This is a genomic window from Streptomyces sp. NPDC002734, assembly GCF_040295685.1.
Lineage (GTDB): Bacteria > Actinomycetota > Actinomycetes > Streptomycetales > Streptomycetaceae > Streptomyces.
On the sequence record NZ_JBEOVU010000013.1, the window covers coordinates 1 to 185,247 of the forward strand.

Here is a 185,247-nt window from a genome sequence, read left to right on the forward strand (position 1 = left end):
GCCGTGCGAGACCATCGTGCGCTCGCCCTCGTAGGCCATGGAGACGGTCACCGGCGAATGCCAGCCGGGCACCGTACGGGACGGGGCCCCACCCGCACGGGTGGGGGGCCGCCTCCTTCACGTGCGGGCCTCGTCAGCTGTTGGTCTTCTTCAGCTCGACGGCGACGGTCTCGGTGGTCGAGGTGTGGACCCCGTAGTCGGTGTCGTAGGCGCCGGCCTGGGCCGACACCTCGACGTCACCGTGCTGGAAGGGAGTCGTGCCGGTGGGCTGCGCCTTCGCCGTCCAGGTGGCCGGCTCCCCCGGGGTGCAGGACACCTCGGTCCCGAACGAGCCGCGGATCAGGACACGCTTCGCCACCTGGGTGACCGTGCCCGAGACGGCGACCTGGGCCGGCTTGGTGCAGGTCACCGAGCCGTGCACGGTGGCCTCGCCGTCCAGGGTGCTCGCCGTGCCGTTCAGGGCGACGTCCAGCCCGAGGTCGAGCTCGGCGGGCGGAGCCGGGTTGGCGATGTGGACCTCGCCGCGCAGCGCGGCGGTGCCGCCCTCACAGTGCTGCTCGTAGGTGGCGTCCAGGGTCTGCACGTAGCCGTTGGGGCCGAACTCCACCGCCGAGATGGTGAAGGAGCCCGTCAGCATGTTGCAGCCGCGGCCGTTGCCGCTGAGGTCGAGGCCCGGCTCGACGTGGCTGTTGAACGGGTAGCGGGTGGCCCCGGTGTACTCCCCGACGGTCAGCGCCTGCCCCGAGGGCGCCGCCAGGTCCAGGTACCACCAGTCGCCGTTGGCGCCGTCGACGGAGATCCCGATGTGCTGGTGGTCGCTGTCGGCCGAGACGTTCAGCCGGTCCTGCGTGTCCGTCGCGTAGCTGTACGACTGCCCGCCGCTGATGTAGTCACCGGCGTCGCCGCTGAAGCTGAGCGTGCCGGAGCCGACGGGCTGCGCGGACGCTGCCGGAGCGGTGACCGCGGTCGCGCCCGCGGCCAGCGCGAGCGCCAGTCCGAAGCCTGCGGCGGCGCGCGCCAGAGTGCCCCCGGTGGAAAGGAAAGGCATGGGTGTGATCCCCCCTGTGGATGCGAAAGTGCGAACGACGGCCCCCTCGTCGTCACCGGACGTCCATGCATCGAACGTAGGTTCGAGCGAGGCGGCCGGAAGGCACTTTACGTGCTGCCTGTACCCGCTGCCACTCAATTCACCGCTGCCACAAGCAAGTTGGATCACCATCGGCGCGCCCGGGGGAGTGACCTGGGAGAACTCCGACGACGGCCGGTCGAGGCGCTGCCGTCCGGCGCCCGGCGCGGCTAGCCTCGGGGGTATGGCGGACACCACACGTGAGATCGAGCGGAAATTCGAGTCCCGGGACAGCGGGCTCCCCGACCTGACAAACGTGGGCGGCATCGCCGCCGTCGTGGACCAGGGCGTGATGGAGCTGGACGCCGTGTACTACGACACCCCCGACCTCCGTCTCGCCGCCTCCTCGGTCACCCTGCGCCGCCGCACCGGCGGCTCCACGCCCGGCTGGCACCTCAAGCTCCCCGTGGGGCCCGACACCCGCGACGAGATCGCCGCCCCGCTCGCCGACAGGCCCCCCGCCGAACTGCTCCGGCTGATCCGCTCCCGCACCCTGGGCGCCGAGGTGGTCCCCGTGGTGCGCCTGCGCTCCGCACGGGACGTGCGCGAGCTGCGGGACGCCGACGGCGGGCTGCTGGCCGAGGCGAGCGCGGACGCCGTGCACGCCGAGCGGCTGGCCGGCGGCCGCGGTGAGGCCCAGTGGACCGAGATCGAGGTCGAGCTCGCCGAGGGCGCCGACCCCGGCCTGCTCGACCTGGTCGAGAAGCGTTTCCGCCGCGCAGGGGTCCGCCGCTCCGACGCCCCGTCCAAGCTGGCCCGCGCCCTCGTCGAGACGTCTCCCGACGACGACGCAGCGGACGCGGTCCCCGGCCCCCACCGGGGGAAGCCGGTCACCGCCGGGGACCACCTCCTCGCCTACCTCCGGGAACAGCGCGAGAGGCTCGTCGCGCTCGACCCCGCCGTCCGCCGCGACCTGCCCGAGGCCGTCCACGACATGCGGGTCGCCACCCGCCGCCTGCGCTCCGCCCTGCGCGCCTACCGCCCGCTGCTGGACCGCGAGGCCGTCGCCCCGCTCGCGGACGAACTGCGGTGGCTCACCCGCGAGCTCGGCGTCGACCGGGACCGCGAGGTCCTCGACGAGCGGCTGACCGCGGCCGTGGAGGCCCTGCCCGCCGAACTGCGCACCGGCCCGGTCCGCGACCGGCTCGAACTGTGGGCCGACACCCGCCGCGGCGAGACGAGGCCCCGGACCGCCGCCGTCCTCGACAGCCGCCGCTACCTCGACCTGCTGCATGCCCTCGACGCCTTCCTCGCCGGTCCCCCGCTGCGCAAGACCGCCCGCAGGAAGCCCGCCAAGCCCTTCGCCAAGGCCCTCGACAAGGAGTTCGGCCGCCTGTCCCGCCTGGTGGAGCGCGCCGTCGCGCTCGAGCCGGGCCCCGAGCGCGACAGCGCCCTGCACGAGGCCCGTAAGAAGGCCAAGCGCACGCGCTACGCCGCCGAGGCGGCCCGTCCCGTCCTCGGCAAGGCCGCCCGCCGCCTCGCCGCGGACGCCAAGTCCCTCCAGCGCCCGCTCGGCGACCACCAGGACAGCGTGATGGCCCGCGAGGCCCTGCGTTCCCTCGCCCGCGACGCCGCCAAGGCCTTGGAGCCCACCTTCAGCTGGGGCGTCCTGTACGGACGTGAGGAGAAGGAGGCCGCCCTCGCCGAGGCCGCCCTGCCCGACCGGTGGGCCGAGGTCGCCCGACGCCGTCGTACGAAGGGGTGACGCGCTGCGGGTACGCTTGAGAGTCATCCTCCCCATGGCCGCGGTACGGCAGGGGAGGGACCCCAAGTCCGCTCATGAAGGTTCAAGGATGTCCGAATCGGTCTTCCCGCAGCTCGAAGCTCTGCTCCCGCATGTGCAGAAGCCGATCCAGTACGTGGGCGGTGAACTCAACTCCACCGTCAAGCCCTGGGACTCGTGCGACGTCCGCTGGGCGCTCATGTACCCGGACGCGTACGAGGTCGGCCTGCCCAACCAGGGCGTGCAGATCCTCTACGAGGTACTGAACGAGCGTGACGGCGTCCTCGCCGAGCGCACCTACAGCGTCTGGCCGGACATGGAGGCGCTGATGCGGGAGCACGGCGTCCCGCAGTTCACCGTGGACAGCCACCGCGCCCTCGGCACCTTCGACGTCTTCGGCCTCTCCTTCTCCACCGAGCTCGGCTACACCAACATGCTGACCGCGCTCGACCTGGCGGGCATCCCGCTGGAGTCCAAGGACCGCGGCCTGGACGACCCGATCGTCCTGGCCGGCGGCCACGCGGCGTTCAACCCCGAGCCGATCGCGGACTTCATCGACGCCGCCGTCGTCGGCGACGGCGAGCAGGCCGTGCTCGACATGACGGAGATCATCCGCGGCTGGAAGGCCGAGGGCCGCCCCGGCGGACGCGACGAGGTGCTGCTGCGTCTGGCGAAGACCGGCGCCGTGTACATCCCGCGCTTCTACGACGTCGAGTACCTGCCGGACGGCCGCATCGCCCGCGTGGTGCCCAACCGCTCCGGCGTGCCGTGGCGGGTCTCCAAGCACACCGTGATGGACCTCGACGAGTGGCCCTACCCCAAGCAGCCGCTGGTCCCGCTCGCCGAGACGGTGCACGAGCGGATGTCCGTGGAGATCTTCCGCGGCTGCACCCGCGGCTGCCGCTTCTGCCAGGCCGGCATGATCACCCGCCCGGTGCGCGAGCGGTCCATCACCGGCATCGGCGAGATGGTCGAGAAGGGCCTGAAGGCGACCGGCTTCGAGGAGGTCGGCCTCCTGTCGCTGTCCTCCGCGGACCACTCCGAGATCGGTGACATCGCCAAGGGCCTCGCGGACCGCTACGAAGAGGACAAGATCGGCCTCTCGCTGCCCTCCACCCGCGTGGACGCCTTCAACATCGACCTGGCCAACGAGCTGACCCGCAACGGACGCCGCTCCGGCCTCACCTTCGCCCCCGAGGGCGGCAGCGAGCGCATCCGCAAGGTCATCAACAAGATGGTGTCCGAGGACGACCTGATCCGCACCGTCTCCACCGCGTACGGCAACGGCTGGCGCCAGGTGAAGCTGTACTTCATGTGCGGCCTGCCCACCGAGACCGACGAGGACGTGCTGCAGATCGCCGACATGGCGACCCGCGTGATCGCCAAGGGCCGCGAGGTCTCCGGCTCCAACGACATCCGCTGCACCGTCTCCATCGGCGGCTTCGTGCCCAAGCCGCACACGCCGTTCCAGTGGGCCCCGCAGCTCTCGGCCGAGGAGACCGACGCGCGCCTGACCAAGCTCCGCGACAAGATCCGGGGCGACAAGAAGTACGGCCGCTCCATCGGCTTCCGCTACCACGACGGCAAGCCCGGCATCGTCGAGGGCCTGCTCTCCCGTGGCGACCGCCGCATCGGCGACGTCATCCGCGCCGTCTACGAGGACGGCGGCCGCTTCGACGGCTGGCGCGAGCACTTCTCCTACGACCGCTGGATGAACTGCGCCGAGAAGGCGCTGGCCCCGCACGGCGTGGACGTCGACTGGTACACCACCCGCGAGCGCTCCTACGAGGAGGTCCTGCCCTGGGACCACCTGGACTCCGGTCTCGACAAGGACTGGCTCTGGGAGGACTGGCAGGACGCTCTCGACGAGACCGAGGTCGACGACTGCCGCTGGACGCCCTGCTTCGACTGCGGCGTCTGCCCCGCGATGGACACGTCCATCCAGATCGGCCCCACCGGCAAGAAGCTGCTCCCCCTCTCGGTGAAGCAGCCCGCCGGCGCCCCCGGCGGTCACGGCCACAGCCACTGACGTCCGCGGCACCGCACCACCACGACGCCGCCGCCGGCCCCCGCACGGGAGCCGGCGGCGGCGTCGGTGCGTACCGGTTCCGTCACGGGACGCACCCTGGAGCCCCGTCCGTGCGTCTGACAGGACGTGGACCTGGAGAAGAAGACGGAACCCGTCGCGGCACGCCGTGACGAGGGATGCCTGGTGGCGGCCGTGCGGCTGCCGGTGCGGCTGGTGGCGCTCGTCGTGCTGCTGCCGCTGCGGATGGTGTGGGACCTGCTGGTCGTCGCCGGGCGCTTCGTCCGGACCGCCCTCCTCGCCCCGCTGTGGCGCGGCTTCACACGCGCCGTGACCTGGCTGGGCCGGGTCCTGCTGGTGACGCCGGCCCGGTGGCTGTACCACTGGATCCTCGCGCCGGCCGGGCGCGGCCTGTGGTGGGTGCTGACGGGGATCGGGCGCGGTGTCGCCCTGCTCCTCGAGGGTGCGTGGTGGGTGCTGCGGGAGACCGGACGGGGCGCCGCCACGGTCGTGGTGTGGCTGGTGCGATGGCTGCTGCTGGCCCCGGCGGTCCTGCTGTACCGGTGGGTGCTGACCCCGGCCGGGCACGCCCTGCGGTGGCTGGGGCGGCGGCTCGCCGACGGCGCCCGGTGGCTGTACCGGCATGTCCTCACCCCGCTGGGACACGCCGGGCGGTGGCTGGCCCACGGGATGTGGGCCGTGCTGCGCGCGCTCGGCGCGGGCGCGGCGTGGCTGGTGCGGTGGCTGCTCGTCGCCCCGGCCGTCGCCCTGTACCGGTGGGTGCTCACGCCGCTGGGCCGCGGCATCGCCTGGACCGTCCGGGGCGCCGCGGCGGTGGTGGGGTGGCTGCTGCATCGGCTCGTGGTGGCGCCGCTCACCGCCGTCGGGCGGGTGCTCGCGGTCGTCGCCCGCGAGGTGGGGGAGGCGCTCGGACACGCCTGGCGGATCGCCGGACGGATCTCCCTGGCGGTGGGCCGCCTCCTCGCCACGCTGCTGCGGTGGATCTTCGTCGAGCCGGTCCGCTGGGCCTTCCGGGCGGTGCTCGCGCCGGCCGGGCGATTCGTCCGGGACGCCGTGCTGCGCCCGGTCGGCCAGGTGCTCCGGGAGGCGGGCCGCGCCGTCGGGAAGGCCTTCGCCGTCGCCCGCGTGACGGTCCGTGAAGTGCGCCGTGAACTGCGCACCGCCCTGTTCGGAGCCCCCCGCGAGGCCCCGGTGCCGGCGGGTTCGGCGGACCGGCGGGAACTCGGCGGCCCGGAAGCGCGTACTCTTGGTAGCAGTACGACCGCACTCACGAAGGATTAGAGCACTGGGCAAGCGACAGCCCGAAGGCCCGCCGCCGGCACCCGCGGTGCAGCGCGTCCGACTGCGTTACACCAAGCGCGGCCGCCTCCGGTTCACCAGCCATCGCGACTTCCAGCGCGCCTTCGAGCGCGCGCTGCGCCGCGCCGACGTACCCATGGCGTACTCGGCGGGGTTCACGCCGCATCCGAAGGTGTCGTACGCCAATGCCGCACCCACCGGCACGGGCAGTGAGGCGGAGTACCTGGAGATCGCGCTCACCGAGCCGCGTGACCCGCAGAAGCTGCGTGAGCTGCTCGACGAGTCGCTGCCCGACGGGCTCGACGTGATCGACGCGGTGCAGGCCCGTACCTCCGGCCTCGCCGACCGGCTCACGGCATCCGTGTGGGAGCTGCGCCTGGAAGGCGTGACCCACGAGGACGCCGCCCGCGCGGTCGAGGCCTTCGAGAAGGCCGAGACCGTCGAAGTGCAGCGCATGGCCAAGAACGGTGTCCGTACCTTCGACGCCCGCGGCGCCGTCGTCAGCCTGGAAGCCCGGGCCGCCGGTGGCGACGATGGGCCCGGTGACCACCCCTGTGCGATACTGCGCCTGGTTGTTCGGCACGTGACGCCTGCCGTGCGACCCGACGACGTCCTGTCCGGCCTCCGTGTGGTGGCTGACCTGGCGCCGCCGGTCCCCGCAGCGGTGACCAGGCTGGCGCAGGGGCTCTTCGACGAAGAGACCGGCACGGTGACCGACCCGCTCGCGCCCGACCGCGAGGCAGATCCCTCTGCCGCCGCGCAGGCGCCGGCGCCGGAAGGTCCCGCGTAGGGACGAACGCCGTAGCGCCGCCCTCGAACTCGGGAGCCACCTGGGTCGGGCAGCGCGCACGACACCACAAGACTTTCGCCAGGCCGTCCGCAAATCGGCGTACGGAACCGGTGAGACAGGACTAGTAGTGCTCCCGTGCGGCGCCCGCGCCCCGGACGGCGGCGACGCGCATCGCGCGAGCCGCGGACGTCACCGGTACCCGCCGGACCAGGCGCGGCGCCCGGGAGCCTGACGGGAGATACGCCCGCATGCTCGGACCGACCGAACCCACCAACGAGGGTTCCGAACAGAACAACAGCCCCAGCGACACCCTGCCGCCGCGTCGTCGGCGCAGGGCCGCGTCCCGGCCGGCGGGTCCGCCGACCGGGGCCACCGAGAGCACCGGCGCCACCGAGGCCACCGCCATGGACGCCACCGGCGCCACCGAGGCTTCGGCCGCGGAGCAGTCCGCGCCGGCTCCGGCCGCCGAGGCCGCCACGCCCGCCGCCGAGGACGCCGCCCCGGCCCCGCGCCGCCGCCGTGCGGTCCGCCGCGCCGCGGCGCCCGCCGGTACGCCCGGCGAGGCCGACGCCGACACCGCTGCCGAGACCCCGGCCGCGGAGAAGCCCGCCGACAAGCCGGCCGCCGACAAGCCGGCCGCCGAGACCCCGGCCGCCGAGGCCGAGGCCCCCGCCGCCGACGAGGCCGCCGCCGCGCCGCGCCGCACCCGTCGCCGCGCCGTGCGCCCCTCCACCGCGCCGTCGGCCGCCGAGCAGGCAGCCGCCGTCGCCAAGGACGAGGACACCGCCGTCGAGGAGACGCAGGCCGAGGCCGAGGCCCCCGCCGCGACCCCGACGCCCGCCGAGGAGGCTCCGGCCCCGCGCCGCCGCCGTGCCGTGCGCCGCGCCTCCGCGCCCGCCGGCGCCCCGGAGGCCGCCGAGGTCGTCACGCCCGCCGAGACCCCCGCGGTCGAGGAGCCGGAGGACGAGGCCGAGGAGACGGAGGAGGCCGCCGTCGAGGCCGAGGCCCCCGCCGCCGAGGCCCCCGCCGCCGTGGAGGAGACCTCCGCCGCGCCGCGCCGTACCCGCCGCCGTGCCACCCGTCCGGCCGCCGCGCCGTCCGCGGAGGAGCTCGCCCGCGCCGAGGAGCGCCGCGCCGAGGAGAGCGCCGCCGAGACCAAGGCGGCCGAGACCAAGGCGGCCGAGACCAAGGCCGCCGGCACCAGGGCGGCAGCGACCAGGGCCGCCGAGCCCAGGGCCGCGAAGGCCGAGGCCGCCGCGGAGCAGGTCGAGGACGAGGCCGAGGGCCGCCGTCCCCGCCGCCGTGCCGTGCGCCGCCCCGCGGGCGGTTTCACCGCGCCGCGCGGTGCCGACAGCGAGGCCCCGCGCCGCCAGGGCCGTCCGGCCGCCGCCCCCGTCTTCCGGGCCCCGGTCTTCACCGAGCCCATGTTCCAGACGCCGGAGCGCGCCGCCTACGAGGCCGCGCAGGAGGCCGCCAAGGACACCGGGCCGGCCGAGCCCGCAGCGGTGGAGGAGTCCGCCGAGGAGACCGAGCAGACCGGCGCCCGCCGCCGCAACCGCCGCCGCCGCGGCGGCGAGGACAACGCCCCCGCCGCCGAGCAGCCGCGCGCCGAGGCGCCCGCCGCCCAGCCCGCCGCGCCCGTCGAGGAGGCCGCGGACGAGGAGTCCGCCGAGGAGGCCGAGCAGGCCGACCGTGGCGACCAGGGCGAGGGCGACTACGAGGAGACCGGCTCCCGCCGCCGTCGCCGCCGGGGCGGCCGCCGCCGTCGTCGCGGCGAGTCCGGCGACGCCGACAACGGCGAGCGCGACACGGACGCCGACTCCGCCGACGAGGCGGACACCGACGAGACCGCCGTCGAGCAGGCCGAGCAGGACGCCGAGGACACCGCGGAGCAGATCGCCGAGGACACCTCGGACGCCTCCGAGGACGTCGACGAGGACGAGCGCGAGGGCGACACCGAGCGCGAGCAGTCCGGCGGCTCCAGCAGCTCCCGCCGCCGTCGTCGCCGCCGCCGTCGTGCCGGCGACTCCTCCCCCGAGGCCGAGGCGTCGCAGGACGACCCCGAGCGCACCGTCGTGAAGGTCCGCGAGCCCCGCAAGAAGGAGGAGCGCTCCGGCCCCGGTGACTCCGCCGCCGACGAGGTGCAGTCCATCAAGGGCTCCACCCGCCTGGAGGCGAAGAAGCAGCGCCGCCGCGAGGGCCGCGAGCAGGGCCGCCGCCGCGTGCCGATCATCACCGAGGCCGAGTTCCTGGCCCGGCGCGAGGCCGTCGAGCGCGTGATGGTGGTCCGCCAGCACGGCGACCGCACCCAGATCGGCGTGCTCGAGGACAACATCCTCGTCGAGCACTACGTGAACAAGGAGCAGTCGACCTCCTACGTCGGCAACGTCTACCTCGGCAAGGTGCAGAACGTCCTGCCGTCGATGGAGGCCGCCTTCATCGACATCGGCAAGGGCCGCAACGCCGTGCTCTACGCCGGCGAGGTCAACTTCGAGGCGCTCGGCATGGCCCACGGGCCGCGCCGCATCGAGACCGCCCTGAAGTCCGGCCAGTCCGTCCTGGTCCAGGTCACCAAGGACCCGATCGGCCACAAGGGCGCCCGCCTGACCAGCCAGGTCTCGCTGCCCGGCCGCTACCTGGTCTACGTCCCCGAGGGGTCGATGACCGGCATCAGCCGCAAGCTGCCCGACACCGAGCGCGCCCGGCTGAAGACCATCCTCAAGAAGATCGTCCCCGAGGACGCCGGTGTCATCGTGCGCACCGCCGCCGAGGGGGCCAGCGAGGACGAGCTGCGCCGCGACGTCGAGCGTCTCCAGGGGCAGTGGGAGGAGATCCAGCAGAAGGCGAAGAAGGGCAACGCGCCGACGCTGCTCTACGGCGAGCCGGACATGACCGTCCGGGTCGTCCGCGACATCTTCAACGAGGACTTCACCAAGGTCGTCGTCAGCGGCGACGAGGCCTGGCAGACCATCCACGGCTACGTGGCCGGCGTCGCGCCGGACCTGGCGGAGCGCCTGCAGCGGTGGACCTCCGAGGTCGACGTGTTCGCCACGTACCGGATCGACGAGCAGCTCGCCAAGGCGCTGGACCGCAAGGTCTGGCTGCCCAGCGGCGGTTCGCTGGTGATCGACCGGACCGAGGCGATGATCGTCGTCGACGTCAACACCGGCAAGTTCACCGGGCAGGGCGGCAACCTCGAGGAGACCGTCACCAGGAACAACCTGGAGGCGGCCGAGGAGATCGTCCGCCAGCTGCGGCTGCGCGACCTCGGCGGCATCATCGTCATCGACTTCATCGACATGGTGCTGGAGTCCAACCGCGACCTGGTGCTGCGGCGCCTGCTCGAGTGCCTGGGCCGGGACCGGACCAAGCACCAGGTGGCCGAGGTCACCTCGCTGGGCCTGGTGCAGATGACCCGCAAGCGGGTCGGCCAGGGTCTGCTGGAGTCCTTCTCCGAGACCTGCGTCCACTGCAACGGCCGCGGCCTGGTCGTCCACATGGAGCAGCCGACCGCCGTCGGCGGCGGTGGCGGCGGCAAGAAGAAGAAGCGCGGCGGTTCGCGTGACGGGCAGCAGGAGCAGCCCCACGAGCACGAGCCGTCCGACCTGATCGCCGAGGCCCCCTCCGCCGAGGAGGAGGCCGAGCTTGAGCGCGAGGCGTCCACCGTCACGGAGTCCACCGAGGAGCCGGTCGAGCTGCCCGCGCCCGACTTCACGGCGGACGAGGAGCTGTACAGCTCCGTCGCCGAGGCGGAGGCCGCTGCCGGCCGCCGTGGTCGCCGCCGGACGAGCCGCCGGGCCACGTCGCCCGCCGGCGCTCCGCGCGCCGAGGAGACCGAGGCCCGGGAGACCCGCGAGCCGCGCGAGACCAAGGCGCAGGCGCGCAGCCGCCGCCGGGCCGAGCAGGCCGCCCAGGACGCCCGTGCCGAGGCCGCCGAGCAGGCGGAGCCGACCGCGCAGGACGTCACGGCCGCCGAGGAGGCCGCCCGTCCGGTGGTCGCCGAGCCCGCCGCCGAGGCGCAGGCCGAGCCGGCCGCCGTGCAGGACCCGGTGGTTCCCTCCGGTGAGGCCGCAGAGCCGGAGGCCGAGGAGGCGCCCCGTCGTGGTCGCCGCCGCGCCACCCGCCGGGTCTCGGCGCCCGCCGGGGCGCCGGCCGGAGCGACGGCCGCCGCCGAGGAGGCCGCGGTGACGGTGGTCGAGCAGGCCCCCGCCGCCGAGCCGCAGGCCGAGCCGGTCGCGGAGCCCGCCGCCGAGGCCGCCGAGCCGGCGACCGAGGTCGCGCCCCCGGCGCGTCCGCGTCGCCGCGCGGTCCGCAAGGCGACGGCGCCGACGGCGTCGGAGGAGGCCGCCGTGGTGGTCCTCCCGGCCGCGGGCCAGGACGCCGCCGAGGCGGCGGAGGCCCCCGTGGCCGACGAGGCCGCGGAGACCGGTGCCGGGACCGAGGCGGAGGCCAAGCCGGCTCGGAAGACCGCCGCCAAGAAGGCCGCGGTGAAGAAGACGGCCGCCAAGAAGGCGCCGGCCAAGAAGGCCGCCGTCAAGAAGGCGACCACCACGAAGACGACGGCTGCCAAGTCGACGGCCAAGAAGGCCACGACGAAGAAGGCCGCCGCCAAGAAGACGGCGAAGAAGACCGCTGCCGCCGAGCAGCAGTCGCCGTCCTCGGTCACCGCCTCCACGGAGGACTGATCACCGCGGCCCCGCCGCACGAGGAAGCCCGCCGGTTCCCCTCCCCACCCGGGAGCGGAACCGGCGGGCTTCCCGCTTCCCCGGCCTCGGGTCTCCTGCCGCGCAGGCCTCGCGGTCTCCTGCCGCGCAGGCCTCGCGGTCTCCCACCGCGCAGGCGTCCCGGGCTCAGCGTTCCAGGAGGTCGAACAGCCGCTCCCACCGGTCGGTGATCGACTCGGGGGAGAAGCGCCGCACGTTCTCCCGGGCCCGCTCGCCCATCCGGTCGCGCAGGGCCGCGTCCGACAGGAGCCGGTCCAGGTGACGGGCCAGCTCGGGGACGTTGCCAGGGCGGGCCAGCAGGCCGTCCTCCTCGTCCCGCACGATCTCGCGGACGCCCGGAGCGCAGTCGAAGGCGACGCACGGCACCGCGCAGGACATCGCCTCCAGCAGGGCCAGCGGGAAGCCCTCCCCGCGGGAGGACAGGACGAACACGGACGAGCGTCGCAGCGCCCCGGCGACGTCCTCGGTCAGCCCCGCCCACTCCACCGAACCGTCCAGGCCCAGCTCGGAGCACTGCCGCCGCAGGGCCTCCTCGTCCGGCCCGGCCCCGTGGATCCGCAGCCGCCACCCGGGGTGCCGGGGCGCGACCTCGGCCCAGGTGTCGAGCAGCATGTCGACGCCCTTCTCGTAGCCCAGCCGCCCGATGGAGACGACCGTCCGGTCCGTGCGCGGCGAAGGGGCGGGGGAGCGCAGCGGCGTGGGGTTCGGCATGAAGCCGACGTGGTTGAAGCCCTGGCCGATCCACCGGTCGGCGTCCTCGCGGGTGAGCAGCAGCAGCCGGTCGACGTCGCGGTAGTGCTCCCTGATCCGGGCGAAGCGGGAGGAGCCCCGGGAGGTGTCGAACGACTCGTGGCTCATGCCGATGACGGTGTGGCCGGAGGTGTCCGCGAGGGCGACCCACTCCATCGCCCACACCTGGGTGACGATCACCGTGGCGCCGGGCCGGCGGGCGCGCAGGACGGCGGACAGCCGCCCGGCGGCCTCCCGCATCTCCCGCTCCCGCAGCGCCTCGTGACGCACCGCCGCCAGGTCCAGCCGTCGCAGGCCGCGGGTGCGCCGCGGCGCGGGCGGGCGTTCGCGGTGCAGCGTGAGGGTGTCGAAGGGAGGGTCCTCGCCCAGGGCGAAGGGCGCGCCGGGCGGGGCGACGCCGACCACCGTCACCCGGTGCCCGCGCTCGGCGAACAGCCGGGCCATGGAGGTCTGCCAGCGGCCCACGCCGCCCAGCTCGTTGACCTCGTTGCCGACGAGGACGATGTCGCGCGTCACCGTGCCTCCTCCGGTCCGAAGAAACGGTCGACGATCCGGGCGGCGGCGTCGCCCTGGTCGTACTCGCCGTACCGGGTCATGAACTCCTTGAGCCGCGCCTTGTACGCGGCCGGGCCCGCCGGGTCGTCCAGGCGGGAGAGGACCTCGAAGAGCTCGTCGGCCGTGCGCACCACCGGGCCCGGCGCCTCCTCGGACAGGTCGAAGTAGGTGCCGCGGCCCTCCGTGTACTCCTCCTCGTCGTAGGTGAAGAACACCATCGGCCGCTGGAGGAGCGAGTAGTCGAACATCACGGACGAGTAGTCGGTGACCAGGACGTCCGCGAGCAGCAGCACGGGGGTGATGTCGGGTTCCCGACCGGCGTCGATCACCCGCCCGTGGACCGAGGGCGGCAGCGTGACGCCGTTGAGGTAGTGGGTGCGGACCAGCAGGGTGAGCCGGTCGCCGAACCGCCGCGCGAACTCCTCGACGTCGAAGGGGAACTCGAAGGAGCGCACCCCGCCGCCGTCCAGCGCCCGGAAGGTCGGGGCGTACAGCACCACCGGCAGGTCGCGGCGGACGCCCAGGCGCAGTGCCAGCTCCTCCGCCCGGCGGGAGGGCGCGCTGGACTCGCGGGCCCGCACCAGGGCGTCGTTGCGCGGGTAGCCGGTGCGCAGCAGTTTCTCGTCCGGGATCCGGAAGGCCTGGGCGAGGGTGACCTCGTCGTGCCGCCCGCGGACCACGAAGTGGTCGAAGCGGTCCACGGCGCGCTGGTAGAGCCGTCGTTCGGTCTCCGGCATGGTCCGCAGCTGAGGGGCGTCGAAGCCCATCCGCTTGAGCGCGGAGCCGTGCCAGGTCTGGATGTACGTCGTCTCGGGGCGTTTGGCCAGTTTCAGCGGGAAGCCCTGGTTGTCGATCCAGAACTCGGCCTGGGCCAGCTCCCTCATGTACCGCCACGACCAGCGGCGCACCAGCTCGGCGTCGGCCGGGAAGTCCTTGGGCGACCCCTGGTACGACCAGACGGCCCGCACCGGCACGCCGCGGCGGCGCAGTTCCTCGTACAGGGCGCGAGGGCTGTCGCCGTACTGCTTGCCGAGGTGGCTCTCGAAGACGACCGTGCCCCTGCGGACCGGCAGCACGCGGATCATCCGGTGGTACGCTTCGATCTTGCGGCGGCCCGAGCGCAGCTCCTCGCGCAGGGCCAGGGCGCCGCGCAGCGCCCTCTTGGTGAGCCGGGCGGGCGGGCTCTGCATGTGGTGGCGCAGCAGGCCGGAGGCGCGCCGGGGGAGCGTGCCGTGCTGCACCAGGTGGAAGGCCAGGTGGCCGTGGGAGGAGACCCGCGGACGGAGGCGGTCGGCCGCCAGCCGGCTCAGCAGCGGCCGCACCCGGACGGTGCCGTCCTCGTCGGCGCCGAGGTCGGTGCGGCCCGCGGTGAGGCGGGTGGTGGTGCGCTCGCCGTCCACGGTGAGGTGCATCCGCACGTCCCACACGTCGTCCAGGACGCCCACCGGCCGCAGCTTGCGGGCCAGCGGCACGTCCGCCTCCCAGGTGATGGACCGGCCCCGGTGGCGCACCGAGCGCACCGGGAAGCGGAAGGAGCGCAGGCTGCGGCGCCGGGCCCGGAACTCCAGCTCCGCGGCGAGACGGGCGTCCGGCGCGACCGCGCCCAGCGGGTTGACGACCGCGCCCGACAGGGTGACGCCCTCGGGCGACTCGCGGTAGCCGGTGAGCGCGTTGCGCAGGTACAGCCGGGAGACCGGCTTGTCGTGGAGGTCGAGGTCGGTGACGTCCAGGACGGCGCGGCCCAGCGGGTCGTCGAGGTGCTCCTCGCACCAGTAGACGCGGCCGTCGCGCTCGACGAGCGGACTGGACACCTTGTTCCTGTTGATCAGGGTGTCGACGGCCGGCATCAGATGCTCCCAGTCCTCCCGCAGCAGCAGGTAGGCGCACAGCCGGTGGACCGGCGACAGCCCTTCGTACGCCTCCTCGGGGAACTCACGGAGGTAGCCCTCGGCCATCTCGGCGAAGCGGCGCCGGTAGTCGTCGTCCAGGAAGGGGAGCTCGCGCAGGTAGAGGACGAGGTCGTGCTTGAGGAACTTGCGGTCCTTGTGCAGCCGCAGCTCGTCGTGGCCCTCGGCGGCGAGGATCCGGTCGATCCGGCGGTGGATCTCCAGCCGGTCGGCGAAGTTGTTGATCTCGTGCCGGCGGTTGCTGATCGACTTGGCCTCCGCCTTCCGCACCACGTTCCAGCGGTAGACCGTGTTGGGGATCAGCGTGATGCGGGACGCGGCCAGGTAGGCCCGGGCCGAGAAGAGCAGGTCCTCGTAGTGGATGCCGCGCGGGAAGGTCAGCCCCTCGGCCAGCAGCCACGCGCGGCGGTAGCACTTGTTGGTCGACAGGGTGTCGTAGACCAGCAGGTCGGGGAGCTCGGCGATCGAGTCCAGGGTGCGGGTCCTGCGGTAGAGCCACGGGTACCAGGGGGCCGTGGTGCCCCACCGGCTGTCCACGTGCACCCGCAGGCAGAGCCCGGAGACCAGGTCCGCGCCGGTGGTCTCGGCGGCCTCCAGCATGTTGCGGCAGGCGTTCGGCTCCAGGGTGTCGTCGCTGTCCAGGAACATCACGTAGCGGCCGCGGGCCGCCGCGACGCCCTGGTTGCGCGGCTCCCCGCAGCCGCCGCTGTTCTCCGGCAGCCGCAGCGCCCGCACCCGGTCCGACGCGGCCGCCAGCCGCCGGGCCACCTCGAAGGACCCGTCGGTGGAGCAGTCGTCGGCGATCACCACCTCGACGCTGCGCAGGGTCTGCTCCAGCACGGACCGCACCGCGTCCGGCAGACGCCGCTCGTCGTTGTAGACGATGACCACGACGCTGATGTCGGGCACGTCCTCGTGCTGATTCCTGTCGAGCTGGGCGGACACCGGCGGCACCTCCGTGGATGGGCGGGGCAGGGTGGCCAGGGACAATCAGGGCGTTTCCCCATTCAACCCGCAGCGTCACCGGCTCGCGAGTCCACCGCGGCGGCGCCCTCGGCTCGCTTCCGCCGGGGCGATGGGGGAGTCTGGACGCCGGTCGACACCCAGGAGGTACACATGAGCTGGCTGGTCACAGGCGGCGCCGGATACATCGGCGCCCACGTGGTGCGCGCCATGACCGAGGGCGGTGAGGACGTCGTGGTGTTCGACGACCTGTCCACCGGCTTCGCGGAGCGGGTGCCCGCGGGCGTGCCCCTGGTGACGGGCAGCGTCCTGGACGGTCCGCTGCTGGAGCGGACGATGCGCGAGCACCGGGTCACCGGGGTGGTGCACATCGCGGCCAAGAAGCAGGTGGCGGAGTCCGTGGAGAGACCCCTCCACTACTACCGGGAGAACGTCACCGGGCTCCAGACGCTGCTGGAGGCGATGACGGCCACCGGCGTGGACAGCATCGTCTTCTCCTCGTCCGCCGCCGTCTACGGAATGCCCGACGTGGACCTGGTCACCGAGGACACCCCCTGCGCCCCCATCAACCCCTACGGCGCCACCAAGCTCACCGGCGAGTGGCTGATCGCCGCCGCCTCCAGGGCCTACGGCATCCGGTCGGCGGCCATGCGCTACTTCAACGTGGCCGGCGCCGCCGCACCCGAACTGGCCGACGTCGGCACGAGCAACATCGTCCCCATGGTCTTCGGCCGCGTCGAGGCCGGTCAGGCGCCCGTGGTCTTCGGCGACGACTACGCCACCCCGGACGGCACCTGCGTCCGGGACTACATCCACGTCCTGGACATCGCCTCCGCCCACCTGGCCGCCGCGAGGCGCCTGGCCGGCGCCGAGGAGGGCACCGCGCTGGTCCTGAACATCGGGCGGGGCGAGGGCAGCTCGGTCCGCGAGATGATCGACCACATCCTGAAGGTCACCGGCAACGAGCACCTGACGCCCGAGGTCGGCCCGCGCCGCCCCGGCGACCCCGCGAGCGTGATCGCCTCCGCCGAACGGATCGCGGCCGAGCTCGGCTGGTCGGCGCGCCACGACCTGGACGACATGATCCGCTCCGCCTGGGACGGGTGGCGGCACCTGCACCGCTGAGAGCCGCCGGTCGGGGCGGGTCGGGGCCGGTTTGACCCTTCAGCCCCGGTCACCGTAACCTTGACCCTCGGCGTGTCCATCGACACGCCACATCCCCGTAAACCTCATTCCTCCCGGCCGGCCGCAGGCTTCGTGCCGCGCCCCGGGAGAGGCCGGTCCCTTGTCACAGGGAGGCTGGACTGCGGGGGTGCCGTTTCCGAAAGAGAGTGAGATCCGCGTGTACGCCATCGTGCGCAGCGGTGGTCGCCAGCACAAGGTTGCTGTCGGCGACATCGTTGAGGTTGACAAGATTTCCACCGCCAAGGTTGGCGACACGGTCGAGCTCTCGACCCTGCTCGTTGTCGACGGCGACTCCGTCACCAGCGACCCGTGGGTCCTGGACGGCATCAAGGTCCAGGCCGAGATCGTGGACCACCACAAGGGCCAGAAGATCGACATTCTGCGCTACAAGAACAAGACGGGCTACCGTCGTCGGCAGGGCCACCGCCAGCAGTACACGGCGATCAAGGTCACGTCGATCCCCACGGCTGCGAAGTAAGGGACTGAGGAGACATGGCACACAAGAAGGGCGCATCGTCCACCCGGAACGGTCGCGACTCCAACGCTCAGCGGCTCGGTGTGAAGCGCTTCGGCGGTCAGACCGTCAACGCCGGTGAGATCCTGGTCCGCCAGCGCGGCACCCACTTCCACCCGGGTGCGGGCGTCGGCCGCGGCGGCGACGACACGCTGTTCGCCCTCGAGGCCGGTGCGGTGCAGTTCGGCACCCACCGTGGCCGCAAGGTCGTGAACATCGTTCCGGTCGCCTGAGCAGGCTGACCGAACTCATTCGCGAGGCGGACCTCACTTCCCTCCGGGGAAGTGGGTCCGCCTTTCGCGTGTTGTGTAGCACGCGAGCACTTGTTTGACCCAAGACTTACGCGTACTGGAGGCACCTGACCATGACCACCTTCGTGGACCGCGTCGAACTGCATGTCGCCGCGGGTAACGGGGGCCACGGCTGTGCCTCCGTGCACCGGGAGAAGTTCAAGCCCCTGGGCGGCCCGGACGGCGGCAACGGCGGCCGTGGCGGCGACGTGATCCTGGTCGTCGACCAGTCCGTCACGACGCTGCTCGACTACCACCACTCCCCGCACCGCAAGGCCACCAACGGCAAGCCCGGCGAGGGCGGCAACCGCGCCGGCAAGGAGGGCGAGGACCTGGTCCTGGCCGTCCCGGACGGCACCGTGGTGCTCGACAAGCAGGGCAACGTGCTGGCCGACCTGGTCGGCGAGGGCACGTCCTTCGTCGCCGCCCAGGGCGGCCGCGGCGGCCTCGGCAACGCGGCGCTGGCCTCGGCCCGCCGCAAGGCCCCCGGCTTCGCGCTGCTGGGCGAGCCCGGCGACGCCGGGGACGTGGTCCTCGAGCTCAAGACCGTCGCCGACGTGGCCCTGGTCGGCTACCCGAGCGCCGGCAAGTCCTCGCTGATCTCGGTGATGAGCGCCGCCAAGCCGAAGATCGCCGACTACCCCTTCACCACCCTGGTCCCCAACCTGGGCGTGGTGACGGCCGGCTCGACCGTCTACACCGTCGCCGACGTCCCCGGCCTCATCCCGGGCGCCAGCCAGGGCAAGGGCCTGGGCCTGGAGTTCCTGCGCCACGTCGAGCGCTGCAGTGTGCTGGTCCACGTGCTGGACACCGCCACCCTGGAGTCCGACCGTGACCCGGTCTCCGACCTCGACGTCATCGAGGAGGAGCTCCGCAGCTACGGCGGCGGCCTGGACAAGCGCCCCCGGCTGGTCGTGCTCAACAAGATCGACGTGCCGGACGGCAAGGACCTCGCCGAGATGGTCCGCCCCGACCTGGAGGAGCGCGGCTACCGCGTCTTCGAGGTGTCCGCGGTGGCCCGCACGGGGCTCAAGGAGCTCTCCTTCGCCCTGGCCGAGCTGGTGGCCAAGCACCGCGCCCGCAAGCCCAAGGACGAGGCGACCCGCATCGTCATCCGGCCCAAGGCGGTGGACGACACCGGTTTCACCGTCACCCGTGAGGAGGACGGCCTGTACCGCGTCCGCGGCGAGAAGCCGGAGCGCTGGGTGCGGCAGACGGACTTCAACAACGACGAGGCCGTGGGCTTCCTGGCCGACCGCCTCAACCGTCTCGGCGTCGAGGCGGCCCTGATGAAGGCGGGCGCCCGGTCGGGCGACGGCGTCGCCATCGGCCCCGAGGACAACGCCGTGGTCTTCGACTGGGAGCCGACGGTCACCGCCGGCGCCGAGATGCTCGGCCGCCGCGGCGAGGACCACCGCTTCGAGGAGCCCCGCCCCGCCGCCCAGCGCCGCCGCGACCGCCAGGCCGAGCGCGACGACGCGACCCAGGAGTTCGAGGACTTCAAGCCTTTCTAGTCACTCCGACACACCGAAATCCGGCCGGATCCGCCCTGCACAGCGGGGAGATCCGGCCGGATCTGTTTTTTGGCACATCTGTTCGCCGCTTAGCGCATACGGGTCGAGAATCGAAAGAATGTATTCCGCTTGTGTCTCCTGGTGCGCAGGCGGAATGCGGGTGAGCAGGTTGTTTGCGGGAAACGAAACCACGAAGGCAGTGTGGTACCAAGTGGTGGGGGATCACCCGATCTCCCGAGCCCGGACCGCTGATGCCAAGGATGGAATCTCCCGTGTCGCAGCGCATAACCGTTCCTCGCACGACCGCAGTGATCCTCGCCGGCGGAACCGGGCAGCGGGTCGGGCTGCAGATTCCCAAGCAGCTCATCAAGATCGCCGGAAAGGCGGTCATCGAGCACACCCTGCACACGTTCGAGCAGACCGATTCCATCGACGACGTGGTGGTCCTGATGGCGCCCGGCTACGTGCCGGACGTCGAGCGGATCGTGGAGCGCGCGGGGTTCACCAAGGTGCGGCGGATCGTCGAGGGCGGCGCCACCCGCAACGAGACCACCCGGCGCGCCATCGAGGTGCTCGGCGAGGGCCTCGCCGAGGGGGAGGACCTCGACGTCCTCTTCCACGACGCGGTGCGCCCGCTGCTCGGCCGGCGGGTCATCGACGCGTGCGTGCGCGCCCTGGAGCGCTACCAGGCGGTGGACGTGGCGATCCCGTCGGCGGACACCATCATCGTCACCCGCACCCACGGGGAGGACGGGGAGTTCATCACCGAGATCCCCGACCGCTCCCGGCTGCGCCGCGGGCAGACGCCCCAGGCGTTCAAGCTCTCGACGATCCGTCACGCCTACGAGATCGCCGCCCAGGACCCTCACTTCCAGGCCACCGACGACTGCTCGGTGGTCCTCAAGTACCTGCCCGACGTCCCCATCCACGTGGTCGCCGGCGACGAGTACAACATGAAGGTCACCCAGCCGGTGGACGTCTTCATCGCCGACAAGCTCTTCCAGCTGGCCTCCACGGCGGCCCCGGAGCCCCGCGGCGAGGAGTGCTACCGGGAGCTGCTCACCGGGCGCACGGTGGTGGTCTTCGGCGGCTCCTACGGCATCGGCAAGGACGTCGCGGACCTCGCCGCGGGGTACGGCGCCTCGGTGTACGCGCTGAGCCGCTCCACCACCGGCACCCACGTGGAGAACGCCGAGGACGTCGAGAAGGCGCTCAGCAAGGCGTACGCGGAGAGCGGCCGGATCGACTACGTCATCAACACGGCCGGCGTGCTGCGCATCGGCAGGCTAGACGAGGCCGACAACGACACCGTCCTGGAGGCCCTGCGGGTCAACTACCTGGCTCCCGTGCAGATCGCCCGCGCGGCGTACCGGTACCTCGCCGCGACCAAGGGCCAGCTGCTGCTCTACACCTCCAGCAGCTACACCCGGGGCCGCGCCGACTACAGCCTCTACTCCTCCACCAAGGCGGCGGTCGTCAACCTCACCCAGGCACTGGCCGACGAGTGGGCCGCCGACGGGGTGCGGGTCAACTGCGTCAACCCCGAACGCACGGCGACACCCATGCGGACGAAGGCCTTCGGTCAGGAGCCGGTGGACTCGCTCCTCTCCTCCCGGGCGGTCGCCCGCACCTCCCTGGACGTGCTGCTCTCCGACCTCACCGGTCATGTCATCGACGTGCGGCAGCAGGATCCGACAGCGGTCGCCGGCCAGGCGTCCGGATTCGAGCAGGCGCTCGCCACTGTTCTTGACCGGCACGACGGCGTGGCATAATCGGCCGCAATTGCCAGAAATCGTTCAGGCCTCTGTGGCTGCATCGGGAGGTGCGACGGCAGGGGCCTGATCACCTGAACAGCTGAATACCGCACGAGTCGCATCAATCGGGAAAGCGCACGGTCTTTTCCGGAACTGTCGGAGTTATGCGCCCACCGTTCACGCACCAAGCCGGCACCTCTTCAGGAGCAAGGTCAGACGTGATATCGACAGCCGTTCGCGCCGCCCGGGTGGGCAGCGTGGGGGAACTGGTCGCCGCGGCCGCCCTCATCGTGGTGGGCTTCCCCGCCCTGATGATCGCCGCGCTGCTGCCGAACATCCCCCTGTTCTCCGTCGCCGCCGCCGTGACCTACGGGGCCGACCACTACCTGCACCGCCGCAACAGCTACCTGGTCAACCGGCTCAGCATGGTGCGGGCGGGCCTGGCCATCCGCTTCCTGGTGCGCCAGCTCATCCTGGTCCTGCTGCTGGCCCGGCTGGGGCTGGCGTACGGGGTGTTCTTCTACGCCCTGGTCGCCTGCTTCATCAGCTTCTACGGACTGCAGGCGGTGCACGGCGCGCTGGTGGCGCTGATCAGGATCCGGCGCACGCTGCCGGTGGCCACCCGGAACATCACCCTGGCGACGGCCGTCCGGATACCGGACGCCCCCTCGCGGCGCCTGCTGCATCGTTCCGGCGAGAAGATGCTCCACCTCGACCTGCCGGTCTTCGTGGGCGGCCTGGTCTCCGCCTTCCTCGGCCAGGGCCTGTGGGGCGGCCTCGGCATCGTCGCCACCCTCGGTCTGGGCGGGCTCTACACCGTGGTCCTGCTGCCGTACCTGATCGGGCCGCGCCGCGCCCCCTCGGCCGAGTCGGTGCTCGACGCGATGGAGACCTGGCTGCGCGCCTACCGGCCGGAGACGGTCCTGTACTTCTCCGGGGCCAAGGAGTCGGCCTACCAGGTCAACATGTGGCTGGAGACCATGGAGCGGCTGGACACCCGGCCGCTGATCATCCTGCGGGAGCGGGTCGTGCTGGAGCGGCTGGCGCCCACCACCGTCCCGGTGGTCTGCGTGCCCGGCGGCGTCCACCTGATGAACCTCGACCTGTCCACGGTCCGGGTGGCGCTGTACGCGGCCAACGTCGGCAAGAACATCCACCTGCTGCGGGTGCCGACCATGAAGCACGCCTTCATCGGCCACGGCGACAGCGACAAGGTCGCCAGCGTCAACCCGTACAGCAAGGTCTACGACGAGGTGTGGACGGCCGGCCGGGCCGGGCGCGACCGGTGGGCCGTGGTGGACGTCGGGGTCCGCGACGAGGACGTCGTCGAGGTCGGCCGCCCGCAGCTGGCTCCCATCCGGGCCGGCCGCCGGGAGCGGAGCGGGAGCGGGGTGCCGACGGTGCTCTACGCGCCCACCTGGGAGGGCTGGGACGACGCCCCCGGCAACACCTCCCTGATGGCGGCCGGCGAGAACATCGTCCGGCGGCTGCTGGCGGCGGACCGGCCGGTGCGGGTGCTGTACAAGCCGCACCCCTTCACCGGCACCCGCAGCCCCAGGGCGCGAGAGGCCCACGAGCGGCTCACCGCGCTGGTGGAGCAGGCGGCCGCCGCGCGGGCGCTGGACCCCGGCTTCGTCCGGGACGAGGCGGCGGCGGAGGCGGCGCGGGAGGAACTGGCCCGCATCGAGGCGCGTCTCACCGAGCTCTCCGGCGGCGGGACCGACGGCGACGAGGCGGTGGCCACCCGGGACGGGGTGGCCGACCTCACGGTCTACGACGAGATCGCCCGGCTGCGCGAGCGGTGGAACGACGCGTACTGGCGGTCCTTCCCCGAGTGGGAGCACCGGGTGATCACCGGGCCCGAGCCGCTGCTGTACGACTGCTTCAACGTCTCCGACGCGATGGTCTCCGACATCTCCAGCGTGGTCTCCGACTTCATCGCCAGCGGCAAGCCGTACGCGGTGGTGGACTCGGCCGGTCTGGGGGCGGAGGAGTTCGTCCGGCAGAACACCGCGGTGCGCGCCGCGGTGATCCTGTCCAACGAGGCGACGGAGCTGGAGGAGCTGCTGGCGGCGGTGCGGGACCCGGCGGCGGACGTCCTCGCCGGGGCGCGGCGCGAGCTCAAGGAGTACCTGCTGGGGGCGGACGAGCCGCCGTCCCTGGTCCGGTTCAACACGGCGGTCGCCGCCCTCGCCCTGAAGGCCGAGGCCCGCAACCTCGGCCAGGCCCGCGCCGGCGCCCCCGCCGAGGTCCCCAGCCACTGACCGCCGGGATCGCTTACCCCAGCCGCTGACGCCGCTCGACGTCCCCCGCGCCGCCCTCGGGGCGGGGCCGTCGGCGGAGGCCGCACGCCCCCGAAGGCTGACGACGGCTGGGTTCCGACCCGATGTCACAGCGCTGTTATATTAGCGCTGTGACATCTTCGGACCCCACCACGCGACCCGACCCGTGGCACTCCCTGCACGAGCTCCTGGCGGCCATGGACGCCGAGATCGAGCAGGTCTACGTGGAGCGCGGCATCGAGGGCGTGCGGCCGCGGTTCGCCTATCCGCTGATCCGGCTCGCCCACACCGGACCCCTGACCATCCGCGAGCTGGCGCAGTCGCTGGACCGTTCGCACTCCGCGATCAGCCAGACCGTCGCGGCGATGCGCAAGGAAGGTCTCGTCACCTCCGAGCCCGGGCCCGACGCCCGTACCCGGCGGATCGACCTGACCGAGCGCGGCCGCTCCCTGGTGCCGTTCCTGGAGGCGGAGTGGCGCGCCACCCACGCCACGGTCGCCGAGCTGGACGGCGAGGTCCCGTACGCCATGACCGCCGTCGTCGAGGAGGTGCGGCGGGCGCTGGAGCGCCGGTCGATGCGACGGCGGATCCTCCACCACCTCGAGGAGCCCTCGCCGTGAGGCGGCGTGTCCGCGTCCGATTCCTCGACACCCGCCCGTTGCGCGGCAGCCGGCCCTTCCGCGACCTGTGGATCGGCACCTCCGCCTCTCAGCTCGGCGGGCACACGGCCAACGTGGCGGTACTCGCCCAGGTCTGGGACCTGACCGGCAGCCCGGTGGCCACCGGCGTCATCGGGCTGGCCACCGGCCTGCCGATGGTGCTGTTCGGGCTGATCGGCGGCACGGTGGCCGACACCTTCGACCGCCGCACGGTGGTGCGGGCCACCACCGCCGGCCAGCTGCTGACCGCCGCCGGGCTGTGCGCCCAGGCCCTGGCGGAGAACCGGAGCGTGCCGGTGCTGCTCGCCCTGGTGGCCGTGGGGGCGAGCTGCGGCGCGCTCGGCGCTCCCGCCCGGCGCACCTTCCCGGTCCGGCTGCTGCCGGACGACCAGGTCGCGGCCGGGCTCGCGCTGACCAGCGTCTCGTTCCAGGCGGCGATGCTGACCGGCCCCGCGGCGGCCGGGCTGGTCATCGCCCACTGGGGCTACGCCGGCGCCTACGCGGTCCAGGCCGCGGCCGTGGCGGTCTCGGCGCTCGCGCTGCTCCGCCTGCCCGCCATGCCGCCCGCGGGTGCCGGGACGGGAGGCGGCAGGCCCCGGCCGGAGCGTGGCGGTCGGCGGATCGTGCTGCGCCGCCCGACGCTGTGGGGCTCGATGGCCACCGACCTGTCCGCGACGCTGCTCGCCATGCCCGTCGCGCTCTTCCCGCTGGTCAACGAGGTCCGCTACGGCGGCCACCCGCAGACCCTCGGCCTGTTCCTCTCGGCCGTCGCGGTCGGGGGGATCACGGCCGGTCTGCTGTCCGGCACGGTCACGCGCCGCCGCCGTGCCGGCCTGGTCCAGCTGTCCGCGGCGGTGGTCTGGAGCCTGGCGCTCGCCGGTTTCGGCCTGGCGGGACCTCTGTGGGCGGCCCTCGGATGCCTGGCCGTGGCGGGCGCGGCCGACACCGTGTCCGTGGTCACCCGTGGCGCCCTGGTCCAGCGGGAGACCCCGGACGCGTACCGGGGGCGGGTCTCCTCGGTGGAGCACGTCATCGGCGTCGCGGGTCCCGAACTCGGCAACCTGCGCGGCGGCCTGCTGGCCTCGGCCACCTCCGCGTCGTTCTCCCTGGTCGTCGGCGGACTCTCCGCCGCCCTGGCGATCGCCGCCGTCTGGGCGGTCAACGCGCCCCTGCGCGGCTACCGCACCCCGTCCGGCGCCGCCGCCGCCGCCGAGCGGAGCGCCCCCGCGGGCGGCGGAGCGGTTCCGGCCGCCGAGCAGGTGCACTGACTCCGTCCGCCGCGGTGCCTGCCGCCCGCCGCGTGCGGACATGGCACCGCCCGGGTGCCGCGTCCGGGACGGGACGGGCACCCGGGCGGGCCGGGGCGGGGAGGGTCAGCCGGTGGTGAGCTCGGGGTCGCCCGAGGGGGCGGCGGCCCGCTGACCGGGGATGTGGGCCTCCCGCTCGGTCATCCGGCGGCGGTGCTGCAGCGCGGACTCGCACAGCGCCCGCATCGCCTCGTTGAACCGCACCTGCGACGGCGGCTCGGACGGCCCGAGCAGTCGCAGCTTCAGCTCCGCGCGAGCCTCCTGAAGGTCGTCCAGCTCGGGGTCGCGCACCCGCTCCAGCAGCGCCGGCACACCCGTCGCGTCCGGCGTCAGCACCGTCGCCGCCCGCACCGTCGGGAACGCCTCACGGAAGGCGGTCTCGCTCAGCCCGGAGGTGTTGGCCACCGCGTACGGCTTGCCGCTCGCCATGTAGTCCGAGATCACGCTGGACACGTCGCTGATCAGCAGGTCCGCCCGGTTGAAGCAGGTCTGGATGTCGGGACGCGCGTCCGTGACGATCTGGTGCTCCCACTCGGGCAGCGCCGCCCAGTAGGCCTCCACCCAGGCGGAGGTGGCCGCGGTGACCGCGGCCGCGCGCCCCGGCTCCGGGGCGGTCTGGAGCATCATCCGCTCCAGGTTGTCCGCGGACTCCCGGAACGTGGAGGTGGTGAGCCGGTCCAGCTCCGCCGTCCGCCGCGCCAGCTCGGCCACGGCCTCCGGGCCGGGGCGCGGGCCGGTGCGCCGGCGGTTGGCGGCCAGGATCAGCTCACGGATGCGCAGGTCGGCGGCGCCGGCCCGCGGGTCGACCGAGCCGGTCAGCGGGTGCGGCTTGTAGACCAGGCGCACCTTGGGGTCGGCCAGCAGCGCCCGGACCAGGTTCTCGCCGGCCGCGACCACCGAGGTGTTGCCCGGGTTGCCGTCCCAGCCCTCCCAGGTGGGGGCGTACAGGACGTCGGTGTACTCGCCCTGCGGGGCGCCCTTGTAGGTGACGATCCCGTCCAGCTGCGGACGGCCGATCTCCACGATGTCCTTGTCCTCGACGCCGACGTCGGCCAGCGCGTACCGCTCGCGGGCCTCGGGACCGGCCACCCACACCTCGTCGTACGCCTTGGCGTACGGGTTGCAGGAGGACAGCTTGTCGCTCTCGCCGTGGTTGACGAAGGTGTGCTTGATCGTCGGGATGCGCAGCACCTGCGAGGTCTTGCCCGAGTTCGACGGGTGGATCAGGGCCTGAAGGGTGGAGTGCTCCAGGCGCATCAGGTGGTGGACCTGCGGCAGGCAGACGATCGGGATGTCGGTCGCGGTGATCTTCTGCATCATGAAGCGCTCACGCAGGACGATCACCGGGCGCCCGTCCAGCTTAGCCAGCGGGTCGAGCCACATGTTCGCCTGGTAGGCGGAGGCGGCTCCGCCGGAGAAGTACATGCCGTGGGTCGGCTTGTACTCGGCCAGCCACTTGTCGAACCACTTCAGCACGGCGGCCTCGGACGGCGAACGGCGGCCCGGCAGCAGGTGGCTGCCCAGCACGACCAGACCGGCCAGCGCGGCGAGTGCGGAGACCCCGACGCCGGCGACGCCCCACAGCGCCTCGCCGCTCGCTCCGGCGCCCAGCAGGCCCGCCGTGGCGGGCAGGCCGAGGATCAGCAGCCGGTGCCCGGGACGGCGCAGCAGCAGCGCGGGCGGGGCGGCGGTCAGCGGCAGACCGGAGGTGTCGATGTTCCGGGTGAGCACCGGGGTGGTGCGCGCCCGGCGGACGACCACCGAGACGGCCTGGATCGCGAAGTGCAGCCCGTAGAACGCGAGCAGCACCAGCAGCGGCGCGGCCAGCCCGCTCTCGTCGTTCTGCTCCTGGAGGCGGACCAGGGCGACGACGATCAGCAGGTCCCGCAGCAGATGGCGCACCGTGGTGTCGACGTGCATCTTGGCGAACATCGCGACCAGGCCCCGCTGCGAGCGGTAGAGGAACACCTCGACGGCGATGGAGACGACCGCAGCCGCGATCATGGCGGGCACGTTCGGGACCACGGCCGTGACGGCGAGTGTGAGGAACGACACCGCCAGAAGAGCGGTGACCATGCCTCGTTCGGCGGTCTGCCGACGGGGGACGGGTGTGGGCACTGCGTCACTCCAAAGGGCTGCGCGGACGTGTTGCGTCTAGGGACTCAGTTTCAACGCGCTTGAACGCTCCGACGACACGCCTCGGACGCCCGTGCACGGATCGAGACCTGCGCGGGGTCCGCGGGCGTCACGTCCGTGGGATGGAACGCGCGCGCGCCGCGACGTCCGGGTCGCGTAGATTGCCGGACGGGCAGCTGAGAACCAGGTGAGGGGACAACGTTCAAGGTGACAGGGGCAAGGCAGGCCGTGACCGGGGCTCGCAGGATCGTCGTCAAGGTGGGTTCCTCGTCGTTGACCACGGCTGAGGGCGGCCTGGACGCCGACCGGGTCGACGCGTTGGTCGACGTCCTGGCGGCGGGCAGGGACGGTGGCGAGAGGGATGTCGTCCTGGTTTCCTCCGGTGCCATCGCTGCGGGACTCGCCCCTCTGGGTCTGCGTCGCCGGCCCCGCGACCTGGCCCGGCAGCAGGCAGCAGCCAGCGTGGGGCAAGGCCTGCTGGTTGCTCGCTACACCGCGTCCTTCGCACGCTACGGCGTGCGGGTGGGTCAGGTGCTGCTGACGGCCGATGATACGAGTCGGCGTGCCCACCACCGTAACGCAGCCCGAACGCTCGACAAATTGCTCGCCATGGGAGCCCTGCCGGTTGTCAACGAGAACGACACGGTAGCGACCGACGAGATCCGTTTCGGGGACAACGACCGCCTTGCGGCGCTTGTCGCCCATCTTGTCCGCGCCGACCTCCTGGTCCTCCTGTCCGACGTGGACGGGCTGTACGACGGCGACCCCGCGCGCCCCGGCACCTCCCGGCTGAGCGAGATCCGCGGCCCCGAGGACCTCGAGGGCGTGGAGATCGGGAGCGCCGGCAAGGCCGGGGTGGGCACCGGCGGGATGGTCACCAAGGTGGAGGCCGCGCGGATCGCCGCCGAGGCCGGGATCCCGGTGGTCCTCACCAGCGCCAGCCGGGCCGCGGACGCGCTGAAGGGCCGGGACACCGGCACCTACTTCCACGCCACCGGCAACCGCTCCGCCGACCGTCTGCTGTGGCTCGAGCACGCCTCGGCCCCGCAGGGGTCCCTGACCCTGGACGACGGCGCCGTGCGGGCCGTCGTGGAGCGGCGCACCTCGCTGCTGCCGGCCGGCATCGCGGGGGTCGAGGGCGACTTCCACGCCGGCGACCCGGTCGAGCTGCGGGACGGCGAGGGCCGGGCCGTGGCCCGCGGTCTGGTGAACTTCGACGCACGTGAGATTCCCCGCCTGATCGGCCGCTCGACCAGGGAACTGGCACGCGATCTGGGCCCCGCCTACGAACGAGAGGTCGTACACAGGGACGACCTGGTGCTGCTGCGGCGCTGAGGCGGACGGCGGCTTTCGGCCCGGGTGGCCGGAATCCGGTGGGGGACGTTCCGTAAAACGGCCCCACGGAGCGCCGTCGCCTGCTGCACTGGTGGGGGTCACACACGCCAGGGCAGCAGCCGGGCGACCACCGTGAGCACCGTGCGAAGGAGGCCGTTGTGAGACGAGTGCGCCCGGGATCGGCGGCGTCCCGCCCGGCCGGCGGGGGAGCGGCGCCGCGGCGCGGCCTCACCAGCGTCTCGCCCGGCGACCTGTTCCAGGGCGGTCCGTCCGTGCCCGAGGAACTGCCGCGGCTGTGGCACGTCACCCTGAGCGTCTCCGGCGCCGAGGTGCCGCTGCCGGAGGTCCGGCGGGCGCTGGAGCAGCTGGCCCACGACCACCCCTTCCTGCTGACCAGCCGCTACGCCACCGGCCACGCGGAGATCCGCTACTGGGAAGAGGCCCGCGACCTGCACGACGCGGCCGCGGTCGCGCTGCGGCTGTGGGGCGAGCACCGGCGGACGGCCAACCTGCCGCGGTGGGAGATCGTCGGCCTGGAGGTCGTCGACCGCGAGACCTACCACCTGCGGGTGGCCGCCGGACAGGGCCCGCCCCCGGCCACCCGGATGGGCGTCCACCCCTTCTGACCTCGCGCGCGGGGCCTCCCGGCATCGCCCGCCGGGGCGCCCCGACCGCCAGGTGGAACGGTCGTCGCCGGACGCCCCCGCGGCGCTACCCTTCGCGGTATGAGCACGCTCACGACGACCGCAGCCGCAACGGAGTCCACGGAGCCCACGGTGACCGGTGTGGCCCGCCGGGCCCGCACCGCCTCCGCCGACCTGGCCCCGCTCCCGCGCTCCCGCAAGGACGCCGCCCTGCACGCCGTGGCGGACGCCCTCGAGGCCCGCGTCGCGGAGATCGTCGAGGCCAACGCCGAGGACGTGGCGCGCGCCCGCGAGGCCGGCACCGCCGAGTCCGTGATCGACCGGCTGACCCTCACGCCCGAGCGGATCGCCGCCATCGCCTCGGACGTGCGCGACGTGGCCGCGCTGCCGGACCCGGTCGGCGAGGTCGTCCGCGGCTCCACGCTGCCCAACGGCATCGACCTGCGCCAGGTCCGCGTCCCGCTCGGCGTGGTCGGCATCATCTACGAGGCCCGTCCCAACGTCACCGTGGACGCCGCCGCGCTCTGCCTGAAGTCGGGCAACGCGGTGCTGCTGCGCGGCTCGTCCTCCGCCTACTCCTCCAACACCGCCCTGGTGGCCGTCCTGCGCGACGCGGTCGAGGCCTCCGGGCTGCCGGCCGACGCGGTGCAGCTGGTGCCGGGCGAGAGCCGCGAGTCGGTGCACGAGCTGATGCGCGCCCGCGGCCTGGTGGACGTCCTCATCCCGCGCGGCGGCGCCTCGCTGATCCGCACCGTCGTCGAGCAGTCCACGGTCCCGGTGATCGAGACCGGCACCGGCAACTGCCACGTCTACGTGGACGCGGACGCGGACCTCGGCATGGCGGTGGAGATCCTGCTCAACTCCAAGGCCCACCGGGTCAGCGTCTGCAACAGCGCCGAGACCCTGCTGGTCCACCGGGACGTCGCCGAGGCCTTCCTGCCGCGCGCCCTGGAGGCGCTGGCCGGTGCCGGGGTGACCGTGCACGGTGACGAGCGGGTGCGCGCGCTGGCCGGGGAGACCAAGGCCACCGTCGTGGAGGCCACCGAGGAGGACTGGGAGACCGAGTACCTCTCCTACGACATCGCCGCCGCGGTGGTCGACTCGCTGGACGCCGCCGTCGCGCACATCCGCCGCTGGAGCTCCGGCCACACCGAGGCGATCGTCACCACCTCCCAGCAGGCGGCCCGCCGCTTCACCCAGCTGGTCGACTCCACCACCGTCGCGGTGAACGCCTCCACCCGGTTCACCGACGGCGGCCAGTTCGGCTTCGGCGCGGAGATCGGCATCTCCACCCAGAAGCTGCACGCCCGGGGACCGATGGGGCTCCCGGAGCTGACCAGCACCAAGTACATCGTCACCGGGGACGGGCACGTCCGCCCCTGACGTCGCCCGGCGTCCCACGACGTCGTCCGGCGTTCCCTGACGTCGTCCGGCGTCCCGTGGCGCCGGGCCGGGCGGTCACGGGCTCTTCGCCGAATTTCCGTACGGTCTGCCCAAATTGACCCGGCACGTCTACTCTGGAGCGGTGGCGGAGGACGTGGGGGGCACGCCGTTCCCTGACGGCGGAGGACCTGACGACGACCAGGACCGCGGGGCGCCGGACGATGAGTTCGCCCCCGTGGTCTTCGACGAGGACTTCGTGCGGGCGGCCCCGGTCCACGAGCCGACGGCCGTCGAGCGCCTGGTGGCGGCCGCCCAGGCACGGGCCGAGGCATCCGAGGCGGAGGCCGCGCGCCGGGCCCGCCTGGCCGGCGGTCCCGGGCACGACGAGGACCGCCACGACGAGGCCACCGGTCCCGAGGAGCTGGGCCTCGCCCACATCCCTCCCGGCCTCGGCGGCCCCGACGCTCCCTTCCGTGAGTTCGTCGCCCGCACCGGCCAGGACCCCGGCGGTCCGGGTATGCCCGGAGGCGACGCGGCGGCCGACTTCGCGCCGGGACTGTTCGGCCGTCCGGGCGGTTCCGTCCGGCCGGGAAGATGGCACCGCCCGGTCGCCTGGGTGCTCGCCCTGGTGATGGGGATGGGGATGGTCGCGCTGGCCTTCAGCGCCGTCCACCGCGGCTCCGCCGGGCAGACCGGACAGGTCCCGCCACCCGTCTCGACCCGTCCCACACCGGCGCCCGCCCCGGACACAGCGGTCGGACCGTCCGCCTCGGCCGAGTACTCCAGACCCCCCGTGCAGGCCGTCCCGCGCACCCCCGCCGCCACACCCTGACCGCCCCGTCCCGCGTGCGCCGCGGGCGGCGGGAGCGGCAGATGGCCCGGACGGGGGCGTTTACCGCGAGGCGGCAGAACCCACTCTGAAAGTATGGGCGGGCCCGGAGAGCCACCCGACGGCACACCCGACGGCGCCGCGGGCGGCAACGAGGACGAGTACCGATCCGTCGTCTTCGACGAATCGTTCGTCAAGGCTGCCCGCCTCCAGGAGTACAGCGCGCAGGAACGTCTCGCCGATCACTCGCCGCCGGTACGGACCCGGCCCACCGGCATCCGCCGGCTCTCCCGGCAGGCCATGGTGCTGGCCCTGCTCGTCATGATCGCCTTCGTCACCGCCGTCTACCTGGGCGTGCGCACCCCTCACGTGCCGCCCTCCGCCCGCCGGGTCGCCGACCCGGTGCGGGTCACCGTCGTCCCGCTGGCCCCTCCGCAGGCCGTGCCCGGCGCCGGCGACGCGGACCGGCTCTACGCGGCGAGCCCGGCGCGCTCCTACGAGACCGGGGAGAAGGGCGTCACGATGCCTCCCGCCCGGCGTACCGAGCACTTCTCCGACGGCCAGGTCATCGCCGCGCTCGCCGCGGCCCGCGACTACGTCATCGGCTCCTCGCTCGACCCGAAGGTGCTGATGGGCGACGCCACCCGCTCGGTGCGGGTGCTGCTCGACCCCGACCAGTTCGACCAGTTCGACCGGAGCATGGGCGAGAGCGCCAAGGGCGCGGCCGCGGACGCGGGGGAGGCCGACGTGGACGCCTCCGCGCCGCTGGGCTGGCTGGTCCGCTTCGACCCCACCCGGGTACGGCTCGCCGACCCGGAGATCCGGGTGCACGGCACCTTCAAGGTCGTCGAACGCGGGGCGGCCACCCTGGAGGTGGTCGCCGACCACGTCTTCGTCTACGCCCTGGCCAAGGCCGGGGACGGCCGCGCCGCCCGGGCGGACGGGGCCGACCGTGCCCAGGGGCCGGGCAGGGCCGACGACGGCAAGAAGAAGGAGCAGGTCTCCCTGTTCACCGTGCGGCGCGAGGTGCGGCTGCGGTTCGACCCGGACAACCTGCGGCTGCGCCAGGTGCGGGTGGTGGCCGCCTCGGTGCAGGCGGGGCCGCTGTCCTGCACCGGGGACCCCGACCAGGTGCTGCGTCCGCTGCTCGCCGGCCAGCGGGCCGACGAGGCATCGCCGCCGGGCACCGACCCGTACCGGGCCGCCAGCCCGACCGGGCTGTGCGGCACGCTCTCCCCGGCGGCGATGCCCAGACTCTGACCCGGCCGCCGTCCGCCCCGCGGCCCGGCGCGGTCCCGCCGGCGTCACTCCCCGCCGAAGCCGCGGCGTATGCGATCGGTGGCGCCGCCGACCAGCTTCATCAGCGGGTCGGCGGAGGTACGGACGGTCTCCGCGTAGCTGGCCGCCGACTCGCGGAAGGCGTCCGTCACCGAGGCGTCCTTGTCCTCCTCGCGCCGCGGGTAGTGGCCGTCCATCAGCCGCTGGTAGTCCCGCGAGGACGCCCAGCGCTTGAGCTCGGCGGCCCGCACCGTGGTGAACGGGTGGGAGCGCGGCAGCACGTTGAGGATCTTCAGCACCGAGTCGCGCAGGTCGCCGCCCGCCTCGTACTCCTCGGCCTGGCGCAGGAAGGCGTCCACGTTCATCTCGTGCAGGTGGTTGCCGCCGGCCAGCTTCATCAGGCCGCGCATCGACGCGTGGACGTCCTGGCCGACCAGCAGGCCCGCGCGGTCCGCGGACAGCTCGGACTTGCGGAACCACTCGCGCAGCGCCGTCACGATCGCCATCACCGCGACGCTGCCCAGCGGGATCCACGAGACGCGGACCGCCAGGGTGGTGAGGAAGAGCAGCACCGTGCGGTAGACCGCGTGGCCGGAGAGCGCGTGTCCGGCCTCGTGGCCGACGACCGCGCGCATCTCCTCCTCGTCGAGCAGCTCGACCAGGCCGGTGGTCAGCACGATGACCGGCTCGTCCAGTCCCACGCACATCGCGTTGGGCTTCGGGTCCTGGGTCACGTACATCGCCGGGACCTTGGGCATGTCGAGGATGTAGCAGGCGTCCCGCAGCATGTCGTGCAGGTGCGGGAACTGCTCGTCGCTCACCCGGACGGAGTCGGACAGGAAGAGCAGACGCAGACTGCGCTCGGGGATCAGGCCGCTGAGGGCCTTGAAGACCGTGTCGAAACCGCTGAGCTTGCGCAGCGCGACGAGCGCGGAGCGGTCCGCCGGGTGCTCGTAGGCCCGGGACGACAGCCCCGGGAAACGCCGCCGGCTGCGCGCCGCCGTGTGCTGCTCCCGCTCGGTGTTGTCCTCGCCCGGCATCAGGCCCCCCGCCCGTGTCGTCCACCCCTACGCCACCGGCCGGCGCGGCCGGTGCTGCTGTGGGTAGGACGAGCGGGCGGGGCCGATGGTTCCCGCGACCGACCGGCGCTTACGATGAGCCGACGTCCTTATCCAGCCCATACGGATTGGTCCAGCCGAAGATGAGCTTTCACCAGAGCGCCGCGCAGTTGGTCACCCTCGCCTCGGAAGGCGGCGAGGGCGGTCACCACATGAACCTCAACCCCCTGCTGCCGGGCCTCGGCGCCTTCGTGATCCTCATGCTGCTGCTCTTCATCACCGTGAGCTTCAACCGCGACCGGTGAACCGGAACGGCTGATCCCGTGACCCGTCCGCAGGTGGGAGAGGTCGAGGTCAAGGTTCCCCGACCGGGCCGGTAGGGTCTGCACGCATGGGAGAGCAGGACATGCCTGCCGGTCCGGCCGGCGTCCCGGCCGCCGGCCCGGCCGACACGGGAGGACGCCGCCGCCTGGGCGTGATGGGCGGCACGTTCGACCCGATCCACCACGGACACCTGGTGGCGGCCAGTGAGGTCGCCGCCGCCTTCGGCCTGGACGAGGTCGTGTTCGTGCCCACCGGCCGGCCCTGGCAGAAGAGCCACCGGACGGTCACCCCGGCCGAGGACCGTTACCTGATGACGGTCATCGCCACCGCCGAGAACCCGCAGTTCTCGGTGAGCCGCATCGACATCGACCGCGGCGGTCCGACCTACACCACGGACACGCTGCGCGACCTGAGCGCGCTCAACCCGGACACCGATCTCTTCTTCATCACGGGCGCGGACGCGCTCGCCCAGATCCTCACCTGGCGGGACGCGGACGAGCTCTTCTCCCTCGCGCACTTCATCGGCGTGACGCGGCCGGGACACATCCTGCACGACCCCGGGCTCCCCGAGGGCGGTGTCTCGCTCGTCGAGGTGCCCGCTCTCGCCATCTCCTCCACGGACTGCCGTGCGAGAGTCGCCAAGGGCGCCCCCGTCTGGTATCTGGTGCCGGACGGAGTCGTGCGCTACATCGACAAGCGCCAGCTGTACCGCGGCGAGTGAGCCGAGAGGGGCACCGGTGAACGACCGATACGACGCGGGACACGCGGGACACGCGGACGGCCAGTACGAACTGGTCGGCTACGACGAGTACGGGCAGCCCGTGTACCGGCAGGTTCCGCGCCAGGCCGGCCCGCAGGGCTACCCGCCCCCGCGGCAGGGCGGCCAGGAGCAGCAGCCGCAGGGCTACGGCTACGACCCGTACGCCTCGGGCGGCGGGCAGCAGCAGCCGCCCACGACCGGGTACGACGCCTACGGGGCGGGCCCCGGCACCGGCCGGCAGGTCCCCGTGCCCCCGGCCGGCCCTGCCTACGGCGGTCAGCACGGCGGTCCGCCGCCCGGCCCCCGGCAGGCCCCCGGCGGTCCCGGCCCCGGAGCGCGCCCCGGACCACAGGGACAGCCCGGGCAGCAGGCGGGACCGGGTCAGCAGGCGCAGCACGGTCAGCTGGGGCAGCACGGTCAGCAGGCGCAGCAAGGTCAGCCGTACGGCGGCACCGGCGCGCCCCTGGGCCGTCCCGGCGTCGCCGAGCGGGACGCCCGCATCCCCCAGCAGGCACCTCCCGGGCAGGCCCCGCGCCGTGACCAGGGAGCCGGGTACGACACCGAGCAGTTCGCCTTCGTCGAGGAGCAGGACGGCGAGTCCGAGGACGTCATCGACTGGCTCCAGTTCACCGAGAACCGCACCGAGCGCCGCGAGGAGGCCAAGCGCCGCGCCCGCGCCCGGATGACGGCGGTCCTCGTGGTGCTGGCCCTGGTCGTGGTCTGCGGCGGCGGCTACCTCTGGTACGCGGGCAAGCTGCCCTTCCTGTCCTCCTCGGACACCGCGCAGGGCACGAACGTCGCCGCCGGGGCGCAGAAGCGCGACGTGATCGTCGTCCACCTGCACAGCACCAAGGGCTCGGACACCTCCACCCTGCTGCTGGTGGACAACGCCACCACCGAGCAGGGCAGCGCCGTGCTGCTGCCCAACTCGCTGGCCCTGACCGACCAGGACGGCAACACCACCACGCTCGGCCAGTCCGTCGGCGACGACGGCTCCTCGGGCACCCGCGAGTCCCTGGACACCGTCCTGGGCACGCGGATCGAGGGCACCTGGCGGCTGGACACCCCGTTCCTCCAGATCCTGGTCGACATGGTCGGCCACATCGAGGTCGACACCGACACCGACGTGCCCGACCCGAAGGCCCCGGACGAGGGCCCGCTGGTGCACAAGGGCGAGCAGCAGACCCTCAGCGGCCGGATGGCCTCCGCGTACGCCACCTACCGGGGCGCCGGCGAGCCGCAGAGCGCGCAGCTCGAGCGGTTCGGCCAGGTGATGCAGGGCGTCCTGCGCAAGCTCTCCTCGGACAAGGAGGGCGCCACGCGGACCGTGCAGACGATGGGCCAGATCATCGAGCCGCCGCTGACCGACGAGGACCTCGGCAGCTTCCTCGCCGGTCTCGCCGACCGCGCCAAGGGCGGCGACTACCGCAGCACCGTGCTGCCGGTGGAGCAGGACGGCACGCTCGGCGAGAAGGCCGGGCAGGAGGTCGTCGGCAAGATCCTCGGCGGCCGGGCCAAGAGCCCCGCCGAGGAGGGCGACGGCGTCCGCGTCAGCGTGCGCAACGCCACCGGCGGCAAGACCGACGCCAAGAAGCACCCGCTGGCCGACCTGGCCCGCGTCGCGCTGGTCAACGGCGGCTACACCTACGTCGCCGCGGGCAGCTCGCAGACGGCCGCCACCTCCGAGGTGCGGTACGCCGAGGCCGCGGACAAGGAGAAGGCGGCCGAGGTGGCCCGCACCCTGGGCCTGCCGGAGACGGCCGTCGCCAAGGGGAAGACGGCCGCCAACGCCGACGTCACGGTGGTGCTCGGCCAGGACTACGCGCCGGGCTCCTGACCCGCGCGTGTCGTACCGAGCCGGTCCCGCAGCACCGCGGGGCCGGCTCCGGCCGTCCGGGGCGCGGTGGCGGTGCGGCTTCCGGTGACCGGCGCCGGCGACCGGGGCGATCCGGGTGCCCCCGGCGGGCGGCGGGCGGCGGGCTGCGGACCCGGGCGAACGTGTGGCACGGGCGGCGTGTGGCCATGGCCTCGCGGCAATCCGTGGGGAGGCCCCGGCCGTCCGTGAGACCCTGGACAGGTAGAAGTCCGACGACGGAAAGCCAGGCAGTGACCGCCACCGACCGATCCATCGAGCTCATCACCACCGCCGCGCAGGCAGCGGCAGACAAGCTCGCGCACGACATCATCGCCTACGACGTCAGCGACGTGCTGTCGATCACGGATGCCTTCCTGCTCGCCTCCGCGCCCAACGACCGCCAGGTCAAGTCGATCGTCGACGAGATCGAGGAGCGGCTGAGCAAGGAGCTCGGCGCCAAGCCGGTGCGCCGTGAGGGCGACCGCGACGCCCGCTGGATCCTGCTCGACTACGTCGACATCGTCGTGCACGTCCAGCACAGCGAGGAGCGCGTCTTCTACGCCCTGGAGCGGCTGTGGAAGGACTGCCCCGAGCTGGACCTCCCCGAGGACGCCAAGGCGACCCGCGGCAAGGCCGAGGAGCACGCCAAGGAGAGGGCCGCGCAGGAGGAGGCCGGTCTCGACGACGGTGACCTCTGGTGACGGCCGGCGGGACGGAGGCCGCCGCGGGCAGGTCCGGCCGCGGCCGGCGCCTGATCCTGTGGCGCCACGGCCAGACCTCGTGGAACCTGGAGCGCCGCTTCCAGGGCACCACTGACGTCGACCTCACCGACACCGGCCGCGCCCAGGCCCGGCGCGCCGCCCGGCTGCTCGCCGGGCTGTCGCCGGACGCGATCGTCGCCTCCGACCTGCGGCGCGCGGTGGACACCGCCTCCGAGCTGGCCGCCCTGACCGGCCTCGAGGTCGTCCAGGAGGAGGGCCTGCGGGAGACCTACGCGGGCGTCTGGCAGGGCCTCACCCACGACGAGATCCTCGCCCGGCACGGTGAGGAGTACCTGGCGTGGAAGCGGGGCGAGCCGGTCCGGCGCGGCGGCGGCGAGCTGGAGACCGAGGTGGCCGACCGGGCCGCTCCGGTCGTGCTGCGGCACGCCGACAAGCTTCCGGCCGGCGGCACGCTGGTCGTCGTCAGCCACGGCGGCACGATCCGCACCACCATCGGCCGGCTGCTGGGCCTGGACGCCCACCTCTGGGAGGGCCTGGGCGGCCTGTCCAACTGCTGCTGGTCGGTGCTGGGCGAAGGCGCCCGCGGCTGGCGTCTGCTCGAGCACAACGCGGGCTCCCTGCCGGAGCCGGTGCTCGGCGACGACACCTGACCGCGTCCCCGGGCCCCGGCCGGGGCCCGGGACCGGCCGATTTCACTTTCCGGCTGGTCACAGGCTAGAGTTCTACTCGTTCGCCCCGCCGAACGGCGGAGAGAACAGCAAGGGGCTATAGCTCAGTTGGTAGAGCGCCTGCATGGCATGCAGGAGGTCAGGAGTTCAATTCTCCTTAGCTCCACAGTCGGAAGATCCCGTCCGGTCGTCAGACCGGGCGGGATCTTCGTTTTTCCGTGATCCAGAGTGTGCGCCGCCGGTCGGCAACCGACCGGCGTCTCTCACAGAACCAGGGGCGGGATGAGAAGAACCGCACAACTCGGTCGTGTCCTGGTGGCAGGCACGACCGCGCTCGTCGCCACGCTGCTCGGCGCGCCGAACGCGCAGGCGGCCGAGGGGGACATCTCCTTCTCGCAGATCGTCTTCAACGAGGGCAAGCCGATCGTGGTCGGCATCACCAACCCGGTCGAGGTCCCGCTCACGTACACCGTGCGCAGCACCGTCAAGCTGGACTTCTGGGACGTCGACGCGTACCGGGGGACCATCGACACGAACAGCGAGCGGCTGCTCGTGAACTCCTCGACCCGCTGGGGCTGCGCGACCACCGTCCAGTCCGGCTACATCTACAACCGGTGCGAGGAGACGGCGAGCGTCGACCCGCGGTGGATATCGACCCATACCGTGAACGACGACCTCGTGAACGGCGACGCCACGGTGTGGAAGACCTACGGCCTGGGCGGACGGTACGAGAAGGGGTACGACGGGGACACCACGTCCGCCACCGTCACCCTCCAGCGGGCCTCCCGCATCCAGAGCCACAACGCCTCCCCGGAGCCGGTGGCCAAGGGCGGGACGATCACCGTCAAGGGCACCGTGCAGCGGGCGAACTGGACCGAGCACCGGTACGACGACTACGGCGGGCGTCTGGTGAGCCTGCAGTTCAAGCCGGCCGGTTCCTCGACGTACACCACGGTGAAGAAAGGCACGGCGAGCAGCGCCGGCGCGCTGAAGGCGACGGTCACCGCGAGCCAGGACGGCACCTGGCGGTGGCGGTACTACGGCAACACGACCACCGGCGCCAGCTCCTCGAGCGGCGACTACGTGGACGTGCAGTAGGGAAGGGATCCCGTCCGAAGGGCGGGATCTTTTCCTATCAGCATGGTGATGAGCCCGCCGCCCCGGCGTCGTCCCCGTCCGGCCACCGGCCCACGTGGCAGAATCGGACGGCCGGAAGGGGAGCACGGTCCGACGGGAGGGAGCTGGCGCGTGGGGGCACACCGCAGGAAGTGCGACTGGTGCGGCAGCGGCACGCCGATCGTGCGGGACATGGAGCCGGTCAACGAGGAGTACCAGTACTGGTGCGAGGAGTGCGCCAGGGCGCTGATCATAAAAGGCGACCCCATCGAGACCTACCGTGAGCTCGAGGGCGAACCGATCTACGGCCGGCTCCTCGACGAACTCTGCACGCTGAAGCGCTTCTACTCGTTCGAAACCGCCTGAGAGGCGCGACCTTCCAGGCAAACGGGACAGACCGGAAACGATTTGGTGTCCCACCCCCACGGTCATGTAATGTTCTCCGTGTCGCCGGGGGAACCGCAGAGGGAAGCCCGGACGGCACACCGCAAGGGGCTATAGCTCAGTTGGTAGAGCGCCTGCATGGCATGCAGGAGGTCAGGAGTTCAATTCTCCTTAGCTCCACAGTGACGAAGGCGGGTCATCCGGAAGGATGGCCCGCCTTCGGCGTTCCCGGCCCGTTCCCGCCCGGTTTCCGAGGGCCGGAAGTCCGTCGCAGCGTCTGTGAGGGCTGCGGTACCCTGACGCCATGCGTGCCGTACGCCTTCTGCTTAGCGAGCCGCGCTGATCAGTCCCGGCCACCACGAGAATCCGTGGCCGGCATCGGCGCGGCGCCCCCTCCTGTGCGAGGGGCTTTTTCATTTCCGGGCCACGCCAAGCAGAGACGACGTCGATCAGGAGCTTTGAGGATCATGAGCGAGACGAACCCCGCTTCCGCCGCCGAGTCGGCGGAGGTCGCGCCGCACCGCTACACGGCCGCCCTGGCGGCCGAGATCGAGGCACGCTGGCAGGACTTCTGGGACGCCGAGGGGACCTACGAGGCCCCCAACCCGTCCGGTGACCTGGCGGGCGACCCCGAGGTCGCCGCCCGCCCCAAGAAGTTCATCATGGACATGTTCCCGTACCCCTCGGGTGCGGGCCTGCACGTGGGCCACCCGCTGGGCTACATCGCCACCGACGTCTACGCCCGCCACCAGCGGATGACCGGGCACAACGTCCTGCACACCCTGGGCTTCGACGCCTTCGGCCTGCCGGCCGAGCAGTTCGCCGTGCAGACCGGCACCCACCCGCGGGTCTCCACCGAGGCCAACATGGCCAACATGAAGGCGCAGCTGCGCCGCCTGGGCCTGGGGCACGACAAGCGCCGGTCGTTCGCCACGATCGACCCGGAGTACTACCGCTGGACCCAGTGGATCTTCCTGCAGATCTTCAACTCCTGGTACGACACCGAGGCCGGCAAGGCCCGCCCGGTGTCCGAGCTGGTCGCGCAGTTCGAGAGCGGCGAGCGTGCGGTTCCCGGCGGCCGTGCCTGGTCCGAGCTGTCCGCCGTCGAGCGCGCCGACCTGCTGAGCGAGTACCGCCTGGCCTACGCCTCGGACGCGCCGGTCAACTGGTGCCCCGGCCTGGGCACCGTGCTGGCCAACGAGGAGGTCACCGCCGACGGCCGTTCCGAGCGCGGCAACTTCCCCGTCTTCAAGGCCAAGCTGCGCCAGTGGAACATGCGCATCACCGCCTACGCGGACCGCCTGCTGGACGACCTGGACGGGCTGGACTGGCCCGAGGCGATCAAGCTGCAGCAGCGCAACTGGATCGGCCGCTCCGAGGGCGCCCGCGTCGACTTCCCCGTCGCCGCCGAAGGCGAAGCCGCCGCGATCACGGTCTTCACCACCCGCCAGGACACGCTGTTCGGCGCCACCTACATGGTGCTGGCGCCGGAGCACCCGCTGGTGGAGAAGTTCACCCCGGCCGCCTGGCCGGAGGGCACCCGCGAGGCATGGACCGGCGGTCACGCCACCCCGGCCGAGGCCGTCGCCGCCTACCGCGCGCAGGCCGCGTCCAAGTCGGACGTCGAGCGCCAGGCCGAGGCGAAGGACAAGACCGGCGTCTTCACCGGCGTCTTCGCGACCAACCCGGTCAACGGCGAGCGGATCCCCGTCTTCATCGCCGACTACGTGCTGATGGGCTACGGCACCGGCGCGATCATGGCCGTCCCGGCCCACGACAGCCGCGACTTCGCCTTCGCCCGCGCCTTCGACCTGCCGATGCGCTGCGTGGTCGAGCCCACCGACGGCCGCTCCACCGACCCGGCCGACTGGGACGAGGCGTTCGCCTCCTACGACGCGAAGCTGATCAACTCGGCGAGCGAGGACGTCTCCGTGGACGGCCTGGGCGTCGTCGAGGCCAAGGCCAGGATCACCGCCTGGCTGGCCGAGCGGGGCATCGGCGAGGGCACGATCAACTACCGCCTGCGCGACTGGCTGTTCAGCCGCCAGCGGTACTGGGGCGAGCCCTTCCCGATCGTCTACGACGAGGACGGCGTGGCGCACCCGCTGCCCGAGTCGATGCTGCCGCTGGAGCTGCCGGAGGTCGACGACTACTCGCCGCGCACCTTCGACCCGGACGACGCGGACACCCGGCCGGAGACTCCGCTGTCCCGCGACGAGGACTGGGTCAACGTCACCCTGGACCTGGGCGACGGGCCGAAGAAGTACCGCCGCGAGACCAACACCATGCCCAACTGGGCCGGCTCCTGCTGGTACGAGCTGCGGTACCTGGACCCGCACAACGACGAGAAGCTGGTCGACCCGGCGATCGAGCAGTACTGGATGGGCCCGCGCGAGGGCATGCCGCACGGCGGTGTCGACCTGTACGTGGGCGGCGCCGAGCACGCGGTGCTGCACCTGCTGTACGCGCGGTTCTGGTCGAAGGTCCTGTTCGACCTGGGGTACGTCTCCTCGGCGGAGCCCTTCCACAAGCTGTTCAACCAGGGCATGATCCAGGCCTTCGTCTACCGCGACAGCCGGGGCATCGCCGTGCCGGCCGCCGAGGTGGAGGAGCGCGACGGCGCCTACTGGTACCAGGGCGAGAAGGTCTCCCGGGTGCTGGGCAAGATGGGCAAGTCCCTGAAGAACGCCGTCACGCCCGACGAGATCTGCGCCGAGTACGGCGCCGACACCCTGCGCCTGTACGAGATGGCGATGGGCCCGCTGGACGTGTCCCGCCCGTGGGACACCCGCGCGGTCGTCGGCCAGTACCGCCTGCTGCAGCGGGTGTGGCGCAACATCGTCGACGAGGCGACCGGCGAGGTCACCGTGGCCGACGACGCCGAGCCCGACCAGGACACCCTGCGGGCCCTGCACAAGGCCGTCGACGGCGTCCGCCAGGACCTGGAGGGCATGCGGTTCAACACCGCCATCGCCAAGATCACCGAGCTGAACAACCACCTGACCAAGTCCGGCGGCGCCCTGCCGCGGTCGGTGGCCGAGCCGCTGGTGCTGATGATCGCCCCGCTGGCCCCGCACATCGCCGAGGAGCTGTGGCGCCGCCTGGGCCACACCGGCTCGGTCGTCCACCAGGACTTCCCGGTGGCCGACCCGGCCTACCTGGTCGACGAGACGGTGACCTGCGTCGTGCAGATCAAGGGCAAGGTCAAGGCCCGCCTGGAGGTGTCGCCGTCCGTCTCCGAGGCGGAGCTGGAGAAGATCGCCCTGGCCGACGAGAAGGTCGTCGCGGCGCTGGCCGGGGCCGGCGTGCGCAAGGTGATCGTCCGCGCACCCAAGCTGGTGAACATCGTCCCGGCGTAGTCGCCGCCCGGGCGGGCAGCCGGTCCCCTAGGGGACGCAGGGCCTGCGGAACCGGGGAAGGATCAGGGGCAGGACCGGGGTTCCGCGGAACTCGGGGCCTGCCCCTGGCGTTTACCGTGGGAGAGTGGGGAGAGGACGTACTCCCTCACCGGACGGCCGGGCGCGAAGGAGGAACTGCGGTGGATGTGATCCTTGCGGTGATCGCGGTGATCTTCGTGCTGCTGGTCTCACTGGCGGTGTGGGGCACGGTGAAGGCCGTCGGCGCCGCCCGGCGTGGCGTGGACCGCACCATCACCCAGGCGCGCCGCACGGTCGAGGACACCACGCTGCGGGCCCGCTCGCTGGGCCGTCCCGGGCCGGCGGGGGAGGTCGCCGAGCTGCGCCTCAAGCTGCGCACCTCGCTGCGCGCCACCCAGCAGGCGCTGGAGGCGGGCTCCCCGGAGGACGGCTCGCTGGCGGAGTCGGCCGCCCTGTTCGACCGGCTGAGCGTCCACGGCCGTGAGCTGGATGCCGACCTGAAGCGGCTGGAGTCCGACCCCGACCGCGCCACCCTCGCCGACCGGCTGCCCGGTCTGCGCCAGCGCACCGACCGCATCGTCAGCTCCGCCGACGCCCTGCGCTGGGCCGCCCTGGACCGGGCGCACCGGTTCGCCGCCGACGACCTGGACACCCTGAGCGCCCAGATCGACGTCGAGGCCGGCGCCCTGCGGCACTGGGACCGGGCCGAGGCGCCGGAAGCGGCCCCGGAGCCGTCCGCCGGCCGCGAGCGGCGGCAGGACCCCGGGGCGCGCCGCGAGAGGACTCCGGACCCGCGGGCCGCCCGCCGGCCGGCCCCCGACCCGAGGACCGGCCCGGCCGCCCTCGACCCGTCGCGGCCGCGCACCCCCAACCCGTGGGAGAAGCAGCGCCAGGCGCGACCCGAGAGCACCACCTGACCCGTGCGGCCCCCGCGGGCCGGACGACCCGTCCGGCCCGGACGCGGTAACGCCGCTGTCACCGGGGTGGCATGCCGGGCGGGGAGTACGGCAGGTAACCTCCAAGCCATGTCCCGCCATGTCGCGATCGTCACCGATTCCACGGCCTACCTGCCGCCCAGGACGACGGCCCGGCACGGCATCACCTCCGTCCCGCTGACCGTGGTCCTCGGCAACCGGGCGCTGGAGGAGGGCACCGAGATCTCCGCACGCTCGCTCGCCGAGTCGCTGCGCAGGAAGCTTCCGGTCACCACCTCGCGGCCCAGCCCCGAGACCTTCGCCGAGACCTACCGGCGGATCGCGGAGACGGGAGCCTCGGCGATCGTCTCGCTCCACCTGTCCGCCGAGTTCTCCGGCACCTACGACGCCGCCGTGCTGGCCGCGCGGCAGGCTCCGGTGCCGGTGCGCGTCGTCGACACCGGGATGGTGGCGATGGCGCTCGGCTTCTGCGCCCTGGCGGCCGCCGAGACGGCGGAGGCGGGCGGCGGCGTCGACGAGGTGGTCGCGGCCGCGGAGAAGCGGGCCGAGGCGACGTCGGCGTTCCTGTACGTCGACACGCTGGAGTACCTGCGGCGTGGCGGCCGCATCGGGGCCGCACAGGCATTCTTCGGGTCCGCGCTGGCCGTCAAGCCGCTGCTGCAGCTGACCGACGGGCGCATCGAGCCGCTGGAGAAGGTGCGCACGGCGTCCCGGGCCATCGGGCGGCTGGAGGAGATCGCCGCCGAGCGGGCGGGCGCGGCCGAGGTCGACATGGCGGTGCACCACCTGGCGGCCCCCGAGCGGGCCCTCGCCCTCGCCGACCGGCTCCGCGCCCGGGTCCCGCGCCTCGCCGACCTGCACGTCAGCGAGGTGGGCGCGGTCATCGGGGCGCACACGGGGCCGGGGCTGCTGGCCGTGGTGATCTCCCCGCGGTGATCTCCCCGCGGTGATCTCCTCGCGGTGCTCTCCCCGCGGTGCTCTCCTGGGGGTGACGCGGTTGTCCACAGCCGGGGTGGTTGTCCACAGGTTTCGACCTTGATCATCACGATGTGCGGTATCGGCGGATCCTGGGCCCATGACCACGGGAACCTCACTCCACAGCTCTCGTTCCTTCCCGATGCCGCGCGCTGCCGCTGCGGTTCCTGGCGCCGCCTCCGAGGGGCCGCGTCCGGCCGCGGCTGACGGGTTCTCGGCTGTGCGATGCCTGTCGTCCCGGGCCGCCCCGGGACGAACACCGGGACCCGCTCCAGGACCGGCTCCACGATCGGCCCCGGGACCGGCTCCGGGGACCGCGCCGTATCGGGACCTGGGCGCCTCGCCGCCGGGACAGCGGCCTCTGCCCCGGTCGCCGGGGCCCGGCGGGGCACCACCGGCGGCCAGGACCGTGCAGCGGCCGTCCGGGACCGTGCCGCGGCCGTCCGGGCAGGGAACCGTGCCGCTGTCCGGGCGGGCCCCCGGGGGAGGGGACGCGGCGATGCGGGCCGCCCGGCGGCCGTGGTGGGCGGAACCCGAACCGGGACCCGGGACGGCTCCTCGCGAGGCCCGCGGTGCACCGCCCCCTGGGAGGGGCCCCGCCGCCCTCCGCGCGATGCCCCCTACCCCCTCCCGTCCGGGGACCGCCGCCGGGGCGAGCGGGGGTCACGGACGAGGACGGCACCGGCGCACCCCCGAGGCGGCGGAGGTCACGCGGCACCGGGCGGCGGCGCTGTTCGCGGCGTCGCCCGGGACCGCTGCGGTTCCGCCCGTCCCGGAGTCCGTCCCGGCGCCCCTTCCGGAGCCCGTCCTGGCGTCGCCCGCGCAGGAGACCGGGCCCGAGGCGGGGCGGGCGTTCGCCGACCGGCTGGAGGCGGTGCGGGACCGGCTGCCGCCGTGGCTGCGGGCGACCTGCGCGCTGCACCGGCGAGGCGTCGTCGCCCTCGCCGCGCTGCTGGCCCTCGCGGTGGCCCTCGCCCTCCAGCACCACCTGGCGGCCCGGCCCCGGCCGGTGGCTCCGCCGAGCAGTGTCACGGGGGCCGAACCGAGCCCGTTCCGGCCCCGGCCCGCCGCCGCGTCAGGGCCGGCCACGGCTCCGCCGATCGTGGTGGACGTCGGGGGCAAGGTCCGTGACCCCGGGGTGCACAGCCTGCCCGCCGGATCCCGGGTGGCGGACGCGCTGCGGGCCGCGGGCGGGGTGCGGCCGGGAGCGGACACGGGCGCGCTCAACCGGGCCCGGTTCCTGGTCGACGGCGAGCAACTGCTGGTCGGCATCGACCCGCCGCCGGGGGCCGCGCCGCCCGCCTCCGGCCCGGCGCCCGCCGCGGGAGCCCCCGGCCCCGCCGCCCCTGTGTCGCTGAACACCGCCACCGTGGAGCAGCTGGACGCGCTGCCCGGCGTGGGCCCGGTACTGGCCCAGCACATCGTCGACCACCGCACCAGCTCCGGCGGGTTCCGCTCGGTGGAGGAGCTGCGTGAGGTCAACGGCATCGGCGACCGGCGCTTCGCCGACCTGCGCGACCTGGTCCGGCCGTGACCGGCACGGCCCGGGTGACGGAGCGCGCGCCCGCCCACGCCGAGGCCGGACCCCGGGGCGCCTCGCACCCGCGGCAGGAAGGCCCCGTGGACCTCCGGCTGGTCGGCCCGGCACTGGCCGCCTGGGGGACCGCCGCCGTCACCCTGCCCGCGCCGACGGCGGTCGCCTGGGCGGTGGCCGTGGCCGGGCTGGTGACCGCCCTGGCCCTGCTCCGCGCCCGGGGCAGCCCGCGAACGCCGGACCACGTCGCGACGGGGCCAGGACCCGCCGTGAGGTGGGCCGGAGCACCCGGGAGGCGACCCGGGGCCCCCGCGACGCAGCTCGGGCAGCTCTCCACGGAGTCGGCCCCCGTGGCCGCGTGGTCCCCGTGGTCCTCGTCGGCCCCGTCGGCCCCGTCGGCCGCATCGTCCCCGTCGTCCCCCTCGGCCACGCGGCCCGGGCCGCGGGTGACGGTGGCCGCGGTGCTGCTCTGCGCGGCCGGGGCCGCCGCCTCCGCGGGGCTGCACGGCGCGCAGTTGCGCAGCGGTCCCGTGCCGGCCCTCGCCGACCGTGAGGCCACCGTGACCGCCGAGGTGCTGCTCACCTCCGACCCTCGCCTCGCGCGTCCCCGGGTGACCGGAAACCGCTCCGTGCCGCCCACCGTTCTCGTCGACGCGGAGATCCGCCGCCTGGACGGGCCGTCCGGGCAGGCGGCGGCCCTGCACACCCCCGTGCTGCTGCTCGCGGACCCGGGCGAGGCGCGCGCCCGGTGGCTCGCCCTGCTGCCGTCCACCCGTCTCACCGTCACCGGCCGCCTCGCGCCCGCCCGTTCCGGCGGCGACCGGTTCGCGGCGGTGCTCAGGAGCCGCGGCGGTCGCGCCCCACGCGTGGTCGCCGGCCCCGACCGGGCCCAGCGGACCGCCGGCCGCCTGCGGGCCGGACTGCGCGAGGCCACCGACGGCCTCGCACCGGACGCCCGCGCCCTGCTGCCGGGCCTCGTCGTCGGGGACACCTCCCGCATCACCCCGGAGCTCGACCACGTCTTCCAGGAGACCGACCTCGCCCATGTCCTCGCCGTCAGCGGCTCCAACCTCACGATCCTGCTGGCCCTGCTGCTCGGCCCGCCCGGCACCGCCCAGCGCGCCGAACGCCGTGGACTGGCGCCCCGGCTGGGCCTCACCCTGCGGTCCACCGCCGTCCTCGGCGGCGCGCTCACCCTCGGCTTCGTGGTGGTCTGCCGTCCCGACCCCAGCGTGCTGCGGGCCGCCGCCTGCGGGGCGGTGGTGCTGCTCGCCCTGGCGACGGGTCGGCGGAGGGCGATGGTCCCGGCGCTGGCCGCCGCCGTGCTGCTGCTGGTGCTGTACGACCCCTGGCTCGCCCGCAGCCCGGGCTTCCTGCTGTCCGTGCTGGCCACCGGCTCGCTGCTGCTCCTCGCCCCGCGCTGGAGCGAGGCGCTGCGCCGCCGCGGGGTCCCTTCCCGGCTCGCCGAGGCGCTCGGCGCGGCCGCCGCGGCGCAGGCGGTGTGCGCCCCGGTGGTCGTGGTGTTCTCCGGGCGGGTCAGCCTGGTCGCGGTGCCCTGCAACCTCCTCACCGAGTTCGCGATCGCCCCCGCCACCGTCCTGGGCTTCGCCACGCTGCTCACCGCGCCGTTCGCCATACCGGTGGCACGGCTGCTGGCCCGGTGCGCGGGATGGCCCGCCGGGTGGGTGGTGGACGTGGCGCGGGCCGGGGCGGGGCTGCCGGGCGCCGGGGTGGACTGGCCCGAGGGCTGGGGCGGGGCCGCGCTGCTGGCGGCCGTCACCCTGGCCGTGCTGCCGATGGCGCGCCGGCTGCCCGGGCGTCCGCTGCTGTGGGCGGGGTGCGGTCTGCTGCTGGTGCTCGCGGTGCTGCGGCCGCCCCAGGTGACCCGGCTGGTCACCGGATGGCCGCCACCGCACTGGCGGATGGTGGTCTGCGACGTCGGGCAGGGCGACGCCCTGGTCCTGAACGCCGGGGCCGGCGCCGCGGTCGTGGTCGACGCGGGCCCGGAGCCCGAACCGGTCGACCGGTGCCTGCGGACGCTGGGCGTCCGGCGGATCCCGCTGGTGGTGCTCACCCACTTCCACGCCGACCACGTGGCGGGCCTGCCGGGGGTGCTGCGCGGCCGCGCGGTGGGAGAGATCGCGGTCACCGGGCTCCCGGACCCCGTCGACCAGGCGGCCTTCGTGCACCGCACCGCCGCCCGGGCTGCGATCCCCGTCACACAGGCCCTCGCCGGACAGGAACGGCATACCGGGCGGCTGCGGTGGCGAGTAGTCTGGCCCGCGGCCGCCCCCCACCCCTCGGCGGCGGACTCCGGGGCGCTCACCCCGAACGACGCCAGCGTCACCCTGCTGGTGCGGACCGCCGGCCTGCGACTGCTGTTGCTCGGGGACCTGGAACCCCCGGCCCAGCGCGCTCTGGCCGCCTCGCCCCTCCTCGCCGGACCGGGCGGGGTGGACGTCCTCAAGGTCGCCCACCACGGATCGCCGCATCAGGACACCGGACTGATGCGCCGTCTGACGCCGCGCCTGGCCCTGATCAGCTGCGGCAGGGACAACTCCTACGGGCATCCCGCACCGTCCACCGTGGCGGCGCTGCGTGCCCGCGGAGCCCTGGTGCTGCGGACCGACCGGGACGGAGCGCTGGCGGTCGTCGGCGACAAGGGCGGCCTCCGGGCCGCCACGGCCGGACCCGGCTGACCCCGGGCCCCGCACCAAGGCCCCGCGCCACCCGCGGGGATCCCGCGCGGCGGGGCGACCGGCACCCGAGCGCCACCCACCGGGGTCCGGCACCCCGGAGGGCGTTCTCACCGTGCCCGACCCGTACCGGCCCGACCCGTACACACCACACGGGACGAGCAGCCCCACCCGTACGAGCCCCACCAGCACGAGCCACACCCGCACGAGCAGCCCCACCCGCACGAGCCCGATCATCACAGGAGGACCCGCATGTTACCGAGAAGTACCCGCCCCGCGGCGCAGAGAGGCCGACGCCGATGATCCGCTGGCTGACCGGCAGGACCCACCGGACGACCGGCACCGGCGTCCTGTCCGCCCTGCGCATACCCTCCCAGGCCGGTGTCGTGGTCGGCCGGGTGATCGACCCCGTCAACGAGGTCGTCGGCGGGGCCGAGTTCACGCTCACCGACTCGCTCGGCCGCAAGGCGGTGGGCGGCGGCACCGACCCGTTCGGGAGCTTCCTCGCCGCGGTCCCGCCGGGCGAGTACCGGGTCGCCGTGTCCGCGGAGGGTTTCCTGCCGTACCGGTCGACGGTCCAGGTGCTCGAGGACCAGCTCGCCGCGCTGGGCGACATCCGGCTCGAGGTGGCCCCGCCGCCCGAGCTGCCGCGCCCCGGCGAGTGGGAGCTGGACCCGGGCCACAGCACCATCGCCTTCACGGCCCGCCACATCGGCCTGGCGCGGGTCCACGGCCGCTTCGACTCCTTCGCCGGGGCGCTGCGGATCGGCGAGACCATGGACCGGTCGGCCATGCACGTCGTGATCAACGCCGCCTCCATCAACACGGCGGTCCGGATGCGCGACGACCACCTGCGCTCCGCGGACTTCCTCGACGTCGCCAACTACCCGACGATGGAGTTCTACAGCGACCGGTTCGTCCACCGGGGCGGCTCCCGCTGGCACGTGACCGGGGCCCTCTCGCTGCACGGCGTCACCCGCACCGTCACCCTCGACACCGAGTACCTGGGCGTCGGGACCGGGGTGGAGGGCGAGACCCGGGCCGCCTGCCGGGCGAGCACCGAACTGCACCGGGACGACTTCACGATCACCTGGCAGGCCATGCTGGCCCGGGGCATCGCGGCCGTCGGCCCGAGCATCCGGATCGAGATGGACATCCAGGTCGTCCCCAAGAGCTGAGGGGCGGGGGCGGGGCGGGGGCCCGGCGGGGCATGTCGCAAAATGTCCGCGTGAGCGATGTGAGACACGTGCTGGTGTTCCCCGACCGTGACGCGGCACAGGAGGCGGCCGAGGCCCTCGGCGACCGCTTCGGGGTGGACGAGGAACCGCGGATCGTCCGGGACGCCCTGGCCGGCGAGGACGATGCCGAGGACGCCCAGTGGCTGATCGTGCTGGCCGACGAGAGCGAGGAGCTGGACCCCGCCGCCCTCGACGAGTTCGCCGGTGAGTGGGACGGCTGGCGCGAGGAACCGTGACCGGACGGGCGGCCCCGGCCGCCCGGCCCGGGCTGTCGGCGGCGCGTGGGATGCTGGAGCCGATGGCCAGGAAAACAGCTCAAGACGATCTCCTCGCGCCGGTCACCCTGGCCGTGGGCCAGGAGGATCTCCTCCTCGACCGCGCCGTGCGGGAGGTGGTCGCCGCGGCCCGCGCCGCCGACGCGGACACCGACGTCCGCGACCTCACCCCGGACCAGCTGCAGCCCGGCACCCTCGCCGAGCTGACCAGCCCCTCGTTGTTCGCCGAGCGCAAGGTCGTGGTGGTCCGCAACTCCCAGGACCTCTCCGCGGACACCGTCAAGGACGTCAAGGCGTACCTCTCCTCGCCCGCCGAGGAGATCACCCTGGTGCTGGTCCACGCGGGCGGCGCCAAGGGCAAGGGCCTGCTCGACGCGGCCCGCAAGGCGGGGGCCCGAGAGGTCGCCTGCCCCAAGATGACCAAGCCGGCCGACCGGCTCGCCTTCGTGCGCGGCGAGTTCCGCGCCGCCGGGCGCTCCGCCACTCCCGAGGCCTGCCAGGCGCTGGTCGACGCGCTCGGCAGCGACCTGAGGGAGCTGGCCTCGGCCGTCTCCCAGCTGGTCGCCGACATCGACGGCACCGTCGACGAGGAGGTCGTGGGCCGGTACTACACGGGCCGCGCCGAGGCCTCCAGCTTCACCGTGGCCGACCGGGCCGTCGAGGGGCGGGCGGCCGAGGCGCTGGAGGCGCTGCGGTGGTCGCTGTCCACCGGTGTCGCGCCCGTCCTCATCACCAGCGCGCTCGCCCAGGGCGTGCGGGCCATCGGCAAGCTGCTCTCCGCCCGCGGCGGCCGCCCCGCCGACCTGGCCAGGGAGCTCGGCATGCCGCCGTGGAAGATCGACCGGGTGCGCCAGCAGATGCGCGGCTGGAGCGAGGACGGCGTCTCCGTCGCCCTGCGCGCCGTCGCCGAGGCGGACGGCGCGGTCAAGGGAGCCGGCGCCGACCCCGAGTACGCGCTGGAGAAGGCCGTCGTCACCATCGCCCGCGCCGCCCGCTCCCGCGGCCGGAACTGAGAGCGCAGAGCGGCCCGCGCCGCACGCAACGGCGGCGGGCCACCGGGAAGGATCCCCGGTGGCCCGCCGCCGTTCGCGTGTCACGCCGGTACGGCTCGCGCGTGACGCCCGGTGCGTCACGACGCCTCGCGCGTCACGCCCGGCACCGTCACGCCCGGTGCGTCACGCCTCGCGCGCGCCCGCGTACATCTCCTCGATGAGGTGCGCGTACTCCCGCTCCACCACCGGCCGCTTCAGCTTCAGGCTCGGCGTGATCTCGCCGTGCTCCACGTCGAGGTCACGCGGCAGGAGCCGGAACTGCTTGACGGTCTGCCAGCGCTGAAGGCCCTCGTTGAGCTGCTTCACGTAGCCCTCGACCATGGCGACCGTCTCCGGCGCCGCGACGACCTCCGCGTAGGACTTGCCGCCCAGCCCGTTCTCCGCGGCCCAGCCCATCAGGGCGGCCTCCTCCAGGGCGATCAGCGCCGTGCAGTAGTTGCGCGAGGCGCCGTGCACCAGGATGTTGGAGACGTAGGGGCAGATCGCCTTGAACTGGCCCTCGACCTCGGCCGGGGCGACGTACTTGCCGCCCGAGGTCTTGATCAGGTCCTTCTTGCGGTCGGTGATCCGCAGGTACCCGTCGGTGGAGAGCTCGCCGATGTCGCCGGTGTGGAACCAGCCGTCCTCCTCCAGGACCTCGGCGGTCTTGTCCGGCAGGTTGTGGTAGCCCTGCATGATGCCGGGGCCGCGCAGCAGGATCTCGCCGTCGTCGGCGATGCGGACCTCGGTGCCGGGCAGCGGCTTGCCCACCGTGCCGGTGCGGTAGGCCTCGCCCGGGTTCACGAAGGAGGCGGCCGAGGACTCGGTCAGGCCGTAGCCCTCCAGGATGTGCACGCCGGCGCCGGAGAAGAAGTAGCCGATCTCCGGGGCGAGCGCCGCAGAACCGGAGATGCAGGCGCGCAGGTTGCCGCCGAAGGCCTCGCGGATCTTCTTGTAGACCAGCAGGTCGGCGACCTCGTGCTTGAGGGAGAGGCCGAACGGCGCGGTCGCGTTGCCGGTGCGACGGTAGTTCTCCTGGGTGACCTTGCCGTACTCGCGGGCGATCCCGGCGGCCCACTGGAAGATCTTGTACTTGGCGCCGCCGCCCGCGCGGGCCTTGGCGGCCACGCCGTTGTAGACCTTCTCGAAGATGCGGGGGACGGCCGCCATGTAGCTCGGCTTCACCACCGGCAGGTTCTCGATGATCTTGTCGACCCGGCCGTCGACGGCTGTGACGTGACCGACCTCGATCTGGCTGGAGAGCAGCACCTTGCCGAAGACGTGCGCCAGAGGCAGCCACAGGTACTGCACGTCCTCCGTGGTGACCAGACCGGTGGCGGCGATCGCCTTCGCCATGTACGACCAGTTGTCGTGCGGCAGGCGCACGCCCTTGGGGCGGCCGGTGGTGCCGGAGGTGTAGATCAGGGTGGCCAGCTGGTCCTTGGTGATCGCGGAGACCCGCTCCTTGACCAGCTCGGGGGACTTCTCCAGACGGGCCGCGCCGCGCCGCTCGAGCTCCTCCAGGGTCAGGACGGTCTCGTTCGTCTCCACGCCCGCCGGGTCGATCACCACGATGTGGGTGAGCGAGGGCAGCTCGTCCTTCTTCTCCAGCGCCTTGGCCACCTGCGAGGCGTCCTCGGCGATCAGGACCTTGCTGCCGGAGTCGGAGAGGATGAACGCCGACTCCTCGGCGTTGGTCGAGGGGTACACCGTGGTGGTGGCCGCGCCCGCGCAGAGGATGCCGAGGTCGGCGAGGATCCACTCGACGCGGGTCGCCGCCGCCAGCGCGACCCGCTCCTCCGGGGCGACGCCCAGGTCGATCAGGCCCGCCGCGATGGAGAACACGCGGTCGGCGGACTGCTTCCAGCTGAGCGACGTCCACTCGTCGGGGCCCTGCCCGGCGGACGGCACCGGGTAGCGGTACGCCTCGGTGTCCGGCGTGGCCTCCACGCGCTCCAGGAACAGGTTCGCCACACTCGGCGGACGGTTATCGATCAGGGTCTGTGTGTCGCTCACGACAATCCTCCGGGGCCCGCCCGCAGTACGTGCGGCCGGCTCGGCCACTACTGACGGCTGCTGGTGCGGCTGGCTGGTTTGCTGCTGGCTGATGAACGGCTGAACGGCCTCGCGTGTCCCTGCTTAACTCGCGAGTAACTGAGGAGACGGCATCAGGGTAAGGGCCGACCCTGCGGTATGTAAGAGGCTACGGCCAGGCATTTGTGCAGTTCTTCCGGCCGCGCGACGCCGAAGGGCCCGCCGCGGCGACGCGACGGGCCCTTCGGCGGGACTCCGGGTTCCGCAACTCGACGGACTCCCGGTCTACTTCCGGCCTACTTCTTCCCCTTGCCGGACGACGCGCTGTCGTCGCTGGAGAGCACGGCGATGAAGGCCTCCTGGGGAACCTCCACGGAACCCACCATCTTCATCCGCTTCTTGCCCTCCTTCTGCTTCTCCAGCAGCTTCCGCTTCCGGGAGATGTCACCGCCGTAGCACTTGGCGAGGACGTCCTTGCGGATGGCGCGGATGGTCTCGCGGGCGATCACGCGGGAGCCGACGGCGGCCTGGATCGGCACCTCGAAGGCCTGCCGGGGGATGAGCTCGCGCAGCTTGGCGACCAGCCGCACGCCGTACGCGTACGCCGCGTCCTTGTGGGTGATCGCCGAGAAGGCGTCCACCTTGTCGCCGTGCAGCAGGATGTCCACCTTGACCAGGCTGGACGTCTGCTCGCCGGTGGGCTCGTAGTCCAGCGAGGCGTAACCGCGGGTCTTGGACTTCAGCTGGTCGAAGAAGTCGAAGACGATCTCCGCGAGCGGCAGCGTGTACCGGATCTCCACGCGGTCCTCGGAGAGGTAGTCCATGCCGAGCAGCGTGCCGCGACGGGTCTGGCACAGCTCCATGATCGCGCCGATGAACTCCGACGGCGCGAGGATCGTGGCGCGCACGACCGGCTCGTACACGTCGTTGATCTTGCCCTCGGGGAACTCGCTCGGGTTGGTGACGACGTGCTCGCTGCCGTCCTCCATGACCACGCGGTAGACCACGTTGGGGGCGGTGGCGATCAGGTCGAGGCCGAACTCGCGCTCCAGGCGCTCGCGGATCACGTCCAGGTGGAGCAGGCCGAGGAAGCCGACGCGGAAGCCGAAGCCCAGGGCCGCGGAGGTCTCCGGCTCGTAGACCAGCGCCGCGTCGTTGAGCTGGAGCTTGTCCAGCGCGTCACGCAGCAGCGGGTAGTCCGAGCCGTCCAGCGGGTACAGACCCGAGAACACCATCGGCTTCGGGTCCTTGTAGCCGCCCAGCGCCTCGGTGGCGCCCTTGTTCAGGGTGGTGACCGTGTCACCGACCTTGGACTGGCGGACGTCCTTCACGCCGGTGATCAGGTAGCCCACCTCGCCGACGCCCAGGCCGTCGGCCGGCAGCATCTCGGGCGAGTTGGTGCCGATCTCCAGCAGCTCGTGCGTGGCGCCGGTCGACATCATCCGGATGCGCTCGCGCTTGTTGAGCTGGCCGTCGATCACCCGGACGTAGGTGACCACGCCGCGGTACGAGTCGTAGACCGAGTCGAAGATCATCGCGCGGGCCGGGGCGTCCTTGACGCCGACCGGGGCCGGGATGCGCTCGACCACGCGGTCCAGCAGGTCCTCGACGCCCACACCGGTCTTCGCGGAGACCTTCAGCACGTCGGAGGGGTCGCAGCCGATCAGGTTGGCGAGCTCCTCGGAGAACTTCTCGGGCTGCGCGGCCGGCAGGTCGATCTTGTTCAGCACCGGGATGATCGCGAGGTCGTTCTCCATCGCCAGGTACAGGTTGGCGAGCGTCTGCGCCTCGATGCCCTGGGCGGCGTCGACGAGCAGGACGGTGCCCTCGCAGGCGGCCAGGGACCGGGACACCTCGTAGGTGAAGTCGACGTGCCCGGGAGTGTCGATCATGTTCAGGATGTGCGTCGGGTTCTGCTGCTCCCCGTTCCTCGGGGCCCACGGCAGGCGCACCGCCTGGGACTTGATCGTGATGCCGCGCTCACGCTCGATGTCCATGCGGTCGAGGTACTGGGCGCGCATCTGCCGCTGCTCGACGACGCCGGTCAGCTGGAGCATCCGGTCGGCGAGCGTGGACTTGCCGTGGTCGATGTGCGCGATGATGCAGAAGTTGCGGATCAGAGCCGGGTCGGTACGGCTCGGCTCGGGCACATTGTTAGGGGTCGCGGGCACGCAGGGTCCTGTCTCTTGAGGCGCCTTATGCCTCGGGTCGGATCTGTACGCAGCCTCCATCGTCCCATGGCCCGGCCCCTGTGACGGGTTTGGGCCGCTCGTCGGGCGACTGGTAGCCTGGGTGGCTGTGTCTCCATGCCCGCGTGTCATGCCTGTGCGCGGAGGCTCACCCAAGAAAATCACACGGCCCGCGAGGCCTCGGCCTCGTGTGCCAAGAACCTGAAAAGGCTCCTTCGTGGCGAACATCAAGTCCCAGATCAAGCGGAACAAGACCAACGAGAAGGCCCGGCTGCGCAACAAGGCCGTCAAGTCCTCTCTGAAGACCGCGATCCGCAAGGCCCGCGAGGCCGCTGCCGCGGGTGACACCGAGAAGGCGACCGAGTACCAGCGCGCCGCTGCGCGTCAGCTGGACAAGGCCGTCTCCAAGGGCGTCATCCACAAGAACCAGGCCGCCAACAAGAAGTCGGCGCTTGCTTCCAAGGTCGCCGGCCTCCAGGGCTGAACCGCCTCGGTCCGTTTGTGATCTGAACGACTGAACGACCGCCGGTAGGACCCAGAGCGGGCCCTCTCTCATCCGCTCCCGACCGGCACCAAGGGTCCGTACGCGGCCTGCGTTCGCCACGCGGGTACGGACCCGGCACCCTTTTCAGCGCCCCGGCCCCCGTGCCGCCTTCCCCAGGCGGTCCGGAGGCCGGGGCGTTCGGGCTTCCCGGGCTTCCTCCGAGGTGGGGGACAATGGTCCTCATGCCTTCCGCACTCCCCGACGGCGAGCCCGTCCCCGCCGACGGCGCGTTGCCGGCCTCCGCCCTCGAGGGCGCCCCGGAGCGTCCCCTCGGGTTCTACCTGCACGTCCCGTACTGCGCGACCCGCTGCGGGTACTGCGACTTCAACACCTACACCGCCACCGAGCTGCGCGGCAGCGGCGGCGTGCTCGCCTCCCGCGACAACTACGCGGACACTCTCGCCGAGGAGGTCCGCCTGGCCCGCAAGGTGCTGGGCGACGACCCCCGCCCGGTGCGCACCGTCTTCGTCGGCGGCGGCACCCCCACCCTGCTGGCGGCCGGCGACCTGGTGCGGATGCTGGACGCGGTCCGCCAGGAGTTCGGCCTCGCCGAGGACGCCGAGGTCACCACCGAGGCCAACCCGGAGACCGTGGACCCGGCCTACCTCGCGGAGCTGCGCGAGGGCGGCTACAACCGGATCTCCTTCGGCATGCAGTCCGCCCGCCCCCACGTGCTGCGCATCCTCGACCGCACCCACACCCCCGGCCGCCCCGAGCAGTGCGTCGCCGAGGCGCGCGCGGCCGGGTTCGAGCACGTCAACCTGGACCTGATCTACGGCACGCCGGGGGAGTCCGACGACGACTGGCGCGCCTCGCTGGAGGCCGCGCTGGGCGCCGGTCCCGACCACGTCTCGGCGTACGCGCTGATCGTCGAGGACGGCACCGGGCTGGCCCGCCGCATCAAGCGCGGCGAGGTCCCGATGACCGACGACGACGTGCACGCCGACCGCTACCTGATCGCCGAGGAGATGCTCTCGGCGGCCGGGCTCGACTGGTACGAGGTCTCCAACTGGGCCGCCTCCGACGCGGCCCGCTGCCTGCACAACGAGCTGTACTGGCGCGGCGCCGACTGGTGGGGCGCCGGACCGGGCGCGCACAGTCACGTCGGGGGCGTGCGGTGGTGGAACGTCAAGCACCCGGGCGCCTACGCGGCGGCCCTCGCCGAAGGGCGCTCCCCGGGCGCCGGACGCGAGCTGCTCTCCGCCGAGGACCGGCGCGTCGAGCGGATCCTGCTGGAGCTGAGGCTGGTGGACGGCGTCCCCTTGGACCTGCTGCGCCCGGCCGGCCGCGCCGCCGCCGACCGCGCCCTCGCGGACGGCCTGCTGCGCTCCGAGTCCTTCGCCGCCGGCCGCGCCGCGCTGACCCTGCGCGGCCGCCTCCTGGCCGACGCGGTGGTCCGGGACCTGGTGGACTGAGCGGCCCGCCACTCGTGAGGGTGAGTCCGTGCGGTCAGGCCCCCCGGTGCCTACGCTGTTCGTAAGCTGCCGCTGACAATGCGCGACGCGGCGGACCGGGAGGCTCACGGAGATGACCGCTGTGGACGAGCGAGGGATGGCCGACTTCTTCGCGGACTTCGAACCGCCCGAAGGCGCCAAGGCGGAGCTTCTGCGGGGGGACATCGTGATGATGGCCGGCCCCGATCTGGTGCACAACCGGATCGTCACCGAGGTGCAGGACCAGATTCCCCGCGCCCGCTGGGAACGCCTGCAGACACAGGACGTGGACATCGTCGGGGAGGCCAGCGAGCCGGTGCCCGATCTGGTGGTTCTCGAGGCGGGGCGCGGCCCGGCATCGGGCCGGCTGCTGCCGTCGCATCTGATCACGCTGGTGGTCGAGGTGGTCTCCCGGACCAGCGTCGACCGCGACTACGGTGTCAAGCGGCTGATCTACGCGGCCGGCGACGTCCCGGGCTACCTGATCATCGATCCGATCATGGCGCACTGCGTGCTGTACACCGAGCCGGCAGGACAGGGCGAGGACGCCGACTACCAGGTACAGCGGATCACCAAGTTCGGCGATCCGCTGCCGGTGGGCCCGCTGGGAATCGAACTGGAGACGGCGGCCTTCGGGGCGTACGAGGGGGTCAGGCCTCACTCGAGGCCGTGACGAAGTCGATCAGTTCCTCGACGCGGCCCAGGAGCTCGGGCTCCAGGTCCTTCCAGTCGCGGACCCGGGAGAGGATGTGGCGCCAGGCGGCGCCGGTGTTGTCGGGCCAGCCGAGGGCGCGGCAGACGCCGGTCTTCCAGTCCTGGCCGCGCGGGATCACCGGCCAGGCCTCGATGCCCAGCGCGGAGGGCTTCACGGCCTGCCAGATGTCGATGTAGGGGTGGCCGACCACCAGGGCGTGGTCGCTGGTGACGGCCTCGGCGATGCGCCACTCCTTGGAGCCGGGCACCAGGTGGTCGACCAGGACGCCCAGCCGCGCGTCGGGGCCCGGGGCGAACTCCTCGACCACGGCCGGCAGGTCGTCCACGCCCTCCAGGTACTCCACGACCACGCCCTCGACGCGCAGGTCGTCGCCCCACACCTTCTCGACCAGCTCGGCGTCGTGCCGTCCCTCGACGTAGATGCGCCCCGCGCGGGCCACCCGCGCCCGCGCGCCGGGAACGGCGATCGAGCCGGAGGCGGTGCGCGAGGGGCGCTTCGGGGCGGCCGCGGCGGCGCGGACCAGGGTCACCGGGCGGCCCTCCAGCAGGAAGGCGGCCGGGGCCAGCGGGAAGACGCGGTGCTTGCCGTGCCGGTCCTCCAGGGTGACCGTGCCGGCCTCGCAGCCCACCACGGCCCCGCAGAACCCGGTGGCGGGGTCCTCCACGACCAGACCGGGCTCCGCGGGAACCTCGGGTACCGGCTTGGGCTTCTTCCACGACGGCGTGAGGTCGGGGGAGTACTGGCGCATTCGGCTGACGATAGGAGAAACGGCGGGGCTCGCCCAGGCGACACGCCCTCCCGCCGCCTCCCACCGGCTCACCAGGCCGTGCCGAACCTCCGGGACAGCTCCTCCCGCTGCCGCCGCACGAAGGCGGCGTCCACCACCGCCCCGTGCCCGGGCACGTAGAGCGCGTCCTCGCCGCCCAGCTCCAGCAGCCGGGTGAGGGCCGCCGCCCAGCGGGAGGGCACCGCGTCCTGTCCGGCCTGCGGTTCGCCGGACTCCTCGACCAGGTCGCCGCAGAACACCACCGGGCGCGGCCCCGGCACCAGGACCGCCAGGTCGTGCGCGGTGTGGCCCGGCCCCATGGCGGTCAGCACCGGGCGGACGCCGCCGCCCAGCTCCAGCACGTGGTCGTGGTGCACCTCGTGCCGCGGCACGGTCAGCGACTCCAGCGCCGTGTCCGCCGCCTCCGTGGTCAGGCCGTTCGCCACCGCGTCGGCCCGCAGGGCGTCCCGTCCCTCGGCGGAGGCCAGCAGCGCGCCGCAGCCGACCGCGGCGTGCACCTCCGCCCCGGCGAACACCCCGGCGCCGAACACGTGGTCGAAGTGAGGATGGGTGAGGGCCACATGCGTGACGCGCCGCCCCGCCCCCAGGGACTCCTCCGCCTCCTGGCGGATCCGTGTGCCCTCCGCCACACTCGAGCCCGCGTCCACCAGCAACGCCCCGTCGGGCCCGGCCACCAGGCCCACCGTGCAGTCCCAGACGGGCAGCCGCAGCCGCCCCACACCGGGGGCCAGCGCCTCCCAGCCGAGACTTTCCCCTCCACCAAGGGCTTCCCAGGTCACGCTCATGGGGCGACGCTATCGGGACCGCACGGCGACCGCCCTTGCCCGCGCCGTACCCTCCGGCCGTACACTGACTGGTAATGACTGGCACTCGCGGAAGCAGAGTGCCAGTCGACGCAAGGGGCAGAAGCGGTGAGGCCGAGCCGACATCCGGAGGTGTGCGCGATGCTGAGTGAACGCAGGCTGCAGGTGTTGCGCGCCATCGTCCAGGACTACGTCGGGACCGAGGAGCCGGTGGGCTCCAAGGCCCTCACCGAGCGGCACAGCCTCGGTGTGTCCCCCGCGACGGTGCGCAACGACATGTCCGCGCTGGAGGAGGAGGGCTACATCGCCCAGCCCCACACCAGCGCGGGGCGGATCCCCACCGACAAGGGCTACCGGCTCTTCGTCGACCGACTGGCCGACGTGAAGCCGATGACCCAGCCCGAGCGGCGCGCCATCCAGAACTTCCTGGACGGCGCCGTCGACCTCGACGACGTGGTGGCCCGCACGGTGCGGCTGCTGGCGCAGCTGACCCGGCAGGTCGCGGTCGTCCAGTATCCGTCGCTCACGCGTTCGGCGGTGCGGCACGTGGAGCTGCTGGCGCTCGCGCCGGCCCGGGTGATGCTGGTGCTGATCACCGACACCGGCCGGGTCGAGCAGCGCCTGATCGACTGCCCCGCCCCGATCGGCGAGAACACCCTCGCCGACCTCCGCGCCCGGCTCAACAGCCGGGTCACCGGGCGCCGGTTCACCGACGTCCCGCTGCTGGTGCAGGACCTGCCGGAGGCCTTCGAGCAGGAGGACCGCGGGACGGTCGCCTCGGTGCTCTCCACCCTGCTGGAGACGCTCGTCGAGCGGACCGAGGAGCGGCTGATGATCGGCGGCACCGCCAACCTGACCCGCTTCACACATGATTTTCCCCTCACCATCCAGCCCGTCCTGGAGGCGCTCGAGGAGCAGGTCGTGCTCCTCAAGCTCCTTGGGGAGGCTCAGGATTCGGCCATGACCGTCCGTATCGGTCATGAGAACGAGTACGAGGGACTCAACTCCACGTCCGTCGTGTCGGTGGGCTACGGTTCGGGCGGCGAGGCAGTCGCCAAGCTCGGCGTGGTCGGACCGACCCGCATGGATTACCCGGGAACGATGGGAGCAGTACGCGCAGTGGCACGGTACGTCGGACAGATCCTGGCGGAGTCGTAAGTGGCCACGGACTACTACGCCGTACTCGGCGTGCGCCGCGACGCGTCCCAGGACGAGATCAAGAAGGCGTTCCGGAGGCTCGCCCGCGAGCTGCACCCGGACGTCAATCCCGATCCGAAGACGCAGGAGCGGTTCAAGGAGATCAACGCCGCCTACGAGGTGCTCTCGGACCCGCAGAAGAAGCAGGTCTACGACCTCGGCGGCGACCCGCTCTCCCAGGCCGGCGGCGCCGGCGCGGGTGCGGGCGGCTTCGGGGCCGGCGGCTTCGGCAACTTCTCCGACATCATGGACGCCTTCTTCGGCACGGCCTCGCAGCGCGGACCGCGCTCGCGGACCCGCCGTGGTCAGGACGCCATGATCCGGCTGGACGTCGAGCTGACCGAGGCGGCCTTCGGGACCACCAAGGAACTCCAGGTCGACACGGCCGTGGTCTGCAAGACCTGTCACGGCGAGGGCGCCGCCCCCGGCACCTCCGCGCAGACCTGTGACATGTGCCGCGGCCGCGGCGAGGTGTCCCAGGTGACGCGGTCCTTCCTCGGCCAGGTCATGACCTCGCGGCCCTGCCCCCAGTGCCAGGGCTTCGGCACGGTCGTGCCCAACCCGTGCCCCGAGTGCGCGGGCGACGGCCGGGTGCGCTCGCGCCGGACGCTGACCGTGAAGATCCCCGCCGGCGTGGACAACGGCACCCGGATCCAGCTGGCCGGCGAGGGCGAGGTCGGCCCGGGCGGAGGCCCGGCCGGCGACCTGTACGTCGAGATCCACGAGCTGCCGCACGAGACGTTCCAGCGGCGCGGGGACGACCTGCACTGCACGGTGACGATCCCGATGACGGCGGCGGCGCTCGGCACCAAGGTGCCGCTGGAGACGCTCGACGGCCTCGAGGAGGTCGACATCCGTCCCGGCACGCAGTCCGGGCAGTCGATCCCGCTGCACGGGCGCGGCGTCACCCACCTGCGCGGCGGCGGGCGCGGCGACCTCATCGTGCACGTCGAGGTGCTGACGCCGACGAAGCTGGACCCGGAGCAGGAGCGGGTGCTGCGCGAACTGGCCAAGCTGCGCGGGGAGGAGCGGCCCACCGGGCAGTTCCAGCCCGGTCAGCAGGGGCTGTTCTCCCGGCTGAAGGACGCGTTCAACGGGCGCTGAGGCGCCCCCCGGGGGTCGTCGCGGACCGGTGCGGTCCGCGACGGCTCCCGTTCATGTCTTCGCCCACGCACTGCCCCGACCACCGCGCCTGGAGGCGTAGTTGACCGCCCCCGTCTTCGTCGTCGACGAGCTCTCCCCGCACGGGTCCACGCATCTCCTGGAGGGCCCGGAGGGCCGGCACGCCGTGTCGGTCAAGCGGCTCCAGCCGGGCGAGGCGGTGGTGCTCACCGACGGCCGCGGCCACTGGGCCGAGGGCGTCGTCGAGGCCGCCGAGGGCAAGGACCGGCTGGTCGTCGGCGGCCTCGCGGAGGTCCGTGAGGAGCCCGCGCCGAGCCCGCGGATCACGGTGGTGCAGGCGCTGCCCAAGGGCGACCGGGGCGAGCTGGCGGTGGAGACCATGACCGAGACCGGGGTGGACGCGATCGTCCCCTGGTCCGCGGCACGCTGCATCACGCAGTGGAAGGGCGAGCGGGGGGCCAAGGCGCTGGCCAAGTGGCGGGCCACCGCGCGGGAGGCGGGCAAGCAGTCGCGGCGGACGCGGTTCCCCGAGGTCGCGGAGCTCGCGAGCGGCAAGCAGGTCGCGGCGCTGCTCGCCCGGGCGGACTTCGCGGCGGTCCTGCACGAGGACCGGGACTTCCCCAGTGAGGCGCTGGCCACGTGCGAGCTGCCGGCGTCGGGGGAGATCGTGCTGGTCGTGGGGCCCGAGGGCGGGGTCTCGCCGCAGGAGCTGGAGCTGTTCGCCGAGGCGGGGGCGGGGGCGTACCGGCTGGGCCGGTCCGTGCTGCGGACCTCCACGGCGGGGACCGCGGCCGTCGCGTTGCTGCTCGGCCGCACGGGGCGCTGGTCCTAGCGGGACCCCTGCCGCGGGGGTCCGGCCCCCGCGGTGCTCCGCCGCACGGGGTGCCGGCACCTGCCGCGAGGCTGCGGTGGGGGTGGCCTGCGCCTGCGGGGCGAGCCGTCACGTGGTTGCCGTGAGGCGGCGCGACGGGTGGTCGGCGCCTGGTGGTGCGAGCCGCCCTGTGCGTACGCACCGCCCTGCGCCCGCCCGTGCCGCCCCCTGGGCGGCCCAGCCGCCCGCAGGGTGAACGGGCTACCAGAGGTGGTCGGCGGCCCAGCCGCCCGCAGGGTGGGCGGGTCGCCCAAGGGGAAGCGCCGAAGGCCCCGGGGCGTGATCGGTGGAAAGGCTGTTGGGGGACGGGGGTCGCTGCTTAGGCTGACCGGGTGACGAAGTCTGCCTCGACGCTCGCTCCCGCGTATCTCCGCTTCCCGCACCTGCACGGCGACCTGGTCGCCTTCACCGCCGAGGACGACGTCTGGGTCGCCCCGCTCGACGGCGGCCGGGCCTGGCGGGTCAGCGCGGACAACATGCCGGTCAACCACCCCCGCATCTCCCCGGACGGCGCCCACGTCGCCTGGACCTCGGCCCGCGACGGCGCCCCCGAGGCGTACGCCGCCCCCGTGGACGGCGGCCCCGCGCGGCGCCTGACGCACTGGGGCGCGCCCACCACCCGGGTCCGCGGCTGGACCCCGGACGGGCGGGTCCTGGTGACCTCCGCCCACGGCGAGGCCACCCTGCGCCGCTCCTGGGCCCGCGCCGTGCCGCTGGACGGCGGCCCCGCCGAGCGGCTGCCGTACGGCCCGGTCGGCCACGTGGCCTTCGGCCCGCGCACCGTGCTGCTGTCCGCGCCGATGGGCCGCGAGGCGGCCTGGTGGAAGCGCTACCGGGGCGGCACCGCGGGCAAGCTGTGGATCGAGTCGCAGGAGACTCCCGGCGAGTTCGCCCGCCTGCACGCCGACCTCGACGGCAACCTCGAGTACCCGCTGTGGGCCGGGGACAGGATCGCGTTCCTCTCCGACCACGAGGGCGTCGGCGCCCTCTACTCCTCCCTGGCCGACGGCTCGGACCTGCGCCGCCACACGCCCGTCGGGGACGACGTCTTCTACGCCCGGCACGCCGCCACCGACGGCGAGCGCGTCGTGTACAGCTCGGCCGGCGAGCTGTGGATCCTCGACGACCTGGACGGCGCCGAGCCGCGCCGCCTGGAGGTCCGTCTCGGTGGCCAGCGCGCCGACCTCCAGCCCTACCCCGTGACCCCCTCGCGCTGGCTCGGCGGCTTCTCGCCCGACCACACCGCCCGCGGCAGCGCCGTCACCGTCCGCGGCGGCGTCCACTGGGTCACCCACCGCTCCGGCCCGGCCCGCGCGCTGGCCGCCGAGCCGGGCGTGCGCAACCGGCTGGCCCGCGCCTTCCGGGTGGACGGCGAGGAGTGGGCGGTCTGGGTCACCGACGCCGAGGGCGAGGACGCCCTGGAGTTCGCCCCGGCGACCGGCCCCGCCGCGGGCGGCGGCCCGCGCCGGATCGCCGCCGGACGGCTCGGCCGCGTGCTGGGCCTGACCGTGGCGCCCGACGGCGGACGGTTCGCCGTCGCCTCCCACGACGGGCGGGTGCTGCTCGTCGAGCGGGAGAGCGGCGAGCTGCGCGAGGTGGACCGCAGCGAGAACGGCGACTGTTCCGGGCTGGTCTTCTCGCCCGACTCCGCCTGGCTGGCCTGGTCCCACCCGGGCGTCGGCGAACTCGCCCAGCTGAAGCTGGCGCACACCGCCGACCTGTCGGTGGTCGAGGCGACCCCGCTGCGGTTCCGGGACTTCTCGCCCGCCTTCACCCCCGACGGCAAGCACCTCGCCTTCCTGTCGGCGCGCGCCTTCGACCCGGTCTACGACGAGCACTCCTTCGACCTGGCCTTCGTCGGAGCCAACCGACCCTACCTGATCACCCTCGCCGCGACCACGCCGTCCCCGTTCGGCCCCCAGCGGCACGGACGCCCGGTGGACGCCCCCGACAAGGACGAGACGCCGGAGAGCGAGGGCACCCCCGCCACCCGGATCGATCCCGAGGGCCTCGCCGACCGGATCGTGCCCTTCCCGGTGGAGGCCGCCCGGTACACCGCGCTGCGCACCGCGAAGGACGGCGTGCTGTGGCTGCGGCACCCCGTCGAGGGCGTGCTCGGCGCGTCGCGGGCCACCCCCGACGACTCCGGGCCCAAGAGCGACCTGGAGCGCTACGACCTGGCCCAGCTGCGGCTGGACACCCTGGGCGAGGACGTCGACGCCTACGCGGTGAGCGGCGACGGCAAGCGCCTGGCGGTGTGGGGCGGCGGCCGGCTCAGGGTGGTGCCGAGCGAACGGCGGGCCTCCGGCGACGACGAGGTCGCCGTGGACCTCGGCCGGGTCCACCACCTCGTCGACCCGGCCGCCGAGTGGCGGCAGATGTTCGACGAGGCCGGGCGCCTGATGCGGGACAACTTCTGGCGCCCCGACCTCGGCGGCGTCGACTGGCAGGCCGTCCTGGACCGCTACCGGCCGGTCGTCGAACGGCTCGCCACCCACGACGACCTGATCGACCTGCTCTGGGAGGTGCAGGGCGAGCTCGGCACCTCGCACGCCTACGTCACGCCCGTCGGCCACGGCGGTGACGAGCGGCAGGGGCTGCTCGGCGCGGACGTCTCCCGCCACGAGGACGGGGCCTGGCGCGTCGACCGGGTGCTGCCCTCGGAGACCTCCGACCCCAAGGCGCGCTCCCCGCTGGCCGCCCCGGGCGTCGCGGTCCGGCCCGGCGACGCGATCGTCGCCGTCGGCGGGCGGCCCGTCGACCCGGTCCGCGGCCCCTGGCCGTTGCTGGCCGGCACGGCGGGCAAGCCGGTCGAGCTGACGGTGGCCCCGGCAGCCGGCGGCGACCCCCGGCACACCGTGGTGGTGCCCACCGACGACGAGGAGGCGCTGCGGTACCACGCCTGGGTCGCCGACCGCCGGGCCCACGTGCACGAGCTGAGCGACGGCCGCCTCGGCTACCTGCACGTGCCCGACATGATGGGCGCCGGCTGGGCGCAGATCCACCGCGACCTGGTCGTCGAGGTGGCCCGGGAGGGCCTGATCGTCGACGTCCGGGAGAACCGGGGCGGCCACACCTCGCAGCTGGTCGTGGAGAAGCTGGCGCGGCGGATCGTCGGCTGGGACGTGCCGCGCGGCAAGCGCCCCATGAGCTACCCGCTGGACGCGCCACGGGGTCCGGTCGTCGCGGTGGCCAACGAGTTCTCCGGCTCCGACGGCGACATCGTCAACGCCGCGGTCAAGGCGCTGGGCATCGGCCCGGTGGTCGGCACCCGCACCTGGGGCGGCGTCGTCGGCATCGACAGCCGGTACCGGCTGGTCGACGGCACCCTGGTGACCCAGCCGAAGTACGCCTTCTGGTTCGAGGAGCTCGGCTGGGGCGTCGAGAACCACGGCGTCGACCCGGACGTGGAGGTGCCGCAGACGCCGCAGGATCACGCCGCCGGCCGCGACCCGCAGCTGGACGAGGCGGTCCGGATCGCCCTGGAGGCCCTGTCCCGCACGCCCGCGAAGACGCCGCCGTCGCTGTGAGACGGCGGCTCGCGGCGCGGCCCCGCCCCGTGCGGGGCCGCGCCGCGGGCACCGGCCCCGCCGTCGGTGCGGGGCGTTACGATGACTGGGCGTGAACGATCACGAACGAGGAGGGCCCATGGCAGGGGAGCCGCAGGACGACTGCCTGTTCTGCAAGATCGTCGCGGGAGAGATCCCGGCCACCGTCGTCCGCGAGACGGACACCACGGTGGCGTTCCGGGACATAAACCCGCAGGCCCCCACCCACGTCCTGGTGATCCCCAAGGCGCACCACGCGGACGCCGCCACCCTCGCCGCCGAGGCGCCCGAGCTCGCCGCCGACGTGCTGCGCGAGACCCGGGCCGTCGCCGAGGACGAGAAGCTGGACAGCTACCGCACGATCTTCAACACCGGTTCCGGCGCGGGGCAGACCGTCTTCCACGCGCACGCCCACGTCCTGGGCGGGCGCGGCCTGCAGTGGCCCCCCGGCTGACGCGGCCGGGGCGGTAGGGGAGGGCGAGCGTGTCCGTGCGTGAACTGGTGGTGCTCGGCACCGCCAGCCAGGTTCCGACCCGGCACCGCAACCACAACGGCTACCTGCTGCGGTGGGACGGCGAGGGCATCCTGTTCGACCCCGGCGAGGGCACGCAACGGCAGATGCTGCGCGCCGGGGTGGCCGCGCACGACCTGAACCGGCTCTGCGTCACCCACTTCCACGGCGACCACTCCCTGGGGCTGGCCGGCGTCATCCAGCGGATCAACCTGGACCGCGTCCCGCACCCGGTCACCGCGCACTACCCCCGCTCCGGGCAGCGCTTCTTCGACCGGCTGCGGTACGCCACCGCCTACCGGGAGACGGTGAAGCTCACCGAGGAGCCGGTCGACTCCGACGGTCCGATCGCCGAGACACCCGGCTACACGCTGGAGGCCCACCGGCTCGACCACCCCGTCGAGTCCTACGGCTACCGGCTGGTGGAGGGCGACGGCCGCCGGATGCTCCCCGAGCGGCTGGCCGCGCACGGCATCAAGGGCCCCGACGTCGGCCGCATCCAGCGCGACGGCGAGCTGAACGGCGTCACCCTGGACGAGGTCAGCGAGGTGCGGCGCGGGCAGCGGTTCGCGTTCGTCATGGACACCCGGCTCTGCGACGGCGTCCACCGCCTCGCCGAGGGCTGCGACCTGCTGACCATCGAGTCCACCTTCCTCGACGAGGACGTCGCCCTGGCCGAGGACCACGGCCACCTCACCGCCGGCCAGGCGGCCCGCGTGGCCCGCGACGCGGGCGTGCGCCACCTGGTGCTCACCCACTTCAGCCAGCGCTACTCCGATCCGGAGGAGTTCGCCCGGCAGGCCCGCGCGGCCGGCTTCGAGGGCGAACTCACCGTCGCCCGCGACCTGGAGCGGATCCCCGTGCCGCGGCGGGTCTGACCAGGCAGGAGAGGCGTCCTCGGCCCGCAGCCGGATCGCGCCACGGCCATTTCGGGCAGGACGGGGCGTATGCGTATCATCTTCTGATGCCCATCCCCAAAGCCGAACTGCACCTCCACATAGAAGGCACCCTGGAGCCCGAGCTCGCCTTCGAGCTCGCCGCCCGCAACGGCGTGACGCTGCCGTACGCGTCCGTCGACGAGCTGCGCGCCGCCCAGGCCTTCGAGGACCTTCAGTCCTTCCTCGACCTGTACTACGCCTGCATGGCGGTGCTGCGCACCGAGCGTGACTTCGAGGACCTCGCGAACGCCTACCTGCGCCGGGCCGCCGCCCAGGGCGTGCGGCACGCCGAGATCTTCTTCGACCCGCAGGCCCACCTCTCCCGCGGCGTGGAGATGGGCACCGTGGTGGAGGGGCTGGGACGGGCGCTGGCCGCGAGCGAGGCGAACCACGGCGTCTCCACCCGGCTGATCATGTGCTTCCTGCGTGACGAGTCCGCCGAGTCCGCCCTGGAGACCCTGGAACTCGCCCGGCCGTACCTGGACCGGATCACCGGGATCGGCCTGGACTCCGCCGAGGTGAACCACCCGCCGGTGAAGTTCCAGGAGGTCTACGCGGCCGCCGCCGCCCTCGGCCTGCGCCGCGTCGCCCACGCCGGGGAGGAGGGCCCCGCCTCCTACATCACCGAGGCCCTGGACCTGCTGGGCGTCGAGCGCGTCGACCACGGTCTGCGCTGCATGGAGGACCCGGCCCTGGTGGAGCGGCTGGTCCGCGAGCGGATCCCGCTGACCCTGTGCCCGCTGTCCAACGTGCGGCTGCGGGCCGTCGACGTCCTGGAGGACCACCCGCTCCCGGCGATGATGGACGCCGGGCTGCTGTGCACGGTCAACTCCGACGACCCCGCCTACTTCGGCGGCTACGCCGGCGACAACTTCGACGCCGTCAGCGACCGGCTCGGCCTCGGCGAGGACCGGCTGCGCGAGCTCGCCCGCAACTCCTTCCTCGCCTCCTTCCTGGAGGACGACGAGGAGCGCCGCGCCCGCTACCTCGCCGAGGTCGAGGCGTACGCGTTCCCCCGCCGCTGAGCCCCACGGCACGGACGCCCGGAGCGCCGACGGCACCAGCACGGACGCCCCGAGTGCCGACGGCACCAGCACGGACGCCCCGAGTGCCGACGGCACCAGCACGGACGGCACGCGACGGCCCCGGTACCGCTGAGCGGTACCGGGGCCGTCGTCGCGTCCGCGGGGTCTGTCAGAAGCCCAGCTTGCGCAGCTGCTTGGGGTCGCGCTGCCAGTCCTTGGCGACCTTCACGTGCAGGTCGAGGAAGACCGGGGTGCCCAGCAGCGCCTCGATCTGCTTGCGGGACTTGATCCCGACGTCCTTCAGGCGCTGCCCCTTGGGGCCGATGACGATGCCCTTCTGGCTGGAGCGCTCGATGTACAGGTTGGCGTGGATGTCCAGCAGCGGCTTGTCGGCCGGCCGGTCCTCACGCGGCAGCATCTCCTCGACGACCACGGCGATGGAGTGCGGCAGCTCGTCCCGCACGCCCTCCAGGGCGGCCTCGCGGATCAGCTCCGCGATCATCACCTGCTCCGGCTCGTCGGTGAGGTCGCCCTCCGGGTAGAGCGCCGGGCCCTCGGGCATCAGCGGGATCAGCAGGTCGGCCAGAAGATCGACCTGCTTCCCGGCCGTCGCCGAGACGGGGATGATCTCCGCCCAGGCGATGCCCAGCTCCTTGCCCAGCTGGTCCACCGCGATCAGCTGCTCGGCGAGCTGCTTGGAGTCCACCAGGTCGGTCTTGGTGACGATCGCCACCTTCGGGGCCTTCTTGATCGCCGCGAGCTCCTTGGCGATGAACCGGTCGCCGGGGCCGATCTTCTGGTCGGCGGGCAGGCAGAAACCGATCACGTCGACCTCGGCCCAGGTGGTGCGCACCACGTCGTTGAGCCGCTCGCCGAGCAGGGTGCGCGGCTTGTGGAGGCCGGGGGTGTCCACCAGGATCAGCTGGGCGTCCGGGCGGTGCACGATGCCGCGCACGGTGTGCCGGGTGGTCTGGGGGCGGTTGGAGGTGATCGCCACCTTCTGGCCCACCAGAGCGTTCGTGAGGGTGGACTTGCCCGCGTTGGGGCGGCCCACGAAGCAGGCGAAGCCGGCCCGGTGGAGGTGGTCCTCGGACGGCTGCGGTGACTGTGTACGAACGCTCATGCCGCCCATTCTCCCCGATCGCGGGGCGCCCTCGTACCGGCGGGCGCTCCCGGGGTCCCGCGGGGCGGGTGACCCGCCCCACAACGGCCCGCTTCCTCCGCCCGTCACAGGGCGGAGGAAGCCGCTGCGGTCCGGGCGGTCAGACGGTCCGGGTCTCGCGCACCGCGCCGTCGGGGCCGGCCACCAGGACGGTGGTGCCGGCGCCGCCGAGGTCGAGGACGGCGGCGAGGTCCTCGGCGGGCAGGTCCGCCTCGGTCACCACGGCCGCCGCCTCCAGCGACTTCGCCCCGGAGGCCACGGCCATCGCCACCGCCGTGCGCAGCGCGCTCAGCCGCAGCGACTCCAGGGCCACCGTCCCGGCGACGTACGTCCGTCCCGTCTCGTCCCGCACGGCCGCGCCCTCCGGCACGCCGTTGCGGGCCCGCGCGGAGCGGGCCAGGGTCACGATCTTGCGGTCCTCGGGGTCGAGGTCGAGCGCGCTGCTGTCGGTCATGGTCCGAGCATACGAAGCCCCGGCCGGGCGGCGGGCGTCAGGCCAGCGTCTGGACGACCTCGCTGCGCTCCGCGGTGTGCGTCACCCGGGCCCGCGCCCCGTTCACGAGCGGCAGCCAGGGCCGCACGTGCCCGCACTCGAGATCGGCGAGGATCGGCACCCCGAGACCGCCGAGCGCGTCCAGCACCGCCTCGTGCTGGGTCATGGTCGGCGTGTCCGGGGCGGAGGTCCGGCCGACCAGGACCGCGGTGGCCGCGTCGAAGGCCCCGGACAGCCGCATGCCGTGCAGCTGGCGGGCGATGGAGTAGGCGTTGTCCTCGCAGGCCTCCACGTAGACGAGCAGCCCCTCCGGCGCGTGCTCACGGGCGAAGGCGTTCAGGTCGAGGTAGGGGCTGCCGGCGAGCGGGCCCACGATCTCGGTGCAGCCGCCGATCAGGCGGCCCTCGACGGTGAGGTCGCCGTCGCCGTCCAGGCGTGTCCAGCGGCCCTCGGTGTTCAGTCCCTGGGCGCTGAAGCCCGGGTCGCCCTCCCAGTCGTCGAAACCTTCCGACACCCGGTACCGGCCCGGCGGGACCTGGGTCAGCGGGTGGTCCGGGCCCTGCGGGGCGGTCACCACGTCCAGCCAGGACAGCAGCCCCTCGGGCGTCTCGTACGGCGTGTCCATCAGGTTGTTGCCGTGCACCGTCGCCCAGCCGGTGAGCAGGGTCAGCGGCGTCATCCAGGCGGTGGTGTCGGAGTAGCCGACCACCCAGGTCGGCTCGGCGGCGCGGATCGCGTCCCAGTCCAGGTGGGGGAGCAGGTCGACGCCCGTCTCCCCGCCCCACGGCGGCACCACGGCCCGGATCTCCGGGTCGGTGAGCATGGCGGTCAGCTCGGCGGCCCGCTCGGCGACCGGCGCGCTGACGTGGGTGGGGGTGCCGATGCACTCACCGACCACCACCTCGTAACCGTGGTCGCGCACGACCTGGACGGCGCGGTCGAGCCGGGGCAGCAGCGGCTTCTGCACGCCGCTGGACGGGGCGGTGACCCCGATCCGGTCGCCGGGGCGCAGGGGGCGGGGGAAACGAATCGTCATGCCCGGTGAGTCTGCCGCCCCGAAGCGGCCGGGGACAACGCGATTACGGCCGGTCCAGGCGCAGCCGCTCCGCGCGGGGGAGGCCGGCGACCACCAGGTCGTAGGAGTCCTCGACCAGTTCGCGCACCAGCGCGTCGGGCAGCGACCCGGCTCCCCCGCCGACGGTCACCGTGTTCCAGTGGCGCTTGTTCATGTGCCACCCCGGCACGATCAGCCCCTCGTACTCCTCGCGCAGACGGACCGCGTCGTCCGGGTCGCACTTGAGGTTGGCCTTCAGGGGCCGCGCGTCGAGCGCCGAGAGGGCGAAGAGCTTGCCGCCCACCTTGAACACGGAGGTCTCCGGCCCGAACGGGAAGTCCTCGGTGGTCCCGTTGAACGAGAGGCAGAGCGCGCGCAGCTCCTGAGGGGTCATCGGTCCTGCCGTTCCCCGTCCTCCGACGGCTCGGGAGCCGGCACCGGCTCCACCAGCACGGTGACGATCTTGTTGCGGCGGCCGGCCGCGGACTCCGCGGTCAGCCTGAGGCGGCGCCCGTCGGGGAGCTCGACCTCCGAGGAGGCGCCGGCGATGGGGACCCGCCCCAGCGCCTTGGCGAGCAGACCGCCGACCGTCTCGACGTCCTCGTCGTCGTACTCCTCGACACCGTAGAGCGCGCCGAGGTCACTGATGTCCAGGCGCGCGGTGACCCGGTGGCAGCCGTCGTCCAGCTCCTCCACCGGGGGCAGCTCGCGGTCGTACTCGTCGGTGATCTCGCCGACGATCTCCTCGAGGATGTCCTCGATGGTGACGATGCCGGCCGTGCCGCCGTACTCGTCGATGACGACCGCGACGTGGTTGCGGTCCCGCTGCATCTCCCGCAGCAGGTCGCCGGCGTTCTTGGTGTCCGGCACGAACGCCGCCGCCCGCATCGCCGTGCTGACCAGCTCGCTCTCGGCCTCCCGGCTGATGTGCGTGCGCCGCACCAGGTCCTTGAGGTAGACGACGCCGACGACGTCGTCCTCGCTCTCGCCGGTGACCGGGATGCGGGAGAAGCCGGACCGCAGGGCCAGGGTGAGCGCCTGACGGATCGTCTTGAACCGCTCGATGACCACCAGGTCGGTGCGCGGCACCATCACCTCGCGCACCAGGGTGTCGCCCAGCTCGAAGACCGAGTGCACCATGCGGCGCTCCTCGTCCTCGATCAGCGACTCCTTCTCCGCCAGGTCCACCATGGCGCGCAGCTCGGCCTCGGAGGCGAACGGGCCGCGGCGGAAACCCTTGCCGGGGGTCAGGGCGTTGCCCAGGAGGATCAGCAGGTACGGCACCGGGCCCATGATCCGGGCCAGCGGCAGCAGCACGTACGCGGCGACCGTCGAGGTGTTCAGCGGGTGCTGGCGGCCGATGGTGCGCGGCGAGACGCCGACGGCCACGTACGAGACCAGCACCATCACGCCGATGGCGGTCAGCAGCGCCTGCCAGGTCTCCGCGAAGAAGTCGAGGCAGGCGTAGGTGACCAGGGCCGCCGCCGCCATCTCGCAGGCCACGCGGACCAGCAGCGCCACGTTGAGGTAGCGGGTGGGATCGGCGGCCACCTGCGCGAGCTTGGCGCTGCCGCGGCGGCCGGTGCGTATGGCCTCCTCGGCGCGGAAGCTCGACACCCGTGCCAGCCCGGCCTCGGCGCAGGCGGCGAGCCAGGCGAGGACGAGCAGGGCGACGACGCCCACGATCAGCTGGGCGGTCATGAGACGGTCGGGGCGGGGGACGGGCCGGTGAGGCCCTTCTCCGCACGCCAGCCGTCGACGATGGCGGCCTGAAGACCGAACATCTCGGCCTTCTCGTCGGGCTCCTCGTGGTCGTAGCCCAGCAGGTGGAGGACGCCGTGGACGGTGAGCAGCTGAAGCTCCTCGTTCATGGAGTGCCCGGTCTCCGCCTCCTTGCCCTGCTTCTCGGCGACCTCCGGGCAGAGCACGATGTCGCCGAGCAGCCCCTGCGGGGGCTCCTCGTCGTCCTTGGACGGCGGACGCAGCTCGTCCATCGGGAAGGACATCACGTCGGTCGGACCCGGCAGGTCCATCCACTGGATGTGCAGCTGCTCCATGGCGTCGGCGTCCACCACGATCACCGACAGCTCGGCGAGGGGGTGGATGCGCATCCGTGCGAGGGCGTAGCGGGCGATGTCCAGGATCGCCTCTTCGTCGACCTCGGTGCCCGATTCGTTGTTGACGTCGATCGCCATGGTGCGGCTGTTCTACTTCCCCTTGTGCCCGGTCCGGCCGCGGCCGCCCTGGTGGGCGCCGTTCTCGGTGCCGTGCGTGCTGTCGTACTTCTCGTAGGCATCGACGATACGTCCGACGAGCTTGTGCCGGACGACGTCCTGCGACGACAGCCGGGAGAAGTGGACGTCCTCGACGCCCTCCAGGATGTGCTGCACCTGCCGCAGGCCCGACTTGGAGCCGTCCGGCAGGTCGACCTGGGTCACGTCGCCGGTGATCACGATCTTGGAGTCGAAGCCGAGACGGGTGAGGAACATCTTCATCTGTTCGGGCGAGGTGTTCTGGGCCTCGTCGAGGATGATGAAGGCGTCGTTCAGCGTCCGGCCGCGCATGTACGCCAGCGGCGCGACCTCGATGGTCCCGGCCGCCATCAGGCGGGGGATCGAGTCGGGGTCGAGCATGTCGTGCAGCGCGTCGTACAGCGGGCGCAGGTACGGGTCGATCTTCTCGTACAGCGTTCCGGGCAGGAAGCCGAGCCGCTCGCCGGCCTCGACCGCCGGGCGGGTCAGGATGATTCTGTTGACCTGCTTGGCCTGGAGGGCCTGCACCGCCTTCGCCATCGCCAGGTACGTCTTGCCGGTACCGGCCGGACCGATGCCGAACACGACGGTGTGCTTGTCGATGGCGTCGACGTAGCGCTTCTGGTTGAGCGTCTTGGGCCGGATCGTACGGCCGCGCGAGGACAGGATGTTCTGCGTGAGCACCTGCGCCGGGGTCTCCTGACCGCCGTCCTCGCCGCTGCCGTTCGTACCCGCCTTCAGCATGGCGATCGATCGTTCCACCGCGTCCTCCGTCATCGGTTGCCCGGTGCGGAGCACCAGCATCATCTCTGCGAACAGGCGCTGGATGACGGCCACGTCCACCGGGTCGCCCACCGCGCTGATCTCGTTGCCCCGGACATGGATGTCGGCCCCGGGGAAGGCCGTCTCGATCACGCGCAGAAGGGAGTCTCCGGACCCGAGCACCGTCACCATCGGGTGCTTGGCGGGGATGGTGATCTGGGCGCGTGCGGGTCCCTCACCGGGACCGGGAGCTTGGGGTGTCTGCGTCATGGGCCGGCTCGAGGCCTGCACATCCTCCTCGCTGGAGTTCGCCCGTCACACGGGGCCTTCCGTGTCCCAGGGTACGACGGGCCACGGTCAAGCCCCCAAGCCTTTTGCCACGCCAGGACGCCCTCACACCCGGCGGCCCCCGGACAGGCGCCACCCGGTGCGCGGCGGGTCAGCCGGAGCGGCGGAAGCCGATGGTGGGGACGGCGCGGCGGCGGGGCCAGGCAGCGGTGGCCCGGCGCAGCGGGCGGGGGATCAGGCCGTCGAGGAAGGCGTAGCGGCGCAGGCCCTCCGGGTCCTGGCCCTCCAGGGACTGCACGGTCCGCCACCAGGCGGCGACCTCCGCCCAGCCCGGCGCGGACAGCGACCCGCCGAAGTCCTGCACGGACAGCGCCGCCGTCAGCCCGGCGAACGCCAGCCGGTCGGCGAGCGGCCAGCCGGCCAGCGTCCCCGTGACGAACCCGGCCACGAACACGTCTCCCGCCCCGGTGGGATCCAGCGCCTCGACCGCGATGGCCGGCACCTCCGCCGCCTCGCCGGTCCGCCCGTCGACGGCGTAGGCGCCCTCCGCCCCGAGCGTCACCACCGCGACGGGCACGTGCTCGGTCAGCGCGTGGGCGGCGCGCCGCGGGCAGTCGGTGCGGGTGTAGAGCATCGCCTCGGCCGCGTTCGGCAGGAACGCCTCGCAGTGCGCCAGGTCCGGCAGCGCGGCCAGGTCCCACGCGCCGGTGTCGTCCCAGCCGACGTCGCCGAAGATCAGCGCGCCCGCCCGCGCCGCGTGCGCCACCCACGGCTCCCGGCGGCCCGGCGCGAGCGAGGCGACCGCGGCCCGTGACCGCGGCGGCAGGTCCGGCGACGGCTGTGCCCGCTCCGGCGGCTCGTGGCCGTGCGAGACCATCGTGCGCTCGCCCTCGTAGGCCATGGAGACGGTCACCGGCGAATGCCAGCCGGGCACCGTACGGGACGGGGACAGGTCGATGTGCTCGCCCTGCTCCAGCGCGTCCCAGCAGTACTCGCCGTAGTGGTCGTCGCCGAAGGACGCGGCCAGCGAGGTGCGCAGCCCCAGCCGGGCCAGCGCGGTGGCCATGTTCGCGACCCCGCCGGGGCTGGAACCCATGCCCCGGGCCCAGGACTCGGTGCCGCGGACGGGGGCCTGGTCCAGCCCCGTGAAGATGATGTCCAGGAAGACGGTCCCGGTCAGGAACACGTCGCACGGCGGCTCGTCCGGGGCGCGCAGGGCCGCCAGGGGGTCGACCTGCGGGCCGGACCGGTCCTGGGCGGGAGCGACGTCGGCGGGGGAGGACTCGTCAGAGGTGGGCAGGTCGGGGGCGGGCTCGTCGGAGGCCGCGTCGGTGGGGGACGCGTCGTCGGGGTACCTGGGCGCTTTCACGGGCGGAGCCTTCTTGCCGGTGGTGCGGTTTCCGCCAGTCTGCCCCAGGCCCCGCCCCGGTACGCGGCGGCACCGGTCAGTCGACGCCGCGCACCCGGTGGACGAGGAGGGCGCCGGCCAGGGCCAGCAGCCCCGCGACGACGTACAGCGTGGTGTACCCGCCCAGGCCCGTGACCAGCGGCGCGGCCAGCGCGGGCGCCATCACCTGGGGCAGCGAGTTGGCGACGTTGATCACGCCGAGGTCCTTGCCCCGGGCGGCCGCGTCCGGCAGCACCTCCGTCATCAGCGCGAAGTCCACCGACGTGAACACGCCGAATCCGACGCCCAGCAGCGCCGCGGCCACCAGCGCCGACGACCAGGTCTGCCACCCGGCCAGCATCAGCGTGGCCCCCGCCATCAGCACCCCCGACCACAGCACGTACGGCTTGCGGCGGCCCGAACGGTCCGAGCGCACGCCGCTGATCACCACCGTCGCCAGCAGCATCACGGCGTTGACCACGGTCAGCACCAGCACGCCCTGCTCCGGGTCGGGGTGACCGACCCGGTCGCGCAGGTAGTAGAGGAGGTAGAGCAGCACCAGGGCGTTCGACAGGTTGATCAGGAACCGGGTCAGCCAGGCCCAGCCGAGGTCCGGGTGGCGGCGCGGGTCGAACCCCAGCCCGGTCAGGAACCGGCGCGCCGTCACCGGGGCGGGACGCTCCGCCTCCGGCAGCGGCGGCTCGTGGTGCAGCAGCAGCGGGACCACACCGAGCAGGCTGAGCACCGCGCAGGCCGCGTACCCGGCGCCGATGCCGCCCGCGGCGGCGGCCAGCCCGGTGCCGGCCACCACGCCGACGATCTGGACGCCGCCCAGCCACCCGCCGACCGTGCCCCGCTGCGGCCGGGGCACCCGGTCCGGGACCGCCGCGGTGACGGCGGCGAACGAGGCGTTCAGCGTCAGCTGGACCAGGCACCAGCCGACGAGCATCGTCCACGGCCCGGGCGCCTGGCCGAGCAGCACCAGGAACACCGCGCCGGTCGCCGAACCGGCCAGGATCCACGGCCGCCGCCTGCCCCACCGGGAGGCGGTGCGGTCCGACAGCGCGCCGAACACCGGGCTCGCGACCAGCGCCACCACCGCGCCGACGCCGGTCACCCAGGCCAGCATCGTCTCCTTGGTCATACCGGCCAGGCCGAACGCCCCGGCCGCGTCGCCGCCGGCGGCGAACGCGGCGGTCTGCGAGGCCAGCAGGATCTGCATCGGGCCGTACCAGCCCACCCAGACCGCGCCGTTGGCCAGCGACAGCGAGGCCGTCCAGCCGCCGCCCACACGCTTCGTGGGCTCGACCAGGGGCCCGCCGCCCGCGCCGCCTCCGGTCGGCAGGTCCTCGGACAGGGGCCGGCCGACGGCCCCGCCGGAGGGTCCCGCGCCCGCGGGGGCCGTGCCTGCGGGGGCGGCGCCTGCCGGGGCGGTGCCCGCCGGTTCCGAGCCCGCGGGGGCGGTGCCCGCCGGTTCCGCGTCCGCGCCGGACGCCGTGGTCACCGCCGCGCCCGGAGGCAGTCGCGCAACTGGTCGCGCAGCCAGGCGTAGGAGGCCTTCGGGGTGCGGGTCCGCTCCGGGGAGTCGAAGTCGACGTGGACCAGGCCGAAGCGCTGCCGGTAGCCCTCGGCCCACTCGAAGTTGTCCAGCAGCGACCAGACGAAGTACCCGCGTACGTCCACGCCCGCCTCCAGGGCCCGGTGCAGGGCGCGCAGGTGGGCGTCGAGATAGGCGATCCGGTCCTGGTCGTCCAGGCCGGGGTAGGAGCAGCCGTTCTCGGTGACCATGACGGGCGGCAGCCGGTCGCCGTAGCGGTCGCGAAGCCCGGTGAGGACCTCGGTCAGCCCTTCGGGCACCACCGGCCAGCCGAAGTCGGTCCGGGGGCGGCCCTCGATCTCGTGCACCGAGAAGGGCATCTCCGGCGGGACGTCGAGGGTGCCGTAGGCGCTCGGCCCGCCGGTGGGCGCGCCGACGAGGGAGGGCGCGTAGTAGTTGACGCCGTACCAGTCGAGGCGCTCCGAGACGATCTCCAGGTCGGCCTCCACGCCGTCCGGCATCAGCTCGGCGACGCCCTCCGGGTAGCGGCCCAGCAGCAGCGGGTCGGAGAAGGCGCGGTTCATCAGGACGTCGTAGAAGTCGGCGGCGGCCAGGTCCTCCTTCCGCTCCGAGACCGGCCACGTCGGCGCGTGCGAGACGGCGATCCCGACATCGTCGGCCCCCGCCGCGCGCAGGGCGCGCACCGCGAGACCGTGGGCGAGGAGCTGGTGGTGCGCCACGGGCAGCGCCTCGAACAGCATCCGGTGGCCCGGCGCGTGCACGCCGAGGGCGTGGCCGAGGAAGGTGTGCTCGGCGGGCTCGTTGACGGTGATCCAGGTCCGCACCCGGTCGCCGAGCCGGGCCGCCACGCGCTCCACGTAGGCGGCGAACCGGGCGGCGGTGTCCCGCTCCCGCCAGTCCAGCGCGGCCGGCAGGTCCCAGTGGAACAGCGTCGGCACGGGGCGGACGCCGGCCGCGAGCAGGTCGTCCACCAGGCGGTCGTAGTGATCGAGCCCGCCCGGCGAGTCGACGCGCGGCCAGGAGACGGAGAACCGGTAGGCGTCGAGGCCGAGCCCGGCGAGGAGTTCCACGTCCTCGCGGTGGCGGTGGAAGCTGTCGCAGGCGACGGCGGCGGTGGAGCCGTCCGCGATGCTGCCGGGGCGCGCCTCGAAGACGTCCCACACGGACCGCTCGCGCAGGTCCGCGGCGCCTTCGATCTGGTGGGCGGAGGTGGACGCGCCCCAGAGGAAACCGGGCGGGAACGGCGGAAGCGGGTCGGCTGCCATGGGCGGATCCTCCTCACCCTGCGGGGTGAAGGTCAACACCCGTGCGCGGCATGCTCCTTGCGCTGTCCTCCCCGCTCCTGCCGGTGCCCGTGCCGGTGCCGGTGCCGGTGTTGGTGCTGGTGCCCGTGCCTGTGCTCGTGCCTGGCGCCCAATGCGGCCCGAGGAGTCAGAGGCGGGTGCCTTCGGCGAGGGCGCGGGCGGTGAGGTCGCGCTGGGCGGGAGTCAGGTCCTGCTCGCCGACCTCCACACCGGGGGAGCCGTCCACCGCGATCTCGTAGCGGAACCCGTCCCGGACGGACGACTCGGCCGGGGACGGCCCCGCCCCGTCGGCGAGGGCCGCCTCGGCCAGCCGGTGCCACTCCTCCGCGTCGTCCAGCCCGTCCGTGTCCACCAGCGCGCGGCGGACCAACCCGGCGAACCCGCCTGAACGTGTCACTTCGATACGCATGGCACCTGTCTAGCGCATCCGGGCCCGCGCCGCGGCCGGTCGTGGGGAACCGTCACGCGACGCGGGCGGAACACGTCACCCGGTGCGGGCGCCGCGCGGCGCCGTCACGCCTCGCGGCTGAGGACGCCGACCTCCTGCCAGGCCTTCTCGACCGCCTGGGCCTCCGCCCCCTCGCCGAACCGCGTCGCCGCGGCCTTCAGCGTGAGGCGTGCGAAGTCCGCGAACTCCGCGTCCGCCTTGAGGTCGCCGCCGGTGAGGACGTCGTACCAGACCTGCCCCGCCTTCTCCCAGGCGTGGCCGCCCAGCGCCGTGGCGGCGAGGTAGAACGCCCGGTTGGGGATGCCGGAGTTGATGTGCACCCCGCCGTTGTCCTGGCGGGTGTCCACGTAGTCGTCCATGGAGCCCGGCTGCGGGTCCTTGCCGAGGACGTCGTCGTCGTACGCGGTGCCCGGCTCCTTCATGGAGCGCAGCGCCTTGCCGGTCACCCGCGGCGCGAGCAGCCCGGCGCCCACCAGCCAGTCGGCCTCCGCCGCCGTCTCGCCCTTCGTGTGCTGCTTGATCAGCGAGCCGAACACGTCGGAGAGCGATTCGTTGAGCGCCCCGGACTGGCCGTAGTACTCGAGGTTGGCGGTGTACTGGGTGACGCCGTGCGTGAGTTCGTGGCCGATCACGTCGACGGGGATGGTGAAGTCCAGGAACACCTCGCCGTTGCCGTCCCCGAAGACCATCTGCTCGCCGTTCCAGAAGGCGTTGTCGTACTCCACGCCGTAGTGGACGGTGGCGTCGAGGGGCAGGCCGCTGCCGTCGATGGAGTCGCGGCCGTACACCTTCAGGAAGAGGTCGAAGGTGGCGCCGAGTCCCGCGTAGGCCCGGTTGACGCTGGCGTCCTGACCGGGTTCCTGGCCCTCGCCGCGGACCTTGGTGCCGGGAAGGGTCTCGCGCTTCTTCGCGTCGTAGATCGTGCGGTGCGGCTTGCCGTCCTCGGCGGCCTCCGGACGGGCGAGGATCCGCGCGCCGGCCACGGTGTTCAGCCGGCGGCGCGTGCGCTCCAGGGAGTCCCGCTCCCTCGTGCGGCGGGCCCGGCCGGAGACGAGCTCGTCGGAGTGCCGGGAGAGGGTGTCGAGGATGTGTGGGGGGATGATCGTGCAGAAGACCCGGTTTGTGCTCATACCTCCCCATGGTCGCGAGGAGTAACGAAAAAGTCACTAGCAGTGACGACAAGTGATTCAACATCGCCGCCGATGACCGGCTCTGTCGCTTGTCTTGTGGTCTCGGGCACCTTTTGCCCGATTGATCGCAGGAGTCCCGCATACTGATACACGACCGCGCATCGTGGCGTGGCTCGGTTAGGCTGCGGCACATCATGCGGTACTGGCTGCTCCTCCTTAGCTGCCGCGGCGAGGGTCTGTAAGTCGCTTGGCCGACCCCCTCCCCGCGGTGTCCGGCGTTGCTGCCGACAGTCGGCCGTCCTCCAGGACCTACGTCCACCGGACACCCAAGGAGCCGAATCCGTCATGGTGAACCGCCAGAAGCCCTCCTCGATGCCGATCAACAAGTACGGGCGTTACGAGCAGGTCGACATCCCCGACCGCACCTGGCCCGGCCGGCGCGTCACCGCCGCCCCCCGCTGGCTCTCCACCGACCTGCGCGACGGCAACCAGGCGCTGATCGACCCGATGTCCCCCGCGCGCAAGCGCGCGATGTTCGACCTGCTGGTCCGCATGGGCTACAAGGAGATCGAGGTCGGCTTCCCCGCCTCCGGCCAGACGGACTTCGACTTCGTCCGCTCCATCGTCGAGGACGAGAACGCCATCCCCGAGGACGTCACCATCTCGGTGCTGACGCAGGCCCGCGAGGACCTGATCGAGCGCACCGTGGAGTCCCTGAAGGGCGCCCGCCGCGCCACCGTCCACCTGTACAACGCCACCGCCCCGGTCTTCCGGCGGGTCGTCTTCCGCGGCTCCAAGGACGACATCAAGCAGATCGCCGTCGACGGCACCCGCCTGGTCATGGAGTACGCCGAGAAGCTGCTGGGCGACGAGACGCAGTTCGGCTACCAGTACAGCCCGGAGATCTTCACCGACACCGAGCTGGACTTCGCGCTGGAGGTCTGCGAGTCCGTCATGGACGTCTGGCAGCCCGGCCCGGACCGCGAGATCATCCTCAACCTGCCCGCCACCGTGGAGCGTTCGACGCCGTCCACGCACGCGGACCGGTTCGAGTGGATGCACCGCAACCTGTCCCGCCGCGAGTTCGTCGTCCTGTCCGCCCACCCCCACAACGACCGCGGCACCGCCGTCGCCGCCGCCGAACTGGCCGTGATGGCAGGCGCCGACCGCGTCGAGGGCTGCCTGTTCGGCCAGGGCGAGCGCACCGGCAACGTCGACCTGGTGACGCTGGGCATGAACCTCTTCTCGCAGGGCGTCGACCCGCAGATCGACTTCTCGGACATCGACGAGATCCGCCGTACCTGGGAGTACTGCAACCAGATGGAGGTCCACCCGCGCCACCCGTACGTGGGCGACCTGGTCTACACGTCCTTCTCCGGCTCCCACCAGGACGCCATCAAGAAGGGCTTCGACGCCATGGAGGCCGACGCGGCCGCCAAGGGCGTCACGGTGGACGACCTGGAGTGGGCGGTCCCGTACCTGCCGATCGACCCCAAGGACGTCGGCCGCTCCTACGAGGCGGTCATCCGGGTCAACTCGCAGTCCGGCAAGGGCGGCGTGGCGTACGTCCTGAAGAACGACCACAAGCTGGACCTGCCGCGCCGCATGCAGATCGAGTTCTCGAAGATCATCCAGGCGAAGACCGACGCCGAGGGCGGCGAGATCACGCCGAAGAACATCTGGGAGATCTTCCAGGACGAGTACCTGCCCAACCCGCAGAACCCGTGGGGCCGCATCCAGGTCGAGACCGGCCAGTCCACCACCGACCAGGACGGCGTCGACACGCTGACCGTGCGCTGCACGGTCGACGGCGAGCCGACGGTGCTGACCGGTACCGGCAACGGTCCCATCTCGGCCTTCTTCGACGCCCTGCAGAACATCGGCGTCGACGTACGCCTGCTGGACTACCAGGAGCACACGATGAGCGAGGGCGCCTCCGCGCAGGCCGCCTCGTACATCGAGTGCGCCGTCGGCGACAAGGTCCTGTGGGGCATCGGCATCGACCCCAACACGACGCGTGCCTCGCTGAAGGCGGTCGTCTCCGCCGTCAACCGCGCGGCCCGCTGATCACTCCGCCCGGCCCGGCCGGCCGGGCGACTTCCCGGGGCCCGCTCGCCGTCCACCGGCGGGCGGGCCACCGGCGCATTCCGGCCACTTGGCGCGGATGATCACCAATTGGTCTCCTCCAGGGTGCTGACGCGGCCTCGGTGGTGTGGCTAACATCACGCCGAGCGCGACGATGTTGCCGCGGCTTACCCGTACGGAGGTGCGACGTGCTGCCAGGGAGCGGACGAGACGGCGGATGGCGCCCCGCGCGCGCACTGCGGATGGTGGGCCTGCGCACCAGCTGGACCGACGCCGGGGAGGGCGAGTTCTTCTGCCCCGGCTGCGGCGGGGACCGCAACTACCGGCGCCTGCACGGCCAGGTGCGGCTCACCGTGCTCGGCGTCCCGCTGGCCGGCCGCGGGCAGACCGGGCCGGTCGTCGAGTGCTCCTCCTGCGCCGCGCGGTACGGGGCCGAGGTCCTGGACCACCCCACCACCGCGCGCTTCTCCACGATGCTGCGGGACGCGGTGCGGACCGTCGCGCTGGCGGTCCTGGCGACCGGCGGCGCGGGCTCCCGGACCGCCCTGGAGACCGCCGCCGAGGGCGTGCGGGCGGCGGGCTTCGACGACTGCACCGCCGACGAGCTCGCCCTGCTGGTCCGGGTGGTCGACGACGAGGACGCCTCGCGTTCCCTGGGGCGCCCCTGCGAGGCGGCGATCGCCCTCGAACTGCACGAGGCGCTGGGGCCACTCGCCCCCCACCTCGCGCCGCTCGGACGCGAATCGATTCTCCTCCAGGCCGCCCGCGTCGCCTTGGCGGACGGCCCCTACCGCCCCGTCGAGCGCGCCGCGCTCACCACGGTGGGCGCGGCGCTGGCCCTCCCCGACGCGGACGTCTCCCGCCTCTTGGAGTCCGCCCGCACGCCGTCCTGAGGCCTACGGCAACGACCGGGGATACGCCTTGTCCCGGTCGGAGTCGTAGACCAGCTCCCCGGCGGCGTCGTACCCCTTGACGCGCGGCAGGGCGGTGGGCTCACGCTCGAGCTCACCGGCCGCCACGAACCAGCCGTCGTCCAGCGCCGCCTCCTCGGTCCCGCCGCCGTACTCGACGGTGACCCGGTCGACCGACGGCAGCACCGTGCCGACGGCGCCCCACCGGAAGGGCAGCTTCCAGTCGATTTCCGGGCCGCCGCCCTGAGGGAAGAGCACCGACGAGTTGACGTCCGGCGCCACCGGCCGGGCCTGTGAAGCCTCCACGCCCGTCGCCTGCACACCGGTGTCGGGGGCCCGGTCGCCCTTCGCGCGGCACTGCAGCCGGACCGTCTCGTCCGGGTCGGCCGGATCGTCGACCGCGATCACGGAGAAGTCGTCACCGACCGGGTTGCCGTCCGCGCCGGCCCGCAGGGCGAGCAGCACCCGGAAGTCCTCGACGGGCGGCAGGACGTAGGGGGAGCGCTTCGGCGTCCCTGGCGGAGACGACCGGCCGCGCAACTCGTCCTGCTGGGCGCGGAGCTTGTCGACGCACTGCGTCAGGCCTCGGGCGGCCTCCTCGTAGGTGATCCCGTCGAGCAACTGCCCCCTGCCGTCCGGGTCCGCGCGCGGCACGGTCATCACGGGGTGGGACGCCGCCGTGTCCACCGGCGCCCCCGCCGGGGCGGACAGCCAGTACATCCCCAGCGGCGCCGCGGTGAGGACGGCCAGAGCGGCCCCCAGCACGGTGTTGCGGCGCCGCCGGGCGGCCAGGCCGCGGCGTCGGATCGCCGCGTACGGCGCAGGGGCCGGGGTCAGCGCCCCCGCCTGCTCGACGAGCAGGGTGCGCAGCGCCTCCTCACCCCGCTCCCCGGTGTCGTCCCGGACCTCGGACCCGCTCATCGTTCCCCTCCCTGTCCCGCGCCGACCGGCGCCGTCGTCGTCGTCCGTGCCGCCACGCGGTCCAGCGCCTCGGCCAGCCCCGGGGCGGCGCGCAGCTTCGCCAGGCCCTTGGCGGCCTGGCTCTTCACCGTGCCGACCGAGCAGCCGAGGGCCGCGGCCGTCTCGGACTCGGACAGGTCCTCCCAGTAACGCAGCACGATCACCGCCCGCTGCCGGGCCGGCAACGCGGCCAGCGCCGCCACCAGCGTCCCCCGGGTGTCGGCCCGTTCCCCCTCGTCCCCGCCGGCCCGCTCGGGCACCGCCGCGGTCAGCGACTCGGGCACGCGCCGCTTGCGGAACCGGTCGCTGTTGCAGCTCACCAGGATCCGCCGGACGTACGCCTCCGGGCTGTCCGCGCGCAGCACGCGCCGCCAGGAGCGGTACGCCTTGGCGAGCGCGGTCTGCGTCAGGTCCTCGGCCAGGTGCCGGTCGCCGGTCAGCAGGTACGCGGTCCGCACCAGACGGGGCCACCGGGCCCGCACGAATTCCTGGAACGGGTCCTCCAGTTCGGTCTGCATCAAGACCTCCTCACCCCACTGACCGCACTCCTGCCCGATCAGGTTGCCCGACCCGCCCGGCGTGGTTCGATGAGGGCATGACGGACGGGTGGGAGAGCTGGCCGGAGGGCGGACCGGGAGTGGTGCGGCTGCCCTCGGGGCGCCTGGTGCGCGGCCGGGGGCTGCGTGACCCGCTGCCGCCGGGGCCCACGCCGGAGCTGGGGCTGTACCTGCAGGCCCGTCGCGCCCCCGAGGTGCCGTGGGAGGCGCGGCTGCTGCGGTGGCCGGACTTCCGGCTGCCGGCCGACCGGGAGGAGGCCCGGTCGGCGCTGGCCGAGGTGTGGCGGGCCGCCGCCGGCCGCCGCGTGGAGGTCGCCTGCGGCGGTGGGCGCGGACGCACCGGGACGGCGCTGGCGTGCCTGGCCGTCCTCGACGGGGTGGACCCCGCCGAGGCGGTGGCCTGGGTGCGCCGCCGCTACCACCCACGTGCCGTGGAGACCCCGTGGCAGCGGCGGTACGTGCGGCGGTTCAGCGCCCCGGGACCGCGGGCGTGAGGTCCAGCCGCATCACCAGGCGGTCCTGGCCGGGGCCGAAGTAGTCCGGCCGCAGGCCGCCGTCCGGTTCCTCGCAGGCGAAGCCGAGCGAGCGGTAGAGCAGGATGGCCGCGCTGTTGGCCGGCTCCACGGTGAGCCGGACCACGCCGATCCCGTCGTCCCCCAGCAGCAGGAGGACCTCGCGCATCAGGTCACGGCCCAGCCCCCGCCCGCGTCGGTCGCGGGTGACGCACAGGCCGAGGATCCAGCAGTCCTGGCTGAGCGTGTCGGTCCCGGCCAGCACGTAGCCGTGCAGGCGGCCGGAACCGTCGTCCAGGACCAGGAAGTGCCGCTGGTAGAGATCGAAGAGCTGGCGGAGAAGAAATGCGGGGTAGGCGAACTGGCCGAAGATCTCGTGGTCGAGACGGCGCAGTTCGGGAAGATCCGTTTCCTCCGCGCGTCGGAGGACCAGCTCCGTGGGGGCGGAGGGAAGGGCCTCCGTGTATGCGGTCATGCGGGCGCACCACCTTCGATCGGGTGAATCCGGTGCGCGGACAGCCGGCTCTCGCCGGTGGGGGTGTGAGAAGCCTTCCCATCAAGTACCGTTCCATGCACGCTCGTTGACGGACGGTCAGGTGCGCGCCAGGGTGTCCAACTTCAGCATCTTGACGAGGCGTTGGGTGTTCGGCAGGTGCCTGGCGTTGGTATTTTCTAGAAATGGCCCTCAATTCCGAAGCACCATGGGACGAGTTCTGTCCCAATGATTATGTCAAGCGGAACTATGCTGACCCACTTGACGTCGACAAGCGGATCGTCCACCTGGTCGGTGAGCATTTCACCGCGCATTTCACCGCTCTTCCGGGTGAGGGTCCCCGCGGGCCGGTGAGGGGGGTCGATGTGGGCGCGGGCGCCAACCTCTACCCGGCGCTGTGCATGCTGCCCTGGTGCTCGGAGATCACGCTCCTGGAGAAGGGGCCGAGGAACCTCGACTACCTGCAGGAACAGCTCGAGAAGGGTTTCGATCCGGCCTGGAACGCCTTCTGGCGCGTGCTGGCGGGCAGTCACGGTCCGTACAAGGACTTGGACGACCAGCAGCGCATGCAGCTGAAGGAGGTGGCCGAACTCCGCAAGGACGACCTCCTCACGCTCAACCAGTCCACCGAACGGTGGGGCCTGGGCGCGATGTTCTTCGTCGCGGAGTCCATGTCCAGCTCGGGCGAGGAGTTCCGGACGGCGATCGCACACTTCCTGGGCGCTCTGGAGCCGGGCGCCCCGTTCGCCGCCGCCTTCATGCTGAAGTCGAAGGGCTACGAGGTCGGCGATCACGAGTACCCGGCGTATCCGGTCAACCAGGCCGAGGTCGCCGAGGCGCTGGAGTCGATGACTGAGCACGTCGTCTACCACGAACTGGACATCGTCCTGCGGGAGGGCCACGACGGGATGCTCCTGGCGCTCGGGTTCCGCGGGACCGACTGACGCGCAGGACCGACCGAGGGAGCCGGGCGGGACACCGCCCGGTTGATCTGTTGTGAGGGGTACGGGGAATGCAGATCAAACCGCGCCAGCACCTGCTGGACATCTGGCGGGCCATCGCCCGCCACTCGTTCCGTGACGGGGGCAAGTTCGCCTGGGGCGAGCTCGGCGGAGTCAGCTCCGTCGCGGACGCCGAGCGGCTGCTCTGCCTGCTCTACCCCGCGACGGAGATCCCCTCCTTCCGCCTCGACCAGCCCGACACCACCGAACGGGACGTCCTGCGGGCCCTGGAGCCGGTCGGCACCCGTCTGGAGATCCCGGCCAACATCGTCGGCGTCCTCGCCGACTTCATGCAGAAGCACACCGGGCCCGACGGCGAGCCCAGCTTCGCCGGCGGGCACTACTTCCGGCCCCGCAGGCCCGAGGACAAGGTCACCGAGGAGCAGCGCCGTTGGGGCGTCGTGGACTCCTACTCCATGTCCATCACGCTCTGCCTGGCCGCACTCGGCTTCCTCAAGGTCTACGAGGACACCACCGCCCGCAGCGACGTGCGCCAGGCCGTCGAGGACCTCAGAGAGGCCACCCGCGCCCGGCTGACCGCCGCCATGGTGAGCCTGCTGCGGTCCTTCAGCGTCAACGTCTTCCAGCCGGAGTCCGACCAGGGCAAGCGGCTGATCCAGCTCATCGGCCAGGGCCGCCAGTCCGACCGCGCGGTCATCCAGCAGTTCTCCCGCCGCTTCAAGGCCCTGCGGGCCACCATCGGCGAGAGCCTGGTCCTCGGCATCGAGGTCGAGGAGATGCTGCGCGACGACAACCAGCTCTTCGAGTGCGGCTGGGCCTGGGGCATCGTCCGCGGCGCCCCCGCGATCCTCGACCTCGCCGAGCCGCCCGTCAGCCAGCCCCAGGGCTCCGCGGACAACCTGCCCTACGTGTACTTCACCGTCATCGCCCTCGACGGCATCCAGGACCTCTTCTCCGAGCGCACCCTGACCCTCGGCCTGCTCGACGCCGACCAGCAGAAGCTCGCCGAGGCGCTGCGCCTGCGGTGGGAGATCAGCCAGCAGTACTGGTCCGGCATCGCCCGCTTCGGCGAGAACCGCTGGCCGCTGGAGGACCTGCCCTGGCGCACCACCGGCCTCCAGCTGGAGTCCGAGTACTTCTCCCTCACCGTCGCCGCCATCCTCGTGCACGACCTGGTGCGCCGCCGCGCCACCGACGACGACCTCACCCGCACCGTCACCATCATGGAGCGGCTCGCCGAGCGCGGCCGCGTCACCAGCCGGCTGGCCTTCGACGACCCCTACGTCCATCTGCACAGCCCCGGCGCCACGCTGCCCCTCTCCGGGGCCGGCAAGAACGGCCAGCCGCCGCTGCTGTGGCGGATGACCGACTTCTCCGCCCACCTCCTCAAGCGGACCGTGCAGCTGGCCGAGCTCTCCCGCAACCTCGGCAGCCAGGACCGGCTGCTGCGGCTCGCCGAGCAGATCTACGAGCACCTGTGGGCCCGCCGCATCGAGGACGGCGAGGGCACCGGCCTGTGGGACGACGTCGCCGGCGCCTACCCGGAGCTCGAGGGCATCCCCTCCCGGCTCTCCTGGTCGGTCACCGAGCGCGTCACCGAGTGCCTGGTCGCCGCCCGCCAGCTCTACCACCAGGACCCCATCCGCAGCGCCGACCTTGCCGAACTCTCCCGGCACCTGCTCAGCGAGGCGACCCACCTCTTCGGCAAGGAACAGCTGGAGGCCGCCCCGACCGACGACGGCGGCCGCGGCCGGGCCATGCGCTCCATCGAGGCCCGCCTCGACCGGGCGCGCGACCTGGTCGACCGGCAGCCCGCCACCGCCTTCGCCCTGGCCCTGCCGGTGCTCCAGGAACTCGACACGCTGGCCCAGGCCAGGGGCGCCGCCGCCCAGGAGGTGTGAGCCGTGCTCGTCTTCGCCGCCTCCGACAAGGGAGGCACCGGCCGCTCGGTGACCAGCGCCAACCTGGCCTACCAGCGCGCCCTGCTCGGCGACCACGTCGCGTACGTGGACTTCGACTTCGGCTCTCCCACCGCCGCCGCCGTCTTCGACGTGCCCGGAGCGATCCGCGGCATCCAGGAGAACGGCCTGCACTCCTATCTCGAGGGCGAGACCAACGAACCGGCGAAGATCGACGTCTGGCGGCAGACCGAGCACCCCGTGCTGCGCAACCGGCCCAACCAGGCAGGCCGGCTGGTGCTCTTCCCCGGCAACATCAGCGGCGGCGAGTTCGCCACCGACGACGACACCCTGGAACGCTGCGTCGACCTGCTGCTGCGGCTCAACACCGAGTTCGACCTGATCGTGGTCGACCTCAGCGCCGGCCGCAGCTACGCCATGGACATGGTCCTCGCGGCCACCGCGCACCCCCGGATGCGCCACGTGCCCTTCCGCTGGCTGGTCTTCCACCGCTGGACCCGCCAGCACGTCATCGCCGCCGCCGGCCTCGTCCACAAGGACCACGGCATCCTCGACTGCGGCGCCGGCCACGGCCACGACAAGGAGGCGCTGCGCGGCCACATCCGCTTCGTGCGCGCCGCCGTGCCCGACCCCGAGTCGCCCCTGTGGTCCCAGGTCACCCCCGCGCAGGCCGCCTGGATGCAGGCCTGCGACGAGGCGCTGCGCCGCCTCGCCTCCGACAACCGCATCGGCGACAGCGTCGTCCTCGGCATCGTGCCGCTCGAACCCATCCTGCAGTGGCGCGAGCAGCTGATCACCGAGGAGGACGTCCTGTCCAAGCAGATCGCCAACAAGGAGACCCTCGAGGCGCTGGAGGAGATCGCCCGCCGCCTCACCGACGACGCCTGCTGGGGGCGGCCATGACGGAAGCAGTGTTCCGCGAGACCGCCGCCGAACCACGCACCCAGGCGGTGCCGCTCGCCCACCTCTCGCTGGAGCTGGGCCACCTCTACATGGAGGACTTCGAAGCCGGCCCCGAGCGCCTGCGCCGCCACTTCGCCCAGGTCGCGCACTGGGCCGAGGCGGTGCGCGGCAGCACCGCCGCCGCGACCGGCAAGCGCCCCCGGATCTCCACCTGCTTCCTCATCGACGACTACTTCACCCGCTTCTCCACCCCCCGCGAACTCGTGCCGATGCTCCTGGAGGAGGCCGAGCGGGCCGGACTCGGCGTCGACTACCTGGCCCGCGAGTCCGGCTGCGCCGAGGCCGACGGCGCCCAGGTCGCCGAGGCGGTCGCCGGACGGCTCGTGGAGTCCCCGCCGCCCGGCGCCTACGGGGCCCGCCCGCCCGCCGGGCAGTCCGGCTGGCTCGCCAACGGCGAACGCAGCCCGGTCGCCCGCACCCCGCAGGCCATGAAGAAGGCGATCCCCTGGCAGGCGCCCCGGGAGACCGCCGCCCGGCAGCACTCCGTCTTCCTCGACGTCGAGCTGTGGAGCGAGCGCCCCGGCGGCGGGAAGCTGTGGTCCTGCCCCTTCCTCGCCGCCGTCTGGCAGCTCGCCCGGCTCGGCCTGCTGCGCCACGAGGGCCAGGCCGTCCTCACGCCCCGCCTCCACGAGGGGCCCTTCCCCGACGACTGGGACGAGATGCCGCCCCTGCTGCAACTCCAGCCGCGCGCGGCCCCGTTCGCCGCCTACCGCACCTGCTCGGTGCTGCCCAACCGGTTCGTGCCGGTCGAGCACGCGGTCCGCGTCATCCTCGACCAGACCGAGGTCGACCCCGGCGCGCTCCAGCAGGTCGCCGCCCGCTCCGCGGGGGAGGGCGCCGCCGTCCCCGCCTCGGTGGCCGACCGGATCTCCTACGTCTTCTACGCGGGGCAGTGAGATGCGGCGGGGGCGTGGGCAGGCACACAGGGGGGTGACGACATGAGTCCGCGGGAGCACCACGAGGCGGGGGCCGTGCTGCTGTGCGGGGAGGTCCGCACCTGCCTGCTCCCCGCGCACCAGGCCCTCGACATCCGGGCCGCCGCCCAGCTGCTGCGGCTGCGGGCCGACGAACGGGTCCTGGTCTCCGAGCGGCCCAACCTCTACGCCCGTTCCCCGGACGCCCTCACCGGCGTCGACTCCCCGCTGCCCAGCGCCAACGGGGCCAAGGTCCGCGCCGTCGGCACCGTCGCCGCCCGTGGCGCCCTCACCGAGGGCCGGGTGCTGCAGACCTCCGCCCGCCTCTCCCTCACCGCCCGCGGCCCCGACCACCGGCAGCCCTGGGGCCACTACCTGGTCCGCCCCGGCCTGCTCGAACCCTTCGGGCGGCTCCCCCGCGAAGCGGTCGCCGAGGGCGTCCTGGCCGGGGCCCGCCGCGGCGAACTCGACGTCGGCCTGATCGCCGACGGCCTGCTCACCCGGCTGCTGCGCCACCCGCTTTTGGACCAGCGGCCGCCCTTCAAGTCCCGCCCCACCCGACTGCGCTGGACCGCGCTGACCGCGGGCCCCGGCGCCGAGCGCCCCACCATCGAGGCCCTCACCCTGGCCGAGGACGAACTGCGCACCCTCACCCTGCGCGTCCCGCCCGGCGCCGACCCCGCCGAGGTCGCCGCCCTCTGCGAGGACCTCGCCCTGCACGACTGGCTGCTCACCACCCTCGTCCGTCTCCTCGACGGCAGCCGGCTGGGCTCCGCGGACGGCACCGCCGTGGTGCGGGCGCTGCGGCCCGCCGTCGACCACCTGCTCCACCTCTGGATGCCACGGGCCCGCCTCGACCCCGCGTTCGCCGTCCTCTGGGACGCCCTGGAGGAACGCCCCGGCTTCACCCGCCAGTGGCAGGCCCTCGTCCGGCGCATCCGCGACCAGCTCGCGCTGCACGCGATCCCCGCGCTGCACCAGGAGGCGGTGATGGCTCCCTGAGCAGACACCGACACCGGTACAGCTGACGCGCCCGTACAGCCGATCCACGCACATCCCGACGGACATCCCAACGGGGGGAGCAGCGAGATGAGCACCACGCAGTCACCTCAGCCCGACGACACCACGCGAGAGACCGGTCGCGTGGGCCCGACGCCCCTGCGGCTGCGGCGGGCCGGAGCGGGCCTGGCGCTGGCGGCGGTGGTCTTCGCCGTCGCCGCGGCCCTGGACATCGACGACACGCCACTGCTGCGGATCGCGCTCGCCGTGGTCTGCGGAGCCACCGCCCTGATCGTCCAGTACCTGGCCGGGCTGTCCCGGCAGCTCGAGGAGCAGGCCCGGCAGACCCGCGAGACCCGCGAGGCGCTGGACGGCACGGCCGCCGCCGTCCGCGAGAGCCTGGACCGGCAGGCCGCCGCAGCCCGCGGCACCGACCGGAGCCGGCCCGTGGCGCCCGCGTCCGGCGCCGGCGCCCCGGTGGAGGCCGTCGTCCACCGGGTCGACAGCCAGGTCGCCTCCGACTCGATCCCCGAGCAGTCCCGGCGGGCCATCGCCGAGGTGCTCACGACCGGCCCGGACATCCTGCAGACCTTCGCCCGCGCCGAGCTGGAGCGGGTCGTGCGGCACATGGCCGACCTCAACAGCCTCACCGCCGAGTGCGCGGGGGAGAACCACGACTGGATGCTCTCCCTCACCCACTCCACCGAGCGGTCCCTCCTCGCCACCAGCACCTCGGTGGACCGGGAGTTCTGGAACAGCGAACCCGCCTCCCGCTACCTCCAGGCCCAGCGCGAGGCCATCGAGCGGGGCGTGGTCGTGCAGCGGCTCTTCCTGCTGGAGTCCGCCGAGATGCTCGACGACAAGCTGCTGCGGCTGTGCGAGGAACAGGAACTCCTCGGCATCGAGCTGCGCGCCGCGGTCATGCAGGAACTCCCGCCCCACCTCCAGCGGGGCACCACCAGCGACTTCATCCTCTACGACGAGGGCGTCTCCTTCGAGATCGAGCAGGACCTGCGCGACGTCAACGTCAAGACCCGCCTGATCGCCCGCCCCGACCACGTCGGCCAGCGCCTGCGCCGCTTCCACGAGCTGTGGGAGGCCGGGATGAACCTGCGGGACCTGGAGACGCGGGTCGACGACGAGGAGGACGGCGCGTGGATGGTCGACGTGTGAGGGGCGCCACGCGAAGCGCGGCGGGTAAGGGGCCACACGTCAAGGGCGGCGGGTGAGGGGCGGCGTGCGGCGGGCCTTCGAGCGGGACGGGCCCTGACGGGCGCGGCGGCGGGTGCGGGAGAATGGGGCCATGAGTCTCTTCCGGGACGACGGCGTCGTCCTGCGCACCCAGAAGCTCGGCGAGGCGGACCGCATCATCACGCTGCTGACCCGCAACCACGGCCGGGTGCGCGCGGTCGCCCGAGGGGTGCGCCGCACCAAGTCGAAGTTCGGAGCGCGGCTGGAGCCGTTCTCCCACGTCGACGTGCAGTTCTTCGCCCGCGGCAGCGAGCTGGTCGGACGCACCCTGCCGCTGTGCACGCAGAGCGAGACCATCGCCGCGTACGGCGGGACGATCGTGACCGACTACGACCGGTACACCGCCGGCACCGCCATGCTGGAGACCGCCGAGCGGTTCACCGAGCAGGAGGGCGAGCAGGCCGTGCAGCAGTACCTGCTGCTGGTCGGCGCGCTGCGCACCCTCGCCCGCGGCGAGCACGCCCCGCACCTGATCCTCGACGCCTTCCTGCTGCGCTCGCTGGCTGTCAACGGCTACGCGCCCAGCTTCGGCGACTGCGCGCGGTGCGGGATGCCGGGGCCCAACCGGTTCTTCTCCGTGGCCGGTGGCGGCTCGGTCTGCGTCGACTGCCGCATGCCGGGCAGCGTGGTGCCCTCCGCCCAGGCCCTGGGTCTGCTGGGCGCGCTGCTCGCGGGAGACTGGGAGACCGCGGACGCCGCCGAGCCGCGGCACGTCCGCGAGGGGAGCGGGCTGGTCGCCGCCTACCTGCACTGGCACCTGGAGCGGGGTCTGCGGTCGCTCAGGTTCGTGGAACAGTAGGCACCGCAACACGCGACACCGCATGGCAGGCATGACGACGAGGAGCTGGAACACCATGGCCGTAGGCGGATTCCTGGGGCGGCAGCGCCGCGAGTACACGGCGCCGGAGCCGCACCCGTCGGGGGCGCGTGCGCCGAAGCTGCCGTCCGAGCTGGTGCCCGGGCACGTGGCGATCGTCATGGACGGCAACGGCCGCTGGGCCAAGGACCGCGGTCTGCCGCGCACCGAGGGCCACAAGGTCGGCGCGGAGCGGGTCCTCGACGTCCTCCAGGGCGCCATCGAGGTGGGCGTCGGGTCGGTGTCGCTGTACGCCTTCTCCACCGAGAACTGGAAGCGCTCGCCCGACGAGGTGCGGTTCCTGATGAACTTCAACCGCGACTTCATCCGCAAGACCCGCGACCAGCTCGACGCGCTGGGCATCCGGGTCCGGTGGGTGGGCCGCATGCCGAAGCTGTGGCGCTCGGTCGCCAAGGAGCTGCAGATCGCCCAGGAGCAGACCAAGGGCAACGACAAGCTGACCCTGTACTTCTGCATGAACTACGGCGGCCGTGCCGAGATCGCCGACGCGGCGCAGGCACTCGCCGAGGACGTGAAGGCCGGGCGGCTGGACCCGTCCAAGGTCAACGAGAAGACCTTCGCGAAGTACATGTACTACCCGGACATGCCGGACGTGGACCTGTTCCTGCGCCCCAGCGGCGAGCAGCGGACCTCCAACTACCTGCTGTGGCAGTCCGCCTACGCGGAGATGGTCTTCCAGGACGTCCTGTGGCCCGACTTCGACCGCCGCGACCTGTGGCGCGCCTGCCTGGAGTACGCGCAGCGCGACCGCCGCTTCGGCGGGGCGGTCCCGAACGAGCAGCTCCTCGCGATGGAGTCCGCGATGAAGGGCCGCCCGGCCGAGGCGTGATCGCTGGGCGTCAGGATCGCGGCTCCTTGATCGATCCGAGGGCGGGAGGGGCCGTGGGCCAGGGTGGGGTGGCGGGGGCCGTGGTGTTCGCCTACGAGAGCACCACGGAGGATCTCCGCGAGACGGTGCGGGTGCTCTCGCGCAAGCAGCGCGGTGCGGCCGGTGTCCTGCTGAAACCGGTGACGTGGATCGTCCTGGGGATCCTGGGTGCCGCCCTGCTGGTCATGGCCGCGCTGACGGGGTCCTTCGCCTCCGCGCTCCTGGGGGCGGTGCTGCTGGTGGAGGCCCTCGTGCTGCCGTGGGTGCCCACGCTGTCGGCGCGCCGGCAGGCCAGGGCCGTCGGTGACCAGCTGGTGGCGTGCCGGGTCACCGTCGACGAGACCGGCATACACTCCGTCACCGCCACCCTGGACGCCCACATGGCGTGGGGCGCCTTCGGCGACTACGTCGAGACCGACCGTCTCTTCGTCCTGCGCGGTCCGCGGCGGGCGGGGATCCGGGGCGGCTGGATCGCGAAGCGCGGCGCCCCCGACCAGGCGTCCCTCGACCACCTGCGCGCCCTGCTCGACCGGCACCTTTCCCGCGCCTGACGTACGGAGGGGACGGCGAACGGCCTGGGCGACGCGAGGCCGGAGGTTCCACGGGGGTCGCGGCGTCGCGGTGACGACGCTCGCGCTCGTCCGGTGCGCGATCCCCGTGTTCACTCCGGTGCGTGGTGAGCCCTGGGGCCCCGTCAGCCCGCGGCCGCCACGTCCGCCCGTGGCCGCCACGTTGCCACGTCAGCCCGTGGTCGCCGCGTCAGTTCGTGGCTGCCGCGCAACTGGCGCAGGTGCCGAAGATCTCGACGGTGTGGTCGACGTCGACGAAGCCGTGTTCGGCGGCGATCGCGTCGGCCCAGCGCTCGACGGCCGGTCCCTCGACCTCGACGGCCTTGCCGCAGCCGCGGCAGACCAGGTGGTGGTGGTGCTCCTCGCTGGAGCAGCGGCGGTAGACGGACTCGCCCTCGGAGGTGCGCAGGACGTCCACCTCCCCCGCGTCGGCGAGGGACTGCAGCGTCCGGTAGACGGTGGTGAGGCCCACGGAGTCCCCCCGGTGCCGCAGCAGGTCGTGGAGCTCCTGCGCGCTGCGGAACCCCTGGACCTCGTCCAGGGCAGCCGCGACGGCGGCGCGCTGTCGGGTGGAACGGCCCCGTACGGGCGGTCCGGCGGTCGACGTCACCGTTGCCTCCTCACATTCGTGGGTCGCCGGGCCATTGTGCCAGCCCGGCGGTGCGGGGTCAGGGTCCCGGCCGTCCGGCGGGCCCGGAGGGCCTCCCCGAAGGGCCCGTCGAGGGCGCGGCGTGGGCGCCGCCGGAGGCGCCCTCGGCCAGGGCGAGGTCGTACTCGGCCTCGTCCTCGGGCCCCGGCACCCGCGCGGCCCCCGCCCGCCGCGCATCGGCCGCCGCCCGCCGCCTGGCCAGCGGCGTCGCGGCCACCGTGAGCAGCACGAACGCACCGATCGCGAGCAGCACGATGGTCGCGCCCGGCGGCACGTCGTTGTAGAAGGACAGGGTCGTGCCGCCCAGCGCCGCGGTGACGCCGAGGGCGACCGCGATCGCGAAGGTCGCGGCGAAGGAGCGCGCGAGCTGCTGCGCGGCGGCGACCGGCACGACCATCAGCGCGGAGATCAGCAGCAGGCCGACGACCCGCATGGCGACCGTCACGGTGACCGCCGCGGTGACCGCGACCAGCAGGTTCAGCGCCCGCACCGGAAGCCCGGTGACCCGCGCGAACTCCTCGTCCTGGCTGACCGCGAAGAGCTGGCGGCGCAGGCCCAGGGTGACGAGCAGCACGAGGGCGGCGAGCACGCAGATCGCGGTGACGTCGGAGGCGCTCACCGTGGTGAGCGAGCCGAACAGGTAGGTGGTCAGGCCCGCGTTCGTGCCGCCGGGGGCGAGCGCGGTCAGCAGCACACCGCCCGCCATGCCGCCGTAGAACAGCATGGCGAGCGCGATGTCGCCGCGGGTGCGGCCGTACCAGCGGATCAGCTCCATCAGCACCGAGCCGGCCACCGCGACACCGGCGGCGACCCAGACCGGGGAGGAGTTCAGCAGGAAGCCCAGGCCGACGCCGGTCATGGCGACGTGCCCGATGCCGTCGCCCATCAGGGCCTGGCGGCGCTGCACCAGGTAGACGCCGATGGCCGGGGCGGTGAGGCCGACCAGGACGGCCGCGAGCAGTGCTCGCTGCATGAAGGGGTAGCTCAGGAGGTCCATCAGCTCAGCAGTCCCGTGCGCAGGTGGTCGGCGTTCTCGTCGTCGTGCGGGTGGACGTGGTCGTGGCCGGGCAGCGCGTGCTGCCCGAGGGCCTTGGGCGGCGGGCCGTCGTGCAGCACGCAGCCGTCGCGCAGCACGACCGCGCGGTCGATCAGCGGCTCCAGCGGGCCCAGCTCGTGCAGGACGAGCAGGACGGTGACGCCGCGCGCGACCTGCTCGCGCAGGGTGTCCGCGAGGACCTCCTGGCTGGCGAGGTCGACGCCGGCCATCGGCTCGTCCATGATCAGCAGCTCCGGCTCGGAGGCCAGCGCGCGGGCGATCAGCACCCGCTGGTGCTGGCCGCCGGAGAGGGCGTCCACCGGATCCTTGGCGCGGTCGGCGAGACCGACCAGCTCCAGGGCGTGCCGCACCGCCTCGCGGTCGGTCCTGCGGAGCAGCCCGAAGCGGGCCCGGGACAGCCGCCCGGAGGCCACCACCTCGGTCACGGTGGCGGGAACCCCGCCGGCGGCGGTGGTGCGCTGCGGGACGTAGCCCACCCGCGACCACTGCCGGAACCGGCGACGGGGGACGCCGAACAGCTCGATCTCGCCGGAGACCACCGGCACCTGGCCGATCACCGCGCGGACCGTGGTGGACTTGCCGGAGCCGTTGGCGCCGAGCAGCGCGACGACCTCGCCGCGCCGCACGGTCAGGTCGATGCCGCGGAGCACGGGTTTGGCGCCGAGCTCGGCGCGGACCGTGCGCAGGGAGATGACGGGCTCGTCCACGGTGCCCTCCTGGGTGGGGGAGTCCGGCCGGGTCACTTGGCCTCCAGCGCCTTCTGCAGGGCGGCGAGGTTGGCCTCCATGACCTGGAAGTAGTCGTCGCCGCGGGACTTCTCGGTGATGCCCTCCAGCGGGTCCAGCACGTCGGTGCGCAGCCCGGCGTCCTTCGCGACGGTGCGGGCCGTGCGGTCGCTGACCAGCGTCTCGTAGAAGACGGTGGTGACGCCGTCCTCCTTCGCGATGTGCTGGAGCTCCTTGACCCGGGCCGCGCTGGGCTCCGACTCGGGGTCGAGGCCGGTGAGGGACTCCTCGATCAGGCCGTACGCCTCGGCGAGGTAGCCGAAGGCGGAGTGGTTGGTGAGGAAGACGTCGGTCTTCCGGTCCTTCAGGCCGGCCTCGAACTTCTTGTCCAGCGCGTCGAGGCGGTTGACCAGGTCCTCGGTGTTGGTGCGGTACTCGGCCGCGTGCTCGGGGTCGGCCTTCTGGAAGGCCTTGGAGACGCCCTGGGCGACCTCGGCGTACTTGGCCGGGTCCAGCCAGACGTGCGGGTCCTTGCCGCCGGCCTCGTGGGAGTGGTCGTGGCCCTCGTGCCCGTCGCCGGGCTCCTCCGCGTGCTCGTCCGCGTGCTCGTCGGCGTGCTCGTCGGCGTGCTCGTCGGCGTGCGCGTCGGAGGACTCCTCGGCGTGGCCGTCGACCTCGGCGCCGTGCTTCTCCAGGTCGGTGAGCGAGGCGGCGTCTATCTTCCGCGGGCCCTCGGTCTGGGCGACGGCCTCGTCCACGGCGGGCTGGAGGCCCTGGAGGTAGAGGATCGCGTCCGCCTCGGTGAGGGAGGCGGTCTGGCGGGCGGTGATCTCCAGGTCGTGCGGCTCCTGGTTGGGCTTGACCAGGGTGGTCACGTTGATGTTCTTCCCGCCGATCTCCTCGGCCAGGAAGGCCATCGGGTAGAACGACGCGACGACATCGAACTTCTCGGTGTTCTTGGCGTAGGCCGTGCCGTCGCCGGAGCACGCGGTCAGGGCCGTGGCCCCCAGGGCGACGGCGGAGGCGGCGGCGGTCGCGGATATGAGTCGTCGGACGTTCATGACTCTCATTTTCAACTAATATGGAAACCGTTGTCAACAACGGGGGCGGAGGCAGAGGTCAAAGCGGCGCGAAGGGGCCGGATGGGGTGTGTCGGTCCCCGCCTGGCGTCCCGGGAGCGGAACCGATTTGATCGGGGGGCAGTCCCCGCCGGTAACCTGAGGCATTCGCTGTATAGCAAGCTCCGAGGGGCCGGTGCGGCAGCCGCCGGCCGGTCCTTCGCCGCCGCCCGTCGTCGTAATGAAGAGAGCACCGTGGCCGCCGACAAGATCGACACCATCGTCAGCCTGAGCAAGCGCCGTGGCTTCGTATTCCCCTGCAGTGAGATCTACGGCGGTCAGCGTGCCGCCTGGGACTACGGTCACCTGGGTGTCGAGCTCAAGGAGAACATCAAGCGCCAGTGGTGGCGCTACATGGTGACCTCCCGCGAGGACGTCGTCGGTATCGACTCCTCCGTGATCCTCGCCTCCGAGGTCTGGGTCGCCTCCGGTCACGTCGCCACGTTCTCGGACCCGCTGACCGAGTGCACCTCCTGTCACAAGCGCTTCCGCGCCGACCACCTGGAGGAGGCGTTCGAGGAGAAGAAGGGCCGCGCCCCCGAGAACGGCCTGGCCGACATCAACTGCCCCAACTGCGGCGTCAAGGGCCAGTTCACCGAGCCCAAGCAGTTCTCCGGCATGCTCTCCACCCACCTCGGCCCGACCCAGGACAGCGGCTCCATCGCCTACCTGCGTCCCGAGACGGCCCAGGGCATCTTCACCAACTACGCCCAGGTGCAGACCTCCGCGCGCCGCAAGCCGCCGTTCGGCATCGCGCAGATGGGCAAGTCCTTCCGCAACGAGATCACGCCCGGCAACTTCATCTTCCGCACCCGCGAGTTCGAGCAGATGGAGATGGAGTTCTTCGTCAAGCCGGGCGAGGACGAGAAGTGGCAGGAGTACTGGATGGAGCAGCGCTGGGGCTGGTACACCGGCCTGGGTCTCCGTGAGGAGAACATGCGCTGGTACGAGCACCCGCAGGAGAAGCTCTCCCACTACTCCAAGCGCACCGCCGACATCGAGTACCGCTTCCAGTTCGGCGGCAGCGAGTGGGGCGAGCTCGAGGGCGTCGCCAACCGCACCGACTACGACCTCACCGCGCACTCCAAGGCCTCCGGCCAGGACCTGGTCTACTACGACCAGGAGGCCAACGAGCGCTACACCCCGTACGTCATCGAGCCGGCGGCCGGTGTCGGCCGCACCATGCTGGCCTTCCTGCTCGACGCCTACGTCGAGGACGAGGCGCCCAACGCCAAGGGCAAGATGGAGAAGCGCACCGTGCTGCGCCTCGACCCGCGCCTCGCGCCGGTCAAGGTCGCCGTGCTCCCGCTCTCCCGCAACCCGGAGCTGTCCCCGAAGGCCAAGGGTCTCGCCCAGGCGCTGCGCCAGCACTGGAACATCGAGTTCGACGACGCGGGCGCCATCGGCCGCCGCTACCGCCGCCAGGACGAGATCGGCACGCCGTTCTGCGTCACCGTCGACTTCGACACCCTGGACGACAACGCGGTGACCGTCCGCGAGCGCGACACCATGAAGCAGGAGCGGGTCTCCCTCGACCAGATCGAGGGCTACCTCGCCTCGCGCCTGATCGGCTGCTGAGCACCCTCCCGCCGCACGCACCGGGCCCCGGCCCCCGTCCCCTCACCAGGGGCGGGACCGGGGCCCGGCCGCGTGCCGGGCACGTCACCGACGAAACCTGGCCTCCACCTGGCGCTGGGCGAGGCGGTGAACGGTCCGGGTGGCTACTTCGGCGGCTGCCTGGCCGCCCTCGACGAATGTCTGCGCGCACCTTCGGCCACACCGCCCCCGCCACCCTGCTCTGGCGCGAGGCCGCGACGGCACGCGAGCACCTGTCCCAGGCACTGACACCGGACGGCCGGCCCTACGGCCTGTTCGGCGCGGTCCTCGACGCCCTGGCCGAGGGCGGAATGCGCGTCACCCTGGCGTGAGCCGCCGCCGGCGCGACCGGTCGGTGCGTCACGGCCGGGAGTTCAGCGACCGTCCCCGTCGGCCGGCCGGTCCAGGTAGTGCGCGCGGCCCGCGTCGTCGAGGCCCACGGAGCCGTCCGGGCCGTCCGGGTCGTCCGGGACGACGCAGAACTCGTTGCCCTCCAGGTCCGCCATGACCAGGAAGCCGCCGTCGTCGTAGTCGTGCAGCCGGCGTCCGCCGAGGGCCTCGATCCGCCGCTGCTCGGCGGCCGGGTCGGGAGCGGCGATGTCGACGTGGACGCGGTTCTTGCCCGGCCGGGGCCCATCGGCCTGCTGGAAGCCGACGACCAGATCGCCCTGGCGGCCCAGCCAGACGTAGGGGCCCGTGCGGCCCGCCACCGGCCGGCCCAGCACCTCGGACCAGAACCCGGCGAGCCGCTCGGGGTCGGCGGCGTCCACGATCACGGCCTTGATCTGCATGGATGAGTTCGTCACCCCCGCCTTCTTCCCGCAAAGCCGCCCGGCACGGCCGGATCCGGCCGGGGTCCCCTCCACGCTTTCGCCGGGCGCGGGCCCTTGCGCCGAAATATTTAAGGGGTTAGCTTTTTAGCGCCAAGTGATCAGGGCCTCAAAGGTCCGGTCGTCCACGCGGAACGCCCTGGAGGAGAAGCCATGACCGAGACGGTGCTGCCGCCGGACGAGGCGCTGATCGCCGGGCGCTGGCGGACCGGGGCGGGCGTGCCCACCGAGGTCGTGGACCCCGCCACCGGCAGGGTGCTGACCACGCTGCACGCCGCCTCCGCCGAGGACGTGGACGAGGCGGCCCGGGGTGCGGCCCGGGCCGCCGCGGACCCCGCCTGGCGGGACCTGGCACCGCACCTGAGGGCCCGTCATCTGCACCGGATCGCGGAGCTGATCGACGTGAACGCCGGGCGGCTCGCGGCCCTCCAGACCGCCGACACCGGCAAGACCCTGGCGGAGACCACCGCGCTGGCGGCCAGCGCGGCCGGCACCTTCCGGTACGCGGCGGCCCTGCTGGAGACGGCGGAGGACGCCGTCACCCCCTCGCGCGGCGCGTACGTCACCGTCGCCACCCACGAGCCCATCGGCGTGGTCGGAGCCATCGCCCCGTGGAACTCGCCGATCGCCTCCGACGCGCAGAAGATCGCCCCCGCCCTCGCGGCCGGCAACGGCGTGCTGCTCAAGCCCGCCGACTGGACGCCGCTGACCTCGCTGGCCCTGGGCCGGCTGATCAGTGACAGCGGGCTGCCCGAGGGACTGGTGTCGGTGCTGCCCGGCCGCGGCAGCGTGGTGGGCGACGCGATCGTCAAGCACCCGCTGGTCGGCAAGGTCACCTTCACCGGTGGCACCGCCACCGGCCGGAGCGTGGCGCACGCCGCCGCCGAGAAGCTGATCCCCGTCTCGCTGGAGCTGGGCGGCAAGTCGCCCACCGTCGTCCTGGAGGACGCGGACGTCGATCAGGCCCTGGCCGGCGTGATGTACGGGATCTTCTCCTCCAGCGGCCAGTCCTGCATCGCCGGCTCGCGGCTCTTCGTCGCCCGGAGCCTGTACGACGAGTTCGTGGGCGAACTGGTCGCCCGCACGGCGAAGTTGCGGGTGGGACCCGGCACCGACCCGGCGACCCAGGTCGCGCCGATGGTGCACCACCGGCACCGCGACCAGGTGGCCGCCTACGTGGACCTGGCCCGCGAGGAGGGCGCCCGGGTGCTGTGCGGCGGGGCGGCGCCCCAGGGCGAGGAGTACGCCGACGGCGCGTACTACCTGCCCACCGTGCTCGACGGCCTGCCCGCCGACGCCCGGACCTGCCAGGAGGAGATCTTCGGCCCGGTGCTGGTCTGCCTGCCCTTCGACGACGAGGAGGACCTGGTCCGGCAGGCCAACTCCACCGTCTACGGCCTGGCCTGCGGCATCTGGACCCGCGACCTGGCCCGCGCCTGGCGGCTCGCCCGCCGGATCGAGGCCGGCACCGTCTGGATCAACACCTACAAGCAGTTCAGCTCCAGCACCCCCTTCACCGGGTGGAAGGAGAGCGGGCTCGGCAGCGAGAAGGGCCGCGCGTGGCTGCGCGGCTACCAGCGGCAGAAGTCCCTCTACTTCGGCACCGATCCCGCCCCGCTGCCCTGGGCCTCCTAGGCCCGGCCCGACGCCACCACACCCGACCCCACCCCCACACCCCGTTCGACGTTCAGGAGAGACGGCATGTCCGAGACGGCCCTCCAGCGGCCCCCCGTCGCGCGGCTGCGCAAGCTGCGCGCCGTGGAGCTCTTCGTCCCGACGCTCACCGAGTCCGCCGACTTCTACGCCGAGGTCTGGGGCCTGGAGACGGTGGACGCCGACCGGGACGCCGCCTGGCTGCGCGGCACCGGCGACGAGCACCACGTGCTGCGCCTGACCCGCGCCGACCGGGTGGGCCTCGGCCGCATCGCCTTCGCCGTGGGCTCCCGCGAGGAGGTCGACGAGGCCGCCCGCCGGCTGCTGGGCCGGGGCATCGTCCCCGTGCACGGACCCGGCCCGCTGGAGCAGGCCGGCGGCGGGTACGGCGTGCGGTTCACCGACCCGGAGGGGCGACTGATCGAGATCAGCGCCCTGGTGGAGGCGGTGCCCGAGCGCGGGCGGCAGGCCGCGGTGCCGGTCGGCGTCACGCACACCGTGCTGAACACCGTCGACATCGACGCCGCCGTCGCCTTCTACTGCGACGTGCTCGGCATGCGGGTCTCCGACTGGTCCGAGCACCAGATGGCGTTCCTGCGGGTCAACAGCGACCACCACTGCATCGCCTTCAACCAGGCCGAGTGGACCTCCCTGAACCACGTCGCCTACGAGATGGACTCGGTCGACCACTTCATGCGGGGCCTGGGCCGGCTGCGGCACCACGGCATCACGCCGCAGTGGGGTCCCGGTCGGCACGGTCCGGGCGACAACACCTTCTCCTACTTCACCGACCCGGCCGGACTGGTCTGCGAGTACACCTCCGAGGTCGCGCAGATCGTCGAGGACCGCTGGATCGCCAAGGTGTGGCGCCGGGTGCCCGAGCTGTCCGACCTGTGGGGGACGGCCGGGCCGCCCAGCAAGGAGATCCGCTGCCACATGGCGGGCGTCCCCGACCCCGGCCCGCTGGCCGCGCCGGTCGACGCGGTCCCCGCCCCCGCCGCGGACCGGACCTCCGGAGCGGCCGCGTGAGCGCCGCCGCGCCGCTGCGGATCGGTGTGGTCGGCTGGGGCGCCATCGGCCGGGTGGTCGGCACCGCCCTCGCCGAGGGCGAGGTGCCCGGCGCCGAGCTCACCCGCGTGATCGACAACCGGCCCCGCCCCGAGGCGCCCGCCCCGCAGTGCCCGATCGCCGAGGCGCTGGAGGTGTGCGACCTGATCGTGGAGGCGGCCGGTCAGGGCTTCGTCCGCGAGTGGGGCGCCCGCATCCTCGCCTCCGGCACCGACCTGCTGGTGGCCTCCACCGGCGCGCTCACCGACGCCGCCCTCGCCGCCGAGCTGCACGCGGCCGGCCCCGGCCGGGTGTACTTCACCGGCGGCGCGGTCGGCGGACTCGACCTCCTCCAGGCCGCGCGGACCATGGGGGAGCTCACCGAGGTCCGGCTGACCACCACCAAGCTGCCCGCGACGCTCGAACAGCCCTGGATGGACGCCGGGCTGCTGGAGCGGATGCGCACCGCGGACCGCCCCGTCGAGGTCATGTGCGGCACCGCCCGCGAGGTGCCCGCCCGCTTCCCGCGCTCCACCAACGTGGCCGCCTCCGTGGCCCTGGCCGTGGGCGACGCGGACAAGGTCGAGGTACGGGTCGTCGCCGACCCCGCCGCCGTCCTCACCCGGCACGTCGTCGAGGCCGCCGGGCCGCACGGCCACTACCGCTTCGAGGTCAACCACGCGCCCGACCCGGGCAACCCGGCCACCAGCCAGGTCGTCCCGCACGCGGTCCTGCGCGGCATCGGCGCCCTCACCGGGCGGAAGGGACAGATCCTGTGACCCGCACGGCGACCCCCGCGACGGCGACGCCGCACGCGACGTACCCGGTGCACGTCGAGGAGGCCGGCGAGGAGGGCCCGCTGGTGCTGTGCCTGCACGGCATCGGCTCCTCCTCCGCCTCCTTCGCCGCCCAGCTCGAAGGCCTCGCCCCGGTCGCCCGGGTGGTCGCCTGGGACGCCCCCGGCTACGGCAGGTCGCCCGACCCCGAGGGCCCGTTGACCCTCGACGACTACGCGGACACCGCGGCCCGGCTGATCGCCGAGCGCGGCGGCGACGCGCACGTGGTCGGCGTCTCCTGGGGCGGCGTGATCGCCATGCGGCTCGCCGTACGCCACCCCGAACTGGTCTCCAGCCTGGTGATCGCGGACTCCACCCGGGGCTCGGGCACCGGGGAGGAGAAGGCCGCCGCCATGCGGGCCCGCGGCGAGCAGCTCGCCGATGCCGGACCGCGGGCGTTCGCCGAGCGGCGCGCCCCGCGCCTGCTCTCCCCGCAGGCCTCGCCGGAGCAGGTCCGCGCGGCCGTGGACATCATGGCGGACGCGGTCCGGCTCCCCGGCTACGGCTACGCGGCCGAGTCCATGGCCGCCACCGACCTGACCGGGGAGCTGGAGCGGATCACCGCCCCCGCCCTGGTGCTCTGCGGCGAGGACGACCAGATCACCGGGATCGCCGAGAGCCAGATCATCGCCGGCGCCATGCGACGCGGCGTCTTCGTGATCATGACCGGCGCGGGCCACCTGGCCAACCAGGAGCAGCCCGCCGCCTTCAACGACTGGGTCCGGGCCCACCTGCGCATCGCCGCCCGGCTCCCCGAGTCCGACTGACCGTCACCACTGCCCGCCCGTCACACACCCCGAACAGGAGCAGTCATGCCTCTCACCACCACCGAGTACGACAACGGCGGGGACCTCGCCACGTACACCGACCGGCTCATCGCGAGCGAGGACTCCCGCGAGCCCGACTGGGGCACCCTGTCCTTCCAGGAGAAGGCCGGCCCGCAGTACCGCCGCGCCCAGATCCGCTACGTCGGCTCCGGCGCCACCGGCAACCACGAGAACGACTCCCGGATCCTGCCCTCCGGCGGCTTCACCTTCTCCAACATGCTGCTGCCCCCGGGCGCCGAGGGTCCGGCGCACACCCACCACGACGTCGAGGAGGCCTTCTTCGTCCTGGAGGGCCAGGTCCGCGTCGGCATCCACCGCGGCCCCGACGAGGTCGAGTACCGCACCCTCGGCTACCGCGACATGATCGTCGTCCCGGCCGGCGTGACCCGCTCGCTGAAGAACGAGGGCGACACCGACGCCCTGTTCTGCGTGATCATCGGCACGCAGAAGCCGCAGGTGCCGACGTACCCGGAGTACTCGCCGCTGTACGGCGTCACCCGTGACTGAGCGGCGCACCGTCGTCGTCACCGGCGCCGGCCGTGGCCTCGGACTGGCCACGGCCCGCCGGGCCGGCGCCGACGGATTCCGCGTCGTCGTCGCCGAACTCCGGGCGGAGTGGGGCGAGAAGGCGGTGGCGGAGCTCAGGGGCGAGGGGTTCGAGGCGGAGTTCGTCCGCTGCGACGTCGGCGACCCGGCCTCGGTCGCCCGGATGGCCGCCGAGACGGCGGAGCTGACCGGCGGAAAGCTCCACGGCCTGGTCAACAACGCGGGTCTGGCGGACGCCGTGGGCGGGCGGTACTTCCACGAGATCGAGGTCGAGGACTTCGACCGCATCATGACCGTCAACGCCCGCGGACCCTGGCTGGTCGCCCGGGCGCTGCTCCCGCTGATGAGGGCGAACGGCGAGGGCCGCATCGTCAACGTCGCCTCCGACGCCGCCCTGTACGGCTCGCCGCGCCTGGCGCACTACATCGCCTCCAAGGGCGCCCTGATCGCCCTCACCCGGGCGATGGCCCGCGAGACCGGCGACCTGGGGATCACCGTGAACGCGGTGGCCCCCGGGCTCACCGAGAGCGAGTCCTCCGAGCGGATCCCCGAGGAACGGCACGAGCTGTACCGGCTCAACCGGGCCATCTCCCGCCCGCAGCAGCCGGACGACCTCACCGGACTCATCGCCTTCCTGCTCTCCGACGAGTCCCGCTACCTCACCGGCCAGACCGTCGCCGTCAACGGCGGCTTCACGATGCACTGATCACCTGTAGGAGACGACACCCATGGATCTCGGACTCACCGGCCGCACGGTGCTGGTCACCGGCGGCAGCTCCGGCGTCGGCCTCGCCACCGTCCGGACGCTGCTCGACGAGGGCGCCCAGGTGGCCACCTGCGGGCGGCGGGCCGAGGCCCTGGAGCGGATCGGCGCGCACGAACGGCTGCACACCGCGGTCTGCGACGTCCGCGACGCCGACGCCGTCGCCCGCATGGTCGACGGCGTGCGGGAACGGTTCGGCGGACTCGACGGCCTGGTCAACAACGCCGGGCAGTCCCGGATGAAGCCGTTCGCCGAGTGCACCACCGAGGACTGGCGCGACGAGCTGGAGCTCAAGTTCGACGGCGTCCTCAACCCCCTCAAGGCCGCGCTGCCCCTGCTGCGGCGCTCCGACGCGGCCGCCGTCGTCAACATCAACGCGGTGCTCGCCAAGGAGCCCTCGCCCCGCCTGATCACCACCAGCGCCGCCCGGGCCGGCATCCTCAACCTCTCCAAGTCGCTCTCGCGGGAACTCGCCGCCGACGGCATCCGGGTCAACTCCGTCTGCCTCGGCCTGATCGACACCGGCCAGTGGGAGCGCCGGTACCGGGCCTCCGGCACCGACCGGAGCTACGACGCGTGGCAGGCCGCCCTCGCCGCCGACCGGGGCATCGCGCTGGGCCGCCTCGGCCGCGCCGAGGAGGTCGCCTACGCCGTCACCGGCCTGCTCTCCCCGCGCGCCTCCTACATCACCGGCATCAGCGTCGACGTCTGCGGCGGCATCAGCCACGCCGCCTGAGCCCTCCACGCCGGCGCCCCCCTAGCCCCAGGAGCTCCACCCATGACCACGCCCAACGGCGGCGACCTGCTGGTCGCCACGCTCCGCGCGCTCGGCGTCGACACCGTCTTCGGCGTCGTCAGCGTCCACAACCTGCCGCTCGTCGAGGCCGTCGACCGCGACCTGCGCTTCGTCCCGGTGCGACACGAGGCGAGCGCCGTCAACGCCGCCGACGCCTACGGCCGGGCCCGCGGCACCCTCGGCTGCGCGCTCACCTCCACCGGCACCGGCGCCGGCAACGCCGCCGGCTCGCTGATCGAGGCGCTGTCCGCCGGGACCTCGGTGCTGCACGTCACCGGTCAGATCGACAGCGCCCACCTGGGGCAGGGGCGCGGCTTCATCCACGAGACCAAGGACCAGCTGGGCATGCTGACCGCTGTCTCCGCGTACGCGGCGACGGTCACCGACCCCGCCGACGCCGGACGGATCCTGCGTGAGGCGGCCGCCGCCGCGCTCGCCGTCCCCGGCGGTCCGGCCAGCGTCGAGTGGCCGATCGACCTGCAGTACGCCCCCCAGGACCCGGCGGCCCTGGACGGCGCCCTCCCGGAGGCCCCGGTGCTTCCGGAGCCGTCCGCCGCCGAACTCGACGCCGCCGCCGCCCTGTTGGCCGGCGCGCGTCGACCGCTGGTGTGGGCCGGAGGAGGCGCGGCCCGTGCGGGGGCCGGACTCTCCGCGCTGCTGGACGCCCTGGGGGCAGGCCTGCTGACCTCCAACTCCGGCCGCGGAGCGGTGCCCGAGGACGATGTGCGCGTCGTCGGGAACTTCGCCTCCGGCCCCACCGGCCGCGCCCTGCTCGCCGAGGCCGACGCGCTCCTCAGCGTCGGCACCCACTTCCGGTCCAACGAGACCGGCGACTACGGGCTCCAACTGCCGACCGCCCACGTCCAGATCGACGCCGACCCGGCTGCCCTGGGCCGCGTGTACCCCGCGACGCACGCCCTGCGCGGTGACGCGGACACGGTGCTCACCGCCCTCGCCCGGCGGATCACCGAACTCGGCGCGGCCACCGAGGACGGCTGGGGCGAGCGGGTCCGCACCGCCCGGGACAGCGCCCGCGCCGCCCTGCGCGACGGCATCGGCCCGCAGGCCGCCGTCATGGACGCCCTCACCGCCGCACTCCCGCGCCGCGCGGTGATCGCCCGGGACGTCACCGTCCCCTCGTCCAGCTGGGGGAACCGGCTGCTGCCGATCCACGACCCGCGGGACAACGTCTTCCCGCGCGGCGGCGGGATCGGCCAGGGCCTCGGCATGGGCATCGGCGCCGCCCTCGCCCACCCGGAGCGGCCCACCGTGGTGATGGCCGGCGACGGCGGCCTCGCCGTGCACCTCGGCGAACTGCTCACCCTCGCCCAGGAGCGGCCCCGCCTCACCCTGGTCGTCTTCAACGACGGCGGCTACGGCGTGCTGCGCAACATGCAGGACCGCTACTTCGACCGCCGCTCCGGCGTCGACCTGTTCACCCCCGACTTCGAGGCCCTGGCCGCCGCCACCGGACTGCCCTACCGGCGGATCTCCTCCGAGGAGGAGGCCGGACCGCAGATCCGCGCCGCCGTGGAGAGCGACGGCCCCACCCTCGTCGAGGTGGACCTCGACGCGCTCGGCCCCATGAAGAACCCGTTCACCCCGCCGGTCTCCGTCCCCGGCCGGACCCAGTAGTCAGCACCCGTAGCCAGCACCAGGAGAAGGAGGGCGGTCGTGAGCGACACCCGAGAAGAGACACGGCTCGACCTGCTGGTCCACCGGATGACCTGGGAGGCCGACGGCGTCGTCTCGGTGGAACTGGTCCACCCCGACGGCAAGCCGCTGCCCGCCTGGACGCCCGGTGCCCACGTCGACGTCCACCTCGGCGGCCTGATCCGCCAGTACAGCCTCTGCGGCGACCCCGCCGACACCGGCCGCTACCGCGTCGCCGTCCTCAACGAGCCGTCCTCACGCGGCGGTTCGGCCCACGTGCACGCCAAGCTGCGACCCGGGCAGAGTGTCACCGTCAAGGGCCCGCGCAACCACTTCGCCCTCGAGGACGCCGAGCGGTACCTGTTCGTGGCCGGCGGCATCGGCATCACCCCGATCCTCGCCCAGGCCCGCGAGGCCACCGCCCTCGGCCGGCCCTGGAAGCTCTGGCACGGCGGCCGCCGCCGCGACTCCATGGCCTTCGGCGACGAACTCGCCGCGCTCGGCGGCCCTGTGGTGCTCCACCCGCAGGACACCCACGGCCACCTCGACCTGCCGGGGATCCTCGCCGAGGCCGAGGCGGACCCCGGCGCCCTCGTCTACTGCTGCGGGCCCGAGCCGCTGCTCGCCGCGATCGAGGCCGCCTGCGCGGAGCGGGGCCTGCGCGACCGGCTGCGCCTGGAGCGGTTCGCCGCGGTCAAGGCGCCCGCGCCGGAGGGCGGGGAGCAGGCCTTCGAGGTCGAGTGCGCCCGCTCCGGCGCCACCGTCACCGTCGGGCCCGAGGAGTCGATCGTCGACGCCCTGGAGAGTGCCGGCGTCGCCGTGGAGACCTCCTGCCGCGACGGCATCTGCGGCACCTGCGAGACCCGTGTCCTCGACGGCACGCCCGACCACCGGGACATGCTGCTCAGCAGCGAGGAGCAGGCCGCGGGGACGTCGATGATGATCTGCGTCTCCCGCTGCGCCTCCGCCCGCCTGGTGCTTGACCTCTGAACTCCACCGCCTTCGCCCGTTCACCGGAGTACCCCATGACGACCCGATATGTCGTGGTGCACCAGACCCGCACCCACGAACCCACCGCCTACGAACTCAAGCTCGCCGGAGCCCTCGAAGAGGTCTACGCGCGGCACGGCCACGAACTGGCCGACGTGGTGCGGGGACTGAACAGCAGCAGTGTCTTCCCGCCGGACGGCGGAACCTGGACCGAGGAGTCGTTCCGGGCCGAGATCGAGCGACTGGGAGCGTGACGCGATGACGACCGCCGCACCTGTTTCCGCCAAGTCCGCCGAGTCCGCCGAGTCCGGCGCGTCCGTCGAGGAACTCGCCGAGCGGATCCACGCCACCGGGCTGCGCAACCAGTGGTACCCGGTCCTGCCCTCGCACCACGTGGGCGACGGCGAGATGAAGCGCGTGACGCGCTGGGGCGAGCCCTGGCTCCTCTTCCGCCGGCCCACCGGGCAGCTCCACATGATCGCCGACCGGTGCCCGCACCGCAGCGCCCCGCTGTCCCTGGGCCAGCACCTCGGCGACCGGGTCGCCTGCCTCTACCACGGCGTCCAGGTGGACGGCGACGGCACGGTCGTCTCCGTGCCCGGCCTGCCCGGCTGCAACCTGGAGGGCAAGCGGCTGGTGCGCTCGCTGCCCGTGCAGGAGCACTGCGGCGCGATCTTCGCCTACTGGGGCGACGAGCGGCACCCCGAGCCGCCGGAGCTGATCCTGCCGGACCGGCTGCGCGACGCGGACACCGCCCACTTCCTCAACTACGCCGAGTGGGGCGCCCCGTGGCGCTTCTACGTGGACAACGTGCTGGACCCGATGCACGGGGCCTTCCTGCACGGCCACTCCCACTCGATGTCCGGCGGCGCCAAGTCGGCCCGGTTCCGCATCCGGGAGACCGGGCGGGGCTTCTTCTTCGAGAAGACCGACCAGGTCGGAGTGAACTTCGACTGGGTCGAGTTCGGCCGCACCGGCGTCGACTGGGTCGACCTGGAGATCCCCTACCAGCCGTACGCCGGACCGGGCGGCGCGTTCGGCATCGTCGGCATGGTGGTGCCGGTCACCGCGACCGAGTGCGCGGTGTTCCACTGGCGGACCCGGAAGGTCCAGGGCTGGGAGCGGGCCTCCTGGCGCTTCCTGTACCGGACCACCCTGGAGGCACGCCACCACGAGGTGCTGGAGCAGGACCGGGTGATGCTGGAGGGCATGCCCGCCGACGGGGACGTGGGCGAGAACCTGTACCAGCACGACCTGGGTGTGGTGCGCATCCGCCGCTTCTACCGGGCGGAGGCCGCCCGGCAGGCGGCCGAACTGCTCGGCTGAGCCGCCCGGCCGACAGCGTCCGAAGGCCCCGTCGCGAGGTGCGCGACGGGGCCTTCGGCGTGGCGTGGCAGGGGCCCGCGGGCGGCGGCTACGCCGTGCCGTTGGCGTCCGCCGAGTCCGCCAGGCTGCGCTCCAGCTTCTGCAGCAGCGTGGCCAGTTGCACCCGCTCCTTGGGCCTGAGCCCGGCCAGCATCCGGCGCTCGTTGTCCAGGTGCTCCGCGAAGAGCGTGTCGATCAGCTTGAGGCCGGCCGGGGTGAGCCTGCAGTGGACCACCCGCCGGTCGCCCGCGTCCCGCTCTCGCACGATCAGGCCGTCGCCCTCCAGCCGGTCCAGTCGCAGTGTCACGCCGGCCGAGGAGACCAGGCTGGTGGCCGCGAGCTCGCCCGCGGTGAGCCGGTACGGCTCGCCCGCCCGCCGCAGGGCCGCCAGCACGTCGAAGCCGGCCATCGAGAGCCCGGCCGCGACCAGCGGCTTGCTGGTCTGCGCCTGGTAGAGCAGGAAGGAGCGGTGCAGCCGCCCCAGCACCTCGATCGGGGAGGGGTCGAGGTCGGGCCGCTCGCGGTGCCACTCCTCGATGATGCGTGACACGGCGTCCGTATCGGCGCCCTGTTCCCTGCCGGCCACAGCGGTCTCCCTCCCCGGTTCTTCTTGCTGGTGAAAAGTTACTCCCTTAACGGACCCGGCGGGTACGTCCGCGGCGTGCGAAGGGCCGGACGGCCCCGTGCGGGGTGTCCGGCCCTTCGTCGTGCCGCGCGGGGTCAGGAGTTCAGCTCCTCGAGGGTCCTGCCCTTGGTCTCCACCGCGAAGCAGGCGACGACCGCGCCCACCGCGGCGACGACCGCCAGCTGGACGAAGATCACGCTCAGGTCGGCGCCGGAGGCGAGGATCGCGCCCACCGTGATCGGGCCGAGGATCACGCCCAGGCGGTTCCAGACCCCTCCGAACGCGGCGCCCTTGGCGCGGTTGCGCGTCGGGTACAGCTCCGGCGAGTACAGGTAGAGCGAGGCGTTGATCACGAAGATGAAGAAGGTGGTGCAGGAGGCGAACAGGGCGACCTGGCCGCTGGAGGTGGCGCCGGCCACCGCGAGGGCCGCGAGCGCGGCGGTGGTGCCGATCAGCGCGGTCAGCAGCAGCGGCTTGCGGCCGATGCGGTCCACCACCAGTGCGGCGATCAGCGTGCCGACCAGACCGGTCGCGTTGCTGAGCAGGGAGTAGGTGAGGGCGGTCGTGAGGTCCAGGCCGAACTGCTTGGTGTACAGCGACGGCAGCCAGGTCGAGATGCCGTGGTTCACGTAGTACGCGACGAACCACATCGTCGACAGGACGGCGGTGCGGCGCAGGTAGCGGCCCTGGAAGATCTCCCGCAGGCGGCCCCGGGACTCCTCGGCCGGAATTTCCAGCGCGGGTTCGGGCAGCGGCTCGCGGGTGGCGGCGGTGATCTCCTCCTCGATCCGGGCGACGACCTCCTCGGCCTCCTCCAGACGCCCCTGGGAGGCCAGCCAGCGCGGGGACTCCGGAACCTTGCGCACCAGCACCAGGGCGAGCAGCACCGGCAGGCCGCCCAGCAGGAACATCGCCTGCCAGCCGAGGTTGGGCACCACCCACACGGCCGTCAGCGAGGCCGCGGACAGGCCGGCAGGGAAGATCAGCTCGTAGAGCAGGACCAGCTTGCCGCGGCTGTCCGAGCGGGCGATCTCGTTGATGTACGTGGCGGCGATCGGTACCACGCCGCCGATGCCGACGCCCTGCACGAAGCGGAACAGGGCGAACATCTCGATGTTGGCGGAGGCCGCCACCGCGATGCTGGCGAGCCCGGTGAGCAGCACGCCGAGGGCGACGGTGCGCACCCGGCCGATCCGGTCGCCGAGCCAGCCCGCGACGAACGCGCCCAGCAGCATGCCCACCGAGGCGGCGGTGACGGCGAAGGTGGCCTGTCCGGTGGACAGGTTCCACTGCTCGGTCAGGACCGGCAGGGCGGAGGCGGCGAGCAACTGGTCGAACGCCTCGAAGAAGGTGACGGCGCCGATGAGGAAGCGGACCTTCACGTGCCAGCGGGAGTGCGGCAGTCGTTCGATCCTGGCGGCGATGGAGCCGGAGCCCATCACCTCTTTCGTGGCCACGGTCGTCATGGGAGTCCTTCCGCGAGCGGGGCGGGGGTCGGCGGATGCGTCAGCAGATGCGGCGACCCTAGGACCGCATATCTAAGGGGTCAATATTTTTGACCTGAAATTAATTGGATGCTTCGGCAGGCGCGTGCGGAGGTGGCGCCGAGGCCCCCTCGGCCGGTGTCCGTGCGGGCCGAGGGGGTGCGGAGAGGAGGCCGTCCCCGGCGGGGACGGGCGGCTCAGGCAGTGGGCGAGCCCGCCTCCCGCAGCGCGCGGAAGACCCGCTCGGGGGTCAGCGGAAGGGTGGTGATCCTCGCTCCTGTGGCGTCCTGCACGGCGTTGGCGACGGCCGCGGCGATCGGCACCATGGTGCCCTCGCCGGCGCCCTTGGAGCCGAACGGGCCGGGCCCGTGGCCCTGCTCCTGGGAGACGGAGACGAAGGAAGGCGGCAGGTCCTCGGCCATGGGCACCCGGTAGTCCAGCGCCTCGCCGTTGACCAGTACGCCGTCCTCGTACCGCATCTCCTCGAACAGCGCCTGCCCGTAGCCCATCAGGGCCGCGCCCTCCTCCTGCCCGCGCACCACCAGCTTGTTCGCGGCCCGTCCGACGTCGCCGCTCGCCACCAGCTTGAGCACCGTCACCGCGCCGGTGTCCGGGTCCACCTCGACCTCGGCGCCGGCCCAGCCGATCTCCCAGAACACGCAGGGGGCCTCCAGCGGCGCCTCGTGGGAGTTGGGCGCCTTGAAGAAGCCGTCGCCGCTGAACTCGTAGCCGGTGCCGCCGAAGACGCCCAGGATCATCGGCGTCAGCGGGTGGACCGTGCCGTCCAGGCGCACCCCCCAGTCGACCAGTTCCAGGTCGGACGGCGCGCGTCCCAGCCGGCCGGCCGCGAACTCCAGGATCCGCTCGCGGACCTGCTCGGCGGCGAGCTGCACGGCGCGCCCCGTCACCGTCATGCCGGAGGAGGCGTTGGTGCCCTGGTCGAAGGGAGAGGTGTCGGTGGAGACGGACGCGTAGGAGATCCGCTCCGGCGGCAGTCCCAGCACCTCCGCGGCGACCAGGCACAGGGCCGTCGAGATGCCCTGGCCCATCTCCACCGAGCCGGTGGAGACGATGACCTGTCCGGTCGCGTTGACCTTCACCCGGGCCTGCGCCGGCTTGTTGACGCCGCCGCCGTCCTTGAACCCGATCGCCAGTCCCATGCCGCGGTTCGGCCGCTTCTCCCGCCCCTGGTAGCCGAGTTCGGCGGCGACCAGGTCCAGTCCCTCGACCAGGTCGCTGTCGATGCCGCTCTCGCCCGGCATGAACGGTTCGCCCAGCGCCTTGAGGTTCTTCACCCGCAGGTCGTAGGGGTCCATGCCGAGCCGCCGGGCGATCATGTCGATCTGGCTCTCGCTCGCCCAGGTCGCCTGGGTGGCCCCGAAGCCGCGGAACGGCCCGGCCGGCGTCGTCGAGGTCATCACGCAGGCGCACGAGGAGCGCACGTGCTCCCAGCGGTAGGGGCCGGGGATGCGGTACCCGGCCTTCTCCGCGACCAGCGGGCTGCCGTCGGTGTAGGCGCCGGCGTCCAGCAGCACCTCGCTCTCCCGGGCGACGAAGGTGCCGTCGGCCAGGAGGCCGGTGCGCACCCTCAGCACCGCGGCGTGCTGGCTGAGGGTGAGGAAGCCCTCCTCGGTGGTCAGGCAGTAGCGGACCGGCCGCCCGGTGAGCCGCGACAGCAGGATCGCCACCGGCTCGGTCTTGCAGTTGTGCTTGGCGCCGAAACCGCCGCCCACGAAGGGCACGTTGACCCGCACCGAGGACTCCTCCACCCGGAACACCCGGGCGAGCTCCCGGCGCAGCGGGAACGGGTTCTGGGTGGAGGTCCACACCTCGATCCGGTCGCCACGCGCGTCGGCGACGGTGACGAAGGGCTCCAGGTGGAAGTGGTTCATCCGGGAGAAGACGAAGGTGTCCTCGAAGACGTGGTCGCAGCGCTCCCACACCTCGTCCGGACCCGTCTCGTAGCGGAACTCGTAGCAGACGTTGGGCCTCGGCCACAGCGCGCCGGAGGCCCCGGCCCCGTAGGGCGGCACCACGCCGCGCGGCTTGTCGCCGGGGAACAGTTCGGGGGCGCCCTCGGCCAGCGCGGCCTCCACGTCCGGCACGGTGTCCAGCACCTCGTACTCGACGTCGATCAGCGCGAGCGCCGCCAGCGCGGCCGCCTCGTCCTCGGCGGCCACCGCCGCGACCGGGTCGCCGACGTATCGCACCCGGTCGGTGGCGACGATCGGCTGGTCCTTGATGAAGTAGCCGTAGACGGCGTCCAGCCCGTCCAGGTCGTCGCGGGTGATCACCGCGTGCACGCCGGGCACCGCGCGCGCCCTGGTCGCGTCCACCGACACCAGCCGGGCGTGCGGGTGCGGGCTGCGCAGTACCTTGGCGTGCAGCATGCCGGGCAGCGAGACGTCCGCCGTGTACCGGGCGGCGCCGGTGACCTTGAGGGTCGCGTCCTTGCGGGGCGCCGTGGAGCCGAAGGCGCTGGTCCTGCCCGTCATGCTTCCTCCCGGGTCAGCTCGGCGGCCCGGCGGACCGAGTCGATGATCATCGCGTAGCCGGTGCACCGGCAGATGTTGGAGGAAATCCACTCGCGGATCTGCTCCTCGGTGGGTTCGGGGTGCTCGCGCAGCAGGGCGGTCGTCAGCATCACCATGCCGGGGGTGCAGTAGCCGCACTGGAAGCCGCCGCACTCGGCGAACGCCCGCTGCACGGGACCCGGTTCGCCTCCCCGGGCCTGCCCGGCCACCGTCTCCACCGAGCAGCCGTCCACGCTGAAGGCGAAGACGCTGCAGGAGGCCGTCGGCACACCGTCGATCAGCGTGGTGCACGCCCCGCAGACGCCGCGCTCGCAGGACGCCTTCACCCCGGTGTTGCCCATCCGGTCGCGCAGCAGGTCCAGCAGCACCGTCTGCGCGGCCATCTCCTCGCGGCGGCGGCGGCCGTCGACCTCCACGTCGACGGTGATCCGCCGGGCGGCGGTCCGGTCGGTGCTCACGCGCTCTCCTTCTCTTCGGCCTCTCCGGCCTCGCGGGCTTCTCCGGCCTCTTCGGTGGTACGGGCGTCCAGCAGGCGGCGCAGCAGTACCCCGGCCAGGTGACGGCGATATTCGGCACCCGCCGCGGCGTCCCCGACGCTGTCCGGCAGCGTGGCCGCGGCCCGTGCCGGGTCCTCGCCCAACGCCAGGCGGACGGTGTGCGGACGGGTGTACTCCGAGCCCACGGTCAACGTGACCCGGTCGCCGCGCACCGCCACGGCGGCGGTGGCCAGCGGGCGCATCGACCGCTCGTAGCCGAACCACACGCCGGCCGTGTCCGGCACCACCACCTCGGTCAACAGTGCCCCGGGCGGCTCCGGCCGGTCCCACAGGGCGGCCGGGTCCAGTTCCAGCGGCCCCTCGGGGGTGTGGAACAACAGCCGCGCCCCGAGCGCCTGCAGCATGATCGACATCTCGTAGCGGGTGCGCCGCGCCATCAGGTTGCCGCCTACGGTGGCCCGCTGTCGGATGCGGTGGTTGGCGATCCGCCCCCAGGCCGCGGCGAAGGACGGCAGGGCGCCCCGGACCACCTCGTGGCGGGTGCCGTCGTGGTGGGCGACCCCGGCGCCGATCCGCAGCCCGCCGTCCTCGGCGACCACCCGGTCCAGGACGTCGACCCGGTCCAGGGCGACCAGGCTCTCGCAGTGCAGCCCCTCCCGGAACTGGGCGAACAGGTCGCTGCAGCCCTGCGCGTAGACCGCGCCGGGGCGGGCGCCCTCGGACACCGCCTCCTCCACCGAGGTGGGGCGGTACAGGGCGAAGGGAGCGATGGTGCGCTGGGTGGGTGCGACCAGACCGTTGGGAAGCAGGAGCATGGGCAGGGACCTCCAGCGACGCGGCGACCGGAGGCGCAGTAGCCGCTACACAGAGTTATCTAATGCCTGAATATTCGATTGCGGAGATGTCTAACACCCTTTCCGGGCAGGCCACAAGGGGTGTCTTCAAAACTCTTTAAGTGTTAAAACGACTCCATGATCGACCTGCTGACGCCACTGCGACGGTGGCACGAGGCCGGGACCGACTTCGCGATGGCCCTCCTGGTGGAGGCCCACGGCAGTGCGCCCCGGCGGCCCGGCGCCGCCATGGCGGTCGGCGCGGACGGCGCCGTGGCCGGGAGCCTGTCCGGCGGCTGCGTCGAGGGCGCGGTCTACGAGGCCGGCCTCGCGGTGCTGGCCGACGGCATCCCGCAGGTGCACGTCTTCGGGGTCGGTGACGAGGACGCGTTCGCGGTGGGCCTCACCTGCGGCGGCACGCTGCGGGTGCTGGTCCGCGCCTACCGGGGCGAGGGCGAACGCGCCGCGCTGCTGGACGTCCTGGAGGCGGCGGAGCGGGGCGAGGCGGTGGCCCTGGCGACGGTGGTGGACACGGCGGCCTCCGCGGAGGAGCCGCCCGGTCGGGGCGGGGTCGCGCGGGAGGGGAGCGGCCGTGGCCGTGGCGAAGGCTGCGGCGAGAGCCGCGGTGACGGCGCGGTCGGCGGTGACGGCGCGGCGGTCGGGGTTGCGGTCGGCGCGCAGCTGGCGGTGCGGCCCGACGGGACCGTGGCCTACGGCGACGGCGGGACCATGGCCCAGGGCGACGGCGGCCTCATGGCCGATGGCGAGGGCGGGACCGGGACTCATGGCGACGGTGCGTGGGACGGCGCCCCCGAGCTGGCCCGGGCGGTGGCGCAGGACGCGCGGGCGCTGCTGTCCGCGGGCGGCGACGCGCTGCGGCGCTACGGCCCGCGCGGCGAGCGGCGCCGTGAGGAGACGGCCGTCTTCGTCCGGAGCTTCATGCCGCCCCCGCGGATGCTGGTGTTCGGTGCCATCGACCACGCGGCGGCCACCGCGCGGATGGGCGCCTTCCTCGGCTACCGGGTGACCGTCTGCGACGCCCGCCCCCTCTTCGCCACCCCCGAGCGGTTCCCGATGGCCGACGAGGTGGTGCGGGCCTGGCCCTCGGACTACCTGGCGGCCACCGAGGTCGACGCGCGGACGGTGATCTGCGTGCTCACCCACGACCCCCGCTTCGACGTCCCGCTGCTGGTCGAGGCGGTGCGGACGCCCGCCGCGTACATCGGCGTGATGGGCAGCCGCCGCACCCATGCCGATCGGACCGCCCGGCTGCGCGAAGCCGGCGTCGACGAGGCCGGGCTGCGCCGCCTCGCCTCGCCGATCGGCCTCGACCTGGGCGCCGTCACCCCCGAGGAGACGGCCGTGTCCATCGCCGCGGAGATCATCCGCACTCGACGCGGCGGCACCGCCCTCCCGCTCTCCGCCTTGGACGGCCCCATCCACCGGCCCGCTTGCGACGGTCGGCCCCTGCCGGCCTGAGGCGGGGCGCCCGCCCGGCTCGGCCGCCCCGGTCGACCGCCTTCTCGACGATGTCCTCGCTGTTGACCCAGAACCGCACCTGGGCCGGCCACCGGGGTCAGGCGCCGTCCCGCCAGGGGCCGTCCGGTGCCAGCGTGGCGAGGACGGCGGCCAGTTGCGGTGGTTCCACCGGGTCGCGCAGCGAGCCCAGGTCCGGCCACGCCACCCAGGTGTGGGTGTCCAGGCTGGTCACCTCGTAGGGGAGCAGGCCGGTCCTCACCAGCGCGGGACGCTCCTCGGCGAACCGTGCGACGAAGAAGTGCTCCGTGCCGACGTACCGCTTGCCGCCCCACACCACGTCACGCCCGACCGGCACCGACCGGTCGAGGACGGCGGCCGGGTCGAGTCCCGTCTCCTCGGCCAGTTCGCGGCGGGCCGCGGCCAACGGCGTCTCGCCCGGCTCGACCCCGCCCCCCGGCGGTTCCCAGAGGTGCGTCCCGTCGACGGGGTCGCGCCAGCGCATGAGCAGCAGGCGCCCGGCGGCGTCCAGACAGAGGATCCGGGCAGCCACCCGGCGCGTCGTCTCCACGCCGCGACCGTATGCGCCGCCCGTGAGGGGCCGGACCCCGGCCCCCCCCGGTCGCGGGCGGCGCCCGCGGCGCCTACCCGCCCGCCACCTCCACGCTCCCGCCCGGCGTCGGCAGCCGCAGCCGGTCGGAGAGGCCGGCCGCCGCGAACGCCTCGGTCAGGGAGTCGCCGCCCTCACTGAAGTGCTGCCAGTGCTCGAAGTGGAGCGGGACCACCTGCCGCGCCCCGAGGATCTCCGCGGCCTGCGCGGCCCAGGCGCTGGAGAGGGTCAGGAAGGCGCCCGGCAGCAGCGGCGTCAGGACCCCGCCCGCGAAGAGCACCGCCACGTCGAAGGGGCCGAACCGCTCCGCGATGCCGCGCACCACGTCCAGCGAGGCGTTGTCCCCGCTCACGTACACCGTGGGCAGCCCGTCGCCGGAGAGCACGAACCCGGTGACCTCGCCCACGAGGTGCTCGGTGCCGTCGGGGCCGTGCTGCGCGGGCACGCCGGTGATCCGCAGCGACCCGCCGTCCGGCCGGGGCAGCTCCACGCTCTCCCCGTCCGCCAGCGCCCGCACCGTGCCGCCGAGCCGTCGCCGCGCGGACTCCGTGGACAGGGTGAGCGGGACGCCGTCGAGGAACGCCCGCCCCGCGTGGTCGAGGTTGTCGGCGTGCTGGTCGTGGGAGAGCAGCACGGCGTCGACGGGGCCGATCTCCGCCGCGCCGACCGCCGGGCCTGCGGTCTTGACCAGGGTGGTGCCGCCCCCGGGAGCGGGGTAGTCGCCCGGCGGGTCGAAGGTCGGGTCGGTGAGCAGGCGGACCCCGCCGGTCTCCAGGACCGCGGTGGGGCCGCCGACGTAACGGACGGTGAAGGGCGCGGGCGCGCCGGTCGATGAGGTCATGCCCCCACCCTGCGCCGCGGAGGTCCCCGGCCGTGAGCGGCGGCGGCGCCGAGGGTCGATAGATTCCTGCCATGCCGCCGTCGTCGTCCTCCCCGCCCCTGAACACCGTCGGCTGCCTGCTCCTCGACGGGGTGCGGGCCTTCGACTACGCCGTGATCTGCGAGGTGTGGTCGAACCGGGCCGCCGACTTCACCCTGCGCGTCTGCGGCCCCGACGGGGCGCGGGTACGGCTGGGCGGCGGGCTGGAGAGGGTGCCGGACGCCGGCCTGGAGGGGTTGCTCGACTGCGACCTCGTCCTGGTGCCCGGCCTGGAGGACGCCGGCGCCGGCGTGGACCCCGCGGTGGCCCGGGCCCTGCGGGCCGTGCACGAACGGGGCGTCCCCATCGCCTCGTTGTGCGCCGGGGCGTTCGTGCTGGCGCAGTCGGGCCTGCTGGAGGGCCGTACCGCCACCACCCACTGGGCGCTCGCGAGTGAACTGGCCCGCCGCCACCCTGGGGTGGACGTCCGCTCCGACGTCCTGTTCACCGGCGACGGCGCGATCTGGACCTCCGCCGGAGTCGCCGCCGGCATCGACCTGTGCCTGCACCTGGTACGCGCCGCCCGCGGCGAGCGGGCCGCGGCGGCCATCGCCCGGGCCATGGTGACGGCGCCGTTCCGGGCGGGCGGGCAGGCCCAGTTCATCCCGTCGCCGGTGCCGCCGACACCGGCGGCCGGCGCGGAGGACCCGCTCTCCCGGGCCCGGCGCGAAGTCCTCGCCGCGCTCGACACCCCGTGGACCGTACGGGACATGGCGCGTGCCGCCCTGATGTCGGAGCGCACCTTCGCCCGCCGCTTCACCGAGGCCACCGGTACGACGCCGCTGCGGTGGCTGCTGGAGCAACGGCTGCTCGCGGCCCAGCGGTTGCTGGAGGAGACCGACCTCCCGGTCGGCGAGGTCGCCGCCCGCTGCGGCTTCAGCTCGGCGGTGGCCCTGCGGCCGGGGTTCGTCCGCGCGGTGGGCGTCCCGCCCCGGGAGTACCGGCGGGCGTTCCGCGGCACCCGGACCCGGTGACCTCGGCGGACCCACGGGTGTTCCGCGACGCCTGACGACCCCGGCGGCCGGTCCGCACCGCCGGGCCGGGCCGCGGGAACGGCCGGCGACCTCAGGGCGTGGGCACGGAGCCGGGCGCGAAGGTGGCGGCGTGGTCGGCGACCCACTGGCGGAACGACCTCGGCGGAACCCCCAGGACGTCGGACACGGCGGAGCTGACGTACGCGGGCCCGCCGACCGCCGCGTTCCACGCCGAGAGCAGCATGTCGACCACCGGCCCCGGCGCCTGCCCCTCCGTCTCGCGGCGGAACTCCTCCGGGGACATCTCCTCGAACCGGACGGGGCGCCCCAGCACCTCGCCGATGACGCCCACCTGCGCCGCCTGGGTCAGCGACTCGGCGCCCGTGAGCACGTAGTCGCCGCCGGCGTGCCCGTCCTCGTACAGGGTCCGCGCCGCGACGGCCGCGACGTCACGGTCGTCGACCGGTGCGGTCTCGGCGGCCCCGTAGGGCCACCGGACGACGTCGCCGGCGCGGAGGGAGGGCGCCCACCAGGCCGCGGCGTTCGACGCGAACATCCCCGGCCGGACGACCGTCGACTCCACCCCCGTGTCCGCGACGAGCCGCTCCAGCTCCGCGTGGAACGCCGCCATGGGGTTGGGCTGCTGGAAGAACGGGTGCGGCGTCCGGTGCGGTGACGAGAGGAGGACGATGCGCCGCGTGCGGGCCGCCAGGCGCTCGACCACCGCCTCGGCGGTCGCCGGAGGCGCGGTCCAGAGAAGGAAGACCGCGCCGGCGCCCCGGGCCGCCTCGTCGAGGGACGCGGGCACGGTGAGGTCGCCCGTGACGACCTCGACCCCGGCCGGCAGCGTCGCCGCCGCCTCCGCGCGACGGGTGAGGGCGCGCACCGGCACGCCCGCGTCGAGGAGGTGGTCGACGACCGCACGGCCGATCCGGCCGGTGGCGCCGGTGACCAGGACCGGCTGGGAGGGGGTTCGTTTCATGGGACGCACACTAACGCGTTACCGGGTAACAAAAGCAACTCGGTAACAAATGTTAGGCTCCCCAGGTGACTGAGCCGACGGGACTGCGCGCCCGCAAGAAGGCGCGGACCCATGACGCCATCGCCGACGCGGCGATCACGCTCTTCCTCGCGCACGGATTCGACCAGGTCTCGGTCAGCGACATCGCCGCCGCGGCCGAGGTCTCCAAGCCGACCCTCTTCCGGTACTTCCCCACCAAGGAGGACCTGGTCCTCCACCGGTTCGCGGACCACCAGGGCGAGGCCGCACGCGTCGTACGCGAGCGCGGACCCGGCGTCCCGCCCGTGACCGCCCTGCACCGCCACTTCCGCGCGGGCCTCGACCGGTACGAGCCGGTGACCGGCCTCAACGATCACCCGGTCGTGGTGGAGTTCCACCGCCTGGTCTTCACCACGCCGAGCCTGGCGGGACGCCTCACGCAGTACACGCAGGAGGACGAGCAGGCACTGGCGGAGGCCCTCGACCCGGGCCCGGACCTCCCCGCCCGGCTGCTGGCGGCGCAGGTGATCGCCGTGCAACGGGTGCTCGCCCGCGCCAACTGGCAGCGGATCGCCGACGGGCGCCCCGCCCGCGAGGTGCACGCGGAGGCCGTCGCCGACGCCGACCACGCCTTCGCCCGGCTGGGCTGACGCCCCCGGCGCGGCGGCGTCACGGGGCGTACGGGATCTCCGCCCAGACGTACTTGCCGAACGGTCGCGCGCCCACGCCCCACCGTCCGTCCGTGAGCGCGGCGACGATGTGCAGCCCGTTGCCGTGGTTGCGCCGCCGCCGGTCCGCCGCGCTGCGCATCCGGGGGCGGGTGCGGTTGGGGTCGTGGACCTCGATCCGCACCCGGTCCGCGGTGACCCGCACCGTCACGCCGATCAGGTCGTCGTCGCGCGCGCCGTACTTGACGCCGTTCGTCGCCAGTTCGGACGTCACCAGGCGTACCCGGTCCAGCAGTTCGTCCGGGGGGTCCGGCACCTCCTCGCGAACGCGGTCCACGGCGAAACGGCGGGCCAGTGCCACGGACCGTGCCTCGCGGGGCAGCGTCAGATCGACGGGGCGCGCGGCCGGCTCACCCGTGAGGCTGATTCGGCGGCGGGGCGGCAGGGCGGGCGACGCGGCGTTCTCCGGGCGTTCCTGCAGGTGCGGGGACCTCTGGGGGGTGACCACGGCAACTCCTCTCCGTGACGGAGCGACTACCAAGGGGGCTCAGCGTGGCCTAGAGTCGGCGGCCTCTCAACTTGGCGAATCGGGACGGAAAGTTGGTGGCGGTCCCATGAACATCAAGGACCTGAACCCCGAGAGCTCTCCGGCTGCGGCCTTCGGCGCACGTCTGCGGACGGTGCGGGAGGCGCGCGGCTGGAAGCAGGAGGATCTGGCGGCCCGGATGGAGTACTCGAGCACCCATATCTCCTCCGTGGAAACTGGTCGCAAGCTTCCAACCTTGCGCTTCTCGCGCAGTGCCGACCGAGCCTTCGGCATCACCGAGAACGCCGAGACGTTCGAGCGGATGTCGCGAGAACTCCGGCACGGGAGCCTGCTGGAGGGCTTCCCCGAGTTCGTCGCCTACGAGGGCCGGGCCGTGGAGATCCGCTTGTACGAGGTGGGCGTGATCCCCGGCCTGCTGCAGACGCGCGAATACGCGACGGTGCTGGCGGAGAGCGCGGTCAGGCGGGGTGCCATCAGCCCCGAGCAGGCGGACGAGCGGGTGTCCCTCGTCGCCGAGCGGCAGGGCGCCCTCGACCGGCGGACCCGCCCGCTGGTGTTCGTGGTTCTGGACGAGAGCTGCATCCGGCGGCCCATTGGGGCCCCGTCGGTCATGGCCGCGCAGTTCGACCACCTTCTGGCCTTCGCGGAACTGCCCAACACGGTGCTGCAGGTAGCCGAGTTCGCCATGGGGGACCGGCGGCCGTTCGACCTGCCCATTACGGTCCTCACGCTGCCGGACAGGGCGCTGATGTCCTACGCGGAGTCCGCGCAGCGAGGTCATCTGGAGCGGGAAAGCGTCTCCGTGCTGCCTGTGCTGACGGCCTACCATCAGCTACAGGCCGAAGCGCTGTCCCAGGCGGACTCTGTCGCCTTGATCAGCCAGCTAAGAAAGGGCACCCCGTGACGACCGAATCCCCTCGATGGGTCACGTCCTCCTACAGCAACAACGGCGGCCAGTGCGTCGAGGTCGCCGTGAACCTCGTCCCCTCCCGCGGCGTCGTGCCGGTGCGGGACTCCAAGAACCCCGCCGGCGCGGTCCTGTCGGTGCCCGCCGCCTCGTTCGCCGCCTTCGTCGCGGGCGTCAAGGCGGACGCGTTCCGCACCGTCTGACCGGACGTTCCCGCAGGCCCCGCCGTGTACGTGACGCGGCGGGGCCTCGTCTCGCTCCGCGACACGACCGTTGACCTGCGGTCCGGCGCGCTCCAGGATCGGGCGCAGTCACGGACAGGGGCGCACGGAGGGGCGAAGGATGCTGGAAGGGCTCGGGGTCCTGCCGACCGAGGAACGGGTGTACGTCGAGCTCGTCGACCGGGCCGCCGACGACGCGTGCGAGCTCGCCGACCGCGTCGGCCTGAACCTGCCGGAGGTGGAGGCCGCGCTCGCCGGGCTGGAGGACAAGGGCCTGGTCATACGGCTGACCGGCGGCAGGCGCGGTCTGCGGGTCACCCCGCCCGACGTCAATCTGAACCTGCTGATGCTGCATCGCATGGACGACGCGCGCCGGACCCGGCACGCCATCGTCGAACTGACCCAGCGGTACCGCAGTCACGCCGGGTACGGACCCGCCGACCAGACCGAGGTGGTCGAGGGCGCGGAAACCCTCGCGAGGCGGTACTCCCAACTGGTGCGCGAGGCGCAGCACCAGGTCCGCAGCCTGGTCCGCGCACCCGCCGTCGCCGTCTCCGCCGACGACAACGCCGGTCAGCAGGACGCCCTCCGGGCGGGCGTGCGCTACCGGGTCGTCTACCAGCGGGACCTCCTGGACGACGACGGGCCGGACACCCCTCTGCTGCTCAAGGAATGGGCCGAGCTGGGCGAGGAGATGCGCGTCGCGGTGGACGTGCCGCTGAAGATGGTGCTCGTCGACGACAGGGCCGCGGTGGTCGTACCGAACCGCAGCGGGCCCGACAACGTCTCCGCCCTGATCGTGCGCAACCGCGACGTGGTGGACGCCCTGGGCTGGATCTTCGACCGGTGCTGGGAGACCGCGGTCCCGGTGCCGACCGCGCTGGCCGCCAACGAGGGCCCGTTGACCGTCGACGACCGGCACCTGCTCTCGCTGCTGCTCGCCGGCTACACCGACCAGGCCATCGCCTCGCAGCAGAACGTGAGTCTGCGCACCGTCCAGCGCCGGGTGAAGCGCCTGCTGGCCCTCGCCAACGCGCAGAGCCGGGTGCAGCTGGGGTGGCAGGCCGCGCGTCAGGAGTGGGTCTGACCAGGCCTTGTCGCCTTTGCGACAAGGCACTGAACCGACAGCTGAAAGGCTTTTTCCGGCCACGTCCGCAGTGAAACGGTGTCGCTGTTCGACACGCCTTTCATGGATAGGACGCCGATGAACACCCCCAGAACCCAGCGCACGAAGCCGGCCGTGAGAACCATGGCGGCGCTCGCCGCGGTGGTCGCGGCCGGGAGCATGTCGCTGACCGCGATACCGGCCCAGGCGGACACCGCCGCCCCGGCCGCCGTCGACAAGCTCGGCAGCCACGACCGCGCCCTCGTCGCCACCTACGAGCGGCAGCACCGGGCGCGCACCGTTCCCCAGGGAGCGCAGCGCGCGGTGCCCGACTTCGTGACCGTGATGGTCGCGGTGAAGGACGGCCGCACGGAGGAGGTCCGCCAGGCACTCACCGACCTGGGCGCCGACGTGACCCGGACCGACGCGGAGATCGGCTACGTCAAGGTCAACGTGGCCTTCGCCGACGTCGACAAGGTCGTCGCGCTCGAGGACGTGCTGCGCGCGGACGTCGACGAGTTGCTGGAGCTGGAGGACACCGGCACGGGGGACGGCGGTGCCGCCACCGTCACGCAGGCGGCGGGAACGGAGCTGCCCGCCGCACCGTCGGCGAAGACGGGTGACGACAACCCGTACATGCCCACCCGCGACACCGGTTCGGTCGGCTTCAAGGCGAAGAACCCGGCCTTCGACGGGCGCGGGGTGACCATCGGCATCATGGACACCGGCGTGGACCCGACCCACCCCGCGCTGGCCGAGACCACCACCGGCGAACGCAAGCTGGTCGACACGGTGACCGGGAGCAACCCGACCAACTTCATCGACCTGCTCACCGACCGGACCTGGTCGCTGCTCTCCTCGGCCAACAAGGTCACCGGGGCCACCGTGGTGAAGAACAACATCACCTGGACGCTGCCGGAGGCCGACGGCGAGCTGTACATGGCGACGCGCCTGCTCCAGAAGTCCCAGATAGCCGATCAGACGCTCGCCGGCACCTACCTCGGGGCCGTCGCCCGTCCTTCGGACGGCGCGATATGGGTGGACACCGACCAGGACCACGTCTTCCAGGACGACGAGCTGCTGCGGGCCTACCGCGTCGACCACCAGATCGGCTACCTCGGCACCGACGACCCGGACACCGCGCACAACGAACGGCAGCCGTTCACCGTCGAGTTCAAGAAGTTCAGCGACACGTTCTCCGGCCTCGGCCTCAACATCCTCGACGTCGACCACGGCACGCACGTCGCGGGCATCACCGCCGCCAACGGGATGTTCGGCGGCGCCATGGACGGACAGGCCCCCGGAGCCAAGCTGGTCTCCATGAAGGCCTGCCAGTCCACCGGCTGCTCCAGCGCCGCGCTCAACGACGGCATGATCGACCTCGCCACGAAGTACGGCGTGGACGTCATCAACATGTCCATCGGCTCCAGCCCCGCTCTCAACGACGGCAACAGCGCCATGGCGCTGCTCTACAACCGCCTGATCAACGAGACCGGCGTCCAGATGTTCATCTCGGCCGGCAACTCCGGCGCGGGCACCAACACGGTCGGTGACCCGAACGTGGCCGATCAGGTGGTCAGCGTCGGCGCCTCGGTGACCCGCGAGACCTGGTGGTCCAACTACGGCTCCGCCGTGGCGTTCAAGGACGGCGTCTTCCCCTTCTCCTCGCGCGGCCCGCGTGAGGACGGCGGCCTGAAGCCCGACATCACCGCCCCCGGCTCGGCCGTCTCCACCACGCCGCGCTGGATGCCCAGTCTCTCCGTCACCGAGACCGGCTACTCCCTGCCCAGCGGCTACGGCCACATGAACGGCACCTCCATGGCCGCCCCGCAGGCCACCGGCGCGGCCGCCCTGCTGCTGTCGGCGGCCAAGCAGAGCGGCGTCAGCGCCACTCCGGCCGAGCTGCGCAAGGCGATCTTCTCGACCGCGGACTACAACAACAAGGTCGACGCCGTCGCCCAGGGGCACGGCCTGTTCGACGTCGGACAGGCGTGGAAGTTCCTGTCCAAGGGCGTCGACACCGGCCAGGACGTCACCGTCTCCGCCCCGGTCTGCACCGTGCTCTCCGGCAAGCTGGCCACGCCCCACACCGGCGCCGGCCTGTTCAACAGCTGCGCCCCCGACGCCGGCGGCCAGGGCGTCGGCGAGTCCCGCACCTACGACGTGACCCTGACCCGCACCGGCGGCGCGGACGGCCCGCGGACGTTCGCGCTCGGCCTCAAGGGCGACGACGGGACCTTCTCGGTCCCGGAGAGCGTCGTCCTGGAGAAGAACGTGCCCACCGTGATCCAGGTGACGGCTCAGCCCGCGACGCAGGGCGTCCACAGCGCCGTCCTGCGGATCGACGACGAGGACGTCCGCGGTCTCGAGCGCGCCACGCTCCTGGTGGTCGAGGCGGCGACCCCGGTGACCGTCGAGAACCCCTGGTCCGCCGACGGCACGGTAAACCGCAACGAGGTGACCCGTTACACCGTGGCCGTCCCGGCCGGGGCCACCGCGCTCACCGTGAACCTCTCCGGCGTCGCCGACGGCAGCCAGACCCGGTTCTGGGCCTTCAACCCCGAGGGCGTCAGTGCGGAGAAGGCGGCCGCGGGCTCCCTCAACTGCTACACCCACTTCTCCGACGAGGGCGCCTGCGCCACGGGCACCCGCACCTTCGCCAAGCCCAAGGCCGGCGTCTGGGAGGTCATCGTCGAGTCCCGCCGCACCAGCCCGCTGCTGAGCAACCCGTTCCGCCTGGAAGCGTCCGTCACCTCCTGACGCCTCTCCCGACCAGGTCCGCACCCGGCGCAGCTCCCCGGGTGCGGGCCTCACCACGTCCGGTGTTCCGTCGCCGGCCGCCGCTGCGCCGCAGGCCCGGGGCCCCGGGGCGAGGGGTCAGGCCTTCGCCCGCACGTCGTCCGCCCGCACGTCGTCCGCCTTCTCCACGTCCCGCCCCTCGTCCGACAGGCGGGCGGCCGTGCGGGCCGCCGTGGCCTCCGCGCGGCGGCCGGTGGTGAGGGCGCCGACGGCCAGGACGGCCAGCCCGCAGGCGGCCACGATCCACCAGGCCGGGCGGGAGGCCGCCGCGACGGCCTGCGCGTGCGTCTGCGAGGAGGCCGCCACCCCGTGGGCCAGGACCGCGCCGATCACCGCGACGCCCAGCGTCGCCCCGAGCTGCCGGCTGGTGGAGGCGACCGCCGCCGCCACGCCGGCCTGGGCGCGGGGCATGCCGGACACGGCGGTGTTGGTGATCGGCGCGTTCACCATGCCGAAGCCCACGCCGAACAGGGCGTAGCCCGTGACCAGGGTGGCGTCGCCCGCGTCGGGGAAGCCCGCGAACACGACCCCCGCCGCGGCCATCGCGGTCCCCGCGACCAGCAGCGGCACCCGCGGGCCCCTGCTGCCGACGATGCGGCCGGAGAGCGGTGCGAGCAGCAGGGTCGGCACCGCCATCGGCAGCATCCACAGGCCCGCGTGCAGCGGGTCCAGGCCCCGGACCTGTTGCAGGTGGAGGGTGGAGAGGAACAGGAACCCGCTGAGCGCGGCGAAGGCGCAGACCGCGATCACGGTCGCCCCGCTGAACGGCGCGGAGCGGAAGAAGCGCAGGTCGATCAGCGGCTCCCGGCGCCGCGGCTCGTGCCACAGCAGGCCGAGCAGGGCGGCGAGCGCGACGGCGGCGACGGGCACGACCCGTGCGGCGGGCGCGTGCGGGGCCTCGATGATCGCGTACGTCAGCGAGGCGAAGAGGACGGCGACCAGCACCTGGCCCACCGGGTCGAAGCGGCGGGCCCGCGGGGCCCGGGACTCGGGGACGAAGCGCAGGGTGAGAAGCAGGGCGGCCAGCCCCACCGGAAGGTTGATCCAGAACACCGCCCGCCAGCCGACCGCGTCCACCAGCAGCCCGCCGACCAGCGGCCCGGAGGCCATCGACAGCCCCACCACCGCGCCCCACACGCCGATGGCGCGGGCCCGCTCGGCGGGCTCGGTGAAGGTGTTGGTGATGATCGACATGGCCACCGGGTTGAGCATCGAACCGCCGACCGCCTGCACCACCCGGAAGGCGACCAGCGCGTCCAGGCTCGGCGCCAGCGAGCACAGCAGGGAACCCACGGAGAAGACGACCAACCCGGTCATGAAGACCCGCTTGCGGCCGAGCCGGTCGGCGGTGGAGCCGGCCACCATCAGCAGCGCGGCGAGGACCAGCGTGTAGGAGTCGAGGGCCCACTGCATCCCGGACACGCCGCTGCCCAGCTCCTGGCCCATCACGGGCAGCGCCACGTTGAGCACGGTGATGTCCAGGCTGACCAGCAGCAGGCTCATGCAGCAGATGGCCAGGACGAGGAACCGGCGGCGTCGGCTGAGTTCGGGCATGTGATTCATGCTACGACCAATAGTGTGCCTAACTAAAGGCTGCCTCCAGCTGCCTCCAGCTACCTCCGGGGAGCCGCGGTGAGGGACAATGGGGCAATGTCCACGCCCGTCACCCCTCTCCAGATCGGCCCGCACACCGTCCAGCCGCCGGTGGTGCTGGCCCCCATGGCCGGAATCACCAACGCGCCCTTCCGCACCCTGTGCCGGGAGTTCAGCGGCGGCAAGGGCCTGTTCGTCAGCGAGATGATCACCACGCGCGCGCTGGTCGAGCGCAACGAGAAGACCATGCAGCTGATCCACTTCGACGCGAGCGAGAAGCCGCGGTCGATCCAGCTGTACGGCGTGGACCCGGTCACCGTGGGCAAGGCGGTCCGGATGATCGTCGACGAGGACCTCGCCGACCACATCGACCTGAACTTCGGCTGCCCGGTGCCCAAGGTGACCCGCAAGGGCGGCGGCTCCGCGCTGCCGTACAAGCGGCACCTGCTGCGCTCCATCCTGCGCGAGGCGGTCACCGAGGCCGGGGCGCTGCCGGTCACGATGAAGATGCGCAAGGGCATCGACGACGACCACCTCACCTACCTGGACGCCGGCCGCATCGCCGTGGAGGAAGGCGTCACCGCCATCGCCCTGCACGGCCGCACCACCGCCCAGCACTACGGCGGCACCGCCGACTGGGACGCCATCGCGCGGCTCAAGGAGCATGTGCCGGAGATCCCGGTGTTGGGCAACGGCGACATCTGGTGCGCCGAGGACGCGCTGCGGATGGTCCGCGAGACGGGCTGCGACGGCGTGGTCGTCGGCCGCGGCTGCCTGGGCCGGCCGTGGCTCTTCGCCGACCTGGTCGCCGCCTTCGAGGGCCGCGAGGACCGGGTCGCCCCCACCCTGCGCGAGGTGGCCGACGCGATGGTCCGGCACGCCACCCTGCTCGGCGAGTGGATCGGCGACGAGGCCCGCGGCGTCATCGACTTCCGCAAGCACGTCGCCTGGTACCTCAAGGGCTTCGCGGTCGGATCCGAGATGCGCAAGCGCCTGGCGATCACCTCGACGCTCGCCGACCTGCGCGCCGGGCTCGACGAGCTGGACCTGGACCAGCCCTGGCCCGTCGGGGCCGACGGCCCGCGCGGCCGCACCTCCGGCAACAACCGGGTCGCCCTGCCGGACGGCTGGCTCGACGACCCCTACGACTGCTCCGGCGTCACCGCCGAGGCGGAATCGGACACCTCGGGCGGCTGACGGCGGCGAGCGGGAACGACGGACGGCCACGCCCCGGGGAGGGGGCGTGGCCGTCCTGTCGTACGGACGCCGCCGGGAGGCGTGCGGTCCGGCAGCCCGCGTTGGAGGGGCGGTCTACCAGTCCGTGTTGAACTTCAGCGCCGGGACCGCCTTCGCCGCGAGGTCGTGCGCCTGCGCGGGCCACCACGCTCCGGCCGCCGGGTCGACGACGCCGTACTCGGGGTCCTCGGGCCCGGCGGTGCCGCGGGTGCAGCTGCCGTCGGACTCACCGGGGACCTTGATCCACAGGTACGCGTCGAGCAGCGGGACGCCGGTCTGGCTGGTGGGGCGCACGCCGAGGCCGCGGTTCGGCGGGTTGCACCACTCCTGCGGGTCCGGGTAGGTCGCGGTCGGCGTCCACGGGCCCTTGCCGTTGCGGCTGGTGTCGACCACGAAGTGGGTCAGCTGCGCGTCGGCGGGCACGTGCGAGGCGTACCAGCCGTCGGCGTCGGCGGCCGGCCACCACTGGTTTGCGCAGTCACCCGGCGCGGCGCCCTCGGTGTTCTGCAGGTACCAGATGCACTTGGAGATCTGGGTGCCGTAGCGGATCAGCTCGCTGTCCGTGCGGTAGTTGGAGACGTTGAGGAAGAAGCCCTGCGCCCGGGAGACCCCGCCGTCGATGAGCAGCTGGGCCATCTCGCCGACCGCGTGCCAGGAGCTGTGGCCGGCGTCCAGGTAGGTCACGGTGCCGGGCTGCTGCGCCAGCCGGTCCACCGCGTCGTTGATCTCGTCGAGCCGGGTGGCCTGCTGCTCGGCGGTGCCGCCGCAGAAGGCGGGGGAGAGGGCCAGGCCGTCGGGCTCCAGGATGACCACGGTCTTCTTGTCGCCGATGCCCTTGGCCAGGGCGTCGACCCAGGCGGCGTACTCCGCGCTGTTGGAGGCGCCGCCGGCCGAGTACTGCGAGCAGTCGCGGCCCGGCACGTTGTAGGCGACGGTGACCGGAACCCGCTGCTGCGGCGCGGCCTTCGACTGGAGCAGGGCCATCGCGTCGGTGGTCTGCTTGAGCGTGGTGGAACCGGTGAACCACTCGGCGACCGGGTACGACGCCATCGCGTCCATCAACTTCGCGTTCGCCGTGTCCCCCGCCTTGCGGTCGGTGAGGGCCTGCGCGAAGGCCTTGCTGTTGCCCTCGATGTAGAACTTGGTGCCCGGGGCGAGCGTGTGCCCGGTGGAGGCGGCGGCGGGCGCGGTCCGCGGCTGGCCCGCGACGGAGGCGTCACGCGCCGCGGCCGGGGTCATGCACAGACCTAACAGGGCGGTGGCCGCGGCCGCGGCGGCGAAGCCGGAGCGGGCCTTGGGTATGAGGCGCACGGATCGGACCTTTCACAGTCGATGGCGACGACGGCGGGAGCTGAACCGGTTTGGGAGCGCTCCCAGAAGGTGCGCACGCCATCAAGCCAGTGGGCCCGTGCCCATGTCAAGGGATCGGACACGTCCCAGGCCCCGGTCCGGCCACACCGGTCCCTCGCCGGACACGCCGACGCCCCGGCACGAAGGTGTGCCGGGGCGGAAACGGTGCGGGAGCGCGGGGGGCGCGGAGGGGGCCGCCGCCCGTGCCTAGGACACGGGCGTGGCTGGCGTCGCGTGTGTGCCGGACGCGGCGGTCCGGTCGTTCACGGTCGTGCGGATGGCGTGCGTGATCTCGTCGAGCGCGTCCTCGGCACCGTGCAGGAGGTCCAGCGTGAGCGCGGCGGTCCAGGAGAACTCCCGCGCGCCGCACGCCTCGCCGGTGAACGGGTCCACGTACTCCGCGAAGTCGGAGGAGTCCGCCGCCGCGACCAGCGCCTCACGCAGATTGGCGGCGAGTCCGGTGCGGCCGTGCATCCGCAGGCCGCGCTCCACCAGCCAGCCGACGTTGAACCAGGCCGGGCCGCGCCAGTACCGGTGCGGGTCGAAGCAGGCGCCGGTCAGGTCGTAACTCGGCACCAGCCGGGTGGACGAGCCGAGGCCGAACCGCGGGCCGGTGAGGGTCTCCACCAGCCGGGCGACGACCTCCTCGGGTAGCGTCGGCAGGATCAGCGGGAGCAGCCCGGCCACCCCGTGCTCCTCGACCAGCTCGCCGGACCCGCCGGGTTCGCCCGCGAGGACGTCACGGCAGAGAAAGACGCCGTGCCGCTCGTCCCACAGCCGGTCCACCAGGACGCGGGTCAGCCGTGCGGCGCGGGCGTGCCGCGGGGCGGGGTCGATGCCGAGCTCGGCCTCGATCAGGCCCAGCGCGTGCTCCGAGGCGATCAGCAGCGCGTTGAACGAGGGGTCCTCGACGGCGAATTCACCGCCGCCGTCCACGTAGCCGCGGTCGCGGTAGTCCATGGCCAGCTTCACGTAGCGGCCGTAGTCCAGGTCGGTGGGACGGTCCTCGGGCGCGCCGTGCGCCAGGTCCGCGCGGGTGAAGGAGCCCGTCGGGGCCGGCGTCACCCGGGACAGCGGCGGGTCCCAGCACGGGCTGTTGTCCATGCCCTGTTCCCACGGGTGCACCACGCTGACCAGCCCGCCGCCGCCCAGGTCGCGGTGGCGCAGCAGGTAGTTGTGCCACGACACCAGCTTCGGGTAGGCGCGACGCAGGAAGCCCTCGGTCCGGGACAGGCCCGGGTCGGCGCGGTGCGTCAGCCACACGGCCAGCGCGTGCACCGGCGGTTGGACGATGCCCGAGGTCTGCATGACCGGCGGTGCGCCCGAGGGCCGGCCGTCGGTGCGGGAGCGCCAGAAGTCGGGGCTGGGGAAGTAGGCGTCGTGCGGCACCGCGGGGTTGAAGACGATGTGCGGGATCCGGCCGTCGTCCCACTGGGAGGCGAAGAGCGTCCGCAGCTCGGTCTGCGCGCGCGCCGGGGAGAGGTGGCGCAGGCCGATGGCGATGAACGCGGAGTCCCACGACCACTGGTGGGGGTAGAGCGAACGCGAGGGCACGGTCGAGGCGCCCTGCCAGTTGCCCTCCAGGACCAGGGCCGCCCGGGCGTGCAGCGAGCCGGCGAGGGAGGACGGGGCGAAGACGATGTCGGCGCCGGTGGCGGGCTCGGTGACGGCGGCGGCGGCGGTGTCAGGACCGGTCACGGCGGTGACGGTGGCCGTCGCGGTGACGGTGGCGGTGGCGGTCACAGTGGCGGTGGCCGTGGCGTTCGCGGTGACGGGGGCGGTGGCCGGGGCAGCGGCGGAGGCCGCGTCGGCCGTGGTGGCCGTCACGGGAGCCGAGGAGGGGAGTAGGTGGACGGGATCCGCAGGCTCCGCGGGCTGTTCCGCGGTCTCCGTCTGTCGGGCGTGACCGACGTCGGCAGGGGCTGGGGTGTCCACGAGGGCTCTCTCCAACGGGATCAGATCGAGGGGCGGACCTGACGTGACGATGTGACGGGCGTCACACACTCCGTCAGGTCTGCCGGAAGGTAGGTCTATTAAGCACGCGAAACCATCATGTAATCGACATTTCACAAAACACAAGGGTCGGCGTGTCCGACGCCCTCCGCCCAATGCCCGCGGGCACCCGCGCCGGTGGGGCTGACCTGCGGTAACTCCTCCGCGACCGGCGGGCTGTGAGACGCCCCGCACTTCGCGCGGTGACCGGGCCTTCACGGCTTCGCCGGGGCGCCGGCGCGGTGGGCGGGGTGCGGGCGGGAGATCGTCCGAGATCTGTCCGGAACACCACGCCTCCGCCCGCCTCCATCCGCCGCCTTCGCCGCCGGGGCGGCGGCCGGGGCGCACTCCCGAAGGGCGCCGACCGGCGGCGCGCCCTCCAAGTGTGCAGGCGGGGCGGTCGCGCGGGGGGCGTCCGGATCGTGAAATCCGGCACCCGTCAGGGCGTGATTCTCGCCACCCCTGATAGATCACCCGCTCAGATGAGCGTTATGGCGCTGACTGCACAACATCAAGCCGTGGCACTGGGTGCCATTCGATGATCGTTCATCGGTCAAATTCAGACGAGCTACAACCCTGCTCATGTGAGCGGTGAGCCCGCTCCTTCTGGGCGTGTCCGTTCAAGAGTTGAACACATCCCACGGCAGAAGCTTGCCAAGTCTTGACTTGGTGATCATCGGTCGAGGCTCCTTCGCGGCAGAGGCTTCGAAGGTGGACGTACCCATAACCCCTGGATCTGGGTATGTTCCTCGCCGTCAGGGCAGTCATCGCGTCCTCGAGGAGTCGAGAACCGTGTTGGTAAACAAAGACCGCAGCGAGGCCCACCAGTCGGGTGCAAGCGTTGAGAAGGTGAAGTTCGTGTACGACTTCACCGAGGGGAACAAGGACCTCAAGGACCTCCTCGGTGGAAAAGGTGCGAACCTCGCGGAGATGACCAATCTGGGTCTTCCCGTACCTCCCGGCTTCACCATCACCACCGAGGCCTGCAAGGTCTACCTGGAGAGCGGTCGCGAGCCCGTGGCACTGCGTGACGAGGTGAGTGCGCACCTCGACACACTTGAGCGCGGCATGGGCAAGAAGCTCGGCCAGGCCGACAACCCTCTCCTGGTCTCCGTCCGTTCCGGCGCCAAGTTCTCCATGCCCGGCATGATGGACACCGTCCTCAACATCGGCCTCTCCGACGCCTCCGTCGAGGGCCTGGCCCGCCAGGCCGGCAACGAGCGGTTCGCCTGGGACTCCTACCGCCGTCTCATCCAGATGTTCGGCAAGACGGTGCTCGGCGTGGAGGGCGACCTCTTCGAGGACGCCATCGACGAGGCCAAGGAGGCCAAGGGCGTCGCCGTCGACACGGCTCTCGACGCGGACGACATGAAGCGGCTGGTCGCCCGCTTCAAGGAGATCGTGCGCACCGAGGCCGGCCGCGACTTCCCGCAGGACCCGCGCGAGCAGATGGACCTCGCCATCAAGGCGGTCTTCGACTCCTGGAACACCGACCGCGCCAAGCTGTACCGCCGTCAGGAGCGCATCCCCGGCGACCTCGGCACCGCGGTCAACGTCTGCTCCATGGTCTTCGGCAACCTCGGCGACGACTCCGGCACCGGCGTCGCGTTCACCCGTGACCCCGCCTCCGGCCACCAGGGCGTGTACGGCGACTACCTGCAGAACGCGCAGGGCGAGGACGTCGTCGCCGGCATCCGCAACACCGTGCCGCTCGCCGAGCTCGAGTCGATCGACAAGACGTCGTACGACCAGCTGATGGACATCATGGAGACCCTGGAGAACCACTACCGGGACCTCTGCGACATCGAGTTCACCATCGAGCGCGGCAAGCTGTGGATGCTCCAGACCCGCGTCGGCAAGCGCACCGCGGGCGCCGCCTTCCGCATCGCCACCCAGCTCGTCGACCAGGGCCTGATCGACGAGGCCGAGGCCCTGCAGCGGGTCACCGGCGCGCAGCTCGCCCAGCTGATGTTCCCCCGCTTCGACACCGACGCGAAGGCGGAGCAGGCCGGCAAGGGCATCGCCGCCTCCCCGGGCGCCGCCGTCGGCAGGGCCGTCTTCTCCTCCAAGGCCGCCGTCGAGTGGGCCGCCCGCGGCGAGAAGGTCATCCTGGTCCGCCGGGAGACCAACCCCGACGACCTCGACGGCATGATCGCCGCCGAGGGCATCCTGACCTCCCGCGGCGGCAAGACCTCGCACGCCGCCGTCGTCGCCCGCGGCATGGGCAAGACCTGCGTCTGCGGCGCCGAGGAGCTCGAGGTCGACGTCAAGGCGCGGAAGATGACCGTGCCCGGCGGCGGCGTGGTCGCCGAGGGCGACGTCATCTCCATCGACGGCTCCAGCGGCAAGGTCTACCTCGGCGAGGTACCGGTCGTACCGTCGCCGGTCGTCGAGTACTTCGAGGGCACGGCGGACGCGGCCGCCGCGGACGCCGACGAACTGGTCAAGGCCGTCGACCGGATCATGACCTTCGCCGACGGCGAGCGCCGCCTGAAGGTCCGCGCCAACGCCGACAACGCCGAGGACGCCGCCCGCGCCCGCCGCTTCGGCGCCCAGGGCATCGGCCTGTGCCGCACCGAGCACATGTTCCTCGGCGACCGCCGCGAGCTCGTCGAGCGGCTGATCCTCGCCGAGGACAAGCAGGGGCAGGAGGACGCCCTCGCGCAGCTCCTGCCGCTCCAGAAGGGCGACTTCGTCGAACTCTTCGAGGCGATGGACGGCCTGCCGGTCACCGTCCGCCTGATCGACCCGCCGCTGCACGAGTTCCTGCCCGACCTCACCGAGCTGTCGGTCAAGGTCGCCGTCGCCGAGGCGAAGGGCGAGGACGTCTCCGACTCCCAGCGCCTGCTCCACTGCGTGCGGCGCCTGCACGAGCAGAACCCGATGCTCGGCCTGCGCGGCGTGCGCCTCGGCCTGGTCATCCCCGGCCTGTTCGTCATGCAGGTCCGCGCCATCGCGGAGGCCGCGGCCGAGCGGAAGGCGGCGGGCGGCGACCCGCGCGCGGAGATCATGATCCCGCTGGTCGGCACGGTCCAGGAGCTCGAGATCGTCCGTGACGAGGCCGAGCAGGTCATCCGCGAGGTCCAGGCGACCTCGGGCACGACGCTCGGCATCACCATCGGCACCATGATCGAGCTGCCGCGCGCCGCGGTGACCGCCGGCCAGATCGCCGAGGCCGCGGAGTTCTTCTCCTTCGGCACCAACGACCTGACCCAGACCACCTGGGGCTTCAGCCGCGACGACGTCGAGGCCTCCTTCTTCTCCCAGTACCTGGAGAAGGGCATCTTCGGCGTCAGCCCGTTCGAGACGATCGACCGGGACGGCGTGGGCGAGCTGGTCCGCATGGGCGTCGAGCGCGGCCGGGCCACCCGGCCCGACATCAAGCTCGGCGTCTGCGGCGAGCACGGCGGCGACCCGGACTCGGTCCACTTCTTCCACGAGGTCGGCCTCGACTACGTCTCCTGCTCCCCGTTCCGGATCCCGGTGGCGCGGCTCGAGGCGGGCCGTGCGGCGACGGAGTCGGAGGGCAGCGACTTCCGCTGACGTCTGCCGACGCAGGGTCCCGTACCCCTCCCTGCGCTCTCGCGCTTCCGGTCCGGCGGGGATGTGCACCCGCCGGACCGGTCACCCGCCCCGGGGCCGGAGCCGGTCACCTTCCGTGACCCTCACCCGGCCGGCTTCCCCCCGGCCCCGGAGCACCACAAGAGGCGGCACCCCATGTGCGGGGGTGCCGCCTCTTCCTTCCTTCCGCCCTTCCTCCGGTGCCGTCGTGGCGCGGGAGTTCAGGCGAGGCCCTCGAGGAAGGCCGAGAGCGCGGTGTGCAGGATCCCGGGCTGTTCCAGGTGCAGATCGTGGCCGGTGCCGGGAATGCTCAGGGCCATGGTGCTGGGTCGCTGCCGGAGCATCTCGTCCGCCTCCCGCGCGGGCACGAAGCTGTCCTGGCCCAGGACGACCAGGGTGGGGCAGGCGACCTGCCCCCACTCGTGCCAGAAGGAACGCCGGGCGTTCTCCGCCAGCGAGCGGACCATCACGTCCCGGTCGAAGCGAGGCCACCAACCGTCGTCCCGTTCCTCCAACCCGGCCGCCCAGCCCGCGCCGACCGGCCCGCCGCCGAGGAACGCGGCCGCGGCGTCGCGTGAGGGGAACGGCGTCGGCCACGAGTCGAGCCAACCGCCGATGTCGGCGGGGCCGTCCGGGTTCGGGCCGCCCGGGCCGGCCTCGACGAGTACGAGCGCGCGGACACGCTCCGGGTGCGCGGCGGCGGCGAGCATGGCGGTGTGGCCGCCCAGCGACTGGCCGACCAGGACGGGCCTGCGCAGTGCCAGCTGATCGACGACGGCCACGACGTCGGCGACGTACGCGGCGCGGGAGACGTCCCCCGGGTGGCGCTCGCCGGCACCGTGCCCGCGCTGGTCGACCGCGACGACGCGGTACCGCGAGTTCAACCGCCCGGCCAGGGCGTCCCATTCACCCGCGTGACCGGCAAGGCCGTGCAGCAGCACGACGGGCTGTCCCGGCCCGCCCCAGTCCCGGCAGGCAAGCCGGACGCCGTCCCGTACCAGCACGTGCTCGGTCCATGCCACGTCGGCCCCCCGGCCCTCAGAGAATCGGCTGGCCTCGATCATGCCGCAACCGTCCACCCGGGAGCGGAGAGTGCGCCGAGGGCGGAGGCAACGGCCGACGTCCCAGGGAGGGGGCCGCCGGCCGTTCACCCTGTGCCGGCCGCTGTGCGATCAGGTGCGGAAGGGACCCGTCACCTCGTAGGTGATGCCGCCGGAGGAGGAGCCGGAGGTGCCGCGCTGGCTGGAGAAGTAGAGGCGGCGACCGTCGGGGGAGAAGGCGGGGCCGGTGATCTCCGAGGCGGACTGGCCCTCCACCCGCAGGAACGGGGCGACGACGCCCTGCGGCGTGATCACGCAGATCTCCAGGTTCCCGCCGTCCTCGGCGACGTACAGGTCGCCGGAGGCGGTCCCCGTGACGTTGTCCACGCCGGTGAGCGGAGCCGTGCCGCTGGTGACGAGGGAGTCGTCGTAGGCGAGCGAGATCGTCTGCGCCGCCGCGTCGTACGCCCAGACCCGGTTGTCCCCCTTGGTGGTGAACCAGCACGTGCCGTTCGCGTAGTAGCAGCCCTCGCCGCCGTTGAACCGCTTCGTGCCGGACACCTGGTTACGCGTGGCGGTCGCCCCCGTCGGGTCCGGCACCCGCGCCCAGGTGACCGAGCCGCTGGTGGCGGAGGAGCCGACCATCACCTCCAGCGTGCCGGAGGACAGGTCACCCCAGGTCGTCGGCCGGAAGCGGTAGAACGCGCCGTCGGTCACGTCCTCGGTCAGGTAGATCACGCCCCGCTGCGGATCGCAGGCCGCCGCCTCGTGCTTGAACCGGCCCATCGCGTCCCGCCGCACCGCCGCCTTCACGCCCCACGGGTCGGTCTCGTACACGTAGCCCCGGTCCACCTCCTCGCAGGACAGCCACGTGTTCCACGGGGTCTTGCCGCCCGCGCAGTTGACGTTGGTGTTGGAGAGGATGCGGTACGCGCCCGTGATCGTGCCGGAGGAGTTGAACTTCACCGCGCCCGCACCGCCGGTGGAGCTGATCTCCGAGTTGGAGACGTAGATCCAGCCGCTGCCGTCCGCGTAGCAGGCGCCGCCGTCGGGAGCGTCGTGCCAGGTGTGGTTCGTCCCGGACACCTTCTGCCGGGACCGGGCGATCACCCTGCTGGTGAAGCCGGAGGGCAGCCGGATGCCGTTCGCGTCCGTGGCGCCGAGCGCGCCGTACGGCCCGGTGCCGGGCTGCGCGGGGGCGGCGTAGGCCGCGCCGCGCCACAGGGTCCCGCCGAAGGCGGCGGCGGTGCCGCCGAGGACGGCGGCGCGCAGGAGGTTACGACGTTCCACGTGCACTCCAGGGGTGAGGGGTACGCGGTCCGGCCGCCGGACGGCGGCCGGGGGTTCTGCCTCGTGCCGCAGGGGAGCGTAGGAGTGGCGTACGGACCTGCCGTCCAACCCGCCGTGAACGGTCCGTGTACGCCGCATGACGGGTCCGGCGTACCGGCGTGAAGGTCGCCCGGGGCGGCTGCGCCAGGCTGCGTCTACCGTGGGCCTTCTCCACTCCCGCCCCCGCAGCACCGAAAGGCCGCCGATGCCGATGACGACCCGCTGGACCGCGTCGCAGATCCCCGACCAGAGCGGCCGCGTCGCCGTCGTCACCGGCGCGAACGGAGGCCTCGGCCTGGTCACCGCGCTGGAGCTGGCCCGCCACGGCGCCGAGGTGGTGCTGGCCTGCCGTGACGTGGCCAAGGGGCGCGAGGCGGCCACCGGCATCGAGGCCGCCGTCCCGTCCGCGCGCGTCGACGTCGCCCGGCTGGACCTCGCCGACCTCGCCTCCGTGCGGGCCTTCGCGGACAGCCTCCCGCACGAGCGGCTCGACCTCCTCGTCAACAACGCCGGCGTGATGGCGCTGCCCCACCGCACCACCGTGGACGGCTTCGAGATGCAGTTCGGGGTCAACCACCTCGGCCACTTCGCCCTCACCGGCCTGCTGCTGCCCCGGCTCCTCGCCACCCCCGGCGCCCGCGTGGTCACCGTCTCCAGCTTCGCCCACGCCCTGTCCAACCTGGACATCCACGACCTCAACAGCGAACGCCAGTACCGCCGTTGGGTGGCGTACGGCCGCTCCAAGACCGCCAACCTGCTCTTCACGCACGAGCTCGCGCGCCGCCTCGCCGCGGCCGGCTCCGACGTGGTCGCCGCCTCCGCGCACCCCGGCTACTCCGCGACCAACCTCACCGCCGCCGGCCCCGCGATGGAGGGCCGCCACACCCTGGGCCGCGTGCTCCGCCTCGCCGACCGCGCCGTCGCCCAGACCGCCGAGGCCGGCGCCCTCCCCACCCTCTACGCCGCCACCGCCCCCGACGTCCGCCCCGACTCCTTCACCGGCCCGTCCTTCCTCATGTGGCGCGGCGCCCCCGCCCCCTCCTGGCGCGCCCCCTGGACCCTCGACGACCGCGCCTCCACCCGCCTCTGGACGGAGTCCGAGCGGCTCACGGCGGTGCCGTACGACGCCCTCACGGCGTAGCGCCCCGGGGGTGCGCCTTGTTTTCGCCGCTGGGACGACGAAAACAGGGCGCACGCCCGCCTGACACTGATCGCTGACGCTGCGGGGGAGTTTTGACCGTCACCTATCTGATGCTTGCCTGGTTGGCGGAGGGTGGGGCGGGGGCCTTCGACGTCTACGAGGGTGCGGTGCTGCCCCTCCTCGCCGAGTACGGCGGGCGGCTGGAGCGGCGGGTGCGCACCATGGACGACCGGCTCGAGGTCCACCTGGTGTCGTTCCCGACCGAGGACGCCCTCGACGCCTACCGCGCCGACCCCCGCCGATCCGCCGCCGCACCCCTGCTGGAGTCCTCCGGCGCGGAGGTGCAGTTGCTCCCCGTCCGCGACATCGGCGACAGCGACAGCGATGGCGACGGTGACAGTGACGGCACCCCGCTGCCGCCCGTGTAGGCCGTGAGCACCGCGGCGGTCGGCACCCCACCCCCCCCGCGGGCCACATCGACGACGCGTCACGCACCCCGCCGTCAAAGTGCGTGCTGCACGGCGCAATTGAGGGAACGGGCACCGTTACGCTGCGACGATGAACGGCTTCCTTGCCCAAGTGATGGACCTGCAACGCGCCTACACCTGGCGGGTGACTCCGGAGATGGAGCGCCGTGGCCGGATCGTGAAGACAGAGATCCCCGGCGCCCTCGAAGCGCATCGCGTGGCGATAGCCGGAGCGCTGGACATACCCGTCGAGCGGGTGCTGATCGAGGGTGCCGACGGGGTGGGGCGCAAGAGCGTCGTGCCGTGGGTCCGGGTGAGCGACGTCGAGCTGTCACCGAGCGCCATGGACGGCTGGTACGTGGTCCTGCTGTTTGCCGCGGGTGGGGAACGGGCCTACCTCACGCTGATGCAGGGGACGACCTTCTGGACCGGAACGGAGCTGCGGTCCCGTGGCGCCGAGGCGCTCGCCGCCAGGGTGGACTGGGCGTACCCGCACATCGCGGAGGCCGCGGAGGGCCGGGCGGGGCTGTTGCGGCGCATCGACCTCCCGGGAGGGAAGAAACTGGGCCGCGCCTACGAGCTCGGCACCGTCGTCGCCCTCGAGTACCTCCGCGACGCGCTCCCCGACACGGACGCCTTCGTCGACGACCTGCTGTTCATGGCCGGGCTGCTGCGGCGGATCTACGCGGCAGAGACCACGGCGACCTACATACCCGGCGACCCCGTCCCCGAGGTGCTGGAGGCGGAGGTGTCCGCGGACCGGGCGGCCGGGCGGAGCATCCCCGAGCCGCGGCCCCGGCCGGCGGCGGCCACCCGCAGCGGGCAGGGGTTCCTGCTGTCGGCGGTCGAACGGCAGCTGATCGAGCGGCACAGCGTCCGCATGGCCACGGAGCACTTCGAGGCACAGGGCTGGAACGTGACGGACGTCGGCGCGAACCAGCCGTACGACCTGCACCTGACCAGGGGCGACGAGACATCGCAGCGCCCCACCCCCGTCGAGGAACTGCACGTCGAGGTCAAGGGCACCACCTCGCTCGGCCAGACCGTCGTGCTCACCCGGGCCGAGGTGGAGGCCCAGCGGGCGTTCGCTCCCCGCAACGCGCTGGTGATAGTGCACTCGATACGGCTGGACCGCTCCGGCGCGGAGGTCACGGCGGAAGGAGGCGTGCTCCACTGCACCTCGCCGTGGCGGATAGACCAGCCCGACCTCACCCCGATCTCGTACCGGTACCGGACGGACCTGGCGTGAGGGGTAGGGGTCGGCGGGGTTGTCCACAGGCCCGGCGGAGGGGAGTCACGCGGGCGTAGCTTTCGCGGGTGAACGTGAACGTGAATGTGCAGGTGGATGTCCAGCGGCTGGGGCGGGAACAGGTCGTCACGCTCAAGGAGTTGCTGGCGGCCGGAGTCACCCGAAGCGCTGTCGACCACCGTCGCCGCAATCACTGGCAGGAACCGCTGCCGCGGGTGTTCGTGCTGCACAACGGCCCGCTGACCTGGCGGCAGAAGTTCCACGCCGCGTTGTGTTACGCGGGCCCCGGTGCGCGGCTCACCTCACTGGCCGTGCTGGCGCTGCACGGCTTCCGCGACGCGCCGTCCCTGCCGTCCCCGTCCCCGTCTCCGCCTCCGTCGCTGTCGTCCCGGTCGTCCCCGTCGTCCCTGGAGACGGTGCACGTCCTGCTGCCGTCACCGTTGAAGCGCCGCTCGGTCTCGTACGTGAAGGTGGCGCGCGCCCGGCACCTCCCGCCCCGCCCGACGTACATGGCCGGCTTTCCCTGTGTCCCGCTGCCGTGGGCCCTCGCCGACGCGTGCGCCGGCATCCCGCGGCCCGGCTGCCTGTACGAGGCCGTGCAGCGGCATCGGGTCGGCGCGGAGGCGCTGCGGGAGGCGTTCCGGACCCGGCAGGTGCCCGTGGGCGGGGAGCTCGCCGCCGTGCTCGCGGACCTGGCGGCCGGTGCGCATTCCGTGGCCGAGGGCTGGGCACGTCGCCTGATCGCCCGCAGCGGGCTCCCCGAACCGTTGTGGAACCCGGACCTCTTCCTGGACGGCGAGTGGCTCTGCCGCCCGGACGCGTACTGGCCCGAGCACGGTGTGGTGCTGGAGGTCGATTCCGTCCGTCATCATCAGCTCGGTGCGGACTTCCAGCGCACCACCGCCCGTCACGCGCGCATCTCGGCGGCCGGCCTGTGCGTCCTCCCGGTCACCCCGGCCCACCTCCGCGACGCCCCGCACCGGTTCCTCTCCGCCCTGACCCAGGCCCTGTCCCACGCCCCCTACCCCGGCGTGCCCCGCGTCTCCCTGGGCCGACGCTGAGGTGCGCCCGTTATTCGCGTCGGAGGGTGGGAAAACGGGCGCACCATCAGGGGAGCTACGGCTTGCGGCCGATGGCTCCGTAGGAGTCGACGTGGGGGGTGGGGGTGCCGAGCTCGGGGCGCCATTGGGTGCAGGGGACGACGCCGGGGGCGACGAGGTCGAGGCCGTCGAAGAAGGCGGCGATCTGCTCGGGGCTGCGGAGCCGGTACTGGACCGGGCCCCGGTCGTTGTGCTGCTCCTGGGCGGCGCGGAGTTCCTCGTTGGTGTCGGTGCCGTCGCAGATCAGGACGTGGCTGCCGGAGGGGAGCGGGGCGAGGAGACGGCGGACCAGGTCACGGGCCAGGTCGTCGTCCATCACGTGGCCCAGGATGCCGCTGAGGATGACCGCGACGGGCTTCGCGAGGTCGAGGGTCGCGCGTGCGGCGTCGACTATGGCCTCGGGGTCGTGGAGATCGGCGTGCAGGTAGTCGGTCGCGCCCTCGGGGCTGCCGACCAGCAGGGCCTGGGCGTGGGTGAGGACGAGCGGGTCGTTGTCGACGTAGACGATCCGGCACTCGGGGGCCACCCGCTGGGCGAGCTCGTGGGTGTTCTCCACGGTGGGCAGGCCGGTGCCGACGTCGAGGAACTGGCGGATGCCGGCGTCCGCGGCGAGGTAGGTGACGCCGCGGCGCAGGAAGGAGCGGAAGGAGCGGGCGTTCTCGGCGATCTGCGGGAACGCCGCCTGGAACTGCTCGCCCGCCTGCTGGTCGACCGGGTAGTTGTCCTTCCCGCCGAGCCAGTAGTTCCAGATCCGAGCCGAGTGCGGCACCGAGGTGTCGATCTTCGGCGCCGGTCCGCTGGAGGTGAAGGGGGTGGTCGCCATGCGCTGCTCTCCTGTCCCACGGGTGATCTCCGCCAACGCGCATGCTACGAGGTTGACTTGGGGAGCGCTTGGGAAACGGGATACCGTCCGATGGGGATCTCGGCGATCTCGGCGATCTCGGTGAGCGGGCTGGGGCGGAGGCTGGTGTGTGGCCGGTCCGGCCCGGCCGCGGCATCAGTGATCGCGGAGACGAACTCTCCGCCGTGGCATTTCGCCGAGAGGCGGAGCCCGCCGATCTCGGTGTCCAGCCCGACCAGTTCGCCTACTTGGTTCCGTGTCGGACGCACTGCGTCAACGGGGATCCCGTCCGCCGGGAGCTCGGCGAGGACGACGCTGCGGGAGTACTCCTCGGGCGGCCAGAGATAGTCCGGGATCTGCGAGTCCGCGCGGAGTTCGAGCCGCAGGGTCCAATCCGTCCAGTCCGTGCAGACGATGCTGCCGCCGTCCGGCAGCCCGAACTGGAACGCGGCCGGTTCTCCATCCGCGTCGAGGAGCACCGCGACCTCGCGCACCCGGAGCTCCCGTAGGTGATCCGGCGTCGTCCTCCGCACGTCGTTCCCCTCTCGGACGCCGCCCTGTGGTGGTCCACCGAGGGGAGTCGGCCGTGTTCGGTGAGGCGGCCCGCGCCTCGGCCGTTGCCCGACGCTGATCGTGCAGGTACCTCTGTGGACGGCGCAAGTTGCCGCGACCCGGCCGCCCCGTTCTCCTATCCGCCGTGGTGTCGAGCTTCCGGTGGTCGGTCGAGTGCACCAGGGACAGGGAGGAATGGCGCGACGTCAGGCGGTGGTTACGCGGTATCGGTGGCCCTGTCGCCGTGGGACTGACGGGCGGCGACGACGCGTGGAAGGCGGGCGCGCGGCTGTCCCTCGGGCACGCGCCCGCCTTGCTGGTGGGGCCCGGGGCGGGCCGGGCGCCGGGGCGTCGGCCCGGAGGGCCGGGGGCCGGGCGGAGGGGCCGACGAGGTGGACGGGCCCGCCCGGCAGCGGTCCCGTCCACCTGTCTCCGCGCCCCCCGCACGCGGCTCTCCGAGCCCCGGCCTGGGCTCCCCGCGCCCCGGCACGCGGCTCCCCGCGCCCCCACGCGCGGCCCCCGGAGGGTCCGGCCTAGGCGGTGCGGGCCTCGTAGGTCGTCAGGCGGACGGTCTCGTCGTCGAGGCAGACGCCGGTGGCGAGGTCGAAGCGCTGCTTCAGCAGGGGGGAGGCCACGAAGGGGTGGCCGGCCCGGCTGCCGAGGAGGCCGCGGGAGAGGACGGCCGCGCCGGTGAAGGGGTCGCGGTTGTCGACGGCGTGGAGGCGGCCCGCGCGGTCGAGGAAGACGGCGGCCTGGCGGCCGTCGGGGAGCAGGACGGCGACGCCGCGGCCGGGGACCAGACGGTCCAGGTCGCAGACGGTCAGCCAGGCCTCGCCGGTCCTCAGCTGGACGGCCGTGCGGGTCAGGGTTGCAGCGGTGCCGGTGGCAGTGGTGCCGGCAGCGGTGCTCACGGTGGCGGCGGTGACGACGGCAGTGCTCATCGGGTCGCGGTCCCTTCCATCTGGCGGGTGCCGATCTGCAGCAGCGGCAGGTCCGGCTTGATCTGGCCGCGCTCGGGGACGAACGCGACCATCGGGTCGGGGGTCTCGGGGGCGTTGACGAAGGAGACGAAGCGGTCCAGCTTCTCCGGGTCCGCCAGCACCGCCGCCCACTCGTCGCGGTAGTGCGCCACGTGCGCGGCCATCAGCCGCTCCAGCTCGTCGCAGATGCCGAGCGAGTCGTGGACGACCACGTCGCGCACGTGGTCCAGGCCGCCGGGGATCCGGTCCAGCCACACCGAGGTGCGCTCCAGACGGTCGGCGGTGCGGATGTAGAACATCAGGAACCGGTCGATGAGGCGGACGAGTTCCGCGTCGGAGAGGTCCTGGGCGAGCAGGTCCGCGTGGCGCGGGGTCGCGCCGCCGTTGCCGCCGACGTACAGGTTCCAGCCGTTGGCGGTGGCGATGACACCGAAGTCCTTGGACTGGGCCTCCGCGCACTCGCGGGCGCAGCCGGAGACCGCGGACTTGAGCTTGTGCGGCGAGCGCAGGCCCCGGTAGCGCAGCTCCAGGTCGATGGCCATGCGGACCGAGTCCTGCACGCCGTAGCGGCACCAGGTCTGCCCGACGCAGGACTTCACGGTGCGCAGCGACTTGCCGTACGCGTGACCGGACTCGAAGCCGGCGTCCACCAGGCGGGCCCAGATGCGCGGCAGTTGCTCGACGCGGGCGCCGAACATGTCGATCCGCTGGCCGCCGGTGATCTTGGTGTAGAGGCCGAAGTCGCGGGCGATCTCGCCGATCACGATCAGCTTCTCCGGGGCGATCTCACCGCCGGGGATGCGCGGGACCACCGAGTAGGAGCCGTTCCTCTGGAGGTTGGCGAGGAAGTGGTCGTTGGTGTCCTGGAGGGCCGACTGCTCGCCGTCCAGGACGTGGGCGTCCGCGCCGATGGCGGGGGCGAGGGTGGCCAGCATGTTGGCGACGGAGGGCTTGCAGATCTCGCAGCCGTCGCCGCCGCGGGCCTCCTCGCGGCCGTGGCGGTCCAGCAGCTCCCGGTAGGAGGTGACGCGCAGGGCGAGGACGATCTCGTAGAGCTCCTCGCGGGTCTGCGAGAAGCAGCCGCACAGGCCCTTGTCGACCTCGATCCCGCTCGCCTCCAGCTCCGCCTCGACGAGCTGCCCCAGCACCTTCACGCAGGAGCCGCAGCCGGTGCCGGCCTTGGTGCACTTCTTCACCTCGGGCACCGTCACGCACCGGTGGTCGGTGACCGCGCCGCGGATCGCGCCCTTGGTGACGTTGTGGCAGGAGCAGATGATCGCCTCGTCCGGCAGCGCGGACGGGCCGAGCTGCGCCCCGCCGCCCGCGGCCCCGGCGGGAAGCACCAGGCTCTCCGGGGAGACGGGCGGGACCGAGCCGGTGAGCGCGCGCAGCGTGCCGTACGCCTCGGCGTCGCCGACCAGGATGCCGCCCAGCAGGGTGCCGTCGCGGCCGACGACGAGCTTCTTGTACAGGCCGGCCCGGGAGTCGGAGTACACGACGTCCAGGCAGCCCTCGGCGGCGCCGTGCGCGTCACCGAAGGAGGCCACGTCCACGCCCAGCAGCTTCAGCTTGGTGGAGAGGTCCGCGCCGGTGAACGTGGCGGCCTCGTCGGAGGCGATCGCGGCGGCGGCGGTCTGCGCCATCTCGTAGCCGGGGGCGACCAGGCCGTAGACCCGGCCGTCCGCCGCCAGCGCGCACTCGCCGATGGCGAAGACCCGCTCGTCGCCGAGGGTCCGGCACCGCTCGTCGACCGCGATGCCGCCGCGCTCGCCGACCTGAAGGCCGCAGTCGCGGGCCAGCTGGTCGCGGGGGCGGACGCCGGCCGAGAAGATCACCAGGTCGACGGCGAGCTCGGCGCCGTTGGACAGCCTCATCCCGGTGACCGCGCCGTCCTCGCCGGTCAGCACCTCCTGGGTGCCGGCGCCGGTGTGCACGGTCAGGCCCATCTGCTCGATGGTGCGCAGCAGGGCCGCGCCGCCGCCGTCGTCGACCTGCACCGGCATCAGCCGGGGGGCGAACTCCACGATGTGCGCGTCGAGCCCGAGGCCCTTGAGCGCGCCGGCCGCCTCCAGGCCGAGCAGGCCGCCGCCGACCACCGCGCCGGTGACCGCCCGCGCCTTCGCCCACTCCTCGATGGCCAGCAGGTCCTCGATCGTGCGGTAGACGAAGCAGCCGTCCGCGTCCTTGCCGGGGACCGGCGGGACGAACGGGTAGGAGCCGGTGGCCAGCACGAGGGTGTCGTAGGGGACCGTCAGCCCCGAGCGGGCGGTGACCGTCCGGGCCTCGCGGTCGATCGACTCGGCCGGGTCGCCCAGGTGCAGCTCGATGCCGTGCTTCTCGATGAACTCGAGGTCCGTCATGGACAGTTCGTCGGGCGTGGTGCCGGAGAAGTAGGAGGTCAGGTGCACCCGGTCGTAGGCCGGGCGGGGCTCCTCGCAGAGCACGACCACCCGGTGCGTGGCGGTGAGCCCGCGCTCCGCCAGGGCCTCCAGGAAACGCTGGCCGACCATGCCGTGGCCGACGAGCACGATCGTGGGGACGGCCCCGTGGGCCGGCGCGGCGGAGTCGGTGGTGGGCGTGGGCATCAGGAGCCTCCGTCGTTGGTGAGCAGGTGGAGCAGGGGGGCGCCGCCGGAGGGCAGCGGCTCTGCTCCCTCCCAGGCGCGGGCCAGCGCGCCGACCGTGCCGAGTTCGCCGACCAGGACGCCCCCGACCAGGCGGTCCTCACGGACCACGACCTTGCGGTAGGTGCCGCGGGTGGCGTCGGCCAGCTGGACCACGTCGTCGCCGGGCAGCGGGGTGAGTTCGCCGAACGCGGCGAGGTCGAAGGGGCGGTCGGAGAAGAGGGTCAGCCGGGTGAGGGCGCGGGTGCCGGTGTAGCGGGCGGTGTCGTCGCCCGCCAGGGACAGGGCGAGGACCTCCGCCTGCTCCAGCGCGGGCGTGGCCAGTCCGTAGACCTGGCCGTCGTGCTCGGCGCAGTCGCCCAGCGCCCGCACGTGCGGGTCGCTGGTGCGCAGCCGGTCGTCGACGACGATCCCCTTGCGGACGTCCAGGCCCGCGCCCTGCGCCAGGCCGGTGCGGGGACGGACCCCGCAGGCCAGCACCACCACGTCGGCGCCCAGGGCGTAGCCGTCGGCCATCTCCACCGAGCGGACCGCGCCCTCCACCACCCGGATGTCGCGCACCCGCAGCTCGGTGTGGACCTCGACGCCGAGGTCCTCCAGGTGCCGTCGCACCAGCGCCGAGGCGGCGGGGTCCAGCTGGCGTTCCATCAGCCGCTCGGACTGCTGCGCCAGCACCACCTGCGCCCCGCGCTCGGCCAGCGCCCGGGCCGCGGAGACGCCGAGCAGCCCGCCGCCCACCACCACCGCCCGGGTGCCGGGACGCACCGCCGCCGACAGCCCCAGGCAGTCGTCCATGGTGCGGAACGCATGGACACCACGCGGCAGTTGGTGGTCGCCGACCGCGAACAGGCCGCGCAGCGGGGGCAGTACCGGGTTGGAACCGGTGGCCAGGACCAGCGTCCCGTACTCCAGCTCGCTGCCGTCGTCGCAGAACACGCGCCGCGCGTCCCGGTCGATCTTCACCGCCCGGGCCCGCACCAGACCGGCCGGCGCGGGCAGCTCGATCACCTCCGGGGCGTACCGCCCGGCCAGCACCTCGGCGAGCAGCACCCTGTTGTACGGCCGGTGCTCCTCCTCGCCGACCAGCACGGCCGGCACGCCCAGCTCGCCGAGCCGGCGGGCGAGGCGCACCCCCGCGGGACCGGCCCCGATCACCACCACACGCTGTTGCGACGTCATACCCACGAGCGTGCGGCGTGGGTGTTACCCGACCGCATCCCTCCCGTTTCCCGCGAGGAACGCTGCCCTCAGCGGGGGAGGGGGGACGGTGTGAGGGCGGTCGGCCTCAGTCCTGGAGGGCCGTCGCGTACCACTGCCCGGGTATGCCTCCCGGGGAGAGCGGCCTGCGGGGAGGGGGCGGGCAAAGGGGAGGAGGAGGCGGGCGGGAGTCGGTTAGCCTGCCCGCGTGGACGACGGTGAGGTGTTCCAGGGTGGGGTCAACGAGGTGGTCCGCGAGGGCGACCGGGTCGGTCGGCCGGCCGGGCCGTGGAGCCCGACCGTGCAGCGACTCCTCGGCCACCTGCGCGACGCGGGCTTCACGGGGGCGCCGCGACCGTACGGGTTCGGGGAGCGCGGCGGGAACGGTGCGGACGGCGGGGCCGATGGCGACCGTGCGGGCGGCGGGGCTGGTGGCGACGGCGGGGCCGGTGCCGCCGCCGGAAATGGCGTGGCCGGTGGGGACGGTGTGCGGGAGTTCGTCGAGTTCCTGCCGGGGGAGGTCGGGCACGACTTCTCCGCGCCGTACTGCCGCAGTGACCCCTCGCTGGCCGCCATGGGCCGCCTGCTGCGCGCCTTCCACGACGCGACCGCCGGCTTCCCGCGCCGGCCGGACGACGTCTGGCACCTCCCGCCGCGCGAGCCGGCCGAGGTGATCTGCCACGGCGACGCGGCCACCTACAACACCGTGTTCCGCGAGGGGCTGCCGGTCGCCCTCATCGACTTCGACACCGCCCACCCCGCGCCGCGGGTGTGGGACGCCGCCTACACCGCCTACCGCTTCGTCCCCCTCTACGCCCCCGACGAGACCGCCCTCACCCTCCCGGTCGCGGAAGCGCTGCGTCGCCTGCGCCTGTTCGCCGACGCCTACGGGCTGACCGACGGGCAGCGGGCCGAGCTGCCCGCGGTCGCGGCGGAGCGGCTGCGGACCCTGGTCGCCCACATGCGCGCACAGGCGGCGGCAGGTCACCCGGCCTTCGCCCGGCACCTCGCCGAGGGCCACCACCGCCGCTACCTGACCGACGCCCGGTGGATCGAGGAGAACTTCACCGGCCGGCTGTGAGGGAGGAGGGGGAGGAGGACGGGGGCGAGCCCGGCGGCGGCGCCTCGTCGAGCAGCGCCAGCTCCTCGGGGGCCAGCTCCAGCTCGACGGCCCGCGCCGAGTCCCGCACCGAGGCCGGTCGGGTCGCTCCCGGCACGGGGATCACGACGGGGGAGCGGGCGAGCAGCCAGGCCAGCGCGATCCGCTGCGGGCTCACCCCGCGCCGCGCGGCGAGTTGGTGGAAGGCGGTACCGGACGCGACGGGGGAGGACGGGTCGTCCAAGGAGCTGCGGGACAAGCCGCCCAGCGGGGACCAGGGGAGGAACGCCAGCCCCAGCTCCGTGCTCAGCCGCAGCTCCGGCTCGCTGTCGCGGACCGCGGGGGAGTACCGGTTCTGCACGGAGACCAGGCCCTTCCCGAGGATGGCGTGTGCCTCACGGATCTGGGCGCAGGTCACGTTGGACAGCCCGGCGGCGCGGATCGTGCCGGCGTCCAGCAGCCCGCGCAGGGCGCCGACGGAGTCGGCCCAGGGGACGGCAGGGTCGGGCTTGTGCAGCTGGTAGAGGCCGAGCGACTCCACGCCGAGCCGACGGGCGGAGGCCTCGGCGGCACGCCGCAGGTGCTCCGGTCTCCCGTCCACGGTCCAGCTGCCGTCGCCCGGGCGGCCCCGGCCGCCCTTGGTGGCGATCAGGACGCCCGAGACGTCGCCGCCGTAGCGGGCCAGGGCGCGGGCGAGGAGCAGCTCGTTGTGCCCCGTCTCGCCGGCGTGCCAGTGATAGCTGTCGGCGGTGTCGATCAGCGTGACGCCCGCGTCGAGGGCCGCGTGGACGGTGGCGACGGCCTGTTCCTCGTCCGGCCGGCGCTCGACGGACAGCGGCATGGCCCCCAGGCCGACGGCGCCGACCAGGGTCTCTCCGATCCGGCGGTGCCGCATCGTGGTCCTCCTCGTGCAGGGCGGGCGACTCATGCGGGGCGGGCGACGGCGGTGGCGGCGACGGCGGTGGCGGCGACGGCCTCGGCGACGGCTCGGGGCAGCCACCCGGCCACGGGCGAGAAGGCGAACCCCAGGTCCCTGGCGCGGGCGTTGCTCATCGCGTAGTGCCGGTCGAAGGAGAACGGTGACGCGGCGCCGCCCGGCTCGGTCACGCGGTACGCGGGCCGTCGTCCGACCCGCGCGGCGACCTCCTCGCACAGGCCGTGGACGTCGAGGAAGCCGTCGGAGCAGGCGTTGACCGGCCCGGTGAAGTCGCTGCCGACGGCCGCCCACAGGAGGAACGCGGCCAGCTCCTCGTGGTGCACGAAGACCGTGGGCAGCGGCTCGGCATGCACGGCGATCTCCTCGCCGCGAGCCACCCGCTCCGCGTAGTGCGCGAGCCGGCCGGTCCACTCCCGCTCCCCGCCGCCGAGTACGTGGGCACTGCGCACGGAGACGAAGCCGAACGCGCCGGCCCGGGCGAGGACCGCCTCCGCCTGGCGCTTGCCCTCGGCGTAGTGGGCGTCCCGGTAGGCCGCGTCGTACCAGGGCAGGCCGGCGGCCACAGGCCATCCGGCGGGGTCCACCACGCCCTCCGTCACGGGGGTCCCCAGCGGCACGGCGGGGAGGGCGGCGGACGCCGGGTCGTAGACCTCGATGGTGGAGGTCATCACGTATCTCCGGGTGCGGCCGCCGAACACGCGGGCGGCGACGGCGGCCTGCACCGGCGTGTAGCAGACCTGGTCGACCACCACGTCGAACACCCGGGAGCCGAGCGCGGCGCCGAGGGTGGTCTCGTCGTCCCGGTCGGCGACGACGTGGTCCGCCCCCGCGGGTGGGGCGGCGGAGCCCCGGTTGACCACGGTGACCTGATGGCCGGCCGCCAAGGCGCGCTCCACCAACAACCGTCCGAAGTAACGATTTCCGCCGATCACACAGATCCTGTCGCTCATGCCTCCACCCTGGAGGTCCGTCGTCACCCGCAGAAGTGCCGACCAGCTGGTCGGGCGTTAAGGAGAACTGTTGACCGACGTGCACCGGCTCCGCGTCCTGCGGGCAGTGGCGGAACACGGCAGCTTCAACCGGGCCGCCGCCGCACTGCGCCTGACGCCCTCGGCCGTCTCGCAGCATGTGGCCGCGCTGGAGCGGAGCCTGGGCGCCCAGGTCGTCGTCCGCAGCACGCGGGGCGTCACCCTCACCCGGTCCGGCCGGATCATGGTCGGCGCCGCGGAGGCGGTGGCGGCGGAGCTGGAACACGCGCGGCGCGAGATCGACCGGATCGGCACCGGGCGCTCCCGGCTGACCGTCGCCACCTTCACCAGCGGCGGCAGGCTGCTGCTCCCCGGCGCGCTGGCGAAGCTCTCGGCGGCCCGGCCCGGTGTCGAGCTGCACGTGCGGGAGTGCGAACCCGCGGACAGCCTTCCGTTGCTGCGGCAGGGCGCCGTGGACCTCGCGGTCGCCTACCACTTCGACGGCCCGCTGCCCGGCGGGGCGGGCCGCGGCGTCCGCTGGACCCCGCTGCTGGAGGACCCGCTCCACCTCGTCCTGCCGCAGGCCCACCCGCTCGCCGACCGTGACGCGCTGGACCTGGCCGAACTGGCCGACGAGGCTTGGGTGCTGGGCTGCCTCACCACCGAGGCCTACCTGCGCCGCCACGCCGCGCAGGCCGGCTTCGAACTGCGGCTGCGCGGCACCACGACCGACTACTTCTTCGCCCGCTCCCTGGTCGCCGCGGGCGTGGGCGTCTCGCTGGTCCCCTCCGTCGCCCTGACTCCCGAGGTGGAGGGCGTCCGCACCGTCCCGGTGCGCGCCCCGGCTCCGACCCGTCACATCGGCGTCGCCACCCTCGGCCGTCGGCAGGACCACCCGGAGACCGCGCTCCTCGCCGAAGCGCTCGTGGAACAGGCCTCGGGCGCGCTGAAGACGGTCGCACCGGTCCCGGGCGACCGGGTGGGGTGACGCCAAGTCCGGAAGGGGCGGGCGCTCAGCCGCGGTCGCTCACGGCGAGGTGGGCGCCCAGGCCGATCCTGCTCAGACCTTCTCGAGGGGCCGGTGGGGTTCCGCGGGGAGGGTGACCGTGATGGTGTCGCCGGGGCGGACGACGCCGCCGGTGAGGACCACGCCCATGACGCCCGCCTTGCGGATGACCTCGCCGTGCTCGTCGCGGCCCACGACCTGCCGCAGCAGGCCCCGCTGGTAGTTGTCGATCTGCAGGCAGGGGTTGCGCAGCCCGGTCACCTCGACGACCGCCTCCTCGCCGAGCCGCAGCAGCGTGCCGGTGGGCAGGCCGAGCAGGTCCACGCCACGGGTGGTGACGTTCTCGCCCATCTCGCCCGGCGCCACCACGTAACCGGCCGACACGACCTCGTCGAACAGCTCGGTGTGGATGAGGTGCACCTGCCGGAGGTTCGGCTGCGTCGGGTCCTGCGCGACGCGCGACCGGTGCTTCACGGTCACGCCCGCGTGGGCGTCGCCCTCCACACCGAGCCCGGCGAGCAGGGTGATGCTCTCCTCGTTGGGCTTGGTGAAGGTGTGCTCCTTGCTCCGGCTGACGGCGACTACGGTTCCGGCCACGGTCTCCCCTTGTTCGGCACGATGCTCGGGGAACAGCCAAGTTCAGCGGAGGGGAAAGGTCAATGGGAGTCTTCGCCGAGGTCAGGGGTTTCGTGGAGGGGGACGACCGGCAGATGGCGGAGATCCGGCGGATCGTCGACGCGACCGGCCCCGACTTCCCCTACCGCGGTGGCTGGGTCTTTCCCCAGCCGTACAACTGGAGCGCCTACGCCTTCTACGGCGCGAGCATCCGTGCCTCCGCCCTGGAGGACGTCCTGGGGCAGCTGCGGACGGTCGCCCGGATCCCCGCCTCGGACGAGGACGGGGACCGGGTCACCGGGTGGTTCCTGGTGAGCCACGAGACGGACGGCCCCGCCGAGTGGCAGGTCCGCGACGGGGAGGTGCACGTCGGCCCGGCGCGCCGGGACCTGGACTACCTCGACGGGTACGCCGCCGGGTGAGCCGCCCGGGCGGACCGCTCGCCGGGCGGTGACGTGGGCGGTGGCACGGGCGCCGGGCGGTGGCGTGCTCGCCGGGCACCGGCCCGGCCCCTCCCGTGCGGGGGCCGGGCCGGTCCGGGTCAGGAGGTGCGGCAGACCGTGCCGTTCAGGGTGAAGGCCGTCGGGGCGGGGTTGGCCCCGTCGTTGGCGCCGACGAACCCGAAGGTGGCGGTGGAGCCGCCCTTCGGGGCGAGCTCCCCGTTCTGCCCGTTGTCGGTCACGTGGACCTTGGTGCCGGAGCTGGAGACCTTCGCGTTCCAGAAGCTCTGGACGGACTGGCCGGTGGAGGGCCAGGCGAAGTCCAGGCTCCAGCCGTTGATCGCGGTGTCGGCGAGGTTGGACACGGTGACCGTGGCGACGAAGCCGTTGCCCCAGCCGGCGTCCACCCGGTAGGTGACCAGGCAGCTGCTGTCGCGCGGCGCGGTGGTGGCGAAGGTCAGCGGCGTGGACGGGCGGGAGAGCCGGCCGTCGGCGTCACGGGCGAGGACGTTGACGGTGTGCTCGGAGCCCGGCGGGAGGTTGCGCACGGTCGCGGAGGTGGAGGTCGAGGTCGCCAGCAGCTGGGCGTTCGTGCCCAGGCGCTCGTACACCTCGTAGCGCACCGCCTTGCCGCTGCTCGGCGCGGACCAGCTCAGCGTGGCGGTGGAGCTGTCCACCGCGGTGACCCTGGGCGCGCCGGGGGCGCCGACCGAGGCGGCCGCCGCGTGCGGGGAGACCGTCACCGTGGTGATCGAGTAGGGCGGGAGCTCCTGGACGCCCCCGCCGGTGGCGGCGACCCGGGTGACGTCGGTGTCGCCACGGCCGTAGCGGTGCACCACCGGGGCCTGCGTGGTGGGCGTGAACCCGGCGTAGCCGATCCGCGCGGTGTGGGCGGCGTCCTTGTCCTTGTTGATCAGCATGACGCTCAGGGTGCCGTCGGCACGGTGCACGGCGTGGGCCGAGACCTGGTCGTCGGTGGTCGACGAGGCGACCATGGTGTCGCCGGCCGCGCCCAGCTTGGTGAGGGACTTCAGGCCGAAGTAGGGGTGGAACGGCGTGTTGACGGCCGGCTGGCAGACGTCGCCGACGCAGCCGCCGCTGGAGAGCAGGCCGTAGTCGTTGAAGTCGGTGTCGCCGTCGACCGTGCTCACCTTGTCGGGGCCGTTGTGGGTGTTCCACCAGTCGACGTTGAAGACGCCGTTCTCCAGGGCCGTCATGTAGGTGTCCGCGGCGAACAGGCCGTTGGGGCGGCTGTTCATCTGGGCGTTGGAGTTGACCTCGGTGAGCGCGATGCCGATCTTCGAGGAACGCTCCCCGGCGTAGCGGTCGATCTGGCGGCGGACCTCACGCAGCTGCCCGGGCAGCCGGGTCGTCCGGTCGAGGGCCTCGTCGGCGCTCGACCCGCCCGGGTAGGAGTGCACGATCACGAAGTCGACCGTGCCGGCCACGGCGGCCAGGACGGTGTGGTTCCAGTCGGCCGAGTCGCCCTCGCCGGTGATCCCGTCGGGCCAGTCGCCCGGGGTGGTCAGCACGGCGCCGATCTTGATCGTGGGGTCGACGGCCTTCATGGCCTGTGAGTAGGCGAGGACGTTGCGGGCGTACTCCTTGGGACTCTTGTCCGCGTGGTCGTCGGCCTCCCAGCCGCTGCCGTAGTGGCCGTTGCCGTAGTTCTCGTTGCCGATCTCCCAGTACTTCGCCCCGTACCCCTTGGTGACGTTGGCGTACCGGACCCAGTCGGCGGCCTCCTGCGGGGAGCCGGTGCCGTAGTTGGCGATGATCATCGGCTGGCCGCCGGTGGCGCGGACGGTGCCCATGAACGCGTCGAAGCCGGTGCCGGGGGCCACGTAGCCGCCGGGGGCGGTGTGGTCCTTCCAGTGGTAGATGTCGCCGTAGGACCCGCCGGGGTAGCGCATCACCTTCACGCCCGCGGCGCCCATCAGGTCGGCGACCTCCGGGTCGTTCATGTGGGAGTCCCAGATGGCGGTGTTCACCCCGAACGCCGCCTTGTCGATCGTGCCGAGGCCGACCCCGGCGTTGACGGAGACGTCCACGGTCGCCGCGTCGGCGGCCGAGGCCTCGGCGGCCTGGCCGGCGGCCGCCGGGCTCGGCGGAACGGCGGCCAGCGCGGCGACGGTGGCCAGCGCGCAGGTCAGCACGGCGACAGGGCGTCCACGGCCTCCGCGGCCGGACCGGGCGAGACCGGCGCGGCCCAACAGGCCATGGGTGAGTCGATGGGCGAGCGGCATGGGGCGTGTTCCTCCTCGGGCGACACCGACGGCGGACGCCCGGTGCCGATGGTGGTCCACGAATCTGAGGACCTGTCAGGTGGGAGCGCTCCCACGATGATGCGGGGGAGGCATGACCGCGTCAATGGGGCGGACGGGGGCAGTCCTGCCGCTCCCGCGCCGCGGGCCGGGAGGTGTCCCGGTTCGCAGGAACCGCGACGCGGTGGTGTGGCGTCCGCAGGGATGCGACTCGCGCGGGCAGCTCCCGGCGGGACTCGCGGGGCCCGCTCCGACCGGGCGGGCCCGTCACCCGGAACAGGGGGCCAGGGGGACCGGATGCTCTTTCTCTGTGTGCTGCTGCTCGTCGCGGCGGTCGTGCTGTACGTCGTCGGCCGAGCCCAGGACAGCGGCGGCTGGAAGCTGGGCGCGGCGATCAGCGCCGTGGCCGCCGTGCTGTCCGGGATCTTCGCCTGCGTGCACGTGGTGAGCGCCTACGAGGTGGGCGTCCCAGTGACCTTCGGCTCGGTCGGCGAGCCGCTGTCCTCCGGCGTCAACCTCTCGTCGCCGTTCACCGACGTCACGACCTTCTCCACCCGCCCCGTGGACCTGAACCTCGACGGCAGGGACCGCGTCGAGGTCCGCTCCTCGGAGGGCGGGGTGCTCTACGCCGACGTCACCGTGAAGTGGGCCGTCGTGCCCAAGGACGCGGTGCGGCTCTACCAGCTGGCGGGCAGCGAGGAAGGCGTGCAGGAGCGGCTGGTCACCCCGGACAGCCGGGAGATCATCCGCAACGTCTTCGCGCAGCACACCAGCGAGGAGGGCTACGCCTCCGCGCGCGAGCAGATCGGCACCGAGATCGCGGACCTGATCAAGAAGCGGCTGGCCCCGCGCGGCATCGACGTCACCGCCGTGAACCTGCGCAACGTCCGGCCGTCGAAGAAGCTGCAGGACCAGATCGACGCCAAGCTGCAGCAGGAGCAGGCGACCCAGCGGGCCGAGGAGGCGGGGCGGACAGCCGAGGCGGAGGCGAAGCGGCGGCGGATCGAGGCGAAGGGCATCGCCGACGCCAACAAGATCCTGGAGCGCTCCCTGAGCGACAAGGTGCTCTACAACCAGTGCCTGGAGGCGTTCAAGGAGGCCGCCAAGTCCCACCCGGTGTACGCGTCGCCGTGCGGCTCGGGCTCGGGCGGCTCGCCGGTGATCGTCGACGGGACGAAGAACTAGGTCCCGTCCGAGGGTCCGGCGTGCCGGACCGCCGTCACGGACCCACCCGCTCACCGGGGTCCTGCCCACCCAGGTCGGACCACGGGCGTGGGCGGCGACGAGGGACACCGTCGCCGCCCGGCCCCTGTCCCCGCCCGAACCCACGACTGCCACAGGTTGGCGGGGAAACGGGTCGCCCCGGCGTGCGGAGGACCGTACCGTCTCGCGCATGCAGCTGCTCTCCGTCAATGTCGGCAGGCCCCGCCCCAACCCGTGGAAGGGCCTCAGCGCGACGGGCATCGACAAGCGGCCTGTCGACGGCCTGGTCGCCGTCACCGCGCCCGGGCCCAAGGGCACCGGCGAGGTCGGTCTCGCCGGCGACCGTGTCTACGACGTGAAGCACCACGGCGGTTTCGACCAGGCCGTCTACGCCTATGCCCGTGAGGATCTCGACGGGTGGGAGGCCGAGCTGGGCAGGCCGCTCGCCAACGGCGTCTTCGGGGAGAACCTCACGACCCTCGGCCTCGACGTCAACGGCGCCCTGATCGGTGAACGTTGGCGCATCGGGCCGGACGTGGTCCTGGAGGTGTCGTGCCCGCGGATCCCCTGCGCGACGTTCCAGGGCTGGCTGGAGCGGGAGGGCTGGATCAAGCGGTTCACCCGGGCCGCGGTGCCGGGGGCTTACCTGCGCGTGATCGAGCCGGGAGACATCCGGGCCTCCGACCCCGTCGACGTCGTCCACCGGCCCGACCACGACGTGACCGTCGCACTCGTCTTCCGCGCGATGACACTGGAACCGGACCTCCTGCCGCGACTGCTGGTCGCCGACGCGCTGATCGAGGAGGGCAGGGAACTGGCCCGCAGACGCACGACCACCTAGGCGATCGGTTGCAGAGCATCGCCCGCGCGAAGGGCCGCCTCTGCCCGCACCTTGGTGGCCGGCGTGGGCGTCGCGCCGCGGCCCGTCGCCGACCGTCCGGGCCGGACGCTGCTCGGCGACAGGCCGCGTCGATCACCTGGCCTGGGGGCGCGTGGCCGTCCCCCGCCCGCCCGGCGCCGCGAAGCAGCGGAGGGTCACCGTCTGCTGCGGCCCCCACCGCTGCTCGCGGTCGCCGAGGTGCCGCCAGCCCAGGCGGCGGTAGAGGGAGACCGCCGCGGTGTCGGTGGAGAGCACGTCGAGGACCGGGTGCCGTCCCGCCGCGGCGGCCTCGGCGGTGAGGTGTTCCAGCAGGGCCGCGCCCGCGCCGAGACCGCGGGCGGCGGGGGAGACGAAGAGACGGTTCACCACCACCGCGCCGCTCCGGTCGCCGCCCCACAGGCCGGGCGACAGGTCGTCCTCGGCCGGGCGGGAGAGCGCGGCATGGCCCACGACCAGGCCGTCGCGCTCCGCCACCCACGCCCCCACCAGCGAGGGTGGGCTGAGCCAGGCCGCGGGGTCGGTCGGCCAGTTCAGCGGATAGCCGTCCCGCTCGTGCACGGCGCGCAGCGCCTCCACGCAGGCGGGCAGGTCGGCGGCGGTGCGTTCTCTCGGCTTCAGCGCCGTCATCACGAGACCTTCCAGGTCGGATCGCCGGCCCAACGTACCGCCATCGACAGCGAGCTCGATCCCGACCTGGGGCCGTGACGTCCGCGCCGTCCGGCCTCTCGGCAGGCACAAGGCGTTCAGGGTGCTGCCCGACGACCTCGGTCTTCGACGCGGCAAGCTCAGAAGCCACTCAAGTCCGTGGACGCTACATATGTGCCCTTCGTAGGGTGACGATCATGCCTGACATAACGCTGACCGCCGTCGTCCTGCTCTGCGTCGCCGCACTGGCGGCCGGATGGATAGACGCCGTGGTCGGCGGCGGCGGGCTCCTGCTGCTGCCCGCGCTGCTGCTGGGCCTCCCGGCCGGCGGCCAGGCCGCGCAGTTCGCGCTGGGGACCAACAAGGCGGTGGCCATCGTCGGCACCACCGGCGCGGCCGTCACCTACGCCCGCCGCACCCCCGTGGACGTCGGCACCGCCGTGAAGATCGGGGTTGCCGCCCTTGCCGGGGCCGGCGGCGGCGCGCTGGTGGCGGCGGCGCTCAGCGCGGACGTGCTCAAGCCCGTGGTGATGCTGGTGCTGCTGGGCGTCGGCGCCTTCGTCATCCTGCGGCCGGCGTTCGGCACCGTGCCCTCGGCCGAGCCGGTCTCCCGGCGACGGGTGCTCGCCGCGATCGGCATCGGCGGCGTCGGCATCGGCTTCTACGACGGCCTGATCGGCCCGGGCACCGGCACCTTCCTCGTGCTGGCGCTCACCGCGATCCTCCACCTCGACCTGGTCCGCGCCTCGGCCACCGCGAAGATCGTCAACTGCTGCACCAACGCCGGCGCGCTGGCGATGTTCGCCTGGAAGGGCACCGTCTTCTGGCAGCTGGCCGCGCTGATGGCCGTCTTCAACCTGGCCGGCGGCATGCTCGGCGCCCGCACCGCCCTCAAGCACGGCAGCGGCTTCGTCCGCGTGGTGCTGCTCACGGTCGTCTTCGCGCTGGTCGTCAAGATGGCGTACGACCAGTGGCTGGCCTGAGCCGCCCATGCCCAGGCCTTGGGCCCCGGCCCCGGGCGTACAGCCCTGAGCCGTCGGCAACGCTCATGGGCACGACACCTGCCTCGGTCACCTGGGCGGGTCCTCGCCCGTGAGCCCGTCGACGGATTCGCGGATCAGGTCGGCGTGACCGGCGTGGCGGGCGTACTCCTCGACGAGGTCGAGAAGGATCCGGCGGAGGTTGGGGCGTTCACCGCCACGGGTGGTGTAGGCGCCGAGCTGGTCCAGCCCACCCGTGGCGAGTGCCGCGTCGACGACCGCACGGGAGCGGGCGACCGATGCCTGCCAGAGGGCGCGCAGTTCCTCGGGGGTGTCCTCCGCGGCCGAGCGGTAGTCCCAGTCGGGGGTGCTGTCCCAGTCGACGTCGCTCCAGGGAGCACCGACCGGGGAGCCGAGCCACAGGCGGGCGAAGTGGCTGTCCTCGACGTGTGCCAGGTGCTTGAGGAGGCCGCCGAGCGTGACGGTGGACGGGCCGAGGGTGGCGCGCAGGCCGGAGGCGTCCAGGCCGGAGCACTTCCAGGCCAGGGTGGCCCGCTGCCGTTCGAGGGCGCCGAGGACGGCTGCCGCCTCGGTGCCGGCGAGAGGGGGTTCCGGCCACTCTTCGACGGTGCTCTCAGTCATGGCCGCAGACCTTAACGGAGGGAACCGACAAGGGCAGCGGGCTCAGGCGTCCAGGCGTTCCGTGGTGATGGTGAAGCCCGCCGCGCGGAGCCGCTCGGTGAGGGCGTCGGCCATGGCGGTGGCCGGGGTGAGGACGCCGGCGGTGGCGGGGAGCCGTTCCCCGTCGAGGGCGAGCGCGAGGCCGCTCTCGCCGAGCATCACCGCCGTGGCCTGGTATCCCGGATCCCCCTGGGCGGCGAACACGGCCCGGTAGCGGGCCCCGGTGGTGCTCCGGGTGACCGTGGTCATGGTGAAGTGCCCGTTCGCACGGGCCTTCGCGTCAGGCCCGGTGCCGGGCTTGGGCGCGATGCGGCGCAGCAGCCGCAGGCCCGGGCCGCGGGCGACCAGGGGCCCGCCTGCCTGGAACGCCGCCAACGCCACGGCGACGCCCGCCGCCACGACCGGCGCCGCCGGTGACTTCCCGGTCCACATGACCTCGCCGTAGCGGAAGTCGCGGCCGTACGCCCAGTCGAGCAGGGCGGCGCTGCGGCGCACGATCTTCGTGTTGTGCGAGGCCATGATGAAGGTGGTGACCCACCCGGGCATGCCGGGGACGACGTCGGTGGCCCGGCGCAGCGCGTGGTCCTTCTGGGCCCCGAGGTCGGGCTCGCGCCCGCGGTCGGGGCTGAGGGCGTAGGGGTCGGCGAGGACCCGCCCCAACGACCGGTCGGCGGCGACGGCCTCCAGCTGGGTGATGCCGGAGTCGACGGTGCCGCCGCTCATGCCGCCCTTGAGGGCCGCCACCAGCGTGGTGCCGGTCATCCGTCCGGCGTCGTCGTCGGCCAGCCTGCGGTGGAGCAGATAGGCGTTCAGGTCGGAGGGGACCGAGTCGAACCCGCACGAGTTGACGATCTTCGCACCGGACGCGGCGGCGACCTCGTGGAGCCGGTCGGCGCACTCGCGCACGAAGAGCGGCTCCCCGGTGAGGTCGGCGTAGTGGGTCCCCGCCTTCGCGCAGGCCTCCACCAGCGGCAGACCGTAGCGGGCGTAGGGACCGACCGTGGTCACGACGACTTCGGTCCGCTCCGCCATCGCCTGCAGGTCGGCGGCACTGCCAGCGTCCGCGACGATCGTCCGCCAGGTTGAGGCGCCGTCGCCGAGCGACCGCAGGAGGGCGTCCAGCTTCTCCGGCGAGCGGCCCGCCAGCGCGATCCGGGTACCGGCGGGGGCGGCCCGCGCCAGGTACTCGGCGGTGAGAGCCCCCACGAAGCCGGTGGCGCCGTACAGCACCAGGTCGAACTCTCGCCCGCTCATGCGCTGTGCTCCGTTTCCTCCCCCGCGGCCGGCCGCGGGCGGGTGGTGAGGTTGCCGTTCCGGTCCACGGAGTTTTCCACGGCGCGGCGCTTCGGGACACCCCGCTGCGGGGTCGGGACGCCGGGTGCGGCCCCTCCGGGGTGAGGGCGTCGCGCCCGGAGGGGTCAGGGGCGCGCGATGGTCGGCGACGGACAGCGGAGGTGTCCGGCAGTCCCGTCGCTCTCGCCCGGCGATGCGGGAGTGCCGCCGACTCCCGCGCCCCTGCACCCACGAGGTAACCGGCAGGCGCGCCGCGGCGCTTGCCGAGGCGGTGCCGGCGCGCCGCCGCACCGTCCGCGCCGCCCGGCGTTCGCCCAGTTCACGCGTGGCGGCGGGCGCGGCGAGGGGCCCTGCGGGCCGGTCGGCGAACGGGTGAGGGCGCGGCGCGGGACAATGGCGGTGACCGGAGCGAGGACCGCGCACCCGCGGAGGGACGACGACCATGGCCGAGTGGCTGACCGTGCTCACCACCATCGACGACCCGGAGAAGGCGCAGGCGCTCGCACGGGGCGCCGTGGAGGCGCGGGTCGCCGCCTGCGCGCAGATCGCCGGGCCGGTGACCTCGGTCTATCGCTGGCAGGGCGTGGTGGAGACGGCTTCCGAGTGGCAGGTGCTGTTCAAGACCACGGCCGCCCGCTACGAGGCGCTGGAGGCGTACCTGCGGGCGGCGCACGACTACGAGACACCGGAGATCATCGCCACACCCGTGGTGCGGGGCGACGCGGCGTACCTGCGGTGGGTCGAGGACGAGACGACACCCGGGACCGGGACCGGGACGGGCGCGGGGACGGGCGCGGGGACCGGGGCGGCCGGATGAGCCCGCGGACCGAGCGGCTCCCCGTCTTCGTCTACGGCACGCTCCGCCCGGGCGGGCTCTACCACCCCTCGTACCTCCTCGGCCGCACCACCGCCGAGGAGCCGGCGACGCTGCGCGGCGTCGTCCTGCACGAGGGCCCCGGCTACCCGTACGCGCTGGAGGAGGACGGCGCCGAGCCCGGAGCCGGGAGGGCCGCCGACGTGGAGCCCGGCGTCGTCCGCGGAGACCTGGTGACCCTCGCCGAGGTCGGCTACGAGCGGGTGCTGGACGCGCTGGACCAACTGGAGGAGTACCGGCCCGGCGACCCGTCCAGCCTCTACCTCCGCGCGGTCCGCGAGGTCACCCGCACCCGCGACGGGGCGACGGTCCTCGCCTGGGTGTACCTCGCCGCCCCGCGCCTGGCCGCCCGGCTGCGCGCCGAGGGACGGGTCATCGCGGGCGGCGACTGGTTCACCCGCTGACCGGCCACGGGTCGGCTCCCGACGCCGGTGCCCGAAGAAGTCTGCGTACGGTCTGTTGAATCCGCGTCGCCCGTCCGACGTAGAGGCGTACCGACCGGACACACAGTCAAGGAGGCCCGTCTTGGCCCAGTACGCGATCCTCATCTACGACGACCCCACGGCCGGCGACTACGGCCCCGAGCAGCAGGCGGCGAGCAAGCGGCACGCCGACGACCTCATCGACTCCGGCGCCATGATCACGGCGTACGCGCTGCATCCGGTCGACACCGCCACCTCGTTGCGCGGCGACGTGGTCACCGACGGCCCCTTCATCGACTCCAGGGAAGTCGTCGCCGGCATCTGCGTCATCGAGGCTCCCGACCTGGACGCCGCCCTGGAGCTGGCACGCCGCAACCCGGCTGTCCAGTGGGGCCGCGGCGGGGTCGAGGTGCGGCCCGTCGCGGGCGGTGTCGCGCCCATCACCCGATGACGGCCATGGCGGACGCGACGGGCGCGACGGACGCGAGGCAGGCGGTCGCTGACGCGCACCGGCGCGAGTGGGCCTTCGTGCTCGCCGCGACGGTGCGTGTCGCCCGCGAGCTGGATCTGGCCGAGGAGTGCGTACAGGAGGCGTACACCGCGGCGCTCACGACCTGGGAGCGCGACGGGATCCCGGACAACCCCGCGGCCTGGCTCACCACCACGGCCAAGCGCCGGGCGGTGGACGCGATCCGCCGCGAGCGGACGTTCCGCTCGAAACTGCCGCTGCTGGTCGAGCCGGAGGAGGCCGTGGACGAGTTCGCGTCGGAGGAGCTGGACGAGCAGGACCAGGGGCAGGCGGTCGACCCGGAGGATGTCGTCCCCGACGAACGCCTGCGGCTCATCTTCACCTGCTGCCATCCCGCACTCGCCCAGGAGGCGCAACTCGCCCTGACGCTGCGGCTGGTGTGCGGGCTGTCGACACCGGACGTCGCCCGGGCGCTGCTGGTGTCGGAACAGACGATGGCCGCCCGGATCACCCGGGCGAAGAAGAAGATCTCCACCGCCCGCATCCCCTTTCGCGTGCCGCGCCCGGCGGAGCTGCCGGACCGGCTGACGGCCGTCCTCGGCGTGGTCCATCTGCTGTTCACCGCCGGGCACACGGCCCCCTCGGGCCCCGCGCTCATGCGCCCCGACCTGGCCGACCGCGCGCTGCACCTGACCCGCACCCTGCGGGGCCTGATGCCCGACGAGCCCGAGGTCCGTGGGCTGCTGGCGCTGATCCTGGTGACCGACGCCCGGCGCGCCACCCGCACGGGCGCGGACGGCCGGCTGCTGCGGCTCGAGGAGCAGGACCGCTCGCTGTGGGACCGCGCCGCGCTGACCGAGGCGCACGAGTTGATCGTGGCCGGCCTGCGCACCAGCCGCGCAGGGCGCTACACCCTGCAGGCGGCGATCGCCTCGCTGTACGCCGAGGCGCCGACGTACGAGGAGACGGACTGGCCACAGATCGTGGCCCTCTACGACAGGCTGCTGTCGCTGTGGCCCTCACCGGTCGTCGCGCTGAACCGGACCGTGCCGCTGTCGATGGCCCACGGACCGGCGGTCGCGCTGGCGCAGGTCGAGGCACTGGAGCAGGACGGCCGCCTCTCCCGGTACCACTACCTGCCAGCGATCAAGGCGGACCTCCTGCAACGCCTTGGCCGTACGAACGAGGCGGCGGCCGCCTACCGGCAGGCGCTGGAGCTGACCGGCAACGAGGCCGAAAGGGAGTTCCTCGCCGCACGCCTCGCCGGTCAGAAGATCCGGTCGGGAGGCCCGGGCCGGGGTACCGGTGGCGGTGGCCGGGTGACGACCGGCATCTGAGCGGGGCCGGCCACCGGTCCACCCGTCGACCGGCTACCGGTCCACCCGCCGACCGGTCCACTCGTCGACCGGCCACCGGTTCGCCCGTCGAGCGCTCAGGCCCGCTCCACGCGGACCGCGCAGGTCTTGAACTCCGGCATGCGGGAGACCGGGTCCAGCGCCGGGTTGGTGAGGGTGTTGACGCGGCCCTCGCCGTACCAGTGGAACGGCATGAACACCGTGTCCGGCCGGATCGCCCCGGTGACCCGCGCCGGGGCCACCGCACGGCCGCGCCGGGAGACCACGGCGAGCCGGTCGCCCTCCGCGACCCCCAGCCGCTCCGCCAGCCGTGGGTGCAGCTCGACGAAGGGGCCGGGCGCCGCCGCGTTCAGCTCGGCGACGCGGCGGGTCTGCGCGCCCGACTGGTACTGGGAGACCACCCGCCCGGTGGTGAGCAGCAGCGGGTACTCCTCGTCGGGCTCCTCCGCCGAGGCCCGGTGGACGACCGGCACGAAGCGGGCCCGGCCGTCCGGGTGCGCGAACCGGTCGAGGAACAGCCGCGGCGTGCCGGGGTGCGGGACGGTGCCGCCGCCCTCGGGCCGTCCGTTCCCGAGCCCGCGTCCGTCCCCGGGCGCGCCGTCACCGGCACCCCCGCCGTCCCCGGCACCCCCGTCGTCGACCCGTTCCGGCGCGGGCCAGAACACGCCGTTCTCCTCCGCCAGTCGCCGGTAGGTGATGCCCGAGTAGTCCGCGAGGCCGCCCGCGCTCGCCCGGCGGAGCTCCTCGAAGACCTCCTCGGGGTCGTCGGAGAACCCCTTCTCCACGCCGAGCCGGGCGGCCAGCTCCCGCATCACGTACAGGTCGCTGCGCACCCCGGCGGGCGGGGCCAGCGCCTGCCGCCGCAGCAGCACCCGGCCCTCCAGGTTGGTGGTGGTGCCGGTCTCCTCCGCCCACTGGGTCACCGGCAGCACCACGTCGGCCAGCGCCGCCGTCTCGGAGAGCACCACGTCGGCCACGGCGAGGAAGTCCAGCGAGCGGATCCGCTCCTCCACGTGCGCGGCGCGCGGCGCGGAGACCACCGGGTTGGACCCCATCAGCAGCAGGGTGCGGACGTCGGTGCCGAGGGCGTCCAGCAGTTCGTAGGCGCTGCGGCCCGGCCCCGGCAGCGAGTCCGGGTCCACGCCCCACACGCCCGCCACGTGGCGCCGCGCCTCCGGGTCGTCCAGCTTGCGGTAGCCGGGCAACTGGTCGGCCTTCTGGCCGTGTTCGCGGCCGCCCTGGCCGTTGCCCTGCCCGGTGAGGCAGCCGTAGCCGGAGTACGGGCGGCCGGGGCGGCCGGTGGCCAGGCAGAGGTTGATCCACGCGCCGACCGTGTCGGTGCCCTTGGACTGCTGCTCCGGGCCGCGCGCGGTGAGCACCATCGCCGCCTCGGGCTCGCAGAACATCCGTACCGCCTCGCGCAGTTGCGGCACCGGCACGCCGGTGATCCGCTCCACGTACTCCGGCCAGTGCGCCATCGCCGCGGCCCGGGCCTCCTCCCAGCCGGTGGTCCGCTCCGCGATGTACGCCTCGTCGGTCCGTCCCTCGGCGACCACCAGGTGCAACAGGCCGAGCGCCAGGGCGAGATCGGTGCCCGGGCGGGGCGCCAGGTGCAGGTCGGCCTGCTCGGCGGTGCGGGTGCGGCGCGGGTCGATCACGATCAGCGTGCCGCCGTTGTCGCGCAGTTCGGTGAAGTAGCGCAGCGACGGCGGCATGGTCTCGGCCGGGTTGGAGCCGACCAGGATCACGCACCCGGTGCGCGGGACGTCCTCCAGCGGGAACGGCAGGCCGCGGTCCACGCCGAACGCCTTCGTCCCGGCGGCCGCGGCGGAGGACATGCAGAACCGGCCGTTGTAGTCGATCTGCGAGGTGCCGAGCGCCACCCGGGCGAACTTGCCCAGCGTGTACGCCTTCTCGTTGGTGAGGCCGCCGCCGCCGAAGACGCCCAGCGCGTCCGCGCCGTGCTCGGCGCGGGTGCGCAGCAGGGCGCCGGCGACCCGGTCCAGGGCCTCGTCCCAGCTCGCCGGCGTCAGCTCGCCGTCGGCGCCGCGCACCAGCGGTTCGGTCAGCCGCGCCGCGCGCTCCAGCACGGCCGGGGCGGTGCGGCCCTTGCCGCACAGAGCGCCCCGGTTCACCGGGAAGTCCGCGCGCTCCAGCACCTGCACTCCGCCCCCCTCGGCGGGGGCCAGGTTCATGCCGCACTGCAGGGCGCAGTACGGGCAGTGGGTGGGCGTGGACGCGGCGGTGTTCTGCATACCGACCAGCGTGCGCGGGAGCTGTTACGAGGCCCGTCGCCGCCGGTTACGCGGCCGGGACGGTGACCTCCCGGCCCGTCCCGCCCCGCTGTGAGGGCTCTCCCTCCCCCGCTGCGAGGGCCTCGTCCCACCTGCCGCGAGGGCCGCGTCTCACCGGGCCGCGAGGGCCTTCTCGACACCCTTCTCGCGGGGCCCGAGGAAGTGCGGGTCCGGCTCGAGGAGGGCGTCGAGCCCGGCCTTGCCCGCCGCGAGGGTCTCCCGGACGACGCCGTAGTACCAGACGGCGTCGTGCCGGTCGCCGGTGGCCGCCACGCCGTAGGAGGTGATGCCCGCCTCCTGGCACAGTGCCACCGCCCGGCGGACGTGGAAGCCCTGGCTGATCAGGACCGCCTCGTCCACGCCGAAGATCCGTTTCGCCCGGGCGCAGGAGTCCCAGGTGTCGAAGCCGGCGTAGTCGCTGACGATCCGCGAGCCGGGCACACCGCGCTCCATCAGGTAGGCGCGCATCGCGTCCGGCTCGTCGTACTCCTCGCGGCTGTTGTCGCCGGTGACCAGGACGACCCGGACGCGGCCGTCCGCGTAGAGCGCGGCCGCGATGTCCAGGCGGTGCGCCAGATAGGGGGAGGGCTCGCCGTCCCACAGCCCGGCGCCGAACACCACCGCGACGTCGGTGCGCGGCGCCTCCTCGGGGGAGCGGAGGCGGTCGTCCGCCGCCGTCCACACCCACGCGTAGGGCAGCAGCGCCAGCGCGCACACGGCCACCGCCGCGCGCACCACCCGCCGCCGGCCGGCCGTCGTCCGCGGCCACGCCCTTCGCGCCGCCGCCCGCACACCCCACCGCACCCGCGGCAGGATCCCGGGCAGCGCCTGCCGCGGCGCGCGCGGCGTCTCGTGTCGTTTCCCCACGTCGTCCCACACGCCCGGAGGCGGTGGGGTGGTTCCCCACGCCGCTCACACCGGGTGCGGAGCCGCTGTGATCGGAGGGAAAACAAGGCGGACGCCGGGCGGCAACCGGGCGGCAACGTGACCGGGGGAGGATCGGTGGCATGTCCGAGACCTCACGCCCCGCCCTCGTGCTCGTGCCGCACGGCAGCCGCGACCCCCGGGCCCTGGCCACCGCGCGGGCCCTGGCCGGCCTGGTGCGCGCGGCGCGGCCCGGCCTCGACGTCCGGCTCGGGCACATCGAACTGAACGAGCCGCTGCTGGCCGACACCCTCGGCGCCCTCGGCGGCACGCCCGCCGTGCTGGTGCCGCTGCTGCTGGGCCGCGGACACCACGTCAAGCGGGACATCCCGCACACCGTCGCGGCGCACGCCACCGGCCCGGTCCGCCTCGCGCCCGCCCTGGGGCCGCACCCGCTGCTGGTGCGCGCCCTGCACCGGCGGCTCGTCGAGGCGGGCTGGCCCGGGACCGCGGGCGCGGTGACCGCCCGGCACGGCGTGGTCCTCGCCGCCTCCGGCTCCCGCGACCCCGACGGGGCCGTGGACACCCGCCGCACCGCCGCCGCGCTGTCCGCCCGCCTGGGCGTGCCCGTGGTCCCCGCCTACGCCTCCGCCGCGCCCTCCGTCGCCGACGCGGCGGCCGCGCTGGCCGCCCGGGGCCGCACCGAGGTGGCCGTCGCCTCCTACTTCACCGCCCCCGGACGCTTCCACACCGAGACCGCCGAGGCCGCCCCCGGCATCGTGGCCGCGCCGCTCGGCGCCCACCCCGACGTCGTCCGCCTGGTGCTGCTTCGTCACGACGAGGCGGCCGCCACCGCCGCACAGCCGCGCCCCGCGCTCGCCGCGGCGTAGGGCCTGTCCGCCGGACGGGTCCTGGCCGACACGAGGCGGCTGTCGCCCGCACCAATTACTGTCGTCGACATGGCAGGCAACGAACCGACCGCCGGATACGACGAGGCAGCCGTCGAGCGCTGGGCCCCGGAACCCGACAAGCGTCCCGGACGCACCGCCTTCCAGCGGGACCGCGCCCGGGTGCTGCACTCCGCCGCGCTGCGCAGGCTCGCCGGGAAGACCCAGGTCGTCACCCCGGGCACCGTCCGCCTCTGGGACGCCAGCCCCCGCACCCGGCTCACCCACTCGCTGGAGTGCGCCCAGGTCGGCCGGGAGCTGGGCGCGGCCCTCGGCTGCGACCCCGACCTGGTGGAGGCGGCGTGCCTCTCCCACGACCTGGGCCACCCGCCGTTCGGGCACAACGGCGAGCAGGTGCTGGACGAGTTCGCCGCCGACTGCGGCGGCTTCGAGGGCAACGCGCAGTCGCTGCGGCTGCTCACCCGCCTGGAGCCCAAGCGGTTCGTCACCGACCGCACCACCGGCGAGATGACCAGCGTCGGCCTCAACCTGAGCCGTGCCGCGCTGGACGCCGCCGCCAAGTACCCCTGGCCGCGCGGCGGTCACCCGGCCGGTCCCGCCTTCCGCAAGTTCGGCGTCTACGAGGACGACCGCCGGATCTTCGACTGGGTCCGGGCCGACGCGCCCGCCCGCGACCGGGTCTGCTTCGAGGCGCAGGTGATGGACTGGGCCGACGACGTCGCCTACTCCGTCCACGACGTCGAGGACGGGCTGCACGCCGGTCACATCCAGCCGTCCCGGCTGCACAGCGCCACCGACCGGCGCGAGATCTTCACGGTGGCGGTGCTGGACGCCCGGTACGTGCCCGCCGACACCGACCCGGAGGAACTCGGCGCGGCCCTCGACCGGCTCCAGGCCCAGGAGTGGTGGCCGCACGGCTACGACGGCAGCGCCGTCGACCAGGCCCGGCTCAAGGACGCCACCAGCCAGCTGATCGGACGGTTCTGCACCGCCGCCGAGACGGCGACCAGGGCCGCCTATGGGGACGGCCGGCTGACCCGGTACAAGGCACAGCTGGTGGTGCCGCGGACCACCCGGATGGAGTGCGCGGTGCTCAAGGCCGTCGCCGACCTGTACGTGATGCAGCGGGCCGAGCAGGAACGGCTGCGCGCCGACCAGCGGGTGGTCGTCGCCGAGCTGGCGGAGGCGCTCACGGCGCGGGCGCCGGAAGGGCTGGACCCGCAGTTCGCGGCGCTGTTCGACGCCGCCGCGGACGACCGGGCGCGCAAGCGGGTGATCGTCGACCAGATCGCCTCCATGACCGACGCCTCTGCCCGGGCCCTGCACACCCGCCTCACCATGCAGGCCTGACACCCGTCCGCGCCCGGAGGGCCGGCCCCGGCCCGAGGGCCCGCCCTCCCGCGGCGGAGCGGCCCGTCCCGGCCGAAACGGTCCGTTACCGCCGGGACAAGGACCGCGTGGCCTCTTCGGCAGCTTCTCTCCGGGCACTAGCCTCCGTGCGGGACGCTCATCCGGCACCACCGGAGAAGGAGGCACATCGTGGTCGACGCGGACCAGACGTTCGTCATCGTCGGAGGAGGCCTGGCCGGCGCGAAGGCAGCGGAGACGCTGCGCGCCGAGGGTTTCCGCGGGCGGGTGATACTGATCAGCGACGAACGGGACCATCCCTACGAGCGGCCCCCGTTGTCCAAGGGCTACCTGCTCGGTTCCGCGGACCGCGACAGCGCGCTCGTGCACGAGGCGGCCTGGTACGCCGCCCACGACATCGAGCTGCACCTCGGGCAGACCGTGGACGCGCTCGACACCGCGGCCCGGACCGTACGCCTGGGGGACGACGGCACGCTCGTCCCCTACGACCGGCTGCTGCTGGCCACCGGCGCCGAGCCGCGCCGGCTGGACGTGCCGGGCACCGACCTGACGGGCGTCCACCACCTGCGGCGGTTCGCGCACGCCGAGCGGCTCAAGGGCGTGCTGGCCGCGCTGGGCCGCGACAACGGGCACCTGCTGATCGCCGGGGCCGGCTGGATCGGCCTGGAGGTCGCCGCCGCGGGACGGCACTACGGGGCCGAGGTCACCGTCGTCGAACCCGCTCCCACCCCCCTGTACGGGGTGCTGGGCCCGGAGCTGGGCAACGTCTTCGCCGAGCTCCACCGCGAGCACGGGGTGCGGTTCCAGTTCGGGGCGAAGCTCACCGAGATCGTCGGCCAGGACGGGCTGGTCCTGGCCGCGCGGACAGAGGACGGCGAGGAGCACCCGGCGCACGCCGTGCTCGCCGCGATCGGCGCGGCCCCCCGGACCGCGCTGGCGGAGGCGGCCGGACTCGAGCTGGCGCCCCGCGAGCTGGGCGGCGGCATCGCGGTCGACGCCTCGCTGCGCACCTCCGACCCGCACGTCTTCGCGGCCGGCGACGTCGCCGCGTTCCCGCACCCGCTGTTCGGCGCCCGGCTGCGGGTGGAGCACTGGGCCAACGCCCTCAACGGCGGACCGGCGGCCGCCCGGGCCATGCTGGGGCGGGAGGTCGTCTACGACCGGGTCCCGTACTTCTTCTCCGACCAGTACGACCTGGGCATGGAGTACTCCGGGTGGGCGCCGCCGGGCGCCTACGACCAGGTGGTCATCCGGGGCGACGCCGGCAAGCGCGAGTTCATCGCGTTCTGGCTGAAGGACGGCCGCGTCCTGGCCGGGATGAACGTCAACGTGTGGGACGTCACGCCCGCGATCCAGGACCTGATCCGCGGCGGCGCGCCCGTGGACCCGGACGCCCTGTCCGACCCCCGCGTGGCCCTGGACGCGCTCGTCGCCTGACCCGGCGGGGCCCGGGCCGCCGCCCGTCCCGCCCCGTGCCGCCGGGTGCGGCGCGGGCGGGTCCGGCGGGCGGTGGAGCCGTGACGTCGGCGCGCGCCCGTACAATTTGCACGTGGCTGGCGGCGGCAGGATCAACGACGAGGACGTGAAGGCGGTTCGGGACGCGGTCCCGATCGACTCCGTCGTCTCGGAGTACCTCCAGCTGAAGAACGCCGGCGGCGGCAACCTCAAGGGCCTGTGCCCCTTCCACGACGAGAAGTCCCCGTCGTTCCAGGTCAGCCCCGCCAAGGGCCTCTTCCACTGCTTCGGCTGCCAGGAGGGCGGCGACACCATCACGTTCGTGATGAAGGTCGACCACCTCACCTTCTCGGAGGCCGTCGAGCGCCTGGCCGGCCAGGCGGGCATCACGCTCCGGTACGAGGAGGGCGGCTACAACCCCTCCCACCAGCGCGGCGAGCGCATCCGCCTGATCGAGGCGCACAAGATCGCCGCCCAGTTCTACGCCGAGCAGCTGGCCACCAGCCCGGAGGCGGACACCGGCCGCGCCTTCCTCGCCGAGCGCGGCTTCGACCAGGGGGCCGCCGAGCACTTCAACGTCGGGTACAGCCCGCAGGGCTGGGACCACCTCACCCGTTACCTGCGCGGCAAGGGGTTCAGCGACAAGGAGATCCTCACCTCCGGCCTCGCCCAGGAGGGCCGCCGCGGCCCCATCGACCGCTTCCGCGGCCGCCTGATGTGGCCGATCCGGGACATCGGCGGCGAGGTCGTCGGCTTCGGCGCCCGCAAGCTCTACGAGTCGGACAACGGGCCCAAGTACCTCAACACCCCCGACACCCCCGTCTACCGCAAGTCGCAGGTCCTCTACGGCATCGACCTCGCCAAGAAGGACATCGCCAAGACCAGCCGGGCCGTGGTCGTCGAGGGCTACACCGACGTCATGGCCTGCCACCTCGCCGGGGTGACCACCGCGATAGCCACCTGCGGCACCGCCTTCGGCGGCGACCACATCAAGATCCTCCGCCGGCTGCTGATGGACAACGGCACCTCGCGGGTGATCTTCACCTTCGACGGCGACTCCGCCGGCCAGAAGGCCGCGCTGCGCGCCTTCGAGGACGACCAGAAGTTCGCCGCCGAGACCTACATCGCCATCGCCCCCGACGGCATGGACCCCTGCGACCTGCGCCTGGCCAAGGGCGACGACGCCGTCGCCGACCTGGTGCAGCCGCGCACCCCGCTGTTCGAGTTCGCGCTGCGCCAGATCGTGGCCCGTTACGACCTCGACACCCCGGCCGGCCGGGCCGCCGCGCTGGACGAGGCCGCCCCGGTGGTCGCCAAGATCAAGAACGTGGGCGCGCAGCACGAGGTGGCGGTGCAGCTCGCCGGCATGCTCGGCATCCTGGACACCCAGTTCGTGGTGCGCAGGGTCGCCCAGATCGCCCGCTGGGCCCGCGACCGCGGCGGCCGCGGCCCCGCCCCCGACAACGGCCGCCCCCCGCAGAACGGCCCGCGCCACCCGCAGGACGGCCCGGGCGCCTCCCAGGGCGGCCCCGCCGCGCAGGGCTCCCGCGGGCCGTCGGGCGCGCCGCTCAACCTGCGCAACCCGGTGCACGCCACCGAGCGTGAGCTGATCAAGCTCGCCCTTCAGCGGCCCGAGCTGGTCTCCCCGGCCTTCGACGCGTACGGCGTCGACGAGTTCACCGCACCGCCCTACGCGGCGGTCCGCCAGGCCGTGATGGACGCGGGCGGCGCCGACGCCGGCGCCCAGGACCCGCAGGAGTACCTGATCCGGGTCCGCGACGCCGCACCCGACGACACCGTCCGCTCCATGGTCACCGAGCTGGCCGTCGAGGCGATCATGGTGCGCCGCCCGGTCGACGAGAACTACGCGGGGGAGCAGCTGGTCGCGGTCCGCCGCCGCGCGGTGGACCGCCGCATCCAGGAGGTCCAGTCCAGCCTGGCCCGCCTGGGCCACCAGGGCGACCCCGCCCAGCTCACCGCCGTGCAGAACGAGTTGTGGGTCCTCCAGCAGTACGGCCAGGCGCTGCGCGAGCGCGGAGCCGCGGCGCTGTAGCCGGCCGTCGGCGGCGGGTCTCCGCGCAGGCGCACCGGCGGCGGGCGGCCGCCCCTTGCTGGCCGGCCACCCCGTGCTCGGCTCAGGTGAGGGAGGCGCCCTCGGAGGCGCTGCGGGCGGTGCGCTCGTAGAGGGAGAGGATCCCCGAGGAGTGCTTCGACGGCGGGCGCGTCCAGGCGGCGCGTCGGCTCGCCAGGATCGTCTCGATCTCCTCCGGCGAGCGGTGCGCGCCCTCCACGCCCACGATCGCCAGGCGTCGCTCCGGGATGTGGAGCTCGATGAGGTCGCCGTCCCTGACCAGGGCGATGGGGCCGCCGTCAATGGCCTCCGGTGACACGTGGCCGACGCACGGGCCCTTCATGGCGCCCGAGTAGCGGCCGTCGGTGACGATCGCCGTGGTGGTGTTCAGGCCGGGGTCCGCGGAGAGGATCGCGGCGGCGTAGTACATCTCGGGCATGCCGTTGGCGCGCGGCCCCTCGTATCGGATGACGAGGACGTCGCCGGGCTCGATCCGGCGGGAGACGAGCGCGTGGACCGCGTCCTCCTCGTGTTCGAACACGCGGGCCGGACCGGTGTGGGTGTGCATCTCGGGAGGCACGGAGAACGCCTTGACCATGGCCCCGTCGGGCGCCAGGTTCCCGTACAGCACCGCGATGCCGCCGTCGCTGCCGAACGGATCGTCGCGGGGCCGGATGATCTCCTCCGGACCCGTCTTGTAGTTGGCGAGGTAGCCCCGCCGCTCGGCGAAGTACACCGGGCTGGCGGCGATCTCGTCCAGGTTCTCGCCGAGCGTCTTCCCGGTGACCGTGAGGCAGTCCTCGTGCAGCAGGTCCCGCAGCTCCAGCATGACCGCGGGGACCCCTCCGGCGTACCAGAAGTACTCGACGGGGTACCTGCCGGTCGTCTTCACGTTCGCCAGCACGGGCACCTTGCGGTGGATGCGGTCGAAGTCGTCGATGGTGACGTCGACCCCCGCCTCCCGGGCCGCCGCCGGCAGGTGCAGGAGGGCGTTGGTCGACCCTCCGACGGCGGCGTGCAGGACGATCGCGTTCTCGAAGGCCTCACGGGTCAGGATGCGCCGCGCCGTGATGTTCTCCTCGACCAGACGGACCGCCTGCTTGCCCGTCGCCCGGGCGTACCGCAGCAGCTTGGCCAGGGGCACGGGGGTCAGCGCCGACCCGGGCAGCGCCAGACCCAGGGCCTCGGCCAGCACCTGGCCGGTGCTCGCGCTGCCCATGAACTGGCAGGCCCCGCAGGTGGGGCAGGCCACGCGCTGCGCCGCCTCCAGGTCCTCCCGGGGCAGCTCGCCCCGCTCGACCTCGGCGCCCATCGGCCACATCTGGTCGGAGGTCACGAAGTCCGGCGCGTTGAGCTGCGTCCCGCCCGGCAGGTGGATCGACGGCAGGTCGCACCGGGCCATGGCCACCAGGTGCGCGGGGACGGACTTGTCGTTGCCGGAGACCACCACCATCCCGTCGTGCGGGTGCGCCAGCGCGTGGATCTCGACCATCGCGGCCATGACGTCTCGGGAGACCAGCGAGTAGCGCATCCCCTCGGTCGCCTGGACGATGCCGTCGCAGATGTCGCTGACCGTGAAGACGCCCGGTTTGCCCCCGGCCTCGTGGACGCCGTAGGTGACCTCCTCGACCAGGCTGCGGAAGTGGAAGGTGCCCGGATGGCCCATGCCGTCGGCGCTGTCCACCAGGATCTGCGGCTTGCCCAGGTCCTCCTCGGTCCAGTTCATGCCCAGGCGCAGGGCGTCTCCCTGGTGGTTCACCAGGCGCAGCCGCTGACTGCGCAGCGACGGCCGCCGCTCTTCACTCATGTTCCACAGCCTCTCGTCATCCGCTGGGGGTGGTGGGGGACACGACGTGGTGCGGCGCCCGGCCGAGGACGCCGGCGACGGCGTTCTCCGCGGCCTTGTGCTTCAGCTCGGTGAACGACTCCTCGGAGTACCACCCGGCGTGCGGGGTGATCACGACGTTCAGCAGGTCGAAGAGGCGGTGCGGCGGCGTGAGGGGTTCGCCCTCCACGACGTCCAGCGCGGCGCCGAGGATCCGCCCGCCCTCGAGAGCGTCCGCCAGGGCCTGTGTGTCGACGACGCCGCCCCGGCAGGTGTTGACGACGATCGCGTCGGGCCGCATCAGGGACAGCGCGTCGGCGTCGATCAGGTGCCGGGTCGCCGGGGTCAGGGGGACGTTCAGGGACAGCACGTGGGACCGGCGCAGCATGTCCTCGAACGACAGCAGTTCGGTGCCGCGCAGCGGCTCGGGCGGCTCCGTCACGGAGGGGTCGTGCGCGACGACCTCGAAGCCGAGGGCCCGCGCCTTCACGGCGGTGGCCACGCCGATCCGGCCCAGGCCGATCACACCGAACGTCCGGCCCTGGAAGCGGTGCAGCGGCTTGACGGCGGTGACGTCGTGGTCGCCCTGGCGCAGGCGGCGGTCCAGCTGCGGGATGCCGCGCAACAACGCCAGGGCCAGGGCGACGGCGTGGTCGCTCACGTCCTCGGTCCCGTAGTCCGGCACGTTGCAGACCAGCACGTCCTGGGCCTCGGCGGCGTCGAGGTCGATGTTGTCGACGCCCACCCCGTACCGGCTGACCACCTTCAGCCGGGGCAGGGACTCGAGGACCCGGGCGGTGATGGGGGCGTACTGGACGATCAGCCCGTCCGCCCCGGCGCCCGCCGCGATCACGTCGTCCTCGTCCGCGCAGTCGGCCAGGACGAGTTCGACGCCTGCCGCGGCGGCGGCCCGCTGCTCCGGCTCGATGGTGTCGTGATCGCAGTCGGTGATGACGATGCGGGCCATGCCGGCTCCCGGTCTGTGGGTCGGTGGGGGTGGTGGAGGTGGTGGACGGGTCCGCGGGCCGAGGGGTTCAGCGTTCGCGGCCGGGCAGCAGCGGGGTCAGCAGGTCGAGCTGGGCGGGGTCCTGGAGGGCGGAGCCGACGCCCACGACCCGGGCGCCCGCGTCGAGGAACCGCCGGGCGTTGGCCGCGTCCACCCCGCCGGTGGCCACGAAGCGGGCCTCGGGGAACGGCCCGCGCATCGCCGTGAACCACTGCGGGCCCAGTGCGGCGGCGGGGAAGACCTTCAGCCACCGCAGGCCCAGGCGGCCGGCGGCCTGGATCTCGGAGGCGGTGGCCACCCCCGGCAGGTAGGGCATGCCGGACTCCAGGGCCGCCTCGGCCACGCCGGGGTCCAGTCCCGGAGCCACGGCGAACGAGGCCCCCGCGGCGGCCGACCGCCTCAGGCGCTCGCGAGTGGTCACCGTGCCGGCCGCGACCCCGAGGTCGCGCTCGCGGCCCGCCTCCACCGCCGCGGCCAGCGCGTCCACGCCGTCCTCGCCCTGGACGGGTACTTCGACCCACTCCACGCCGAGGTCCCAGGCGCGCCGGGCCAGCTCGACGGTCCGCCCCGGGTCGAACCCGCGCAGGATCGCCATCAGCGGGCGCCCGTCGAACGCCGAGTCGAACCACTTGCCGCTGTCCATCGTCTCCCTCTCGCTCCCGTCCCGGTCCCGTGCGCGTCGGGGACCGCGTCCTCGCCCGTGTCCGGGGCCGCGTCCGCGGCCTCCCGGCCCGGGGTCTCAGCGGTGCACGTCCTCGCCGCCGGACAGCAGCTCCAGCTCTCCGCGGCGCGGCAGCCCTTCCCAGTCGCCGGGGACGGACACCGCGACGGCCCCGCACACCGCGCCGCGGCGGAGCCGGGCGGTCAGGTCGAGGCCCTCGATCCTGGCGCTGAGGTAACCGGCGACGAAGGCGTCCCCGGCCCCGACCGGGTCCACGCCGCTGACCGTGACCGCCGGCACCGTCGCGGTCCCGCCGGCGTCCCGCCCCACCGCGCCCCGGCTGCCGCGCTTGACCACCACCTCCGTCGGCCCGAGGCCGTGGACGGCCTCGGCGATGGCCTCCGGCTCCGTCTCGTCGGTGAGCAGCCGCAGCTCCTCCTCGCCGCCGAACACCACGTCCACCCGGCCGATCAGCGAGCGCATGGCGGCGGCCGCGTCCTGCCTGCTCCACAGCTTGGAGCGGTAGTTGACGTCCACGCTCACCGTGACACCGGCCGCGCAGGCCAGCTCGACGGCGTGCTCGACGGCGTCGCGGGCGGACGGGCCGAGCCCCAGGGTGATGCCCGTGGTGTGCAGGATTTTCGCGGAGCGGACGAGGTCCTCGTCCACGTCCTCGCGGCTCAGCCGCGATCCGGCCGAACCGCGCCGGTGGTAGGCGGCGACGACCCGGTCCGCCGTCCGGTGGTACCGCAGCATGAACCCCGTGGGAGCCTCCGCGTCGACGACGAGAGCGGACAGGTCCACGCCCTCGGACCGCAGTCCCTCGCCGATCACCCGGCCCATCAGGTCGTCGCCGACCCGACCGACCATCGCGACCCGCAGGCCCAGTCGCGCCAGTCCGATGGAGACATTGCTCTCCGCGCCCGCGAAGGAGAAGGTGGCCGAGGTCCCGGGCGTCAGCGGACCGGTCCCGTCCCCCCGGAACAGGCCCAGACTCTCACCGACGGTGACGACGTCCGTCATGAACTCCTCCTGCCCGGCGGCCCTGGCGCCTCGCACGCCTCGTGCGCCACCGGCACCCCTGCCTGGACCGCGATCGACAGACACAGCGTGACCGCCGCACGGGCCGGAGCCACCGATTACGCCGTACGCGGCATGTCCCCGGCGGGCAGGACGGGGGCCGGCGGGGGCGGGCCGTTCGCGCGCGAGGGCGTCAGTCGAGCCGGAACCCGTCCAGCGTGGATTCCAGGGCGTCGAGCAGGCGGCCGGTGTACTCCTGACGGCGGCCCTCGAACTCCGGATGGTCGACCACGAACTCCTCCCACTGGACGTCCGCCAGCTGCTCGGCCAGGTGTGCGCGCGTCAGCAGCCCCAGGCTCCGCAGGTACGGCCAGTCCTCACAGTCCTCCAGCACCGGCCGCAGCAACTCCTGGGCCAGCGGCACGCGTTCGGCCAGCAGCACCGCGTCGTAGAGGTCCTTGCCCTGCGGGTACCGGTCGCAGAGCAGCCAGAGCACCTTCCAGGCCAGGGACAGTTCGAGCGTCGCCGCCCGCACCGTCCCGCCGCCGGGCAGCTCCACGGGTTCCGGCTCCTGGAGCAGCCTCTCGTTGAAGACGAAGTCCAGCTGCACCGACCCGCCGGGCAGACCGGACGCCTCCGGTGCCGACCAGGGCAGCACCATGCGGCGGCCGGGCACCCGCTCGTAGGTCCAGATGTCCTCCGTCACCGCGCCCCGCGCGTCGAACCGCGGGCAGGCCGCCTCCCAGCCGGAGAGCGACTGCGCGGCCCGGGCGATCTCCTCCAGCATCCGCGCCGTGCCGGGGTCCTCCATGGCCCAGGTGTGCGGGACGACCACGAAGTCCAGGTCGCCCGGCTCACGGGCCTCCGCGCCGAACCGGAGCGCCATCAGCGCGCTGCCGCGCAGCACCAGAGCGTCGGACCACGCGGACCCGGCCACCGCCTCCAGCACCAGATCCAGCGCCCGTCGGCGCGCGGCACGCCACCGCGCGCCCTGCCGGGCGTGCTCGAACCGCGGCTCCGAGGCGCGGTAGGCGTCCGTGCGGTGCTTCATCGCCGGGTCGAAGACAGGCGACTGGGTCACCCCGTCCGCGTCCACCCAGCTCAGCGTCGCCGGCAGGTCGTAGTACCTCGGGTTCTTCCACGGGTTCCTGGGCGTGCTCATCCCACAGGTCCTTCCTTGAGGTCGTCGCACTCACCGAGCTCCTCGAGCCACCCCGCGTCCACCGAGGCGTCGCTGTCGTACAGCACGAACTCCCGCTCCATGTCCAGCACTTCCTCTCCCGCCAGGACTTCGAGCAGGGCGTCCAGCGCCCGCCGCGCGCCTCCCGCGTCCACGCCCCGGCACCGCTGGGTGACGAACCGTTCGTGGTGTCCGGGGCCGGTGACCCGCCGCGCGTTCCACGACAGGTGGGCTCCGTGCGGGGCGACCCGGGCCGCCAGGGCCGCCAGGTCGGCGGCCGCCTCCAGGCGGAGCTTCACGTGGTGCTCGAAGTGACGCCCGTCCTCACAGGGTTCGCGCGGGACCTCCGGGGCCAGTGGGTCGGACTCGACCTTCAGCCGGGCCACCGGGAATCCGTCCGCCTCCAACGCGTCCCGCACCGCACTGGCCTGGGACAGCTGGCCGGCGTACGAGTCGGCGTCGCGCAGGGTGACCATCGGCTGGGACGGGGTGCGGCCGCGGGCGAGCACCACGTGGGTGAGCTTGAGTCCGCGCGCCGCCGACCAGCGGCGCAGCCGGTCCAGCGCGGCGTCGTCCGGGCACCGCACCGTCAGGTGCGCTTCGTAGGAAGAACGGGGCATCCGCTGATCATTACAGAGGGATTTCTGGGGGCGCACATGAGTTTTGCGTCGCTTGGGTAATCAAGCCGTCACGTACCGGTCGCAGAAAGTGGGCGCACGACCCTCGTGAGGGGAGTGTGTCCTGCGCCACACTGGGTCCGGCGCCGAGTACCCCCGGAGCACGCCCGGCCCGTGACCCACGACGCGGCCGAGCCGCCCGGCGTCACCCCCCGCAGTCGCCCACAGACGCAAGCGCTGCCGCACCCCCAGCAGCGATCACCCTGGAGGTCGCACGCGTGCAGACCCAGACCCTCTCCCACGCCGCCGGTCCCTCGCGCGCCCTCGCCGAGGGCGACGCACCGGTCCTGGCGGCGGTGCCCCTGCAGGACCGGGCGGCGCACCACCCCGAGACGCAGGTCCCGTCCCTCGACGAGCCGGCCGAACCGGTGGAACCCGTGGGGCCGCACGACCCCGCCGAGCCGGTGGACGCCGCGGACGTGGCCGAGGCCGCGGAGGCCGAGCCGGCGGAGGTGGAGCCGGTGGAGGTGGAGCCGGCCGACCTGGAGGAGCCGGTCGCGGCGCGGCGCAAGGCGCAGACCGCGGGCCCCTCGGCCGACCTGTTCCGGCAGTACCTGCGCGAGATAGGCCGTATCCCGCTGCTGAGCGCCGCCGAGGAGGTCGAGCTGGCCCGCCGGGTGGAGGCCGGGCTGTTCGCCGAGGAGAAGCTCGGCCGCACCCCCGACCTGGACAGCCGGCTCGCCCACGACCTGGACCGGCTGGTCGTGCTGGGCCGGCTCGCCAAGCGCCGCCTGATCGAGGCCAACCTCCGGCTGGTCGTCTCCGTCGCCAAGCGGTACGTGGGCCGCGGGCTGACCATGCTGGACCTCGTCCAGGAGGGCAATCTGGGCCTGATCCGCGCGGTGGAGAAGTTCGACTACGCCCGCGGCTACAAGTTCTCGACCTACGCCACCTGGTGGATCCGCCAGGCGATGTCCCGCGCGCTGGCCGACCAGGCCCGCACCATCCGCGTCCCCGTGCACGTCGTCGAACTGATCAACCGCGTGGTGCGGGTGCAGCGCCGCCTGCTCCAGGAGCGGGGCTACGAGCCGACCGCCGACGAGGTCGCCGCCCAGCTGGACCTGACCGCCGAGCGGGTCCGCGAGGTCCTGCGGCTCGCCCAGGAACCGGTGTCGCTGCACGCCCCGGTGGGCGAGGAGGAGGACGTCGCCCTCGGCGACCTCATCGAGGACGGCGACGCCGTCTCCCCGGTCGAGACGGCGTCGTTCATCCTGCTGCGCCAGCACCTGGACGCCGTGCTCTCCACCCTGGGCGAGCGCGAACGCCGGGTGGTGCAGCTGCGCTACGGCCTGGTCGACGGCCGGCCGCGCACCCTGGAGGAGATCGGCCGCCTCTTCGGCGTCACCCGCGAGCGGATCCGCCAGATCGAGTCCAAGACCCTGAGCAAGCTGCGCGACCACACCTTCGCCGAGCAACTGCGCGGCTACCTCGACTAGGGCCTGTCCGGCGGATCATGCCGTTCTTGCTGCCGGTTCGCTTGTCAGCGGGCCTGAGCGGGGTCTGGTGCGTGCGGCTGCAAGGCGGAGGAGGGAGGCGACGCGGAGCGTCG

At 73.4% G+C, this 185,247-nt stretch carries 158 protein-coding genes, 2 tRNA genes and 2 pseudogenes; 99 read left to right on the forward strand and 63 right to left on the reverse strand.

Annotated features, from left to right (window positions below; all coding sequences use genetic code 11):
- Window positions 1-133: 133 nt before the first annotated feature.
- Window positions 134-1,048, reverse strand: coding sequence for a hypothetical protein (locus tag ABT026_RS13785; protein WP_351114475.1), 915 nt, complete (start codon window positions 1,046-1,048; stop codon window positions 134-136).
- Between the two features lie 262 nt (window positions 1,049-1,310).
- On the opposite strand from ABT026_RS13785, the gene ABT026_RS13790 reads away from it, so the two are divergent.
- The 5 genes from ABT026_RS13790 to ABT026_RS13810 all read left to right on the forward strand — a co-directional run bounded on the left by ABT026_RS13790 (window position 1,311) and on the right by ABT026_RS13810 (window position 11,670).
- Window positions 1,311-2,831 (forward strand): CYTH and CHAD domain-containing protein, encoded by a 1,521-nt coding sequence (locus ABT026_RS13790; protein WP_351114476.1) that lies wholly within the window; start codon window positions 1,311-1,313, stop codon window positions 2,829-2,831.
- Window positions 2,832-2,919: 88 nt separating this feature from the next.
- Window positions 2,920-4,878 carry a TIGR03960 family B12-binding radical SAM protein gene (locus ABT026_RS13795; protein WP_351114477.1) on the forward strand — a complete coding sequence of 653 codons (1,959 nt, stop codon included), beginning with the start codon at window positions 2,920-2,922 and terminating at the stop codon, window positions 4,876-4,878.
- Window positions 4,879-5,004: 126 nt separating this feature from the next.
- Window positions 5,005-6,177, forward strand: coding sequence for a hypothetical protein (locus ABT026_RS13800; RefSeq protein ID WP_351114478.1), 1,173 nt, complete (start codon window positions 5,005-5,007; stop codon window positions 6,175-6,177).
- 46 nt (window positions 6,178-6,223) lie between these two features.
- Window positions 6,224-6,985: a TIGR03936 family radical SAM-associated protein gene (locus ABT026_RS13805; protein ID WP_351114479.1), complete on the forward strand. Its 762-nt coding sequence runs from the start codon at window positions 6,224-6,226 to the stop codon at window positions 6,983-6,985.
- 248 nt (window positions 6,986-7,233) lie between these two features.
- Window positions 7,234-11,670 (forward strand): Rne/Rng family ribonuclease, encoded by a 4,437-nt coding sequence (locus ABT026_RS13810; protein ID WP_351114480.1) that lies wholly within the window; start codon window positions 7,234-7,236, stop codon window positions 11,668-11,670.
- 165 nt (window positions 11,671-11,835) lie between these two features.
- On the opposite strand, the gene ABT026_RS13815 is transcribed toward ABT026_RS13810, so the two are convergent.
- Together ABT026_RS13815 and ABT026_RS13820 are read right to left on the reverse strand one after the other, a co-directional pair.
- Window positions 11,836-12,975 carry a glycosyltransferase family 4 protein gene (locus tag ABT026_RS13815; protein ID WP_351114482.1) on the reverse strand — a complete coding sequence of 380 codons (1,140 nt, stop codon included), beginning with the start codon at window positions 12,973-12,975 and terminating at the stop codon, window positions 11,836-11,838.
- On the reverse strand, window positions 12,972-15,866 hold the full coding sequence (locus tag ABT026_RS13820; RefSeq protein ID WP_351114483.1) for a bifunctional glycosyltransferase/CDP-glycerol:glycerophosphate glycerophosphotransferase: 2,895 nt from the start codon (window positions 15,864-15,866) through the stop codon (window positions 12,972-12,974). The genes ABT026_RS13815 and ABT026_RS13820 overlap by 4 nt, the downstream gene beginning before the upstream one ends.
- Window positions 15,867-16,037: 171 nt before the next feature.
- Between ABT026_RS13820 and galE the strand changes: the two genes are divergently transcribed.
- The 8 genes from galE to ABT026_RS13860 all read left to right on the forward strand — a co-directional run bounded on the left by galE (window position 16,038) and on the right by ABT026_RS13860 (window position 25,350).
- Window positions 16,038-17,009, forward strand: a complete 972-nt coding sequence (galE, locus tag ABT026_RS13825) for a UDP-glucose 4-epimerase GalE (RefSeq protein WP_351114484.1) — start codon at window positions 16,038-16,040, stop codon at window positions 17,007-17,009.
- 217 nt (window positions 17,010-17,226) lie between these two features.
- Entirely contained in the window at window positions 17,227-17,547 is a 321-nt protein-coding gene (gene rplU, locus ABT026_RS13830) for a 50S ribosomal protein L21 (RefSeq protein ID WP_351114485.1), read from the forward strand.
- Between the two features lie 14 nt (window positions 17,548-17,561).
- Window positions 17,562-17,816, forward strand: coding sequence for a 50S ribosomal protein L27 (gene rpmA, locus ABT026_RS13835; RefSeq protein WP_108955339.1), 255 nt, complete (start codon window positions 17,562-17,564; stop codon window positions 17,814-17,816).
- Window positions 17,817-17,947: 131 nt separating this feature from the next.
- A complete protein-coding gene (gene obgE / locus ABT026_RS13840; protein WP_351114486.1) occupies window positions 17,948-19,387 on the forward strand; it encodes a GTPase ObgE in 1,440 nt (479 codons plus the stop codon).
- Between the two features lie 272 nt (window positions 19,388-19,659).
- Window positions 19,660-21,159, forward strand: a complete 1,500-nt coding sequence (locus ABT026_RS13845) for an SDR family NAD(P)-dependent oxidoreductase (RefSeq protein ID WP_351114487.1) — start codon at window positions 19,660-19,662, stop codon at window positions 21,157-21,159.
- Between the two features lie 200 nt (window positions 21,160-21,359).
- Window positions 21,360-23,405 carry a hypothetical protein gene (locus ABT026_RS13850; RefSeq protein WP_351114489.1) on the forward strand — a complete coding sequence of 682 codons (2,046 nt, stop codon included), beginning with the start codon at window positions 21,360-21,362 and terminating at the stop codon, window positions 23,403-23,405.
- A 149-nt stretch (window positions 23,406-23,554) separates the two neighbouring features.
- The gene (locus ABT026_RS13855) at window positions 23,555-24,043 is read left to right on the forward strand and encodes a MarR family winged helix-turn-helix transcriptional regulator (RefSeq protein ID WP_351114490.1); all 489 of its coding nucleotides are present in this window, start codon (window positions 23,555-23,557) and stop codon (window positions 24,041-24,043) included.
- The gene (locus ABT026_RS13860; RefSeq protein ID WP_351114492.1) at window positions 24,040-25,350 is read left to right on the forward strand and encodes an MFS transporter; all 1,311 of its coding nucleotides are present in this window, start codon (window positions 24,040-24,042) and stop codon (window positions 25,348-25,350) included. The genes ABT026_RS13855 and ABT026_RS13860 overlap by 4 nt, the downstream gene beginning before the upstream one ends.
- Window positions 25,351-25,455: 105 nt before the next feature.
- Here ABT026_RS13860 and ABT026_RS13865 read toward each other — a convergent pair whose 3' ends face one another.
- A complete protein-coding gene (locus ABT026_RS13865) occupies window positions 25,456-27,465 on the reverse strand; it encodes a CDP-glycerol glycerophosphotransferase family protein (protein WP_351114493.1) in 2,010 nt (669 codons plus the stop codon).
- Between the two features lie 267 nt (window positions 27,466-27,732).
- Here ABT026_RS13865 and proB point away from each other — a divergent pair, with 267 nt between their 5' ends.
- The 5 genes from proB to ABT026_RS13890 all read left to right on the forward strand — a co-directional run bounded on the left by proB (window position 27,733) and on the right by ABT026_RS13890 (window position 32,976).
- Window positions 27,733-28,860, forward strand: coding sequence for a glutamate 5-kinase (proB, locus tag ABT026_RS13870; RefSeq protein WP_351114494.1), 1,128 nt, complete (start codon window positions 27,733-27,735; stop codon window positions 28,858-28,860).
- A 158-nt stretch (window positions 28,861-29,018) separates the two neighbouring features.
- Window positions 29,019-29,486 carry a DUF8830 family protein gene (locus tag ABT026_RS13875; RefSeq protein ID WP_351114495.1) on the forward strand — a complete coding sequence of 156 codons (468 nt, stop codon included), beginning with the start codon at window positions 29,019-29,021 and terminating at the stop codon, window positions 29,484-29,486.
- Window positions 29,487-29,585: 99 nt separating this feature from the next.
- Complete coding sequence (locus tag ABT026_RS13880; RefSeq protein ID WP_351114496.1) at window positions 29,586-30,887, forward strand: glutamate-5-semialdehyde dehydrogenase; 1,302 nt, start codon at window positions 29,586-29,588, stop codon at window positions 30,885-30,887.
- 142 nt (window positions 30,888-31,029) lie between these two features.
- Window positions 31,030-31,719 carry an SCO2584 family spore wall biosynthesis protein gene (locus tag ABT026_RS13885; protein ID WP_351114497.1) on the forward strand — a complete coding sequence of 230 codons (690 nt, stop codon included), beginning with the start codon at window positions 31,030-31,032 and terminating at the stop codon, window positions 31,717-31,719.
- Window positions 31,720-31,812: 93 nt separating this feature from the next.
- On the forward strand, window positions 31,813-32,976 hold the full coding sequence (locus ABT026_RS13890; protein ID WP_351114498.1) for an SCO2583 family membrane protein: 1,164 nt from the start codon (window positions 31,813-31,815) through the stop codon (window positions 32,974-32,976).
- A 44-nt stretch (window positions 32,977-33,020) separates the two neighbouring features.
- Here the strand turns inward: ABT026_RS13890 and ABT026_RS13895 are convergent, their stop codons facing one another.
- Window positions 33,021-34,034, reverse strand: a complete 1,014-nt coding sequence (locus ABT026_RS13895) for a M48 family metallopeptidase (RefSeq protein ID WP_351114499.1) — start codon at window positions 34,032-34,034, stop codon at window positions 33,021-33,023.
- Between the two features lie 161 nt (window positions 34,035-34,195).
- Here ABT026_RS13895 and ABT026_RS13900 point away from each other — a divergent pair, with 161 nt between their 5' ends.
- From ABT026_RS13900 to holA, 17 genes are all read left to right on the forward strand, one after another.
- Window positions 34,196-34,357 carry a hypothetical protein gene (locus tag ABT026_RS13900; protein ID WP_351114501.1) on the forward strand — a complete coding sequence of 54 codons (162 nt, stop codon included), beginning with the start codon at window positions 34,196-34,198 and terminating at the stop codon, window positions 34,355-34,357.
- A gap of 86 nt (window positions 34,358-34,443) precedes the next feature.
- Window positions 34,444-35,097 carry a nicotinate-nucleotide adenylyltransferase gene (gene nadD / locus ABT026_RS13905; protein ID WP_351114502.1) on the forward strand — a complete coding sequence of 218 codons (654 nt, stop codon included), beginning with the start codon at window positions 34,444-34,446 and terminating at the stop codon, window positions 35,095-35,097.
- Between the two features lie 16 nt (window positions 35,098-35,113).
- Window positions 35,114-36,973, forward strand: coding sequence for an LCP family protein (locus ABT026_RS13910; protein WP_351114503.1), 1,860 nt, complete (start codon window positions 35,114-35,116; stop codon window positions 36,971-36,973).
- Window positions 36,974-37,242: 269 nt separating this feature from the next.
- Entirely contained in the window at window positions 37,243-37,692 is a 450-nt protein-coding gene (gene rsfS / locus ABT026_RS13915; RefSeq protein ID WP_351114504.1) for a ribosome silencing factor, read from the forward strand.
- Window positions 37,686-38,363, forward strand: coding sequence for a histidine phosphatase family protein (locus tag ABT026_RS13920; protein WP_351114663.1), 678 nt, complete (start codon window positions 37,686-37,688; stop codon window positions 38,361-38,363). The genes rsfS and ABT026_RS13920 overlap by 7 nt, the downstream gene beginning before the upstream one ends.
- Window positions 38,364-38,474: 111 nt before the next feature.
- Window positions 38,475-38,547 (forward strand) — tRNA-Ala (locus tag ABT026_RS13925).
- A 149-nt stretch (window positions 38,548-38,696) separates the two neighbouring features.
- On the forward strand, window positions 38,697-39,479 hold the full coding sequence (locus ABT026_RS13930; RefSeq protein WP_351114505.1) for a hypothetical protein: 783 nt from the start codon (window positions 38,697-38,699) through the stop codon (window positions 39,477-39,479).
- A gap of 150 nt (window positions 39,480-39,629) precedes the next feature.
- Entirely contained in the window at window positions 39,630-39,863 is a 234-nt protein-coding gene (locus tag ABT026_RS13935) for a hypothetical protein (RefSeq protein ID WP_108955357.1), read from the forward strand.
- Between the two features lie 125 nt (window positions 39,864-39,988).
- A tRNA-Ala gene (locus ABT026_RS13940) sits at window positions 39,989-40,061 on the forward strand.
- A gap of 287 nt (window positions 40,062-40,348) precedes the next feature.
- Complete coding sequence (gene leuS, locus ABT026_RS13945) at window positions 40,349-43,240, forward strand: leucine--tRNA ligase (RefSeq protein WP_351114506.1); 2,892 nt, start codon at window positions 40,349-40,351, stop codon at window positions 43,238-43,240.
- A 179-nt stretch (window positions 43,241-43,419) separates the two neighbouring features.
- Window positions 43,420-44,175: a hypothetical protein gene (locus ABT026_RS13950; RefSeq protein WP_351114507.1), complete on the forward strand. Its 756-nt coding sequence runs from the start codon at window positions 43,420-43,422 to the stop codon at window positions 44,173-44,175.
- Window positions 44,176-44,283: 108 nt separating this feature from the next.
- Entirely contained in the window at window positions 44,284-45,129 is an 846-nt protein-coding gene (locus ABT026_RS13955; RefSeq protein WP_351114508.1) for a DegV family protein, read from the forward strand.
- A 652-nt stretch (window positions 45,130-45,781) separates the two neighbouring features.
- Complete coding sequence (locus tag ABT026_RS13960) at window positions 45,782-46,702, forward strand: helix-hairpin-helix domain-containing protein (protein ID WP_351114510.1); 921 nt, start codon at window positions 45,782-45,784, stop codon at window positions 46,700-46,702.
- Window positions 46,699-49,401, forward strand: a complete 2,703-nt coding sequence (locus tag ABT026_RS13965) for a ComEC/Rec2 family competence protein (protein WP_351114511.1) — start codon at window positions 46,699-46,701, stop codon at window positions 49,399-49,401. Before ABT026_RS13960 ends, ABT026_RS13965 begins: the two co-directional genes overlap by 4 nt.
- A gap of 296 nt (window positions 49,402-49,697) precedes the next feature.
- Window positions 49,698-50,576 (forward strand): YceI family protein, encoded by an 879-nt coding sequence (locus ABT026_RS13970; protein WP_351114512.1) that lies wholly within the window; start codon window positions 49,698-49,700, stop codon window positions 50,574-50,576.
- A gap of 50 nt (window positions 50,577-50,626) precedes the next feature.
- Complete coding sequence (locus tag ABT026_RS13975) at window positions 50,627-50,872, forward strand: hypothetical protein (RefSeq protein ID WP_351114513.1); 246 nt, start codon at window positions 50,627-50,629, stop codon at window positions 50,870-50,872.
- Window positions 50,873-50,934: 62 nt separating this feature from the next.
- Window positions 50,935-51,924, forward strand: coding sequence for a DNA polymerase III subunit delta (gene holA / locus ABT026_RS13980; RefSeq protein WP_351114664.1), 990 nt, complete (start codon window positions 50,935-50,937; stop codon window positions 51,922-51,924).
- Window positions 51,925-52,086: 162 nt separating this feature from the next.
- Here holA and ABT026_RS13985 read toward each other — a convergent pair whose 3' ends face one another.
- Together ABT026_RS13985 and lepA are read right to left on the reverse strand one after the other, a co-directional pair.
- Entirely contained in the window at window positions 52,087-53,958 is a 1,872-nt protein-coding gene (locus ABT026_RS13985) for an AMP-dependent synthetase/ligase (RefSeq protein ID WP_351114514.1), read from the reverse strand.
- 314 nt (window positions 53,959-54,272) lie between these two features.
- Window positions 54,273-56,147, reverse strand: a complete 1,875-nt coding sequence (gene lepA, locus ABT026_RS13990; RefSeq protein ID WP_351114516.1) for a translation elongation factor 4 — start codon at window positions 56,145-56,147, stop codon at window positions 54,273-54,275.
- Between the two features lie 235 nt (window positions 56,148-56,382).
- On the opposite strand from lepA, the gene rpsT reads away from it, so the two are divergent.
- From rpsT to ABT026_RS14005, 3 genes are all read left to right on the forward strand, one after another.
- A complete protein-coding gene (gene rpsT / locus ABT026_RS13995; protein ID WP_351114517.1) occupies window positions 56,383-56,649 on the forward strand; it encodes a 30S ribosomal protein S20 in 267 nt (88 codons plus the stop codon).
- A gap of 242 nt (window positions 56,650-56,891) precedes the next feature.
- Entirely contained in the window at window positions 56,892-58,124 is a 1,233-nt protein-coding gene (gene hemW / locus ABT026_RS14000) for a radical SAM family heme chaperone HemW (RefSeq protein ID WP_351114519.1), read from the forward strand.
- Between the two features lie 112 nt (window positions 58,125-58,236).
- Window positions 58,237-58,815: a Uma2 family endonuclease gene (locus ABT026_RS14005; protein ID WP_351114520.1), complete on the forward strand. Its 579-nt coding sequence runs from the start codon at window positions 58,237-58,239 to the stop codon at window positions 58,813-58,815.
- On the opposite strand, the gene ABT026_RS14010 is transcribed toward ABT026_RS14005, so the two are convergent.
- Entirely contained in the window at window positions 58,793-59,605 is an 813-nt protein-coding gene (locus ABT026_RS14010; RefSeq protein WP_351114521.1) for a DUF3097 domain-containing protein, read from the reverse strand. The genes ABT026_RS14005 and ABT026_RS14010 overlap by 23 nt on opposite strands.
- Before the next feature lie 68 nt (window positions 59,606-59,673).
- Entirely contained in the window at window positions 59,674-60,429 is a 756-nt protein-coding gene (locus tag ABT026_RS14015) for an MBL fold metallo-hydrolase (RefSeq protein ID WP_351114522.1), read from the reverse strand.
- Between the two features lie 159 nt (window positions 60,430-60,588).
- Here ABT026_RS14015 and hrcA point away from each other — a divergent pair, with 159 nt between their 5' ends.
- The 7 genes from hrcA to ABT026_RS14050 all read left to right on the forward strand — a co-directional run bounded on the left by hrcA (window position 60,589) and on the right by ABT026_RS14050 (window position 69,659).
- Window positions 60,589-61,605, forward strand: coding sequence for a heat-inducible transcriptional repressor HrcA (gene hrcA / locus ABT026_RS14020; RefSeq protein WP_351114523.1), 1,017 nt, complete (start codon window positions 60,589-60,591; stop codon window positions 61,603-61,605).
- Complete coding sequence (gene dnaJ, locus ABT026_RS14025) at window positions 61,606-62,748, forward strand: molecular chaperone DnaJ (protein ID WP_351114524.1); 1,143 nt, start codon at window positions 61,606-61,608, stop codon at window positions 62,746-62,748.
- A 100-nt stretch (window positions 62,749-62,848) separates the two neighbouring features.
- Complete coding sequence (locus ABT026_RS14030; RefSeq protein ID WP_351114525.1) at window positions 62,849-63,598, forward strand: 16S rRNA (uracil(1498)-N(3))-methyltransferase; 750 nt, start codon at window positions 62,849-62,851, stop codon at window positions 63,596-63,598.
- 371 nt (window positions 63,599-63,969) lie between these two features.
- Complete coding sequence (locus tag ABT026_RS14035) at window positions 63,970-67,167, forward strand: S41 family peptidase (RefSeq protein WP_351114526.1); 3,198 nt, start codon at window positions 63,970-63,972, stop codon at window positions 67,165-67,167.
- A 118-nt stretch (window positions 67,168-67,285) separates the two neighbouring features.
- Window positions 67,286-67,639: a histidine triad nucleotide-binding protein gene (locus tag ABT026_RS14040; RefSeq protein WP_351114528.1), complete on the forward strand. Its 354-nt coding sequence runs from the start codon at window positions 67,286-67,288 to the stop codon at window positions 67,637-67,639.
- Between the two features lie 29 nt (window positions 67,640-67,668).
- A complete protein-coding gene (locus ABT026_RS14045) occupies window positions 67,669-68,574 on the forward strand; it encodes a ribonuclease Z (RefSeq protein WP_351114530.1) in 906 nt (301 codons plus the stop codon).
- An 86-nt stretch (window positions 68,575-68,660) separates the two neighbouring features.
- Window positions 68,661-69,659, forward strand: a complete 999-nt coding sequence (locus ABT026_RS14050) for an adenosine deaminase (RefSeq protein WP_351114531.1) — start codon at window positions 68,661-68,663, stop codon at window positions 69,657-69,659.
- Window positions 69,660-69,828: 169 nt separating this feature from the next.
- Here ABT026_RS14050 and era read toward each other — a convergent pair whose 3' ends face one another.
- The 12 genes from era to ABT026_RS14110 form a co-directional block, all read right to left on the reverse strand.
- Entirely contained in the window at window positions 69,829-70,782 is a 954-nt protein-coding gene (gene era, locus ABT026_RS14055; protein WP_351114532.1) for a GTPase Era, read from the reverse strand.
- A 139-nt stretch (window positions 70,783-70,921) separates the two neighbouring features.
- Window positions 70,922-71,275 carry a cytidine deaminase-like protein gene (locus tag ABT026_RS14060; protein ID WP_351114533.1) on the reverse strand — a complete coding sequence of 118 codons (354 nt, stop codon included), beginning with the start codon at window positions 71,273-71,275 and terminating at the stop codon, window positions 70,922-70,924.
- Window positions 71,276-71,312: 37 nt separating this feature from the next.
- Window positions 71,313-72,350, reverse strand: coding sequence for a S66 family peptidase (locus ABT026_RS14065; protein ID WP_351114534.1), 1,038 nt, complete (start codon window positions 72,348-72,350; stop codon window positions 71,313-71,315).
- A 43-nt stretch (window positions 72,351-72,393) separates the two neighbouring features.
- On the reverse strand, window positions 72,394-72,762 hold the full coding sequence (locus ABT026_RS14070; RefSeq protein WP_351114535.1) for an MmcQ/YjbR family DNA-binding protein: 369 nt from the start codon (window positions 72,760-72,762) through the stop codon (window positions 72,394-72,396).
- On the reverse strand, window positions 72,759-74,069 hold the full coding sequence (locus tag ABT026_RS14075; protein WP_351114536.1) for a hemolysin family protein: 1,311 nt from the start codon (window positions 74,067-74,069) through the stop codon (window positions 72,759-72,761). Before ABT026_RS14075 ends, ABT026_RS14070 begins: the two co-directional genes overlap by 4 nt.
- Window positions 74,066-74,563: an rRNA maturation RNase YbeY gene (ybeY, locus tag ABT026_RS14080; RefSeq protein ID WP_351114537.1), complete on the reverse strand. Its 498-nt coding sequence runs from the start codon at window positions 74,561-74,563 to the stop codon at window positions 74,066-74,068. The genes ABT026_RS14075 and ybeY overlap by 4 nt, the downstream gene beginning before the upstream one ends.
- A 12-nt stretch (window positions 74,564-74,575) precedes the next feature.
- Window positions 74,576-75,652, reverse strand: coding sequence for a PhoH family protein (locus ABT026_RS14085; protein WP_351114538.1), 1,077 nt, complete (start codon window positions 75,650-75,652; stop codon window positions 74,576-74,578).
- 169 nt (window positions 75,653-75,821) lie between these two features.
- On the reverse strand, window positions 75,822-76,970 hold the full coding sequence (locus tag ABT026_RS14090; protein WP_502967973.1) for a PfkB family carbohydrate kinase: 1,149 nt from the start codon (window positions 76,968-76,970) through the stop codon (window positions 75,822-75,824).
- A 145-nt stretch (window positions 76,971-77,115) separates the two neighbouring features.
- Window positions 77,116-78,402, reverse strand: a complete 1,287-nt coding sequence (locus tag ABT026_RS14095) for an MFS transporter (RefSeq protein WP_351114666.1) — start codon at window positions 78,400-78,402, stop codon at window positions 77,116-77,118.
- A 155-nt stretch (window positions 78,403-78,557) separates the two neighbouring features.
- Window positions 78,558-79,880 (reverse strand): GH1 family beta-glucosidase, encoded by a 1,323-nt coding sequence (locus ABT026_RS14100; protein ID WP_351114539.1) that lies wholly within the window; start codon window positions 79,878-79,880, stop codon window positions 78,558-78,560.
- Between the two features lie 166 nt (window positions 79,881-80,046).
- Window positions 80,047-80,328, reverse strand: a complete 282-nt coding sequence (locus ABT026_RS14105) for a protealysin inhibitor emfourin (protein ID WP_351114540.1) — start codon at window positions 80,326-80,328, stop codon at window positions 80,047-80,049.
- Window positions 80,329-80,432: 104 nt separating this feature from the next.
- A complete protein-coding gene (locus ABT026_RS14110) occupies window positions 80,433-81,497 on the reverse strand; it encodes a M4 family metallopeptidase (RefSeq protein WP_351114542.1) in 1,065 nt (354 codons plus the stop codon).
- Window positions 81,498-81,842: 345 nt separating this feature from the next.
- Between ABT026_RS14110 and leuA the strand changes: the two genes are divergently transcribed.
- The gene (leuA, locus tag ABT026_RS14115; RefSeq protein ID WP_351114544.1) at window positions 81,843-83,564 is read left to right on the forward strand and encodes a 2-isopropylmalate synthase; all 1,722 of its coding nucleotides are present in this window, start codon (window positions 81,843-81,845) and stop codon (window positions 83,562-83,564) included.
- 206 nt (window positions 83,565-83,770) lie between these two features.
- Window positions 83,771-84,475, forward strand: a complete 705-nt coding sequence (locus ABT026_RS14120; protein ID WP_351114545.1) for a TerB family tellurite resistance protein — start codon at window positions 83,771-83,773, stop codon at window positions 84,473-84,475.
- A gap of 3 nt (window positions 84,476-84,478) precedes the next feature.
- Here ABT026_RS14120 and ABT026_RS14125 read toward each other — a convergent pair whose 3' ends face one another.
- Window positions 84,479-85,414: a hypothetical protein gene (locus tag ABT026_RS14125; RefSeq protein WP_351114546.1), complete on the reverse strand. Its 936-nt coding sequence runs from the start codon at window positions 85,412-85,414 to the stop codon at window positions 84,479-84,481.
- Window positions 85,411-85,971, reverse strand: coding sequence for a SigE family RNA polymerase sigma factor (locus tag ABT026_RS14130; protein ID WP_351114547.1), 561 nt, complete (start codon window positions 85,969-85,971; stop codon window positions 85,411-85,413). The genes ABT026_RS14125 and ABT026_RS14130 overlap by 4 nt, the downstream gene beginning before the upstream one ends.
- Before the next feature lie 77 nt (window positions 85,972-86,048).
- Between ABT026_RS14130 and ABT026_RS14135 the strand changes: the two genes are divergently transcribed.
- A complete protein-coding gene (locus tag ABT026_RS14135; protein WP_351114548.1) occupies window positions 86,049-86,504 on the forward strand; it encodes a protein-tyrosine phosphatase family protein in 456 nt (151 codons plus the stop codon).
- Here the strand turns inward: ABT026_RS14135 and ABT026_RS14140 are convergent.
- Window positions 86,479-86,997 carry a GNAT family N-acetyltransferase gene (locus ABT026_RS14140; RefSeq protein ID WP_351114550.1) on the reverse strand — a complete coding sequence of 173 codons (519 nt, stop codon included), beginning with the start codon at window positions 86,995-86,997 and terminating at the stop codon, window positions 86,479-86,481. The two genes, ABT026_RS14135 and ABT026_RS14140, sit on opposite strands and share 26 nt — an antisense overlap.
- 203 nt (window positions 86,998-87,200) lie before the next feature.
- On the opposite strand from ABT026_RS14140, the gene ABT026_RS14145 reads away from it, so the two are divergent.
- The 9 genes from ABT026_RS14145 to ABT026_RS14185 all read left to right on the forward strand — a co-directional run bounded on the left by ABT026_RS14145 (window position 87,201) and on the right by ABT026_RS14185 (window position 96,319).
- Window positions 87,201-87,959: an SCO2525 family SAM-dependent methyltransferase gene (locus ABT026_RS14145; RefSeq protein WP_351114551.1), complete on the forward strand. Its 759-nt coding sequence runs from the start codon at window positions 87,201-87,203 to the stop codon at window positions 87,957-87,959.
- Window positions 87,960-88,027: 68 nt separating this feature from the next.
- Window positions 88,028-89,878 carry an SCO2524 family protein gene (locus ABT026_RS14150; RefSeq protein ID WP_351114552.1) on the forward strand — a complete coding sequence of 617 codons (1,851 nt, stop codon included), beginning with the start codon at window positions 88,028-88,030 and terminating at the stop codon, window positions 89,876-89,878.
- A 3-nt stretch (window positions 89,879-89,881) separates the two neighbouring features.
- On the forward strand, window positions 89,882-90,799 hold the full coding sequence (locus tag ABT026_RS14155) for an SCO2523 family variant P-loop protein (RefSeq protein ID WP_351114553.1): 918 nt from the start codon (window positions 89,882-89,884) through the stop codon (window positions 90,797-90,799).
- Window positions 90,796-91,755, forward strand: coding sequence for an SCO2522 family protein (locus ABT026_RS14160; RefSeq protein WP_351114554.1), 960 nt, complete (start codon window positions 90,796-90,798; stop codon window positions 91,753-91,755). The genes ABT026_RS14155 and ABT026_RS14160 overlap by 4 nt, the downstream gene beginning before the upstream one ends.
- Before the next feature lie 42 nt (window positions 91,756-91,797).
- Window positions 91,798-92,775, forward strand: a complete 978-nt coding sequence (locus ABT026_RS14165; protein ID WP_351114555.1) for an SCO2521 family protein — start codon at window positions 91,798-91,800, stop codon at window positions 92,773-92,775.
- A gap of 87 nt (window positions 92,776-92,862) precedes the next feature.
- Window positions 92,863-93,945 (forward strand): hypothetical protein, encoded by a 1,083-nt coding sequence (locus ABT026_RS14170; RefSeq protein ID WP_351114556.1) that lies wholly within the window; start codon window positions 92,863-92,865, stop codon window positions 93,943-93,945.
- Window positions 93,946-94,075: 130 nt separating this feature from the next.
- Window positions 94,076-94,822: a DNA repair protein RecO gene (gene recO / locus ABT026_RS14175; RefSeq protein ID WP_351114558.1), complete on the forward strand. Its 747-nt coding sequence runs from the start codon at window positions 94,076-94,078 to the stop codon at window positions 94,820-94,822.
- A gap of 55 nt (window positions 94,823-94,877) precedes the next feature.
- A complete protein-coding gene (locus tag ABT026_RS14180; protein ID WP_351114668.1) occupies window positions 94,878-95,729 on the forward strand; it encodes an isoprenyl transferase in 852 nt (283 codons plus the stop codon).
- A 26-nt stretch (window positions 95,730-95,755) separates the two neighbouring features.
- Window positions 95,756-96,319, forward strand: coding sequence for a hypothetical protein (locus ABT026_RS14185; protein WP_351114559.1), 564 nt, complete (start codon window positions 95,756-95,758; stop codon window positions 96,317-96,319).
- Between the two features lie 208 nt (window positions 96,320-96,527).
- Here ABT026_RS14185 and ABT026_RS14190 read toward each other — a convergent pair whose 3' ends face one another.
- From ABT026_RS14190 to ABT026_RS14205, 4 genes are read right to left on the reverse strand one after another with little or no spacing between them, the layout of a single operon-like run.
- Complete coding sequence (locus ABT026_RS14190) at window positions 96,528-96,947, reverse strand: Fur family transcriptional regulator (protein ID WP_351114560.1); 420 nt, start codon at window positions 96,945-96,947, stop codon at window positions 96,528-96,530.
- 58 nt (window positions 96,948-97,005) lie between these two features.
- Complete coding sequence (locus ABT026_RS14195; protein ID WP_351114561.1) at window positions 97,006-97,983, reverse strand: metal ABC transporter permease; 978 nt, start codon at window positions 97,981-97,983, stop codon at window positions 97,006-97,008.
- Complete coding sequence (locus ABT026_RS14200) at window positions 97,983-98,750, reverse strand: metal ABC transporter ATP-binding protein (RefSeq protein WP_351114562.1); 768 nt, start codon at window positions 98,748-98,750, stop codon at window positions 97,983-97,985. The genes ABT026_RS14195 and ABT026_RS14200 overlap by 1 nt, the downstream gene beginning before the upstream one ends.
- A gap of 32 nt (window positions 98,751-98,782) precedes the next feature.
- Window positions 98,783-99,829 carry a metal ABC transporter substrate-binding protein gene (locus ABT026_RS14205; protein WP_351114563.1) on the reverse strand — a complete coding sequence of 349 codons (1,047 nt, stop codon included), beginning with the start codon at window positions 99,827-99,829 and terminating at the stop codon, window positions 98,783-98,785.
- A 252-nt stretch (window positions 99,830-100,081) separates the two neighbouring features.
- Between ABT026_RS14205 and ABT026_RS14210 the strand changes: the two genes are divergently transcribed.
- Both ABT026_RS14210 and ABT026_RS14215 read left to right on the forward strand, forming a co-directional pair.
- The gene (locus ABT026_RS14210; RefSeq protein ID WP_351114565.1) at window positions 100,082-101,464 is read left to right on the forward strand and encodes a glycine--tRNA ligase; all 1,383 of its coding nucleotides are present in this window, start codon (window positions 100,082-100,084) and stop codon (window positions 101,462-101,464) included.
- A 96-nt stretch (window positions 101,465-101,560) separates the two neighbouring features.
- Window positions 101,561-101,814: pseudogene (locus ABT026_RS14215) on the forward strand (barstar family protein); the annotation flags it as partial.
- A gap of 42 nt (window positions 101,815-101,856) precedes the next feature.
- Here the strand turns inward: ABT026_RS14215 and ABT026_RS14220 are convergent.
- Window positions 101,857-102,288: a VOC family protein gene (locus ABT026_RS14220; RefSeq protein ID WP_351114566.1), complete on the reverse strand. Its 432-nt coding sequence runs from the start codon at window positions 102,286-102,288 to the stop codon at window positions 101,857-101,859.
- A gap of 177 nt (window positions 102,289-102,465) precedes the next feature.
- On the opposite strand from ABT026_RS14220, the gene ABT026_RS14225 reads away from it, so the two are divergent.
- From ABT026_RS14225 to ABT026_RS14275, 11 genes are all read left to right on the forward strand, one after another.
- A complete protein-coding gene (locus ABT026_RS14225) occupies window positions 102,466-103,947 on the forward strand; it encodes an aldehyde dehydrogenase (protein ID WP_351114568.1) in 1,482 nt (493 codons plus the stop codon).
- Window positions 103,948-104,013: 66 nt separating this feature from the next.
- Window positions 104,014-104,994, forward strand: a complete 981-nt coding sequence (locus ABT026_RS14230; RefSeq protein WP_351114569.1) for a VOC family protein — start codon at window positions 104,014-104,016, stop codon at window positions 104,992-104,994.
- Window positions 104,991-105,791: an aspartate dehydrogenase domain-containing protein gene (locus ABT026_RS14235; RefSeq protein ID WP_351114570.1), complete on the forward strand. Its 801-nt coding sequence runs from the start codon at window positions 104,991-104,993 to the stop codon at window positions 105,789-105,791. The genes ABT026_RS14230 and ABT026_RS14235 overlap by 4 nt, the downstream gene beginning before the upstream one ends.
- Window positions 105,788-106,615, forward strand: coding sequence for an alpha/beta fold hydrolase (locus ABT026_RS14240; RefSeq protein ID WP_502967971.1), 828 nt, complete (start codon window positions 105,788-105,790; stop codon window positions 106,613-106,615). Before ABT026_RS14235 ends, ABT026_RS14240 begins: the two co-directional genes overlap by 4 nt.
- Window positions 106,616-106,660: 45 nt before the next feature.
- Window positions 106,661-107,182 carry a cupin domain-containing protein gene (locus ABT026_RS14245; RefSeq protein WP_351114571.1) on the forward strand — a complete coding sequence of 174 codons (522 nt, stop codon included), beginning with the start codon at window positions 106,661-106,663 and terminating at the stop codon, window positions 107,180-107,182.
- Entirely contained in the window at window positions 107,175-107,927 is a 753-nt protein-coding gene (locus ABT026_RS14250) for a 3-oxoacyl-ACP reductase family protein (RefSeq protein WP_351114572.1), read from the forward strand. Before ABT026_RS14245 ends, ABT026_RS14250 begins: the two co-directional genes overlap by 8 nt.
- A gap of 22 nt (window positions 107,928-107,949) precedes the next feature.
- Window positions 107,950-108,720, forward strand: coding sequence for an SDR family oxidoreductase (locus ABT026_RS14255; RefSeq protein WP_351114573.1), 771 nt, complete (start codon window positions 107,950-107,952; stop codon window positions 108,718-108,720).
- Between the two features lie 42 nt (window positions 108,721-108,762).
- Window positions 108,763-110,415: a thiamine pyrophosphate-binding protein gene (locus ABT026_RS14260; RefSeq protein ID WP_351114574.1), complete on the forward strand. Its 1,653-nt coding sequence runs from the start codon at window positions 108,763-108,765 to the stop codon at window positions 110,413-110,415.
- 87 nt (window positions 110,416-110,502) lie between these two features.
- Complete coding sequence (locus ABT026_RS14265; RefSeq protein WP_351114671.1) at window positions 110,503-111,423, forward strand: PDR/VanB family oxidoreductase; 921 nt, start codon at window positions 110,503-110,505, stop codon at window positions 111,421-111,423.
- Window positions 111,424-111,458: 35 nt separating this feature from the next.
- Window positions 111,459-111,677: a recombinase-like helix-turn-helix domain-containing protein gene (locus tag ABT026_RS14270; protein WP_351114576.1), complete on the forward strand. Its 219-nt coding sequence runs from the start codon at window positions 111,459-111,461 to the stop codon at window positions 111,675-111,677.
- Between the two features lie 4 nt (window positions 111,678-111,681).
- Complete coding sequence (locus tag ABT026_RS14275) at window positions 111,682-112,749, forward strand: Rieske 2Fe-2S domain-containing protein (protein WP_351114578.1); 1,068 nt, start codon at window positions 111,682-111,684, stop codon at window positions 112,747-112,749.
- A gap of 88 nt (window positions 112,750-112,837) precedes the next feature.
- Here the strand turns inward: ABT026_RS14275 and ABT026_RS14280 are convergent, their stop codons facing one another.
- The 5 genes from ABT026_RS14280 to ABT026_RS14300 form a co-directional block, all read right to left on the reverse strand.
- Window positions 112,838-113,374: a MarR family winged helix-turn-helix transcriptional regulator gene (locus tag ABT026_RS14280; protein ID WP_351114579.1), complete on the reverse strand. Its 537-nt coding sequence runs from the start codon at window positions 113,372-113,374 to the stop codon at window positions 112,838-112,840.
- A gap of 134 nt (window positions 113,375-113,508) precedes the next feature.
- Window positions 113,509-114,879, reverse strand: a complete 1,371-nt coding sequence (locus ABT026_RS14285; RefSeq protein ID WP_351114580.1) for an MFS transporter — start codon at window positions 114,877-114,879, stop codon at window positions 113,509-113,511.
- A 215-nt stretch (window positions 114,880-115,094) separates the two neighbouring features.
- Window positions 115,095-117,392, reverse strand: a complete 2,298-nt coding sequence (locus ABT026_RS14290) for a xanthine dehydrogenase family protein molybdopterin-binding subunit (protein ID WP_351114581.1) — start codon at window positions 117,390-117,392, stop codon at window positions 115,095-115,097.
- The gene (locus ABT026_RS14295; protein ID WP_351114583.1) at window positions 117,389-117,889 is read right to left on the reverse strand and encodes a (2Fe-2S)-binding protein; all 501 of its coding nucleotides are present in this window, start codon (window positions 117,887-117,889) and stop codon (window positions 117,389-117,391) included. Before ABT026_RS14295 ends, ABT026_RS14290 begins: the two co-directional genes overlap by 4 nt.
- Window positions 117,886-118,743 (reverse strand): FAD binding domain-containing protein, encoded by an 858-nt coding sequence (locus tag ABT026_RS14300; RefSeq protein ID WP_351114585.1) that lies wholly within the window; start codon window positions 118,741-118,743, stop codon window positions 117,886-117,888. The genes ABT026_RS14295 and ABT026_RS14300 overlap by 4 nt, the downstream gene beginning before the upstream one ends.
- Window positions 118,744-118,899: 156 nt before the next feature.
- On the opposite strand from ABT026_RS14300, the gene ABT026_RS14305 reads away from it, so the two are divergent.
- Complete coding sequence (locus tag ABT026_RS14305) at window positions 118,900-120,240, forward strand: XdhC family protein (protein ID WP_351114586.1); 1,341 nt, start codon at window positions 118,900-118,902, stop codon at window positions 120,238-120,240.
- Between the two features lie 97 nt (window positions 120,241-120,337).
- Here ABT026_RS14305 and ABT026_RS14310 read toward each other — a convergent pair whose 3' ends face one another.
- Both ABT026_RS14310 and ABT026_RS14315 read right to left on the reverse strand, forming a co-directional pair.
- Window positions 120,338-120,808, reverse strand: coding sequence for an NUDIX hydrolase (locus ABT026_RS14310; protein ID WP_351114587.1), 471 nt, complete (start codon window positions 120,806-120,808; stop codon window positions 120,338-120,340).
- A gap of 73 nt (window positions 120,809-120,881) precedes the next feature.
- Window positions 120,882-121,688, reverse strand: coding sequence for an MBL fold metallo-hydrolase (locus tag ABT026_RS14315; protein WP_351114589.1), 807 nt, complete (start codon window positions 121,686-121,688; stop codon window positions 120,882-120,884).
- Window positions 121,689-121,759: 71 nt separating this feature from the next.
- On the opposite strand from ABT026_RS14315, the gene ABT026_RS14320 reads away from it, so the two are divergent.
- Entirely contained in the window at window positions 121,760-122,740 is a 981-nt protein-coding gene (locus tag ABT026_RS14320; protein ID WP_351114590.1) for a GlxA family transcriptional regulator, read from the forward strand.
- A gap of 91 nt (window positions 122,741-122,831) precedes the next feature.
- On the opposite strand, the gene ABT026_RS14325 is transcribed toward ABT026_RS14320, so the two are convergent.
- Window positions 122,832-123,722, reverse strand: a complete 891-nt coding sequence (locus tag ABT026_RS14325) for an NAD(P)H-binding protein (RefSeq protein ID WP_351114592.1) — start codon at window positions 123,720-123,722, stop codon at window positions 122,832-122,834.
- 65 nt (window positions 123,723-123,787) lie between these two features.
- Here ABT026_RS14325 and ABT026_RS14330 point away from each other — a divergent pair, with 65 nt between their 5' ends.
- A complete protein-coding gene (locus tag ABT026_RS14330; protein ID WP_351114593.1) occupies window positions 123,788-124,390 on the forward strand; it encodes a TetR/AcrR family transcriptional regulator in 603 nt (200 codons plus the stop codon).
- 19 nt (window positions 124,391-124,409) lie between these two features.
- On the opposite strand, the gene ABT026_RS14335 is transcribed toward ABT026_RS14330, so the two are convergent.
- Window positions 124,410-124,916, reverse strand: a complete 507-nt coding sequence (locus ABT026_RS14335; RefSeq protein ID WP_351114594.1) for an ATP-binding protein — start codon at window positions 124,914-124,916, stop codon at window positions 124,410-124,412.
- Between the two features lie 106 nt (window positions 124,917-125,022).
- Between ABT026_RS14335 and ABT026_RS14340 the strand changes: the two genes are divergently transcribed.
- From ABT026_RS14340 to ABT026_RS14355, 4 genes are all read left to right on the forward strand, one after another.
- Window positions 125,023-125,859 (forward strand): helix-turn-helix domain-containing protein, encoded by an 837-nt coding sequence (locus tag ABT026_RS14340; RefSeq protein WP_351114595.1) that lies wholly within the window; start codon window positions 125,023-125,025, stop codon window positions 125,857-125,859.
- Window positions 125,856-126,065, forward strand: a complete 210-nt coding sequence (locus ABT026_RS14345; protein ID WP_351114596.1) for a DUF397 domain-containing protein — start codon at window positions 125,856-125,858, stop codon at window positions 126,063-126,065. Before ABT026_RS14340 ends, ABT026_RS14345 begins: the two co-directional genes overlap by 4 nt.
- 139 nt (window positions 126,066-126,204) lie before the next feature.
- Window positions 126,205-127,170, forward strand: coding sequence for a helix-turn-helix domain-containing protein (locus ABT026_RS14350; RefSeq protein WP_351114597.1), 966 nt, complete (start codon window positions 126,205-126,207; stop codon window positions 127,168-127,170).
- 117 nt (window positions 127,171-127,287) lie between these two features.
- Entirely contained in the window at window positions 127,288-129,948 is a 2,661-nt protein-coding gene (locus ABT026_RS14355) for a S8 family serine peptidase (protein ID WP_351114599.1), read from the forward strand.
- A gap of 117 nt (window positions 129,949-130,065) precedes the next feature.
- Here the strand turns inward: ABT026_RS14355 and ABT026_RS14360 are convergent, their stop codons facing one another.
- Entirely contained in the window at window positions 130,066-131,541 is a 1,476-nt protein-coding gene (locus ABT026_RS14360) for an MFS transporter (protein WP_351114600.1), read from the reverse strand.
- A 96-nt stretch (window positions 131,542-131,637) separates the two neighbouring features.
- On the opposite strand from ABT026_RS14360, the gene dusB reads away from it, so the two are divergent.
- Window positions 131,638-132,777, forward strand: coding sequence for a tRNA dihydrouridine synthase DusB (gene dusB / locus ABT026_RS14365; RefSeq protein WP_351114603.1), 1,140 nt, complete (start codon window positions 131,638-131,640; stop codon window positions 132,775-132,777).
- A 114-nt stretch (window positions 132,778-132,891) separates the two neighbouring features.
- Here the strand turns inward: dusB and ABT026_RS14370 are convergent, their stop codons facing one another.
- Window positions 132,892-134,127 (reverse strand): glycoside hydrolase family 6 protein, encoded by a 1,236-nt coding sequence (locus ABT026_RS14370; RefSeq protein WP_351114604.1) that lies wholly within the window; start codon window positions 134,125-134,127, stop codon window positions 132,892-132,894.
- A gap of 246 nt (window positions 134,128-134,373) precedes the next feature.
- Window positions 134,374-135,807: an MGH1-like glycoside hydrolase domain-containing protein gene (locus ABT026_RS14375; protein ID WP_351114673.1), complete on the reverse strand. Its 1,434-nt coding sequence runs from the start codon at window positions 135,805-135,807 to the stop codon at window positions 134,374-134,376.
- Window positions 135,808-136,950: 1,143 nt separating this feature from the next.
- Here ABT026_RS14375 and ppdK point away from each other — a divergent pair.
- Window positions 136,951-139,701, forward strand: a complete 2,751-nt coding sequence (gene ppdK, locus ABT026_RS14380) for a pyruvate, phosphate dikinase (RefSeq protein ID WP_502967972.1) — start codon at window positions 136,951-136,953, stop codon at window positions 139,699-139,701.
- Between the two features lie 239 nt (window positions 139,702-139,940).
- Here the strand turns inward: ppdK and ABT026_RS14385 are convergent, their stop codons facing one another.
- Window positions 139,941-140,741: an alpha/beta fold hydrolase gene (locus ABT026_RS14385; RefSeq protein ID WP_351114605.1), complete on the reverse strand. Its 801-nt coding sequence runs from the start codon at window positions 140,739-140,741 to the stop codon at window positions 139,941-139,943.
- 150 nt (window positions 140,742-140,891) lie between these two features.
- A complete protein-coding gene (locus ABT026_RS14390) occupies window positions 140,892-142,049 on the reverse strand; it encodes an alkaline phosphatase PhoX (RefSeq protein WP_351114606.1) in 1,158 nt (385 codons plus the stop codon).
- A gap of 244 nt (window positions 142,050-142,293) precedes the next feature.
- On the opposite strand from ABT026_RS14390, the gene ABT026_RS14395 reads away from it, so the two are divergent.
- The 4 genes from ABT026_RS14395 (at window position 142,294) to ABT026_RS14410 (ending at window position 146,006) form a co-directional block, all read left to right on the forward strand.
- Window positions 142,294-143,229 (forward strand): oxidoreductase, encoded by a 936-nt coding sequence (locus ABT026_RS14395; protein ID WP_351114608.1) that lies wholly within the window; start codon window positions 142,294-142,296, stop codon window positions 143,227-143,229.
- A gap of 92 nt (window positions 143,230-143,321) precedes the next feature.
- The gene (locus tag ABT026_RS14400) at window positions 143,322-143,657 is read left to right on the forward strand and encodes a hypothetical protein (protein ID WP_351114610.1); all 336 of its coding nucleotides are present in this window, start codon (window positions 143,322-143,324) and stop codon (window positions 143,655-143,657) included.
- Between the two features lie 130 nt (window positions 143,658-143,787).
- The gene (locus ABT026_RS14405; RefSeq protein ID WP_351114611.1) at window positions 143,788-144,945 is read left to right on the forward strand and encodes an MrcB family domain-containing protein; all 1,158 of its coding nucleotides are present in this window, start codon (window positions 143,788-143,790) and stop codon (window positions 144,943-144,945) included.
- A 68-nt stretch (window positions 144,946-145,013) separates the two neighbouring features.
- On the forward strand, window positions 145,014-146,006 hold the full coding sequence (locus ABT026_RS14410) for a hypothetical protein (RefSeq protein WP_351114612.1): 993 nt from the start codon (window positions 145,014-145,016) through the stop codon (window positions 146,004-146,006).
- Window positions 146,007-146,061: 55 nt separating this feature from the next.
- On the opposite strand, the gene ABT026_RS14415 is transcribed toward ABT026_RS14410, so the two are convergent.
- The 5 genes from ABT026_RS14415 to ABT026_RS14435 all read right to left on the reverse strand — a co-directional run bounded on the left by ABT026_RS14415 (window position 146,062) and on the right by ABT026_RS14435 (window position 152,220).
- A complete protein-coding gene (locus tag ABT026_RS14415) occupies window positions 146,062-146,868 on the reverse strand; it encodes an SAM-dependent methyltransferase (protein WP_351114613.1) in 807 nt (268 codons plus the stop codon).
- 44 nt (window positions 146,869-146,912) lie between these two features.
- Complete coding sequence (locus ABT026_RS14420) at window positions 146,913-147,380, reverse strand: hypothetical protein (RefSeq protein ID WP_351114614.1); 468 nt, start codon at window positions 147,378-147,380, stop codon at window positions 146,913-146,915.
- 591 nt (window positions 147,381-147,971) lie between these two features.
- Window positions 147,972-148,379: a nitrite reductase small subunit NirD gene (nirD, locus tag ABT026_RS14425; protein WP_351114615.1), complete on the reverse strand. Its 408-nt coding sequence runs from the start codon at window positions 148,377-148,379 to the stop codon at window positions 147,972-147,974.
- On the reverse strand, window positions 148,376-151,003 hold the full coding sequence (nirB, locus tag ABT026_RS14430) for a nitrite reductase large subunit NirB (protein ID WP_351114617.1): 2,628 nt from the start codon (window positions 151,001-151,003) through the stop codon (window positions 148,376-148,378). The genes nirD and nirB overlap by 4 nt, the downstream gene beginning before the upstream one ends.
- Window positions 151,003-152,220, reverse strand: coding sequence for an NAD(P)/FAD-dependent oxidoreductase (locus ABT026_RS14435; RefSeq protein WP_351114618.1), 1,218 nt, complete (start codon window positions 152,218-152,220; stop codon window positions 151,003-151,005). Before ABT026_RS14435 ends, nirB begins: the two co-directional genes overlap by 1 nt.
- Window positions 152,221-152,446: 226 nt before the next feature.
- Between ABT026_RS14435 and ABT026_RS14440 the strand changes: the two genes are divergently transcribed.
- The gene (locus ABT026_RS14440; protein WP_351114619.1) at window positions 152,447-153,319 is read left to right on the forward strand and encodes a phosphotransferase; all 873 of its coding nucleotides are present in this window, start codon (window positions 152,447-152,449) and stop codon (window positions 153,317-153,319) included.
- Here ABT026_RS14440 and ABT026_RS14445 read toward each other — a convergent pair.
- On the reverse strand, window positions 153,303-154,232 hold the full coding sequence (locus tag ABT026_RS14445; protein WP_351114620.1) for an aldo/keto reductase: 930 nt from the start codon (window positions 154,230-154,232) through the stop codon (window positions 153,303-153,305). The genes ABT026_RS14440 and ABT026_RS14445 overlap by 17 nt on opposite strands.
- A 29-nt stretch (window positions 154,233-154,261) precedes the next feature.
- Window positions 154,262-155,224, reverse strand: coding sequence for an NAD-dependent epimerase/dehydratase family protein (locus ABT026_RS14450; protein WP_351114621.1), 963 nt, complete (start codon window positions 155,222-155,224; stop codon window positions 154,262-154,264).
- 70 nt (window positions 155,225-155,294) lie between these two features.
- Here ABT026_RS14450 and ABT026_RS14455 point away from each other — a divergent pair, with 70 nt between their 5' ends.
- Window positions 155,295-156,230: a LysR family transcriptional regulator gene (locus ABT026_RS14455; RefSeq protein ID WP_351114623.1), complete on the forward strand. Its 936-nt coding sequence runs from the start codon at window positions 155,295-155,297 to the stop codon at window positions 156,228-156,230.
- A gap of 72 nt (window positions 156,231-156,302) precedes the next feature.
- Here ABT026_RS14455 and ABT026_RS14460 read toward each other — a convergent pair whose 3' ends face one another.
- Entirely contained in the window at window positions 156,303-156,845 is a 543-nt protein-coding gene (locus ABT026_RS14460) for an MOSC domain-containing protein (protein WP_351114625.1), read from the reverse strand.
- Window positions 156,846-156,907: 62 nt separating this feature from the next.
- Between ABT026_RS14460 and ABT026_RS14465 the strand changes: the two genes are divergently transcribed.
- Window positions 156,908-157,285 (forward strand): hypothetical protein, encoded by a 378-nt coding sequence (locus ABT026_RS14465; protein ID WP_351114628.1) that lies wholly within the window; start codon window positions 156,908-156,910, stop codon window positions 157,283-157,285.
- Between the two features lie 119 nt (window positions 157,286-157,404).
- On the opposite strand, the gene ABT026_RS14470 is transcribed toward ABT026_RS14465, so the two are convergent.
- Window positions 157,405-159,549 (reverse strand): cellulose binding domain-containing protein, encoded by a 2,145-nt coding sequence (locus ABT026_RS14470; protein ID WP_351114630.1) that lies wholly within the window; start codon window positions 159,547-159,549, stop codon window positions 157,405-157,407.
- A 315-nt stretch (window positions 159,550-159,864) separates the two neighbouring features.
- Between ABT026_RS14470 and ABT026_RS14475 the strand changes: the two genes are divergently transcribed.
- Together ABT026_RS14475 and ABT026_RS14480 are read left to right on the forward strand one after the other, a co-directional pair.
- Window positions 159,865-160,752, forward strand: a complete 888-nt coding sequence (locus tag ABT026_RS14475) for a prohibitin family protein (protein ID WP_351114632.1) — start codon at window positions 159,865-159,867, stop codon at window positions 160,750-160,752.
- Between the two features lie 208 nt (window positions 160,753-160,960).
- On the forward strand, window positions 160,961-161,611 hold the full coding sequence (locus tag ABT026_RS14480; RefSeq protein WP_351114633.1) for an MOSC domain-containing protein: 651 nt from the start codon (window positions 160,961-160,963) through the stop codon (window positions 161,609-161,611).
- Between the two features lie 132 nt (window positions 161,612-161,743).
- Here ABT026_RS14480 and ABT026_RS14485 read toward each other — a convergent pair whose 3' ends face one another.
- Window positions 161,744-162,277, reverse strand: coding sequence for a GNAT family N-acetyltransferase (locus tag ABT026_RS14485; protein ID WP_351114634.1), 534 nt, complete (start codon window positions 162,275-162,277; stop codon window positions 161,744-161,746).
- A gap of 73 nt (window positions 162,278-162,350) precedes the next feature.
- Here ABT026_RS14485 and ABT026_RS14490 point away from each other — a divergent pair.
- Together ABT026_RS14490 and ABT026_RS14495 are read left to right on the forward strand one after the other, a co-directional pair.
- A pseudogene (locus ABT026_RS14490) lies at window positions 162,351-162,422 on the forward strand (VapC toxin family PIN domain ribonuclease); the annotation flags it as partial.
- Between the two features lie 70 nt (window positions 162,423-162,492).
- Window positions 162,493-163,278 carry a sulfite exporter TauE/SafE family protein gene (locus ABT026_RS14495; protein WP_351114635.1) on the forward strand — a complete coding sequence of 262 codons (786 nt, stop codon included), beginning with the start codon at window positions 162,493-162,495 and terminating at the stop codon, window positions 163,276-163,278.
- An 87-nt stretch (window positions 163,279-163,365) separates the two neighbouring features.
- Here ABT026_RS14495 and ABT026_RS14500 read toward each other — a convergent pair whose 3' ends face one another.
- Window positions 163,366-163,917 (reverse strand): DinB family protein, encoded by a 552-nt coding sequence (locus ABT026_RS14500; RefSeq protein ID WP_351114638.1) that lies wholly within the window; start codon window positions 163,915-163,917, stop codon window positions 163,366-163,368.
- A 42-nt stretch (window positions 163,918-163,959) separates the two neighbouring features.
- Window positions 163,960-165,210 carry a saccharopine dehydrogenase family protein gene (locus ABT026_RS14505; RefSeq protein ID WP_351114640.1) on the reverse strand — a complete coding sequence of 417 codons (1,251 nt, stop codon included), beginning with the start codon at window positions 165,208-165,210 and terminating at the stop codon, window positions 163,960-163,962.
- Between the two features lie 481 nt (window positions 165,211-165,691).
- Here ABT026_RS14505 and cutA point away from each other — a divergent pair, with 481 nt between their 5' ends.
- The 4 genes from cutA (at window position 165,692) to ABT026_RS14525 (ending at window position 168,351) form a co-directional block, all read left to right on the forward strand.
- Entirely contained in the window at window positions 165,692-166,066 is a 375-nt protein-coding gene (gene cutA / locus ABT026_RS14510; protein ID WP_351114641.1) for a divalent-cation tolerance protein CutA, read from the forward strand.
- Window positions 166,063-166,527 carry a gamma-glutamylcyclotransferase family protein gene (locus ABT026_RS14515; RefSeq protein WP_351114642.1) on the forward strand — a complete coding sequence of 155 codons (465 nt, stop codon included), beginning with the start codon at window positions 166,063-166,065 and terminating at the stop codon, window positions 166,525-166,527. The genes cutA and ABT026_RS14515 overlap by 4 nt, the downstream gene beginning before the upstream one ends.
- A 121-nt stretch (window positions 166,528-166,648) precedes the next feature.
- On the forward strand, window positions 166,649-166,996 hold the full coding sequence (locus ABT026_RS14520) for a YciI family protein (protein ID WP_351114643.1): 348 nt from the start codon (window positions 166,649-166,651) through the stop codon (window positions 166,994-166,996).
- 5 nt (window positions 166,997-167,001) lie between these two features.
- The gene (locus tag ABT026_RS14525) at window positions 167,002-168,351 is read left to right on the forward strand and encodes an RNA polymerase sigma factor (RefSeq protein ID WP_351114644.1); all 1,350 of its coding nucleotides are present in this window, start codon (window positions 167,002-167,004) and stop codon (window positions 168,349-168,351) included.
- 95 nt (window positions 168,352-168,446) lie between these two features.
- Here ABT026_RS14525 and ABT026_RS14530 read toward each other — a convergent pair whose 3' ends face one another.
- Window positions 168,447-170,624, reverse strand: a complete 2,178-nt coding sequence (locus ABT026_RS14530) for a molybdopterin oxidoreductase family protein (protein WP_351114645.1) — start codon at window positions 170,622-170,624, stop codon at window positions 168,447-168,449.
- Between the two features lie 150 nt (window positions 170,625-170,774).
- Entirely contained in the window at window positions 170,775-171,467 is a 693-nt protein-coding gene (locus ABT026_RS14535) for a SanA/YdcF family protein (RefSeq protein WP_502967974.1), read from the reverse strand.
- Between the two features lie 203 nt (window positions 171,468-171,670).
- Here ABT026_RS14535 and ABT026_RS14540 point away from each other — a divergent pair, with 203 nt between their 5' ends.
- The 4 genes from ABT026_RS14540 to dnaG all read left to right on the forward strand — a co-directional run bounded on the left by ABT026_RS14540 (window position 171,671) and on the right by dnaG (window position 177,311).
- A complete protein-coding gene (locus ABT026_RS14540; RefSeq protein WP_351114646.1) occupies window positions 171,671-172,417 on the forward strand; it encodes a sirohydrochlorin chelatase in 747 nt (248 codons plus the stop codon).
- A gap of 69 nt (window positions 172,418-172,486) precedes the next feature.
- Window positions 172,487-173,785: a deoxyguanosinetriphosphate triphosphohydrolase gene (locus ABT026_RS14545; protein WP_351114648.1), complete on the forward strand. Its 1,299-nt coding sequence runs from the start codon at window positions 172,487-172,489 to the stop codon at window positions 173,783-173,785.
- Between the two features lie 189 nt (window positions 173,786-173,974).
- Window positions 173,975-175,240 carry an NAD(P)/FAD-dependent oxidoreductase gene (locus tag ABT026_RS14550; RefSeq protein ID WP_351114650.1) on the forward strand — a complete coding sequence of 422 codons (1,266 nt, stop codon included), beginning with the start codon at window positions 173,975-173,977 and terminating at the stop codon, window positions 175,238-175,240.
- Window positions 175,241-175,352: 112 nt separating this feature from the next.
- Entirely contained in the window at window positions 175,353-177,311 is a 1,959-nt protein-coding gene (gene dnaG, locus ABT026_RS14555; protein ID WP_351114651.1) for a DNA primase, read from the forward strand.
- An 82-nt stretch (window positions 177,312-177,393) separates the two neighbouring features.
- Here the strand turns inward: dnaG and ilvD are convergent, their stop codons facing one another.
- The 6 genes from ilvD to ABT026_RS14585 form a co-directional block, all read right to left on the reverse strand.
- Window positions 177,394-179,136 (reverse strand): dihydroxy-acid dehydratase, encoded by a 1,743-nt coding sequence (gene ilvD, locus ABT026_RS14560; protein ID WP_351114652.1) that lies wholly within the window; start codon window positions 179,134-179,136, stop codon window positions 177,394-177,396.
- 16 nt (window positions 179,137-179,152) lie between these two features.
- The gene (locus ABT026_RS14565) at window positions 179,153-180,121 is read right to left on the reverse strand and encodes a C-terminal binding protein (protein WP_351114653.1); all 969 of its coding nucleotides are present in this window, start codon (window positions 180,119-180,121) and stop codon (window positions 179,153-179,155) included.
- A 67-nt stretch (window positions 180,122-180,188) separates the two neighbouring features.
- Entirely contained in the window at window positions 180,189-180,803 is a 615-nt protein-coding gene (locus ABT026_RS14570) for a bifunctional 4-hydroxy-2-oxoglutarate aldolase/2-dehydro-3-deoxy-phosphogluconate aldolase (protein WP_351114654.1), read from the reverse strand.
- A gap of 96 nt (window positions 180,804-180,899) precedes the next feature.
- Window positions 180,900-181,844, reverse strand: a complete 945-nt coding sequence (locus ABT026_RS14575; RefSeq protein WP_351114656.1) for a sugar kinase — start codon at window positions 181,842-181,844, stop codon at window positions 180,900-180,902.
- Between the two features lie 190 nt (window positions 181,845-182,034).
- Complete coding sequence (locus ABT026_RS14580) at window positions 182,035-183,003, reverse strand: nucleotidyl transferase AbiEii/AbiGii toxin family protein (RefSeq protein ID WP_351114659.1); 969 nt, start codon at window positions 183,001-183,003, stop codon at window positions 182,035-182,037.
- Window positions 183,000-183,641 carry a hypothetical protein gene (locus tag ABT026_RS14585; RefSeq protein ID WP_351114661.1) on the reverse strand — a complete coding sequence of 214 codons (642 nt, stop codon included), beginning with the start codon at window positions 183,639-183,641 and terminating at the stop codon, window positions 183,000-183,002. The genes ABT026_RS14580 and ABT026_RS14585 overlap by 4 nt, the downstream gene beginning before the upstream one ends.
- Window positions 183,642-183,772: 131 nt before the next feature.
- Between ABT026_RS14585 and ABT026_RS14590 the strand changes: the two genes are divergently transcribed.
- The gene (locus ABT026_RS14590) at window positions 183,773-185,134 is read left to right on the forward strand and encodes an RNA polymerase sigma factor (RefSeq protein ID WP_502967975.1); all 1,362 of its coding nucleotides are present in this window, start codon (window positions 183,773-183,775) and stop codon (window positions 185,132-185,134) included.
- Window positions 185,135-185,247: the final 113 nt, after the last annotated feature.

What these genes read in the sequence shown, in the direction of transcription:
- ABT026_RS14180 (WP_351114668.1), top strand. Translation starts at nt 94,878, where the DNA reads ATGGCCGTAGGCGGATTCCTGGGGCGGCAGCGCCGCGAGTACACGGCG.
- ABT026_RS14350 (WP_351114597.1), top strand. Translation starts at nt 126,205, where the DNA reads ATGCTGGAAGGGCTCGGGGTCCTGCCGACCGAGGAACGGGTGTACGTC.
- ABT026_RS13890 (WP_351114498.1), top strand. Translation starts at nt 31,813, where the DNA reads ATGGGCGGGCCCGGAGAGCCACCCGACGGCACACCCGACGGCGCCGCG.
- ABT026_RS14150 (WP_351114552.1), top strand. Translation starts at nt 88,028, where the DNA reads ATGCAGATCAAACCGCGCCAGCACCTGCTGGACATCTGGCGGGCCATC.
- ABT026_RS13795 (WP_351114477.1), top strand. Translation starts at nt 2,920, where the DNA reads ATGTCCGAATCGGTCTTCCCGCAGCTCGAAGCTCTGCTCCCGCATGTG.
- ABT026_RS14195 (WP_351114561.1), bottom strand. Translation starts at nt 97,983, where the DNA reads ATGGACCTCCTGAGCTACCCCTTCATGCAGCGAGCACTGCTCGCGGCC.
- ABT026_RS13785 (WP_351114475.1), bottom strand. Translation starts at nt 1,048, where the DNA reads ATGCCTTTCCTTTCCACCGGGGGCACTCTGGCGCGCGCCGCCGCAGGC.
- ABT026_RS13790 (WP_351114476.1), top strand. Translation starts at nt 1,311, where the DNA reads ATGGCGGACACCACACGTGAGATCGAGCGGAAATTCGAGTCCCGGGAC.
- hrcA (WP_351114523.1), top strand. Translation starts at nt 60,589, where the DNA reads ATGCTGAGTGAACGCAGGCTGCAGGTGTTGCGCGCCATCGTCCAGGAC.
- ABT026_RS14160 (WP_351114554.1), top strand. Translation starts at nt 90,796, where the DNA reads ATGACGGAAGCAGTGTTCCGCGAGACCGCCGCCGAACCACGCACCCAG.
- ABT026_RS13955 (WP_351114508.1), top strand. Translation starts at nt 44,284, where the DNA reads ATGTCCCGCCATGTCGCGATCGTCACCGATTCCACGGCCTACCTGCCG.
- ABT026_RS14065 (WP_351114534.1), bottom strand. Translation starts at nt 72,350, where the DNA reads ATGACGATTCGTTTCCCCCGCCCCCTGCGCCCCGGCGACCGGATCGGG.
- ABT026_RS14565 (WP_351114653.1), bottom strand. Translation starts at nt 180,121, where the DNA reads ATGGCCCGCATCGTCATCACCGACTGCGATCACGACACCATCGAGCCG.
- ABT026_RS13895 (WP_351114499.1), bottom strand. Translation starts at nt 34,034, where the DNA reads ATGCCGGGCGAGGACAACACCGAGCGGGAGCAGCACACGGCGGCGCGC.
- ABT026_RS14075 (WP_351114536.1), bottom strand. Translation starts at nt 74,069, where the DNA reads ATGACCGCCCAGCTGATCGTGGGCGTCGTCGCCCTGCTCGTCCTCGCC.
- ABT026_RS13960 (WP_351114510.1), top strand. Translation starts at nt 45,782, where the DNA reads ATGCCCCCTACCCCCTCCCGTCCGGGGACCGCCGCCGGGGCGAGCGGG.
- ABT026_RS14265 (WP_351114671.1), top strand. Translation starts at nt 110,503, where the DNA reads ATGACCTGGGAGGCCGACGGCGTCGTCTCGGTGGAACTGGTCCACCCC.
- era (WP_351114532.1), bottom strand. Translation starts at nt 70,782, where the DNA reads ATGAGCGTTCGTACACAGTCACCGCAGCCGTCCGAGGACCACCTCCAC.
- ABT026_RS14500 (WP_351114638.1), bottom strand. Translation starts at nt 163,917, where the DNA reads ATGACTGAGAGCACCGTCGAAGAGTGGCCGGAACCCCCTCTCGCCGGC.
- dusB (WP_351114603.1), top strand. Translation starts at nt 131,638, where the DNA reads ATGTCCACGCCCGTCACCCCTCTCCAGATCGGCCCGCACACCGTCCAG.
- ABT026_RS14110 (WP_351114542.1), bottom strand. Translation starts at nt 81,497, where the DNA reads ATGAGCACAAACCGGGTCTTCTGCACGATCATCCCCCCACACATCCTC.
- ABT026_RS14320 (WP_351114590.1), top strand. Translation starts at nt 121,760, where the DNA reads ATGCCGCCGTCGTCGTCCTCCCCGCCCCTGAACACCGTCGGCTGCCTG.
- ABT026_RS14205 (WP_351114563.1), bottom strand. Translation starts at nt 99,829, where the DNA reads ATGAACGTCCGACGACTCATATCCGCGACCGCCGCCGCCTCCGCCGTC.
- ABT026_RS14495 (WP_351114635.1), top strand. Translation starts at nt 162,493, where the DNA reads ATGCCTGACATAACGCTGACCGCCGTCGTCCTGCTCTGCGTCGCCGCA.
- ABT026_RS14530 (WP_351114645.1), bottom strand. Translation starts at nt 170,624, where the DNA reads ATGCAGAACACCGCCGCGTCCACGCCCACCCACTGCCCGTACTGCGCC.
- ABT026_RS14480 (WP_351114633.1), top strand. Translation starts at nt 160,961, where the DNA reads ATGCAGCTGCTCTCCGTCAATGTCGGCAGGCCCCGCCCCAACCCGTGG.
- ABT026_RS14540 (WP_351114646.1), top strand. Translation starts at nt 171,671, where the DNA reads ATGTCCGAGACCTCACGCCCCGCCCTCGTGCTCGTGCCGCACGGCAGC.
- ABT026_RS13865 (WP_351114493.1), bottom strand. Translation starts at nt 27,465, where the DNA reads ATGGTCACCGCTCTTCTGGCGGTGTCGTTCCTCACACTCGCCGTCACG.
- ABT026_RS14570 (WP_351114654.1), bottom strand. Translation starts at nt 180,803, where the DNA reads ATGGACAGCGGCAAGTGGTTCGACTCGGCGTTCGACGGGCGCCCGCTG.
- ABT026_RS14085 (WP_351114538.1), bottom strand. Translation starts at nt 75,652, where the DNA reads ATGACGCAGACACCCCAAGCTCCCGGTCCCGGTGAGGGACCCGCACGC.
- ABT026_RS14140 (WP_351114550.1), bottom strand. Translation starts at nt 86,997, where the DNA reads ATGACCGCATACACGGAGGCCCTTCCCTCCGCCCCCACGGAGCTGGTC.
- rpmA (WP_108955339.1), top strand. Translation starts at nt 17,562, where the DNA reads ATGGCACACAAGAAGGGCGCATCGTCCACCCGGAACGGTCGCGACTCC.
- recO (WP_351114558.1), top strand. Translation starts at nt 94,076, where the DNA reads ATGAGTCTCTTCCGGGACGACGGCGTCGTCCTGCGCACCCAGAAGCTC.
- ABT026_RS14395 (WP_351114608.1), top strand. Translation starts at nt 142,294, where the DNA reads ATGCCGATGACGACCCGCTGGACCGCGTCGCAGATCCCCGACCAGAGC.
- ABT026_RS14305 (WP_351114586.1), top strand. Translation starts at nt 118,900, where the DNA reads ATGATCGACCTGCTGACGCCACTGCGACGGTGGCACGAGGCCGGGACC.
- ABT026_RS14405 (WP_351114611.1), top strand. Translation starts at nt 143,788, where the DNA reads ATGAACGGCTTCCTTGCCCAAGTGATGGACCTGCAACGCGCCTACACC.
- ABT026_RS14470 (WP_351114630.1), bottom strand. Translation starts at nt 159,549, where the DNA reads ATGCCGCTCGCCCATCGACTCACCCATGGCCTGTTGGGCCGCGCCGGT.
- leuA (WP_351114544.1), top strand. Translation starts at nt 81,843, where the DNA reads ATGGTGAACCGCCAGAAGCCCTCCTCGATGCCGATCAACAAGTACGGG.
- ABT026_RS14360 (WP_351114600.1), bottom strand. Translation starts at nt 131,541, where the DNA reads ATGCCCGAACTCAGCCGACGCCGCCGGTTCCTCGTCCTGGCCATCTGC.
- hemW (WP_351114519.1), top strand. Translation starts at nt 56,892, where the DNA reads ATGCCTTCCGCACTCCCCGACGGCGAGCCCGTCCCCGCCGACGGCGCG.
- ABT026_RS14290 (WP_351114581.1), bottom strand. Translation starts at nt 117,392, where the DNA reads ATGACGGGCAGGACCAGCGCCTTCGGCTCCACGGCGCCCCGCAAGGAC.
- ABT026_RS14105 (WP_351114540.1), bottom strand. Translation starts at nt 80,328, where the DNA reads ATGCGTATCGAAGTGACACGTTCAGGCGGGTTCGCCGGGTTGGTCCGC.
- ABT026_RS14325 (WP_351114592.1), bottom strand. Translation starts at nt 123,722, where the DNA reads ATGAAACGAACCCCCTCCCAGCCGGTCCTGGTCACCGGCGCCACCGGC.
- ABT026_RS14515 (WP_351114642.1), top strand. Translation starts at nt 166,063, where the DNA reads ATGAGCCCGCGGACCGAGCGGCTCCCCGTCTTCGTCTACGGCACGCTC.
- ABT026_RS14070 (WP_351114535.1), bottom strand. Translation starts at nt 72,762, where the DNA reads ATGACCCCTCAGGAGCTGCGCGCGCTCTGCCTCTCGTTCAACGGGACC.
- ABT026_RS14300 (WP_351114585.1), bottom strand. Translation starts at nt 118,743, where the DNA reads ATGCTCCTGCTTCCCAACGGTCTGGTCGCACCCACCCAGCGCACCATC.
- nirB (WP_351114617.1), bottom strand. Translation starts at nt 151,003, where the DNA reads ATGCCCACGCCCACCACCGACTCCGCCGCGCCGGCCCACGGGGCCGTC.
- ABT026_RS14435 (WP_351114618.1), bottom strand. Translation starts at nt 152,220, where the DNA reads ATGACGTCGCAACAGCGTGTGGTGGTGATCGGGGCCGGTCCCGCGGGG.
- obgE (WP_351114486.1), top strand. Translation starts at nt 17,948, where the DNA reads ATGACCACCTTCGTGGACCGCGTCGAACTGCATGTCGCCGCGGGTAAC.
- ABT026_RS14135 (WP_351114548.1), top strand. Translation starts at nt 86,049, where the DNA reads ATGACGGACGGGTGGGAGAGCTGGCCGGAGGGCGGACCGGGAGTGGTG.
- ABT026_RS14005 (WP_351114520.1), top strand. Translation starts at nt 58,237, where the DNA reads ATGACCGCTGTGGACGAGCGAGGGATGGCCGACTTCTTCGCGGACTTC.
- ybeY (WP_351114537.1), bottom strand. Translation starts at nt 74,563, where the DNA reads ATGGCGATCGACGTCAACAACGAATCGGGCACCGAGGTCGACGAAGAG.
- ABT026_RS14340 (WP_351114595.1), top strand. Translation starts at nt 125,023, where the DNA reads ATGAACATCAAGGACCTGAACCCCGAGAGCTCTCCGGCTGCGGCCTTC.
- ABT026_RS14580 (WP_351114659.1), bottom strand. Translation starts at nt 183,003, where the DNA reads ATGAGCACGCCCAGGAACCCGTGGAAGAACCCGAGGTACTACGACCTG.
- ABT026_RS14145 (WP_351114551.1), top strand. Translation starts at nt 87,201, where the DNA reads ATGGCCCTCAATTCCGAAGCACCATGGGACGAGTTCTGTCCCAATGAT.
- ABT026_RS14165 (WP_351114555.1), top strand. Translation starts at nt 91,798, where the DNA reads ATGAGTCCGCGGGAGCACCACGAGGCGGGGGCCGTGCTGCTGTGCGGG.
- ABT026_RS14275 (WP_351114578.1), top strand. Translation starts at nt 111,682, where the DNA reads ATGACGACCGCCGCACCTGTTTCCGCCAAGTCCGCCGAGTCCGCCGAG.
- ABT026_RS13900 (WP_351114501.1), top strand. Translation starts at nt 34,196, where the DNA reads ATGAGCTTTCACCAGAGCGCCGCGCAGTTGGTCACCCTCGCCTCGGAA.
- nirD (WP_351114615.1), bottom strand. Translation starts at nt 148,379, where the DNA reads ATGAGCACTGCCGTCGTCACCGCCGCCACCGTGAGCACCGCTGCCGGC.
- ABT026_RS14465 (WP_351114628.1), top strand. Translation starts at nt 156,908, where the DNA reads ATGGGAGTCTTCGCCGAGGTCAGGGGTTTCGTGGAGGGGGACGACCGG.
- ABT026_RS14270 (WP_351114576.1), top strand. Translation starts at nt 111,459, where the DNA reads ATGACGACCCGATATGTCGTGGTGCACCAGACCCGCACCCACGAACCC.
- ABT026_RS14450 (WP_351114621.1), bottom strand. Translation starts at nt 155,224, where the DNA reads ATGAGCGACAGGATCTGTGTGATCGGCGGAAATCGTTACTTCGGACGG.
- ABT026_RS14130 (WP_351114547.1), bottom strand. Translation starts at nt 85,971, where the DNA reads ATGCAGACCGAACTGGAGGACCCGTTCCAGGAATTCGTGCGGGCCCGG.
- ABT026_RS14125 (WP_351114546.1), bottom strand. Translation starts at nt 85,414, where the DNA reads ATGAGCGGGTCCGAGGTCCGGGACGACACCGGGGAGCGGGGTGAGGAG.
- ABT026_RS14315 (WP_351114589.1), bottom strand. Translation starts at nt 121,688, where the DNA reads ATGACCTCATCGACCGGCGCGCCCGCGCCCTTCACCGTCCGTTACGTC.
- ABT026_RS14485 (WP_351114634.1), bottom strand. Translation starts at nt 162,277, where the DNA reads ATGACGGCGCTGAAGCCGAGAGAACGCACCGCCGCCGACCTGCCCGCC.
- ABT026_RS14225 (WP_351114568.1), top strand. Translation starts at nt 102,466, where the DNA reads ATGACCGAGACGGTGCTGCCGCCGGACGAGGCGCTGATCGCCGGGCGC.
- ABT026_RS14475 (WP_351114632.1), top strand. Translation starts at nt 159,865, where the DNA reads ATGCTCTTTCTCTGTGTGCTGCTGCTCGTCGCGGCGGTCGTGCTGTAC.
- holA (WP_351114664.1), top strand. Translation starts at nt 50,935, where the DNA reads ATGGCCAGGAAAACAGCTCAAGACGATCTCCTCGCGCCGGTCACCCTG.
- ABT026_RS14245 (WP_351114571.1), top strand. Translation starts at nt 106,661, where the DNA reads ATGCCTCTCACCACCACCGAGTACGACAACGGCGGGGACCTCGCCACG.
- ABT026_RS14100 (WP_351114539.1), bottom strand. Translation starts at nt 79,880, where the DNA reads ATGGCAGCCGACCCGCTTCCGCCGTTCCCGCCCGGTTTCCTCTGGGGC.
- ABT026_RS14255 (WP_351114573.1), top strand. Translation starts at nt 107,950, where the DNA reads ATGGATCTCGGACTCACCGGCCGCACGGTGCTGGTCACCGGCGGCAGC.
- ABT026_RS14445 (WP_351114620.1), bottom strand. Translation starts at nt 154,232, where the DNA reads ATGCGGCACCGCCGGATCGGAGAGACCCTGGTCGGCGCCGTCGGCCTG.
- cutA (WP_351114641.1), top strand. Translation starts at nt 165,692, where the DNA reads ATGGCCGAGTGGCTGACCGTGCTCACCACCATCGACGACCCGGAGAAG.
- ABT026_RS14505 (WP_351114640.1), bottom strand. Translation starts at nt 165,210, where the DNA reads ATGAGCGGGCGAGAGTTCGACCTGGTGCTGTACGGCGCCACCGGCTTC.
- ABT026_RS14260 (WP_351114574.1), top strand. Translation starts at nt 108,763, where the DNA reads ATGACCACGCCCAACGGCGGCGACCTGCTGGTCGCCACGCTCCGCGCG.
- ABT026_RS14545 (WP_351114648.1), top strand. Translation starts at nt 172,487, where the DNA reads ATGGCAGGCAACGAACCGACCGCCGGATACGACGAGGCAGCCGTCGAG.
- ABT026_RS14170 (WP_351114556.1), top strand. Translation starts at nt 92,863, where the DNA reads ATGAGCACCACGCAGTCACCTCAGCCCGACGACACCACGCGAGAGACC.
- ABT026_RS13810 (WP_351114480.1), top strand. Translation starts at nt 7,234, where the DNA reads ATGCTCGGACCGACCGAACCCACCAACGAGGGTTCCGAACAGAACAAC.
- ABT026_RS14355 (WP_351114599.1), top strand. Translation starts at nt 127,288, where the DNA reads ATGAACACCCCCAGAACCCAGCGCACGAAGCCGGCCGTGAGAACCATG.
- ABT026_RS14575 (WP_351114656.1), bottom strand. Translation starts at nt 181,844, where the DNA reads ATGACGGACGTCGTCACCGTCGGTGAGAGTCTGGGCCTGTTCCGGGGG.
- ABT026_RS13970 (WP_351114512.1), top strand. Translation starts at nt 49,698, where the DNA reads ATGATCCGCTGGCTGACCGGCAGGACCCACCGGACGACCGGCACCGGC.
- ABT026_RS14050 (WP_351114531.1), top strand. Translation starts at nt 68,661, where the DNA reads ATGCCCATCCCCAAAGCCGAACTGCACCTCCACATAGAAGGCACCCTG.
- ABT026_RS14015 (WP_351114522.1), bottom strand. Translation starts at nt 60,429, where the DNA reads ATGAGCGTGACCTGGGAAGCCCTTGGTGGAGGGGAAAGTCTCGGCTGG.
- ABT026_RS14040 (WP_351114528.1), top strand. Translation starts at nt 67,286, where the DNA reads ATGGCAGGGGAGCCGCAGGACGACTGCCTGTTCTGCAAGATCGTCGCG.
- galE (WP_351114484.1), top strand. Translation starts at nt 16,038, where the DNA reads ATGAGCTGGCTGGTCACAGGCGGCGCCGGATACATCGGCGCCCACGTG.
- ABT026_RS14230 (WP_351114569.1), top strand. Translation starts at nt 104,014, where the DNA reads ATGTCCGAGACGGCCCTCCAGCGGCCCCCCGTCGCGCGGCTGCGCAAG.
- ABT026_RS13880 (WP_351114496.1), top strand. Translation starts at nt 29,586, where the DNA reads ATGAGCACGCTCACGACGACCGCAGCCGCAACGGAGTCCACGGAGCCC.
- nadD (WP_351114502.1), top strand. Translation starts at nt 34,444, where the DNA reads ATGGGAGAGCAGGACATGCCTGCCGGTCCGGCCGGCGTCCCGGCCGCC.
- ilvD (WP_351114652.1), bottom strand. Translation starts at nt 179,136, where the DNA reads ATGAGTGAAGAGCGGCGGCCGTCGCTGCGCAGTCAGCGGCTGCGCCTG.
- ABT026_RS14010 (WP_351114521.1), bottom strand. Translation starts at nt 59,605, where the DNA reads ATGCGCCAGTACTCCCCCGACCTCACGCCGTCGTGGAAGAAGCCCAAG.
- ABT026_RS14285 (WP_351114580.1), bottom strand. Translation starts at nt 114,879, where the DNA reads ATGACGACCGTGGCCACGAAAGAGGTGATGGGCTCCGGCTCCATCGCC.
- ABT026_RS14415 (WP_351114613.1), bottom strand. Translation starts at nt 146,868, where the DNA reads ATGGCGACCACCCCCTTCACCTCCAGCGGACCGGCGCCGAAGATCGAC.
- ABT026_RS14525 (WP_351114644.1), top strand. Translation starts at nt 167,002, where the DNA reads ATGGCGGACGCGACGGGCGCGACGGACGCGAGGCAGGCGGTCGCTGAC.
- ABT026_RS14060 (WP_351114533.1), bottom strand. Translation starts at nt 71,275, where the DNA reads ATGACCGACAGCAGCGCGCTCGACCTCGACCCCGAGGACCGCAAGATC.
- ABT026_RS14585 (WP_351114661.1), bottom strand. Translation starts at nt 183,641, where the DNA reads ATGCCCCGTTCTTCCTACGAAGCGCACCTGACGGTGCGGTGCCCGGAC.
- leuS (WP_351114506.1), top strand. Translation starts at nt 40,349, where the DNA reads ATGAGCGAGACGAACCCCGCTTCCGCCGCCGAGTCGGCGGAGGTCGCG.